A 230686-nucleotide genomic window follows, 5' to 3' on the forward strand; every position below is an offset into this window, starting at 1 on the left:
GCGCTACCTGTTCGATGCCGCGGACATCGCCCAATTGTTCGCCGGTGCGGGTGTCGACACACCGTCAGATACTCGTCACTAAATCGGTTCAGCGCAGGTAAATCTCCTGGCAAACGCCGGATTTACGCCGTACTGACGGGAGGGCCCTACTCTTTTTGGGCTTTTCTGGCATAATCCGGCCCACTTTTTTCGGGTAGTAGTGCGCGACTTCCTACTACAAAACGTTTGGAGCACTCGGCCACGGGCCGACGGGGAATCTCATGACGCAAGCCAATAACGCCGTGTACACCGATCTGAGTGTCGATGATCTGGTTAAAGAAGCCCTGAATCGCGGTGAAGGCGAGCTTGCCGATACTGGCGCGCTGGTTGTACGTACCGGTCATCGTACCGGTCGTTCGCCAGTGGACCGTTTCATTGTGGAAGAGCCAACCACCCAGCACGCCATTGCCTGGGGCCCGATCAACCGCAAGTTCCCGGCTGACAAGTTCGATGCCTTGTGGAACCGCGTCGCAGCCTACCTGGGCGAGCGCGAGCGTTTTGTCTCCCACGTGCATGTAGGTTCCGATCCTGCGCACTACCTGCCGGTCAAGATGACCACCGAGACTGCCTGGCACAACCTGTTCGGCCGCTGCCTGTTCATCAACCCCGAGCAATACAACGCCGGCGGCAAGGACGAATGGCAGATCCTCAACGCGCCGAACTTCGTCTGCGAGCCTGAGCGCGACGGCACCAACTCCGACGGTACCGTGATCATCAACTTCGCGGCCAAGAAAGTGCTGATTGCTGGCATGCGCTATGCCGGCGAGATGAAGAAAGCCCTGTTCTCCGTGCAGAACTTCCTGCTGCCGGCCGCCGACGTGCTGCCGATGCACTGCGCCGCGAACATGGGCGAAGAGGGCGACGTGACCCTGTTCTTCGGCCTGTCGGGCACTGGCAAGACCACCCTGTCCGCCGATGAAAGCCGCTACCTGATCGGTGACGACGAGCACGGTTGGGGCGTGGGCGTGGTCTTCAACATCGAAGGCGGTTGCTATGCCAAGTGCATCGACCTGTCCGAGAAGAACGAGCCGGTCATCTGGAAAGCCATCCAGCACGGTGCCGTACTGGAAAACGTGGTCCTGGACCCGGTCACCAAGAAAGCCGACTATGCCGACGACAGCCTGACCCAGAACAGCCGCGCCGCCTACCCGCGTGAGCTGATCGAAAAACGCGCACCAAAAAACCTCGGTGGCGAGCCAAACGCCGTGATCTTCCTGACCTGCGACCTGACCGGCGTACTGCCACCTGTGTCGATCCTCAGCGAAGAACAAGCCGCCTACCACTTCCTGTCCGGCTACACCGCACTGGTGGGCTCGACCGAAATGGGTTCGGGCAGCGGCATCAAGTCGACTTTCTCCACCTGCTTCGGCGCGCCGTTCTTCCCGCGTCCAGCCGGTGAATACGCTGAGCTGCTGATCAAGCGCATCCGTGGTTTCGGCTCCAAGGTCTACCTGGTCAACACCGGCTGGACCGGCGGCGGCTACGGCGTTGGCAAGCGCTTCAATATCCCGACCACCCGTGCGGTGATCGCAGCGATCCAGAGCGGCGCGCTGATCGGTGCTGAAACCGAACACCTGGACATCATCAACCTGGACGTGCCGCTGGCCGTCCCAGGCGTCGAGACTGGCCTGTTGAACCCACGCAACACCTGGGCCGACAAGGCTGCCTACGACGAAGCGGCCAAGGCATTGGCCGGTCTGTTCATCGAAAACTTCAAGAAGTTCGAAGTGAGCGACGCGATCAAGGCGGCAGGTCCACAGCTGTAAGGCTTGCCGATACATGAGAAAGCCGCCCTTTAAGGGCGGCTTTTTTGTGGGTGACTATTTTTCTTCCAGCGCCTGTTTATCCCTGGAAAGTAGAGGGCGAAATCGTATCCCAACAAAAAGAAAAGTCTCACGTCAGTCTCGGAACCGTCTGGTGATCACTTCCTTGCTTACTCGGTAAGGTTCGCCGCGCCGCTTGTATTGAGCCGGCGCTGACCGAGCAAGGACGAAGCATGGCGAAAGGTAAAAGCGATATCCCTCAGGTCTGGGAGTACCGCGGTGGCGAAAGGCGCTACAGAGTCCTGCGGGACATGACCCCGGGCGAGCTGGCAAAAAGAGACGCCGATTTTAAAGCCCATGAGGACATGCTCGCTCGGCAAGAGGAATACATGAGCCAGCGGCTGGGCCAGACAAGCCAGAGGGATGCACCGAGCATCAAGGGCTGTGTGTTCGCCAAATCCTGCGAACTGCCCGATGCAATCATCGACTATCACAATCCAACCGGTTACATCCCGACGGAACTGCTGAGCGCCTATGGTGCGTTCAAATTGTTGGGCGGTCGGGAGGTTGACGCGTCAGGCTGCGTACCGCTGAAGACCATCAGCGGAGCGTTACCGGCGAGTTTTGGCACGCTCGCACTGGGTGGGACCGCTTTGGCCTCCCTTGGCGCTGGCGCGACGGTCACGGCACCCGTGGCGGCTGGCGCGCTGGTGGGGTTGGTGGGGCTGCTGATGCCTTCGAACCTGGGCGATGGTTCGCTGTACACCGAAGAGCAACTAAGGTCCCTTGAAAAAGCGCGCAGCCGGGTTCGCCTACATGTCGAAACCCAGGCCGACGGGACGCTGAAAGGGTATGGCTACAACACCCAGTCAAGACGCGACTGGGAGATGATCCCGGTGGTGACATTCCAGGCGCATGGCGAGCAGCAAGTGGCAGCTTTTGGCGATGGGGTCGAGTTGATCTGGACGCCGGCGGTGGACCCTTGCGCGACGTTGGGCATCCCAGCTTTGGAGGCTGCGCCACAGGCGCCGCGTATCTGGATCTTCCCGCCGACACCCATGGCGGACAGCATTATCGTCAATCCGATTTATCCACCGGAATACAAGGATTTCATTCTTGTGTTTCCGGTGGGGTCTGGGGTTTCGCCGTTATATATAGTTTTGAGTGTTCGGCGCAAAGGGTTGCCGGAGGCAGGGCATGATTACCATCGGGCACCAAAGACAGAGGAGATTACTGGATTTGCTGACTTGAAGATCGCCAAACAAAAGACCCCTCGTCAAGGTGGGGGCGGTTTTCGCGAACGGTGGACCGATTCCAAAAAAAGAACTATTTATGAGTGGGATTTCATGCACGGTGAGTTGGAGGCATACCGTGCTAGTGATGGAAGCCATCTAGGTTCGTTTGACTATTTAACGGGCGAGCAACTAGATCGTCCGAAACCGAATCGTAATATTAAAAAATATTTGTGAGAAAAAAATGGGTCTAAAGCTAAAACTAAGTTGGTATGACAAAGAAACCGAGCTAGGCGAAGGGCGCGAATATTCACAGGATTTTGGCGACGATTCACGGGTGCTTGTTGAGCTGGGGGTGCCTGTAGAAAACAACATTAACGTGGGTGGATTTAATGTTGATGACAAATGGGCTGAGATATTACAGCCCCATTTTGAACATGTTCTAAATCTAACGCTGTATGACTATCAAGTCTCTTTTGATTATCGAGATGAGTGGTGAGCGTAAGGTAACGAGGCCGCGGGAACTACAATTGGCATTTCCACTCCAGAAAGCATTGGTGGCACTTCGGGCAGCCTCATGCACGCGCCTAGCAAGAGGCTTGTGATCAGGACGGTAGGTAACGTCAGTTTCTTCAACATGATTTTCTCCTTGGTTAATGTGCAAAGGGCATCCTGCCTTATGCTGGTCTGATCTGCTGATTCATGGATCGACGGCGCACCTTAACGCGTCAAATGACTGGAGACGAGACATCAAAACGCCTGGATTTGTATCGCTTCGTGGCAAAGCGGTAACACTCCCGAGCGGTATCATCCGGTGCGTGGAGAACACGGGCGAGTTCAATCACATCACAGGCGAGCAGACCAACAACTGCGAGCTCCATCCATCCGCTGAATGCCCTCCATCACACGAATAAATTTCAAAAAATGTCGATGGCTGACTAAGGTGAAGCAGTCTTTGGATCGCCAACAAGAGAGCAAACATGAGCCAGACATCCTTCGATATCCAGCGCGCCGCCGTGGTCGGCGCAGGCACCATGGGGCGGGGCATCGTGATGTGCCTGGCCAACGCTGGCGTTACGGTGCAGTGGGTCGATAACAATCCACAAATGCTGGAGCAGGCGCTGGCCACGGTGGCCGATACCTACGCCCATAACGTCCGCCAGGGCCGACTCGAACAAAGCGAAGCCGACGCCAGGATCGCCCGTATTGCGCGGGCGCAGGACTACGCGGCGATCCGCAACGTGGACCTGGTCATTGAAGCAGTCTACGAGAACCTCGAACTCAAGCAGAAAATATTTCGCGAGCTGGACGGCATGCTCAAGCCCGAGGCAATCCTGGCAAGTAACACCTCGGCGCTGGATATCGATGCCATTGCCGCCGCCACGCGTCGGCCAACGCAAGTGCTGGGCCTGCACTTCTTCAGCCCGGCGCACATCATGAAGTTGTTGGAGATCGTGCGCGGCGCACAAACGTCCAAGGCTGTGCTGGACGCTGCCCTGGCGCTGGGCAAGCGCATGGGCAAGGTGAGCGTGGTGTCGGGCAATTGTCACGGCTTCATCGGCAACCGAATGCTTCACCCTTATGTGCTGGAGGCGCGCAAGATGCTGTTGGAGGGTGCGTTCCCCCATCAGGTGGATGCGGCGCTGCAGGGCTTTGGTTTCGCCATGGGACCGTTTCGCATGTACGACGTGGTCGGGATCGATCTGGAGTGGCGCGCGCGGGAGCTGGCGGGCCAAGGGCAGGATGCCCCCGAGGTGCAGGTGGACAACCGCTTGTGCGAGTTGGGTCGGTTCGGCCAGAAAAGTGGCAACGGTTATTACCACTATGAGCCGGGCAGCCGGCAGGCTGAACACGATGTAGAAGTCGATGCGCTGGTGCAGCGAGTCAGCGAGGACCTGGGTTTCCAGCGGCGTGACATCGACGCCGATGAGATCCTCGAACGCTGCTTGCTGGCGCTGGTCAACGAAGGTGCGAAGATTCTCCAGGAAGGCATTGCCGAGTCGTCCCATGATATCGACCTGGTGTATCTCAACGGCTATGGCTTCCCGGCTGACAAGGGCGGCCCGATGGCCTGGGCTGATCAGCAAGGCCTTGCGGACATCCATGCACGCTTGGTGGACCTTGAGACGAAGCAGGGGGATCAATGGAAGCCTGCTCGCCTGATCGGAGAGTTGGCCGCGCAAGGCAAGGGTTTCTCGCAGCGATAACCGACCGCCTGTCTTCCCCACAACACTGCACAACCAAGGACAAGAGATGCCCCAGCGCACCGAGTACTTTCATTTCCAGCCGGTGACTACGCGCTGGCACGACAACGATGTGTACGGTCACGTCAATAACGTCACCTACTACAGCTTTTTCGATACGGCGGTGAATACCTACCTGATCGAGGCCGGTGGACTGGATATCCATGACGGCGAAGTAGTGGGTTTCGTGGTGAGTTCAGCCTGCGACTATTTTGCATCGGTCGCATTTCCGGACCGGATCGAGATCGGCCTGCGGGTCGCCAAGCTGGGCAACAGTTCGGTGCAATACGAGCTGGCGGTGTTCAAGGAGAACGAGCAGGAGGCCTGCGCGGCGGGGCGCTTCGTGCATGTGTTCGTGGACCGGATGTCGAATCAGCCAGTGCCGATCCCGGGTCGGCTACGCGAGGCATTGGAACGATTGGTACCCTGAAACGAAAAATCGCAGCCTCCGGTCAGTCTCCCGAAGGCTGCGATCATCTAACGGTACGGGTCAAACCGGCCGTCAATCGTCGTGATAGCGATGCTTGTGCTTGTGCTTGCGATGTCCGTAGGCATGACCGCGGCCCCGGTGGCCATCGCGGTAGTAGCGGCGATCGCTACGGCGACCTTCGTAACGGTCGTCATCGTCGTCCTTGCCCATGTAGTTACCCAGTGCGCCACCGGCGCCACCGCCCGCTGCGGCACCGATCAGGCTGCCCGTGGAGCCGCCCACGCTGCGGCCGACCACGTTACCGCCGGCTGCACCCAGTGCGCCGCCGATTGCCGCTTCGCCGCGGCTATGTTTGTCTGCGCCGACTGCGCTACCGCCCGCGCCGCCCAGGGCCGCGCCGATAGTGGAGCCGGTGTTGCCGCCCAGGGACTGGCCGACGACCGAACCCAAAACCCCGCCCAATGCGCCGCCTACACCTGCTTCGGCGGTACCGCCGGCAGACGCGACGCCACTGACCAGGCCAAGGGACAACAAGAGAATGGAGGAGAACTTCATAGAGGAGCCTCAAAGGGATGACGGCGCGATCCTGAGGCTGGCTTCGCTTGGTTACAATCGAAATCCGACGAGTAACACGACTTGTGCACAATTCGCTAAGTTACTGTTTTCATAGCGGAACTTAAGTAGATTTTGCCGGTCTTTAGCTACTTCAGACAGGCCGTTTTCACTGGAAAACGGCCTTTTTCATGGGCGTCTGAAAGTGCCCGGCAAGGCCAGTACAACGCCAGGATTGACTCAGGCCGATTTGGCCATGATCAGCCCGTTCTCGCTCGCCGCTTCCAGACGGATCGCCACGAACTTCGAGGTCGGGGTGTGGCTGCCGTCACCGGTACTTTCCAAGGGTACCAGCGGGTTCACTTCCGGGTAGTAGGCGGCGGCCTGTCCGGCCGGGATGTCGAAGGCCAGCAAGGTAAACCCTTTGACCCGCCGCTCGCGTCCGTCGTCCCACAGGGAAACGATGTCGGCCTTTTGCCCGGGTTTGAAGCCCAGTCGGATGATGTCCGCTTCGTTGACGAACAGTACGTCACGCTGGCCTTTCACACCGCGATAGCGATCATCGAGGCCGTAGATGGTGGTGTTGTACTGGTCGTGGGAGCGCATGGACTGCAGGATCAGGTCCGGCAATTGCCCTGTGGCTCGGGTCCGCTCGTGGAGCAGGTCGGTCGGCAACCGGTTGGGCTTGAAGTTGGCGCGGCCCGACGGTGTGTTCCAGCGACGGGCACCGGCACTGTTGCCCAGATAGAAGCCACCGGGATTCTTGAGTTTCTGGTTGAAGTCCTTGAAGCCGGGGATGGTCTCGGCGATCAGGTCGCGGATGCGGCTGTAATCGGCCACGAGCCAGTTCCAATCCACCGGACGGCTGCCCAGCGTGGCGGCAGCGATGCCGGCGATGATCCACGGCTCCGAACGCATCTGGTTCGACAACGGCTGCAATTGGCCATTGGAGGCGTGGACCATGCTGAACGAGTCTTCCACGGTCACGGCCTGGGAGCCTTCGGCTTGCAGGTCGATGTCGGTGCGACCGAGGCACGGCAGGATCAACGCATCTTTCCCGTGGGCCAGATGACTGCGGTTGAGCTTGGTGCTGATCTGTACGGTCAGGTCACAATTGCGCAGGGCCTGGAAGGTGCGGTGGCTATCGGGAGTAGCCTGGGCGAAATTGCCGCCCAAGGCGATAAATACCTTGGCCCGGCCCTCGGCCATGGCGTGGATCGCCTCGACTACGTTATGGCCGTTTTCACGCGGCACCTTGAACTGGAAACGCCGCTCCAGCGCGTCGAGGAACGCAACGGGCGGACGCTCGTTGATGCCCATGGTCCGGTCGCCCTGCACATTACTGTGCCCTCGCACCGGGCAAAGCCCCGCGCCTGGCTTGCCGATGTTGCCACGCAGCATCATCAGGTTGGCGATTTCCTGGATGGTCGCGACGGAATGGCGGTGCTGGGTAATGCCCATCGCCCAGCACATGATCACGTTGCTGGCTTTGGCGTACATGCGCGCGGCCTGCTCGATCTCGGCCAGGGTCAGGCCTGATTGTTCGGCGATTTGTTCCCATGGGGTGTCATCGACGACCGCCAGGTATTCCAGGACATCGACGCTGTGTTCGTTGAGGAACCCATGGTCGAATACTGCGGGGCCGCCGCTGTTCTGTGCTTCACGCTCCCATTGCAGCAGGAACTTCGCCATGCCGCGCAGCACGGCCATGTCTCCGCCCAGGGCTGGACGGAAATACGCGGTATTGGTGGGTTTATCACCGTTGGTTAGCATTTCCAGCGGGTGTTGCGGATGCTGGAAGCGCTCCAGGCCACGCTCTTTCAGCGGGTTGATGCATACGACCTGGGCGCCGCGCTTCACGGCTTCGCGCAGCGGTTCGAGCATCCGTGGGTGGTTGGTGCCGGGGTTCTGGCCCCAGACGAAGATCGCGTCGGCATGCTCGAAGTCGTCAAATGTCACCGTGCCTTTGCCAACACCCACACTCTGGGACAGGGCTACACCGCTGGCCTCATGGCACATGTTCGAACAATCGGGGAAATTGTTGGTGCCGTACGCGCGCACAAACAATTGATACAGATAGGCTGCCTCGTTGCTGGCCCGGCCCGAGGTGTAGAACTCGGCCTCGTTCGGGTTGGACAGTCCCTGCAGATGCTTGCCGATCAACGCAAATGCCGCATCCCAGCTGATGGGCTTGTAGCGGTCGGTTTGCGCGTCGTATTGCATCGGCTCCGTCAGGCGCCCCTGGTATTCAAGCCAGTAGTCACTCTGTTCGAGCAATGACGTGACGCTGTGCTTGGCAAAAAAAGCGGCGTCGACACGACGTTTGGTCGCTTCCCAGTTCACCGCCTTGGCGCCGTTCTCACAGAACTTCACCATGCCGCTTTCTGGCGAATCACCCCAGGCGCAGCCAGGGCAATCGAAGCCGCCGTTCTGGTTGGTCTTGAGCATCATGCGGATGTTTTTCAGCGCGTTATCGCTGGTCAGCCAGGCCTGGGCAACGCTGATCAGCGCGCCCCAACCACCGGCTGGGCCCTTGTAGGGTTTGTAGCGCGGTGCGGGTTTCTGGTTGGCTTGTTGATAATTGCTCACGCTTGTTTCTCCATCGCAGGGCTATAGACCCGCGGCGCACTTTTTTGCGGCAGGTGGATGAGGTTGAGGTTGTGTTGGCGGGCCCATTGCACGGCAAGGCCCGTGGGCGACGACAGGCTGACCAACGTCTGGATGCCGGCGCGCAGTACTTTCTGGATCAATTCGAGACTGCAACGGCTGGTGACGATTGCCACGCCACCAGCCACCGGGATTTGCTGACGGATCAACGCGCCGATCAATTTATCGAGAGCGTTGTGCCGGCCAATGTCTTCGCGGCCCATCAGCAACTCGCCGTTGGCGTTCATGAACAATGCCGCATGGACGGCGCCACAGTGTTGGCCCAGGGGCTGGAACTGGCTGATGCGTTGACGCAGGCCATCGAGCCATTGCGCTGGTGGCAAGGGTGCCCCGGGCAGCGACTTGAGGTCGGGCAGCGCCTGTTCCACGGCTTCCACGCCACAGAGTCCGCAGCCACTGGTGCCGGCCATTTGGCGACGTTGCTCCTTGAGATTCCAGAAGGCGCGATTGGCGATGGTGACCTGGGCATATTGGGCCGAACCGGCGCCGCTCAGTTGCAAGTCGTAAATGTCCGCTGGATCCTCGATGATGCCGCTGCCCAGGCTGAACCCGACGATAAAATCCTCGAGATCGGTTGGCGTGACCAGCATCACCGCTTGGCTGATGCCGTTATAGGCAATGGCCAACGCCACTTCCTCGGCCAGCGCGGCGCTGGCCGATTCGAAGTGCTCCAGGTTGCAGTAGCGATAGCTCTGGCTGGCGGCTGGCGTGGAAGGTTCCACGTCAGGCACTGGACAGGCCTGAGGCTTGTCGTTCATGGGCATCACTGAAAGTAGGAATAGTGCTAAGACTAAATGCGGCAATCTGCCACGTCTAATCGCTATTACTGATCTTTCAATAGATGACGTCGATCAAGGAAAGGTTATTGATTTCTGGTAAAGGGCGAAACAAGCCTCCGCCAACGCCGAGCGCGGAGCCCCGCGCCGCATGATCAGCCCAAGCGGAACAAGGGTTTGGGCGTTTTCGATGGGCTGGATGCGCAAGTCCTCGGTCATGACGTTCAGTCCGCTGTCCAATGGGACCACCGCGCAGCACAATCCGCCATGCACCGCTTGCAGCAATTGATGCACGGCGTCGGTTTGCAGCAACGGTTGAGGTGCAAGGCCTCGGCTATGAAACGCGTGATCGATGGATTGGCGAAAATGCATGCCGCTGGTGAGCATGCCCAGGGGCAGTTCAACCAGTGATTCCCATCTCAGCGGTTCTTCGCCAAAAAAGAAAAACCGCTGGTCGTACAGCAGGCCCATGCGGGTGTGGCTGAAGGGCAAGGATTCGAAGCGCTCGTTATCCAGGCGTTCCATGTAGGAAATGCCCAGGTCGATGCGGTTGTTCGCCAATTGTTCGAGGATGCGCTCCGAACTCAAGGACGATAATTCGAAGCGTAGGCTCGGGTGCTCGGTGTGCAGGCGTTGCATCATCGACAGCGGGTCGAAATCCGACAGCGGCACCACGCCCAGGCGCAGCGTACCCACCAGGTTGCCACGGCAGGCCGCCGCTTCGGCCTGAAGCCCGTCATAGGCCGCCAGCACTGTGCGTGCCCAAGCCAGCACCCGTTCGCCTGGCGCGGTAAAACCCTCGAAACGCTGGCCGCGGTTGACCAACGGAAGGCCCAGCTCTTCTTCCAGGCTGCGCAAACGCATCGACAGGGTGGGTTGGGTGATGTGACAACGGGCGGCAGCCTGGCCGAAGTGGCGGGTTTCGTCGAGCGCGATGAGAAATTTCAGCTGCTTGATGTCCATCTTCACTCCTTGGCGCGGGAAGATTGGGATTCTAGCGCTTTGGGCGTGTTGGGGTCATTGGTCGGTTGGAAGGCGGGCTCGGTGGGCTTGGTCTAGGCTTTGCGTCTGGACATTCAATTCCAAGGAGCAAGCGCCATGAGTCTTTTTAGTTTTGTGAAGGAGGCGGGTGAGAAACTTATCGATCTCCTGATCCCCGGTAATGCCAATGCCGGTGAGCAATTGAAGGAGCACATCAGAAATGTCGGGCTGGGCAACCCCAATATCCAAGCGACCGTTGAAGGTGACAAAGTCATCGTGACCGGTGAAGTCTCGAGCCAGGAGGAAAAAGAAAAGGTCCTGCTGGCTGTGGGCAATATCCAAGGTGTCGGCAGTGTTGACGATCAGATCACCGTGACTGGGCCGGTAGCGCAGGCCGCACGTTTCGTAACCGTGAAGAAGGGTGACACGCTCAGCGCCATATCCAAGGCCGAGTACGGTGACGCCAACAAGTACAACAAGATCTTTGAAGCCAACAAGCCGATGCTTTCGCACCCAGACAAAATCTATCCGGGGCAGGTGCTGCGTATTCCGGAATAGACTGCCGCATTTGCGGCGCCTTCATCGCGAGCAGGCTCGCCCCCACAGAGGCTTTGGTTCGCGGCGAAACCATTGTGGGAGCGAGCTTGCTCGCGATGAAGGCAGCGCGGTTCAAAGCCCGGCAATCAAATCCCGATAATCCCCGACCGCTTCGAATTCCCCGGTATCCTTCGGCCCCTTGCGGCTGTCCGGTTCGCTGACCGCCAGCAGATGCGCGATGCCAAAATCACGGGCGCTGCGCAAGACTGGCAAGGTATCGTCAATGAACAGGCTGCGAGCGGGGTCGAAGTCCAGGTCGGCTTGCAAGGCATCCCAGAACTGCGGGTTCTCCTTGGGGAAACCGTAATCGTGAGAGCTGATCAAACGCTCGAAATACGGGGCGAGCTCGATACGCTCCAGCTTCAGCGACAGCGAGTCTCGATGGGCGTTAGTGATCATCACGACGCGTTTGCCGGCCCTTTGGATCGCTGCCAGGAACGTATCGGCATCGGGGCGCAGGGCGATCAGGTGGGCGGTTTCCAGTTTCAATTCGCGCACCGGCAGCTTCAGCTCCGCGCTCCAGAAGTCCAGGCAGTACCACTGCAACTGGCCGGCGTTGCGCTCGAACAGCGGTTGCAGCTCCATCTCGGCCATCGCGCGGCTGACGCCATGCAGTTCGGCGTAGCGCTGAGGCAGGTGTTCCAGCCAGAAATGGTTGTCGTAATGCAGGTCCAGCAGGGTGCCGTCCATGTCCAGCAGGACCGTGTCGATCGCGTGCCAAGGCAACGAGGCCATAAAAACTTCTCCAGCGGTAATCGGATATCCGACACAAACAATCAGAATAGGCCGGGTATAGTAGCCCGCTATCGCCCAGGGAGCCGTTTATGCGCCAGAAACCCACCATACTCGACCGACGGATTGTCGCCACCAGCCGCCTGTTTTGCGTGGAAGAAATGAAGCTGCGTTTTTCCAATGGTGTGGAGCGCACTTACGAGCGTTTGGCGGCCAAGAGCCCTGGCTACGGCGCGGTGATGATTGTCGCGATGCTCGATGCCGACCATGCCGTGCTGGTGGAAGAGTATTGTGGCGGTACCGACGCTTATGAGTGGTCATTGCCCAAGGGTTTGGTCGAGCCGGGCGAAGACGTGCTGGCGGCGGCCGAGCGCGAGCTCAAGGAAGAGGCCGGTTTTGGCGCGCGTCAGCTGGAACACCTGACGGAGCTGTCGTTGTCGCCTGGCTACATGAGCCAGAAGATCCAAGTGGTGCTGGCGACCGACCTGTATGAAGAGCGGCTGGAGGGCGACGAACCCGAGCCGATGCGAGTGGACAAGGTCAACCTGGGCGAGCTCTCGGCCCTTGCACAAAATCCCCAATTCACCGAGGGACGGGCGCTGGCGGCGTTGTATCTGGCTCGCGACCTGCTGACCCAGCGTGGAGCCTACCTGCCATGAATCTTCCTCACGCGCTGATGGTCCCGGTGATCGAACTGGCGCTTCGGGCCGGCGCGGCAATCCTGCCGTTCTGGCGCGCCGATGTGGAAGTTGCGCACAAGGCGGATGAATCGCCTGTAACCGCCGCGGACATGGCCGCCCACGATGTCATCATCGCTGGATTGACCGCGCTGGCGCCGGATATTCCGATCCTCTCCGAGGAGGACGCCGATATCGCGCAAAGCGTCCGCGCTACCTGGAAACGCTGGTGGCTGGTGGACCCGCTGGATGGCACCAAGGAATTCATTTCGGGCAGTGAAGAGTTCACCGTCAACATCGCCTTGGTCGAAGAAGGGCGGGTGGTGTTCGGCGTGGTCTCGATGCCCACCAATGGCCGTTTCTACGTCGGTGGCGTGGGGCTGGGGGCCTGGCGTGGCGAGAAAGGCGTCGAGCCTTCGCCGATCACGGTGCGTAACGCGCTGGCGCCTGGAGACGCTTTTACCGTGGTCGCCAGCCGGCGCCACACCAGTGCGGAGCAGGAGCGCCTGTTGGCCGGCTTGAGTGAGAGCCTCGGCGCCTTGCAACTGACCAACATCGGCAGTTCGCTGAAATTCTGCCTGTTGGCTGAAGGCGCCGCCGATTGTTACCCCCGTTTGGCGCCAACGTCTCAGTGGGACACCGCCGCCGCCCAGGGCGTACTCGAAGGAGCGGGCGGCGAGGTGCTGGACCTGAGCGGCGAACCGTTCCGCTATCCACCGCGCGAGTCGCTGTTGAATGCTTCGTTCCTGGCGCTGCCGGCGAAAGCGGCGTGGCGTGGGAAGCTGTTGGAGCTTGCCCGCTCTTGAACCAAGGCTGATTTCTGGCCGGATGCTTTTGTGAGAGCAAGCTCCCTCGCCACGTGAATCAACGACGATCAGCGGTGCAAAACGTATTGCCCTTCGAATTGCACCGCCACATTCTCGCTGTCGACGTTCAACACCCGCGTTTGTAATGCCAGCCGCGCCCGCCCGTACCGCTCATAAGTCGCCACGAAACGTTTCCAGGTCTTTTCATCGGGCGCGTCGCAAATGACGGTTGCATCTCGGGTCACGGGCAGCGGATAGCTGATCTGCCCTTCCTGGATCACGATGTGTCCGTCTTCGACTCCCTCCTCGCGCAAGGCCAGGTGCAACCAGCCCCAGCCACCCAGCACCGCGCCGCAATACAGGCTCCCCCCGAACATGGTGCTCTTGTGGTTGACGTTGGCCTCGAGCGGCAGGAACAGACGCAACTGGCGGGCCTGCCATTGGAGCACCTTCAGGCCCATGTCCCGGGTCAATGGGATGTCCCGGTGCAGGATCGTTTCCAGATAATGGCTGTCGCGGTTCATGCGGGCCCTCTTCTAACGGTGGGTGGCAGGACTCAATCGGAATCGTCGGCCTGGCCTGGGCTATTGTCGCCGAAGGCCAGTCCATGCTTGCGCAGCTTGTCGTGCAGGGTTTTGCGTGGAATGCCCAACGCTTCGGCAAGGCTGCGCACTGAACTGTGAGGCCGTGCCAGCTCGGCGGCTATGAGGGTTTTTTCGAAGTTCTCAACCTGCTCGCTCAAACCGCCGCTGACGGTTTGCACCGGGGCGCCTGGCTGGCCTTCCGGCGCGCTGCTATCCAGGGCCAGCTCCAGGCCCAGGGCGAAACGCTCGGCGGCGTTCTGCAACTCGCGTACGTTGCCCGGCCAGTCATGGCGCAACAACAGCGCCCGGTGGGCCGGTAGCAGTTCGTGGGGCGGCAGGCCATGACGGGCGCTGGCCTCATCGGCAAAATGCTGGAACAGCATCAGCACGTCCTCACCGCGCTCGCGCAACGGCGGTATGCGCAGCGGCGCGACATTCAGCCGGTAATACAAGTCGGCGCGAAAGCGGCCTTGATCGGCGGCCTGGCGCAGGTCTTCCTTGGTGGCGGCGACGATACGGATGTCCAGGGGGATCTGCTGATTGCCACCCAGTCGTTCCACCACCCGCTCTTGCAGCAGGCGAAGCAATTTGACCTGCACGTCCAGGCTCATGCTTTCGATTTCATCGAGAAACAACGTGCCGCCATTGGCGAATTCGAATTTGCCGATACGGCGCTTCTGCGCGCCGGTGAAGGCGCCGGGTTCGTGGCCGAACAGTTCGCTTTCAACCACCGACTCGGCCAAAGCGCCGGCGTTGATCGCCACGAACGGCCCGTTGCGTCGACTCGAGAGATCGTGCAGCGCGCGGGCGACCACTTCCTTGCCGGCGCCGGTTTCACCCAGGATCAACACGTCGGCGCGCGTCGCTGCCAAGGCACCGATCTGCTCGCGCAGGCGCAACATGGGCGAGGATTGTCCTACCAGCCGGGCGCTGAGTTCATGGCGATCGCTGAGGGCCAGGCGCAGGCTGCGGTTATCCAGGACCAGGCGCCGCAAAGCCAGGGCCCGACGCACACTGTCGAGCAGATGATCGCTGGCAAAGGGTTTTTCGAGAAAGTCGTAGGCCCCGGCGCGCATTGCCTGCACGGCCAGCGGTACATCGCCATGGCCGGTAATCAGCAGCACTGGCAGGTCCGGGTCCTGGGCGTGCAGTTGGCCCAGCAGTTCCAGGCCGTCCATGCCGGGCATGCGGATATCGCTGACCACCACGCCTGGCCAATCCCTCGGCAGTTGCCCGGCCAGGCCGTTGGCCTCGCCCAGTGGCAGGATTTTCAGCCCAGCCAGGTCGAGGGTCTGGCTCAGGGCCTGACGCAGGTGGGGATCGTCGTCGATCAGCACCACCTCAATCTGGTTTTCGATGGTCATACACTACGGTCCTCGGACGGTTGCAGGCTCACCCCGGGCGCACCCGCCCGCAGCTTCAGGGTAATCAGGGCGCCGCCTTCCTTGTGGTTGGCGAACAACAATTCGCCGCCGAAGGCGCGCATCAGGGTGTCGCAGATTGCCAGCCCCAGGCCAAGGCCCTGGGTGCGAGTCTTGGTGGTGTAGAACGGCTCACCGGCGCGGCCGAGGGCTTCCATGCAGAAACCCGGGCCGTTATCGCGGATGTACAGGTTGACGCCGGTTTCGGTCGCCTGGGCACTGAGCCAGAGTCTACGCGGCGGACCTTTTTCAGTCAGGGCATCCAGGGCATTGGCCAGCAGGTTGCCCAGCACCTGGCGCAGGCGTGTTTCACCGGCCTCGACCCACAAGGTGGCGGCGGGCAGGTCACGGATCAACTCCACTTCCATGCTGCGCCGACGTTTGGCGAGCAAGGCAAGGGCATCGTCCAGCGCCGGTTGCAGCGCGACGCTTTCCGGGGCGTGGCGGTCGCGGCGCGCGAAGGCGCGCAGGTGAGCGATGATCGACGCCATGCGCCCGGTCAGTTCGTTGATCAGCTTGAGGTTGCCACGGGCGTCGTCGGTGCGTTGGTGATCGAGCAGTATTTCTGCGTTTTCGGCATAACTTCTGATCGCCGCCAACGGTTGGTTGAGTTCATGGCTGATGCTGGCCGACATGGTGCCGAGCGCCGACAACTTGCCGGCCTGCACCAAATCATCCTGGGCACGGACCAGTTCCTGCTGGGCGTGCTCGCGTTCCAGCACCTCTTGCTTGAGACGACGGTTGAGGCCCTCCAGGTCGCTGGTGCGTTCCGCGACGCGGCCCTCCAATTCATGACGGGCCTTGGCCTCGAAGGCGATTCTTTCCAGGTAGTGGCGCCTGCGCTGCATCATCAACCCGAGCAACAGCATCAAGACCAGCAATGCCGCGCCGCCGATGACGACCACCGTGCGCACCGGGCGGTCAATCAGGGTGCGCGGGGCCAGGATGCTCACATTCCAGCCGGTTTCTTCGATGGCCTGGGTCTGGGTCAGCCAGGCATTGGGGTCCAGGTTGAGCGGCTTGGGGTCACGGGTAGGGTAGGGTTGTATCGCGCTGATCGCCTTGCTTTCCGGATCGCTCAGGGGCCGCGTCGAGCGGAAACGCCATTCCTGGCGCGAGGTGAGAATGACCACGCCGTTGTGGTCGGTCACCAAGAGCTGTTCAGGCGTTTTGCCCCATAGGCTTTCGGTGTGGTCCAGGTCCACCTTGACCACCAATACGCCGATGACTTTTTCGCGATCATGCACGGCGGCAGCGAAGAAATAACCGCGTTTGCCCGATGTGGTGCCCAGGCCGAAGAAACGTCCCAGGCGCCCGGCCATGGCCTCGATGTAATAAGGGCGAAAGGCGAAATTGCGACCGACGAAGCTGTCGTGCTTATCCCAATTAGACGCCGCCAGGGTCTTGCCCGTGGCGTCCATCAGGTACATGACCTCGGCGCCGGTCTGGGCGCTGATGTTTTTCAATAACCGGTTGGCATTGCCCTGGGTGACGCCATCGTCCGGCGTCGACAAGGCCGCGCGCAGGGCCGGCAGCTCGCCGAGTATCTGGGGCAGTACTTCGTAGCGGTGCAACGTCCCCAGAAGGTTGGCGACGTAGAGGTCGAGTGTCTGTCTGTTCTGCCCGGCCAGTTCGCTGCGGTAGTAGCGCTCGGCCAGATGCTCAAGCGGCCACAGCAACGGTGCCAGGCACAGCGCGAGCAACGCCAGGCTGCGCCAACGAGGTCTGCGGGGGAGGGTGGAGGTCATGGAAGTCTGCGCCTGGGGTTACAGGCGCATTATGCCTAGGCTTGCCCGGCAAGGCACTGCTGTAACGCGCTTCGCCAGTCTGGTTGGCTCACGCCCCACTCCCTGGCCAGCCGGGTGCAGTCCAGGCGCGAGTTCAACGGACGCGGCGCCGGGGTCGGGTATTCGCTCGATGCGATGGCTTCAAGCACGGCGCAGGATTTGTGCTGCTCGACCAGGTGTTCACCGATGGCTTGGGCGAATCCGAACCAGGATGTCTGGCCCTGGGCTGTCAGGTGATAGGTGCCCCAGGCGCCGCGTTGCCCAGCTTGCCAGCGCTCGATCAGCTTCGCGGTGCTCTCGGCGATTGTCCCCGCCCAGGTCGGTGCGCCGATCTGGTCCGAGACGACGCGCAGATGGGGCTTTTCCTGCAGCAGACGCTGCATGGTCAACAGGAAATTGCGTCCCGCGTTGGAATACACCCAACTGGTGCGCAGGATCAGATGCTCTCCGCCCGCCTGGCGGATGGCCTCTTCGCCCGCCAGCTTGCTGCGACCGTAGACACTTAGCGGGTTGGGCGCGTCGTCCTCGGTGTAGGGGGTGTGCTTGCGACCGTCGAAGACATAATCGGTGGAGTAGTGGATCAGCGGCACGCCCAGTTCGAGCGCCGCCTGGGCGAGCACGCCCGGTGCGATGGCATTGATGGCGAAGGCCCGCTGCGCCTCGCTCTCGGCCTGGTCGACCGCCGTATGGGCGGCGGCATTGATGATCAGGTCGGGCCGCGCCGCCTCGATAGGCGCGCGCAGGTGATCGGGTCGGGCCATGTCGAGCTGGCTGCTGCCCAGCACCGTCAGTTCGCCGATGCCGGCCAGGCGCTTTTGAAGGGCTTGGGAGACCTGGCCGTTCCGGCCGATGATCAAGATGCGCGAGGAAGTACTCATGGGAACAGATCGGCCTCATGCAGGGCCTTGCCGGCCTGGTCCTTGGGCGACAGGATCGGTGCGCCTGGCAACTCCCAGTCAATCGCCAGATCGGGGTCGTCCCAGCGAATGCAGCGCTCGGCTGACGGGGCATAGTAATCGGTGGTCTTGTAGAGAAAGTCCGCCGAGTCGCTCAGTACGACAAAACCGTGGGCAAATCCAGGGGGAATCCACAGCTGCCGATGGTTCTGTCCCGACAGGCGTACGCTGGCCCACTGGCCGAATGTCGGCGAGCTGCGGCGAATGTCCACCGCAACGTCGAGTACCTCGCCGGCGGTGACGCGCACGAGTTTTCCCTGGGTTTGTTCGATCTGATAATGCAGGCCGCGCAGCACGCCCTTGGCCGAGCGCGAATGGTTGTCCTGGACGAACTGCACCGTGCGCCCCGTGGCTTCGGTGAATGCCTGGGCATTGAAACTTTCATAGAAGAAGCCGCGATCATCGCCGAAGACCTTCGGCTCGAGGATCAAGACTTCCGGCAGTCGCGAGGCGATGACATTCAACGTGTTTCTCCGGCAATCTTGAACAGGTATTGGCCGTAGCCGGTCTTGCCGAAGTAACTGGCACGCTCCAATACGTGCTCGCGGCTGACCCAGCCCTGTTGATAGGCGATTTCTTCCAGGCATGCGACCTTCAGGCCTTGGCGATGCTCAATGGTCTGAACGTATTGCGAGGCTTCCAGCAGGCTGTCATGGGTGCCGGTGTCCAGCCAGGCAAAGCCGCGGCCAAAGCGCTCGACATGCAAGTCCCCTCGTTGCAGATAGGCATTGTTGACGTCGGTAATCTCCAGTTCGCCTCGTTTGGACGGCTTGATGGCTTTGGCGATCTGTATGACGTCGTTGTCGTAGAAATACAGGCCGGTCACCGCATAGCTGGACTTGGGGGCGGCGGGTTTTTCTTCGATGGAGACGGCGCGTCCTTCGGGATCGAAGTCGATCACGCCGAAACGCTCGGGATCCTTGACCCAATAACCGAACACCGTCGCACCGCGTGGGCGGTTGACGGCGGTCTGCAATTGTTCGCCGAAATGTTGGCCATGAAAAATGTTGTCACCCAGGATCAGGCAGACCGGATCATTGCCGATGAACTGCTCGCCAATCAGGAAAGCCTGGGCCAGACCGTCGGGGGTCGGCTGCTCGGCGTAGCTGAAATGGACGCCGAACTGGGCGCCATCGCCCAGCAGATTTCGATATTGGGGCAGGTCCTGCGGGGTGGAGATGATCAGGATTTCCTTGATGCCGGCGAGCATCAGTACCGAGATCGGGTAATAGATCATCGGCTTGTCGTAGACCGGCAACAACTGCTTGGAAACCCCGAGGGTGATCGGATGCAGCCGCGTGCCGGAACCGCCGGCCAGAACAATGCCTTTCATCATGCAATCGTGTCCTTGTTTTCGAGCGAGCCAAGGCGCTCGCCTTGATAGCTGCCATCCTGCACGCGCCGGCACCACAGCAGGTTCTCCAGATACCACTGCACGGTCTTGCGCAGCCCGGTCTCGAAGGTTTCCCGAGGGGTCCAGCCCAGCTCCCGTTCGATCTTGCCGGCGTCGATAGCGTAGCGCAGGTCATGCCCGGGACGATCCTTGACGAAGGTAATCAGGTCCGCATAGCGCTCGACGCCCTCGGGTTTGTGGGGCGCGAGTTCTTCGAGCAGCGCACAGATGGTGCGCACGACATCGATGTTCTTCTGCTCATTATGGCCACCAATGTTGTAAGTCTCGCCGACTACACCTTCCGTCACGACTTTGAGCAGCGCCCGGGCGTGGTCTTCGACGTAGAGCCAGTCGCGCACTTGCTCGCCGTCGCCATAGACAGGCAACGGCTTGCCCGCCAGCGCATTGAGGATGACCAGCGGGATCAGCTTCTCGGGGAAGTGGAACGGCCCGTAGTTGTTCGAGCAGTTGGTCAGCAGCACGGGCAAGCCGTAGGTGCGCTGCCAGGCCCGGACCAGGTGATCGGACGCTGCCTTGCTGGCTGAGTAAGGCGAGCTGGGGGCGTAGGCGGTGGTTTCGGTGAACAGGTCATCGACGCCGTGCAGGTCGCCATACACTTCGTCGGTGGAAATATGGTGGAAACGAAACGCCCGTTTCTGCGGTTCGGTCAGGGCCTGCCAATAGGCACGGGTTGCTTCGAGCAAGCTATAGGTGCCGACGATGTTGGTCTGGATGAAGTCCGCCGGACCGTCGATGGAGCGGTCCACATGGGATTCGGCGGCCAGGTGCATGATTGCGTCAGGTTTGAACCGCGCCAGCACCGCGCTGATCGTTGCTTGATCGACGATGTCCGCCTGCACGAATTCGTAGCGGCTGTCGTGATCAATGCTGCTCAGCGACTCCAGGTTGCCAGCGTAGGTCAGCTTGTCGAGGTTCAGGACCTGGTGCTCGGTATCACGAATCAAATGCCGTATGAGAGCCGAGCCGATGAAGCCGGCACCGCCGGTGATGAGAATGCGCATCCGGTTAAGCCTTTTTTCGATAAGACGATACAGCGATGGAGCATAGCTTGTCGGCATGACGAGGAGCGTGCAAGCGAATCTCCCTTGGGAACGGGCCAAGGGAAGCAGGCTCACTACTTAATAAGAAGTGGGGGTTGCTAATCCTCCGACTCAATGGCGAGATAAGCATCCAAAACAAAACCACTCAGGGGTCGTTGTATGCCGCTCGCTACGTTGGTTCACCGTGCCAGTTTGCCAAGCCCACAGATCAGCGCCGAACAGGCGTTGGTGCTGCTGCGCTCGAATTACGGACTCAGCGGTGACCTGCGACCCCTCGGCAGCCATCAGGATCTCAATTACCGCGTCGACAGCGACCGCGGGCGGTTCGTATTGAAGATTTGCCATGGCAACTATGCCGTCCAGGAGCTCCAGGCCCAGCATGCCGCGCTCAAGACGCTGGCCGGGCATGGCGCGGTAAAGGTGCCTGCGGTCATGGCGGCCAGCAATGGCGAGGACCTGTTGACGCTTGAGGTCGACGGGCAAACCGTTCACGTGCGGTTGCTGGAGTACATCGAGGGCCAGTCCCTGACCCAGCTCAAGCATCTTTCCCGCGACCTGGTGACAGGGCTGGGGCGCGTGTGTGCCGAGATGGACGTGGCCCTCGCTGCGTTCGATCATCCCGGCCTGGATCGCACATTGCAGTGGGACGCGCGTCATGCGCCGACCTTGATCGATCATTTGCTGCCCGTCATCAAGGATGAACAACGACGCCGATTGATCGCCGAGGCGGCGCAACAGGCCGAACGGCGCTTGCAACCACTCAAGGAAAGCCTGCCGGTGCAAGCGATCCACATGGACATCACCGATGACAACGTGGTCTGGCAGCGGGACGCCCAGCGCCAATGGCAACTGCAAGGCGTCATCGATTTCGGTGACCTGATCCGCACCTGGCGTATCACCGATCTGTCGGTAACCTGCGCGGCCCTGCTGCATCACGCCGATGGGGACCCGTTTTTCATCCTGCCGGCGATCCGCGCCTACCACCGCGTCAATCCGTTGCAACGCGAAGAACTCATGGCGCTTTGGCCGTTGATTGTCGCCCGCGCCGCGGTGCTGGTGCTCAGCGGCGAGCAACAAGTGGCTATCGATCCGGGCAATGAATACTCCCGTGACAATCTTCAACATGAATGGGAGATCTTCGATGTTGCCCATTCAGTGCCGCTCGAGTTGATGGAGGCGGCGATTCTCACCGCCGCCGGCCACAGCCTGCCGCCTTTCGCCAATGAGGGTTTCGCGCCGTTGTTGCCGACATTGGTCGGGCGAGATTTCGCCCTGATCGACCTTGGCGTCCTGAGCCCGCATTTCGAGGCCGGCAATTGGGAGCAGGCGGGAATCGACCAGCGCCTGCTGAGCGAAGCGGCTGCGGTGCATGGATTGGCGGCCAGCCGCTACGGGCAATATCGGCTTTCACGCACCCGTCCGGACAGCGCCGTCGAGCCCGATACTTTTCCATTGCACGTGGAATTGCATGTGCCCCACGGTACGCCGTTGGCGTCGCCCTTCGCCGGGGTTGTGCACGAGGATGCCAATGGCTTGCTGCGGCTCGACGGCCCGCAACTGAGCTTGCATGTGTGGGGCGTGTCTTCGTCGCTGCGTTCCGGGGCCTCGTTGACCAAAGGCCAGGCACTTGGCGAAGTGGCTGGCCCTTTGCGGGTCCAACTGTGCCGAGGTGAACATCTGGCGCCGCCGCTGTTCTGTGCGCCGTCGAGGGCGCCGGCTTGGCAGGCGCTTTGCCCCTCGCCCGCGGCGTTGCTGGGGCTGGCTTGCGATGCTGAGCCGGAAGTCGACCCCGAGGCGCTCCTGGCCCGTCGCGATGCGAGTTTCGCCCGGTCGCAAAAACACTACTACGTCGACCCGCCACGCATCGAGCGCGGCTGGCGCAATCACCTGATCGACATGCAGGGCCGCTCCTATCTGGACATGCTCAACAACGTCGCGGTGTTGGGGCACGGCCATCCGCGCATGGCGGCGGTTGCGGCCCGGCAGTGGTCGCTGCTCAATACCAACTCGCGCTTTCACTATGCGGCGATCGCCGAGTTTTCCGAGCGCCTGCTGGCGCTGGCACCGTCGAACATGGACCGGGTGTTTCTGGTCAACAGCGGCACCGAGGCCAATGACCTGGCGATCCGCCTGGCCTGGGCCTACAGCGGCGGGCGCGACATGCTCAGCGTGCTGGAGGCCTATCACGGATGGTCGGTGGCGGCGGACGCGGTCTCGACCTCCATCGCCGACAACCCCCAGGCCCTCAGCAGCCGTCCAGACTGGGTGCACCCGGTGACAGCGCCGAACACTTATCGCGGTGAATTCCGCGGGGTCGACAGTGCGCCAGACTACGTGCGCAGCGTCGAGCACAACCTGGCGAAAATCGCCGAGCAGAAACGCCAGCTCGCCGGTTTCATTTGCGAGCCTGTGTATGGAAACGCCGGCGGCATCGCATTGCCGCCAGGCTACCTGAAGCAGGTGTATGCCATGGTGCGCGAGCGTGGCGGTGTCTGCATCGCCGACGAGGTGCAGGTTGGCTACGGGCGCATGGGCGAGTTTTTCTGGGGCTTCGAAGAGCAAGGTGTGGTGCCGGATATCATCACCATGGCCAAGGGCATGGGCAACGGCCAGCCACTGGGGGCAGTGATCACCCGCCGGGAGATCGCTGAGGCGCTGGAAGCCGAGGGGTATTTCTTCTCTTCCGCAGGCGGCAGTCCGGTCAGTTGCCAGATCGGCATGGCCGTGCTGGATGTCATGGAAGAAGAAAAGCTGTGGGAAAACGCCAGGGTGGTCGGAGGACATTTCAAGGCCCGCCTGGAGGCGTTGATCGACCGGTATCCCCTGGTCGGAGCGGTGCATGGTTCGGGGTTTTACCTGGGGGTGGAATTGATCCGCAACCGCGACACCCTCGAACCGGCCACTGAAGAAACCACGGCACTGTGCGATCGTTTGCGCGAGCTGGGTATCTTCATGCAGCCGACCGGTGATTACCTCAACATTCTCAAGATCAAGCCGCCGATGGTCACCACGCGTCAAAGCGTGGATTTCTTCGTCGATATGCTGGCGAAGGTGTTGGAGGAGGGGTTGTAGCCAATCTGAAACGCCACGCTGTTCCCCTGTGGGAGCGAGCTTGCTCGCGATGACGGTTCCAGGCCGATAATTGTTTGACTGGTCTACCGCTATCGCGAGCAAGCTCGCTCCCACAAGTTTTTCCGACGGTTATTTATCGATTTTTGTCGGCTCTGGAAGCATAGTTTCAGGGAAAATTGGCCTGATTCTATTTTAAAGTCGATTTTTATCGGCTATAAAGGCGGCTCTGTCCATCGCCCAGGAGATGATTCATGAGTCGTATCGTTACCGTAGCCGCTACTCAAATGGCCTGTTCCTGGGATCTTGAAGCCAATATCGGGACCGCCGAAAAGCTCGTTCGCCAGGCCGCTGCCCAAGGCGCGCAGGTTATCCTCCTCCAGGAACTGTTCGAGACGCCCTACTTCTGCCAGAAGCCGAACCCGGATTACCTGCAGTTGGCAACGCCGGTCGATGAGAACATCGCCATCAAGCACTTCCAGAAACTTGCCGAGGAGCTGCAGGTCGTGTTGCCTATCAGTTTTTTTGAACTGGCCGGCCGGGCGCGCTTCAACAGTATTGCCATCATTGATGCCGATGGACGGAACTTGGGCGTCTACCGCAAGAGCCATATCCCGGACGGTCCTGGATATCATGAAAAGTATTATTTCAATCCTGGCGACACCGGTTTCAAAGTATGGAATACCCGCTACGCAAAGATTGGCGTAGGCATTTGCTGGGATCAGTGGTTCCCGGAATGCGCCCGCAGCATGGCGCTGCAAGGCGCGGAGATCCTGCTGTATCCGACCGCTATCGGCAGCGAGCCGCACGACAAGACCATCTCGTCGCGCGATCACTGGCAACGCGTGCAACAGGGTCATGCGGGCGCCAACCTGATGCCGCTGGTGGCCAGCAATCGCATCGGCAACGAAGAGCAGGATGGCTACGACATCACGTTCTACGGCTCGTCGTTCATTGCCGACCAGTTTGGCGAAAAGGTCCAGGAATTGGACGAAACCGAAGAAGGCGTGCTGGTGCATAGCTTCGACCTTGACGAGCTGGAACACATTCGCAGTGCCTGGGGCACTTTCCGTGATCGACGGCCGAACCTGTACGGCGCGATCAAAACCCTCGACGGCTCACTGGAGTCCTGATTGATGACAACTTTGCACAGCACTCCGCGCGCGGACGGTTTCCACATGCCCGCCGAATGGGCGACTCAGACTCAGGTCTGGATGATCTGGCCCGAGCGCCCGGACAACTGGCGCCTGGGCGGCAAGCCGGCGCAGGCTGCCCATGTCGCGGTCGCCAAGGCCATCGCCCGTTTCGAGCCGGTGACCGTTGCGGTGTCCGCTGCCCAGTATGAAAACGCCCGGGCGCGCCTCGATGTGCCGAATATTCGTTTGGTGGAAATGTCCAGCGATGACGCCTGGGTCCGGGATACCGGCCCGACGTTCGTCGTCAATGACAACGGCGAAGTTCGCGGCGTCGATTGGGATTTCAACGCCTGGGGCGGGTTCGACGGTGGGCTGTACTCGCCGTGGAATCGCGATTCACAAGTGGCCGGCAAGATTCTCGAAATCGAGCGCAGCCCGCGCTATCGCACCGAAGGTTTTGTACTCGAAGGCGGTTCGATCCACGTCGATGGCGAAGGCACGTTGATCACCACCGAAGAATGCCTGCTCAACCGCAATCGCAACCCGCACATGAGCCGCGAGGACATCGAGGCGGTGCTCAGCGCCCAGTTGGCGGTAGACAAGATCATCTGGCTGCCGGACGGCCTGTTCAATGATGAAACCGATGGCCACGTGGATAACTTTTGCTGCTACGTGCGCCCTGGTGAAGTGCTGCTCGCCTGGACCGACGATCCGCAGGACCCCAATCATGCCCGCTGCCATGGGGCGATGGAGGTGCTGCGAAACAGCACCGACGCCAAGGGGCGCCCGTTCACAGTGCATAAAATGCCGATCCCTGGGCCGTTGTACGCCACCGAGGAAGAATGCTCGGGCGTTGACGCGGTGGAAGGATCCCAGGAGCGCAATCCGACTGTGCGCCTGGCCGGTTCCTACGTGAACTTCCTGATCGTCAACGGCGGCATCATTGCCCCGAGTTTCGATGACCCGCTGGACGGTCCGGCCAAGGACCTGCTGCAAAGCCTGTTTCCGGAGCATGAAGTGGTCATGGTACCGGGTCGGGAACTGTTACTGGGAGGCGGAAACATCCATTGCCTTACCCAACAGCAGCCGGCGCCGCGCATAAAATGAGTGGCGATGTAACAGCCGGGTGACACTCATCGCAGCGGCTCTATGCCGGTGTTTTTGGATCCATCCCGGCAAGCCCGCGTCCTGATTGGGGCGCGGGCTTTTTTGTGTCTGGCGGGCTACCAGCGCGACGACATTGGCATAGCTCTTGTATCGTTATTTCGGCAGTTCTGGGGCAGTGGAGCTGCGTTGTTTTGTCATAAACCTCGGATAGATTGGCCGCTCATCAACCAGGAGGGCGCTGGAATGAACATGATTAGCGAGCGCACATGCCATCCTTTGGCTGTAAATGGTGAGTCGCTTCAAGCCGTGGCGCAGTGGTTGAAATCCAACGGAACGCGTCAGATCAGGGAACCTGATCCGCGCCGGATGATCATGGAACGCTACCCCGCTGGCCTGTTCAGCGAGGCTGAGCTGGAAGCGTTGTGGGATGTGATGCAAGGATAGAATTCAACGGATTGATAAAAAGCGCTGACCGCGAGGGCAGCGCTTTTTTTATGAGCGACTGTTTACCCGCTCATGTAAACGGCTTGCTCACCATGGTGGCGTCTCTACCAACCCGACATTCCCTTGGACCGCATGCTTACTTGAATCCGTTTCCGGAAATTTTTTGCCTGATTTCAGAAGATTCACGAAATTGACACAGGCTTCCGGGCGCGACTAGGATTCGCCCACGCCTGTGGCTAACAGCCATGACTCTTAAATAATAAAAAGGCCCGACACGATGATTCGTGGGCGGGCCTTTTTATTATTTCCAGGAGCAAGAGTCCGAATAAAGAGCGCTAAAGCGCCATTCCGGTTGCCGGTTGCAGTGCGAATCAACCCGTACAAGGAAAATAATCATGTTGAACAAGCGCTTTACTTTGATAGCACTGGGGATATTGAGCAGCACACAAGCCATGGCCAACGACCAGGCTGAATCCAAGGGGTTCGTTGAAGACAGCAGCCTGAAAGTGCTGTTGCGCAACGCCTACATCAGTCGCGACTACAAGGACGGCAACCGGGACAAGGCCGAATGGGGCCAAGCGGCCATCGGTACGTTCTCGTCCGGCTTCACCCAAGGCACCGTGGGCGTAGGCGTGGACGCCTTCGGCCTGTACGCACTGCGCCTGGACGGCGGCAAGGGGCGCACCGGTGCGCAAGGCATCGACTTTTTCAAGAAGGGTGACAGTGGCAACGCCGCCGACGACCTGTCCAAGTTCGGTGCCGCGGTGAAGTTCCGGGTTTCCAACACGGTGCTGGCCTACGGTGACCAGATGCCGGCCCTGCCGGTGTTGAACTATGACAACTCGCGCCTGCTGCCGGAAAGCTACACCGGCACGCTGATCACCTCCAAGGAAATCAAAGGCCTTGAACTGAACGCAGGCCGCTTCACTGCCGAGTCGCGCAAGAGCGCCGAAGGTCGTGACAGTGGTGGTCTGAAGTCGATCAACGTGTTGGGCGGCAGCTATCAGTTCACCGAGCAGTTCAAGGCTTCGCTGTACGCCTCGGATGTCGAAGACGTCTTGAAGAAGCAATACGTGAATGCCAACTACGTGTTCCCATTGGCCAAGGACCAGTCCTTGACGCTGGACTTCAACGGTTATCGCACCAAGCTGGACAACAGCTACGTTCGCGAAAACAACGTCACCGGGGACGACAATAAGATCTGGAGCCTGGCGGCGATCTTCGCCACCGGCCCGCACAGCTTCACGCTCGCCCATCAGCGCAGCACCGGCGACAGCAACCTCGGCTACGCCTACGGTGGCTACCAGCGTGACCAGAACCGTGTCGGTGATGGCGGCAATACCATCTACCTGGCCAACTCGTACTGGTCGGACTTCAACGCCGAAGACGAGCGCAGCTGGCAATTGGGCTATGGCCTGGATTTCACCACCTTCGGTGTACCGGGCCTGACTTATAACGTGGCCTATGTGCGTGGCGATAACATCACCACCTCCACCAGCGAAGGCGGTACCGAGCGCGAGATCTTCAACCAGTTCAAGTACGTGGTCCAGGGCGGACCGGCCAAAGACTTGAGCGTGCGGTTGCGCAGCTCGTTCCTGCGCGTGTCGCAGAAGTCCAGTGAGTACAACGTCAGCGGTAATGAACTGCGGGTGTTCGTGGATTATCCGATCAATGTCTTTTGATCGTTGACTGAATCGCCCGCGTTTGATGAAAAACCCGATCTTTGGATCGGGTTTTTCTAAGTGCCTACCTTTATTCCATGACCGTTTTCTGTTCAAGGCGCAGGACATCAAGCAGGGTTTGCTGTGGATTGGCTTCAGCGCCGATGAGCTTTGAAAAATAGCCCACCTTGCGCTTGAGAACACTCCTGGGCCATGCGCAATGGATATCAGGATGTTCTTCTTCGAGCCACTGCATCAGATTGTCGATCGGCGCAGACTGGTCCTGCTCGGCTAAAGCATCGAGTAACCCTTGCGGTACTTCCCACCATGGCCAATCCTGGACCATCGGCACCTTCCTCGGGCTTGCTTCCAGCGGTTTGCCATTGATCAAATACCGTTCGAACACCGGTAGCAAGGCTTGGGCGTCGTCTCCCAGGCCTTCAAGGATCGGATAGATGAAACGTCCATCCCAAAACCGGAAAAACACCTCGCGACCTTTCGGCATTTTCACTTGCGTCAGGCTGCGCAGATGCCCCAGCACCTCCTCCGGTTCACAACGGGAGACAGCAAGCCAGCCCCAATCGAGGGCGTCGGTTTCGGTAATCCATGGCAGGAACGTTGAGTCGGGGGCGAGTTTTGTGACGTAGGGCATTACCGCATGCCAGGTGGAATAGGGCGTTTCGCTCCAGATGGGCAGGAGCGGATGGCTAGGGCCGCTCAGGCGATAGGTCCCCAGGGCGTCCGTATCGCTCGCCGCGCTAATGATCAGGTAAAGGTGTTCGTTTTCCCGCAGGGGCTGTTGGGCCAGCCAGGCGATGGGGTCGAGGGTCTTGAACGCCAGGGTCGTCATCCGGCTCTCCTTGCCAAGGGTATGGGGCCGGGCTTCACCCGGGGATGAGGCGCAGCAATCAAGGATCAAGCCAGGTTCGGCGAGTGCCGCGTGGTTCGGTGTTTACGACGGATTTTCAATGGCTTGGAGGAGCGGAAGTCGAGAATGACGAGCAAAAGATGCCTAATTGATTGCGCACTGTTGTGCCATGACTTGCGCACCCTCGTGGCGTCGAAAGCTGTGGGTGGTCTTTCCCCGGAATGAGGGTTCTGCGATGCAATTTTCCCAACGTAAAGTCGTACTAATGAAACTTTTTGCACCGTTTCAAACATCGCTTGAAATGCTTCAAATACTTTTTCATGGACGCAAATCCTGCACCTAATAGATTAGTCCGCTCAATGTAGTGGAGACCTATGAAAAATGATCGTTTTGAACAGGGAAGTGGGCGAAGCGCTAAGACGTGACAAATACGTCAACGTCCGCGGTGGAGACTTCAATCTCTACGGTCATTTCGGCGATTTTGTCCGGCTGACCAAAAGCTGGGAAAATATGGAGCCCGACAGCTATTACGGCCAGGCCGAGTCAGGCATGCGTTTTCGCCGCTACAGCGATTTCGAATACAACCCCACGACTCGTGAACTCAAGCAGCTCGAACACCGAGCCTATGTCCAGTCCAAGGCCAACAACAGCTACGTGGGCGGATTGGAGCGGCACTTCCAGGATTTCTCCAATGAAGTGATCAATTCTCCGGTGATGCGCAGCCTGATCGACACAGACTTCGACGTGTACAAAAACGTCCTGCCCCAGGAATTGCATGACGAAATCTGGCAATGCCAGATCCATCAGATCCGCATCGAGATCAAGCCGGGCAAGCAATTGGAAATCACCCCGGAAGGCATCCATTGCGACGGCTATCCGTTCAGCGGCGTCCATTTCTGGGGCCGAAATAACGTGTCCGGTGCAGAAAGCCGTCTCTACAGCCCTCAGGAAGAACAACTGGCGGCAACCACTTACGAGGATATCCTCGATACGACATTCTTCCTCGATCGGGACATGCGCCATTATGTGACCCCGGCGCGCAATATCCACAGCCATGAAATGGCGTTCAGGCAGATTCTGGCGATCTCCTTCTCGCGGCCCGGGACCGCTTTTGACATTGTTCGCTGAGCAGCTCGAACCGATGGACGATTCGGTGCAGCAAGTCCTGTTGCGCCGAGCCATGGTCAGGGACGCGGAGCGACTGGAGCAGTTTTTCCGGGGTTTTGCCGAGGTGTCATTCTGCGAGTGGCAGGATGCGCGGTTCCTGCGCGGTGTGTTGTTGCAGGAAACCACCACCGCCTACATGGCGTTCGATGCGATGGGTGAAGTCGTCGGCGCGGTCATCGGCGGCATGCTGGGCACTCGAGGCACTATCAATCACCTGGCGGTCAGCCCGAGGCATCGTACCCAAGGCCTGGGCCAGCGTCTGGTGGAAGCGGCATCGGCGGATATGAAACGCGTGGGTGTACTGCGCATGTTTCTGTTCGTCGACGATGCCAACCTGGCTGGCAAGCGCTTCTGGGCCGCCCAGGGGTTCTGCGAGCCCCAGGGTGAAATCACTTTCGAGAGGGATTTATGAACAAGACTTCCAGCCAGCCGCTGGTGGTCGAACCACAAGCCTCGCGAACCTTCGCTGAAGCCAGTCCGGTAGTTGCGGGTTATTTCACGGTTTCGTTTGTGTTCGGCCTGATGGCGGTGAATGCTGGGCTGCCATTGTGGCTGCCAGTTGCGATGTGCCTGTTCGTCTACGCAGGCGCCTCGCAGTTCGCTGCGCTGGCGCTGATTTCCAGCGGTGCGTCGTTGACCACGATCGTGCTCACCACGTTCCTGATCAATGCGCGCCACATGCTCATGTCCGTCTATATGGCCAAGGCATTACGGGCGTTGGGGCTCAGTCGGTTCGAGCGCTGGTGCTACGCGGCGGGGCTTACGGACGAGTCGTTCGCCTTCCACAGCGTCAAGCTGGGTAGCGGGGCCCCGGTCAGCTTGCGCTACCTGATTGGCTTCAACCTTTTTTGCCATGCGTCCTGGGTATTGGGCGGCTTGTTGGGGGCCATCTGCGCGCAATATGCAGCGCACCTGATCAAATATCAGCTCGATTACGCCCTGACAGCCATGATGCTCTACGTCCTGGTTTCGCTGTGCAATACGCGCAACAAACTGATTGCGGCTCTGGCGGCGGTCGTCTGCATGGGCGTGCTCAGCCTGGCGGGCAATTCACCGTTCAACGTATTCATCGCCACGTTTGTTGGCTGCGGGGTGGGCGTATGCCTGACCAAACGTTCCTGATCCTTGTCGTTGTGTTGATGATGGCCGTGACCTTCCTGCCGCGGGCCTTGCCATTGCAGGTCAATACGGATAACTGGCCACCCTTCGTCGCCCGCGCGCTGGAATACCTGCCGGTAGCGATTGTCGCCGCCATCAGCCTGACTCCGTTGTTGATCAAGGATCAACAGATACAGATCGACCGCCCTGAGTTCTATGCTGCGATTCCGACACTGCTATGTGCGTATTTCAGCCGCAACCTGTTTCTCAGTGTGGCGGTGGGCACGGCGTCGTATATCGCGCTCGGTTCGTTCCTGTAGCGTCAGGTCTACCACATCGTGCAGCGCCTGGTCGCAAAGCTCGGGATTGTTAACCGCCAGGCGCACTTCCAGGAAGTCTTCGAAATCCGGGAAGATGGCCAAGCCGTTGCGCATCGCCGCGTCCCTGGAGACAAGCCCCAGGCCGTCGAGCTGGGTGATCAGCGACAAGGTCAGCGTTTCGCTGCAGGAATACACCATCCTCTGGCTGGGTCCGTATTCGCCGAGACCCGCGTCGAGAAAACGCAAGAAGCTGTGGGAATACGGGCATTCCTGCGCAGGGCGCACCTGGAATTTGTCGACAAGCAAGCCAAGGGAGTCATCCTGGTTACCGCAATGGGCCCCGACCACCTGCACTTGCACATCCGGCATCGGGATACTGGTGAAACCGCTTTGTTGGCCGATCAGGATCGCCAGGTCGAAATGCTCGTTCTTCAGCTTGCTCAGGTTCTCCATCGACTCGGCATAACTGAACTCCAGCTGGTATTCAGGAAAAACCGCGATCAGGCGATCGATCATGCGTCGATTGAAATCGGGCGTAAGCGTCGTGTTGAGCGCCACTTTAAGGCTTCGTTGCCTGGGGGCCTTGAGCGCCGCGACCTTTTCTTCGAGTTGCCGAGTGGCCGCCAAAACCTGATCCATGAAAGGCGTCAACTCAGAGCCTTGGGTCGTCAATGTCAGGCCTTTGTTCGAGCGACGAAACAACCGGAACCCGAACTGTTCCTCAACCTTGTTCAATTGCGCCGCCAATGCTTGCACCGTAAGGCACGACTGTTCCGCGGCGGCCGACAACGAGCCGGTCTGCATGATGCGCATGAGATTGCGTAAGGTTCTGCTATCCATGAGGTAATGCCCTCTGCTTAAGTGGGCTCGCTATTGTTGGGCACCTGGCCGGGTCTGGCGGTGCGATGCTGGCTATCATCAAGCACCTTGTCACGCTTGTCGCGGTTTTGTGGCGAAAAGCGCTGGCAGGCGATGATTGGAGCTTATGCGCGATTCTGGATTTTTGCTGGGGCGGCGTGTAGGCCAATTCAATTAACCCGGAATACGGGACGCATCGTGTAGAGAAGCTGTCTTTATTACAGTCGATGTTGTACGTTTTTGAATAAAAATTTAATTTTTGTACGTATATGTACTAATCTTCAGATATCAACCTGTAGCAAAGGAGCCAGACCTCATGGCGACCTCTTCGATTACCTTGAGTACCCAGCAACAATTGGACTCCCCGGATGCGGGTCGAGTCGCTTTGAAGTTTTTCTTCAATCTGATGGAGTTGTGGGGCTGCAGCGTCGAGCAGCAGCGCACCTTGTTGGGAAAAGTAGGAAACACGACCTTTTACAAGTACAAGCAGTTACCCGAAAACGTCAGGCTGCCGCGAGACACCCTTGAGCGCATCTCATACCTGATGGGTATCCATAAAGCCCTGAGCATCATTTTCAGCAACAGCCGCGACCGTGTGTATCAATGGGTCAGCAGCCCCAATGCTGCCGCGCCGTTCAACGGTCAGTCAGCGCTGTCGTACATGTTGGCCGGGCGGGTGGTGGATATTGCCGATGTGCGGCGGTACCTCGACGGAGTACGTGGTTGATGGCGCCGCCTCTGGCGGAACCGCAATGGAAACGGGCCTATCGGATCGTCAATAGCAGTTTCCCGCCGATCACCCTGTTTGAAGATGTGCTCGATCCGCAAGACCTCGCCACCGCCTATGCGTTAGAAGCTTTGACCAATGATCGGCTCATGGAAGAAGCCGGCGTGCTCTCCAGGGTTCGTCCCGAAGACCGCGTTTCGGGTCCTGGTTCGTCACCCGTGATGGCGGCATTTACCCATATCGGCAAAAGCAGCCGTTTCAGCGATGGCACGTTTGGCGTCTATTACGCTGCCAGCAGCCAGGAAGCGGCCATTGCCGAGACGTGTTACCACCAGGCTCGGTTCTTGGGGGCGACCAACGAGCCGGACCTGGAATTGACCATGCGTACCTATGTCAACCAGGTCGTCAGACCCCTGCACGACATCCGCCACGATTATCCGCATCTGCACAATCCAGACCCCACGGCCTATGGCCCGTCCCAGGTATTTGCCCGGGAGTTGCGCGCAACCTTGTCCTGGGGGCTTTTGTATAACAGCGTCCGCCTGCCTGGTCACGAATGCATCGCCGCGTTCCGGCCGCCGGCGGTGTCGATTCCGGTGCAGGGCAAGCATATTCGTTATGTCTGGAGCGCCCAGAAACGGGAAATATCGTTTGTGTTTGAGGTAAATCAGGTGTGATAGATCATATCTTGAACTGCTGCACCGAAGCCTGCATCGAGCCTGCGGCATCGTTCAAATGATCTGCCGTTTTCGTCAAATCGTGGATCGAGCGGGTGTTTTCCCTAGACTGCTCGGCGATCGACTCCACCCGTTGGGCCATCTCATCGCTGGCTTTTGATTGCTCGGCGATGGTCTGGGAAATTTCCTCCACCACTTCGGCGGCATGCCGGGCGCCTGTGCGGATTTCACTGATGGAAACCCCGGCCTGCTGCGCCAGGTTCACGCCTTCGTCCACTCGACTGACACAGGCCTGCATGTTCGCCACCGCATCCCGTGCGCTTGATTGGATGCGCTCGATCATCGCGGTGATTTCCTGGGTGGATTGCGTCGTGCGCGCCGCCAGGTTGCGTACCTCGTCGGCCACCACCGCAAAGCCGCGGCCCGCCTCGCCGGCGCGAGCGGCCTCGATGGCTGCGTTGAGGGCCAGCAGATTGGTCTGTTCGGCGATGCTCTTGATCACCTGGATAATGGAATGGATGTCCTCGGACGATGCATCCAGCGCGGTGATTTTGCTGGACGATTGGGCAACCACCTCAGCGATCCGATTCATCCCTTCCACCACGCCAAGGATCACCTGCCCACCGCTGCTCGCCAGTTGTTCTGACTGCGCCGAAATGGTCCGCGCACTGTCGGCGTGCTGATGGATCTGGCTTATGTTCGCCATCATTTGCTCCATGCTCGCCGCCATGCTGGTGGCGCTCTGGGCCTTCTGGTCGGCACTGGAGACAATCTGCCGCGCCGTATCGCCCAGATTCCGTGATGTGCCATGCAATTCATCGCTCTGACCGCGAATGGTGGCGATCATCTGCCGCAGGTTGGCCTGCATTTGCTCTATCACCGCCTGCAATTGCCCCAGTTCGTCATTTCCATGAGCGCCCATTGGGCGCTGCAGGTCACCTTGGGAAATGGCCTGGGTATTGAGAATGATTTTATTCAGTGGCGTGAGCACAGCCTTGAGCAGGCTCCACGACAACAACGCCAACGCCACACATGTGGCCAGCAAGGTGATGATCAACCAGCGCTCGGAGGTGTTGATGCTCTGATCTTGAAACTCGCGAGAGGAATGCGCCTGGCTCTCGATCAGTTCACTGACCGCCTCGTTGCGCTCCTCCAGGGCAGAAAATGCCTTGTCGAATTCAATGCGCAACGCCCGGCCATCCTGAGCGCCGCTCAGCGCCTTGCCAATCACTTGCTTCGCTGAGGCAATATAGGCCTCGGCCTGAGGCTTGAGCTCGGAAATGGTCTGGGAAATCGTACCAGGCAACCGCGCCTCGGCGTTTTCGGCAATGACCTTGCGCATCCGCTGTGAGTGCTCATCAAACGCCTCGTTTACTTCCTTTGCGCCTTCGGCATCTCCCGGCGCCACTAGCAAGGCAGCCAACACATCGCCACGTATGGCGTCGTGCATCATGTCCGCCTCCATGTGCTTGCGCATGGCCGAAATACTGGTCTCGTTCTGCACCAGGGCCTCGGTCATGGAGTGATAGCCCCACAATCCGATCCCGCCGAGCAGCAACGCAAAGGAAAGACTGACCAACCCCGAGCCTATGACTTTGGTGCGGATCTTCATCGCTAACTGCTCCTGGAGCGAGATGTCTGGGCAAGTGTAGTCAAGCGCCAGCAGAGTCTTGGGACGGCTCATACCTGAAGCTATCGGCGGGAGAAATGATTGGATGAGCCGGTGGTGAGAGAGCTTGCTCCCGTTGGGCTGCGAAGCCGTCCTTCTTTCCCGCAGTGAGCCGGAAGCAGGCATTTCAGGAAAAGGTCAGGGCGCCCTTCGCGACGATCTCGTCCCATGGCGTAGGGGTAGGAAACAGTTCGTTCAGAAAACCCACGAACGCCTTGACGTTCGGGCTTCCCCGACGGCTCTCCGGCCACAAAGCGGTAATGGAGGAACGGTCGACGGCAAATTGTGGAAACAATGGCGTCAGTTCTCCCCGGGCGACATAGGGTGCGGCAACATAAGTGGGTGAGATGCCGATGCCACCGCCAGCGGCGAGCACCGCAGCCACCGCATCGCTGGCGCACGCTGTCTCCAGGCCCGATCGATACGCCTATCTTCAGCAAAGCCTTGGGTGAGGGGCGCGATGCGTACGTTCGCGCATGGGAGCAGGTGCTGCCGCTGCATCGCGTGGGCACGGCCGTTGAAGCAGGCGCGGCTACGCTTTTCTTGATGACTAACACGTTCATGAACGGCGCCACGCTGAACATCGATGGCGGTGCGCGGTTGGTCTGACCCAAACCCGTGGCGAGGGAGCTTGCTCCCGCTGGGCTGCAAAGCAGCCCCTCTTTATCCGCTCAAGCCAATGCTGCCCCATCCAGCGAGCAGCATGGCCCGCTCCCCTTAAACCGGATGACTCCCCGGCGCCTCCAGCACCTTCACCACATCATCAATGACGGCCTTGCTCATATCCTGCAAATAATACGAAGCCCAGGCATACCGATCCGTGCCGCGAATCATCGCCGCTTCCTCGGCGAGGACTCTGGCGACGTGGAGCAGGTCGGAAGCGTGGGATAGGGCTTCGCCAATGGGGATGCCGCTGTTGACGCGGAATAGCGGGCGGTCGGAGTGGTAGGAGAAGGGGGTTAGGCCTGGGGTTTTGAGGTCTTTGGGATGTGTCATTGCGCACCTCCAAGCGCCAACTGGCGGCGGGTGGCTGGCAACGTGATAAAGCGAGACTGCAGCAGATCCTCGTTTTGTATGTGCGGATCTGCCGAAAACATCCCATAGTTTTAGCGCATAAAAAAAACCGCACGATTTGAGCATGCTGACCAGGTCAACCTAGGCTTGGCGGGTATTTGGCAGCCATTTTAGGTTGCTGGAAAAGGTCGCCAACGTCCCGATAAAAGTATTTGTAACCCTGGATTGGAGATGAATGAGTTCTGGGGCTTGCCGGCCTCAAGCTTTTCCTTCACTGTAAAGACTAACGTCATTACAGCGAGGGCTATCTCATGGCTTCCATCAACGTTCGTATCGACGACGACCTCAAGGCGCGTGCATACCGCGAGCTGGAAAAGCTCGGCGTCACCCCTTCTGAGCTGATGCGCCAAGCTCTGCAATACGTAGCGGAGCGCGGCCAGTTGCCGTTTAAGCCCGTCCTGATGACCGAGGACGATGAAGCCCTGATCGCAACGGTGCGCGAGCGACTCGCAGCCCCGCAGCGGGTTAAGGTTTCGCTAGATGACCTATAACCTCGAATTCGATGCACGGGCGCTAAAGGAATGGCAAAAGCTAGGGAATACCGTCCGTGAGCAGCTCAAAAAGAAGCTCACGACGATCCTGGCCAATCCGCGCATCGAAGCAAACCGACTGCATGCCTTTCCTGATTGCTACAAGATTAAGCTGCGGAGCAGCGGTTATCGGCTGGTTTATCAGGTGATTGATCATGAGGTCGTGGTGTTTGTCGTGGCCGTCGACAAACGTGAACGAGATCAGGTTTATCGGAAAGCGGCTGAGCGATTAGGTGGTTGAGTTGTCGGTGAGTTGATGGCCTCATCGCGAGCAAGCTTGCTCCCACAGATTTTTAAGGAATGGACACCCAGAAACAACAAAGCCCCCGCATTTCTGCGAGGGCTTTGTTTTGTATGGTGCCGGCACCAGGAGTCGAACCCGGGACCTACTGATTACAAGTCAGTTGCTCTACCAACTGAGCTATACCGGCGTGTGGGCGACGATTATAGCGATTGGGAAGGTTCTGTAAACCCCTGAATTCTGACTATTTTTAGACGAGCTGCAGTTCTGGTGGATGTGGCGCCGCTGGGCGGGGCGCGAGGGGCCTGGTAGCGTGCGGTTGCCTGACTCGAATCGAGGCAAGCCAAAGCACTTGATGCCTGAGCGCAAAAGACGCCAGACCCAACCTTTATGCTGGTTTGCTCAAACGCTTATGCACAATCGAAAGGACGCTGCGAGGGATATCTTTCTGTTTTGTGACCGCTTTCCCGTTTGCTCGCAAGCTGCTGTTTTCATGGTTTTTTATCCATGTGAACAAAAAATGACCAGCTAAGATTCAGCCCGGAAATCGCGGTTTTCTTGGATCCTGGTTTAATTCATCAACAGAGTTATCCACAGGTTGTTTCGCCTCATTAACGTTCTGCCAGCAATAGCAAGTTGCGCGGTGTCAGAGGTGTCTCGCAGAAGGTGCCAAGGCGGACGTTGTAGCTGTTCTGAGTAAGGAAAAGTGCCCGGTCCAAGACCAGCCAAAGCTCCAGGGGGCGGCGGAAAAGGCCCCGCACCAATTCCAGGTTACGCACCTCGGCCAAACGTTGGTGGCCGGCTGCTTCCAGGGCGACCCAATCAGGCGTGCCGATTGTGGATAAGTTTTTCAGGGCAGCCAGGTCGGTGCAGTACTGGGCGAAGGATTTTTCCAGCCAGACGCTGGGCAAGGAGGGCGTGGGCAGGTAGTCGTCGTGCCCTCTGATTTGCCGTTGCAGCAGGTCGAAGCCCAGGCGCCAGGCCATGGATTGGTCCCGTTGTCTTCTTACGCGGGCGCCTGCGGTGACGGTCTCGGTCTGCGGCAGGTTCAGATCGTCGAGCGACAGCTGTAGGGCAGAGCCTTTTGCGGCGTCGGACAGCGGCTGATATTCCGAGGTGCTGATGCGGTTGTAGCAGCACGGCGCGATAGCCAATTGTGCGCAGCCAGCGGCGCTGGCCAGACGCATCAGGCGCACATGCAAGTCGCCGCAAGCGTGCAGAGCCACCGGGGTGTGTCCGGGGCGCAGCGCCTGGTTTGCGTCTGCCGCCAATACGTCTTGTTGCGAGTGCGTGGCGGGCAGGTGATGGCGTTGGCTCAGCAACTGGCCGCTGGCGACCAAGGCGGGGTCGTGTTCCAGGCAGGTCAGTTGTTGTCCATCCTGCAACAGGCGCCGGCCAAGGTGGCCTTTACCGGCGCACCAATCGAGCCAATGGATCGGTGGGGTGGTGAAGCGCAGGCGGCTGGCGAAGGCTTCTATCTGCTGCCATTTGCGCCCGGGTACGTCGACGTTGAGGCGATGGCTGGGAGCTTCGAGCGAGTTGGCCGGCAATTCAGCCACGGCGCTCAATGCCCGGGAGAGAGCAGCCAGTTCCGGGAATGGCGCTGGCGCGCTCTCAATCGACCATGGTTGATGATGGTCGTTTTCCGCTGCGTCCAGCGAACGCTCACGTAGCCATCGGGCCAATTCCGGGTGGGATGTTTCCCAAGGCAATTGCAGATGCGTGAAGGGCCGGGGCTTCCATAGTGACTGGTGCGTTGTAAGAAACGCATCCAGCGCGGTGAAACGGGTGAGCAATGCTTCACCCGTCAGCACTTGGCTGTCAGCGCCCTTGGCAGGCATCGACGCGCAGCCAGCGTTCAAGCTGCTTGAAGCCTTGCACCAGTACGAAGGACATCAGCAGGTAGAACATGCCGGCCGCGAAGAAAATTTCCACTGGCATGTAGGTCCTGGCAATGATGGTGCGCGCCATGCCGGTGAGTTCCAGCAGGGTCACCGTGCTTGCCAGGGCGCTGGCCTTGAGCATCAGGATCACTTCGTTGCTGTAGGCGGGCAAGCCGATGCGCGCGGCCCGGGGCAGCATGATGTAGAACAGCGCCTTGGGCCGCGACATGCCCAAGGCTCGTGCGGCTTCGATTTCGCCGCGGGGAATGGCCTGGATGGCGCCGCGCAGGATCTCGGCGATGTAGGCGGCGGTGTGCAGGGTCATGGTGGCTGTGGCGCACCGAAACGGGTCCCGCAGATACGGCCACAGCGCGCTGCTGCGCACGGCATCGAACTGTGCCAGGCCGTAATAGACCAGGAACAACTGGACCAACAGTGGCGTACCACGGAAAAAGAAGATGTAGGCGTAGGGAAACGCCCGCACGTACCACAGCCGCGATGAACGGGCGATGCCCAATGGGATCGCCAGCAGCAAGCCGGCGATCACCGCGATGGCCACCAGCTCCAGTGTAAGCGTGGCGCCCTGGGCCAGTTTCGGCAGCCATTTGATGATGACTTCCCAGTTCATTGGGTGCTCCTGGCAAAGCCGCGGGCGGCGCGTTTTTCCAGCAGGTGCATGCCGATCATGGCGAGCACCGTCAGGCCCAGATACATAAGCGCTGCGACCATATAGAAAGTGAACGGTTGCTTGGAAATGGTCACGCCGATTTGCGCGTGGCGCATGATTTCTTCCAGGCCGATCACCGAAACCAGTGCGGTATCCTTCATGAGGATCATGAACAGATTGCCCAGGCCGGGCAGGGCGATGCGCCACATCTGCGGCAGGATCAATCGGGTGAAGATCCGCCATTTCGACAGGCCAAGCGCCACGCCGGCTTCACGGTGCCCCTTGGGTATCGCCAGGATCGCACCGCGAAATACTTCGGTGGCGTAGGCGCCAAAGCATAGGCCGAGGGCGATGACGCCGGCGGCGAAGGCATTGAGGGCTAGGTCGGGATTGCCGAAATATTCACCCAAGGCACGCATCAGGTTGACGGTACCGAAGTAGATCAACAGCACCCAGAGCAATTCCGGAATGCCGCGGACCAGTGTCGAATAGGTGCCGCCAAGCCATTGCAACGGCTTGTACGGGGAGGTCTTGGCCAAGGCGCCGAGCAGGCCGAGCACCAGCCCCAGGCAGAGAGCCGAAAGGGCCAGCTTGACGGTCATCAGCGCGCCGGCGGCAAGCGCCGGGCCGAATCCGTAGAGGTCGATCATCATGGGCGTGTGTTCATATCGCGGCAGGCTTTGCTAAGGGCCGGCGCTACTGGGTAGCAACGCCGGCCAGGCACGTCAGTATCAATAGATGCTGAACGGGAAGTACTTGTCGTTGATCTTTTTATAGGTGCCGTCGGCAACGATTTCCTTCAGCGCGGCATTCAGTTTGTTGCGCAATTCGTCATTACCCTTGCGCACTGCAATGGCGATCTTGTCGCCTTCCACCACTGGGTCGCCCTTGAACTCATAGGCACGGCCGGCGTCGGTTTTCAGCCAGTCGTAGTTCACGTATTTGTCCGCCAGGATCCCGTCAACGCGGCCGGAGGTCAGGTCCAGATAGGCGTTTTCCTGGGTATCGTAAAGTTTCAGTTCGACGCCTTCCATGTTGTCTTCCATCCAGGTACCAGCCAGGGTGGAACGCTGGGCTCCGATGACCTTGCCCTTGAGGGAATCTTTATCGACTTTGAACTCGACGTTTTTCGGCGCAATGAACTGCAGCTTGTTGGAGTAGTACGGGTCGGTGAAATCAACGGCCTGCTTGCGCTCTTCGTTGATCGACAACGAAGAAATCAGGAAATCGAACTTTTGGGCCATCAAGGCCGGAATGATGCCGTCCCAGTCGGAAGTGACCACTTCACATTCAACTTTCATCTTGGCGCAAAGCGCGTCGCCGATGTCTTTATCGAAGCCTACGACCTGGCCGCTGGCATCCTTGTTATTGAACGGCGGATAGGCCGCCTCGATGCCCATTTTCAGTTTGTCGGCCGCCATGACGTTGGCCGAGAAGACCAGGCTGGCGGCAGCAGCCAAAAAGAATTTCCTGTAGGTCTGCATAGGTACTGCTCCGTTAGCGGTTGCTGGACATGAATTGTTTGCAGCGCGCCGAAAGCGGGTTTTCGAAGACCTGCTGTGGCGACCCTTGCTCCTCGACCAGCCCTTGGTGAAGGAACACGACTTCGCTCGATACCTGGCGGGCGAAGCCCATCTCGTGGGTTACGAGCAGCATGGTACGACCTTCTTCGGCGAGGGCGCGGATCACGCTTAGTACTTCCTGGACCATTTCCGGGTCAAGGGCAGAAGTCGGCTCGTCGAACAGAATGACTTTAGGTTGCATCGCCAATGTGCGGGCGATGGCGGCACGTTGTTGCTGGCCGCCGGACAGTTCGGCAGGGTAGGCGTGGCGCTTGTCAGCAATGCCGACCTTGGCCAGCAAGGCTTCGGCCACTTCCACGGCTTCGGCCTTGCTCTGGCCCAGCACGCGGCGCGGGGCTTCGATGATGTTGTCGAGCACGCTCATGTGCGGCCAGAGATTAAAGTTTTGAAATACAAAACCAATCTCGCTGCGCATGCGATTGATCTGTTTGCCATCGGCGGCGATCAGCTCACCGTTTTTGGCAGCCTTGAGCTTGAGCTCCTCGCCTGCGACCAGAATCTGACCCTGGTTGGGATTTTCCAGCAGATTGATGCAACGCAAAAACGTGGACTTGCCGGAGCCGGAGGAACCCAGGATCGAGATCACGTCACCGTCGCGAGCGGTCAGCGAGACGCCTTTGAGCACCTCCAGCTTTGCGTAGCGTTTGTGCAAGTTGCGGATTTCAAGCGCGGGCGTGGCCTGGGCCATGTGCGATCCTCATGATTTGTGCTCCCTTGCTATTGGCAGCCTTCCTGGCGAGGCGGCCAAGCTAGCATGCGTCCGAATGACAGCCAACAGCGCTTCGGACGGTAGACCGATGATGAGTGACAGGTTGTCGCATCGGCGCAGCAGACTGTCGCGCCATCAACAACCGAACGGCTGTTTGAACCCTGTCCATCGGCGATTTGCCCGGGGAGTCGCGTAAAAAAAGGCGCGATGGTGCCAGCTTTGGGCGGGGGTGGGAAGGGTTAACCGGATGAGCGTTGTCTATTCCGTTTGGCATTCGGCTCAACTTCCAATCGATCTGAACATGGGTGTTCATAAAACGATCAAACGAGGTGGTGTTCCCTATCAGGAGTTGTGGTCATGAAGTTGCTATATTGCCCCATCGTTCTGGGTGCGCTGCTTTTTCCCATCATGCTCAACGCCACCAACCTCGCGCCCATCGACAACGCAGGCGTCCAGGTCCAGCCCATGCAACAGAACGGTATCAGCTACCTGTCCGGCGGTATCGGCGAAGACGAAGCCCGGGCCATCGAACAGGCCCAGGGCTACAACCTGCACATGACTTTTGCGATCGGCCCGGAGGGCAAATACGTCCCGGATGTGGAGGTGACCGTGCAGAGCTCAACGGGACAGACATTGCTGACGCTCAGCGACGCAGGCCCATTGGTGTATGTACAACTGCCGCCGGGCAGTTACAGCGTGATAGCGACGCGTAACGGCGAGGAGCGTCGCGACACCGCCAAAGTGGGCAGCGGAGCCGCGCGCAAGCTAGTGTTCCATTGGAACAGCAGCGAGTAGCCGAGAGCTTACTCGCTGGCGGGCTCTTCCATGGATTGGCGATAACGGTCCAGCGCCTCGCTGAAATCCTTGATGAATTCCGGCGTGCTGAGCCAGCGCTGGGCGGCCTCGCGGTCCATGTCGTCGGCCCACATGCGGTAGTCCACCAGCATATCGGCGGCCAGGTTGGTGGCGGCCATGCCCTCGTTTTCCGCGTTCTTGAGGTCCAGCAGGCCCGGACGCTCGATGATCATTTCGCTAACGTCGGCAAGCAGCGTGTCGAGCATCTGGCTGCGGCTGACGGCCTCGGCTTCACGCAACTTAGCGAATAGCTCCAGCACATAGACCGGCGGCTGGGCAGTGGCGTGAGCCGGATCGCCGTACATCGGGATGGATTTGCGCCCGGTCATACGGATTTGCTTGGCTTTGTCTTTGGCGCGCTTGGCGCGTTTCTGCTGTTTGTTCAGTGAGGCCATTGGGCTTCGGTTTCCAATTCGTTAGGGGGCGGTGGCCGGCTCAATCGATTTTCGGCACGGTGAAGCGGAATTCGCTGCCTTTGCCTGGCTGGCTTTCGGCCTGCAGTTTACCGCCATGAGCCTGGACAATCCCCTTGGAAATATAAAGTCCGAGGCCGGTGCCGTTCGGGTTGCCGTCCTTGGTGGTCCAGTAACGGTCGAAAACATGAGGCAGTTGTTCTGGCGCGATGCCCTCACCAGTGTCGCGGACACTGAATACGATCTCATCGCCTACCGACATTGCGCTGATACCTACGCTACCTTTCTGCGGCGTGAACTTGATGGCATTGCCAATCAGATTGGACAGCACCTGGAACAATCGCTCCGGGTCCGCGTTGATCCTGAGGTTGGGTTCGGCGTGGAAAGAGATATCGATGGCCTTGGCAGAGGCCAGCGGCGTCAGTAATGAACACGCGTCTTCGAATATCTGGCTCACGTCCATCGGCTTGGGGTGGATGGTGTAGCGGCCGGCGTCGATGCGCGAGGTGTCGAGAAGGTCCTCCAGGAGCGAATTCATACGGCTGGCGGCCTGCTGCATGGTATCGATGGCCGAGGAAATTCGCTTCGAGCTGTGGGAGCCATCGGAGCTGAAAGCCTTTTGCATCATGCCGCACAGCATGGAAATGACCGTCATCGGGTTGCGCAAATCATGGGACACGACTGCAACCAACTCATCCCGGGCCTGCACCGCCTGGCGCTCCTTGCGAACTTGCCGTGCCAAGTCGTTTTCCAGGGCCGAGCGCCGCAGGTCGTTGGCGGCGAATACATCGCCATGGCTCCATTTGGTACTGATGCCCCCCATTTCGACTTTCCAGATTTCGAACGACGTCCTCGGGCGTAAGCGTAGTCCGGTCGCGCTTTGCTCCAGGTCGAGGGGTTTTTGAGGGTCACCGCTCCAATTGATGGTTTGCTTGACCTCGGGGCGGAACCACAGCACGCCGTTTTCCACTGGCTTGGGCAGGTGAATCGCCAGCACACCGCTCGCAACCTCCGGATAAGCCTTGGCCGGCGCGAAAATTTCGCCCAGGTTATGGTGAGCAAAAACCGGTTGGTCGGTTTCCATTATCCATTTGTGCAATTCACGAATCTGCTCCGGTTCCGGGCACTGTCCGTGCCGATGCAGCTTGTTGTCCTCGATGATCGCAACGCCATTGGCCCCGGTGAGTTCCATCAGACGCTGTGGGTCGTGGGACAGACTGTCAAAGACGTTTTCGCTGGATTCGGCCATGAGAGTGGCAAGCGCCCCGAGGTCTTCGAGCTTGGCGTCCCGTTGCCCTGCCAGTTCAAGAGCCTCCATCGCACTGATCTGCAGTGAGAGGATCTGGCCGATCGTCTGACAGGCCATGCGCATTTGGTGGGGAACATGCAGCGGCTGGCGGTTGCCGCAGCTGATCAATCCCCATAATTGCTCGCCTTTCATCAGCGAGATGCTCATGGATGACAACACGCCCATGTTCTTCATGTATTGACGGTGAATCGGCGAGACGCTGCGCAGCGTGGAAAAGCTCAAGTCCAGTGGCGCCTGCGTGTCGGGGCGCAGCTCGGGCATCAGCGGTACCGGCGTGTAGTCGGCGTTGGGGATGATGCGCAACCAGTTGGTGCGATACAGCTCGCGAGCCTGTTCCGGAATGTCCGATGCTGGGAAAAACAAGCCCTTGTAGAGCTCCATCGAAGGCGCGCTGGCCTCGGCAATGACTTGCCCGTGGCCTCCTTCCTCGAAACGATAAATCAGGACGCGGTCGTATCCGGTCATGGCCTGGATCTCCCGCACGCTGATTTCGTACAGGGCCTGGAGCGTTTTCGCGCTTTGCAGACGCTGCAGCATGCGGCCCAGGTTGGCCTCGCCATTGACGCCCTCGGGGCGGTAGTCGGTCAGGTGCTGTTCCAGTTCGACAATCAAGGCGCCCTGATGGCGGTGGATCAGGGCGTCGAAGCGCTGCTGGCTCACTACGATGTCGAGCGGAACGTTGTCTCTTTCAGTTTCGGTGCGGAAAGCTTCCAGAAGGGTTGCGGCCTGTTCCTGCCCAAACAGTGCATCCAGGGGCAGACCGAGAAGCTCTTGAGGATCATACCCTGTCAGTTGTTGCGCGTTTGCGCTGACCTGGCGGATCACGAAATCAGGCTCGGACAGCATCAGCAATACGCCGTGAGGCTGGATGGCCCCGGGGAAGCGGATCGGTTCGTCTGCGCAATTGGCCAGCAATTCTTCGAAGGCTTCTTGGTTTTCCGGTTTCATAACAGAACCTCCTGACTGGCCAGCCAGCGTTCAAAACAGATGAATGTCGCCTTGGCAGCGCGTGTGGCTTCGAGCGTCTGGTCGTCGCCAAGGTTCCGGTCACCTAGATACTGAAGAAAATCCTTCCAGCGCCGGCCGGTAAGTTCTCCATAAACGTCGAGGAAAGCGGCACCGCTGGATGAATCGAGACCTAACTGTTCGGCCACCCTGCGTCGCAGGATCTGTCCGCCCAATGTTGCGCCTTCCAGCACATAGGAAACGCCGAGGGCGGCGGCCGGAGAATCAATCTGCGGCAGGAGTTGGCAGACGGGCAGCGAGTCAATCGCCATTTCGTCCAGACCCAGCGCCATGAGATCCGCTCGTAGCACCGGCAGCTTGATGCGTAGGGATTGGTCCAGCCCCGTCGGCGTCAGCGCGAGAATATGGAGGCGACGTTCCAGTGGCTCATAAAAACCGTGGTATGCCGCTATCAAGCGCCGGTACAGGCCTAGATCCAGTTGCTCCGAGAAAAACGGCAAGCGTTTCTCCAGGGCAATGTGCAGTTCAGCGGTTTCAGTCCGCAATGCCTGGATCAGGGAGGGCGGAGGGGCGGACGGTGCAGGCATGCAGAATGAAGCTCTTTGAGTGAAGCGTTGCAGAAAAAAACGCATCAATCTTACACAGGTTTATTGGGTGGGCGATCGTCAATAGCCCGCTTTATTGTTCGGGCAGCATGGCCGGTCTGTCGCTCCTGGTATCGGCCGGCGAAGAGGCGTTCATTACCTTCACGGTGGGTGTCCAGCCGTTGGGCGTAATCCACGATAGGCTACGCCGTAAAATCAGGCTTGGCCTTGGCTCAGTGCTTGGGATGCGGCCACATAGTCGGCTTGGAATTGCTTGCTTTCCACCCAATCCAGCGCGGTCTGCTCATCGACACCCGTGGTCAGGCGACGGTACTCGATCAATGCAGTGATGATGAAGTCGGTGGCCTCTTCTTCGCCTTCCTGTTCCAACACGAGCGCCAGCAGCGGATGTGCCAGGAATGCTTCGCACATGGCTTTCTGGCTGACCTTTTCGGCGGCGCTCATGAGTCCGAACAGATCCGACAAGTCCACGGTTTCCAAGTCGATGCGCTCATCGTTCGGGTCAAGGAAATCGTTTGGCGCAGCAGCACGCTGAATGCGGTTGTTCTTGGCTTTCGCCTTCGCGCGCTGGCTGCGTTTGTGCTGTTTGTTCGCCGATGACATGGTCGGATTCCTGATGGATAAGACGATCTATCCTACAGCTTCGACGCGGACGCTTCGAATCTCAATCGACTATGAAGAGCGTGGCCCCTGATGAAGTCGAAGACCGATGGGGCTCGGCCTGGTCCGCCACCTGGTAGCTCATGCCTGGCTTGAGCAAAAATTGCCGGCCATCTTCGAGCTCGGTATCGAGCTCGCCCTTTAGGCAAAACAGGATATGGCCCTTGGTGCACCAATGGTCGGCCAGGTAACCGGCGGTGTATTCCACCATCCGTACCCGAATGCTCCCGAACTGCCGCGTTCGCCAATAAGCGGTTCCGGTAATGCCCTTATGCTCGGTGGGCTCGATGGTGGACCAATCGGTGGTGCCGAAGGGGATGCCAGTGATGTCCATTTCGACTCGCTTGCTGGAGGGGAGCGGACGAATGTAGCTGAGTCGATAGGGCGGCGGAAGAAAAATCCGGGCAATAAAAAACCCCGATCAATTTCTTGATCGGGGTTTTCGGTATTTGGTGCCCAGAGACGGAATCGAACCGCCGACACGGGGATTTTCAATCCCCTGCTCTACCGACTGAGCTATCTGGGCAACGGGGCGCATTAAACGGGTTTTTCAGGGGGGCGTCAAGCGAGTTATCAAAAAATATTTAATTATTACCGTCGCTTACGATTCGCCCCCGCTCTGGAAGGCTTATTCGGACGGCGGCACGTAGCCTTCGGCCTTGGCGTATTCTTCGCCGGAAAAGAACTTCTCCATCTCGCCTTGAAGGTATTTGCGATCTTCGGCGTTCATCATGTTCAGGCGTTTTTCGTTGATCAGCAGGGTCTGGTGTTTCTGCCAATCGCCCCAGGCCTTGGCCGAGACGTTGTCGTAGATGTCCTGGCCTTTGGCGCCCGGGAACGGCGCGCGTTCCAGGCCTTCCAGTTCTTTTTTGTACTTGCGGCACATGATGGTGCGGGTCATTGCAACTCTCCTGCATTCAATACGGCGGCCGCGCGTTCGAGCAAGGTTTTGACCGGGGCGGCAAGGCCCAGGCGCGGCGGGGTGGCGAGGTTATACCAGAGCCAGTCGGCCTCGGCCACGTGGTGGCCGGTTTCCCGGACCCGGACCAGCCAGGGTTCGATTGCCAACTGGAAGTGGCTGAAGGTGTGTATCAGGTCCGGCATTGCCTGTTGCTGGCCTAGCTCCAGGAAATGTTGCAAGGCCAGGTGCTGCAGATCATCCAGGCCATCGAGTTCCGGCAGACTCCACAAGCCGCCCCATAAGCCGGTGGATGGGCGACGGTAAAGCAAGATGGCGCCCTCGCGATTGGCCAGCATGGGCATCAAGGTGCGCTTCTTGGGCACTTCCTTGCGTGGCTTGGGAATCGGGTAGCGGGTTTCCAGGCCCAGCATGTGCGCCTCGCAACCTTTTTTGAGCGGACACAACAGGCAACTGGGCTTGCTGCGGGTACACAGCGTGGCCCCCAGGTCCATCATCGCCTGGGTGTAAGCGTTGACGCGGTCTTGCGGCGTGAAGCGCTCGGCGGTGGCCCATAGCTGTTTCGCAACCTTGGGTTCGCCCGGGTAGCCTTCCTGGGCGGTGAAACGCGCCAGCACGCGCTTGACGTTGCCATCGAGGATCGGCGCCCGTAGGTCCATGCTGATGCTGGCGATGGCGCCAGCGGTGGACAGGCCGATCCCCGGCAGTTCGGTGAGCTTTTCCACATCCCGGGGGAATTCCCCGGCGTATTGCTCCACGACGATTTTCGCTGTTTTCTGCAGATTGCGTGCACGGGTGTAGTAGCCCAATCCGGTCCACAGATGCAGCACTTCATCCTCCGGCGCGTCGGCGAGGGCCTGGACCGTTGGCAGGGCGGCCATGAACCGGTCGAAGTAATTGAGCACGGTGCTGACCTGGGTCTGCTGCAGCATGATTTCCGAGACCCACACCCGATAAGGCGTGATGCCCTGTTGCCAGGGCAGGTCGTGGCGTCCATGGCGGTCGAACCAATCCAGTACCGCGGCGGAAAACTGCTCGGATGTCATCGCTTGAACAGCCCCTTGAGCGCGTCTTTGAGCTCAGGGCTGACTTTGTCGCCCAGCTTCTCGTCAATCTTGTCGCCGAGGCGGTCTCCGGCCAGTTTCGCCGCGACCTTGCCCAGCCCATCGTTATCCAGGCGGCAGGCTTTGGCACCCAACTCCAGCGGGCCGCGGCAGCGCAACGGCCACTCGACGTCGACGTAGCGTTCGTTGACCTGGCAGGCAGGGTCGGGCATGTCGCTTTTGTCGCCTTCGACGATCACGCCGACGCGGTAGTCCATGCCCAGCACGCGCAGGTCGATGTCGCCGTTGCCGTTGACGGTCATGCCGGGAATGCGGACTTTCAGGTCTGGGTTGTGGGCAACGCCGTTGGTGAAAGTGAGGTTGCCGTTGAGCTGCTGGAACGGCGTGTCCTTGCCGCGAGGTTCGCCAGTGAGTGACTTGCGGTTCAGCGTGGCGATGCCTTTGCACAGTTGCTGTTCAAGATTGGCATTGAGCAATACGCCATCGTTGATGACGAAACCGGCCGTGCCATTAAGGCTATCGATCAGGGCTTTTTGGCTGTTGCCGTTGGCGGTGATCGCGCTGTTGAGCGTGACCAGACCCTTGACCGGCGGATTCTTGCCTTGGCTTTCGATGATTTTCTCGGCCGGCACCCGGTTGATGCGGGTTTGCAGGCTCAACTGTGGCGTAGGCTGCCGTACGTCCAGGGTGCCCTTGGTTTCAAAGTTGCCGCTGTACAGGTCGCCGCGCAGGTTCTCCAGAGTCAACAGGCCACCCAGGCCGGTCGCTTTGAGCGCGGCGTTCTGGATCGGCAGTTTGTCGAGGGTCAGTTGGCCGAAGGTCAGGTCGGCATCGATGTCCAGCTTGCTCAGGCGCTCCACCGGAAACAGCCGATCATTGCTCCAGGCGCCTTGGGTTGGAGCGCTTGGCAGGGGTGTGCTGCCGGCGCCGGCCATGGCACTGGCCTCGGTGTTGCTGACTTCGGCCTCGCGGGCTGCCTTGGAGCTGTCGGCTTCGGCGGACTTTGGCGGCAGGTAGCGGTCGACGTTGAACGTATCGGCCTTGAGCTGCACGCGCAGGGCCTGTTTGGCAAAGTCTTCCACAGCGATACGGCCGCTGAAACTGCTGTCGTCGACCTTCAAATTGATGTCGTTGAGTTCGACACTGTTAGGCGTGCCGGCAATGCGGCTCGCCAGTTCGACCTTGCTCAGGCTGCCCTCAGCCATGGCTGGCAGTTTTTGGCCAACGCTGTCGACAAACTTTGCCAAGTCGAATTGGGCAATCGAAATGCCGCCATTCAGTTGTGGCGTCTTGTCGAGGTCGTTGACCTTCAACTCGCCCAGTGCACGCAGTTGGTTGAGGGAAAGCTTGATCCCGGTCCACTCGGCGACGTTTGCCGCTTTATCCAGGGAAAGTTGCCCTTGGGCCGCGAAACTCACGGTCTTGCCCTGCAAGGGATCGCCGGTGGCTTCGCCGGACAGCTTCAGGTCTTCGAACCGATAGCGCTGCAAAGCGCGCTCGAAGCGCAGTTCGCCAGTGACCTCGGTGCGCACGCGGACGGCCGGCTGGTTGCTGGACAGGAACGCCGTGAGGGTAACCGGGATGTTGGTAGCGTCATGGATCGGGCCGGTGCTTAACTGGATGCTTTCGGCACTGAACTGCTTGCCGGTCTGCTCGTCGGTGTATTCCACTCGGGCGTTGTTCACGGTCAGGCTGTCGATGTCCAACCGTGTTGGCTGGGCCGGCTTTTCTGCCGGTGCGCTGGCCGGCGGGGTGGATTGTTCGACGGGCGTTGGTGCTTCCTGGGTGGATGCGGAGGTGGGCGCCTTGCCGATATCTTCCCAGTTGCCGTGGCCGCTCTTGTCACGGTTCAGGCGTAGGTTCAGGCCTTCGACCCGGACATCGCTCATCTGCACTTCGCGGCGCAGCAGCGGCATCACCCGGACAGACAGCCCGAGCATCTGCAGGTCGGCGAAAGGTTGGGTTGGGTTGGCCAGGGTGGCGACACTGGCTTCGTGCAGTTCCAGACCCAGCCATGGGAACAGGCTCCAACCGATGTCCCCATTGAGTGTCAGCTCGATGTGGGCTTTATCGCGGGCTATCTGGCGGATCTCTTCTTTATAGTCGTTGGGATCGAAGAGGTGGGTCAGGGCAAAGCCCAGGGCCACAATGATCAGCAACAGCCCGAGAAGTACCAGACCCAGGATTTTGCCGAACGCTTTCATGGGCGAATCCTTATAGGTTGAGTTCAAATTTTGCCAGGGAGTATAACGTCCCGGGTCGGTGGAGCGTTGAGGGATCGATTTTTCGAGCTGCCGTTACCCGGCCAGACACGGCCCCGTGGCGAGGGAGCTTGCTCCCGCTGGGCTGCGAAGCGGCCCAAAACCAGGCGAATCGGTATGCCAGGCGCGCCGTGGATTCAGTTTTTGGGGAGCTACGCTCCCAGCGGGAGCAAGCTCCCTCGCCACAGGGGCGCTAGTCGACATCCAGCGGTAATTTCAATTTCGCCGCCAAGGCCTGGGCTTCCAGATGCCCGGCAGGCGCCTGAAGTCGCAGCTCGGCGTTGCCTTGCTCAGCCATCCTCCGGGCTTCGCTCACCAGCCGTTCCGCCACGCCCCGGCGGCGAGTGACTTTTCGCACGCATAGGTGGGACAAGCGCCAGACGTTCTGGTGCCGTTGCAGTCGTGCTGCACCGAGCAGGCGATCGTTGAAGCGTGCCGCGATCAACGAGCCTTCCTCCAGACATTTCTCTGTGAGTCGCGCGGCGTCGCTGAACGGCTCGAACAGCCAGACCGGCGCGTCCCGATAGATTTTCTGCAGATCCTGCTCGTCCTGACGAGTGGCTTCATTCAGGTGCTCGACAACGATGGGCATGGAAATTCCTGAAAAATAAACGAATTGCCCCCTACAGAAAGTCAGCAGAGGCGCGATAAGACGAGTGAGAGAAAAAAGGTGATAGCACTTTGGTTTTTCTGTCACGAGCAAATGTTAACCTTTGTCGGTTCGTCCGTCCTTCTGCGACGTGATGTCGCACTAAAATGGAGCTTCACCACAGAATACAGTCATGCCTGCGTGCAAGAAGGCTGAGGGTGAGGTGTGGCTGGCGAACCATTCCAATAACTGGGGGATACACAATGAGCACGAGCATCACGGCGGACGGCATCGCCGACCAGCCTGCGTTCCTCTCCAAGGAACGTATCATCGCCAAGCCCGGATTCAACCGGTGGCTGGTTCCACCGGCCGCGCTGGCCATCCACCTCTGCATCGGCATGGCCTATGGCTTCTCGGTGTTCTGGTTGCCACTGTCCAAGGCCTTGGGTATCACCAAGCCTGTCGCCTGTGCACCGGATATGAGCTTCATCTCGCAAGTCTTTTCGTCCCAATGTGACTGGCCGATCTCCATGCTCGGCTGGATCTACACCCTGTTCTTCATCTTCCTGGGCTGCTCGGCAGCCATCTGGGGCGGCTGGCTGGAACACGCCGGGCCACGCAAGGCCGGCGTTGTTTCGGCATTGTGCTGGTGCGGTGGCCTGCTGATTTCCGCGTTGGGTATCTATACCCACCAGATCTGGCTGATGTGGGTCGGTTCCGGTGTGATCGGCGGCATTGGCCTGGGCCTGGGCTATATCTCGCCAGTCTCGACGCTGATCAAATGGTTCCCGGACAAGCGCGGCATGGCGACCGGCATGGCGATCATGGGCTTTGGTGGCGGTGCGATGGTCGGTGCTCCACTGGCTGCGGCGCTGATGAGCCATTTCGCTACGCCGACCGAGGTGGGTGTCTGGCAGAGCTTCCTGGTGATGGCCGCGATCTACTTCGTGTTCATGATCGGTGGCGCCTTGTCGTACCGCGTTCCGCCAACCGGTTGGAAGCCTGAAGGCTGGACCCCGGCACCGAAGAAAGCCGCGAACGCGATGATCACTCATCGTCACGTTCACGTGAACGTTGCCTGGAAAACCCCGCAGTTCCGCCTGGTATGGCTGGTGCTGTGCCTGAACGTATCCGCCGGTATCGGCATCCTGGGCATGGCTTCGCCACTGCTGCAGGAAGTGTTTGGCGGCAAACTGCTGGGCAACGACCTGCCTTTCGGTCAGCTGGACGCCGTGCAACTGGGCCAGATCGCTGCCATTGCGGCCGGTTTCACCGGTCTGTTGAGCCTGTTCAACATCGGTGGCCGGTTCTTCTGGGCGTCCTTCTCGGACTACCTGGGCCGTAAAAACACCTACTTCGTGTTCTTCGCATTGGGTGTTGCCCTGTACGCGTTGATCCCGAACCTGGGTCACTTGGGCAGTATCGCGCTGTTCGTGGCGGCGTTCTGCATCATCCTGTCGATGTACGGCGGCGGTTTCGCAACCGTGCCGGCCTACCTGGCGGACCTGTTCGGTACGCAAATGGTTGGCGCGATCCACGGTCGTCTGCTGACGGCGTGGGCGGCGGCAGGCGTGCTGGGCCCGGTTCTGGTGAACTACTTGCGTGAATATCAGCTGAGCATCGGCGTCGAGCGTGCCGCGGCCTATGACATCACCTTGTACATCCTGGCCGGCCTGCTGGTGCTGGGTTTCCTGTGTAACCTGATGGTCCGTCCGGTCGCCGACAAGTACTTCATGACCGACGCCGAACTGGCCGCTGAACAGGCGCTGGGCCATGACAAGGGCGCCGACAGCACCACTTCGCTGGAATGGAAAGCCGCGCCGGGCACCAAGCCTTTGGCAATCGCCGCCTGGCTGGTGGTGGGCATTCCGTTGGCGTGGGGTGTGTGGGTGACCCTGCAGAAGACGGCGGTGTTGTTCCGTTAAGACCGTTGCCCTGATCATCAGGTCAGGGCAGCCCTTGTGGGAGCGAGCTTGCTCGCGATAGCGGTGGGTCAGCGGACAGTAATGTCGGCTGACACGCCTCATCGCGAGCAAGCTCGCTCCCACAGTCGTTTTGGCTGGTGGATAAGACTTGTATGCACATGTCTATCGCCGACGGCCCGGGTTTCAACCCGTCAGTGATGTCACCTCTTTTGTTTCTGTTTGCCGCTCGCGCCCCTATAATGGCTGCCTTTTTCGCCCAATGATTTTGCGGAGCTGGTGATGGCCGAACGTAAGGCGTCTGTCGAGCGCGACACTCTGGAAACCCAGATCAAAGCCTCGATCAACCTGGATGGCACCGGAAAGGCCCGGTTTGATATCGGCGTGCCTTTTCTTGAGCACATGCTGGACCAGATCGCCCGTCACGGGCTGATCGACCTGGACATCGTCAGCAAGGGCGACCTGCATATCGACGACCACCACACGGTGGAAGACGTCGGTATCACCTTGGGGCAGGCCTTTACCCAGGCCATCGGCGACAAAAAAGGCATCCGTCGCTACGGCCATGCCTACGTGCCGCTCGATGAAGCGCTGTCGCGCGTGGTCATCGACTTCTCCGGCCGCCCTGGCCTGCAAATGCATGTGCCGTACACCCGTGCCACCGTCGGCGGCTTCGACGTTGACCTGTTCCAGGAATTCTTCCAGGGCTTCGTCAACCACGCCAACGTGACCCTGCACATCGACAACCTGCGCGGGCACAACACCCATCACCAGATCGAAACCGTGTTCAAGGCCTTTGGCCGCGCGCTGCGCATGGCGGTGGAGCTCGATGACCGCATGGCCGGCCAGATGCCTTCCACCAAGGGCGTGCTGTAATGCAGACGGTCGCGGTTATCGATTACGGCATGGGCAACCTGCACTCGGTGGCCAAGGCCCTCGAGCACGTGGGCGCCGGCAAGGTGCTGATCACCAGCGATGCCGATGTGATTCGCGAAGCCGACCGGGTGGTGTTCCCCGGTGTCGGCGCGATTCGTGATTGCATGGCCGAGATTCGTCGCCTGGGCTTCGACAAGCTGGTGCACGAAGTCAGCCAGGATCGGCCGTTCCTCGGCATCTGCGTGGGCATGCAGGCTTTGCTCGATCGCAGCGAAGAGAACGATGGCGTCGATTGCATTTCGCTGTTCCCCGGCCAGGTAAAGTTTTTCGGCAAGGGCCTGCATGAGGGTGGCGAACATCTGAAAGTCCCGCACATGGGCTGGAACGAAGTGAAGCAGGCGGTCGATCATCCCCTGTGGCACAACATCCCGGACCTGGCGCGCTTCTACTTCGTGCACAGCTACTACATCGCCGCCGGCAACGCGCGGCAGGTGGTGGGCAGCGGTCACTATGGCGTCGATTTCGCCGCGGCCCTGGCCGATGGTTCGCGCTTCGCCGTGCAGTTCCATCCGGAGAAGAGCCATACCCATGGCCTGCAACTGTTGCAGAACTTCGCCGCATGGGACGGACGCTGGTAATGGCACGCAAGAAACCGCCGATCCTCACCCTCACGCCTGAGCAGGAAAGTGAAGCGAACCGCAAGATCCAGCGGTTCATGGAGGAACGTTTCGAGCTGGACCTGGGCTCGTTCGAAGCGGCGGAAATTCTTGACCTGTTTACCCGCGAAATTGCTCCGCACTATTACAACAGGGCGATTTTCGATGTGCAGGCGCACCTTAAAGAAAGGTTCGAAAGCATTGAAAGCGACTTGTGGGCGCTCGAGAAAAACTGATTCCCGAGCCAAGCTGAATACTCGTATTTAAGGGTTTGCCAGATGCTGATTATCCCCGCTATCGATCTCAAGGACGGCGCTTGCGTACGTCTGCGCCAGGGCCGCATGGAAGACTCCACGGTGTTTTCCGATGACCCGGTGAGCATGGCCGCCAAGTGGGTGGAGGGCGGCTGCCGTCGCCTGCATCTGGTTGACCTGAACGGTGCTTTCGAAGGCCAGCCGGTCAATGGCGAAGTGGTCACGGCCATCGCCAAGCGCTATCCGAACCTGCCGATCCAGATCGGTGGCGGCATCCGCTCGCTGGAAACCATCGAGCACTACGTCAAGGCTGGCGTGAGCTACGTGATCATCGGCACCAAGGCCGTGAAAGACCCGGCTTTCGTCGCTGAAGCCTGTCGCGCGTTCCCTGGCAAAATCATCGTTGGCCTGGATGCCAAAGACGGTTTCGTCGCCACCGATGGCTGGGCTGAAATCAGCTCCGTGCAGGTCATCGATCTGGCCAAGCAGTTTGAAGCCGACGGCGTGTCCTCGATCGTTTATACCGACATCGCCAAAGACGGCATGATGCAGGGCTGCAACGTACCGTTCACCGCTGCGCTGGCCGCTGCCACCAAGATCCCGGTGATCGCTTCCGGTGGCATCCATAATCTGGGTGACATCAAGTCGCTGCTCGACGCCAAGGCACCGGGCATCATCGGCGCAATCACCGGGCGTGCGATCTATGAGGGCACCCTCGACGTCGCTGAAGCGCAAGCTTTCTGCGATTCCTACAAAGACTGAGGACTGACCATGGCGCTGGCCAAACGCATCATCCCTTGCCTGGACGTGGACAACGGCCGGGTGGTCAAGGGCGTCAAATTCGAGAACATCCGTGACGCCGGCGACCCGGTGGAAATTGCTCGCCGCTACGACGAGCAGGGTGCCGATGAGATTACCTTCCTCGACATCACGGCCAGTGTCGATGGCCGCGATACCACACTGCATACCGTCGAGCGCATGGCCAGCCAGGTGTTCATCCCGCTGACCGTGGGCGGCGGCGTGCGCTCCGTTCAGGACATCCGCAACCTGCTCAATGCCGGGGCGGACAAGGTGTCGATCAATACCGCCGCGGTGTTCAACCCCGAATTTGTCGGTGAAGCAGCGCAGCACTTCGGCTCGCAGTGCATCGTCGTGGCCATCGACGCGAAGAAGGTTTCCGCCCCCGGCGAAACCCCGCGCTGGGAAATCTTCACCCATGGTGGGCGCAAACCCACGGGTCTGGACGCTGTTGAATGGGCAAAGAAAATGGAAGCCCTGGGCGCCGGTGAGATCCTGCTGACCAGCATGGACCAGGACGGCATGAAAAACGGCTTCGACCTGGGCGTCACCCGCGCCATCAGCGATGCACTGGGCATTCCAGTCATCGCTTCCGGCGGTGTCGGCAACCTGCAGCACTTGGCTGACGGCATTCTCGAAGGTCACGCCAGTGCGGTATTGGCGGCGAGTATCTTCCACTTCGGCGAGTACACCGTGCCGGAGGCCAAAGCTTATATGGCGCAGCGCGGTATCTGCATTCGATAGGTTTCTTCATCGAAAACAGCCCGGTGCCTGTCAGAGTGTCGGGCTGGTCTCCTGCCGGCTTGTGGCAGGACTTAGCAAGTCTTCCCTGGGCTTGGATTCCTGATTCATTTTGTCGTAAGCGATGCTGCAGAATTTCTGCGGCAGTTTTTCGTTTTCGAACAAATAACCTCTCTGGTCATAGGGTTCGTACTCTTGCGCTTCAGTGCAGTCTGTCGTTTCCGGCGGGCCGAACTTGATGGCGTAGGTATGGTATTGATCCTCGGATTGTTCCAGTGCGACTCCGATGCCCGCGTAGATCGACAGATTTGGCTGGGCTGTCGGAGCGCCGTCCAGGATTTCTACCGGCAGCGAAAGGGTAGTGAGTGGCTCTGCCGGTCCCGAGGAGTCAACACCAATAATGCATAGGAAATAGACGCCTGGCTGAGTGCCGATATCAGTGTCTATAAACGCGTCGACCGAGCTGATTGGATCGCTATAGTTTTGGCCGTTTTCGCAGTGCTTTGCGGTACGAACTGTCTTGTGGCGATAAAAGGCAGTGCTGATCGTGAAGCGGTAGTTCCAAGTCGGGATTGCTATGGTCCCGTCAGGCTGTTTTACAAGACGCTGATACCGCGCCGGGCTGTTTTTTTCCAGGTCAACGGAAAATGACGGGTAAAGCGCGCAAGATGCCGTCACGTCCTTGACCAGATGGCCTTGCACGAAGCACCCGTTGAGAAAAGCCGTTGAAGTTCCATAGTGGTTGTCGGGGATTGGTTTATAGCCACTGTTGGTGCGCATACAAGGCACATACCATTCGCATGGGGTGAAGCCCTCGGGTGTGGCACTGGTGTTCAGCACACCGACAAGTGTAACGATCAAGGATGGGGCCTCCTTCACTGCCTCCCGCCAGATCCGAGCATTGATTCATTATGTTGTTTCGCCAGACAAACTGACCTTTGATGACCTCGTCGGCAGATTGCAGTGTGCACGCGGCCATGCGCAGTGTGTTCTTTGGAAAACCCAACGAGGCTCCTACCGTCAACACATCGGTTCCATCAGTCGGCTGTCCCTGGGCCAATTTCAATGGTTTTATACCGGCCCTGATGAGTTCCTGAAGGCTGACGTTCAGCTCGATGATAGAAAGATTGGTGCCATGCATACTCCGCCATGCCACTTTTTTTACCGGGTAGATCTGGAATAACAGGGTGTCAGCGAAGTAACTGAAATAGATGTGGCCGCTTATGGGGGTGTCCGTCATGTTGCTTTCGTCGATTTGCCTCGTACAGAAACCCGTGGTGACCACATAGGCGGGCGTTGGTCCGGCCACAGTGGAATCCTGAGTATCGAGCAGTGTGGCGGTGCAATAACTGTCGGTATACAGCCGACCGATGCCTCGCCAATGGTCATATTTGCCATCCGCATTTTCCAAGACCCTGGACGCTGCGAAGTTTTGCAGGCCATCGCCATAGTCCTTGCTGTGAGCAATACCTTGCAAAGCCGACACGCACAGCACGGCCATTAATGGAAATAAGATCGATCTCATAAAACGCTGCCTCTGATTAAATGAATAGAAACCGGTCAGGCCGGTGTTTCAATTAACCAGAGCGCGCCTGTTGGCTGGCGGTAACTAATTACCTCACCCTTGAAGGCTGGAACCTCTAGCCTGAAAGGTTGAGCCGGCGGCAAGTAACGACCGTAGACATGATTGCGGCCCTGAGGCACTCTTGGCTCGCCATGGATCTTCGGTAGTCAGACATGTTCAGACGTTTGGTTTTCTTTCTTGCCGGCACCGTGCTGTTGTTCATCAACGGGGCGCAGGCTCAAGAACATCGCGATGTCGGCGTGGTATTGCTGACGGAAAATTTCCCGCCATACAACATGGCCAAGAACGGCAAGAACTTCGCCCAGGACGAAAACATCCATGGCATCGCCGTGGACATCGTGCGCGAGATCTTCAAGCGCGCCGACATTACTTACAGCCTGACATTGCGCTTTCCTTGGGAACGAATCTACAAGCTCGCCCTGGAGAAACCCGGCTACGGGGTGTTCGTCACGGCGCGGTTGCCGGAGCGCGAGAAACTCTTCAAATGGGTCGGCCCTATCGGCCCGGACGACTGGGTCATGCTAGCCAAGGCAGACAGCAAAATTGCCCTAGACTCGCTTGAGCAGGCGCGTGAATACAAGATTGGCGCCTACAAGGGCGACGCTATTGCCGAGACATTGGCCAAGCAAGGACTCAAGCCTGTCGTCGTGTTGCGCGATCAGGACAACGCCAGGAAACTGATCAGTGGCCAGATCGATCTGTGGGCCACCGGAGACCCGGCCGGGCGTTACCTGGCGCGGCAGGAAGGAGTGAGCGACCTCAAGACCGTGCTGCGATTCAACAGTGCCGAGCTGTACCTGGCGTTGAACAAGGACGTGCCGGACGATGTGGTTGCCCGACTCCAAGCGGCCCTGGACGAACTGCGCAAGGACGGTACGGTGGACGCGATCATGGCGCGGTATCTCTAAGCACTTCACCCGCCGCGCGGCCGCCATCGCGAGCAGGCTCGCTCCCACAATGGTTCTGCATCGGGCACAAGAGTTGTGTTCACCGCAGATCCCCTGTGGGAGCGAACTTGCTCGCGATGGCGGCGACGCGGTTACCGTCGCTACCGATAAACCCCATCTTTCCCATGCCCGGCCATTGCTCGGTTGCTGCGCAGGCTGATCATCGATTTGATGTCGATCCATTCGATGCCCTGAGCCTTGAGCTTGGGTAGTTCGCGTTCGAGTACCGCCAGGGTCTGTGGGTAGGGGTGGCCGATCATCACGGCCGAGCCCTGCCGGCGGGCCAGGTCGATGGCGGTCTGGAGCTGATGGGCGATGGCTGCTTCGGTGCGCTCGTCATCCAGGAACACATCCCGCGACACGCTGGCGAGGCCGATTTTCTGGGCCTCGGCGCCGGCGACCGTCTGGGCGCTGGTGCGGCTGTCGACGAAAAACTTGTGCCGCTGTTGCAGGTTCGCCATCAACCACGCCATGGCCCTGGGTTGGGCGGTCATGCGGCTACCCATGTGGTTGTTGACGCCGCTGGTATAGGGCACTGCGGCAAACGCGGCGTCCAGGCGCTTGCCCAGTTCTTCGACAGGCAGTTCCGGATGCCAGGCGAACGGCCCGTTAGCCGGGTCCATGGGCATGTGGAGCATGACCAGTTTGCCGGCGCGATGGGCTTCGCGGGCCAGTTCGGCGGCATGGGGTGTGTCGGGCATGATCGCAGCGGTGACGGGCCCAGGGAGGGCCAATACCCGGAGATCCCGAGGCAGGTTTTGCCCCAGGTCGTCGATGATCAGGCTCAGGTACGCCTTATGCGGCGAAGAAGGTGTAGCGGGCGCCGCGTTAACGGCTCCCGCCAGCAGGCACAGCAGGACGAAGGTAAACCGCCGGAACATCTCAGCGGCCGGAAGTGATGTTCAACCCCTTGAGCAAGCTCAAGGCCTGAGCCAACTGATAGTCGTCGTCCTGCGGCATTGGCTTGGCCTTGGCACCGGAACCGGTCGGCTTGTCGGCGCCGCCGTTGCCATTGCCCAAGTGACCTTGCAGGTCGGCTTCCTTGAAGTACTCGCTGTCCGCCTCGCTGGTGATCTTGGCCTTGCGCACTTCGATATCCGGGACGATGCCCTGGGCCTGGATGGAGCGGCCGTTAGGGGTGAAGTACAGCGCGGTGGTGATCTTCAACGCTCGATCGTTGTTCAGCGGCAACACGGTCTGCACCGAGCCCTTGCCAAAACTGGTGGTGCCCATGACCACGCCGCGTTTCTGGTCCTGCAGGGCGCCGGCGACGATTTCCGAGGCCGAGGCACTGCCGCCGTTGATCAGCACCACCAATGGCACGGCTTCGCTCAGGTCGTTGCCAGTGGCTGAGAAGCGCAGCTCGGAATTGGCAATGCGCCCCTTGGTGTAGACGATCAGGCCCTTGGTGATGAAGTGATCCACCACCTCGACGGCCGATTGCAGTACGCCGCCGGGGTTGTTGCGCAGGTCCAGAACCAGCCCGTTGAGCTTCTTGCCGTTGTCCTTGCGCAACTTGGCCAGGGCCTTGGCGACTTCTTCGCCTGTCTTGACTTGGAACTGCGTGATGCGGATGTAGCCGTAGCCCGACTCCAACAACTGGCTCTTCACGCTCCTGACCTGGATGACCGCTCGCGTGAGGGTCACGTCGAATGGCGTGCCGCCGTCGCGCACCAGCGTCAGGGTGATTTTCTGGCCGATCTTGCCGCGCATCTTGTCTACGGCTTCGGTCATGCTCTGGCCGCGTGTCGGCTGGCCGTTGATCTTGACGATGAAGTCACCGGCCTGGATGCCGGCCTTGGAAGCGGGCGTATCGTCGATTGGCGAGACGACTTTGACGAAGCCGTCTTCGCTGCCGACTTCGATACCCAGGCCGCCGAACTCGCCACTGGTGCTTTCCTGCAACTCGGCAAAATCCTCCGGCCCCAGGTAGGCCGAGTGCGGGTCAAGGTTGCTGAGCATGCCTTTGATGGCGTTTTCCAGCAGCTGTTTGTCATCCACGGGCTCGACGTAGGCAGCCTTGATCCGGTCCATGACCTCGGCGAAGGTGCGCAGTTCGTCCAGCGGCAGCGGAGCCTTGGTGGTCGCGGCGGTGGCGGCGGGTGCCGACGGGGCCGTTTCGGCGGCGAAGGCCAGGGGCGCGCCGATCACGAGGGCGATCGTCAGGGCCAGCGAGGTGAGGCGGGACAAATGCAGCATGTCGAACGAACTCCTTAATAGGATGGGCGCGCTTATCCTTGCGCACGACACCATTGGGCCGGGTCGCTGGGGCGACCCTGCTGACGAATAGCGAAATACAGTGCTGGCGTATCCTGCCCGCCACTGTTGCCGACCGTGGAGATGGACTCGCCGGCCTTGACCACATCGCCCGCCGCCTTGAGCAGCGTCTGGTTGTGGCCGTACAGGCTCAAGTAACCGTTGCCGTGGTCGAGAATCACCAACAGGCCGGCGCCGCGCAGCCAATCGGCAAACACCACGCGCCCGCCATGCACGGCGTGCACCTGGCTGCCGGCGGAGGCGCTGATCATCACGCCGTCCCACTTGGTGCGGGTATCGTCGCCGCGGGTTTCACCGAAGCGCGCAAGCAATCGACCATTGACCGGCCATGGAAGTTTTCCCCGGGCCGAACCAAAAGCACCGCCGAAGGTTTCTCCACCGCTGGAAACCAGCGTGCCGGGGCTCGATTTTGCCGGTTTGCGCGGCGCGTCGCCGGCGTCCGCGTCGGCCTGGGCTTCACGTAAACGCTTTTTTTCGGCTTCCTGCTGGGCGATCAGCGCTTTCTGGCGCGCTTCTTCAGCCTCTCGGGCCTGGCGGGCCAGTGTTTCCTCGATCGTCTTCAAGACGTTGGCCAGTTCGGCCTGGTCTTGCTCGCGGGCCTTGAGCTTGCTGTCGCGGGCTTTCACATCGTCATTGAGTTTGGCCAGGGCAACCTGGCGCTCCTTGCGGACTTTCTCGAGTTCTTCGCGCTGGGTGTCGAGACTGCTTTTCTGGACCAGCAATTGGGCTTGCTGCAACTCGATGTCTTTTTCGACATTGGCCAGTTGGCGCAGGGTTTCGTTGAAATTCTTGAGCTGTTCCAGGCGTGCCTGGCTCAGGTAGTCGTAATAAGTGAGGGTGCGGGCGAATTTCTCGGGGTTCTGCTGGTTGAGGAGCAGCTTGAGGTATTCCTGGCGACCGTTCTGGTAGGCCGCTCGGGCCTGGATCGCGATCAGCTTTTGCTGTTCAGTGCGCGCGCTCTGGAGTTTTTTTTTCTCTCCATCGAGCCGTTGCAGCTCGGATTCGCTTTTCTTCAGCTCTTTCTGCAGGGCCTCGACCTGCTTCTCCAGCTTGCCCATCTCGGTCTCGGTGCCGCGCAAGTCTTTCTGCACACTGGATTTTTCTTCCTGCAGCTTGCCCAGCAGTTTCTTCAGCTCGGCGATGTCCTGGCGCGTGGCTTCCAACTGCTGTTGGGTTTGCGCGCGCTCGTCGGCGAAGGCCGGTTGGAGCAGGCAGGTCAGGGCAAGGGCTATCAGGACGCGGAGCATAGAGGCGGGTGGCACCAGGGAAAGGGACGGCCTAGTATGCCCGCCCCACGCTGCAAAAAAAACGCCCATTTAGGGCTGTGTGATAACTGGCCCGAAAAACACCAAACCCCAATGTGGGAGCGAGCTTGCTGTGGCGAGGGAGCTTGCTCCCGCTGGGCTGCGAAGCAGCCCCTCGACAGTAGATCAGGCCAGAAGCCTTTGCGATGGCTGCGCCATCGAGCGGGAGCAAGCTCCCTCGCCACACAAGCTGTGCTCAAACCTGCGACGCTTCGTCAGACCAGGATCGAAGTCCCGGTCATCTCCGCCGGTTTCTCCATGCCCAGCAACATCAGCATGGTCGGTGCCACGTCAGCCAGCACGCCGCCGTCGCGGACCTTGAAGTCGCGCTTGCCGACATAAATGAACGGCACCGGCTCGGTGGTGTGGGCGGTGTGGGCCTGGCCGGTGGACTCATCGGACATTTGCTCGACATTGCCATGGTCCGCCGTGATCAGGGCTTCGCCGCCGACTTTTTCCAAGGCGTCGACGATGCGACCCACGCAGGTGTCCAAGCATTCAACGGCCTTGACCGCCGCCTCGAACACGCCGCTATGGCCCACCATGTCGCCGTTGGCGTAGTTGACCACGATTACGTCGTAGCGCTGGTTCTCGATGGCATCGACGATGCGGTCGGTCACTTCCGGCGCGCTCATTTCCGGCTGCAGGTCATAGGTGGCGACTTTCGGCGAGGGGATCAGGATGCGTTCTTCGCCCGGGAAGGGTTCTTCACGGCCACCGGAGAAGAAGAACGTCACGTGGGCGTACTTTTCGGTTTCGGCGATGCGCAGCTGGGTCTTGCCGTTTTTCGCCAAGTAGTCGCCCAGCACGTTGTCCAGGCTGCCGGCGGCAAAGGCGGATGGCGCGGGAATGCTGGCGGCGTATTGAGTCAGCATCACGAAGCCGGCCAGTTTCGGCTGGCGGGCGCGCTCGAATTCCTTGAAATCATCTTCGACAAATACGCGGGTCAGTTCGCGGGCACGGTCGGCACGGAAGTTCATGAACACCACGGCGTCGCCGTCTTCGACTTTTACCGGCTCGCCGAGGGTGGTGGCCTTGACGAATTCGTCGCTTTCGCCGCGTTCATAAGCCGCTTGCAGACCCTCTTGCGCGGTGGCGGCATGGAATTCGGCATTGCCGTCGACGATCAGGTTGTAGGCCTGGGCGACGCGGTCCCAGCGATTGTCACGGTCCATGGCGAAATAACGGCCGATCAGGCTGGCGATCCGGCCCTTGCCCAACGCCTTGAAGGTGTCGTCCAGTACTTTGATCGACGACTCGGCGCTCTTGGGCGGCGTGTCGCGGCCATCGAGGAAGGCGTGCAGGTAGATGTTCTTGGCGCCGCGCTTGGCAGCGAGTTCGGCCATGGCGACCAGGTGGTCCTGGTGGCTGTGCACGCCGCCGTCCGACAGCAGGCCCATGAAGTGCACGGCCTTGCCAGCGGCCACTGCTTTGTCCACGGCGGCGCAGATGGTGGGGTTTTCGAAGAAGTCGCCGTCGCGGATCGACTTGGTCACGCGGGTGAAGTCCTGGTAAACCACGCGGCCCGCGCCGAGGTTCATGTGGCCGACCTCGGAGTTGCCCATCTGCCCGTCCGGCAGGCCGACGTCCATGCCGCTGCCGGAGATCAAGCCGTTCGGCACGGTGGCCCACAGGCGATCGAGCACAGGCTTCCTGGCCGCGTATACGGCGTTGGATTCGTGGCTGTCACTGTGACCGAAGCCGTCCAGAATCATCAGGACCAAAGGTTTAGGCGTGGTAGTCATGGAATCGACTCGTGGCTGGTTAAAAGAAGACGATGGAAAAGGGACGGGCAGTTTAAAGGTAAGTTCCGGTGCCGTCACCGCCGGGCGGGGTTTGGCCGGCCTTGCGTGCTGTGTATACTGGCCGACATTTTAACGCCCTGGAACCTCCTTCGATGGTTGCTCACCTGATTGAATTTGCCACTAACCACTACATTCTCGTCGGTATCTTCGTCGTACTGCTGGCTTTGCTGGTTGCCCACACGATGCAGGGCGGCGGTCGCAGCCTGAGCACTGGCGAGCTGACCGCGCTGGTCAACAAGGACGCCGGCGTCGTGGTCGATATTCGTCCGAGCAAGGACTACGCCGCCGGTCACATTGTCGGCGCGCTGAACATCCCTCAGGACAAACTGGTCGCACGCGTAGGCGAACTGGAAAAGCACAAGGCCAAGACGGTGATCCTGGTCGACGCCCAAGGCCAGCAGGCCGGGACCCTCGCCCGCGAACTGATGAAGTCCGGCTTCACCGCCGCCAAACTGTCCGGTGGCGTTGCAAGCTGGAAAGCCGACAATCTGCCCCTGGTGAAGTGACATGCCCCACGTTGTTGTCTATTCCAGCGATTACTGCCCCTACTGCTCCCGAGCCAAGCACTTGCTCCAAAGCAAAGGCGTGGCTTTCGAAGAGATCAAGGTCGACGGCAAGCCGCAACTGCGCGCCGAAATGACCCAGAAGGCCCGGCGTACTTCCGTGCCGCAGATCTGGATCGGCGGCACTCACGTGGGCGGTTGCGATGACCTGTATGCCTTGGAGCGCGCCGGCAAGCTTGACGCGCTGCTCAAGGCTTGAATTCCTTATCAATAGAACTGAAGTAAGAAGGATCTGCGATGACTGACCAACAGAACACTGCTGCCACTGAAGAAGAAGCCGCACCGCAATTCTCCTTGCAGCGCATCTATGTCCGTGACCTGTCCTTCGAGGCCCCGAAAAGCCCGGCGATCTTTCGTCAGCAGTGGGAGCCGAGCGTGGCCCTGGACCTGAACACCCGTCAGAAAGCCCTGGAAGAAGATTTCCACGAAGTGGTGCTGACCCTGTCCGTGACCGTGAAAAACGGTGACGAAGTGGCGTTCATTGCCGAAGTCCAGCAAGCCGGTATCTTCCTGATCAAGAACCTCGACGCCGCTTCGATGAGCCACACCCTGGGCGCCTTCTGCCCGAACATCCTGTTCCCTTACGCTCGCGAAACCCTGGACAGCCTGGTGACCCGCGGTTCGTTCCCGGCCCTGATGCTGGCTCCGGTGAACTTCGATGCTCTGTACGCACAAGAGCTGCAGCGCATGCAAGAGGAAGGCGGCGCGACCGTTCAGTAATCCGTTCCATAGCCAGGCACGAAACCTGTGGGAGCGAGCCTGCTCGCGAAAGCGGTATGTCAGTCAGCAGTGAGTTGACTGATACACCGCTATCGCGAGCAGGCTCGCTCCCACAGGGGTTTCTGGCCCGGGATTGTCAATCTTGTTACCGGAAGCCGTTCTGCCGCCACGCCTCGTAAACCGCCACTGCTACGGTGTTGGACAGGTTCAGGCTGCGGCAGCCTTCGCGCATCGGCAGGCGCAGGCGCTGTTCCGCCGGCAGGGCGTCGAGCACATCGGCCGGCAGGCCGCGACTTTCGGGGCCGAACAGAAACGCATCACCGGCGACGAAACTGGCGTCATGAAACGGCCGTGAACCCTTGGTGGTGAACGCGAACAGACGTGGGTGCCCCAGGCTTTCCAGGCAACTGGCGAGGTCGGCGTGCCGCTGCAAAGTGGCATACTCGTGATAATCGAGGCCCGCGCGGCGCAGGCGCTTGTCGTCCATCTCGAAGCCCAGTGGTTCGATCAAATGCAGGTGGCAGCCGCTGTTGGCGCACAGCCTGATGACGTTGCCGGTATTGGGCGGTATTTCCGGTTGAAAAAGGATGACGTGAAACATGCACGGCTCCGCAGATAAAGATGAGCGGCATTCTACGCCGCAAACCGACCGACGTTCGAAGCTATTGCCTCGGGTGCTGGGCTCGCTGGCGATCTTCGGCATGATGGTCGGGCTAATGATCGGCCGTCTGACCACGCCTGACCCCAGTGCGCTGCAACAGATCGAGGCGGGCGATGGCGTGTTGGTAGCCTGGTTCAACAATGAACCCAAGCTCCACGGGGAAATCGTCGACGGCTCCGTGGCACTGTTGTTCCAGGCCGAAGGTCGACCGCAGAAGGGCCAGCTCAAGCTCAACGGCAAGGACGTGAATTGGCGGGTGCGGTTGAGTGACAAGGGGTTGTTGCTGACGCTGGTGGCGGCGCGTCCGTTGCGAGGGGAATGGGCCGGCAGCGAAGTCGATGACCGCTGGCGGCTGGAGATCCGTCTCCAAGAGCAATAAAAGAGGGAATCCCCGGCCTGCCTGTACCAAGGTTCCCAAAACGGGAGGGCTCGCGCTTGGCGCAGAGCCCTGGGTGTAAAGAAGGGAAACCTTGACCTGCCTGTATCAAGGCCCCCAAAACAGCGGGCTCGAGAGCCCGGTATAAAAGAGGGGAATCCCCGGCCTGCCTGTACCAAGGTCCCCAAAACTGGGTAGTGACCTAGCTATTGCAGGGGGCGTGCCAGTTTTAAACGGCTTGTCACGAAAACACTGCTGTGAATGAGCAAAGCCCCGTATTCCGGGGCTTTGGCTTTTGTGTGGGCTGGTTTTCCTAGCATGGTCCACCGGCTTTTGGCTTGTTACAGTGGGGCAATTGCAGCCCGCAGTGCATTGAAGCGGTGCACAAAACCTTTAAAAGCATCGCGAGCAGGCTGCTCCCACAGTAGCTCTGTGTCGTTCCCAAAACCTGTGGGAGCGAGCCTGCTCGCGATTGGGCCTTCAAATTCAGTGAAGGATCAAAGGCTGATCAACCCTCATCTCCCTCATCATCATCCCCACCATCGACCTTCATCCCCAATTCCTTGATCTTGCGGGTCAAGGTATTGCGGCCCCAGCCCAGCAGCACGGCGGCGTCGCGGCGGCGGCCGGCGGTGTGCTTGAGGGCGGTCTCGATCATGATGCGTTCGAAGCTCGGCACGGCGCTGTCCAGCAGGCTCGATTGGCCGCGGGCCAACGCCTGGTCGGCCCACTGGCGCAGGGCCTGTTCCCAATTGGTCACCGGCGCCGAATCTTGTGGCAGGCTCAACAGCTCGGGTGGTAGGTCGCTGATATGCACTTCGCGCCCCGAAGCCATTACCGTGATCCAGCGGCAAGTGTTCTCCAATTGGCGCACGTTGCCGGGCCATGGCAGGTTCTTGAGGTATTCCTCGGTTTCGCTCTTGAGCAGCTTGGGCTCCACGGCCAGTTCCTGAGCGGCACGGCCAAGGAAATGCCGGGCCAGGGTCGGGATGTCTTCGCGGCGGTCGGCCAGGCGCGGTATGTGGATGCGGATCACGTTCAGGCGATGGAATAAGTCTTCCCGGAATTTACCGGCGTGGACCAGGGTTTCCAGGTTCTGGTGGGTCGCGGCGATGATCCGCACATCCACTTTGACCGGCGTATGGCCGCCCACGCGATAGAACTCACCGTCCGCCAATACCCGAAGCAGGCGGGTCTGGGTGTCGGCCGGCATGTCGCCGATTTCGTCAAGGAACAAGGTGCCGCCATCGGCCTGTTCGAAGCGTCCGCGTCGAAGGTTGGCCGCGCCGGTAAACGCACCTTTTTCATGGCCGAACAGCTCGGATTCCATCAGATCCTTGGGAATCGCCGCCATGTTCAAAGCAATGAATGGCGACGCCGCCCGGGGACTGTGACGGTGGAGGGCATGGGCAACCAATTCCTTGCCAGTGCCCGACTCGCCGTTGATCAGCACGGTGATGTTGGAATGGCTCAGGCGGCCGATGGCGCGAAACACTTCCTGCATCGCCGGCGCTTCGCCGATGATTTCCGGGGTGCGGGCCAGGGCTGGCACTTCTTCCAGGCCTTGTTGTTCCTGGGCGTGCTGGTTGGCGCGCTTGACCAGGGACACGGCTTCGTCGACGTCGAACGGCTTGGGCAGGTATTCGAACGCACCGCCCTGGTAGGACGCGACAGCGCTGTCCAGGTCCGAATGAGCGGTCATTATGATCACCGGCAAGCGCGGATGCTGCTCGCGGATCCTGGCCAGCAGGTCCAGGCCACTGGCGCCGGGCATGCGGATGTCGGAGATGATGACGTCCGGCTGCTGACGGGCCAGGCGGCTCATCACCCCATCGGCGCTGTCGAAGCTCTGGGTGGTCATGCCTTCCTGTTGCAAGGCTTTTTCCAGGACCCAGCGGATAGAACGGTCGTCATCGACGATCCACACGGTTTCACTACGGCTCATGTCGATGTGGCTCCTTGTTCCAGTGGCAGGAAGATCGAGAAAGTGGTGTGGCCAGGGTGGCTTTCACATTCGATCAAGCCCTGATGCTGACTGATGATGTTCTGGGTGATGGACAGCCCCAGCCCGGTACCGTCCGGGCGGCCGCTGACCATGGGAAAGAAGATGGTTTCCTGCAGCTCGGCAGGGATCCCCGGGCCGTTGTCGATGATTTCGATCTTGGTCACCAGGCGATGACGCACATGGCCGATGGTGAACTGGCGCATGGCGCGGGTGCGAAGGCTGATGCGGCCTAGGCGCAGCTCGTTCTGGCTGCTGATGGCCTGCATGGCGTTGCGCACGATGTTCAGCACGGCCTGGATCATCTGCTCGCGGTCGATCAGGACGTCGGGAATGCTCGGGTCGTAGTCGCGCACCAACGTGATGCAGCCCTGGCTTTCCGCTTCGACCAGGCTGCTGACGCGCTCCAGCACTTCGTGGACGTTGCACATCGCCAGGGACGGAAGCTTGTTCGAGCCGAGCATGCGGTCCACCAGGTTCCGCAGGCGGTCGGCTTCTTCGATGATGACGTTGGTGTAGTCCTTGAGGCTTTCTTCCGGCAGCTCACGGGCGAGCAACTGCGCCGCGCCACGTATGCCGCCAAGCGGATTCTTGATCTCGTGGGCGAGGCCGCGCACCAGCATCTTGCTGGTTTCCTGCTTGGACAATTGCGCCTCTTCCTTGGTGATGCGCAGCAGGCGATCACGGGGATGGACTTCCAGCAACAGGAGGGTGGCGTGGTTGTTCAGGATAGGCGTTACCGCGTAGTCGACGGTCAGGGTCTGCCCGGTCAGGGCGGTAAGCATGGCTTCGCGCTTGGTGAATGGGTGGGCCTGCTCGACGGCCTGGCGCAGGGAGTTGAGCGCTTCGGCGGATTCAGTAAACAGTTCGCTGATGAACTGCCCATGGCTGCGCTGGCCACTGACAGCCAAGAGCATCTCCGCCGCCGGGTTCATGTACTCAAGGCGCAGTTCGGCGTCGAGCAGGATGGTCGCGGTGGTGAGATTGTCGAGCAGCAAGCGGTGTAGTGCGTCGCTAATGGTCATCAGGACCTCTTTTAAAGCGTAGCAATTGGAGGCAAGCCCTCAAATTGCGCGCGCGATTAATGCGCTGATACCAGGAAAATGCAAAAACCAAACCAAGGCTCCGAAAAGAAGCGTTTAAAGCCTCAATCAGCCTTTGTGCGCTCGTTTACGCGGCGTTCTGCCAGCGCTTTCGGGTAGTTTCGAACCAAAATGGGTTGGTATCTGGGTAGGGCGTGCGGAGCCTGCACCAATATGGTGCTCCATCTCCAGGGGCATTAGAAGAACGGCAGGATGCTGCTTTCTTCTTCCTTGGGCTTGTCGGCGAGCGGGCATTCGGGACGTTGGCCGTAATCGGCCTTTGTACAAGGTTTGACGCGGCGCTTCTGTGCCAGGGACATGCGCTGCATGTGGAAGGGTTGGTTGGCGGTGCGTTCGACGATACGGTCTTGCTCATCGAGGATTTCAACCGCCAGTTGATGGCTGCCACGGTCGATATTCTTCAACGCGAATACCGGGCTGGGCCCTGCGGCGCCGGTGGGTTTGCCATCCAGCAGCAGGCGGTAGCGATGGCCTTTCTGCAGGCCGGGTTCGCTGGTGGCGGTGACGATCAGCTCCCCGGCGGTGCTGCGTATCGTGGCGTCCGGTTCGGGAATCAGCAGCCGGAGCATCTCGTAACGAAACAATGGTTCGGGTCGCGGTTCCTCCGGTGGCGCCGTTGAGGTTGTACCCGGGGGCGGCGCCTGCATCCGGTTGCCCGGTGATAGCTGCAATTTTTTGGCATTGCCGGGGCGGGGCTGGTCGGTGAAGACACGATTGCCCTGGGCGTCGATGTAGGTATAGACCTGCGCCAGGCCCGGCGATGCGCTCAACAGCAGGGCTGCGGCGAGTAACCAGCGGCTCAAGGAACGTGTACCCGCTGCACGGTGAAGGTGACGGTTTCGCTCTGCTGCACCAGGCGCTCGCCGTCGATGACCTGGACTGCGAGGCTGTGCTCGCCGCGATCGATGTTCATCAATTGCAGCCGTGGCACATTGCTAGGCTGGCCATAGGGCTGGCCGTCCAGCAGCAACCTGAACAGATGGGGGCTTTGCAGGCGCGGTTGTGTCCGAACGCCGACGGTGAAGGTGCCATTGTTGGCGCGCAGGGCCTCATCGGTTGGAATGTCGGTCAGTTCCAGCAGGTCGTAGGCGTTGCGCGGCGCGTCGTTGTTTTGCGCAGGTGCGGGCGTTTCCGGGGTGGTCGGAGCCTGGGTTTCAACGCTGTTGAGCGGCGGCAACTCCACCGCCTGGGCCGGCACGCCGTCGGGCGGCTGGTTGCTGTAGGCGGTGTTGCCGTTGGCGTCGGTGTATTTGTAGATCTGCGCGGCGGCGGGCAGCGTCAGCAGCAACAAAAAGAAGATTGATAAACCACGACCCATGGAAAAATTGACCGAAAACAAGAGGTGATAGTTGCAGCATAGGTCACGGTGGGCGGTTGGCCAAAGTGTTGCGCCCAGCCCAGAGTCCAGTGTCATGCCTGGATGTCATGGCGGCATAAAGCCAGTGTGGGGGCGAGCTTGCTCGAGACAGCGGCGTCTCAGTCGCTGAGGTATTGGATATGCTGGCCTCATCGCGAGCAAGCTCGCTCCCACAGGGAAAGGGGGTGTGGCCTCAGGGTTTTATGGATATACACAGTCCGCCGGTTGCCCGGATCAGGGCCAGCCGGTGCACCGGGTGCTGTTTGTTGTGGTGGGTGGCCTGGGCCAGCCATTGCGGGCACTGTGGATCGGTGCGGTAGGGCGCGAAGTCGGCCAGTTGTTGCAGCAGGCGTTTTTGCAGGCGGTCGAGTTTAGGGCGGATCTCGCCTACCAGGTCCGGGCGCGGCAGGTCTGGCGCCTTGCCGTCCAGGGCCCAGTCGGACAAGTTGATGTATTGGACCAGTTTGTTGGCTTCTATCTGGGCGGCGAAAAACGCCTCCACCGTCTCGCCGTTCAGCTTGTAGGTGGGCGCCTGGGCCACGGCGGCGGCAATGACTTCGCGCTCGCGCGGACGGTCCTCTACGGGTTTGCCACTGTCCCATTTGCTCAATGCCACTTGATCTGCGATCAGCAGGCGTTCGCCGATGGCATTGAGCAACGGCGTCAGGGCGTCGGGGGCGTTGCTGGCCTCGGCTGTGGAACACAGCAGTGCGGCAGACAGGGCGAGGCAAATCTTCAAGCGGGAAGTCATTGGCGATCTCGTCTTGTAAGGGAAGCGGCGCACCATCATGCACGCATCCTGCGCCCATAAAAAAGGCCTCCCGAAGGAGGCCTCTCTTTAGTTCACGCCGTGCGTGGCGGCGCTTACTGGATCAGCAGCTGTAGTACAGCTCGTATTCCAGTGGGTGTACGAAGGTGCGAACCTTGATTTCTTCTTCGCTTTTCAGTGCGATGTAAGCGTCGATGAAGTCATCGCTGAATACGCCGCCCTTGGTCAGGAACGCACGGCCCTTGTCCAGCTCTTCCAGGGCTTCTTTCAGGCTGCCACAAACCTGTGGGATTTCCTTGGCCTCTTCAGGCGGCAGGTCATACAGGTTTTTGTCAGCGGCATCGCCAGGGTGGATCTTGTTCTGGATACCGTCCAGGCCGGCCATCATCAGTGCAGCGAAGGCCAGGTATGGGTTGGCAGCCGGATCCGGGAAGCGCGCTTCGATACGGCGGGCTTTTGGGCTGTTAACGTAAGGGATACGGATCGAGGCGGAACGGTTGCGAGCCGAGTAGGCCAGCATGACCGGGGCTTCGAAGCCTGGTACCAGACGCTTGTAGGAGTTGGTCGACGGGTTGGTGAAGCCGTTCAGGGCCTTACCGTGCTTGATGATGCCACCGATGAAGTACAGGGCAGTGTCCGACAGACCGGCATAACCTTCGCCAGCGAAGGTGTTCTTGCCGTCCTTGGAGATCGACATGTGCACGTGCATGCCCGAACCGTTGTCGCCGTACAGAGGCTTCGGCATGAAGGTCGCGGTGCGGCCGTAGGCGTCGGCAACGTTGTGTACGCAGTACTTCAGGGTCTGGACTTCGTCAGCCTTCTTCACCAGTGTGTTGAATTTCACACCGATTTCGTTCTGGCCGGCAGTTGCCACTTCGTGGTGGTGAACTTCGACGGTCTGGCCCATTTCTTCCAGTGCGTTGCACATGGAGGTACGGATTTCGTGGTCGAAGTCGAACGGTGGAACCGGGAAGTAGCCGCCTTTGATACCTGGACGGTGGCCTTTGTTGCCGCCTTCCACGTCCTGGTCGGACATCCACGAACCTTGTTCGGAGAAGATCTTGAACATGGAGCCGGAGATATCGGACTTGAACTTGACCGAGTCAAAGATGAAGAACTCAGGCTCTGGACCGAAGAAAGCGGTGTCGCCGATACCGGTGGACTTCAGGTATTCCTCGGCGCGGTGGGCAATGGCGCGTGGGTCGCGGTCATAACCTTGCATGGTCGAAGGTTCGATGATGTCGCAGACCAGGATCAGGGTCGGCTCTTCGGTGAACGGGTCCAGGACGGCGGTTTCGTCGTCCGGCATCAGGATCATGTCGGAGGCTTCGATGCCTTTCCAGCCGGAGATGGAAGAACCGTCGAACATCTTGCCGATTTCGAAGAATTCGTCGTCCAGCGCATCACGGGCCGGCATGGTCACGTGATGTTGAGTGCCTTTGGTGTCAGTGAAGCGCAGATCAATCCACTTGACGTCATGATCTTTGATGAGTTGAACCGACTTCGACATATGTCCTCCGGGTGGCTTCGGGCGGGTAGTGGAGTGCCCTTAGATATGGGTGATGCCGGCGCGAATACTCTGCCAAGGCAACCTGCCTCACAAGGGAGCAAATTGCATGCCAGTGCCCCACCATGGGTTTTTTGCACCAAATCCACGCTTTTACAGGCGCAAATCAAAGATTGTCAGACAATAACGCACTGCAATGTGGCGCCGTCAATCGATAATGACCCGTTTTGGTGCATGCAAAACCATCTGCACATAAACTGGTTAAACCTTGAGCAATTTCCGCTATAATCCGCGCCCCCCTTTTTCGGCTGGCCGTTCGCGCGCTGTTTTCATGAAACTAATCGTAAAAGTCTTCCCCGAGATCACCATCAAGAGCCGCCCGGTACGGATGCGTTTCATCCGCCAGTTGGCCAAGAACATCCGTGCCGTGCTCCGTGACCTGGACCCGGCCGTGGTGGTGAACGGTGTGTGGGACAACCTCGAACTGGAAACCCGCGTCAGCGAACCCAAGCTGCTGAAGGAAATGACCGAGCGCCTGAGCTGCATGCCGGGCATCGCGCATTTCCTGCAAGTTGACGAGTACCCGCTGGGGGACTTCGACGATATCCTCGCCAAGTGCATGCTCCATTATGGTGATGCACTGGCCGGCAAGATCTTTTCGGTCCGCTGCAAGCGCGCCGGCAAGCACCCGTTCAGTTCCATGGACGTGGAACGTTATGTCGGCAGCCAGCTGCGCCGGCAGTGCGGCGCCGCCGGGATCTCGCTGAAAGATCCGCAGGTTGAAGTGCGCATCGAAATTCGCGACCAGCGGTTGTTCGTGATCCACAGCCAGCACGACAGCATCGGCGGTTACCCGTTGGGGTCACTGGAGCAAACGCTGGTGCTGATGTCCGGTGGCTTCGATTCCACCGTCGCCGCTTACCAGATCATGCGTCGCGGCCTGATGAGCCATTTCTGCTTCTTCAACCTCGGCGGGCGCGCCCATGAGCTGGGCGTGATGGAAGTGGCGCACTTCATCTGGAAGAAGTACGGCAGCTCCCAGCGCGTGTTATTTGTGAGCGTGCCGTTCGAGGAAGTCCTGGGCGAGATTCTCGGCAAAGTCGATAACAGTCATATGGGCGTCATTTTGAAGCGTATGATGTTGCGTGCCGCGACGAGCATCGCCGACCGCCTGCACATCGACGCGCTGGTGACCGGCGAGGCGATTTCCCAGGTATCGAGCCAGACGCTGCCGAACCTGTCGGTGATCGACTGCGTGACCGAGAAACTCGTGCTGCGCCCGCTGATCGCCAGCCACAAGCAGGACATCATCGACACGGCGAACGAGATCGGCACCGCCGATTTCGCCCGGCACATGCCCGAGTACTGCGGGGTCATTTCCGTCAATCCGAAGACGGCGGCCAAGCGCGGGCGCGTGGAGCACGAAGAGAAAGAATTCGACATGGCGGTACTCGAGCGCGCGATCGAGAACGCCAGGCTGGTACCGATCGATCGGGTCATCGACGAATTGGGCCAGGACATCCAGATTGAAGAAGTCGGCGAAGCGCTGGCCGGTCAGATCATCATCGACATCCGTCACCCGGACGATGCTGAGGACGACCCGCTGAGTATCGCCGGCGTCGAGGTACAAACGATGCCGTTCTATGCAGTGAACGCGCGTTTCAAGGAACTGGACCCTACTCGCCAGTACCTGCTGTATTGCGACAAAGGCGTGATGAGTCGCCTGCATGCTCACCATTTGCTCAGTGAGGGGCATGCCAATGTGCGCGTTTATCGACCGAGCTAAGTGCCCGGGGCTGTTTGCCTGTGGCCTGCGTCACCGGCCCCCCGACGCCGCCGACACGCTGTAACTGTCGGACTCTACTGTAAATCGCTGCCACGACCTGTCAGCACACCGAATCCTCTGATCGAGATACACAAGTGATCGAAAATCTACGCAACATCGCCATCATTGCTCACGTTGACCATGGTAAGACCACCCTGGTAGACAAACTCTTGCGTCAATCCGGCACCCTGGAGCGCAACGAGCTCAACGACGAGCGCGTGATGGACTCCAACGACCAGGAAAAAGAGCGCGGTATTACCATCCTGGCGAAAAACACCGCCATCAACTGGAACGGCTACCACATCAACATCGTGGACACCCCGGGCCACGCCGACTTCGGTGGTGAAGTAGAGCGCGTGATGTCGATGGTCGACTCCGTGCTGCTGCTGGTTGACGCCCAGGACGGCCCTATGCCGCAAACCCGTTTCGTGACCAAGAAGGCCTTCGAAGCCGGCCTGCGTCCGATCGTGTGCATCAACAAGGTTGACCGTCCAGGCGCGCGTCCGGACTGGGTTCTGGATCAGATCTTCGACCTGTTCGACAACCTGGGCGCCACCGAAGAACAGCTGGACTTCAAAGTCGTCTACGCCTCGGCCCTGAACGGCATTGCCGGTCTGGACCACACCGACATGGCTGAAGACATGACCCCGCTGTACCAGTCGATCGTCGACAACGTACCTGCACCGGCCGTTGACCGTGACGGTCCGTTCCAGATGCAGATCTCGGCACTGGACTACAACAGCTTCCTGGGTGTGATCGGTGTTGGCCGTATCGCCCGTGGTCGCGTCAAGCCGAACACCCCGGTCGTGGCTATCGGCGCCGACGGCAAGCGCCGCAACGGTCGTATCCTGAAGCTGATGGGTCACCATGGCCTGCACCGCGTTGACGTCGAAGAAGCTGCCGCCGGCGACATCGTCTGCATCAGCGGTATGGACTCGCTGTTCATCTCCGACACCCTGTGCCACCCGGACACCGTTGAAGCGATGAAGCCGTTGACCGTCGACGAGCCGACCGTTTCCATGACCTTCCAGGTCAACGACTCGCCATTCTGCGGTAAAGAAGGCAAGTTCGTGACGTCCCGTAACATCAAGGAACGTCTGGACAAAGAGCTGCTGTACAACGTTGCACTGCGCGTTGAAGAAGGCGACTCGGCTGATAAGTTCAAGGTTTCCGGCCGTGGCGAACTGCACCTTTCGGTACTGATCGAAACCATGCGTCGCGAAGGCTTCGAAATGGCTGTAGGCCGTCCGGAAGTGATCATCCGTCTGGTTGACGGCGTGAAGCACGAACCGTTCGAAAACGTCACCATCGACCTGCCGGAAGAATCCCAGGGCAAGGTGATGGAAGAGATGGGCCTGCGTAAGGGCGACCTGACCAACATGGTGCCGGATGGCAAAGGCCGTGTACGTCTGGAATACAACATCCCTGCTCGCGGTCTGATCGGTTTCCGTAACCAGTTCCTGACCCTGACCAACGGTGCTGGCATCCTGACCTCGATCTTCGACCGTTACGACGTGATGAAGTCGGGCGACATGTCCGGCCGTCAGAATGGCGTTCTGGTTTCGGTTGAAACCGGTAAGGCACTGACCTACTCCCTGGAAACTCTCCAGGCGCGTGGCAAGCTGTTCGTCGAGCACGGCCAGGAAATCTACGGCGGCCAGATCGTTGGTCTGAACAGCCGTGACAACGACCTGGGCGTGAACCCTACCAAGGGCAAGAAGCTCGACAACATGCGTGCTTCGGGTAAAGACGAAACCATCGCCCTGGTTCCACCTGTTCGCTTCACTCTGGAACAGGCCCTGGAATTCATCCAGGATGACGAGCTGTGCGAAGTGACGCCGAAGTCGATCCGCCTGCGCAAGAAGATCCTGGACGAAAGCGAGCGTACCCGCGCCGCCAAGAAAGCCAAGGCCTGATTTAGCCCTGGCTGAATGAAAAACGCCACCGGTTGTGAGACCGGGGGCGTTTTTTTGTGCCTGGGATTTGGCAGTGTCTGCCAGGGCCTCTTCGTCGGATCGCCGCCCGGAGCAGGCTCGCTCCCACATTTATTGTGAGCGACACAGGCCCCTGTGGGAGCGAGCCTGCTCGCGAAAGCGATGGGTCAGGCGCCGCAAGCCATCAGTCGATCAGAATCGATCCAACGTCCGAGGATTCCGCTCGCGCTCCACTTCCTTGGGCTTGTACGCGCAATAACCCGGCCGTGGCCCGACCCGTGGATGGTTGCGGCAGGTGTCCGGGCGCTTCTCGTAGATGGTGCACAGCCGGCTCTTTCGGTCCAGGTACAGGCAATCGTTGTTGCTCATGCGTTGCAACGTGAAGATTTCCGATTTCTGGTTGTAGCGCTCGACGATCCCTTCCTTTTGCAGGCGCTTGGCGATGTTCTTCGGCGGGTCGCCCAGTTCGAACTCATCGACGATGCCAATCCGGATCAGATCCTTGATCTTCACCTCCACCGGCAGCGTGCAGCAGCTCGACACGCAGGAACCGCACATCGGGGCGGAGTACTTGGCCCAGGTATCGAGTCGGTCGATCTCCGCGGCGGCGATCAGGTTGGGCTTCATCATCGGTGTGTACCAGCATGCATCAGGGCGCGCGATCATACCGGGACTGGTGAAATTTTGAACGACCATCTGCCGGTTTTTTTTGCGTCCCGACAAAACCCGCCCTTACCGGCACGGCCCCTGCATTCATTCGTCCATCGGCAATTCCTTGGCGACGATTCTCCGGCGCCGACGGAAAAACCACCGAACCAAGAGCCTTTACCGTCTGTCAGACCGACTAGGCTCAGACAATTCCATGCTCGTTCGAGGTCTCATCAATGACTCAAGAACCACTTGTTCGCGAAGCTGAGGTTGCGGCATTTCGCGACGCTGTGTTGACCAAACTCACTTATGCCGTCGGCAAGGATCCCGATCATGCGTTTGATCACGATTGGTTCGAAGCCATCGCCCTTGCCGCCCGCGACCACATGGTCGAACACTGGATGGACCACACGCGGCAGATTTACCGCAAGGGCCAGAAGCGTGTCTATTACCTCTCCCTGGAATTCCTCATCGGCCGCCTGCTCTACGACAGCCTGAGCAACCTCGGCCTGCTGGACACCGCCCGCGAAGCGCTGACCGAGCTGGGTGTCGACCTGGAACGCATTCGCCTGCTGGAGCCCGACGCGGCCCTGGGCAACGGCGGCCTTGGCCGTCTGGCGGCGTGCTTCATGGAAAGCATGTCGACACTGGGTATCGCCGGTCATGGCTACGGTATTCGTTACGAACACGGCTTGTTCCGCCAGGCGATTGTCGATGGCTGGCAACAGGAGCAGACCGAGCACTGGCTGGATTTCGGCAACCCCTGGGAGTTCGAGCGGCCTGAAGTCGTCTACCCAATCGGCTTTGGCGGCAGCGTCGAAACCGTCACCGACGAAGCCGGCAAGACTCGCCAGGTGTGGTCCCCGGCCGAAACCGTGCGGGCCATCGCCTATGACACGCCGGTGGTCGGCTGGCGTGGCGCCAGCGTCAATACCTTGCGCTTGTGGCGCGCCCGGGCCATGGAAGAGCTGCACCTGGAGCGCTTCAATGCCGGCGACCACCTCGGCGCCGTAGCCGAAGTGGCCCGGGCCGAAAGTATTTCCCGCGTGCTGTATCCGGCCGACAGCACCGAGGCCGGCCAGGAGCTGCGCCTGCGCCAGGAGTACTTCTTTGTCGCCGCTTCGCTGCAGGACTTGCTGCGTCGTCATCGCAACATGCACACCTCGGTGCTGACCCTGGGCGATCACGCGGCGATCCAGCTCAACGACACGCACCCGTCCATTGCAGTGGCCGAGCTGATGCGCCAATTGGTGGACGTCTACGATGTGGCGTGGGACGCGGCCTGGCAGATCACCCAGGACACGCTGTCCTACACCAACCACACGTTGCTGCCTGAGGCCCTGGAAACCTGGCCGGTAGGGTTGATGGAGCGCATGCTGCCTCGGCACATGCAGATCATCTACCTGATCAACGCCCAGCACATCGATTCGCTGCGGGCCAAGGGCGTGCATGATTTCGACGTGCTGCGCTCGGTGTCGCTGATCGAGGAAGACAACGGTCGCCGGGTGCGCATGGGCAACCTGGCGTTCCTCGGCTCCCACAGCGTCAACGGCGTGTCCGGGTTGCACACCCAGTTGATGCGCAGCACGGTGTTCTCCGAGCTGCACAAGCTCTATCCAGAGCGAATCAACAACAAGACGAACGGCATCACTTTCCGCCGCTGGCTGTTCCAGGCCAACGCCGAATTGACCTCGATGATGGTCGACGCTCTGGGGCCAGGCGTGCTCGACAACCCCGAGGAACGGCTGATCGAGCTGGAACCGTTCGCCGACAAGCCGGCGTTCCGCAAGCAGTTCGCCGAGCAGCGGCTGCACAGCAAGAAAGCCTTGGCCTACTTGATTCACGAGCGCCTGGGCATCGCCGTCAACCCGGCGGCGATGTTCGACGTGCAGGTCAAGCGCATCCACGAATACAAACGCCAGTTGCTCAACCTGCTGCACACCGTGGCGCTGTACCAGGCGATTCGTGCCGAGCCGGAAGTGGACTGGGTACCGCGGGTGAAGATCTTCGCCGGCAAGGCCGCCGCCAGTTACCACCAGGCCAAGCTGATCATCAAGCTGACCAACGACATCGCCCGGGTGGTGAACAACGACCCGACCGTGCGCGGTCTGCTCAAAGTGGTTTTCCTGCCCAATTACAACGTCAGCCTGGCCGAAAGCATCATTCCGGCGGCGGACTTGTCGGAGCAGATTTCCACCGCCGGTTTCGAGGCGTCGGGCACCAGTAATATGAAGTTCGGCCTCAACGGCGCGCTGACCATCGGCACCATGGATGGCGCTAACGTAGAAATGCACGAGCGCGTCGGCGATGAGCACATGTTCATCTTCGGCCTGACCGCCGAGCAGGTGGAAGCGCGCAAGCGCAACGGTGAGTTCAGCGCCGCGCCGGACATCGCCGCCTCCCATCGCCTCAACGATGTGTTGCAGGCGATTCGGGGCGGGGTGTTCTCCCCGGACGATCCGATGCGCTACACCGGATTGGTGGATTCGCTGGTGGACTACGACCGCTTCCTGGTCTGCGCCGATTTCGATGCCTACTGGAACGCCCAGGTGAAGGTCGAAGAGAAGTGGCACGACTCCAAGCAATGGTGGCGCTCGGCGGTGCTCAACACCGCGCGCATGGGCTGGTTCTCCTCGGACCGGACCATTCGCGAATACGCCACCGATATCTGGAAAGCGCTGGAATAACGCTTGCGAGAAATGTGAGCGAAGCCCAACGACGGTTGGGCTTCGTCGATATACTAAGCGCCTGATTCGCCGGGTTGTGAAGCCGGATTCAGTACTGGAAGCGCCAACGATCCACTGTGGGAGCGAGCTTGCTCGCGATAGCGGCATGTCAGGCAAGATCACTGTCGCCTGAAACGACGCCATCGCGAGCAAGCTCGCTCCCACAGGGTTTTGGGGTTTCCACTAGACTGATCCAGGCACCGCATCCTCCCGGTCATGCCCGCTAGGGGCCGCTTAGGGATATCGACCATATGCAATGGATTTTGACACTGTTGGGCCTGGCACTCGGCTGGGTGGTGGACGAGTCGTTCGCCGATGCGCTGATAGGCGCGTTGGTCGGGCTCGGCATCGCCCAGTCGTTTCGACTGGGACGCTTGGGTATCCAGGCGGCCAAGCAACAGATCCTGTTGCAAGAGGCCCAGCAGAGTCTGCTCACCTTGGAAGCGCGGCTGGCGGTGCTCGAACGCGGCAAGGCCGCCCAGCCGAGTGATCCGGCGCCGGCGGCCGAGGCCGTCGCGCCCCAGGCTCCAAAACCCGAAGCCCGCACCGAGCCGGAGCTGGTCTGGGAACTGCCGCCAGACCTCGAACCCATCTCCGTCATGAGCACCCAGGCCAGCCAGCCGTTGCCTGATGAAATCTGGAGCCCTGCGCCGGCCGCTTCCAGCCGTCCCTCCAATCGTGACTTTGCGCCGTTGCCCCTTGAATCGACGTCGCCTGCGCCTGCGGTTCCCCGTGGCCCGAATCTGCTCGATCGCGCCATCACCGCCGCGCGCAACTGGCTGTTCGGCGGTAATACCGTGTTGCGGGTCGGGGTGGTGTTGTTATTCCTCGGCCTGGCATTCCTGTTGCGCTACGCCACCGAAGGCATGGTGGTGCCGATCGAATTGCGCTATGCCGGCGTCGCGGCCAGCGCGCTGGGCCTGTTGGGCCTGGGCTGGTGGTTGCGCCAACGTAACAACAGTTATGCATTGATGCTCCAGGGCACGGGCATTGCGGTGCTGTACCTGACCGTGTTTGCCGCCATGCGCCTGCATCCATTGCTCGATTCCAAGGCAGCGCTGGCCTTGCTGGTGGCGGTCACGGTGTTCTCGGCGATCCTGGCGGTCACCCAGAATGCCATGGGCCTGGCGGCGGCCGCGGCGCTGGGCGGGTTTGCCGCGCCGATCCTCACCTCCACCGGCAGTGGCAACCACGTCGGGCTGTTCAGCTATTTCATCCTGCTCAACGCCGGCATCCTAGCGATCGCCTGGTTCAAAGCCTGGCGCCTGCTCAACCTGATTGGCTTTGTTGGTACTTTCGGCATTGGTTTCGCCTGGGGTTTGCGTTCCTATACGCCGGGATTGTTGTGGAGCACCGAACCGTTCCTCATTGTGTTTTTCCTGATGTATTTGGTGATCGGCTTGCTGTTCACCCGGCGCAAGCTGATGGAAATGAGCGATGGACCCGACGATGACAGCCGCGATGCAATGTTGCGCTGGTCGGCCCGCAAGGGTGACTACGTCGATGGCAGCATGCTGTTCGGCCCTCCGTTGGTAGGCTTCGGTTTGCAGTTCGCGTTGGTCCAGCACCTGGAATTCGCTGCAGCGTTCAGTGCTTTGGCCCTGGGCATGATCTACATGGGTCTGGCCCGCGTATTGATGGGCGGTCGCGCCGTGCTGCTGGCTGAAACCTGCCTCGCCTTGGGCGTGATTTTCAGCAGTCTGGCGATACCGCTCGGCCTCGATGCCCGTTGGACTGCCGCGGCATGGGCGGTGGAGGGCGCCGGCATCTTCTGGCTGGGCCTGCGCCAACAACGGCCCTTCGCACGTGTCTTTGCCCTGTTGCTGCAATTGGGTTCGGCGCTGGCCTTCGTCAGCGAATTGCATTCAGGTGAAGGCAGCCTGCTGGAAGGTTCGTGGCTGGGTGCGTTGATGCTCGGTGGTGCCTTGCTGTTCAGCTTCTATCAGTTGCGCAAGGCAGAGCCTGACCATATCGCGAGCTGGGAGCGCCAGGGCCAACCCGTGCTGGCGGTGCTGGGCCTAAGCTTCCTTTATTTGCTGGCTCCGCTGTTCTTCTCCACCCACGGCACCGCCATCGCCTGGGCATTGGCCGGCCTGGCGACGCTGTTCGTTGGCCTGCGCCTGCAATCACGTAGCTTCTTGTTTACGGCGTTCGCCGTGCAACTGCTGGGCGGTGCGTTGTTCCTGGTGCGCCTGCAAGGTGCGGACGGGGATTCGACGGCCGTGTTCAGCGCTGGCTGGAGCGGTTTGCTCAGTGCTTCGCTGATTGGCCTGGCATTGATCGGCGGCATGCTGCTGGCGGCGCGCGACGACATGGTGCGCAACGATGTGCGGTTGCTGCGTGGCTTGTCGGTGGTGTTGCTGGCGGGACTGGTGCTGATCAATCTCGCGGTGCTCTTCGTCCTGCCTTGGCAAACGGCGAGCGGCGTGTGGGCGGCCAGCGGCCTGTTGATCATCTGGTTGAGCCTGTACCTGAAGCAGCGGGTGAGTTTTGTCTTTGGCTTGCTGCTGCAATTGCTGGGCGGTGCGGCGTTCCTCACTGCGGGGCCGGCGCTGTTGGGGGCGCTCGATGCCGAGGATCTTCGTCCGCTGGCCCACAGCGGTTTCTGGACACCATTGGTACTAGGACTGGCGGCGCTGGTGGGTGCATGGCGGCTGCAACGGGCGCATTCGGCGAAGGAGCTCGACGCCTTGAGTTTGCGGCGCCTGTCCGAGCTGTTGCTGGTTTGGGGTGCCGGTTGGTGGGCGCTGGCATGGGTCAGCGAAGTGCTGCGCTTTGCCCCGGCCAACCTGCAAGGCAGCTTGTTGCTGATGGTGGCGGCGGCCAGCGTGGCGGTGTGGAGCGTCTTGTCGCTGCGTTTGAAATGGCCGGCGCTGGGGCTGTTGGGCACCTTGCTGATCCCGGCGGCGTGCTGTGTGCTGGTGGCGACCGGGCACAGCCGTTACCACCCGGCGGCGGATTTCGGTTGGCTGGCCTGGCTTGCGGTGTTCGCCGTGCATTTCATGTCCTTGAAACGGCTCGCGCCGATACTGCCGGCCCAGGCGCGCAGTACAGCTCATGTGCTCGGCTGCTGGCTGCTGATGACGGTGTTGATGCTGGAGCTGCGTTACGGCCTGCTGTTGCTGTCTGAGCAATACAACGCCTGGCGCTGGTTGGCCTGGGCGATCCTGCCGAGCCTTTACCTGGTGCTGGTGTCAACGCCGCGCACCTTGCCCTGGCCGGTATCGGCTCAACCGCGCGAATACCGCGTCTACGCGGCGGCACCGATGGCGCTGTTGATGCTCGGTTGGTTCTGGCTGACCAACACCTTCAGTGACGGCAACTCTGAGCCACTGCCCTATGTGCCGTTGCTCAATCCCTTGGAGCTGGGCCTGCTGTTCGCCTTGTTCGGTATTTACGTGTGGGCCCGCAACGCCGTGGAGCAGTCGACAAACCGTTGGAGTCGCGTCGGGCATATCGCTCAGTTGACCGCCGGTGTGTCGCTGTTCGCGTTCTTCAGTGCCGTGGTGATGCGCTGTGCGCACCAGTGGATGGGGGTTGCGTACGAACTGGATGCGTTGCTTGAATCCATGTTCGTGCAGGCCGGTCTGTCCATTGTCTGGACCTTGATTGCCTTGGGCCTGATGATCGGCGGTCACCTGCGCCATCGCCGTGAGGTGTGGCTGATCGGCGCCGCGTTGATTGCTGTCGTCGTGGCCAAGCTGTTCTTCGTCGAATTGAGTAACCGTGGCGGTCTGGCGCGGATCGTGTCGTTTATTGGCGTGGGCGTGTTGTTGCTGGTGGTCGGCTATTTTGCGCCGCTGCCACCGAAACGTCCGGAGCCGGCCGCCGATGCCGAGCCGCCGATGCCTGTCAGTGAGGGAGTGTCGTCTTGAGTCGCAAGTTGAGTCGAATCGGGTTGGGCGTGGTCGGGCTGTGGGCAGCCTTGTCGGCGACGGCGCAGGAGCAACCGCAGGATTTTGCCCATCAGGTGCCGTTGGCCTTGAGCGGCGAGGGGCCGTGGTATCGCTTGCCGTTACCGTTGGACGTCCAGTTGCAGGCGCGGCAAACCGACCTCAGTGACCTGCGGGTCTTCAACGCCGCCGGGCAGGCCCAGGCCTATGCGTTGGTGCGCGAGTCGGCTCAGAGCCGGGAGAATCGCACCCTCACCGATGTGAAGTGGTTCCCGTTGTACAACGCCGCGGACGACAGCGAGCGCGCGCCCAGCGTGCGGGTGCAATCGAACGCCAACGGCACGTTGGTGCAAGTGCAGCCGTCCAGCCGACTCGAAGCGGGGGAAGAAGAACTGCGCGGCTGGCTGCTCGATGCCAGCGCAATCAAGGCACCGCTGCAGCAGTTGATCCTCGACTGGACCAGCGAGCGCGACGGCTTCCAGCGCTTCACCATCGAAGCCAGCGATGACTTGCAGCATTGGCAGGCCTGGGGGGAAGGGCAGGTCGCCCGGCTGACATTTGCCGATGAGCGGGTCGAGCAGCACGAAGTGAACCTGCCCGGGCAATCGGCGCGGTACTTGCGGTTGCTGTGGGATTCGCCGTCTTCGGCGCCGGTGCTGACCTCAGCCCAACTGCAAAGCGCCAGCCGCGAAAGCCTGCCGCTGCCGTTGGTCTGGTCGCAACCGCTTGCCGGCAACACGACGAAGGCCGGTGAATACACATGGCAGTTGCCGATGGGGCTGGACATCGAGCAGGTGCAGGTGGAGCTCAGCCAGGCCAACAGCCTGGCGCCGGTGACCCTGGCCGGTCGCCGTGAAAGCAGCCATCCGTGGCAGCCGATGGGCGGTGGCTTGCTCTATCGCCTGACCCAGAACGGTCAGGACGTGCAGCAAAACCAGCTGCAGTTGTCCGGCCAGACCGTTCAACAATTGAAGCTGACGGTGGATGAGCGCGGCGGCGGTCTGGGCACCGAAGCGCCTGCGCTGCGTTTTGCCGTGCGGGCGACCCAGGTGGTGTTCCTGGCACGGGGCGAAGGGCCATACCAACTGGCACTGGGCAGCGCGACGGTAAAGGCGGCCAACTTGCCGTTGACCACGCTGATTCCGGATTACAAACCGTCACGCCTGGCGGCGCTGGGTGCGGCGAAGGTGAACGGAACCACTACGTTGACGCCAACGGTTGAAGCGGTGCCTGCGGTCGTTGACACCAACTGGAAGAAAATGGGCTTGTGGGCGGTGTTGCTACTGAGCGTGCTGTTCCTCGCGGCGATGGCGTTCAGCCTGTTGCGCAAGCCGCCGGTCAAGAACTGAGGTGTGTTCATCGTCGGATCGCCGCCCGGAGCAAGCTCGCTCCCACAATAGACCGCATTCGTTAGAGCAACTCGGTCAACTTGTGGAAGCGAGCTTGGTCGCGATGGCGCCTTGTCAATCAACATAAATACCCAAGCGGGCCCCACCCCGTGAACTCAATCCTCCATATTCCGTCTCATAGGAGGAATTAAGTCCCGACTCGCGCTAAACTGCGCGGGTTTTCCGCCCCCTATTCTTCGGAGCCGTCCATGTCCCGCGTTACCTTGAGTCGCTATTTGATTGAGCAGACCCGCAGCAACAATACCCCTGCCGATCTGCGCTTTTTGATCGAAGTGGTGGCGCGTGCATGCAAGGAGATCAGCCACGCCGTGTCCAAGGGCGCGCTGGGCGGTGTCCTGGGCAGCATGGGCACCGAGAACGTGCAGGGCGAAGTGCAGAAGAAGCTCGACGTGCTCTCCAACGAAATCCTGCTGGAAGCCAACGAGTGGGGCGGTCACCTGGCCGGCATGGCGTCCGAGGAAATGGACAATGCCTACCAGATCCCGGGCAAATACCCGAAAGGCGCCTACCTGCTGGTATTCGACCCGTTGGACGGCTCGTCGAACATCGACATCAATGCGCCGGTCGGCACAATCTTCTCGGTACTGCGTTGCCCGAACGAATACCTGAGCCAGAACGAAGCCTTGAATGAAAAGGCCTTCCTGCAGCCCGGCACCGAGCAAGTCGCCGCCGGTTACGCCATCTACGGTCCTCAGACCATGCTGGTGCTGACCCTGGGCGACGGCGTGAAAGGCTTCACCCTGGACCGCGAGATGGGCAGTTTCGTCCTGACCCACGAAGACATCACCATTCCTGAAACCACCCAGGAATTCGCCATCAACATGTCCAACCAGCGTCACTGGGAAGCTCCGGTACAACGCTACGTCAGCGAGTTGCTGGCCGGTGAAGAAGGCCCGCTGAAAAAGAACTACAACATGCGCTGGGTGGCCGCGATGGTTGCCGATGTACACCGCATCCTGACCCGAGGCGGTCTGTTCATGTACCCGCGCGACAGCCGCGAGCCGTCCAAGCCGGGCAAGCTGCGCCTGATGTACGAAGCCAACCCGATGTCGTTCCTGGTAGAGCAGGCGGGTGGCGCTTCCACCGACGGTCGCCAGCGCATCCTCGACATCAAGCCTGAGGGCCTGCACCAGCGAGTTGCGGTATTCCTCGGTTCGAAAGAAGAAGTGGCACGCGCCACGGCTTACCACAAGGAGTAAACCATGACCGGGCCTTGGCAGCCGTTGCTCGATTGGTGGTTTGGCACAGCCCAAACGCCGGACGAAATAGCGGCTGACAAGGGCAAGCTGTGGTTTGGCAAAGGCCATGATCGCCAGGCGCAAGAGCGCTTCGGCGAACAGGTCGAGCAAGCACTGGCCGGCGGATTGACCGATTGGGCGCAACGCCCGGAAGGTTGGCTGGCCCTGGTGCTGCTACTGGATCAACTCCCGCGTATGATCTTTCGCAACACGCCCAAAAGCTTTTCCGGCGACTTGCGTGCCCAAGCGTTGGTGGCCCAAGGCCTGGCGGCAGGTTTCGACCAGCAACTGCGGCCAATCCAGCGTGTCTTCATCTACCTCGTCCTCGAACATTGCGAAAACCTCGCGGTGCAGAACGAAGCCGTGTCTCGGTTCATCGAGCTGGTCCGGGAGCAACCCGAGGCGCAGCGCGCGGTGTTCGAAGACAACCTGGATTATGCCGAACGGCATCAGAAGATCATTGCCCGGTTCGGACGTTTTCCCCATCGCAATGCGGTGTTGGGGCGTGAGTCAACGGCTGAGGAAGTGGAATTCTTGAGCAGGCCTGGGTCCAGGTTTTAGATCGTGTCGGGGCTGCTATTGCATTCGCGAGCAAGCTCGCTCCCACAGTAGATCTCTTTGCTACAAAGATCTCTGTGGGAGCGAGCTTGCTCGCGATGGGGCCCTCCAGGCGTTAGATCCGGAAACTGCCCACCAACTGCTTCAACCGCGACGCCTGCTGTTCCAGGTCGGAACAGGCCCGCAAGGTGGCTTGCAGGTTTTCCACGCCTTCCTGGTTCAGCGTGTTGATTTCATTGATGTCGACGTTGATCGATTCCACCACGGCGGTCTGTTCTTCGGTGGCGGTGGCCACGGACTGGTTCATGCCGTCGATCTCGCCGATGCGCTGGGTCACGCTGCCCAGTCGTTCGCCGGCCTGGTTGGCGATGCCGACGCTGCTTTCGCTCTGGCGCTGGCTATCGGTCATGGTCAGCACCGCTTCCCGCGCGCCGACTTGCAACTCTTCGATCATCTTCTGCACTTGCTGCGCCGAATCCTGGGTGCGGTGGGCCAGGTTGCGCACTTCGTCGGCGACGACCGCGAAGCCGCGACCGGCTTCACCGGCCCGGGCCGCTTCGATGGCGGCGTTCAGGGCAAGCAGGTTGGTCTGCTGGGAAATGCTGGTGATCACTTCGAGAATCTGGCCGATGTTCACCGTGTTGCTGTTCAGGGTTTCGATGTTGCCGCAAGAATCGCTGATCTTGGCTGACAGCTGTTGCATCGCCGTGATGGTTTTATCCACCACTTGCTGGCCATCTTCGGCCAGGTTGCGGGCCTCGCTGGAGTGCTGCGAGGCGAGGGCGGCATTCTGGGCAATTTCCTGGGCGGCGGCGCCAAGCTGGTTGATGGCCGCGGCCACGCTGCTGGTGCGCGAGGCTTGCTGGTCGGAGTTGTACATCGACGAATTGGAGGCGCTGACGACACGCAGGGCGACTTCATTGACCTGGCCCGTGGCGGAAGCCACTTCGCGGATCGAAGCGTGGATACGCTCGACGAAACGGTTGAACGAAGTGCCCAGCGCGCCGAATTCATCATGGCCGTGGATGGTCAGGCGGCGGGTCAGGTCGCCTTCGCCTTCGGCGATGTCATGCATGGCGCGGCCCATGATCAGCAGCGGTTGCATCAATACACGGATGAGCATGCTCAGCAGGGCGATGATGAACACCACGGCAATGACCATGGCAATCAGGGCCGAGGTGCGGAACTCGCTGAGCATCGCCAGCGCCGCGCTCTTGTCGAGCACCAGCGCCACGTACCAGTCGGCGCCGGGTACGCCGGCGACTCGGGTAAAGGAAATGAACTGGGTCTTGCCGTCGAGCTCGACTTCCTTCATGCCCGGGCTGACTTGCGGCGCACCGTTGGGATAGGCCTCGGCGAGGGTCTTGAGCACGCGCTTGCTGTCAGGGTGGACGAGGATCTTAACCTCGCCCCACCGGCCATCATCGCGGCGTGGAAACGCGGCGACATCGACGCCACCTACGTCTGGGACCCAGCCCTGGGCGTGGCCAAGGAAAACGGCAAGGTGCTGATTACCTCTGCGGAACTGGCGCAATTTGGCGCACCGACCTTCGACGCATGGATCGTGCGCAAGGACTTCGCCCAGCAGCACCCTGAAATCGTCACGGCTTTCGCAAAAGTCACCCTGGATGCCTATGCCCAGTACCGCAAGGACCCACAAGCCTGGCTGGCCGATGCGTCCAACATCGACAAGCTGGTGAAGCTATCCGGGGCCAAGGCCAGCGATATCCCGCTGTTGTTGCAAGGCAACGTATTCCCCCTGGCCGCAGACCAGGTGCTGAGCCTCGGCGCCCCAACCACCCAGGCGATAACCGACACCGCCGCGTTCCTCAAGGAGCAAGGCAAGGTCGAAGCCGTACTGCCGGATTACGCACCGTACGTCAGCGCCAAATACATCACTCGCTGATCAAAAAGGAGACACCGAGATGGCCTTGCTACAGCTGGAGCGCATCAGCGCACAGTACCCCGGCGCCACGAAACCGGTACTGACGGATATTTCGTTGACCCTGGGCCCACAGCAGTTGCTGGTCGCCCTCGGGCCATCCGGCAGTGGCAAGACGTCGTTGCTGAACCTGATTGCCGGGTTCGTCGAGCCCAGCGCCGGACAAATCACCTTGGACGGCGTGCCAGTGTCAGGCCCGGGCGCCGAACGTGGCGTGGTGTTCCAGGACGATGCGTTGCTGCCTTGGCAGGACGTGCTGGCAAACGTCGGGTTTGGCCTTGAACTGGCCGGGCTCGCGAGAGAAAAACGCGAGGCTCGCGCCCGGGAAATGCTTGCCTTGGTGGACCTGGCCGGGTTCGAAAAGCGTCGCGTCTGGCAGCTGTCTGGCGGTCAGAAGCAACGCGTCGGCCTGGCCCGCGCGCTGGCGGCCGATCCACGGATACTGTTGATGGACGAACCGTTCGGAGCCCTGGACGCCTTCACCCGCGAGCAGATGCAGGAACTGCTGCTGCAGGTCTGGCAGCGCACCGCCAAACCGGTGTTCCTGATTACCCACGACATTGAAGAAGCCGTGTTCCTGGCGACCGATCTGATTTTGCTGGCGCCCGATCCCGGGCGGATCGTCGAGCGGCTGAGCCTGGATTTCGGCCACCGCTACGGCGCTGGCGAATCGGCCCGGTCGATCAAGTCCGATCCACGCTTCATCGAGACCCGCGAGCACGTGCTTGCTAGAGTGTTTTCCCAACGCAGCGCCACTCGACAACAGGAGCGCGCATGAGCAGCTATGAAATTCCAGCCGTGGCCGGCGATGCCGTGAATTCGCACGCGGCCGCACCCGCTCGACGCAGGCTGAGCACACGCTGGATCAGCGGCCTGACATTGGTGGTGTTGCTGTTTCTCTGGTGGGCGATCACCGCCACCGGGCTGATCGAACCGCTGTTCCTGCCGCCGCCCTTCGCCGTGCTGCAGAAGGGTTGGCTGCTGGCAACCAGCGGCTACATGGACTCGACACTCTGGCAACACCTGGGCGCAAGCCTCGGCCGGATTGGCCTGGGCCTGTTGTTCGCGGTGCTGACAGCGGTGCCGGTGGGCATCGCCATCGGCGCCAATCGTATTGCCCGTGGCGTGCTCGATCCGCTGATCGAGTTCTATCGGCCGATCCCTCCCCTGGCTTACTTGCCGCTGATCGTGATCTGGTGCGGCATCGGCGAGCTGTCGAAAGTCCTGCTGATCTACCTGGCGATCTTCGCCCCGATCGCCATCGCTACGGCCACCGGCGTGCGCACCGTCGACCCGGCCAGATTGCGCGCCGCGCAGTCCCTGGGCGCCTCGCGGAGGCAATTGATTCGTCATGTGATCGTACCCAGCGCCTTGCCCGACATTCTTACCGGCATTCGCATCGGCCTGGGCGTGGGTTGGTCGACGCTGGTCGCCGCTGAACTGATCGCAGCCACCAGCGGCCTGGGATTCATGGTGCAGTCGGCGGCGCAATTCCTGGTCACCGATGTCGTGGTTCTGGGAATCCTGGTGATCGCAGTGATCGCCTTCGCCATGGAGATGGGCCTGCGCGCCCTGCAACGCAAACTGGTGCCATGGCACGGCCAGGCTCACTGATACGCAATGACCACGCCGACCATTCGGCGCCCATCCGAGAGAATCAAAATGAGCCGCCCGACCATTACCCCTTTAAGCATTGCCCTCGGCGCGCAGATCAACGGGATCGACATCAGCCAACCGCTGAGTCCGCAAGACCGGGATTTCGTCGAGCAGGCATTGCTGGAACATCAGGTACTGTTTTTCCGCGACCAGCCGATCGAACCACCGCAACAGGCACGTTTCGCGGCGTATTTCGGTGACCTGCACATCCATCCGATCTACCCCAACATACCGGAGCAGCCTGAAGTGCTGGTGCTCGACACCGCCGTCACCGATGTTCGCGATAACGCGGTGTGGCACACCGACGTGACCTTCTTGCCGACACCCGCCCTGGGCGCGGTGCTCAGCGCCAAGCTGCTGCCGGCGTTTGGCGGCGACACGTTATGGGCCAGCGGCATTGCAGCCTACGAAGCGTTGTCGGCGCCGTTGAAAAGTTTGCTGGAAGGTCTGACAGCGACCCACGATTTCACCCGTTCATTTCCGCTGGAGCGCTTCGGCAACTCGCCTGAAGACCTGGTGCGTTGGGAGGAAGCTCGGCGCAAGAACCCGCCGTTGTCCCATCCAGTAATACGTACTCATCCAGTGAGCGGCCGCCGCTCGCTGTTCGTCAACGAAGGCTTTACCACCCGAATCAACGAGCTATCGGAAACCGAAAGCGAGGCGATCCTGAAACTGCTGTTCGCCCACGCCACCCGACCGGAGTTCACCGTTCGTTGGCGCTGGCAGGCCAACGACGTGGCCTTCTGGGATAACCGCGTGACCCAGCATTTCGCCGTGGACGACTACCGTCCCGCCCGGCGCGTGATGCACCGGGCGACGGTGTTGGGGGATGTGCCGTTTTTCAGGTGAGTGCCTTGCCCGAATGGTTTTCCGGGGTAACGCATATCCCCGTGGCGAGGGAGCTTGCTCCCGCTCGACTGCGCAGCAGTCGCAAAACCTGTCCCACTGCTTTTCCTGATACGCAGCGTTGAATGGGTTTGGGGCCGCTTCGCGGCCCAGCGGGAGCAAGCTCCCTCGCCACAGGGGTGTTCGGTGTTACTCCGCTGTCGAAGGCTTCTCCCACAGGTTAATCCCACCCTCCTGGGCAAACCGGTCGATCTCGGCCAGTTCCTCGGCGCTGAAGTTGAGGTTCTGCAACGCCCCGACGTTCTCGACGATCTGCTCCGGCCGGCTCGCGCCGATCAGGGCCGAGGTGACACGTGGATCGCGCAGCGTCCAGGCCAGGGCCATTTGAGCCAGGCTTTGGCCGCGACGCTGGGCGATTTCGTTGAGGGCGCGGACGTGGGCGATATTTTCATCCGACAGATGCGACGCTTGCAACGAGCCACCGCCCGGACGATTCACCCGCGCATCGGCCGGAATGCCTTTGAGATACTTGTCGGTCAGCAGTCCCTGGGCCAGCGGCGTGAAAGCGATGACGCCAGTGCCGAGTTCCTCGGTAGCGTCCAGCAGGTCTTTTTCCACCCAGCGATTGAGCAGGTTGTAGGCCGGCTGGTGGATCAGCAGCGGGACTTTCCATTCCTTGAGCAGCGCGGCCATTTCCCGGGTCTTCACGCCCGAATACGAAGAGATGCCTATGTACAAAGCCTTGCCTTGTTGCACGGCTGTGGCGAGGGCGCTGGCTGTTTCCTCCAGTGGCGTGTCGGGATCGAAACGGTGGGAGTAGAAAATGTCCACGTAATCCACGCCCAAGCGTTGCAGGCTCTGGTCGAGGCTGGCGAGCACGTATTTGCGCGAACCGCCGCCCTGTCCATAAGGGCCGGGCCACATGTCCCAGCCGGCCTTGCTGGAGATGATCAGTTCATCGCGGTACTGCTTGAAATCTTCACGCAACAGCCGACCGAAATTGATTTCGGCGCTGCCGTAGGGCGGGCCGTAGTTGTTGGCGAGGTCGAAATGGTTGATGCCCAGGTCGAATGCCGTGCGCAGCAAGGCTCGCTGAGTATCGATCGGCGTACTGTCGCCGAAGTTGTGCCACAAGCCGAGTGACAGGGCCGGAAGCACCAGCCCGCTGCGCCCGACGCGGCGATAGGGAATGGACTCGTAGCGGTTTTGCGCAGCGGTGTAGGTCATCGAAAAGGCTCTCTGTGCGAACGGCGAGTGGCAGAAGCTAACATTTCACAGACGCATCGGTCAGGCCGAAAGTTCGCATGGCAGGTGTGGAGCGAGCTTGCTCCGGGCGGCGATCCGACGATAGCGGTGGATCTGCCAACAAATCATCGACAGGTATGGCCTCATCGCGAGCAAGCTCGCGCCCACAGGGCTCGATAGCCAAGCCTTAACGCGCCTGCGCAAACACCTGGGCCACCCAATCCACGAACACTCGCACCCGTGGCGACATGTGTCGGTTGTGCGGATAGAGCACCGACACTGGCATGGAAGGTGGTGGAGTCGCGGCGAGGACTTCCTGGATCAGACCCTGCCGGATCGGCTCCTCCATCCGGTAATGCGGGCACTGGATCAGGCCCATCCCGGCGATGGCCGACGCGGCGTAGATTTCCGCGCCGGACACTGACAACGTGCCACCGATCGGCACTTCCTTGAGTTCGCCCTCGACCATGAACTCGAACGGATACAGCTTGCCGGTACTGCGCGAGACGTAATTCACCGCTTTGTGATGTTTCAGATCCGCGAGGCTTTTCGGCTCACCGTGCCGGCGAAGGTAAGCAGGACTGGCGCAAGTGATCTGCCGAAGATTGGCGACGCGCCGGCCAATCAATGACGAATCCGCCAACGTGCCGGAACGCACGACGCAATCAACGCCTTCGGCAATCAGGTCGACGAAACGATCCGCCTCGCTGATGAACAATTCTATTTCGGGGTAGCGAGCCATGAATTGCGGCAGCGCCGGGATCACGAAATATCGCGCCTGGGTTCCGTGCAGGTCCACCCTCAGCTTGCCTTTGGGCGCCACGCCGCGAAACGCCAGTTCGGCTTCCTCCAGCTCGGCCAGCAACTGCACGCATCGCGGGTAATAGGCTTCGCCATCAAGGGTCGGGCGTACCTTGCGGGTGCTGCGCTCCAGCAAACGCACCCCCAACCAGGCCTCGAACTGATTGAGCGTGTGGGTCAGCGTCGCCCGGGGCATGCTCAAATCTTCAGCGGCCAGGGTGAAACTGCTGCGCTCGTATATGCGGACAAATACCCGCATGGCCTTGACCTGATCCATCGGAATCCTGCGCCCTGATTGTTGAGAGATATTGAACAGTCAAGGCAACTTTCATGCATTTATCGCCAAGAGTAAACATGTGAATCTGGCTTCAACCTACCACGACATCTCAGGGGATTCTTGCCATGACTGTTCCAAACTCCAAAGTTGCCATTGTCACCGGCGCCTCGCGCGGCATCGGTGCAGAGATTGCCAAGCAACTGGCCACTGACGGTTTCGCCGTCGCCGTCAACTTCGCCAGCAGTGCCACCGAAGCCTCCAGGCTGGTTGTGCAGTTGCGCCAGGCCGGTCACCAGGCCATAGCGGTGAAGGCCGACGTGTCGGTTTCTGCCGATGTCAGCCGGATGTTCGATGAAGTCGAAGCACAGCTGGGCAAGATCGATGTGTTGATCAACAACGCCGGCATCCTCCAGGTCATGCCCTTGGCACAGCACAGCGATGAGCTGTTCGACCGCACGTTTGCAATCAATACCCGGGGCACGTTCAACACCTTGCGCGAAGCCGCGACCCGGCTGAACGACGGCGGCCGCATCGTGAATTTTTCCAGCAGCACCGTGGGCCTGAACCTGCCTGGCTATTCGGTGTACATCGCCAGCAAGGCCGCGGTGGAGTCGCTGACCCAGGTGTTTGCCAAGGAACTGCGCGGTCGACAGATCACGGTCAATGCCGTGGCCCCGGGGCCGGTCGCCACCGAGCTGTTCATGCACGGAAAAAGCGAAGAGCAGGTGCAGCACTACGCGAAGATGCCGCCCTTGGAGCGCCTCGGCCAGCCGGAAGACATTGCCAGCATCGTGTCTTTCCTGGCCAGCCCGGCTGCCGGCTGGGTGAACGGGCAGATCCTGCGGGCCAATGGTGGGCTGGTCTGATCGCCGCCCGGAGCAAGCTCGCTCCCACAAGGGAATCCTTGACCTGTGGGAGCGAGCCTGCTCGCGTTGGGGCCGGTGGTGCCAGACCCTAAGCTCGTTGACGCCGTCCTTGGGCTTAGCTCAGCGCACCAGATGCAAGAACTGCATGTGCCGCTCGTACTGATCGAGGATGTCGTTGATGACCTGCTCCTTGGAGTAGCCCACCAGGTCGTAATCCTGGCTGCCTTCGCTCAGGTGCACCTCGGCTCGGTAGTAACGCCGGTTGTTGATTTGCTTGGAGCCCATGCCGCCCCGGGCGAAGGACGGCGTGAAGTAGCCGCGCATCTGCACCTGGTAGATGAACGGATGCTGCTCGCCGTGGCCGATCTCCAGGCTGACGCTGTCGTTGGCCGGGTCTGGCTGGGTCATCACCGCCAGGCCTTTTTCAGCGAACACCGCTTTCACTTCTTCGATGGCAGGGCGCACCGTGGTGTCCAGGAAACGGTACACCTCGTCCCGGGAAGGGAAATGCACCGCCTGGCTCAGACGCTGGCGCCAGCCGCCCGTGCCCCGGCGAGATCCCGCCACCGGCGCGAGGGAATGCAATTGCGCAATCTGCTTCTGGGATTCGAGATAGAACGCCTTGTGCAGCCCCCACATCATCAGCAAAAGAATCATGGAGAACGGCAACGACGTCAGCACCACCGCTGACTTGAGCGCATCGATGCTGCCGGAAAACAGCAAGGCACTGGTCACCAGGGCGGTCATCGCTCCCCAGAACACACGCAGCCATTTCGGCCCGTCTTCATCGGGGCTGCCACCCTTGGCAGACAACGTCGAAAGCACCACGGTGCCTGAATCGGCGGACGTGACAAAAAACACGAAGCTGATAAACACCGTGACCGCGATCACCGTCTTGCTCCACGGATAGGTTTCCAGCAGCAGGTAAAGGCTCATCGACGGGTTTTCCAGGGCGGACATGCCCAAGGCACTCATGCCATGGTTCAGTACCTGGTCGAGGGCACTGTTGCCGAAGATCGACATCCACGCCAGGGTGAAACCCAGTGGAATCAAAAGCACGCCAAACACGAATTCGCGGATCGTACGGCCACGGGAAATCCGTGCGATAAACAGCCCCACGAACGGCGACCAGGCGATCCACCACGCCCAGTAGAAAACGGTCCAGCCGCCCAACCAGTCACTGGGCTTGTTGTAGGCGTACAGGTCGAAACTTTTCATCGGCAGCGCGCCGAGGTAGTCCCCCAAATTCTGAATCAGCGTGTTGAGCAGGTGCTGCGTCGGCCCGGCAAACAGCACGAACAGCAACAGCGCGCAGGCCAGCAGCATGTTGATGTCAGACATGACCCGCACACCTTTATCGACACCCGCCACGGCGACGATGATTGCCGCCCCCATCATCAGTACGATCAGGCCAACCTGAATCCACTGCGTGTGGGCGATGCCGAACAGGTAATCCAGCCCGGAATTGAGGTGCAGCACTCCAAACCCCATGTCCGCGCCCAGGCCGAACACGGTCGCGATGATGCCGAAGCCGTCCACTGCATAACCGATCGGGCCATTGATGCGCTTGCCGATCAGCGGGTACAACGCCGACCGCAAGGCCAACGGCAAGTTGTGCCGGTAGGCGAAGTACGCCAGGGCCATGCCGACGAATGCAAAGACGCCCCAGCCGTGCAAGCCCCAGTGCAGGAATAGGATCTGCATGGCCTGGCGCGCCGCATCGGCGGTGCCGGCCTCCCCTTGGGGGGGCTGGACCAGATGGGTCAGCGGCTCCGAAACGCAAAAGAAGAACAACGTGATGCTGATCCCGGCGGCGAACAACATGCCGGCCCAGGACAGGTAACTGAACTCGGGTTCGTCGTGGTCGGCTCCGAGCTTGATCTTGCCGTAGCCGGACAATGCAGTGACTACCACGAAAATCAGATACAGGGTCATCGCCAGCAAGTAATACCAACCGACCGTGTTGGCCGCCCAGTTCTGGGCCGCCAGAAGCCACGCGCCGGCCTGCTTGGGCAGCGTGATGACAACCAGGCCGAACAGCAGGATGAAGGTCGCCGAGAAATAAAACACTGGCGGATTCATGCGGACCAGGCCGCTGGGTGGGAGGGACGAAGTGCTCATCGACAGAGCACCTCGCGAAGCGAAGCAGCGATGTGTACAAACGGACTCGGCAAAGGCAAGCCTCCTGTTGTGAGCGGGCAGCAAACCAATGGTTTAACTTGAATGAACGTTCAAGTTAAACATGAATAGGGAACTAGAGACTAATCGCCGGGCTAAATGGCACGTTTCATACACTAGCCTATGGCTGGGTATGACGTTGCCTGGCGCGCATTCGTTCAGTGTTGCCTCGAACCCTGTGGAAGCTTACAAACCCTTCTTCATCTCCATTCACGCCGGGTCGAAGATTGCTGGTTGCCGCCCGAATATCCACATGCCTATAGTCCGACATCGCCTACAACCAGTACGGACTCATGATCAAAGAACAGCTGTCCCGCTTTCATCGTCTCGACCTGCTCGGTCATCCGACACCGCTGGAGAAACTTGAACGACTCTCCCAATGGCTCGGCCGCGAGGTCTACATCAAGCGCGACGACCTGACGCCCTTGGCACTGGGCGGCAACAAGCTGCGCAAGCTTGAATACCTGGGCGCCGACGCGTTGGCCCAAGGTGCCGACACCCTCATCACCGCTGGCGCGATCCAGTCCAACCATGTCCGCCAGACGGCTGCCTTGGCCGCCAGGCTGGGCCTGGGTTGCGTGGCGCTGCTGGAAAACCCCATCGGCACCGACGACAGCAATTACCTGGGTAACGGCAATCGACTGCTGCTTGACCTGTTCGACGCGAAAGTCGAATTGGTGGATAACCTGGATAACGCCGACGATCAATTGCAGGCCCTCGCTGGCCGCCTGCGCAGCAACGGGAAAAAACCCTACCTGGTGCCGATCGGTGGTTCGAACGCCCTCGGCGCACTGGGATATGTCCGTGCTGGGCTGGAGCTGGCCGAACAGATCAAGGACACCGGTATCGATTTCGCCGCCGTCGTGCTGGCCTCGGGCAGTGCCGGAACCCACAGCGGCCTGGCGCTGGCCTTGAGCGAAAGCCTGCCCGCGCTTCCGGTCATTGGCGTGACGGTTTCCCGTAGCGAAGAAGATCAATTCCCCAAGGTCCAGGGCCTGGCCGAACGCACGGCGCAGCTGTTGGATGTCGCCGTCCCGCAAGCCTTCAAAGTGAACCTGTGGGATGAATACTTTGCTCCCCGCTACGGCGAACCCAGCGCCGGCACGCTGGCGGCGGTCAAGCTACTGGCGAGCCAGGAAGGGCTTTTGCTCGACCCGGTCTACACCGGCAAGGCCATGGCGGGCCTGCTCGACGGCATTGGTCGCGACCGCTTCGACGAGGGCCCGATCATCTTCCTTCACACCGGTGGTGCGCCGGCATTGTTTGCCTACAACGCGGCGTTTTGAGGTCCAGAGAACAATCCATGTGGTTATATAGGGAGGATTTAATATTATTTTCCAACCTATAAAAGCCACCCTATAGTCTCGCCGCAGGCGCATTTGCCGCGAGACGTCTTGGCTGCTTTAAGGCAGGATGTGGCAATCTTTTCGGAGCGCGGCGACGCCTTTCCATCCAAACGATGTCTTCTAAGAAAACACAGGGGCTTGTCATGAATTTTTCCGCATTACGTCGCAACCTGCTGGTGGGTTCGCTGGGCCTGGTACTGGGCGCCGGCCTGCTGGGGCAAGCGGTTGCCGGTGAGCAACTGCAAAACATCAAGGACGCTGGTGAAATCAAGATCGGCCTGGAAGGCACGTACCCACCGTTCAGCTTCGTTGACGCCGACGGCAAGCTGACCGGTTTCGAAGTGGAATTTTCCGAAGCCCTGGCCAAGGAGCTGGGTGTGAAGGTCAAGCTGCAGACCACCCCATGGGCAGGCATCCTCGCGGCACTGGAATCCAAGCGCCTGGACGCTGTGGTCAATCAGGTGACCATTTCTGAAGAACGCAAGAAGAAATACGACTTCTCGGAGCCGTACACAGTTTCCGGCATTCAAGCGCTGGTCCTGACCAAGAAAGCCGACGAGCTGAACATCAAGAAAGCCGCTGACCTGGGCGGTAAAAAAGTCGGCGTTGGCTTGGGCACCAACTACGAACAGTGGGTCAAGGCCAACGTGCCTACCGCCGATGTACGCACTTACGAAGATGACCCGAGCAAGTTCCAGGACCTGCGCGTAGGCCGCATCGACGCCATCCTGATCGACCGCCTCGCCGCGCTGGAATACGCCAAGAAAGCCAAGGACACGACCGCCGCCGGCGAAGCCTTCTCTCGCCAGGAGGCCGGTATTGCCCTGCGCAAAGGCGAGCCTGAGTTGTTGGCCGCCGTGAACAAAGCCATAGAAAAACTGCGCGCCGACGGCACGCTGAAAAAACTGTCGGAAAAATATTTCAACGCTGACGTCACCCAATAATGGAAGCAGCTCTTCAACTCGCGTTGGACTCCGCGCCCTTCCTGCTCAAGGGCGCGTATTACACCGTCATCCTCAGCCTGGGCGGGATGTTCTTCGGCTTGTTGCTGGGGTTCGGCCTGGCGCTGATGCGCCTGTCTCGTCTCAAGGTGGTCAACTGGATAGCCCGCGCCTACGTGTCGTTCTTTCGCGGCACGCCGTTGCTCGTGCAGTTATTCCTGATCTACTACGGGTTGCCGCAGCTGGGGGTCGAGCTGGACCCGCTCCCAGCGGCGCTGATCGGTTTCTCGCTGAACATGGCGGCCTATGCCTGTGAGATCCTGCGGGCCGCCATCAGCTCCATCGAGCGCGGCCAGTGGGAAGCGGCGGCGAGCATCGGGATGACCCGTGCCCAGACTCTGCGTCGGGCCATTTTGCCGCAAGCCGCGCGTACGGCCCTGCCACCGCTGGGCAACAGCTTCATCTCCCTGGTCAAGGACACCGCGCTGGCGGCGACTATCCAGGTGCCGGAGCTGTTCCGTCAGGCGCAATTGATCACCGCCCGTACCTTCGAAATCTTCACAATGTATCTTGCCGCCGCGCTGATCTACTGGGTTCTCGCCACCGTGCTTTCGCACTTGCAGAACGTATTGGAAGCTCGGGTCAATCGGCACGACCAGGAGTCCTGACCCATGATTGTCGTGGAAAAACTGACAAAGCAGTTCAAGGGTCAGGTGGTGCTCAACGGCATCGACTTGAAGATCGAAGAAGGCGAAGTGGTTGCGATCATCGGCCCCAGCGGTTCGGGCAAGACGACCTTCCTGCGCTGCCTGAATTTCCTCGAAGAGCCCAGCAACGGTCGGATCAAGGTCGGCGACATCGAGATCGATGGCAGTCGCCCTTTGAACCAGCAGCAGGGCCTGGTGCGTCGTTTGCGCCAGCAGGTCGGTTTCGTGTTTCAGAACTTCAATCTGTTCCCCCACCGCACCGCGCTGGAGAACGTCACCGAAGGCCCGATCGTGGTGAAAAAGACGCCCCGTGCCGACGCCGAAGCGCTGGGTCGCAAACTGTTGGCGAAAGTCGGCTTGGCCGGCAAGGAAAACGCCTATCCAAGGCGCCTGTCCGGTGGCCAGCAACAGCGCGTGGCAATCGCCCGGGCGCTGGCGATGGAACCGGCGGTGATCCTCTTCGACGAGCCCACCTCGGCCCTCGACCCGGAACTGGTGGGTGAAGTACTGGCAACCATTCGTGGCTTGGCCGAAGAAAAACGCACCATGGTCATCGTGACCCACGAGATGGGCTTCGCCCGGGATGTGGCAAACCGCGTGGTGTTCTTCGACAAAGGCGTGATCGTTGAACAAGGCGAAGCCAAGGCATTGTTTGAAGCACCGAAAGAAGAGCGTACCCGACAGTTCCTCAGCAAGTTCCTCTCAGCCGGACACGGCACGCACTAAAGCAGCACAATGTCGTTACTTCCAAGGATGGAAGTAAGACAACTTGCAACATCCCACATTCAAAGCAAAACGTGAACTTCCCGCTTTTACTTATCCAGCCAAGTTAGAAAGTTATTCAGTCGCGCCTCGACTGAGATCAGCCTATCCGCACTCTGCGAAGCCTCGAACCCCAACGCCCGAGGAAAAGTACGACCAGAACAACGTATTCTTAACAGCAATGCGTAGGACATTTCTGAAGCCTGACATTATCAACTTTTGCGCAAGCGCTTCTATTGACACTGAAACTCTCCAACCTTTATCTAGACGCAAACAGGCGAAGCGCTTTACTTATCTTCAATAAAAATCAACGAGCATCCTAAAACCAAGTAACGCGGCAATTATTCACGTCTTCGATATTTCCGGAACGTAGTGCGTTTAGACATCAAGGAGAACACCCATGACATGTACGTCGCATACCCCTGAGTTGCCCGCGCCCACCTTGGCCAGCAGCGGCATCAATATCACCAGCGCCGCGCACCTGGAGGTCGTTGTAGCGCCCTACCCCGGCATGGATCCGGGGGATCTGGTCGAATTATTCTGGGACAACTGCTACGTCGGCTCCCGCCTGCTTACAGAATCGGACCTGCGCGCAAGCATTTGCCTGCGGGTACCGGAGAGTTTCATTGTCAACGGGACCTCCCGCGTCCACTACCGCGTCATGCAAATCGGACGCGGGCCGGCGCTGTCCGCGGCGCGACAGGTTCAGGTCAAGCTGGACTGCCCCGGTGGCCAACCGTCGGCCTTGACCGGTGATGAAAACCAGAGCCTGGCGCCGGTGCGGATCCCGGAAACCATCCGCCGCCAAGGCGTGAACCCGAACCAGATCAGACGTGGCGTGCCGGTGACGATCGAGCCCTACCTGAACATGGCCGCCGACGATGCGATTACCGTGCGTTGGGGCGACGTGCGCATGGACCTGCCAAGGATCAAGCCTTGTGAAGTAGGCCAACCGGTCCACGTCTGGGTTCCGCCGGAAGTCATCATGGAAGCGGGCGAGGACCTGCGTCTGGAAGTGACCTATTGCATCATCGACCGGGTGGGCAACAATTCCCGCTGGGCTCCGCCGCGTACGTTGAAGATCGGTTGCGCCAACCCGTATCTGAAGAATCCGCCGTCAGATCTGCTCGTGGCCGCTGAACCGCGACGCCGGGCGCCGTGACGTTTCTCTTCCGTAGTCGTATTTGGAAAGGCCACGGCGGTATCACATCCAGCCTATGGTTATTCCTAAAAGTTAGTTCAAAAATAATATCTACGCGTTTAGGGTATATAAACCGGACCACCGGACATTCTTGATTTTGGTCGCCGCTTCATCGCGGCGTTTTCTTGAGATGTGAGGTGGGTATGGTACGGAACACAATCACCCCAATGCAGGGCGCCAAGGCACTGCGTGCAGCCACGGAGTGGCTGTGATGTCCGATCTGGCCCAGGCAAAGGTCCAGAGCGACCTGGACATCGCCCCATCATTGCTGCCGGCGCAGGTGCTGCGCACCGATGCCGAAGCAATCAAAGCTGCCCATGAACTGGCGCAATTGGCGCGCCAGCAAGCTGCGCGTCGCGACCAGCAACGCAAGCTGCCCTGGTCGGAAATCGAGCAATTCACCCGCAGCGGGCTCGGCAGCATTGCCGTGCCCCGCGATTACGGTGGCCCGCAAGTCTCCTGCGTCACGATCGCCGACGTGTTTGCAATCATTTGCGCAGCCGATCCGGCCCTTGGTCAGATTCCCCAAAACCAGTTCGGCGTGCTCCAGCTGATTCTTGCCACGGGCACCGAGCGGCAGAAGAGATTGCTTCTCCAAAGCGTGCTGGAAGGCTGGCGCATCGGCAATGCCGGACCGGAGCGCGGCACCCGCAACACCTTGGAACTCAAGGCACGGATCACGGCCGACGGTGACGGCTATGTCATCAACGGGCAGAAGTTCTATTCCACCGGTGCGCTGTTCGCCCATTGGGTCGCCGTCAAGGCCTTGAATGAGGAGGGTCGTCAGGTATTGGCGTTCGTGCGGCGCGGCACACCGGGCCTGCGGATCGTTGATGACTGGTCGGGCTTCGGCCAGCGCACCACGGCCAGTGGCACGGTGCTGCTGAACGATGTGCGGGTCGACGCCGAGCTGGTACTGGACAACTGGCGCATCAACGACACGCCCAACGTGCAAGGAGCATTTTCGCAACTGATCCAGGCCGCTATTGACCTGGGCATCGCCCGCGGCGCCATCGACGATGCCATCGACTTCGTGCGCAAACGCTCGCGCCCCTGGATCGACGCCAACGTCGAGCGGGCCAGTGACGATCTGTATGTCATCGCCGATGTCGGCAAGCTGAAGATCGAACTGCACGCCGCCGAGGCTTTGCTGCGCAAGGCCGGGCAGGTGCTTGACCAGGTCAATGCCGCGCCGATCACCGAACAGTCCGCCGCCCGCGCCTCGATAGCCGTCGCCGAAGCCAAGGTCCTGACCACCGAAATCGCCCTGCACGCCAGCGAGAAACTGTTCGAGCTGGCCGGCAGCCGCGCCACCCTCGCTGAATTCAACCTTGATCGCTACTGGCGCAACGCACGGGTCCACACCCTGCACGACCCCGTGCGCTGGAAATACCACGCGGTCGGCGATTACCGCCTGAACGGCACCTTGCCGGCCCGGCACTCCTGGATTTGACGACCCCGACTCTGGAGCAGCACATGACGTTTTCCCAACACGTCGCGGTGATCACCAGCGATGAACAAGCCTTGATTGTCGCCAGCGACCTGGCTGATGACTTCAAACGCGACAGTGCCCTGCGCGACCGCGAACGGCGTCTGCCTCTTGCGGAGCTGGAAGCGTTCACTCGCGCGGGCCTATGGGGCATCAGCGTGCCCAAGGCCTACGGCGGTGCGGGCGTATCCAACGTCACGCTGGCCAAGGTCATCGCGCTGATCTCACAGGCCGATGGTTCGCTCGGCCAGATTCCGCAAAATCATTTCTATGCATTGGAAGTGCTGCGGGTTAACGGCAGCGAGGCCCAGAAGCAACGGCTGTACGCCGAGGTGCTGGCCGGCCAGCGGTTCGGCAATGCTCTGGCGGAGCTCGGGACCCGGACGGCCCACGATCGCATCACCCAACTGCGTCGCGACGGCGAGGCCTATCGTATCAACGGCCGCAAGTTCTACGCCACCGGGGCGATCTATGCCCAGCGCATCCCCACCTCGGTGGTGGATGAAAACGGCGTGCAGCAATTGGCGTTCGTCCCGCGCAGCAGCAAGGGCCTGACGGTGATCGACGACTGGAGCGGTTTCGGCCAGCGCACCACCGGCAGCGGCTCGGTGGTGTTCGAGGATGTCCTTGTCGATGCCGAAGACATCGTGCCCTTCCAGAGCGCCTTCGAACGCCCAACGCCGGTAGGCCCGTTGGCGCAGATCCTCCACGCCGCCATCGACGCCGGCATCGCCCGCGCCGCCTATGAAGACGCCCTGCATTTTGTCCGCAGCAAAACCCGTCCGTGGATCGACGCCACCAGCGACGTCGCCACCCAGGACCCGCATACTCTTAAAAGCTTCGGCCACCTGAGCATTCGCCTGCATGCCGCCGAAGCCTTGCTGGAACGCGCCGGTGAACTTCTTGACCGCGCCCAGGCCGACACGAACGCAGAAACGGTGGCGGCGGCCTCGATCGCCGTGGCCGAAGCCCGGGCCCTCAGCACTGAAATTTCCCTCGCCGCCGGCAGCACGCTCTTCGAACTGGCCGGCAGCCAGGCGACCCTGGCCGAGCATGGCCTCGACCGCCACTGGCGCAACGCCCGAGTGCACACCCTGCACGACCCGGTGCGCTGGAAGTATCACGCGGTCGGCAACTTCTACCTCAACGATGAAAAACCGCCGCTGCGGGGGACAATCTGATGGCGGCCGGCAAGAAAAAAATCCTCCTCAACGCGTTCAACATGAACTGCATCGGGCACATCAACCACGGTCTGTGGACCCATCCAGAGGACACTTCGACCCAGTTCAACACCATTGAATACTGGACCGGGCTGGCCCAGTTGCTGGAGCGAGGTTTGTTCGACGGGTTGTTCATTGCCGATATCGTCGGGGTCTATGACGTTTACCAGCAGTCCGTGGACGTCACGCTGAAAGAATCGATTCAACTGCCGGTCAACGACCCGTTGCTGCTGGTATCGGCAATGGCCGCAGTGACGAAGAACCTCGGCTTTGGCCTCACCGCCAACTTGACCTACGAACCGCCGTACCTGTTCGCCCGGCGCATGAGCACGCTGGACCACCTGAGCCGCGGACGGGTTGGCTGGAACATCGTCACCGGCTACCTGGACAGCGCCGCCAAGGCCATGGGCCTTACCGCGCAGGTCGAGCACGACCGGCGCTACGACCAGGCCGACGAGTACCTGCAAGTGCTCTACAAGCTATGGGAAGGCAGTTGGGAAGACGACGCGGTCATCAACGATCGCGAGCAGCGGATTTATGCCCGGCCAGAGAAAGTGCACAAGGTCCAGCATCAGGGGGAGTTCTATCAGATCGAGGGTTATCACCTCTGCGAGCCCTCGCCACAGCGCACGCCGGTACTGTTCCAGGCGGGCAGCTCCGAGCGGGGCCTGCTGTTCGCTGGGCGCCATGCGGAGTGCGTGTTCATCAGTGGCCAAAACAAACCGGCGACCAAGGTCCAGGTGGACAAGGTCCGCGCCAGCGCCCTCGCGGCTGGGCGCCATGCCGAAGACATCAAAGTGTTCATGGGCCTGAACGTGATCGTCGGCGAAACCGAAGCGGCGGCCTGGACCAAGCATTCCGAATACCTGGGCTACGCCAGCGCCGAGGCCGGAGTGGCGCATTTCTCCGCCTCGACGGGCATTGATTTTGCCGAGTACGAACTGGACGAACCGATCCTGTACGTGAAGAGCAACGCCATCCAGTCCGCCACCAAGACCCTGCAAAACAACGACTGGACCCGACGCAGATTGCTGGAGCAACACGCCTTGGGCGGTCGCTACATCACGGTGGTCGGCTCGCCCGAACAGGTCGCCGATGAGCTGGAATCCTGGATCGCCGAAACCGGCCTCGACGGCTTCAACCTGACCCGCATCGTCACGCCGCAAAGTTACCTGGACTTCATCGACCTGGTGATTCCCGAGCTGCAGCGACGCGGGTCGTACAAGACCGAATACGACGATGGCACGTTGCGGGAAAAGCTGTTTCACGGGGGGGCTCATTTGCCCGAACAACATACCGGCTCAACCTACCGGCACTGATCCTGTGGCGAGGGGGCTTGCTCCCGCTGATGGGCGAAGCCCGCCCAAAGAGTTTGTGGCTACTTCGTAGCCCAGCGGGAGCAAGCTCCCTCGCCACAAAGGCGCATCACTCAATTAATCGATGACTGGAATATCCGACATGACCAAGCACTTCCTCACTCTGCCAGTCAGAACCCTGGCCCTGGCTTTCGGCCTGTTCAGCTCGGCATTGTTCGCCGCCGACGCCCCGTTGAAAATCGGCACCACCGCTGCGTTCGCCATTCCCTTGGAGGCTGCCGTCGAAGAGGCCGGCAAACAAGGCCTGAAAGTCGAACTGGTGGAATTCAGCGACTGGATTGCGCCTAACGTCAGCCTCGCTTCGGGCGACATCGACGTGAATTATTTCCAGCACATACCGTTCCTGGAGAACGCCAAGGCCGCCGCCGGTTTCGACCTGGTGCCGTTCGCACCGGGAATCATCAACAACGTAGGCCTCTATTCGAAGAAATACAAAAGCTTCGACGAGCTGCCCGAAGGCGCCAGCGTCGCCATTGCCAACGATCCGATCAACAGCGGACGCGGTTTGCAATTGCTGGCCAAGGCCGGACTGATCCAGCTCAAGCCGGGCGTCGGCTACAAGGCCACCGAAGACGACATCATCGCCAACCCAAAGAAGCTCAAGATCCTGCAAGTCGAAGCCGTGCAGTTGGTGCGTGCCTATGAAGACGCGGATCTGGTACAAGGTTATCCAGCCTACATTCGCCTGGCGAACACCTTCGACGCGACGTCTGCCTTGCTCTTCGACGGCCTCGACCACAAGGAATATGTCATCCAGTTCGTGATCCAGCCCAAGAGCGAGAACGATCCAAGGCTGATCAAGTTCGTCGACATTTACCAACACTCACCTGCCGTGCGCGCGGCCCTGGACAAGGCCCACGGCAAGCTCTACCAAGCCGGCTGGGAAGGCTGATCATGAGTGCCGTCAACGCTCGACTCCGCCATGAAGCCCCAGCGCCCCACGTCGCCGACCAGACCGAGCTGCATCCAGAACTGAACCGTGCCCATGTGCGCTTCATCGGCCTCGGCAAGACCTACCCTGGCACCCAGGGCCCGGTGGCCGCGCTGCAAGGCATCGACCTGGCGATCCAGCGCGGCGAGGTCTTTGGCATCATCGGCCGCAGTGGCGCGGGCAAGTCCTCGCTGATCCGCACCATCAACCGCCTCGAACAACCCACCAGCGGACGGGTGCTGATCGATCAGGTGGACATCGGCGAGTTCGATGAAGATCGTCTCGTGGAGCTGCGCCGGCGCATCGGCATGATCTTCCAGCACTTCAACCTGATGTCGGCCAAGACGGTGTGGCAGAACGTCGAGCTGCCGCTCAAGGTTGCCGGCGTGCCCAAGGAACAACGTCTGCACAAGGTTCGCGAATTGTTGGAACTGGTCGGCCTGCAAGGTAAGCACGGCGCCTATCCGGCGCAGCTCTCGGGCGGTCAGAAGCAGCGTGTCGGGATTGCCCGGGCGCTGGTCCATGACCCGCAGATCCTGTTGTGCGACGAGGCCACCTCGGCGCTCGATCCGGAAACGACTCAATCGATCCTCGGTTTGCTGCGTGAGATCAACCAGCGGCTGGGCCTGACCATCGTGCTGATTACCCATGAAATGGCGGTCATCCGCGAAGTCTGCGACCGGGTGGTGGTGCTCGAACAAGGACGGATCGTCGAACAAGGGCCGGTCTGGGAAGTCTTCGGCAACCCGCAGCATGCCGTCAGCCGCACGCTCCTGGCGCCGTTGCAGCACGCACTGCCCGAGGAACTGCAAAGCCGCTTGCAACCCCACCCGACCTCCGCGGACGCAGCCACTGTACTGCGCCTGCAATTCACGGGGCACAGCGGCGACGAACCAGACCTCGCGGCCCTGTTCAGTGCCCTGGGTGGACGGGTACGGCTGCTGCACGGCGGCCTGGAAAGAATTCAAGGCCACGGGCTGGGGCAGTTGCTGCTGGCGGTGAGCAGGTCGTCATGGGGCGCTGATGAACTGCGTCAACGTGCGGGCAACTGGGCACAACGGGTGGAGGTGTTGGGTTATGTGGTTTGACCGATTGCTGCAGGGCTTCATCGACACGTTCCTCATGGTTGGCGTGTCGTCGCTGATCGCGTTGCTGGCGGGCATTCCGCTGGCGGTGATTCTGGTCACAAGCGGCAAGGGCGGCATCTATGAGGCGCCCGCCTTGAACAAGGCCCTGGGCGGGTTTGTGAATTTGTTCCGCTCGATCCCCTTCCTGATCCTCATGGTGGCGCTGATTCCGTTCACCCGATTGATTGTCGGCACCACCTATGGCGTATGGGCCGCGGTGGTGCCGCTGACGATTGCCGCCACGCCGTTTTTTGCGCGTATCGCCGAAGTCAGCTTGCGGGAAGTTGACCATGGCCTGATCGAAGCGGCCCAGGCCATGGGTTGCCGGCGCTGGCACATCGTCTGGCATGTGCTGCTACCCGAAGCGCTGCCCGGCATCGTCGGCGGCTTTACCATCACGCTGGTGACCATGATCAACTCATCGGCCATGGCCGGGGCGATCGGTGCCGGAGGCCTGGGCGACATTGCCTACCGCTACGGTTACCAGCGTTTCGACAGCCAGATCATGCTCACGGTGATCGTGTTGCTGGTGGCATTGGTGGCGATGATTCAATTGGGCGGGGATCGGTTGGCGCGGGGGCTGAACAAGCGCTGAGAGGCGAAACATTGTGGGAGCGAGCTTGCGGTATAGTCATCAAACACTCCCAATCCAAAGCCAGCGACCATGAAACACACCGCCGACGATCTGCAGTCCATCACCGCCACGACCCTTGGCCATTACAACGCCGTGGCGGAGAGTTTTCGCGAAGGCACCCGCGATCATGACGTCAGCCAGAACATCGACGCCCTGCTGCGACACATCCAAGGCCAGGCGCCGTTCCATATCCTCGATTTCGGCTGCGGCCCTGGGCGTGATCTTCGCACCTTCACGGCCATGGGCCATGTCGCGGTGGGCCTCGACGGTTCGAGCGAATTCGCGCGCATGGCCCGCCAGGACAGCGGATGCGAGGTGTGGCAACAGGATTTCCTGCAACTCGATCTGCCGGCGGAGCGTTTCGACGGGATCTTCGCCAACGCCGTCCTGTTCCACATCCCGGTGCAGGAGCTGCCGCGCGTGCTCAAGCAATTGCACGCCACGCTCAAGCCCGGCGGCGTGCTGTTCAGCTCAAACCCCCGGGGCGAAAACCAGGAAGGCTGGAACGGCCAACGCTTTGGCGCGTATCACGACCTCGCGGCCTGGCGCGTGTCGCTCACGCAGGCGGGTTTTGTGGAGCTGGAGCATTACTACCGGCCGGCGGGACTGCCGCGAGAACAGCAGCCTTGGTTGGCGAGCGTATGGCGCAAGATTTGAAAGCGGCTCTGTAACGAGGTTGTGCCTAGCTCTTGTGGCGAGGGAGCTTGCTCCCGCTGGGCCGCGAAGCGGCCCCAACCCGGTCAATCTGGTTTCCCGACAGACCGCGTCAACCGCGCTACGACGGCTGCGCCGCCGAGCGGGAGCAAGCTCCCTCGCCACAACGATTGCGTTTGACCACAAATTCACCCTTGCTTGAGCAACCACTTCTGCGACAACCGCTCCAGCCGTCCATCGTCCTTGATCCGCCCCAAGGCATTGTCCAGGCTGGCCTTGAACGCCGGGTTGCCCTTCTGAAATGGAATGACCAGGTTCGGCGCCGGCCCCTTCTTTTCCTCGGGCTGGAAAGACTGCGCCAGGACCAGAGGACGTTGCGCCTCATCCTTGCTTGCCAGCAATTGCGCATCCGGTTGGCTATAAGTAGCGCTGGTATCGAAACGTTCCGCCAACTCCGGGGTCATTGCTATGTGGTTGATGGCGACGTCGTACTTGCCGCTTTCCACGCCGGACAACAGATCCGCCGCATCGGTGACGACAAAATCAGGGCGTACATCGAGCTCGCCCGCGAGCATTTCGCCCAGCTCTACTTCGAAACCGGTGAGCTTGCCGTCCTCCTTGAAATTGAACGGCGCGGTGTTGGCCTCGAGGGCGATTCGCAACTCGCCACGGTCGTTGACGTCGTCGATCAGTTCCGCATGGGCCAGAGGGCTCAACAGAGGTAGCAGGCAGATCAGGCCAGGCAGGAAACGCATGGTCACTCCTAGTATTTATACAAGCGACGCTCGTTTCAGGCTCGCTTTGCTATGGTTGTTGCAGGCTTCGACAACGATTAGTCATGAAGTTGTCATGACCCGACGGATTTATGGGAAAACTGGAGTAAAAAATGAAAAGTTTTATGTCACGTGCGGCGTTGGCCGGTTTGTTGCTCGGAACTTCCATGCTGGCGACAGCGGCAACCCCGGCGCCCAAAGGTGCAGAAGTATTCATCGTTTCTCCTGAAGACGGTGCCACCGTCAGCCAAGAGTTCAAGGTCAAGTTCGGCGTCAAGAACATTGCACTTGCCCCGGCGGGCGACGTGACCAAGAACACCGGCCATCACCACCTGCTGATCGATGTCGATGATCTGCCTGCCGAGGGCACGCCGATTCCGACCGACCCCCACCACATGCATTTTGGCAAGGCGCAAACCGAAGCCACGATCAAACTGGCGCCGGGCAAACACACCTTGCAATTGATCCTGGGCGACAGCGGCCATATGCCGTTCGACCCGTCGATCGTGTCCGAAAAGATCACGGTGAACGTCGAGTAACACAGCACTTAGAAGATAAATGCAGTATCCACTGTGGGAACGAGCCTGCTCGCGAAAGCGGCATATCAGTAAATGCGCCTGACAGACCGCTTTCGCGAGCAGGCTCGCTCCCACAGGGTTCCATTGTGTCGGACAGAAAAAACGGGAGCCCCTTCGGAGCTCCCGTTTTCATTGCAAGCCAGGCCCGCTTAGAACAGCACGCGGCAACGAATGGTGCCGTTGATGTGCTGCAACTTCTCTTGGGCCAGGTCCGAGTATTCGGCATCGACGTCGATCACGACGTAGCCGACTTTCTCGTTGGTCTGCAGGAACTGACCGGAAATGTTGATGCCGTTTTCCGCGAAGACTTTGTTGATCTCGCTCATCACACCCGGAATGTTTTCGTGGATGTGCAGCAGGCGGTGCTTGCCAGGGTGGGCCGGCAAAGCCACTTCCGGGAAGTTCACCGACGATACCGAGGTACCGTTGTCGCTGTACTTGACCAGTTTTTCAGCCACTTCCAGACCGATGTTGGCCTGGGCTTCAGCGGTGGAACCGCCGATGTGCGGGGTCAGGATCACGTTGTCCAGGCCACGCAGCGGGCTTTCGAAGATGTCATCGTTGGAGCGAGGCTCCACCGGGAACACATCGATCGCCGCGCCGATCAGGTGCTTGTCCTTGATCGCTTCGGCCAGTGCGTCGAGCTTGACCACGGTGCCGCGAGCGGCGTTGATCAGGATCCCGCCTTTCTTGATGGCGCGGATTTCCTTTTCACCGATCATCCACTGGGTGGCCGGGGTTTCCGGCACGTGCAGGGTGACGATGTCGGACATGCCCAGCAATTCGTGCAAGTCGTTGACCTGGGTCGCGTTGCCCAACGGCAGCTTGGTCACGGTGTCGTAGAAAAACACCTGCATGCCAAGGCCTTCAGCCAGTACCGACAATTGAGTACCGATCGAGCCGTAGCCGACGATACCCAGCTTCTTGCCGCGGATCTCGAAGGAATTGGCCGCGCTCTTGATCCAGCCGCCACGGTGGCAGGAAGCGTTCTTCTCGGGGATGCCGCGCAACAGCAGGATCGCCTCGGCCAGCACCAGTTCGGCAACGGAACGGGTGTTGGAATACGGCGCATTGAACACCGCGATACCGCGTTCGCGAGCCGCGTTGAGGTCCACCTGGTTGGTGCCGATGCAGAAGCAGCCGACCGCCACCAGTTTCTTGGCGTGGTCGAAGATCTCTTCAGTCAGTTGCGTACGGGAGCGAATACCGATGAAGTGAGCATCGGCGATCTTTTCCTTGAGCTGGGCTTCCGGCAGAGAACTGGTGATGTACTCGATGCTGGTGTAGCCCGCCGACTTGAGGACGTCGACAGCCGATTGGTGGACGCCTTCGAGAAGAAGGAACTTGATCTTGCTCTTATCGAGAGAAGTCTTGCTCATCTGCGTAAACCTGTGTCCCGGAGAAAAATGGCAGGGAATCGGACAGCGCATGCTGGCCCGACCGGCATGACAGCCGTCGCCGCAGAACAGCCGTTGGGCACTACGCTGCGGGGTCGGTATGCTAGCATATGCCCCCCGCAAACACCCATTCCTGCGACGTGAAGCGTTCTCAGGATGACCATGAATTGTTCGAGAGTTCTGTCGATGACCAATCCTGCCGTGATAGATGAGCTGAAGACCCTGGTTGAGCCTGGCAAAGTTTTGACCGATGCCGACTCCCTGAATGCTTACGGCAAGGATTGGACCAAGCATTACGCGCCCGCACCGACCGCCATTGTGTTTCCAAAGACCACCGAACAAGTCCAGGCCATTGTGCGCTGGGCCAACGCGCACAAAGTCGCGTTGGTGCCATCGGGCGGGCGTACCGGCCTCTCCGCCGCCGCCGTCGCGGCGAATGGCGAGGTGGTCGTGTCATTCGACTACATGAACCAGATCCTCGATGTGAACCTGACCGACCGCACCGCCGTATGCCAGCCGGGCGTGGTCACCGAACAGTTGCAGAACAGGGCTGAAGAACATGGGCTCTACTATCCGGTGGACTTCGCTTCGGCAGGTTCGAGCCAGATTGGCGGCAATATCGGCACCAATGCTGGCGGGATCAAGGTCATTCGCTACGGCATGACCCGCAACTGGGTGGCGGGCATGAAGGTCGTGACGGGCAAGGGCGACGTGCTGGAACTGAACAAGGACCTGATCAAGAACGCCACCGGCTATGACTTGCGGCAGCTGTTCATCGGCGCCGAGGGCACCCTTGGTTTCGTGGTCGAAGCCACCATGCGCCTGGACCGCGCGCCGAAAAACCTCACCGCCATGGTGCTCGGCACGCCGGACTTCGACTCGATCATGCCGGTACTGCACGCATTCCAAGGCAAGCTGGACCTGACCGCCTTTGAATTTTTCTCCGACAAGGCCCTGGCCAAGGTCCTCGACCGCGGCGACGTCCCGGCCCCGTTCGAAACCGGCTGCCCGTTCTACGCCCTGTTGGAATTCGAAGCCACCACCGAAGAAGTCGCCAACCACGCCCTGGAGACTTTCGAGCACTGCGTCGAACAAGGCTGGGTACTGGACGGCGTAATGAGCCAGAGCGAAACCCAGCTGCAAAACCTTTGGAAGCTGCGCGAGTACATCTCCGAGACCATTTCCCACTGGACGCCGTACAAGAACGATATTTCGGTAACCGTCTCCAAAGTCCCGGGCTTCTTGCGCGAAATCGACGCGATTGTCGGCGAACACTACCCAGACTTTGAAATAGTCTGGTTCGGCCACATCGGCGACGGGAACCTGCACCTGAACATCCTCAAGCCGGAAAACCTGAGCAAGGATGAGTTCTTCGCTAAATGCGCGACGGTGAACAAATGGGTCTTTGAAACCGTCGAGAAGTACAACGGTTCAATCTCTGCCGAACACGGCGTGGGCATGACCAAACGCGACTACCTCACGTACAGTCGCTCTGCGGTTGAAATCGAATACATGAAAGCCGTGAAGTCGGTGTTCGACCCGAACGGCATCATGAACCCAGGCAAGATTTTCGCAGTTTGATCTATAACAACACTTGATGAAATCTCAAGGCAGGAGTCGGTAATGAGCTATCAGCACCAGTATGTCGACGGTACGCGTATTCATTTCCCGGTGGGCAAAGTAGTGTGCATCGGCCGCAACTATGCCGAACACGCCAAGGAACTGGATAACCCGGTGCCCACCGAACCGCTGCTGTTCATCAAGCCAGGCAGCTGCGTGGTGCCGTTGGAAGGCGGCTTCAGCATTCCCGCCGACCGCGGCTCGGTGCACTACGAAGCGGAAATCGCCGTGCTGATCGGCAAGCCACTGTCCACCAAGCCCAGCGTTGAAGAAGTACTGGACGCCATTTCCGGCTTCGCCCCGGCCCTGGACCTGACCCTGCGGGACAAGCAGGCCGAACTCAAGGCCAAGGGGTTGCCATGGGAAGTCGCCAAGTCCTTCGACGGCGCGGCAGTGATCGCTCCCTTTGTCTCGAACGCCACGTTTGCCGACCTGACCGATATTCCCGTTCGCCTGACCATCAACGGCGAAGTCCGCCAGGACGGCAACAGCAGCCTGATGCTCAACCCCATCGTGCCGATGATCCAGTACATGGCCGGCTGCTTCTCGCTTCAGGCCGGAGACGTCATTCTCACGGGCACCCCGGCGGGCGTCGGGCCGCTGAACATTGGCGATGAACTGGTGCTGGAACTGCCTGGGGCGAGCCGCTTCGAAAGCAGCGTTCGCTAACGGCCACGCCTCCAATTTCCTGTGGGAGCATGCTTGCTCGCGATGAGGTCATCACATCCAACAGTTAGGTTGGCTGACCGTCCGCTATCGCGAGCAAGCTCGCTCCACCGGGTTCTTGAGCAGCCTTGTCCAGCATTTACCGTTTTTTTCACATGCCATCCGGATAATTCCGGGGATTGCGGCATCTGAGCCTGCCGATCCCTCGCGCGAATTCCTGGAACGCATCCCCGATGGCCAAGACCCAAACCCTGCCCACCTCCGTCCGCCGTGCTCGCTTCGGCTTGCCCTGGTATGCCTGGCTGCTGCTGGCCGCAATCGCTGCCTATGGCCTGGCGTTCGCGATGCATTGGGATGACCGGGGCCGGCTCTGGGTGGCGGAACGCTTCGAAAGCCCGGCCCAACGCCAGGAAAGCATCTGGTTGCCCGACTATCGCGCCGTGATCGACGCCAAGCCCCTGCCTGGCATGGAAAAGGACGAGGCTTCCGACGTCACCTACAACCCGCAGACCAAGACGCTGTTCGCGGTCATGGGCAAGAATCCGTTCCTGGCGGAGCTGACCCTGCAAGGCGACGTGCTGCGCAAGATGCCATTGGTGGGCTGGAACAATCCCGAAGGCGTGACCTATATGGAAAATGGCCTGCTGGCCATTACCGATGAGCGAAACCACACCCTGTCGATCGTCCAGGTCGATGCGAATACCCAAACGCTGAACAGCAAGGACTTTCCCCAATACGACCTTGGCGCGTCACAGAACCAGAACAAAGGGTTCGAGGCGATCGTCTGGGATCCGCGCAATCAACAACTGGTGCTGGGCGAAGAGCGCCCGCCAGCCTTGTTCACCTGGAAAAGTGACGGCAGCCAATTGCTCAAGGGCGACAAGCAGATCCATGTCAGCGATGAACTGGACCTGCGCAACCTGTCCGCCCTGGCGATCGATCCCCGTACGGGACATATGCTGTTGCTTTCAGCCGACTCCCATCTATTGCTGGAACTGGATGCAGAAGGCGAACAGGTCAGCTTCATGACGCTGCTGGGAGGCTTTAACGGGCTGAAAGATACGGTTCCCCGCGCCGAAGGCGTCACCGTCGATGAAGCGGGCAACCTATATATGGTCAGCGAGCCGAACCTGTTCTATCGTTTCGAAAAACAACGCTGATTGCGAAAACTCTGTAGGGAAATTCTTCCTTCGTTGTAGGGCGTGGCAGACGGCCATTAAGCTTCAGTTCAGGCAGTCGTGGTATTTCCAACCACCTGTTCTTATCCGAGCCCACTCCCGATGCGCCGACTTGCCCGTCCAAGACCCCTGATCCTGCTGTTGCTGTCGATTACCCTGATTGGATTAATCGCAGCCGGGCAATACCTGCGTCTGTTCGAGCGCGCCTGGTTCAATTTCAATACGCTCTGGCACACCCTTGGCGAGCAAGCCATTGCCCTGGACCAATACCAAGTCACGGTACAAGCCCAAGTCATCGAAGGCCTGGACGACGACGTTTCCGCGCTGACGTTCGATCCGATCCGCAAAAGCCTCTTCACCGTCACCAACAAGAATGCCGAGCTGATCGAGCTGTCACTGGACGGCAAGATTCTGCGACGCATCGCCCTGGTCGGCTTTGGCGACCCGGAAGCGGTGGAATTCATCAGCGAGAACATCTACGTCATTACCGACGAACGTCAGCAGCGCCTGATCAAGATCCACCTGGAAGAAGACACCCGCTTCCTGGACGCGGCCGATGCCGAGCAAATGACACTCGGCGTGCACATGAGCGGCAACAAGGGTTTCGAAGGGCTGGCCTATGACTCCATCGGCAAGCGGCTGTTCGTCGCCAAGGAACGCGACCCGATGCTGATTTATGAAGTACACGGATTTCCCCACCACAATCCGGAAAAATCCTACGCTGTCCACGTAATCAACAACCCCAAGCGCGATGCAGGACTGTTCGTGCGCGATCTCTCCAGCCTGCAATACGACGAACGCAGCGGCCATCTGCTGGCGCTGTCCGATGAGTCGCGGTTGATTATCGAGTTGGATATCGACGGTCGGCCGTTAAGCACGCTGTCGTTGAGCAAGGGCCGCCACGGACTGGAGAAAACCATTCCCCAACCGGAAGGCTTGGCCATGGATGACGATGGCAATCTGTATGTGGTGAGCGAGCCGAATCTGTTCTATGTGTTCAAGAAGCCGCAGCCTTGAACCACTCCTGACCCAGCTCGCACCCACAGGGTTTGGTGTTGAATCAGCCCGGATTATTCCGCCCGCAGGGTCTTCACGCCATCAGCAGTCCCCAACAACAGCACATCCGCCGGGCGAGCGGCGAACAAGCCGTTGGTGACTACGCCGACGATGGCGTTGATCTGGCTTTCCAGTTCAACCGGATTGGTGATCTGCAGGTTATGCACGTCAAGGATGATGTTGCCGTTATCGGTCAGCACGCCTTCGCGATACACCGGATCGCCGCCCAGCTTCACCAATTGCCGGGCAACGTGGCTGCGGGCCATCGGGATGACTTCCACCGGCAGCGGGAACGCGCCGAGCACCGGGACCAGTTTGCTGGCATCGGCGATGCAGATGAACGTCTTGGCGACGGCCGCAACGATCTTCTCGCGAGTCAGGGCCGCACCGCCGCCCTTGATCAGGTTCAAGTGCGCGTCGCTTTCGTCGGCGCCGTCGATGTAGAACTCCAGGTCGCTCACGGTGTTGAGCTCGTACACGGGGATCCCGTGGCCCTTGAGGCGCGCCGCGGTGGCTTCGGAGCTGGCGACCGCGCCGTCGAACGCGCCTTTGTGCTGCGCCAAGGCGTCGATGAAGCAATTGGCGGTAGAGCCGGTGCCGACCCCGACGATGCTCTTGTCATCCAGTTTCGGGAGGATGAGGTCGACAGCGGCCTGGGCCACGGCCTGTTTGAGTTGATCCTGGGTCATGCGGGCTCCGAAGGTGCCGAGAGAGAACGAAAGGCCGGCATTATAGGCGTAGAAACCGTGGCGAGGGAGCAAGCTCGCGCTTGAGTGCGAAGCGCTCATCGCTTTTTCTGGGGCCGCTGCGCGACCCAACGGGAGCAAGCTCCCTCGCCACGGGGGTTCCTGCGCTCAAAGTGCCTTAATTCGTGTGGTCGCCCGGCCAAAAGCCGGGTTAGACTCCTTGGCCCTGCCCAACCCGCTCAGTGATGCTTTCCGATGCTTGAACAGTACGTCAAAAAGATCCTCACCTCGCGCGTTTACGACGTTGCCGTAGAAACCCCGCTGCAGACCGCCCGCCAGCTCTCCGAACGGCTGGGCAACGAGGTCTGGCTCAAGCGTGAAGACTTGCAGCCGGTGTTCTCGTTCAAGATTCGCGGGGCCTACAACAAGCTGACCCAGCTCACCGACGAAGAGCGCGCCCGTGGCGTGGTCACGGCCTCGGCGGGCAACCATGCCCAGGGCCTGGCGCTGGCCGCCAAGGTGTTGGGGGTCAAGGCCACCATCGTCATGCCCAAGACCACGCCGGAAATCAAAGTCGAGGGCGTGCGCTCCCGGGGCGGCAAAGTGGTGTTGCATGGCGATTCGTTCCCCGAGGCCCTGGCCTATTCGTTGAAACTGGTCGACGAAAAAGGCTATGTCTACATTCATCCCTATGACGATCCTCACACCATTGCCGGGCAGGGCACCGTGGCGATGGAAATCCTGCGCCAGCACCCGGGGCGCCTGGACGCGATATTCGTCCCGGTGGGCGGTGGCGGGCTGATCGCAGGCATCGCGGCCTACGTGAAATACCTGCGCCCCGAGATCAAGATCATCGGCGTCGAACCGGACGATTCGAACTGCCTGCAAGCGGCCATGGCTGCTGGCGAACGCGTGGTCCTGCCAACCGTGGGCCTGTTCGCCGATGGCGTGGCAGTGGGACAGATCGGCCAGCACACCTTCGATATCTGCAAGCACTACGTGGATGAAGTCATCACCGTCAGCACCGACGAGATCTGCGCAGCGATCAAGGATATCTACGACGATACCCGCTCGATCACTGAACCTGCCGGCGCCTTGGGCGTTGCCGGCATCAAGAAGTATGTCGAGACACGCAGCATCAGCGGCCAGACGCTGGTGGCCATCGATTCCGGCGCCAACGTCAACTTCGACCGCCTGCGCCACGTGGCCGAGCGCGCCGAACTGGGCGAGGGCCGCGAGGCGATCATCGCCGTGACCATCCCCGAGAAGCCGGGCAGCTTCAAGGCGTTCTGCGAGGCCATCGGCAAACGCCAGATCACCGAATTCAACTACCGCTACAACACCGGCAGCGAAGCGCACATCTTCGTAGGCGTGCAGACGCATCCGGAAAACGACCCGCGCAGCAAGCTGATTGCCAGCCTGACCGAGCAAGGCTTCCCGGTGCTGGACCTGACCGACAATGAACTGGCCAAATTGCACATTCGCCACATGGTCGGCGGCCATGCCGCTCACGTCATCGACGAGGTGGTCCTGCGTTTCGAATTCCCGGAACGCCCGGGGGCGCTGTTCAACTTCCTCAATAAACTGGGCGGGCGCTGGAACATCTCGATGTTCCACTACCGAAACCATGGTGCGGCGGATGGCCGCGTGGTCGCCGGGCTGCAAGTGCCTCACGATGAGCGCCACCTGGTGCCGGCCGCCCTGGAGGAAATCGGCTATCCGTACTGGGATGAAAGCGATAACCCGGCCTATCAGCTGTTTCTCGGCTGAAGGGCTACGCTGAAGGACACCAGCCTAAGGAAACCCCATGGAAACTCTGCTGACCTTGAAAATCCTGCACGTCGCGGCCACGGTCTTGCTTCTGGCTTGCGCTGCAAGCCTAGCCGTTGTGGCCTGGCGCAAACGCAGCGAGGCACCAAGCTGCACGCTGCGGCGCCCTTGGCTGCTGGCGTGGGGCACGATGCTGGTGTGCATGCTGAGCATGCCGTTTACCGGCTGGTGGCTGGTTCATCTGGTGGGCTGGCCGCTGGGGCAAACCTGGCTGCTGGGTTCCAGCGTGATCTACACCGTGGCGGCGCTTTGCGTTTTCTGGCTGCTGGCACGGCTCAACCGCCTGCGCATGGGCAACGGTGGCGGCGGCAGGTTTACCCTGGCATTGGCGATCATCGGTGGCGTCGGCTTCCTGTCCATCGCCGCATTGATGGGTGCCAAACCGATCTAACCGACAAGGAACGTCATGAAAATCCTACTGGTGGGAGGCAGCGGCTTTATTGGACGCCACCTGCTGAGGGCGCTGCACGGCGCCGGCCACTCGATCATCGCGACCCGTCGTGAACCCGGGCCGCCGAGTTCGCCTGGGGTTGAATGGCGGCAGCTGGATCTCGGCGTATTGTCGGCCGACCCGGCACATTTCGTCCTCCCTACGGACGTTGATTTGCTGATCAACGCGGCCGGCTTGCTCAGCGTGGATGCCCAGGCGCTGAGTCTGGTCCAGGATCGTGGCGCGTGCGCGTTGTTCGAGCAGGCCGCACGCCGTGGCGTTCGCATCTTGCAGATTTCCGCGCTGGGCGCGAGCGCTCAATCCGACGTGCCGTTCCTGGCAAGCAAGGGACGGGCTGACGAATATCTGTCCAGCCTCCACATCCCATCGGTTGTGCTGCGGCCTTCGTTGGTGGTGGGGCCAGGCGGCGCGAGCAGTGGCTGGATGGAGGGCCTTTCACCGTGGCCACTGATTCCCTTGCTGGATCTGACGGCGCGCATCCAACCCGTGCATATCGATGACCTGACGGGCGCGGTGCTCGCCCTGCTGCGGCAATGGCCAACCGAGTCGGTGGTGGTGCCGCTGGTGGGACCCCAGCCGATGACGCTGGCCCGGCTCATCGATCATTTGCGAGCCGGGCAGGGCTGGGAGCCGGCACGCTACATCAAGGCGCCTGCGCTGTTGACCGAAGTGGGCAGCCGGATGGGGGACCGGTTCGGCTGGCGAGCGTTGAACCGGCAAAGCGTGGCCCTGGCACAACGGGACAACCTGGCCGACCCCGAGGTGCTCGCGTCAATCTGCGGATATCACGCCGCCCCCGTACAGACCCGCTTGCAGGGGTGGCCCGCCGTCGCCCAGAGCAGCCTTCGGGCGATCCGCCCGTTGATGCTGGCGGTGCTCGCACTCATCTGGCTGGGAACCGCCGTGGTATGCCTCGGCCCAGGCTTCGACTGGGGCCTGCGCATCATGGCCGAAGCCGGCGTGTACGGCGCCTGGGCCAAGCTTGCGGTCGTCAGCGGCGCGCTGCTTGATGGCGCGCTGGGCGTGGGCATGCTGTTCAAACGCTGGCGCCAACAGGCATTGCGGCTGCAGTTGGGTCTGATGCTCGGCTATACGCTATGCATCAGCTTTATCCTGCCGCACTATTGGTTCGACCCTTTTGCGGCTGTCGCCAAGAATCTGGTATTGGTAGTCGCGACGTTATGGTTGCTTTGGACTGAGCCCCGCCGATGAGCATCTACCTGCTGTTGAAGACCCTGCACATCCTGTCTTCTACCATCCTGTTCGGCCTGGGCGCGGGGTCTGCCTACTACGCGCTCCGGGCCTGGCGCAGCGGCAAGGTTGAAGTCATCGCGGTCACCTTCAAGCATCTGGTTTTCGCCGATTGGGCATTCACCGCCACCACCGCCGTATTTCAGCCACTGAGCGGACTGGCCCTGATGCACATCGCCGGCTGGCAATTGCAACAGAGCTGGTTGGTGTGGAGCATCGGCCTTTATTGCCTGGCGGGCGCCTGCTGGCTGCCAGTGGTCTGGTTGCAGATCCGCGTACACAAGATGGCCGAGCAAGCCTTGCGGGACGGCACACCCATGCCAATCAAGGCCGCCACCTACATGCGCTGGTGGTTTGCGCTGGGCTGGCCGGCGTTCCTGGCATTCATGGCGATTTTCTACCTGATGGTAGCCAAGCCCGCGTAAGCGGCCCGCCGGTGTTTGCCCGGCGGGCGGCAGTGAGATCAGTCGCGCAGACTGATGACCGGCCAACCACGCTTCTGGGCCTCGGCCCGAAGGTTCGGGTCCGGGTCGACCGCCACCGGATGCGTCACCGCTTCCAGCAGCGGCAGGTCGTTCATCGAATCGCTATAAAAGTAGCTATCGTCGAGGCAATACCCAGTCTCTTCCAGCCAACGGTTCAACCGGGTCACCTTGCCCTCGCGAAAGCAGGGAATGTCGGTGCTGCGGCCACTGTAACGGCCATCGATCATCTCGCATTCGGTGGCGATCAGGGTTTCTACTCCGAGTCGCTCGGCGATCGGCGCGGTGACGAAGCGATTGGTGGCGGTGATGATCACCAGTTTGTCGCCGGCGTCACGGTGTTTCTTCAACAGCGCGATCGCTTGGGGCAATACGATAGGTTCGATGCAGTCGCGCATGTAATCGAGGTGCCACTGTGCCAGCACTTCCATCTCGGTACGACCCAGGATTTCCAGGCAAAAATTCAGGTACGCGGCGTTGTCGAGCTTACCCGCCAGGTAGTCCTGGTAGAACTCATCGTTGCGTGCCTTGTAGCTCACGGCATCGAGGAAGCCGCGTTCGCACAGGTAATCGCCCCAGGCGTGATCGCTGTCACCGCCCAGCAGCGTGTTGTCCAAGTCGAATAAAGCCAGCCGCATTGCAGTTACTCGCTGAAATATCTGAAGAAAGGCGCCCAGAATACGTACTTTTCACAAGAGTGCACATAAGCTCGGCAGTCTCGTTGCTGCTTTCACAACCTTTGTGGAACAATGCGGCGACATGCGTTTGCGAGGTTGTTGCCGTGATCGATCCCGATGGTTTCCGTCCCAATGTGGGGATCATTCTTACGAATGATGCTGGGCAGGTGCTATGGGCACGCCGTATCAATCAAGACGCCTGGCAGTTTCCCCAGGGTGGGATCAACCCCCAGGAGACGCCGGAAGAAGCTTTGTACCGTGAGTTGAATGAAGAAGTCGGGCTGGAGCGCGAAGATGTCGAAATACTCGCCTGCACCCGAGGCTGGTTGCGCTATCGTTTGCCGCAACGCCTGGTCAGGACGCACAGCCAACCACTGTGCATCGGCCAGAAGCAGAAATGGTTTCTCCTGCGCCTGATCTCCAATGAGCAGCGGGTGCGGATGGATTTGACCGGTAAACCGGAGTTCGATGGCTGGCGCTGGGTCAGTTATTGGTATCCGTTGGGCCAGGTGGTGACATTCAAGCGCGAGGTGTATCGACGCGCTCTCAAAGAGCTTGCCCCGCGCCTGCTGACGCGCGACTGACGACGGAGTTCGACCCCGAGCCATGCTCAATACGCTGCGCAAGATCGTCCAGGAAGTTAACGCCGCCAAGGATCTCAAGGCGGCGTTGGGCATTATTGTATTGCGCGTCAAAGAGGCCATGGGCAGCCAAGTCTGCTCGGTCTACCTGCTTGACCCCGAGACCAACCGTTTTGTGCTCATGGCCACCGAGGGCTTGAACAAGCGCTCCATCGGCAAGGTCAGCATGGCGCCCAATGAAGGCCTGGTCGGCCTGGTCGGCACGCGGGAAGAACCCCTGAACCTTGAAAACGCCGCGGACCACCCGCGCTACCGCTACTTCGCGGAAACGGGTGAAGAGCGCTATGCCTCTTTCCTCGGCGCGCCGATCATTCACCACCGCCGCGTCGTCGGCGTGTTGGTCATCCAGCAGAAAGAGCGCCGCCAGTTCGATGAGGGTGAAGAAGCCTTCCTCGTCACCATGAGTGCGCAGTTGGCCGGGGTTATCGCCCATGCCGAGGCCACCGGTTCGATCAGCGGCCTTGGCCGCCAGGGCAAGGGCATCCAGGAAGCCAAGTTCGTCGGCGTGCCAGGTTCCCCGGGCGCGGCGGTGGGCACCGCAGTGGTCATGTTGCCGCCCGCCGACCTCGATGTGGTGCCTGACAAGGCCATCGCCGACATCGACGCCGAGCTCGGTTTGTTCAAGACCGCCATCGAAGGCGTGCGGGCCGACATGCGTGCCCTTTCGGCCAAGCTGGCTACGCAGTTGCGCCCCGAAGAGCGCGCGCTGTTCGACGTTTACCTGATGATGCTTGACGATGCGTCCCTGGGCAGCGAAGTCACCACGGTCATCAAGACCGGCCAATGGGCCCAGGGCGCGTTGCGCCAGGTGGTGACCGACCACGTCAATCGTTTCGAGTTGATGGACGACGCCTACCTGCGCGAGCGCGCCTCCGACGTCAAGGACCTGGGTCGCCGGCTGCTGGCTTATTTGCAGCAAGAGCGCCAGCAGACCCTGGTCTATCCCGACAACACCATCCTGGTGAGCGAGGAGTTGACCCCGGCGATGCTCGGCGAAGTGCCGGAGGGCAAGCTGGCGGGCCTGGTCTCGGTGCTCGGTTCGGGCAACTCCCACGTGGCGATCCTGGCCAGGGCGATGGGCATCCCGACGGTCATGGGCGTGGTGGACCTGCCGTACTCCAAAGTCGACGGCATCCAGATGATCGTCGACGGCTACCACGGCGAGGTCTACACCAACCCCAGCGACGTGCTGCGCAAGCAGTTCGCCGACGTGGTGGAAGAAGAAAAGCAACTGTCCCTGGGACTCGATGCGCTGAAGGACCTGCCGTGCGTGACGCTCGACGGCCACCGCATGCCGCTGTGGGTCAATACCGGCCTGCTGGCCGATGTCGCCCGGGCGCAGAAACGTGGCGCCGAGGGCGTGGGCCTGTATCGCACCGAAGTGCCGTTCATGATCAACCAGCGCTTCCCCAGCGAAAAGGAACAGCTGGCGATCTACCGCGAGCAACTGTCGGCGTTCCATCCGCAGCCGGTGACCATGCGCAGCCTGGACATTGGCGGCGACAAATCCCTGTCCTATTTCCCGATCAAGGAAGACAACCCCTTCCTCGGCTGGCGCGGCATTCGCGTGACGCTCGACCACCCGGAAATCTTCCTGGTCCAGGCCCGCGCGATGCTCAAGGCCAGCGAAGGCCTGAACAACCTGCGCATCCTGTTGCCGATGATTTCCGGCACCCATGAGCTGGAAGAAGCGCTGCACCTGATTCACCGGGCCTGGGGCGAAGTGCGCGATGAAGGCACCGACGTGCCGATGCCACCCGTCGGGGTAATGATCGAAATTCCGGCGGCGGTGTACCAGACCAAGGAACTGGCGCGGCAGGTGGACTTCCTGTCGGTAGGCTCCAACGACCTGACCCAGTATTTGCTGGCCGTGGACCGCAACAACCCTCGGGTGGCCGACCTGTACGACTACCTGCACCCGGCGGTGCTGCAGGCCCTGCAGACAGTGGTCCGTGATGCCCATGCAGAAGGCAAGCCGGTGAGCATCTGCGGCGAAATGGCCGGCGACCCGGCGGCGGCGGTGCTGCTGATGGCGATGGGCTTCGACAGCCTGTCGATGAACGCCACCAACCTGCCGAAAGTGAAGTGGATGCTGCGCCAGATCAACCTCAGCAAGGCCCAGGAACTGCTGGCGGAGCTGATGACCATCGACAATCCGCAGGTGATCCACAGCTCCTTGCAGTTGGCGCTGAAGAACCTTGGGTTGGCGCGGATGATCAATCCGGCTTCGAGCAAGACCCTCTAGGCACGAGCACCTGTGGCGAGGGAGCTTGCTCCCGCTGGGCTACGAAGTAGCCCCCGCTTTTATTGGGCGGGCTTCGCCCACCAGCGGGAGCAAGCTCCCTCGCCACGGGTTCCTTGCTGCATTCAAACGATTAGCTCCACCTCTCTCAAATGCCCCCCATGGGGCCCGAAACTGCGCTCGACCATCTGCCGCGTTCCATCGGCATGGACGATCAGCGCCGTGCTCGCCCGCGTCCCGTAGGCCGGGCTGGCGATAAAGACACTCGACAGCAGCATTTCCGTCGCCAGCCCCACACCAGTGTCCGGCAACTCGGCCACTGGGGCCGGTTGCGGATCGCTCAACAGCGCCAGCAAGGCCTGGGGGTGCGGGTCATGCAATACCTCACTCAACGCAGCCCGGGCCTTGAGCAACTTGGGCCAAGGCGTGTTCAGCCCAGCGTTCGACAAGCCATAGACCCCTTCAGCCAACTGCTGAGGTCGGGCATCGCGTGCGTTGTAGTGCCACAGCTGCGTGCCGTCGCCAAGCAGCAGGTTGAAGCCGCCGTACTCGCCGGCACGCGGCACCACGTCGCTTAGATAATCAGCGATCGACAGATCCCCGATCAGGAACCGCGCCACCAGCTCGCCGCGAGACTTGAATGCTGGTAGCTGACCGGGGTCGCGGATGTTGGTCAGGGCCGCGAAGCGAGCACCGGCACCTACGCCAAGCCAGGTGCCGCCAGCCTCCAGGTCACGACCGGCATGGACATGGGGCGCGTCGGGCCACTGGGCCAGGGGCAAGGTCGGTCGCGCGTAGAACTCGTCGCGGTTGGCCGCGACGATCAGCGGCTGGGCGTGGCCGGGACGCCAGGCAAATACGATCAGGCACATCAGGTGGTCCTGTTATAGGAATAAAACCGAGCAGCGTTTTTGTGGCGAGGGGATTTATCCCCGCTGGGCTGCGAAGCAGCCCTAAAAGCCTGACATCTCGGTGTGCCAGGCTGATTGAGTTGACCGTTGTGGGGCCGCTTCGCAGCCCAGCGGGGATAAATCCCCTCGCCACAGAGATTCTGCGCAAGTCAGCTATGGGTCACTCTACCCATACATCACTGACGCATCCATCGCCTTCAGTGGAGCCGGATGCCCTCGATCCGTTACCATGCCGCTCTTATTTGCGATGGTCGAGGCAACGCTGGTGGAATTTGTGCTCTATCTGCTGCTCGGCGCCTGTGCCGGGGTGCTGGCCGGGCTGTTCGGCGTGGGGGGCGGCATGATCATCGTCCCGGTGTTGGTGTTCAGTTTTACCCTGCAGGGGTTCGATCCCCAGGTATTGACGCACCTGGCCGTGGGCACTTCCCTGGCGTCGATCATCTTCACTTCGGTGAATGCCGTGCGCGAGCATCATCGAAAAGGGGCCGTACGCTGGCAGATCTTTACCTGGATGACCGTCGGGATCCTGATCGGTGCCGGTTTCGGCGCGATCACCGCCGAAGCGATTTCCGGTCCGCACCTGCAAAAAATCATTGGTGTGTTCGCCATGCTCGTCGCCGCGCAACTGGCCTTGGATTTCAAGCCAAAGGCCAGCCGCACGGTACCGGGCAAGGTTGGCTTGTCCCTGGCCGGCACGGTGGTCGGCTGGGCCTCGGCGATTTTTGGCATCGGTGGCGGTTCGCTGACCGTACCGTTCCTGACCTGGCGCAGCGTACCGATGCAACAAGCGGTGGCGACTTCTTCGGCCTGTGGATTGCCCATCGCCCTGGTCAGTGCGTTAAGTTTCATGATTCTGGGGTGGCAGGATCCACTGTTGCCACCCCATAGTCTCGGTTTTGTGTATTTGCCGGCGCTGCTGGGCATCGCCCTGACGAGCATGGTCTTCGCTCGCGTCGGCGCGAGGTTGGCCCACCGTTTGTCGCCGCGCTTGCTCAAGCGGCTGTTCGCCGCCTTGCTGTTCAGCGTGGGCTTGAGTTTCCTGCTCTGACACAATCCTGGCTTAATCCCGAGGTGGCAGCGTCGCCCGGGAATTTTTGACGTTCATGAGGAATGCCCATGCTGCCTTACCCGCAGATCGATCCGGTGGCCCTGGCCATCGGTCCACTGAAAATCCACTGGTACGGCCTGATGTACCTGATCGGTATCGGTGGCGCCTGGCTGCTGGCGTCGCGGCGGCTCAACCGCTTCGACCCGACCTGGAACAAGGAAAAGCTCTCCGACCTGGTGTTCTGGTTGTCCATGGGGGTGATCGTCGGCGGACGCCTGGGCTACGTCCTGTTCTACGACCTGAGCGCCTATCTGGCCAACCCGACGTTGATATTCGAAGTCTGGAAGGGCGGCATGTCATTCCACGGTGGGTTCATCGGCGTGATGCTGGCGGCGCTGTGGTTTGGCAAGCGCAACAACAAATCGTTTTTCGAGCTGATGGACTTCGTCGCGCCGATGGTACCGATCGGTCTGGGGGCCGGGCGCATCGGCAACTTCATCAATGCCGAGCTGTGGGGCAAGCCGACCGACGTACCGTGGGCGATGGTCTTCCCACCGTTCAGTGACCCGTCGCAGTTGCCGCGCCACCCGTCGCAGCTCTATCAATTCGCCCTCGAAGGCGTGGCACTCTTCCTGATTCTCTGGCTGTTTTCGCGCAAGCCGCGACCAACCATGGCGGTGTCGGGCATGTTCGCGCTGTTCTATGGCATCTTTCGCTTCATCGTCGAGTTCGTCCGCGTCCCGGACGCCCAGCTCGGCTATCTGGCGTGGAACTGGCTGACCATGGGCCAGGTGCTGTGCCTGCCGATGATCATTGGCGGTCTGGCGCTGATCTGGCTGGCCTATCGTCGCGCGCCGGCTGCAGTGGCCAAGGTTTAAAAATTCGAACCCCGGGGCACGGCCTCGGGTTCAAGGACACAGGTAATCCATGAAGCAATATCTCGATCTGGTGGCCCACGTCATCAAGAACGGCACCAAGCAAGCCAACCGCACCGGCGTGAACACCATCAGCTTCCCTGGCGCCATGCTGCGCTATGATCTGAAGGAAGGCTTTCCCGCCATCACCACCCGCAAGATGGCCTTCAAATCGGCCATTGGCGAGATGTGCGGTTTCCTCCGTGGCGTGAACAACGCCGCCGAGTTCCGCGCCCTGGGCTGCAAGGTCTGGGACCAGAACGCCAACGAAAACGCCCAATGGCTGGCCAACCCATTCCGCCAGGGCGAAGACGACCTGGGCGAGATCTACGGCGTGCAATGGCGCAAATGGCCGGCGTACAAACAGATCCCCCTGAGCAACCCTGCGGCCATCGAGCAGACGCTCGTCCAGGGTTACCGCCAGATCGCCGAGGGCGAAGAAAACGGCCAGGCCTACGTGGTGCTGTACAAAGCCATCGACCAGGTTCGCCAGTGCGTCGACACCATCATCAAGGACCCAGGCAGCCGGCGCATCCTGTTCCACGGCTGGAACTGCGCCCAGCTCGATGAAATGGCATTGCCGCCGTGCCATCTGCTCTACCAGTTCCACCCGAATGTCGAGACGAAGGAAATCTCCCTGACCCTCTACATCCGCTCCAACGACCTGGGCCTGGGCACGCCATTCAACCTCACCGAGGGCGCCGCGCTGCTGAGCCTGATCGGTCGCCTGACCGGCTACACGCCGCGCTGGTTCACCTATTTCATCGGCGATGCCCACGTCTACGAAAACCACCTGGACATGCTCAACGAACAGCTCACCCGCGAGCCGTTCCCGATGCCCAAGCTGGTGATTTCCGAGCGCGTGCCGGAATTTGCCAAAACCGGCGTGTACCAGCCGGAGTGGCTGGAACAGGTGGAGCCAAGCGATTTTTCCCTGGAAGGCTACCAGCACCATGCTCCGATGACCGCGCCGATGGCGGTCTAAAAAACAGCACCCTTCCCTGTTGGGAGCGAGCCTGCTCGCGATAGCGTCCTCACATTCAATATTTAAGTGACTGATCCACCGCTATCGCGAGCAGGCTCGCTCCCACATTGGTTTTCCTTGCCGCTCAATGCCCATGGCTCCTGCCTACATGGGAATGCTCCACATCCGGCGCTACCGCCCCGCTCACTTCCAGCCGCTGCAAAATCCCACATTGGTCCAGATCCGGCCCTTCGCCACAGCGATGGCGCAGGTCGATCAGTTGTGCCTGCAACGCCATCAGGCCATCGATGCGGGCCTTGACGTGATGGATGTGCTCGTCGATCAGTGCATTGACGCTTTCGCACTGGTCCTGGGGGCTGTCGCGCAGGGCCAGGAGGCTGCGGATTTCTTCCAGGGTCATGTCCAAGGTGCGGCAGTTGCGGATGAACGTCAGCCGCTCGGCATGGGCCTGGGTGTAGACGCGGTAATTGCCGTCGCTGCGGGCCGGCTCCGGCAACAGGCCCTCACGTTCGTAGTAGCGGATGGTTTCCACCTGGCAGTCGGTGATTTTCGCCAGTTCTCCGATTTTCATGATGCAGCCTCCGAAATAGGTGCTTGACCCTATAGTGGCTACAGGGTCTTTACTGCGCAACAGGTACTTTTCATGGACGTCCCCAATGAGCGATTCCCTTCACCTTCATAACCCCGACCACGGCCACGGCCACGGGCATTCCTGCTGTGCTGCGAAAGCAGCACCGTCGGTGGTCAACCTCGGCAAAACACCGACGGACGGTGCGCGGCTGAGCAGCTTTCGCATCCAAGCCATGGATTGCCCCACCGAGCAAACGCTGATCCAGAACAAACTCGGCAAGCTCGAAGGCGTGCATCAGCTGGAATTCAACCTGATCAACCGGGTATTGGGCGTGACCCATGACCTGCCCAGCGACGCCCCGATCGTCAAGGCTATCGAGTCCCTTGGAATGCAGGCGGAGCTGTTGTCCGATGGCCAGGAAAGACCCACCGCCAACCTGCCTGCCCCAGCGAAGCCCTGGTGGCCGCTGGCGTTGTCCGGCGTCACGGCACTGGCTGCCGAGGTGATTCATTTCACCAATGCCGCGCCGAACTGGGTGGTGGCGCTGGTTGCATTGGTCTCGATTCTCAGCGGCGGCCTCGGCACCTACAAGAAGGGCTGGATTGCCCTGAAAAACCTCAACTTGAACATCAACGCCTTGATGAGCATTGCCGTGACCGGCGCCGTGCTCATCGGCCAATGGCCGGAAGCGGCGATGGTGATGTTCCTGTTTACCGTGGCCGAGCTGATCGAGGCGAAATCCCTCGACCGGGCGCGCAACGCCATCAGCGGCCTGATGCAAATGGCGCCGGAGCAAGCCACGGTGCAACAGGCCGACGGCACGTGGCAGGTAGAGGACGTAAAAACCATCGCCCTCGGCGCAAGGGTGCGGGTTCGTCCTGGCGAGCGGGTTGGGCTGGACGGTGACGTGGTCGCTGGACGCTCGACCATCGATCAGGCACCCATTACCGGTGAAAGCCTGCCGGTGGAAAAAACCGTGGGCGACAAAGTGTTCGCCGGCACGATCAACCAGGCCGGCGAGCTGGAATACACCGTGACCGCCGTCGCCGACCAGTCCACCCTGGCGCGGATCATTCACGCCGTGGAGCAAGCCCAGGGTTCCCGGGCGCCGACCCAGCGTTTCGTTGATCAATTCTCGAAAATCTACACCCCGGCGGTGTTTGCCCTGGCCCTGGCCATGGCGGTCATCCCACCGCTGTTCATGGACGCGAGCTGGTTCGACTGGATCTACCGCGCACTGGTCCTGCTGGTGGTGGCCTGTCCTTGTGCGTTGGTGATTTCCACCCCGGTGACCATCGTCAGCGGCCTGGCGGCTGCGGCGCGCAAAGGCATATTGGTCAAGGGGGGCGTTTACCTTGAGGGTGGCCACAAACTCGATTATCTGGCTTTGGACAAGACCGGCACGATTACCCATGGCAAACCGGTACAGACCGATTACGTGCTGCTGGACCCGGCTCTGGAGACGGCGGTCCCGGCCCTGGCCGCCAGCCTCGCGGCGCGCTCAGACCATCCGGTATCCCAGGCGATTGCCGAGGCGGCTGTGGATAAAAAACAGCCGCAGCAGACTGTGGATAACTTTGCGGCGCTCCCTGGGCGCGGCGTCCGTGGCGACATCGGTGGCCAGACGTATCACCTGGGCAATCATCGCCTGGTGGAAGACCTTGGCCTCTGCTCCCCTGAGCTTGAAGAGAAGCTCTTCGCCCTGGAAAAACAAGGCAAATCCGTGGTGTTGCTGCTCGACAGCACAAAACCCTTGGCACTGTTTGCCGTCGCTGACACCGTCAAGGATTCCAGCCGAGAAGCCATCCGGCAACTGCATGACCTGGGTATCAAGACGGTGATGCTGACCGGCGACAATGCCCACACCGCCGAAGCGATCGCCAGGCAGGTGGGCATGGATCAGGCCCGTGGCGACCTGCTGCCAGAGGACAAGCTACACGCCATCGAAAGTCTCTACGCCCAAGGCCACCGCGTCGGCATGGTCGGCGACGGCATCAACGACGCCCCGGCGCTTGCCCGCTCGGAAATCGGTTTCGCCATGGCGGCGGCCGGCACCGACACGGCCATCGAGACCGCCGACGTGGCCTTGATGGACGATGACCTGCGCAAGATTCCGGCATTCATCCGGCTGTCGCGGCAGACGTCCAGTATCCTGAAGCAGAACATCATCCTGGCGCTGGTCATCAAGGCGATCTTTCTCGGCGTCACCTTCGCCGGGTTAGCCACCATGTGGATGGCGGTGTTTGCCGACATGGGGGTGAGTCTGCTGGTGGTGTTCAATGGGTTGCGGTTGTTGCGCAAGTAAGCATCCACAGGGGTCTTCACTAATCACAGACGCCATGGACAACAAAGCCCCTGTGGGAGCGAGCTTGCTCGCGAAAGCGTCGGGTCAGTTTGCATGATGTTGACTGATACGCCGCTATCGCGAGCAAGCTCGCTCCCACAGTTTCGCTTTGTGTCGGCTGAGATATCCGCGTCCGACATGGACGCGGCTCAATCACGCTTCGGCTCACGGATCTTGTACCAGGCCACGTACAACGCCGGCAGGAACAGCAGCGTCAGCAGCGTGGCGACGATGATGCCGCCGATCATCGCGTAGGCCATCGGCCCCCAGAACACTTCCCGGGCAATCGGGATCATCCCCAGGCTCGCCGCGGCAGCTGTCAGCAGGATCGGCCGGCGCCGATGCTCGGTGGCTTCCACCACGGCGTCCCACGGCTCGTAGCCGTCACGCTCATACTCATCGATCTGGGTCACCAGGATCACCGAGTTACGGATGATGATGCCGATCAGCGCTAGGATGCCGAGGATCGCCACGAAGCCCATGGGCGTGCCCGTCGGCACCAGCGCCAGCACCACGCCAATCAGGCCCAACGGCGCGACGCTCGCCACCAGAAACAGCTTCTGCACGCTGTGCAGCTGGATCATGAGGAACGTCGCCATCAAGAACAGCATCAGCGGCACAACGCTGGCGATTGGCCCTTGGGCCTTGCTGCTTTCTTCTACCGTACCGCCGGTGGCGATCTTGTAGCCCACTGGCAATTTGGCGGCGAATTTGTCGATGTCCGGTTGCAGTTGCCGCACCAGGTCCGTGGGCTGGATTTCATCGCGCACGGCGGCCTTGATGGTGATGGTGGGCTTGCGGTCGCGACGCCACACCAGCGGCTGCTCCAGCTCGTAACGCACCGTGGCGAAGGCCAGCAATGGAATCGACGTGCCGCTCGGGGTAACGATCTGCAGGTTCTGCAGGGTTTCCGGCGAGCCGCGCTCGGCGTCTTCGGCGCGCCCTACCACGTCGATCAGGTAGATATCGTCGTTGACCTGGGTCACCGGCGAGCCGCTGACGATGCTGTTCATCAGCCGGGCGACATCGTCCGAAGACAAGCCCAGTTGCCGCGCCTTGTCTTGGGCGATGTCGATGCGCAGCACTTTGCCTGGCTCGTTCCAGTCGTAGATGATTTCGCCGATGTGGGAGTTCTTGTCCAGCTCGGTGGCCAGCTCGATGGCGTGCTTGCGCACCTGGTCGATGTCCTTGCCGCTGACGCGATACTGGATCGGACGGCCCACCGGCGGGCCCATTTCCAGGGCCTGCACGTAGCTGCCAATGCCGACGAAATCCTCCCGCAGGCGTTTCTGCAGACGTTCGGTCAGGGCCGCGCGCGACTCCAGGCCCTTGCTGACGATCACCAATTGCGCGTAGTACGGATTTTGAAGCTGTTGGTCCAGCGGCAGATAGAAACGAATCGCGCCTTCACCGATGTAAGTACTCCAGCGCGCGATGTCCGGGTCATCCTTGAGGGTCGCTTCCAGGCGATCGACCGCCCTGCGCGTCTCGTCCATCGAGGCGTTCTGCGGCAGGTTGAGGTCCACCAGGATCTCTGGGCGGTCCGAGGACGGGAAGAACTGGTTCTGCACGAAGCGCATGCAGAACACCGCCAACGCAAACAGCAACACCGTGATGCCAATGGCCCACCAGCGATTGCGCATCGCCCACAACAGGCCACCGTTGAAGGCCCGACCAATGCGCCCCGGCTCGGCGCTGTGGGGTTTGATGTTGGTGCTCAGGATGTGCACGCCGATCACCGGCGCAAACAGCACCGCGACGATCCATGACACCAGCATCGCCACGGCAATCACGGCGAACAGGGTGAAGGTGTATTCGCCCGCCGAACTGGCGTTCAGGCCGATGGGCACGAAACCGGCCACGGTCACCAGGGTCCCGGTGAGCATGGGGAAGGCGGTCGAGGTATAGGCAAAGGTGGCGGCCTGGTCCTTGGTGTCGCCTTTCTCCAAGCGGGTGACCATCATCTCCACGGTGATCATTGCATCGTCCACCAGCAGGCCCAGGGCGATGATCAGCGCGCCGAGGGAGATCCGCTGCATGGTGATGCCGCTGTATTCCATGAAGACAAAAACCATCGCCAACACCAGCGGGATCGAGCAGGCCACCACCAGCCCCGCCCGGATGCCGAGGCTGATGAAACTGACGACGAGCACGATGATCACCGCCTCGAACAACGCGCTGGTGAAGCCGCCGACGGCCTCCTCCACCACTTCGGCCTGGTCCGACACCGTGTGCACGCCGACGCCCACCGGAAGGTCGGCGGTCAGTTCGTTCATGCGTGCATGCAGGGCCTTGCCGAATTCCTGGATGTTGCCGCCCTTCTTCATGGCGATGGCCAAGCCAATGGCCGGCGTGCCGTTGAAGCGGAACATCGGTGTGGCGGGGTCGACGTAGCCACGGCGGATATCGGCGATGTCGGCCAGTCGATAAAAGCGATCGTTGAGTCGCAGGTTGACGTTGGCCAGGTCCTTTTCCGATTGGAACTGGCCCGAGGTGCGCACGGAAATCCGCTCTGGCCCGGCGTCGATCACACCGGCCGGGGTCACCGCGTTCTGCGATTGCAGGCTCTGCACCACTTGGCGCTGGTCGATTCCCAGCGCCGCGAGTTTGCGGGTGGAGAAATTCAGGTACAGCACTTCGTCCTGCTCGCCGACCATTTCCACCTTGCCCAGGCCAGGCACCTCGCGGATCTCGGCACGTACTTGCTCCACGTAGTCGCGCAACTGACGCATCGACAAGCCGTCGCCGGTGAAGGCGTACACCGAGCCATAGACGTCACCGAACTCGTCATTGAATCCCGGCCCTTGGAGGCCTTCCGGGAAATCGCCGCGAATGTCGTTGATCTTCTTGCGGACCTGGTACCAGATCTCGGGAATCTCTTCGGCGCCAGTGGTATCGCGCAGATAGACGAATACCGTCGATTCCCCGGGTCGGGTGTAGCTCTTCACATAATCGAGGGAGTCGAGCTCTTCGAGTTTTTTCTCGATGCGGTCCGTAACCTGCTTGAGGGTTTCTTCCTGGGTCGCGCCAGGCCAGCGCGTCTGGATGACCATGGTCTTGATGGTGAACGAGGGGTCCTCTTCGCGGCCCAGGTTCAGGTACGAAAACACGCCCATCAACAACGCGACGAACATCAGGTACCACACGAACGACTGATGCCGCAGGGCCCATTCCGATAAGTTGAAAGGCCCTTTCATCGTGCGTCCTCGTCGAGTTTCACTTTTTGCCCCGGCTGGAGGCTGTTCACGCCAGCGCTGACCACGCGGTCGCCGGGCTTGATGCCGTTGGCCACCAACACCGAGCCGTCCGACCGTTCCAGCACCTGCACGTCCCGTGGCGAAACCGTCTGGTCCTGCGGGTTGATCAGCCAGATTCGCGACTTGCCATCAACCTCTTGCAAGGCGCTGAGAGGCAGTTCGATGCGTGGCTCGATGGCCGAGCTCAGGGTCACGCTGATCGCCGTGCCCAGGCGAAATCCCGGTGGAGTATCGGTCAGCGTCAGGCGCGCGCGACGGGTGCGGGTGGCGCTCTGGGCCTGGGGCTCGATTTCGCGCACGATGGCCGTGGTGCGGGTCGCCGGGTCCAGTTGCGCGGCGACTTCGAACACCACGTCCTCGGGCAGGCGCTCGGCCAGCCCGGCGGGCAGGTCGATCACCGCTTCCTTCACGTCGGGTCGGGCCAGGGTCACTACTTGCTGGCCGGCGGTCACCACTTGCCCCGCCTCGGCATTCCAGGCCGTGACAACAGCGTCATGGTCGGTATGCAGCTCGCTGTAGTTGAGCTGGTCGCGGGCTTGCTCCACCGAGGCCCGGGCCTGCTCCAGGGACGCCGCGGTGGTTTTCAGGTCCGTCTGGGCGATGTCCAGTTGCGCCTGGGCACCGACCCCTCGGTCGAATAATTGTTGCTGCCGGCGAGCGTTGGCCTGGGCATTGATGTACTGCGCCTGGATCCGCGCGAGATCGCCTTGGGCAGCGCGCAATTGGTTCTGCTGATCAGTGGGATCGAGGGTCGCGAGCAGGTCGCCCTTCTTCACCTCGGCGCCGACATCGACGTTGCGGCTGGCAATGCGGCCCGGCACCCGGAACCCCACGTTGGTCTCGTAACGCGCCTGGATATTCCCCGCGAAACGTCCCAGCGCCTGTTGGTCCAAAGCCCGGACTTCGATGGACAACACCGGTCGCACCGGCTCCGGCGGCGCCTCTTCCTTCGAACAGGCGGCCAGCAGCAGGCCGGCCAAGACCATCCACAAGCGCTTCATGGCTGGGCTCCTGTCGGGGCTTTGGCGTGGTTGTTTTCGGCGACCTCGACGCGCACGCCAGGATGGAGCAACTGCCCGCCGGCAATGATGACCTTCTCGCCGCCCTTGAGCCCGTCGCTGATGATGACCTTGCCGGTCAAGTAACGACCGACCGTGACCGTATGCAGTTGCGCCTTGCCTTCGTCGTCCACCAGCCACACGGCGGGCTCGCTGAGGTTCTTGGTCAGTGCCGACCAGGGCAGTTCCACGGCCGTCTTTCCGGCGGACTTGGCCGTGGCGCTGACCACGGATCCCAGGCGCATGCCTTCAGGCAAGTCATGAAGCGTGACCTTGACCTGCACGGTGCCGGTCTCGGCGGACACCGCCGGGGTGATCTCACGCACCGTACCGGTGGTCTTGATAGCAGGGTTGTCCAGCAGACTGATGATGATAGCCGGGTCCGACGGCGGTTCGCGCAGCAGAGATTCATAGATGTTGAACACTGCGTCACGTTCACCGTCCCTGGCCAGGCTGAAGATCGGCTCGGTGGCCTGGACCACCTGGCCGACTTCCGCCTGGCGTGCCGTGATGATGCCAGGCGCCTCGGCGATCAGCGCGGTGTAGCTCAGCTGTTCGCGAGCATTGGCCAGTTGTGCCTGGGCCGCCGTCAGCGCGCTCTGGCTACTGCGCAGTTGAGCCTGGGCCGCGTCGTATTCACTCTGGCTGGTATAGCCTTTGGGCAAGAGCTTTTGCTGGCGCACGAAGGCGGCGGCGCTCTGCTTGACCCGCGCCTGTTCGGCGGCCACCTGGGCTTCGGCGGAGTCGACGTTGGTCTGCAAGTCGCGAGGATCGAGCCTGGCCAACACTTGCCGGGCCGAGACCCGGTCACCGACGTCAACCTTGCGCTCGATGATCTTGCCGCTCACGCGAAACGAGAGGTCGGCCTGAACGCGGGCCTGGACATCGCCGGTCAGCGTCACGGAGGCCGCGTATTCGCTGGGCGTGGCTTGCTGTATGAACACCTGTGGCAAGGCTTTCTCCTCGGGTTTCTTATCACCGCACCCCGTCAACAACGCACACACGCCCAAGCCAACAATCAATTTGATTCCGGGACCAGTCATGCAGACTCCTTTGCGTTGTACCGACGTACCAGTGACGATACGACTCTGAGCTTAGAACAGGGTTCACCGAATGCACGGCAATCGGGCAGACTTGATTGCGACCACGCAAAGGAAATATGCATGCTCAAGACATTGGCGGTGGCCAACTACCGATCCATCAATAAATTGGTCATCCCGTTGGGTCGGTTGAACTTGATCACCGGCCCTAACGGCAGCGGCAAATCCAATCTGTACAGGGCCTTGCGACTGTTGGCGGAGACGGCGCAGGGCGGAGTGGTAAATGCCTTGGCCCGTGAAGGCGGGCTGGATTCGACCTTCTGGGCCGGCCCTGAAGAAATCAGCCGGCGCATGCGCAACGGCGAAGTGCCAGTGCAGGCGGTCGTGCGTCAGGGCACCAAGCGCCTGCGCCTGGGATTCGCCGGTGAAGACTTCAGCTATTCGATTGCACTCGGCCTGCCGGCGCCCAGTCGATCGGCGTTTTCACTGGACCCGGAAATCAAGCGCGAGTGCATCTGGGCCGGCCCCGTGTTCCGACCGGCCAGCCTGCTGGTGGACCGCAACGGGCCGATGGTCCGTGCCCGCGAAGGCCGGTCGTGGGATGTCCTGTCCCAGCACACCCCGACCTTCGATAGCCTGTTCGACCAGGTCGGCAGCCTGCGTGCTTCGCCGGAAGTGCTGCAAATGCGTGAATTCATCCGCCGCTGGCGTTTCTATGATCACTTTCGCAGCGACGCCGACGCCCCGGTGCGCCAACCGCAACTGGGCACACGCACACCGGTGTTGCATCACGATGGGCGCGATTTGGCCGCAGCCCTCCAGACCATTCTTGAAATCGGTGACGTCGACGCGTTGCATGGGGCCATCGGCGATGCGTTCCCCGGTGCCCATCTGCACATCGACAAGTTGCAAGGCGGACGTTTCGCCATCGCGTTCCAGCAACACGGCCTGCTACGGCCGCTGACCGCCGCCGAACTGTCGGACGGGACCCTTCGCTACCTGCTGCTCGTGGCCGCGCTGCTCACACCGCGACCGCCGTCGCTGATGGTGCTCAACGAACCGGAAACCAGCCTGCACCCCGACCTGTTGCCGGCCCTGGCGCGCTTGATCATCCGCGCTTCGGCCAGTTGCCAGGTCTGGGTCGTATCCCACGCCTCGCGCCTGATTGCCGCGCTGGAACAGGATGAGGACTGCAATTGCATCGTGCTGGAAAAAGATTTTGGGCAGACCGGGATTGCCGGGCAGCGCGCGCTGGATGAGCCGGCGTGGCATTGGCCGGACTAGTCGGCGCCAGATAGACCGCCTTCGCGAGCAGGCTCGCTCCCACAGTAAACCTTCAGTGAACACAGAACTGTGAGCATATGAAAATCCATTGTGGGAGCGAGCTTGCTCGCGATGGCTATCGGAAGGTCACCTCAACAATCAGAGAATCACCCCTGCCACTTACCCCCCTCGACAATCACGCTCTCAGGCTTGGTGTCATCGCTCAGTTCCTTGCGCACATATTGGTCGTACAGCTTGAGCAGGTATTTCTCTTCCCCCAGCTTCGCCAACTCGGCATTGACCCAATCACGCAGCTCGACATTGCCCTTCTTCACCGCCGGTGCGATCGGCGCTTCGGCGCCCAGTGTCTGCTCAAGCACCCGATAGCCGGGGTTCTGCTTGGCCCAACTGAACAGCACCAGATTGTCCTGGGCATAGGCATCGCCACGGCCGTTGGCCAATGCTTGCAAGGACTCGGAATTTTTCTCGAACTTGAGCAGTTTCCAATCCGGGTGATTCTTGGTCAGCCAGATATCCGCCGTCGTACCGGTCGTGACAATGGTGGTGCGGGTCGCCAGGTCATCAAGGCTTTTCACCGTGCTGGCCTGCGGCACCAGCGCCTGTACCGCGACCTTCAGATTCGGATTGGTGAACTCCACCGCTTCCTTGCGCTCCGGGGTCACGGTCATGTTCGCCAGGATCAGGTCGACCTTGTCACTTTGCAGGAACGGAATCCGGCTCGCCGGCTCGACCGCCACAAACTCGACCTTGTTTTCATCGCCAAGCAGGTCCTTGGCAAATCGACGACCGATGTCGGTATCGAAGCCTACATACCGCCCCGCCTCGTCGACAAAACCAAACGGCGGCTTGTCCGTAAAGACGCCGACGATCAGCTTGTCCCGCGCCTTGATTTTTTCCAGGTAGCCGGCTGGCGCGCTGCTCTGGCTGGCGGTGTTCGGCTTCGGCGGTTCTTCGGTTTTATTGCAGCCGGCCAGCAGCGCAACAGCGAGCAATGGCAATAGCAGCAGAGAAGACTTGGCAGTTTTCATGACAGTTCCAGTTCCTTTGTTTGAGTCGTGTTGGGTAGTGCGGCGACGTAGGAGAACTTCTCCAGGAACTGCTGCGCTCGTGCGGTTTGCGGGTTCGTAAAGAAAATCTCGGGAGGGTTTTGTTCAAGGATGCGCCCGGCATCCATGAACAAAATGCGGTCAGCCACGGCACGGGCGAACGCCATTTCGTGGGTGACGATCAGTAGGGTCATGCCTTCGCGAGCCAGGCCCTGGATGACGTCCAGCACCTCCTTGACCATTTCCGGATCGAGGGCGGCGGTGACTTCATCGAACAACATGACCTTGGGGTTCATGCACAGCGAACGCACGATGGCGATGCGTTGCTGCTGGCCGCCAGAGAGCTGGCGCGGGAAGGCATCGCGCTTGTCCAGCAGGCCCACCCGCGCCAGCAGGGCTTCGGCCTGGGCGCGCGCTTCGCGGCGGTCGCGTTTTTGCACCTTGACCGGGCCGAGCAGCACGTTGTCGAGCACGCTCATGTGCGGGAACAAGTGGTAGCTCTGGAACACCATGCCGATCTGTTGCCGCACTTCGCGCCAATCGGTGCCTTTGTCCAGCAGCTCGCGTCCGGCAAATGCCAGGCTGCCACCGTGGGCCACTTCCAGGCCGTTAAGGCAACGCAGCAAGGTACTTTTGCCGCAACCGCTGGGGCCGAGGATGACGATCACTTCGCCAGTCTTCACGTGCAGGTCGATGCCGTCGAGCACCTGCTGTTCGCCGAAAAACTTGTTGAAACCCTTGAACTCGATCAATGCGCTCATGCTTGCGTCCAGCGCCGCTCCAACACGCGCGAGGCGGCCGAGAGCGGGTAGCAGATGAAAAAGAAAAACAGGAACAGCGCGCCGTAAATCAGCACGGATTCGTAGGTACGCTCGATGATCTGCTGGCCGACCTTGATCACGTCCACCACGCCGATCAGCACGGCCAGGGAGCTGGTCTTGATGATGCGGGTGTAGACGTTGATGGTCGGCGGCGTCATGCGCCTGAGCGCTTGCGGCAGCAGCACATGGCCGTAGAGTTGCGGCCCGTTCAGCCCAATCGACAAGCCCGCCTCCCGTTGGCCCCGCGGCAGCGAATGCAAGGCGCCGCGCACCACTTCGCCGACCTCACTGGCGCCCCACAACGACAACACCAGGACGGCACACCAGAAGCTTGGAATGCTCAGGCCGAAAAAAATCGGCAGACCGAAAAACAGCAGGTACAACCAGACCAGCACCGGAATCGCCCGAAACAGCTCCAGATAGACCCGCAGGACGGCGTCCAGCCACTTCACGCCCAATGTCCGCAACACGCCATAAAGCACGCCGCCAACAGTGCTGAAGGCAATTCCCAGAAAGGAAATCGACAAGGTTTGGACGGCGCCCTCGCCCAGTTGCGGCAACGACGCCCACAGCAACTCAAGACCCGAACTGGCCATGCTGGAGCCTCCTTTCCAGACGGCTGAGCAACAGCGACAGCGGCAAAAACAGCAGCACGCAGATCAGCGTCAGCACGGCGAGCATTTCGTAGGTCTTGTAGTAGAGCGCGATGTAGCTTTTGGTGGTGTAGAGAATCTCCGGCACCGCCACGGCCGAGACCACGGTGGTCTCCTTCAGCAGGAAAATGAAATTGGCGAACAGTGACGGCAGGCTGAGGATTCCGGCCTGCGGCAGGACCACGTAGCGCAGCAATTGCCCGTGGGACAGCCCGATGGAGCGACCGGACTCCAGTTGCGCCTGGGGCACAGCATCCACGCCGGCCCGCAGCACTTCCGTGAGGTAGGCGCCGCCCAGGAAGGTCATGGTGATGATCGCCGCCGCAAACCCCGAGATCTTGATGCCCAGCACCGGCAAGGCGAAATAGACGAAGAACAGCTGGATAAGCAGCGGTGTGTTGCGGGCCAGTTCCACATACAACCCCACCAGGCGTTGCAGATAAGGCGTGCGCAGCACCAGGATCGTCGCGTTGACCAGCGCCACCAGCAGCGACGTTACGATGGCGATAAGACCGACCTGCAGCGTCACGCCCACAGCCTTGAGAAACGCCGGGAGGGTGCTGAGGATAAAAGCGTAATCGAAGTTCATTGAAGATCCTGGACGCCACTGGGTAAGCGGCGGTGATGCGGTCCATGGGCAGCGGATGACTGCTCGCAGGCACTGACTTTATAGGTATAAGAAGTAGAATTTAAATACCGTTAAAGCATACCAATATCACACAAAAAACTATCTTCGGATTTGCCGGAAAGGACAAAGACGACTATTTTCCTTGCGCCGCAGGGAGGATCCTTTCGACATCCCCACACCATTACAAGGAAGAAAAAAATGGCTGACGTGAAAGTGCCGCAGCGACTGGAACCGCAGGACATATTGAAATTGCTGGTGGCGTTGCGCCGGGCGTTGAAGACCAGAGTGGCCTGATTTTCGCCTTTGATCTTGTGGCGAGGGAGCTTGCTCCCGCTGGCCTGCGTAGCAGGCCCCCAGCCGTCCTTCATGCAGATCGCATTAGCGGGTTTTGCGACTGCTGCGCAGCCGAGCGGGAGCAAGCTCCCTCGCCACAGGTAATCCTGTCCCTGACCCCAAGCAATCTTTCGAGCATAAAAAACGCCGACGCTGTACCAGCCATCGGCGCTTGAAACTTTTTATCGCGTGAATCAGAACGCCGGCAGTACCGCGCCGCTGTACTTCTTCTCGATGAACGCCTTCACTTCCGGGCTGGTCAGGGCCTTGGCCAGTTTCTGGATGGCGTCGCTGTCCTTGTTGTCCGGACGGGCGACCAGGAAGTTCACGTAAGGCGAATCCGAACCTTCGATCACCAAGGCGTCCTTGGCCGGGTTCAGGCCTGCTTCCAAGGCGTAGTTGGTGTTGATCATGTCAAGGTCGACCTGATCCAGCACGCGCGGCAACATGGCCGATTCCAACTCCTTGAACTTGAAGTTCTTCGGGTTCTCGGCGATGTCTTTCGGCGTCGCCAAGGCGTTTTTCGGGTCCTTGAGTTTGATCAGGCCAGCCTTCTGCAGCAGGATCAGGGCCCGGCCGCTGTTGCTGCCTTCGTTAGGGATGGCGATGGTTGCGCCGTCCTTCAGCTCAGCCAGGCTCTTGACCTTTTTCGAGTAGCCGCCAAACGGTTCGACGTGCACGCCGATTACGGTTACCAGATCAGTGCCTTTGCCTTCGTTGAAGCTCTTGAGGTACGGCAGGGTCTGGAAGTAGTTGGCGTCCAGGCGCTTTTGGTCAACCTGTACGTTGGGTTGAACGTAGTCGGTAAAAACCTTGATCTCCAGGTCCACGCCTTCTTTGGCGAGGGCTGGCTTGATCAGCTCAAGGATTTCGGCGTGGGGTACCGGGGTGGCTGCGACGACCAGCTTCTCTGCGGCCTGGACCAGGCCCGAGGTGAGGGCTGCCGCCAATGCGGTGAACAACAGAACCTTTTTCATGCGGTGTCCTTATCGAAAATCACAGGCGTCATGGACGACGACCATAAGTAAAGTGCCAGCGAAGTGCTATCGCTGGCGTGATGCGCAAGATACCGATAATTTTTATGCCTTAACAATATCTTTTATTCAAGTTCATATTCATTTTACTCATATAGGAAAACCGCAGATTTTTGTGACGAGGGAGCGAGCACCTTCGCCGCCGTTGAACGGGTCCGGTCTAGAGCGTTTGGCTCAATTGAACGAGCAACGCTTTGAGGGCCAGGCGTTCGGTTTCCGAGCCCTGGGCGATAACCTGCGCCGCCTGGCGGTCGATCAGTCCCAGGGCCGTTGGCCGGGACGGCAGGTTCAAATGCTCCGGCAAAATCTCGTCCCCCGTGCTCACCAGCAATGCAAAGTGAATGACGTTTTCCAACTCACGGGTATTACCCGGCCAGCTGTGCCCCTTAAGGGCATGCTGCGCCGCTTCGCTGATCAGCGGCACCGTCAAACCAAGCCGCTGGCTGTAGATGCCCAAGAAGTATTCGGACAGGGACAGGATGTCGCCCACTCTTTCGCGCAAGGCCGGCAGCTCAAGCTGACCCTCGCAAAGGTAGTGGTAGAGCCGATCATGGAATTTTCCAGCCGACACCGCTTGCGCCAGATCGATACTGGTGGCCGCGACCAGGCGTACGTCCACCGGACTGGGCTGGTGCGCACCAACGCGAGTGACTTCATGGTTCTCCAGGGCCGCCAGCAATTTGATCTGGATCGGCAACGGCAAGTCGCCAATCTCGTCCAGGTAAAGCGTGCCGCCATTGGCCGAGCCGAACCACCCCGCCCGGCTGCTGGCCGAACCGCTATGGCTGCCAGCGGCGTAGCCAAACAACTCGGCATCGGCGTAAGTAGGGCTGATGGCGCCGCAATTGACTGAGACAAACAACCCGCCCCGATTGCTTTCGCGGTGGATGTGCCTGGCCAACAGCTCCTTGCCGGTGCCGGTTTCGCCGCGGATCAACACCGAGACCGAGCGCGGTGCCAATCGCTCCAGCTCCTGGCGTAACTGCCGCGAACGTGGGTCGACGAAAACCAGCGCCTTGGCGCGGATGCTCAGAGGGCTTTTTTCCGAGTCGGGAAAGGTCAGCAATGGCTGGCCAAAGGTTTCGTGCAAGGTCATGGCAGGCTCCCGCCCAAACCGCCGGGAGACGGAGGGCATTAAAATTCAGGCACGACGCAGGGCGTGATGCTCCATGCGCGTTTGCAGGCGGTAGAGATAAGCGAAACCCTGCTCCCAACGCTGATGTCCGGATTTCACGTTGATATGCCCGGCCCCCGCCAGAATCCCGGCCTCGGCCCCCCAGTTGCGTGCAAGCTCCAGCGCGCGCGGGGCACTGACTGCCGCGTCGTTGTCGGAACTGACCACTTGGCTGGGGAATGGCAGCAGGTTCGTCGGGATCGGCGCGAAATTGCGCAACGCCGGGGCGCAGGCCGGCCGCTCCACATCCGCCGGTGCCACGAGCAACGCGGCGCGCACCTGTCGTAACAGCTGCACCGGAGCTGTAGCAGCCCAATGGGCAACCGTGATGCAACCCAGGCTGTGCGCGATGAGAATCACCGGCGTGCTGTCAGCGGCGATGGCTTCTGCCAGCGCGGCGACCCAATCTTCTCGGCGTGGCGTCAACCAGTCAGCCTGTTCGACCCGGGTGCTATTGGGCAGGCTGGCCTGCCAGTGGGTTTGCCAATGATTGTCTGGCGATCCTTGCCAGCCCGGCACAATCAGGTAGCGAATCGATTCGTTGCGCATGGGGCTCTCCTGCGTATCTGTTTGCGGACGAGTATAAGGAGGAGAGCTGCATTGCTTAAGGAATAAGAAGCTATTTATTAAGGCTTAAATAGCATAACAGATCAGCCCATGGGGAAGCGCGCTTGCTCGCGATCTGTTGTGTCTGGCATCGGCACTGATTGATAGCTCGCTAGCACAAGTATTGCAGCATAAGCCTCAACCACTTCGGCCCTTGCGCAGCAGCACGTCGAGCTGATCCACCACCACCGCCCAATCGGCATCTTCGAGAATTTCATCACGCAGCAATTGCCGCTGGCTCTCGTTCCAGAAGAATGCGTCGGCCAGATGCAATTCGGGCTTGAGCGGCGAGTGGCTGGCGATGAATTGATCAATGCTGACGGCGTCGTCGGGCAGGCCGAGTTGTTTGAAAAGCGCGGGAAGGTTATGGATCGGGGTTTCCATGCGAAACTCCTGAGCATGAAAGGATCAGCTGGGGGACTCTCGCAGTCTAGTCCTTTGAAGCGAACGCTGAACCCTTTGTGGCAAGCACCTTCACCGCAGAAGCGGGATCGCCTGGACTACAACGATCTCAACGCTTCATAGGGTGCCTGCGCGTAACACCTGACCCGCTCATGCAACAGCGCCGAAGCCTCCCGGCGCTTGTCCTCGCTGTCGCCAGTGAACGCCTGCGCCGGCTGCTTGGCATGCTGCCCCACTTTTGCGAACACTCGCCTGCGTTGCTCATCATCAAGCCCGAAAAACGCCGCCAGCCTTCCCGTCATCGCCTCGGGCAGTTCGGTGTAGTCCACCGCCATTGCGGCAAACGCCTGGCAGTGCTCCAGACCCGTCGCCAACAAACGGCCCACCCGGCGCGAGATGAAATCTTCCTGGCTGACGAAGGGTAATTCATCGTCGAGCACGCTCGCCCCGATCAACCCCGGCACCATGTGCATGCCAGGGCGGCGCAGATGGGAGACGGCAATTTCCAGCGGATCGCGGTACAGGAACAGCCGAGGCGTATCGGGAAAACATTCGCGCAACAGCGCCAATTCGCCGATGTTCCAGGCGTCGAGCTTGATCACCAGCCGTTGCTCCCCACCTCGACGGCGCTGCCCATAGGCCGACACCAAGCCCTTGAGCGCCACGCGCCGTCCGGCAGGCGGCAAATCACTGCGCAGCAGCGCATCCAGGGGCGGCGGCTCCGAGATGACGATGTGGTCATCCAGTTGGGCGAGCATCTGGCTGATCAGTGTCGAGCCGCATCGGGAGGCATGGAAGATGAATGCGCTGGGCGCCAGGCCGGGGCTCTGTCGCTGCCATTGGCCCAGGACGTCCAAGGGTGTCTGGCGGCGGAACACCAGGTTGAAGGGCAAGCGCAGGGCTTCTTCCACGGCATCGCCGAAGAACGGCTGCGACAGTCGTCGGTCACCGAACCAGCACCAATCGACTCGCCACTCACCGGCCTCCTGCCACACGCGGATCGGCAACCAGCCATCCAGCCTCAGGGCTTGCACTGGTCACTCCATTGTCGGCGACCGTGGCGCATGGCAGCCCGCAATTGCTCCCGGGTGAAATGCAGCCCTTGTTCCGCCCCAAGCGTCAGCGCGGTTTCAACGAAAGTGTCCAGGTCATGAAGGCCTTGCAATGCGCTGGCAAGCTGAGGATCGACCTCCACGCAATACTGGAAACGGGCCAGGTCGCTTTGCCCAACGACGGCTTCGGGTGTACTACGCAGCCCCTCGGCTATCTGCTGGTCCAACCATGGCCCGGGGCGACAATCGAGCACCAGATGGATACGCGCCTGGTCGCCTTGATTGGCAACGCGATGAGGACGCGCCAGATCGAGAAACCAACATTCGCCCGCCTGCATCGCAATGATCTGCCCGTCCAGCCAGAACGTAACCCCCGGCGAGCTCAGCAGCGGAACGTGCAGGCGCAGGTCGGCGTCCGGACCGCCCAGGTCATAGTCGCGATGCTCATGGATGAGACCACCCGGGCCCAACCGCAGCAGGCGGGCCGAGACGATATCCAGAGGCCAATCGGCCAATGCTTCTTGCCAGCGACCATCCTCTGACCAGGGCACGCGGTACACGGGCTTACCGTGTCCGGGCGACAGCTCGGTCAAGGCATCGGCAGCCGAGATCAACGCCACGCCGCTCCAATCACCGCTGTGATAGGCAGTGTTGAAATGCCCTCGCCAACGCTCGTCCTTGATGGCTGCCAGCGCTTGCAACAGCAACGGCAGGTTCACCGTGACGGGCAGGCGGGAAAACGCCGGGCGCGTCATGGCTGTGCCCGGTTATTGAGTCATCGTGGCTGTTTTCGGCAGCGTGATATCGCCCTGCGCCCAGGCCGCTTCGCGATTGGCTAACGCAGTGGCAATCGACTGCACTTCGGTGGACTGCACCTCGTTCGGCAATGGGTCGAGGCCGGCACTGGCGAAGATTTGTCCGTAGGCGTTGCGCAGGTCGGCATAGGCCAGGTCCCGCCGCAGGTCCGCCTGCAAGGTATTCAGCTCGCCTTGGATCAGGTCCAGTTCGCCAATACCCGCAGCCTGGTGACGGCTACGCAGTTGACCAACGATTTGCCCATCGATGTCCGACAGCTCCTGGCTGGTCTTGAACTGGCGCAGCGCTTCGCGGTAGTTGGCGTTGGCAACGTACAGCTGCGCCAACACGGCGATCGACATCGCCTGGCGCCGTGCCGCCGCGACTTCTTCACCGGCCTTGGCCACGTCGATAGCCGCTGGAGCGGAGATGACATTGAACAGGTTCCAGGTGACTTTGACGCCGTAGTCGGCCCAGCCCTGCTCCACCAGGAACGAGTTGCTGTCGTAATGCCCGCCGGCGGAAAATTCCAGCCCCGGCAGCAAGCGCAACATGGCCTTGCGAGTTTCCGCCGCAGTGATGCGGGTCTGGTAGTCCTGCTCGCGCAGTTCCGGCCGGCTGGCCAGCGCTTCCTGTTCGAGGCGAGCCAAATCGACCTTGAGTTCCGGGATGGCGTACTCATCCTGGGTCGCCAGGGTCAGCTCGGTGCCCAACGGCAGATTGATCAGGGTCGCCAGTTCGGTCTTGGCCAGGGACAAGGCCCGGCGCTGTTCTTCCAACTGACGGGTCGCCTGTATCAGCGAGCGCTGGTAACCCAAGGCCTGCACCGGGTCGCCGATGCGCTGCTCGCTCATGCTCTGGCTGTTGCCTCGCGCCGCCTCGACCCGGGCCATCAGGCTGTCGATCTGCTTGAGCAAACGTTCGGCGGCCATGGCTCGCCAGTAGGCCGAGCGCACATCCTGGACGATGGTATTGATCACCTTGCGCCGGCGTTCCTGCACGATCAATCTTTGGTCACCGGCCTGCTTGGCGCTGATGTAGCTGACGCCAAAATCGAGCACGTTCCAGACCATGGTCAGGTCCGCCACTTCGCGGTCGCGGTCTTGGGAGGTCGACGGTTCCAGGGACTGGGTGCCGGTCTCCACGCTCTGGCTGCTGGAGGCGCTGACGTTGTTACGCCCCACATAACCGGCATCGAGGGCCATGCGCGGCAGCATGTCGAAGCTGGCGAGGTCCAGCTGACGCTTGGCTAAGGCCTCTTCCATGATTTTCAGGCGGCCTTCGAGGTTGTACTTCACCGCGCGGGCCATGGCCTGGTGCAGCGTCAACGGACCACTGAGGGGCTCCTGGTCCTTGTACATATTCTGCAGGTCGTTCCGGGCGCGCTGTTCGCTGGTGCTTCGATCGATCGGCTCGCTGGTGACCGCACAACCGCTGATCACCAACGCCAGCAAACTCACACCGAATAACTTCTGACTTCTATTCATCCCTGGATTGCCCCTGGCTACCGTATTTTTTATGGAATTCTCAGGCCAGCGCTTGGCTGGTGCCGGCCTGTTTCAAAGCCGTCGCGAGGCTGTCCACCTGGCGTTGTTCTGTGTCTTTGAGCTGCTGCAACTGCTGGCCCAAGGTCGGAGCGCCAAACACGCCGCGCAGGCCTTGGGAGGCATCGCCCCCCGTTATCGACCGGTTCTCGAAGGCATCCAGCGACTCGCCATCGGAACCCGTGTCCTGGTTGAACAAACTAGAAATCGTGCTGCTGCCAAACACGCCGCCGTCGCCGCCGCCAAAACCCAGGAACCCTTGGCCCGAGCCGTCCCCGCCGGCGTCACTGCTGAAAACCTGGGCGATATAGCTGGGCGCCAACTCGCCACGGTTGATGAAGATATCCCCGATGGGCCGAAGACCACCGCCCACGTCCCGTTGCTCGAACAGCGGCGGGAAGCCCAGCGGCGAGCCCAAGTCGCCGGTTGGCGGGTTGAAAATGATTGGTTGCAAGGGCACCTCGGACGACGGGATGACGGTGACCGGATCCGAGATCAGGAACTCTGGCGGTGGCTTCACATCGTTGGCCACCACGGTGTCGATCGCATAGTTGTTGGACACCGACACGCTTGACCCGGCGTTGCCCGACAGGTCGCTGACGTTGCTGGTATCCAGGGCGATGAAGTTGCTCGGGTCGGTGAGGTTCACCGACGGAGTGAAGGTCGCTGTCCAGGTCTTGCCGCCGTCGCTGCTGCTCAGGTTGCTCAGTTCGCCGTTGGTGACGCTCAGGTCCGACAGGTCGAAATCCGTCACCGCCTCGCTGAAAGTGAACGTGACCTGGGTCGTCTGGCCCACGCCCAGGCTCGGATTGGCCACCACGATGGTCGCGGTCGGCCGGGTGGCGTCGAGGGCGTAGTTGGCGGAGATGGCAATGCCGACACCGGCATTGCCGGCGCTGTCCTGCACGTTACTGGCATCCAGCAAGATCAAATTGGTGGCGTCGTTGATCCCCGCCGTCGGCGTCAGGGTCGCCGTCCAGGTCAGGCCGCCGTCAACGCTGGCGAGGTTGGACAGCACGCCATTGGCGACGCTGAGGTCCGACAAGTCGAAGCCGGACACCGCCTCGGTGAAGCTGATGGTCACTGTCGTGGTCTGGCCAATGCCCAGGGACGTATCGCCCACCACGATGGTGGCGCCCGGACGCACGGTGTCGACCGCGTAGTTGTTGGAATTGACTATGCCGACGCCGTCATTGCCCGACACGTTTGACACGCCGCTGGTGTCCAGGCTGATCAGGTTGCTGGTGTCAGTGACGTTGCTTGCCGGGGTAAACGTTGCCGTCCAGGTGACGCCGCCGTCGGTCGAGGACACATTGCTCAGCGTCCCGTTGCTGACGGTCAGGTCGCTGTTGTCGAAACCGCTCACCGCTTCAGAGAACGTGATCGTCACCAGTGACGTTTCGCCCACGCTCAGCGCTGGATCGGCCACCACGACGGTGGCGGTCGGCACGCGGGTCTCGACGGCGTAGTTGGCCGAATTGGTGGTACCGGTACCGGTGTTGCCGGCCCCATCGCTCACACCGGTGTTGTCGAGGACGATCAGGTTGGTGGTGTCGCTCACGCCCAGGGTCGGGGTAAACGTGGCAGTCCAGGTCAGGCCGCCGTCGCTGCTGCTCACGGCGCTCAAGGTGCCGTTGGCAACGCTCAGGTCATCATTGCTGAAGCCGCTCACCGCCTCGCTGAACGTTATGGTCACCTGGGCGGTTTCGCCCGGCCTCAATGATGAATCACTCAACACGACAGTGGCGGTAGGGCGCTGGGTATCGAGCGCGTAGTTGTTGGAGACGGTCGCGCCGACGTTGCCATTGCCCGCCAGATCGATGATGCCGCCGTTGTTGAGGGAGATCACGTTGCTGCTGTCGTTGATCCCGTTGGTGGGCGTAAGGGTCGCGGTCCAGGTGATACCGCCGTCGCTGCTGCTCAGCCCGGAAATCGTACCGTTGGCGACCGTCAGATCCGCGGCGGTGAATGCGGTCACCGCCTCGCTGAAGGTGATGGTGACCAGCGACGTCTCGCCGGCACCGATTGCCGTGTCGGCCACGACAATGGTCGCGGTGGGTCGCACCGTATCCACCGCATAATTGTTGGAGTCGGTGGTGCCGACACCCGCGTTGCCCGCCACGTTGATCACGCCGGTGTTGTCCAGGGTGATTACGTTGGTGGTATCGGAAATGCTGACGCTCGGCGTGAACGTGGCTGTCCAGGTAACACCGCCGTCGACACTGCCGACATTGCTCAGGGTGCCGTTGCTGACGGTCAGGTCACTGTTGTCGAAACCGCTCACCGCCGAGTTGAAGGTGATGGTCACGGTCGTGGTTTCGCCGATGCCGAGGGTGCTATCGGCAATCACGACGGTCGCTGTCGGCACGTTGGTATCGACTTGGTAATTGTTGGAACTGGTGGTGCCAGTGCCGCTGTTACCGGCCCCGTCCGCCACGCCGGTGTTGTTCAGGACGATTATGTTGGAGGTGTCGCTCACCCCAAGGGCCGGCGTGAAAGTAGCGGTCCAGGTGATGCCGCCATCGCTGCTGCTCACTGCGCTCAAGGTGCCGTTGGCCACGCTCAGGTCCGAATTGTCGAACCCGCTGACCGCTTCTGAGAAGGTGATCGTCACCAAGGAGGTTTCGCCGACGCTCAGCGCCGTATCGGCGATCACGATGGTGGCGGTCGGGCGCTGGGTGTCCACGGCGTAGTTGTTGGAATCGGTGGTGCCACTGCCAGTATTGCCAGCGCCATCCACCACGCCGGTATTGTTGAGGGTGATCAGATTGGTGGTGTCGGTGACGCCCGCCGATGGCGTGAACGTCGCCGTGTAGGTGATGTTGTCGCTGGTGCTCAGGCCACTCAGGCTGCCGTTGGTGACGCTCAGGTCGGCCAGGGTGAAACCGGTCACCGCTTCGCTGAAGGTAATCGTCACCACCGATGTTTCGCCAGCGCCAACGGCCGAGTCGGCGACCACGATGGTGGCGGTCGGACGCGCGGTGTCGATGGCGTAGTTGTTGGAATCGGTGGTGCCGCTGCCCGTATTGCCCGCCACGTCGGCGACGCCGGAGTTATCCAGGGTGATGAGGTTGCTGGTGTCGCTGATGCTGGCGGTTGGCGTCAGCGTCCCGGTCCAGGTGATGCCGCCGTCGCCGCTGCTCAGGCCGATAACCGTGCCGTTGGCGACCGTCAGGTCAGCGGCGGTAAAGCCTGTCACTGCTTCGTTGAAGGTGATGGTCACCAGAGACGTTTCGCCGACGCTCAGCGAGGTATCGCTGACAACGATGCTGGCGGTGGGACGCTGGGTATCAACGGCGTAGTTGTTGGAGCTGGTGGTGCCGCTACCGGCATTGCCCGCCGCGTCCGACACACCGGTATTGGCCAGGACAATCAGGTTGGTCGCGTCGCTGATAGTGGCGCTCGGTGTGAGCGTCGCGGTCCAGGTGATGCCGCCATCGCTGCTGCTCAGTCCACTCAACGAGCCGTTGGCAACCGTCAGGTCCGCCAAGGTGAAGCCGGTAACGGGCTCGCTGAAGGTAATCGTCACCTGGGACGTTTCACCGATGTTCAGTGCGGTATCGGCCACCACGATGGAGGCGGTCGGGCGCTGTGTGTCGATGGCGTAGTTGTTCGAGTCGGTGGTGCCGCTGCCGATGTTGCCGGCCAGGTCGGAAATGCCACTGTTGGTCAGCGTGATCAGGTTGCTGGTGTCAGTGACACTGGCGCTCGGCGTCAGCGTTGCGGTCCAGGTAATGCCGCCGTCGCTGCTGCTCAACCCGGTGACCGCACCGTTGGCGACCGTCAGGTCGGCGCTGGTGAAACCGCTCACCGCCTCGCTGAAGGTGATGGTCACCAACGAGGTTTCGCCCGCGCTCAACGCGGTGTCGGCGACCACGATGGTGGCGGTCGGGCGTTGCGTGTCGATGGCGTAATTGTTGGAGTTGGTCGTCCCCACGCCGGCGTTGCCATTGAGGTCCGCCACGCCGGTGTTATTCAACACAACGAGATTGGAGGTATCGGTGACCGCCGCGTCCGGCGTCAACGTGGCCGTCCAGGTGATACCGCCGTCGCTGGTGCTCAGGCCGCTGAGCGAGCCATTGGCCACAGTCATGTCGGCCGTGGTAAAGCCGGAGACCGCCTCGGAGAAGGTGATGGTGACCGTCGACGTCTCGCCAACCCTGAGGGCCGTGTCGCTCACCACGATGGACGCCGTGGGCGCCACGGTGTCGTTGACCACGTAATTGTTCGAGTCGGTGGTGCCCACGCCGGTATTGCCCGCCAGGTCGGCCACACCGGTATTGTTCAGGGTGATGATGTTGGTGGTGTCGGCGATGTTGCTGGCCGCCGTCAGGGTGCCGGTCCAGGTGATGCCGCCGTCGCCGCTGCTCAAGAGGCCAACGGTGCCGTTCTGCACCGTCAGGTCCGCCGCGGTGAGGCCCGTTACGGCCTCGGAGAAGGTGATGGTCACCGTCGTCGTGCCACCGGAGTTCAGGTTGGTATTGGCCACCACGACGGTCGCGGTAGGCGGTGTCTCATCCGGTACATAGTTGGTATTGATGGTGCCGCCGTCACCGTAGACGTTGGCCACCGATGCCGGTGAAACGCCGGCGCTGCCGGCACTCGTCCCACCCACACCACTGCCGCCGACGTTGCCGGCCAGGGCCGCGAAGTTGGCGGCGGTGATCAGGATCGTGCCTTTGTTCCAGATGGCGCCAACACCAACGCCACCCGCACCGCCCGCCTGCGTGTAACCCCCGCCGGCGCCACCACCGCCGCCGCCGCCGGCACCGACGTTATTGGAGATAACCGAGTTGCCAATGACGCGCAGGGTCGCGCCGGTATCGTTATAGATACCCCCGACCGCGCCGCCACCTGCCCCACCGATGTCGTCATAACCGTCGCCACCGCCACCGCCACCGATGGACAAGCCTCCGCTGCTGGCCGTGCCGCCGGCCGAACCGGTGCTGTAACCCGGATAGGCCGCACCGCCCGCGCCACCCGTGGTGGAACCGCCACGCCCGCCAATGTTGAAGAAGCCGCCGCCCGCGCCACCCTGCCCGGCCGAGCCATTGGAACCCGTGGCGTTGAGCGTATCGCCGCCCTTGCCACCGATACCGCTACCGACCGCACCACCGCCACCACCGCCACCACCGGCGTATTGCGGCGTCACGCCACCGCCACCACCACCGCCAGACGCGGCGTTCGCGGTGACCGTAACGTTGCGCAGGGTCAGGGTGCCGGCGTTGTAGATACCACCGCCCTTGGACACCAGCGCATCGTCGCCGCCATTGCCGCCGTTACCCGCCGCCATGCCCCGAGTGATCACCAGCCCATCGAGGGTTGCCGTCGTGCCGGCCGTCACGTTGATGATCTGGGTCCGGTATTGGCCATCCAGGGTCACGTCGGCAACGTTGTCGTTGTTGAGATCGCCATCGATGGTGACGTTCTTGTTGACCACCAGCACCGACGTCAGCCCGACGGTCATGGTGTTATTGAACGTGACGATGTCGCCGTTCTGTGCGGAGGCCAGGGCCGCACGCAGGGAACCGACGCCGGTGTTGAGGTTGTTGGTGGCGGTCCAGGTGGCCAGGCCCCATTGGTACTCGCTCATGGCCTTGCTCGACAGCACGTTGGCGCTTTCGATGGTGCCGGTGGCGATTTCCAGGTTCCAGTCGCTGCCCAGGCCGGTGCGGTCGTCGGAAGCGGCCACGTCTCGGCCGGTGAGCTGCGCCAGCGAATTGACCAGGCTCATGCCGCGGTCGCCTTCGGCGGTGTAGCAGCCGTAGATCAGGATATCGCCGCCGGCGTTCATGTCCTGGCCGATCTGCGCCAGCACCTCGGCGCGGGCCTGGACGTTGTCCGCCGACAGGTAGCTGTTGCCCAGCCACAAATCACCGGCGTTGCCGTGGGCAATGATCTGCACCGAGCTGACGCCCTGGTGCGTGTCCAGGTAATCGGCGATCTGTTGCAGGCCGTCCTTGGTGGCATCCAGTTGCACCACCTCGGTCCCGGGGGCCACGCCTTGCAGCAGGCTGCCAGCGTCCTTGACCCGTGAATCGACGAACACCACGGACTTGCCCGGGACGGCGGCCTCGGTGGCATCGGCCTGGCCTTGGGGAACATGGGTGTCGGAAGGCTGGTCCGCTGTGGGCGTCTTGGCCGCCTCGGCAGTCGGTTGCGCGTCCGATTGCGCCGCATCGGCCACGGTGGCCGCCACCGCGCCGTCGAACAGCATTCGCGGTTCCAGAGACATGATCATTGGCGATGCCAGGGGTTGCGTGCTCTCGGTTACCCGCGATTTGCCTTTGCTCCACCACATGACGATCACCTGGACTCGAACTTATTCAACACGCCAATGAAAAAAAAACCGCGATCAGCTGACCGCGGCGTCGGTTTTCATACGAATGACATTCGCCGCGCTGGCTGCGCCATCGCGCCAGAACGACAACTCGGCATACTTCTCGAACAGATCCGGCGGCAGCAAGGTCCGCCGGGCTTGCGGCGCAACCTTGGGCTTGACCTTGTGCAGGCCGGCGACGCCCAAGGCCTGGTCGAAGGCCGGCGCGTCGTAGGTCAAGTGATTGAAATCGTGCTCGAACCAAGGCTCGCCGATGAACTCGTAGACCAGCCGCATGACCCGCTCGGGCGCCTGGCTCAACAGGTCGTAGTCAACGATCAGCAACGACTCGGCGTTCTCGCCGTAATAGGCTTCCTTGAGCGCTGTCCAGGCGAACCCCACCAGGCGATTGCGCTGGGCCAGGGTTTCGCAACGGCTGTAGACGGTGTTGCGCTCGTCATCGTCGTTGAACAGCTTGGTGTTCTCGAAGGGATTGGCGCGGTAGAGCCGCTCCAGGCTATCGAGGATCCAGGCGACGTTGCGCACGCAAGCGATGGTCTTGGCCTGGGGAAACAGGTCCTGCAAGGCCGGCAAGCGGGCGCACCATTGACGGTTGGTGTCGAAGATGACCGGTTTGTCGGCCTTGTCGGCGTAGTAGGAATCGAAGAGGCCACGCAACAGGCGACGGCGCAGATCAGTGTCGATCACCGAGCCGAATTCGCTGCCGGCGCTGCATTGCTGCAGGACGCTGCTGAACAGCGTACCGACGGGGCTGGTCATGCCGGCATGGAAGCGCGGATTCTGCAACAGGATGGCAGAAAGCAGGGTCGAGCCAGAGCGCGGTAAACCGGAAATAAAGTGAAACTGCGGCAATCCCTTCACCTTGTATTTAGTCCCTTCGTAGCCGAAGCGTAGCCGACAACAAAAATTTCGCCTAGTAGTGTTTTGCCATCAGGCGCGCCGAAAACTGTAAAGAAGATGGACGGTATCGAGGCGTCGAAAGGGTGAATCGGTTAAGCGGAACGAAGATTTTTTCACCCCCTCCGCCCGGCGAAATCAGACATCCCCGTCTACGCTCAGCCGTGCGTGACCAGGCCAGGGAACGAAGGAGTCGGGCTGATCGCACTCTTGTCCTTTTTGTGCCGGGCACCCGCAGACCAATAACCTGAGGGATGAGGAATCTATGGAAGTATTCATCGGCACGATCCAGCCATTCGCCTTCAACTTCGCACCCAGGGACTGGGCGCTGTGCAATGGGCAGACGCTGTCCCTTGCCCAATACCAGACCTTGTTCGCCTTGATCGGCGTGACGTACGGCGGCAACGGACAAACCACCTTCATGCTGCCCAACCTGCAGGGCCGCATGCCCGTCGGCCAAGGCGACGGATTGGGCCTGACTCCCCGGGTGATCGGCGAAGTCGCCGGCACGGAAAACGTCACCGCAACGCTGAACAACCTGCCCAACCACACCCATGCATTGACCGGCATTACCGCCGCCACCACCTTGCAACTGGCGAACCCGGCCAGCAATCCGGTGAACACGCCGACGCCCACAAATTCATTCATCGGCACCTCGGGCACCGGGCCCGGTTCGGCGGCGATCTATTCGGATCAACAGGGCGCTTCGCCAGTGCCGTTGCAAGGCGTCAGCACCACCGTCAGCGGCACGGTATCCCCCACCGGCGGCAACATGCCCATGGCAATCATGAACCCGTTCCTGGCCATCAACTTCAGCATCGCGCTGCAAGGTTATTTTCCATCCCGCAACTGACAATCCGCCGGAAGGCCTTGGCCTTCCGGCCTTTGGGAGCATCGACATGCTGCAACAGGTTCATAGCCGCCATTTCCAACCGCTGCTGGGCCAGACCGGCAGCCTGACCCTGCCTGACGGCAGATGCCTGCCGGTGCGTTTCGACACCCTGGACGAAGCACCCAGAGCGAAAATGCCCAGCAGCGAACGCATGCCGTTCAGCGTTGAGTTCAACAGCCTGCAGAGCACAGACTTCGTCGATGGACTCTGCGCACTGGAGGTGCCGGAACTGGGAAGGCTCGAAGGGGTTTTCGTATCGCGAATACCACCGATGGGGCGGGATCCGTCGGTGGGCTATTTCTACATCGCGTTCAACTGACGGGACGCGCTCCCACACGCAAATAGCGCCGCTCAGCTTCCCTTCGGATACCACACCAACCGCTCTGCCGCCGGGTTGCGCTCTTGCACCTCAAAACCCAGCGCCAGGTAATGTTTGCGGGCGTGGGGGTTGCTGGCCCAGACCACGGTCGCCACTGGGCATCGGATCTGTTGCGCCGCCTTCTGCACCCCTTGCAATACCGCTCGGCCATAACCTTGCCCACGGGCCTGTGGAATGAAGGCCAGGTAGAGCACGCGAATTTCATTGGGGCCGAAATCCGTACTCAAGGCCCCGATGGCGCTGCCGAGTTTTTCCACGACGTAATGCATGGCGTTGGGGAAGTTCTCGCCCAGCCCTTGCTCCTGCACCTGGAACTGTTGCGCGATGATTTGCTGCACCTGCTCATGCTCGCCGTCGATCCATTGCAGATCCGGTCGCGCCGCCTGATACAGGCCCTGCAAGAACGGACCATCGCTGACCCGTGATGGACGCACCACCAACCCCTCTGCCGCCACTGAATCCATGCTCGCTCCCTAGAACCCGCTTTCCCTGACACCCAACGCCGCCACCCGACGCCAGGCCGCTCCCAATACCGATTCACCCTGCCCCTGCAACACCACCACGCCACGCAACGGCTGGGCCGGGGCGGGCGTCCCGTCGAGGGCGCTCAAGCGAACCCCATACTGCGCCTGCACCGGCTCGGCTCGCTGTTGCGAATCACGGCGCACAGCGATGGGGCCGTGGTGGTCGGACGTCAACGCCTGTTGCTCGACCCAGGCTACGCCGTTGGCGTCGATTTCGTTGAGCTGCACCGCAATCGAGGCGTGCATCGGATCGTCAGCGATAAACCGTCCCGTGGCACCCGGCGCGACCCTCCAGAGCTCGGCTTCGGTGAGGTAGCCGCGCAAGCGTGAGTCATCCTGCACCATTCGAGCCAGGGGTTGGGTGGGCGACAGCCAGCGCCCGGCTTGCAGATCCGTCAGCAGGTCGCGTACTTGTCCGGCGTGGGGCGCGCGCAACAACAGGCGCTCACGCTGAGCGACCAGGCCCCGGTATTCGGCCACTGCTTCGGCCAGTTGCTGTTCGACGATACCGGCATCGGCGGCGGTTTCGCTGCGGCCGGCCTGGCGGCGCATCTGCAACTGTTGGATCTGGATTTCCCGGCGCACTATGGCCAGGCGCGACGCCATGTCCGGCGACTCCAGCTCGATCAACACATCGCCCTGGGCCACGACCTGGCCGTCATGGACATTGACCTGCTTGACCCGCGCCGCCACCGGCGCATGCAAGGCGCTGGCACGGCCGGCTTCCAGCATGGTCGGGACCTCCACCGCGCTGCGCCAAGGCAACAGCAGGACCAGCAGCAACACCAGCAGCACCAAGCCAGTCAGCAACACACGAGGGCGATGAGCCTGCTCGCGGCGGTTCCACCATTGCCGTCCTTCACTCACGATAGGCATGAAAATGAACCAGACCAATTCCACCATCATCAGGAAAATGCCCAGCACCTTGAAGAACAGGTGATAGACCGCCAGGGCGATACCGAGGAACAACGCCGCGCGCCACAGCCAGGCGCCATAGCCCCACACCAACAAGCGCCGGCGCATCTTCGGCGACCATGGCTCCGGCGCCGCCGCGCCATAACCGAACAAGGCTTCGCGCAGACGCCAGCGACACAAGGCGAATGCGCGGCCCTGGAGGTTATCCACCGCCCAAAAATCGCTGAGCAGGAAATACCCGTCGAAGCGCATGAAGGGATTGAGGTTGATGATCAGTGTGGTGATCCAGGTGGCGCTGGCAAGCATGAACGCCGCCGTGCGCGCCGGGCCATCGGGCAGCAGCGACCAGGCCAGCAAAGCGATGCAGGCCAGCAGCAATTCGGCGAGCACGCCGCCCGCGCCGATCAACAGCCGGGCCCGTCGATCCCTGATCCGCCAGGCGTCGCTGACGTCGGTATAAAACATCGGCAACAGCACCATGAATGCCACACCCATGCTCTGCACCCGGCAACCGGCGCGCTTGGCCATGAAGGCGTGACCGAATTCGTGGCACAACTTGGCAAAGAACAACGCCACGCCGAATGCCAGCGCGCCCCCCAGGCTGAACAGGTGTGGAAAGGTCGCCAGAAACCGCTGCCAGTCCCTGGACACCAGGAAAATGCCCAGGCCCAGGGTCAGCGGTATTCCATAACGCAGCACGCCAGGGCCGAACCGCGCGAGCCAAGGCCAGGCGCGATTGAGAAACGCATCCGGACGCCACAGCGGTATGCGGAAAAACAGGTATTGATGCAGCAGGATCTGCCACACGCTCTGGCGCTGGGAAGCCGTCTTGTACTGATAGCTGTCACGTTGTTGCGGGTCCATGGCGCTGATCAGGTCATGTCCGCGCAAGAAGCCCAGCAACTGCTCCAGCGATTCGTCATTGAGCGGCAGGCCCGGCTCGCGGTTGGCCGCCTGCAGCACTTGTTCCGGATCGCCCAGGGACCAGTGTCGCAGCATGCGCATGGCCGCCGCGCCCAACTTGAAATAGCGGCCGCGTACCGGATCGGCCAGCGTCCATTGGGGTGAGCCGTCCGGGTCGGGGGCGGCCGCGGACAGTTGCAGATCGGCCCGCAAGCTCGGCAGGACCACGCTACAAGCCCACGCTCTGGCGCAGACCTGCCAGTGGCCGACGCAACAGGTACAACGCCAGCGGCGCGCGATCGCCGAAAATCTTCGCCGTTCCCCGCAGGCCGATGCGCGGCGCCGTGGCATCGAATCGCGCATCCAACCGATAGGCCAACTGTCCGGCGGCGGTAGGTTGCGCTTCGTAGGCCGAACGCTCAAGCCGGGCCAGGTGCCGTTGCAACGGATCGCTGTCGAGAAACAACGCCACCTGCGCGCCCGGCTCCAGAGCAATCGCATCGCCCACCGCCAACTCGATACGCAACTCGGCCTGGTTCGGATCGGCAATTTCCATCAGCCGCTCGCCGGTCTGCACGGGCTTGCCGAGCCAGCGCTCGGCGTCGGCGAATACCGCGATGCCGTCACGCTCGGCGCGGACTTCGCTGCGCTTGAGCAACTCCATCGCGTAGTCGCGCTCGGCGCGTTTCTGCTCGACGCGAGCCGCCAGCAAGTCGATCTTCGAACTGGACTCGGCGTCGGCAAACGAGCGCTGGGAATTGGCCTTGAGCTCCGCCTCGGCCACGCCCAACGCGCGCTCGGCCACATCGGCCTGGGCCTTGAGGGTGGTGCTTTCGAAGCGCAGCAACAGGTCCCCGCTTTTGACGGTCTGGTTGGGCTTGACCCGGAATTCGGCAATTACGCCATCCAACGGCGCCGCCACCACCTGCCCGCCCAACGGCACCACTTCAGCCGGGGCCAATACGGACTGGCGCACCGGGATCAGCAAGCCCAGCAGCAATACCGCCACCAACGCGACCTGGCGTTTGCGCGTCCAGCGCAGGCGCCACGGCTTGCGAGGTTGCAGCGCCAGCCACGCATGGCTGTAGGTGTCGCCCAGCTGCGACAGCAGCACTTGTTCCGGCGCCGTCCAGCGAAGGTCGCGGGCCAGCCACAAGCCACCGAAAACCTGGCCTTGATGATCGATCAATGGCAGCCAGAACACGTGCCCGGCCGACAGGCTTCGCCAATCCGCCTGGACCGATTCGCTCACCTCGTCAGGGGCAATGACCCGCGCCTTGTCCAGCGTCCCCTTTTTGAACAATTGCGCGACTGCTTGCTCGACAAACGCCACGAACGGCGCGTTCGGCTCGACGGCGCTGACGCCGGTCACGGCTTGCACTTTACCGGCGATCAATAGCGCGGCATGACGAAAGCCGAACAGGGCCTGGCCATCGTTGACCAAGCTGTAGCTCAGCTGCTCCGGCGTACGCGCGGCCCTCGTCTGGCGCTCCAGGTCGAGGAAGCGGGCAAACACTTGCTCGGCGCTGCCCGAAACCGGCGCGTTCACTTCGACTCCGAGAAGCGCGCCGTGCCGCTCATACCGGACAGCAGGCCGCTGGCATCCGGAACACTCGCCACCAGCAACAGCGTCTGGCTGCCCTCGTCGATGCGCGCGCCCAGGCGCTTGACCGTCGCTTGCAGCGGCTGGCCAGTTTCATCGGGAACAAAGGTAAAGGGCTGGCCGGGCTTGAGCTTGCCCATCCAACGCGAGGGAATCAGCAGGTGAATTTCCAGCGTGCGGTTGTCCACGACGTCCAGCAACGGCGCTCCGGCCGCGACGCTTTCATAACGCTGGACCTTGCGCGCCACCACCCGCCCGTCGAACGGCGCGATAACGCTGCAGCGCTTGACCTGCACTTGATAAACCTGGGACTGCGCCTGGGCCTCGCTGAGCCGGGCCTCGGCCCGCGACACCTCGAAACGCCCGACGGATTTCAACGCGGCGAGCTGCCGATTGTGGGCCAGCTCTTCACTGGCGCCCCGGCTCGCCGCCTGGGCCGCGTTGAGCTGGGCCTGATAGGCCGAGCAATCGAAACGCGCCAAGGTGTCGCCCTTCTTGAACGACTCACCCTCACTGAACGGCAACTCGACAATCCGCCCGGCCAACTCGCTGGCGAGCACGGCTTGATCCCGCGCCCGAAGCACTCCTCGCGCCTCGCTGCTCGACGCACTGGCGGAGATGTTGCCCTCCAGCAACGGATCGTCGGAAGCCGGCGTCTGCGCCTGAACCCCGCACGTTATGAAGGCCAATCCCACAACCCAACTGAACAAACGTCGCATGACCGTTACTCCCTGACGGATGGGCGGAGTCTACGACAGCGGTGGAGAGCGTCAAGGAGGAACCGTGAGAGGTATGAAATCTGCTGGTCATGCGCGCACTGTGGCGAGGGGATTTATCCCCGTTGGGCTGCGCAGCAGACCTAAATGGTTGAAGACCAACAGCCTGACACACCGAGATAACTGTTTTCAGGGCCGCTTCGCGTCCCATCGGGGATGAATCCCCTCGCCACGGGTTGAGTAACATCAGCACTGATAGCGTTGGCCTTACACTTTCTTCTACTTAGGATGCCCCCACTCAACCCCATACGCAGAGATTAAATTCTCTGGCCGTTGGGGTGAAAACACCGGCTTCGGCCGGTTTTTTCGTTTCTGGGGATTGAGAACAACCCTGAACTGAACGCACTTCCTGTGGCGAGAGAGCAAGCCTGCCCGCGATGACGTCAGCCCAGACAACCCCAAACCCGTGGCGAGGGAGCTTGCTCCCGCTGGCCTGCGAAGCAGGCCCCCAACATTCCTTCAGGCAAACCGCATGGCCCGGTTTTGCGACTGCTGCGCAGCCGAGCGGGAGCGAGCTCCCTCGCCACGGGTTCGGAGTATGACTTCAGAACGGTTCAACGCTGCATCCCCCAACGCTTCACCGTCACCCGCTCCAGACTGTTGAACACCAGGTTCTCGACTAGCAGCCCGATCAGGATCACCACCGCCAAACCGGCAAACACCTTGTCGGTGTACAGCTCGTTGCGGTTCTGGAAGATGTACCAGCCCAAACCGCCCTTGCCGCTCGTGGCGCCGAACACCAGTTCGGCAGCGATGAGGGTGCGCCAGGCGAAGGCCCAGCCGATCTTCAGTCCGGCGAGGATCGACGGCAACGCGGCCGGGATGAGGATGAACAGCACAAAGCGCAGGCCCTTGAGCCCGTAGTTGCGCCCGGCCATACGCAGCGTTTCGGACACGCCCAGAAAACCCGCATACATGTTCAATGCCAGCGCCCACAGCACTGAATGCACCAGCACGAAAATCAGGCTGTTCTGTCCCAGGCCGAACCACAACAGCGCCAATGGCAACAGGGCGATGGCTGGCAGTGGATTGAACATCGACGTCAACGTGCTGAGCAGGTCGCGGCCCAACTGCGTCGATACCGCCAAAGTGGTCAAGCCAAACGCCAGGATGATGCCCAGCAGATAACCCTTGAGCAGCACCACCAGGGAAATCCACACCTTGCCCAGCAGCTCGCCGCTGAGCAAACCGTCGTACAACGCGTTGGCGGTTTGCAGGAAACTCGGCAGCAGCAAATCGTTGTTCTGGTAACGCGCCACGCCCTCCCACAGCACCGCCAGCACTATCAGAATCACACTTTTACGCAGCCAACCCTGTTGCCACAGGCGCTGGCCCAAGGGCAACTCCCGCTCCAGCGGCACGTGGGTCAGCGGTTGCAGATCGACTTCGTATTCTTCGCGCACTGGCAATAACTGGCTCATCAAACCCTTTCCTCAATACGCGATACGGATATCGGCAAACCCCAGCTCACGCTCGGCGTCCGGCGACTGGCCTTGCTCGAACAGCAACGAATGAATCCGCCGGGCCGTGTGCTGGAAACCCACGCCGCCAAGGCTGTGCAGATCGTATTGATGGCTGTGGATTTCCGCCCGGACCCGTCCCGGGTGCGGCGACAACAGCAGAATACGATTGCCCACCACCAGCGCCTCCTCGATGGAGTGAGTGACGAACAGCAGGGTGAAACGCACCTCCTCCCAGAGCAGCAACAATTCTTCCTGCATTTTGCGCCGGGTCAGGGCATCGAGTGCGGCGAAGGGCTCGTCCATCAACAGGATTTTCGGCTGCATCGCCAGCGCCCGGGCAATCGCGACACGGGCCTTCATGCCCCCCGACAAGGTGTGGGGGTAGGCATCGGCAAACGCCGCCAGCCCCACTTTGTCGAGGTAGTGCAGCGCCCGCTCTTCGGCTTCGCGACGCTTGAGCGTGCCCGACGCCAGCAGCGCGAACATCACGTTCTGCTTGACGGTTTTCCAGGGCGGCAGTTGGTCGAACTCCTGGAACACGACGATCCGGTCCGGACCCGGCGCGTTGACGGTTTGGCCTTGCAGTCGGATCTCGCCTTCACTCGGCGCGATGAAACCGCCGATGGCCTTGAGCAGCGTGGACTTGCCGCACCCGGACGGGCCGAGCAGTACAAAACGGTCCGCCGGATCGACTTCGAAACTGACTTGATGGGTAGCCCGCACCACACGCTGCGGGGTGCGGTATTCCAGGCTGACGTTGTCCACCGCCAGCAACGCGGTGTCGGTGCGGGTGGCGTTGCTGGCCGCGTGGCCTTGCAATGGCGCGTTCATGACGATCAGCTCCCCTGCAACGGTTTTGCGTCCTGGAAGAAATAATCTTCCCAGGAGGCCGGTTTGTTCTTGATCGCACCGACGCGGTAGAGGAACTCAGCCAATGGGTAAGTGTTCTTCGGCGTGACGGTGAATTCGATCTGGGGGTTTTCGATGATCTTGAGCAAGGTCGCGCGGTCAATCTTGGCCTTTGTCACCCGCAGGTAAGTGTCCGCCGCCGCGCCTTTGTCATTCTGGGCAAACTCGGCGGCCTCGGTCAGGGCCTCGATGAACGCCTTGTACGTCTTCGGGTTTTCATCACGGAATTTTTCGGTGGCGAACAGTACGGTGGGCGAGTTCGGCCCGAGCACGTCATAGGAATTGAGTACGACGTGGACGTTGGGGTTTTGCAGGGCCTGATCCTGGAACGGCGGGTTGGAAAAGTGCCCGGTCAACTCGGTGCCGCCGGCCATCAGCGCGGCCGTGGCGTCCGGGTGCGGGACGGCCAGGGTGTACTTGTCGAGACGATTGAAATCCTTGTCGCCCCACTGCTTGGCGGCGGCCAGTTGCAAGAACCGCGATTGCACCGACACGCCCACCGCCGGCACCGCGATGCGGTCCTTCTCGGTGAAGTCAGCGATGGTCTTGACGGTCGGGTTGTTGCTCAGCAGGTAATAGGGGAAATTGCCCAAGGATGCCACGGCCTTGACGTTCTGCTTGCCACGGGTGCGGTCCCAGACCGTCAACAACGGCCCGACACCGGCCCCGGCAATGTCGATGGAGCCCGACAACAACGCATCGTTGACCGCCGCACCGCCCGACAGTTGGGTCCAGTCGACCTTGATATCGATGCCCTCCTCCTTACCGTGTTTCTCGATCAGTTGCTGGTCGCGAACCACGTTCAACAACAAGTAAACGATGCCGAACTGCTCGGCGATGCGAATCTCGCCTTCGGCGTGGGCGCTGGCCGGCGCGATCAGGCTGCCGGCGAGCAGGCTGAGCCCCAGGCCGATAGCTGCGGCCAACGGTGCAAAAACAATGCGTTTGGACATGGTGATTCTCCGGGCAATTTGCGCGCTGCGCAGCCGATCAGAAAGGGGCGTCGCCCTGGATGGTGGTGCGGTACAGCTTGCGACGCAGATGGCTCGGGCAACCGGCTGCCAAGTGGATCAGCGAGCGGTTGTCCCAGAACACCAGGTCGTGGGGCTGCCATTGATGGCGATAGATGTTCTGGGGCAGCACGCTGTGGGCATACAGCTGCGTCAGGATTGCGGTGCTTTCATCCTCTGGCAAACCAACGATGTGGGTGGTGAAGCCCTCGCTGACGAACAACGCTTTACGCCCGGTTTCCGGGTGGGTGCGGACGATTGGATGCACCACTTCGGCCACCTGGGCCAGTTGCTCTGGCGTCAACGTCGGGCGCCAGTTGCCTTCGAATTTGGTCTCGCTGTAGCGCGCCGTGTAGGAATGCGCCGCCGAACGGCCCTCGACCGCCTTCCGCAGCGTTTCGGGCAAACCGTCCCAGGCCTTGTGCATGTCAGCGAATAGCGTATCGCCGCCTTCGCTCGGCAGCTCCTGGGCATGGAGCATCGAGCCGAGGCTGGGCAATTGCTTATAGGAAAGGTCCGAATGCCAGAACTTGCCGGCGTCCCCAAGGCCGACGGATTGACCGTTTTCGATGATGTTGGAAACGATGAGGATTTCCGGATGCCCGGCCAGCAGGAACTGCTTGAGCACATGGATCTGCAGCACGCCAAAACGACGGCTGAAGGCGATGTGCTGTTCGGGGGTGATGCGTTGGTCGCGCAACACCACCACGTGATAGTCGAGGTGGGCGCGGTGGATGCGAGCGAAATCCTGGTCGTCGATGGGCCGGGACAGGTCCAGGCCGATAATCTCGGCGCCTACGGCATCGGGGAATGGGCGGATCTCGAACGACTGCGGCGCGATGTTCGCGGCATTTGAATCTGGAGAAAAAGAGACGGCTGACATACATCACTCCCACGCACGGCGCGCTTCAATGGCGCGCAATCGATCAAAACTCACGGCGTTACCGTGTTGGTTTGTGTCGTGCGGCGCGCCGATTGGTCGGCAGGTACGCAGGGGATGACTTTAAAGATATAAGAGCGTTAGTTTAAATATTAAAAACGCATAATCATATGGCCGAACCGACGGTCTGGAAACGACACCCGTGGCGAGGGAGCTTGCTCCCGCTTGAGTGCGCAGCGCTCATCGCTTTTTATGGGGCCGCTGGGCGACCCAGCTGGAGCAAGCTCCCTCGCCACAAAAGCACCGAGTCACAGCTCGATTAATTTACCGCTCGTGCAAAGCCTCGGCCCGGGCTTTGACGATCGGCTTGAGCAGGTAGCTGAGCACGGTTTTCTTGCCGGTGATGATGTCCACTGACGCCACCATCCCCGGGATGATCAGCAACGGCTTTTCAGGCGTGCCCAGGTGGCTACGCTCGGTGCGCAGCTTGATGATGTAGTAAGTGCTTTTCTTGTCTTCATCGGTGATGGTGTCGGCGCCGATCTGTTCCAGCTTGGCTTTCAGCCCGCCATAGATGGTGTAGTCGTAAGCCGTGAATTTCACCGTGGCGTCCTGGCCGGGGTGCAGGAAGGCGATGTCCTGGGGACGGATTTTCGCCTCCACCAGGATGGTGTCGTCCAGCGGCACGATCTCCACCAGGTCGCTACCCGGCTGGATCACGCCACCGATGGTGTTCACCAGCATTTTGTTGACGATGCCGCGCACCGGCGACGTCACCAGAGTCCGGCTCACGCGGTCTTCCAAGGCCTTGCCGGTGGCCTGGGCCTTGTTCAGGTCGGTGCGCGCTTCGTTGAGTTGGGTCAAGGCTTCGCTGCGGAATTTACCGCGGGTCTCGTCGATCTTGCGCTGCACTTCCTTGATGGCCGACTCGGCGCGTGGAATCGCCAGCGTCGTGGCGTCCAGTTGCCCGCGGGTCTCGACTTCGGCGCGCTTGAGCCGCAGTACCTCCACCGGCGACACCGCGCCTTGGGCCACCAGCGGCTCGGACATGTTGATTTCCTGGCGTTGCAGCGCCAGGCCGGAGCGGTACTGCGCCTGCTTGGACACGAACTCGCGCAGCTCCTGCTGGCGCTGGATCAACTGCTCCTGCAAGCCACCGATCTCATCGTGCAGTTGCTGGCGACGGCTGATGTACAACGACTCTTCGCTGGCGGCCTGGCCCGGTACGGCCTCGAGCACATCGGCCGGAAAATTCAGCGGTCTATCTTCAACCTCGGCGCTCAGGCGCTCGACCCGCAGCAGCATCGACAGGCGATCGGCCTCGGTTTCCCCGACATTGGAGACAAACCGCGTGTCGTCCAGGCGAATCAACGGCGCGCCAGCCTCGACGATCTGCCCTTCCTTGATGAACAGCTCAGCGACGATGCCACCTTCCAGGTTCTGGATCTTCTGGATCTTGGACGATGGGATTGCCTTGCCGTCGCCCTTGGTCACTTCGTCGATCTCAGCGAAGTTGGCCCACAGCACCAAGAACACAAAGAAGCCGATGATGCCCCAGATCGTCAGGCGCACCACTCGCGGGGCGTCCTCGATCAGTGCCTTGTTGACCTCGGGCAGCGGTTGGCCATGCAGCGAGTCGGAACCCTTGAAATAGCGGCCCACAGCGCCCTTCAAACCTGATTTAAGCAACACTGATCTGCCCCTTTTTCAACGCTTCCATCACGGCGGCCTTGGGACCGTCGGCGAGGATCTGCCCTCGGTCGACCACCAACAGGCGATCCACCAGCGACAGCAGCGACGCCCGGTGCGTCACCAACAGCACCGTCTTGTTTTCCACCACGGCGGCCAAGCGCTGTTTCAAGCGTTCTTCGCCGGTGTTGTCCATGGCGCTGGTAGGTTCGTCCAGCAACAGGATGGGCGGATTGAGTAGCAACGCGCGAGCCAGGGCGACGTTCTGGCGCTGGCCGCCGGACAGGTTCTGCCCCCGCTCGCCCACTTGCAGCTCGTAGCCTTGCGGATGCAGGCGTGCGAACTCGTGTACGCCTGCCAATTCCGCAGCCTGGAGCACCAATTCGTCTTCGACGTAACGGGCGCCGGAGGTCAGGTTGTCGCGCAGGGTGCCGGCCAACAACTGGATGTCCTGGGGCACATAGCCAATGTTGTAACGCAGCTCGCTGACGTCGATCTGGCGAATATCCACGCCGTCCACCAGCAACGCGCCGTCGTCAGGCTGGTACAGACCCACCAGCAACTTGGCGAGCGAGCTTTTACCCGAGCCACTGCGGCCGATGATGCCGATCTTTTCGCCCGGCTTGATCACCAGGTTGATGTTCTTCAACGCGGGGTTCTGCTGGTTCGGGTAGGTGAAATTCAACTGCCGGCATTCAACTGCACCCTGCAAGACCTTGCGGCTAAGCGGACGCTCTTCGAAATTGCGTTCCTGGGGCAGCTCCATCATTTGATCGACAGACGTCATGGTCACCCGCGCCTGCTGGTAACGGGTCAACAAGCCCGACAGCGACGCCAATGGGCTCAGGGCACGACCGCTGAGCATGTAGCAAGCTATCAACCCGCCCATGCTCAGGTTGCCGGCGATGATCTGGTAGACACCGAAGACGATCATGATCACCCCGGCCAGTTGCTGGATCAGCAAGGTGATGTTCATCGCCAGGCCGGACAGCATTTTCACCCGCAGTTCGAGACGGCCCAGCGTGCCGATGGTTTGTTCCCACTGATATTGCCGCTCACTCTCGGCGTTGTTGACCTTCACCGCATCCAGGCCGGCGAGGGTTTCGATCAGGCTGGATTGACGCTCGGCGCCCAAGGCCATGGTGCGCTCCATGGTCGCGACCAGAGGCTTTTGCAACGCATAACCGATCAGCAAGGCAATCGGGAACGCCAGCACCGGAATCCACACCAGATGCCCACCGAGGATCGCGATGACCATGAAGATCAGCAGGGTGAACGGCAGGTCGATCAGGCTGGTGAGGGTCAGCGAGGCAAGGAAATCCCGCAGGCTCTGGAACTCATGAATATTCTGGGCAAAGCTGCCCACCCGCGCAGGGCGGTATTTCATGGCCATGCCGACGATGCGCTCGAACAGCGTCGCCGAAATGATCAAGTCGGTTTTCTTGCCCGCCAAATCCAGGCACAAGCTGCGCAGCATTTTCAGGATCAGGTCGAACACATAGGCGCCGGTGATCCCGACGGCGAGTACCCACAGCGTCGACTCGGCCTGGTTCGGCACCACGCGATCGTAGACGTTCATCACGAACAGCGGAGCGGCCATGGCGATGATGTTGATCAACAGGCTGGCGGCGATGGCGTCGGCGTACAGCCAGCGGGAACGCTTGAGCGTGTCGCGAAACCAGGATCGCGCGCGGGGAATGAGCGTGCCGTGGTTGACGTCAAATTTATGCTGCGGTTGGGCGAAAAAAACTTTGCCGCTGTAGTCGTCGGCAAGCAGCTCATGGCTCACCGTGACTTCGCCGCCTTCGCTTTCGCTGAGCAGCAAGCGCGCCTGGCCGTCCCCGGCCCAGCCCAGCAGCACGGCGCTGCGGCCTTCCTTAAGCAGCAACAGGGCGGGCATTGCAATGGCGGGGATTTGTTCAAGCTTGCGCTGCAGCACCCGGCCTTGCAGACCGGCACGGGCCGCCGCACGCGACAATAATTCGACGCTCAGCCGTTGCTTGGGCAACGGCAGGCCGGTGGTGAGCATCGCCGCGCTGGCAGGCTTCTGATGCAGCATGCAAAGCGCCAGCAAACCATCCAACAATGGGTCGTCGTGCAGCGTGCGCGGGTCATGAACTAGTTCGACTGGACTGACTTCTGATTCCACGCTCGGCACTCTGACTGATAAAAACGGGTGGGAGGACTCAATTCATCCCAGGTAACTGGACCTTGGGTTTCACGTCGTTCTGCACAACCGATGCCAACGGCGCGACCACACCCTGGCTTTTCAGCAACTGGCCCATGGTTGCCTTGATCCGGTACTGGGTGAACAGCTGCACGTTCTTGATTTCCGCCAGGCGACGGGAAGCGCTAAACAACTCGTTTTCGCTGTCGAGCAAGTCGAGCAAGGTACGCTCGCCGAGGCTGAACTGCTTCTGATAGGCCGTGCGCACGTTGGCGCTGCGGTCGACGTATTGCTGGGCGATCGGCACTTGGGCGTTGGCGTTGTTCAACGCGTTCCAGGCCAGGCCCAATTCTTCGTTCAACTGGCGCAGCGCGTTGTTGCGGATATCCAGCGCCTGGTTGGACAGGTAGGACTTGGATTCCAGGTCGGCCTTGTTACTGCCACCGGCGTACAGGTTGAAGCGCATGCGCAGCATGGCTTGCCATTCATTGTTGTGGCCGTTCTGGCCGTCCAGGTCATTGTCGGCAGTGCGACCCAACTCTGCATCGAAGCGTGGATAGAAGCTCGACTTGGCGGCCGCGTACTGCTGCTCGGCAGCGGCGATATCCGCTTCGGCCGAACGCAGCACCGGGCTGTTGTCTAGCATCTGGGCGCGGGCTTCGGTGAGGTTGGCCGGCAGCAGCGCCATAAAGTCGGCGGGACGCTCCAATTGATCCGGCAGTTGGCCGACGGCGCTGAGGTAATTGGTCTCGGCGTCGGCCAGGTTGGTCTGTTCGGTGATGAGGTTATTGCGGGCCTGGGCCATGCGCGCTTCGGCCTGGTCCAGGTCGGCGCCGCTGCCTACGCCACGGGAGGTGCGCAGCTTGATCTGATCGAAGATGCGTTCGTGGCTTTTGAGGTTTTCCTCGGCCAGGCGCACGAATTCGCGACGGGTCAGCACGTCCAGGTACACCTGGGCCACGGTCAAGCCAGTGCGCTCAGAGGCGTCGAGCAAGGAATAGGCACGGGCATTGACGTTGGCTTGTTGACGCCCCACTTCGCTGGACGTCGCAAAACCGTCAAAAACCATTTGCGACAGGCGCAGGCTCGACTCACTGCGGTTCAAGGTTTCCCAATGATTATTGGTGCCCGAACGGGTGGTCACGCTGTCGGTGCCTTCACGGCCGTACCCGGCTGCGAGGTCCACTCTAGGCAGGTAGCCGCCCTTGGCAGCCTTGAGCTGATAATCCGCCGCCAGGCGACTGTTCACGCCCGCCTGGATTTCCGGATGAACATCCAATGCTTGTTGCATGGCCTGCGGCAAGGTTTGTGCTTGTACGAAACTGGCGGCGAGGGCGAAAGGTAAAGCCTTGAGCAGATGCGAACGCATGGTTGGTTAAATCCCGAAAACGCTTGTCTTGAATCACAGCGAAACGTGGCGCTGCATCGGATGATGGCAACCGGAATGACCGTATGTCGGAAAGTTCAAAACAGGGGTTGGAACACGCACTGAAAGAACAGGTCGCCGCTTAAATATCAATGTGACATTACAGAAGCGATTGTTTAGGATGGCCGGCAGAAGGTCAATAGTTTGGCAGCAACAAAAACCTTCCGCAGTTGCCGCCAATAAACCGTCAAATTTAAAGCGTCAAAACATTTTCCCTTAGTGAGCATGTACGTCCAGACCGCTACGGCCAACGAGGCTGTCGGGTCCATGGAAGTCTACTGAACGTGGTACCCGGAGAGTCTTCAATGAGCAGTGTTATTGCCGTCGTCAAAAGCATTGTTGGTCAGGTTTTCGCCGTATCCCCCGAGGGTATTCGGCGCGTACTCATTGAAGGCGACCGCCTTAACGTGGGCGACCAGTTGGACACCGGCCCTGCCGGTGCCGTCACATTGGAGCTGGCCGATGGCCGCTCGCTGGACCTGGGCCGGGACACCCAATGGAGCGCCAATGCTGCGGACTCCTCCACTGATCTGGAACAGGCCGCCGCCCAAGCCGCACCCTCGGTAGACGAACTGCAACAAGCCATCGCCGCGGGCGTCGACCCGACGACCGCCCTGGAAGCCACCGCTGCCGGCCCAACCGCTGCTGGCACGGGCGGTGCGGCCGGTGGTGGCCACAGCTTCGTCGTACTGGATGCCACGGCTGGCAGCGTCGATCCGACAATCGGTTTTCCCACGGAAGGACTCGCCGCGGCTGCCGCCACCGATGACAACATCCTGGGTGGCGACACCTCCGCCGATACGACCGCCAACGCCGTGCTCAATGCGACCATGACGCTGAGCGCCACGCCGACCCTGACCGAGGCCGGCGGCGTGCTGGTCTACACCGCGACCGTCACCCAGGCGCCGCTGACCAACCTGACCGTGACCTTGTCCAACGGTGCAGTCATCGTCATTCCAGCCGGACAACTGACCGGCAGCGTCAATGTGCCGCTCGCGCCGAACGACACGGTCTATAACGACCCAAGCCAGATCAGCGTGACCGTCACCGGCACCACCGGCGGCAGCGGCATCGCCGTGACCGTACCCACCACGCCCGCCGTTACCCAGATCACCGACACCGTCGACACCACCACCGTCACCCTGAGCGCAGGCGACACCGTTACCGAAGGCGGTCAGATCACTTACACCGCCACGCTGACCAATCCGGCCCAGACGCCAGTGACCGTGACCTTGAGCAACGGCTCGGTCATTACCATTGCCGCCGGCCAGACCACCGGCACCGTCGCTGTCGATACCCCGCCGAACGATGTCTACAACAATGGCGGTACTGTCAGCACCACCATTACTGGCGCAACTGGGGGTAACTTCGAGAACCTGGTTCCGAATACGGCGCCTGCGGTCACGACGATCACTGATTCGCTTGACACCACTACCGTGACGCTGACCGCCAACCCAACCGTGAACGAAAACGGCACGATCACCTACACCGCGACCTTGACCGGTGCCGATGGCAAGCCCGTTACCGCGCAAAATGGTCCGGTTACCGTGACCTTGGACAGCGGTAAAACCATCACCATCGCAGCGGGCGCAAGCTCGGGTGTGTTGGATGTAGCGGTCGGCAACGACGTCTACCAAGGCCCAACGACGGTTACTGAATCGATTGCCTCGGCATCCGGTGGCAACCTCGAAGCCATCGCGCCGAACACCACGCCAGTCAGCACTGTGGTCAGCGATGTCAACGACACGACCACCGTGACGCTGACCGCCAACCCAACCGTGAACGAAAACGGCACGATCACCTACACCGCGACCTTGACCGGTGCCGATGGCAAGCCCGTTACCGCGCAAAATGGTCCGGTTACCGTGACCTTGGACAGTGGTAAAACCATCACCATCGCAGCCGGCGCAAGCTCGGGTGTGTTGGATGTGGCAGTGGGCAACGACGTCTACCAAGGCCCAACCACCGTCACCGAGTCGATCAAAGACGCATCCGGCGGCAACCTCGAAGCCATCGCGCCTAACACGACTCCAGTGAGCACCGTGGTCAGCGACGTTAACGACACGACCACCGTGACGCTGACCGCTAACCCGACCGTGAACGAAAACGGCACGATCACTTATACCGCCACGCTGACGGGTGCCGATGGCAAGCCCGTTACCGCGCAAAATGGTCCTGTAACGGTCACGCTCGAAAGCGGTAAGACGATCACCATCGCAGCGGGCGCAAGCTCGGGCGTATTGGATGTAGCGGTCGGCAACGACGTGTACCAGGGCCCTACCACTGTCACCGAGTCGATCAAAGATGCAACAGGTGGCAACCTCGAAGCCATCGCGCCGAACACGACGCCAGTCAGCACCGTGGTCAGCGACGTTAACGACACGACCACCGTGACGCTGACCGCTAACCCAACCGTGAACGAAAACGGCACGATCACTTACACCGCCACCCTGACCGGTGCCGATGGCAAGCCGGTCACTGCGCAAAATGGTCCGGTTACCGTGACCTTGGACAGTGGTAAGACAATCACCATCGCAGCCGGCGCAAGCTCGGGCGTGTTGGATGTGGCGGTCGGCAACGACGTCTACCAAGGCCCTACCACGGTCACCGAGTCGATCAAAGATGCAACCGGTGGCAACCTCGAAGCTATCGCGCCTAACACGACTCCAGTGAGCACCGTGGTCAGCGACGTCAACGACACGACCACCGTGACGCTGACGGCTAACCCGACCGTGAACGAAAACGGCACGATCACTTACACCGCCACGCTGACGGGTGCCGATGGCAAGCCTGTTACCGCGCAAAATGGTCCGGTTACCGTGACCTTGGACAGTGGTAAAACCATCACCATCGCAGCGGGCGCAAGCTCGGGCGTATTGGATGTAGCGGTCGGCAACGACGTCTACCAAGGCCCTACCACTGTCACCGAGTCGATCAAAGACGCAACCGGTGGCAACCTCGAAGCCATCGCGCCAAACACGACTCCAGTGAGCACCGTGGTCAGCGACGTCAACGACACGACCACCGTGACGCTGACGGCTAACCCGACCGTGAACGAAAACGGCACGATCACTTACACCGCCACGCTGACGGGTGCCGATGGCAAACCCGTCACTGCCCAGAACGGTCCGGTTACCGTGACGCTGGAAAGCGGTAAAACCATCACCATTGCAGCCGGTGCAAGCTCGGGTGTATTGGATGTAGCGGTCGGCAACGACGTCTACCAAGGTCCAACCACTGTCACCGAGTCGATCAAAGACGCATCCGGCGGCAACCTGGAAGCCATCGCACCGAACACCACGCCAGTCAGCACTATCGTCAGCGACGTCAACGACACGACCACCGTGACGCTGACGGCTAACCCGACCGTGAACGAAAACGGCACGATCACCTACACCGCCACCCTGACCGGCGCCGATGGCAAACCCGTCACCGCGCAAAATGGTCCTGTAACGGTCACGCTCGAAAGCGGCAAGACGATTACCATCGCAGCCGGAGCGAGCTCTGGCGTCTTGGATGTAGCGGTAGGCAACGACGTCTACCAAGGCCCTACGACGGTTACTGAATCGATTGCCTCGGCATCCGGCGGCAACCTCGAAGCTATCGCACCGAACACCACGCCAGTCAGCACTGTGGTCAGCGATGTCAACGACACCACCACCGTGACGCTGACCGCTAACCCGACCGTGAATGAAAACGGCACGATCACTTATACCGCGACCCTGACCGGCGCCGATGGCAAGCCCGTTACCGCGCAAAATGGTCCGGTTACCGTGACCTTGGACAGTGGCAAAACCATCACCATCGCAGCGGGCGCAAGCTCGGGTGTGTTGGATGTAGCGGTCGGCAACGACGTCTACCAAGGTCCAACGACGGTTACTGAATCGATTGCCTCGGCATCCGGCGGCAACCTCGAAGCTATCGCACCGAACACCGCTCCGGTCAGCACCGTGGTCAGCGATGTCAACGACACCACTACCGTGACGTTGACGGCTAACCCAACCGTGAATGAAAACGGCACGATCACTTATACCGCCACGCTGACGGGCGCCGATGGCAAGCCAGTCACTGCGCAGAACGGTCCGGTCACCGTGACCTTGGACAGCGGTAAGACCATCACCATCGCAGCGGGCGCAAGCTCGGGTGTGTTGGATGTAGCGGTCGGCAACGACGTGTACCAAGGTCCAACCACCGTCACCGAGTCGATCAAAGACGCATCCGGTGGCAACCTCGAAGCTATCGCACCGAACACCACGCCAGTCAGCACTGTGGTCAGCGATGTCAACGACACCACCACCGTGACGCTGACCGCGAATCCGACCGTGAACGAAAACGGCACGATCACTTATACCGCCACGCTGACGGGTGCCGATGGCAAACCCGTCACTGCCCAGAACGGTCCTGTAACGGTCACGCTCGAAAGCGGTAAGATGATCACCATCGCAGCGGGCGCAAGCTCGGGCGTATTGGATGTAGCGGTCGGCAACGACGTGTACCAAGGCCCTACCACTGTCACCGAGTCGATCAGAGATGCAACCGGTGGCAACCTCGAAGCCATCGCGCCTAACACCGCTCCAGTCAGCACTATCGTCAGCGACGTCAACGACACGACCACCGTGACGCTGGCGGCTAACCCGACCGTGAACGAAAACGGCACGATCACTTACACCGCCACCCTGACCGGCGCCGATGGCAAACCGGTCACCGCGCAGAATGGTCCGGTTACCGTGACGCTCGAAAGCGGTAAGACCATCACCATCGCAGCCGGTGCAAACTCGGGTGTATTGGATGTAGCGGTCGGCAACGACGTCTACCAAGGCCCAACCACCGTCACCGAGTCGATCAAAGACGCATCCGGCGGCAACCTGGAAGCTATCGCACCTAACACGACGCCAGTCAGCACTGTGGTCAGTGACGTCAACGACACCACTACCGTGACCTTGACTGCTAACCCAACCGTGAACGAAAACGGCACGATCACCTACACCGCCACCCTGACCGGTGCCGATGGCAAGCCGGTCACTGCGCAAAATGGTCCGGTTACCGTGACCTTGGACAGTGGTAAAACCATCACCATCGCAACCGGAGCGAGCTCTGGTGTCTTGGATGTAGCGGTAGGCAACGACGTCTACCAAGGCCCTACGACGGTTACTGAATCGATTGCCTCGGCATCCGGCGGCAACCTGGAAGCTATCGCACCTAACACCACGCCAGTCAGCACCGTGGTCAGCGACGTCAACGACACGACCACCGTGACGCTGACCGCGAACCCAACCGTGAACGAAAACGGCACGATCACCTACACCGCCACCCTGACCGGCGCCGATGGCAAGCCGGTCACTGCGCAAAATGGTCCGGTTACCGTGACCCTGGACAGCGGTAAGACCATCACCATCGCAGCGGGCACAAGTTCGGGCGTGTTGGATGTGGCAGTGGGCAACGACGTCTACCAAGGTCCAACGACGGTTACTGAATCGATTGCCTCGGCATCCGGCGGCAACCTGGAAGCCATCGCACCTAACACCGCTCCGGTCAGCACTATCGTCAGCGACGTCAACGACACGACCGCTGTGACGTTGACCGCTAACCCGACCGTGAATGAAAACGGCACGATCACTTACACCGCGACCCTGACCGGTGCCGATGGCAAGCCAGTCACCGCGCAGAACGGTCCGGTTACCGTGACGCTCGAAAGCGGCAAGACGATTACCATCGCAGCCGGTGCAAGCTCGGGCGTGTTGGATGTGGCAGTGGGCAACGACGTCTACCAAGGCCCAACCACCGTCACCGAGTCGATCAAAGACGCATCCGGCGGCAATCTCGAAGCCATCGCGCCTAACACGACGCCAGTCAGCACAGTGGTCAGCGACGTCAACGACACGACCACCGTGACGCTGACCGCTAACCCAACCGTGAACGAAAACGGCACGATCACTTACACCGCTACCCTGACCGGTGCCGATGGCAAGCCCGTTACCGCGCAAAATGGTCCTGTAACGGTCACGCTCGAAAGCGGTAAGACAATCACCATCGCAGCCGGCGCAAGCTCTGGCGTGCTCAATGTCGCGGTCGGTAACGATGTCTATACCGGTGCGCCGTCCATTACCGAGTCGATCAAATCTGCATCCGGTGGCAATCTGGAAGCCATCGTCGTTGATAAGACTGGCGCATCGACTGCTGTAGGCGACACCGTCGACAACACCACTGTCAGCATCACCGGCAGCTCATCGGTCACCGAAGGCCAGGCGGCTACCTATACCGTCAGCCTGACGAACCCGGCGCAAACCGAGGTGACGGTGAAGATCGTCTACAGCGGCACTGCCGCCGACGGCTCGGACTTCACGGGCGTTTACACCGTGAAGATCCCGGCCAATGCCACCAGCGCCAACTTCAACGTGGCAACCCTGGACGACAAGATCACCGAAGGCACGGAAAACTTCGTGGTCAAGATCGACTCCGCCACCGGCGGTAACTTCGAGCATCTGGCGGTCAGCGGGACCAACGGCAGTGTCAGCACCTCGATCATCGACAACGATGCGGCGCCGGTGCTCGACCTGGATGCCAACAACTCCAGTGGCAAGACCGGTGCCGATTACCAGGTGACCTTCACCGAAGGCACCACCGGCCCAGGCGTGTCGATTGGCGATACCGACCTGAAGATCACCGACCCGGACAGCACCATGCTGAGCGGCGCCACCATTGTGCTGACCAACCGTCAGCCTGGCGATCATCTGAACCTGGGCAATAGCGTCAACGGCATCAGCATCAACGCCAACAGCACCGACGGCAAGGTCGTCCTGACGCTGACGGGCAATGCGACGCTGGCCGATTATATGCAGCAGATCAAGAACATCAGCTTCATCAACAACAGCGAAGACCCGAGCAGCGTACCGCGCGTCATCACCGTGACGGTGACCGACGGCGCAAGCTACTCCAACACCGCCACTACCACGGTAAACGTGGTCGGCGTCAACGATGCACCGGTGGCCGCCGGTGGCTCCGTGACCGGTACCGAGGACACTTCGCTGGTCCTCGGCTGGTCGACCTTCGGCGTCAGCGACGTGGACAGCTCCGCCGCCAGCCAGGGCGTGAAAATCACCGGGTTGCCAGGCGATGGCAAGTTGCAGTACCTGGATGGCGCGACCTGGAAGAACGTTGCCAACAACCAGACCTTCACCAAGGCCGACATCGACGCCGGCAAGTTGCGCTTCACCCCGGATGCCAACGAATCCGGTGCCAATGGTTATGGCGGCAGCGGCGTGGGCAACAAGCAGGCTGACTACGCGCAGATCAAATTCCAGCCAACCGACGGCCAGGCCCTGGGCAACACCGGCACCGTGAAGATCGACATCACGCCAACCGCCGACGCGCCGACCCTCAACGTAGCCGGCAACAACGTGACCTCCACCGGCCTGATCAAGGAAGTCTGGACCGGGCTGTCGGGCCTGGGCACCGATGGCAACGGCGCGCCGTCGGGCACGCTCAAGTCAGTGATCGATGCCGCCGGCACGCCGAACAGCAGCACCAACGTGAGCAACGTGCAGAACGACGGCAACGTCAATCCGGGCACCGCGTCGAAGACCTCGGGGCTGATTTTCCTGGAAGCCGGCAAGATCTATACCTTCAGCGGCACCGGCGATGACAGCCTGCTGGTGACCATTGGTGGCAAGGACGTGGCGGGCATTACCTGGGGCGCCGGTGGCAAGCTCAATGGTTCGTTCACCCCGACCACCAGCGGCTACTACACCCTGGACATCTACCACCACAACCAGACCGGCCCGGGCAGCTATGACGTGAACCTGTCGGTCAACGGCAGCACGCCCGTGGACCTGAGCAGCGCCGGCATACCGCTCTATACCGGCGTCGCCGACCTGACGAACGCTGGCGTGTCCGTTTCCGACCTGCACGGCACCAATGGCGAAGGCTACTACGACGGCTTCAAGCTCAACGAAGGCGCCGAAGGCGGCAGCGTGAACCTGTCGAAGATCACCACCGCCCTGACCGACACCGACGGTTCCGAAAGCTTGAGCGTGAAGATCGGCGGCATGCCTGAAGGCAGCGTCCTGAGTGACGGCGCGGGTCACACCGCAACCGTGGGAGCCAACGGCGAAGCCTCGGTTACCGGCTGGAACCTGGGCAGCCTCAACCTGACGCCGCCGACCTATTTCAACGGCCAGATCAACCTGACAGTGACGTCGACCTCCACCGAAACCCTCGGCGGGTCGGCGACGACCACGGCACACATCCCGGTAACGGTGCATCCGGCGGTCTACAACGCTGCGACAGCCACTTCCGGCAGTGACAACGTCACCGGCACCGACGGCAACGACATCGTGGTCGCCGACATCGGCGGCCTGACCGTGGTGCCGGGCGTCAACTACAACATCGCGTTCATGGTCGACAGCTCCGGCAGCATGAGCTCGTCTTCCGTTACCGCCGCGAAGAACTCGCTGACCCAGGTGTTCAACACGCTCAAGCAGAGCATGGGCAGCAACTCCGGGACGGTGAATATTTTCCTGGCGGACTTCGATAATCAGGTCAACAAAAACGTTGCGGTCAACCTCAACGACCCGAACGCGCTGACACTGCTCAAGAGCGTACTCGACTCGATGGTGTCCGGCGGCAATACCAACTATGAAGATGTGTTCAAGACCACCGCAAACTTCTTCAACAGCACCCAAGCCCTGAGTAATACCGGTGCGAAGAACCTGACGTACTTCATCACCGACGGTGAGCCAACGCGCTACCAGTCCGGCGAAGAGACGAACCCAGTGTTGTACGGCACCGTCAAGCTCGACGACGTCCTGAGCGCGGCCAACTACACCGTTGGCAAGTACTACACCCAGACGATCGACAGCACACACAAATTCATCATCGACGAAAATGGGGACATGTTCCTGTCGATCAAGAACGGCAAGAATTGGAATGAAGACTACGTCGGCACGGTGCATGCCGAGGGCAACGGCACGTTCGAGTTCTCCAAACTGGACGGCGGCTGGTGGGGCGACGCCTCGGCAGCAGTCAGCTCAACGGCCAGCTTCACCCTGCTCAAAGGCTTGAGCAACGTTGAAGCCATCGGCCTGAACAACAGCGTGACGCTGAACGACCTCAAGCCCTACGACTCGGACGGCAAGCCGCAAACCAACATCGACCCCAAGGACCTGGCCAACTCGATCATCGGCCACACCGAAGCGACGATGCCGGGAGCCGATACGGTCAACGGCGCGGACGGCAACGACATCCTGTTCGGCGACCTGGTGAGTTTCAACGGCATCGCCGGCGAGGGTTACCAGGCCATCCAATCGTTTGTCGCCCAACAAAGCGGCGCGGACGTCAGCAAGGTCACCACCAGCAACGTGCACCAGTACATCACCGAACACTACACCGCGTTCGATGTGTCCGGCGCACATGACGGCAACGACACCCTGCTGGGCGGTGCCGGCAACGACATCATCTTCGGTCAGGGCGGCAAGGACTTGCTGGACGGTGGTAAGGGCAATGACATCCTGCTCGGCGGCAGCGGTGCCGATACCCTGATTGGCGGCACGGGCAACGACACCCTGATCGGTGGTCTGGGCGGCGACACGTTTGTCTGGAAAGCCGGCGACACCGGCAATGACGTGATCAAGGACTTCAAGGCCGGCGACGGTGACCGGATCGACCTGCGGGACCTGTTGCAGGGCGAAACCGGCAGCACCATCGACCACTTCCTGAAAATCAGCACGGTCGATGGCGTGTCCTCCTTGCAAGTCAGCACCACCGGCCAGTTCAACGCGGCCAACGGTGCGGCGGCGACGCCAGACGTGACGATCAAGCTGGAAGGCAACAACTGGTCGAACATCAACCTGAACTCGCTGATCGCCGGTAGTGATCCGACCATCAAGATCGATCACAACAACAGCTGAGGCTGACACACATCCTGTGGAGAGGGAGCTGGCTCCCTCGCCATGGGATAAGTGTTCATACTCCCCCCAGTTGGCCTATGCTGCCCAGCATGACGCCGCTTCATACATGAGGGATGCCCGATGTTTTATGTGCAACGCGATGCACAAGGCCTGCTGGTGCGCGTGGAAGCCACCGCTTACGCCGAGGCCACCGAGACCTTGCCGGCCGACAACCATGAGATCCAGGACTGGTTCGCCAACCAGGCGGTAGAAAACAGCCTCAAGCAACTCAAGCAAAGCGACCTGGAGATGATCCGGGTACTCGATGACTTGATCCAGGTGCTGACCAGCAAAGGCGTCATCCGCGTCACCGACCTGCCACCAGCGGCCCAGGCCAAGCTGATGGACCGCAACCAGGCCCGTGAAGCGCTGGGTGGGTTGAGTCGGTTGATCGATGACGATGAGAAGGGGTTGATCTAGCCTGCCGCCAAGGCTGGCGCCATTGCCTGCAGCACACCGAACCTGTGGCGAGGGCGCTTGCTCCCGTTGGCCTGCGAAGCATGCCCCAGCCCGTCTATATGCGAAACCGTGTTGGCAGGTTTTACGACTGCTGCGCAGCCGAGCGGGAGCAAGCTCCCTCGCCACGAATTTTTTGGTGTCTGGGCTGACGCTATCGCGAGCAGGCTCGCTCCCACGGTAGATCAGTGTTGACCCTTTATATTCCGGCTCGACACAGATCCAGTGTGGGAGCGAGCCTGCTCGCGATAGCGGTCTTCGGTTTATTACGAGGCTGTCAGGCTGGCTCTTGCACTTCAGCCGATCCATCGCCCGCTCCTCCGGCGCGACCCACAACCGCCATAAAGCGCTTGCGCGTCGTCTTTTAACCGGCTTGCCGCCAGTGTCACCGTTTTTTCGATGACAAACTCAGACTAGCCACGAGACAGCCGCCGGACAAATTCACCGAGTTCGCTTCAACTCGAAGGAAATCTCCTAGGACGTTAATTGAGGGGGCATATCCGTTGCTGCGGTAACGGCTGCTGGCGGTTCCGCTCTTACAGCGGGTTACTTTTTTCAGACGCCAAAAAAGTAACCAAAAACGCTCCGCCCCACCACTCGGCACCTCGCCTAGGCTCGGTGTGCCCTCACTCCGGCATTGCTCCGTGGGCCGCCGCGAAGGGCCATCCATGGCCCAGCGCGGCTACCTCGGCATCCATGCCGAGGTACCCACTGCGCAAGGCCTGCGTTCGGCCATCGTGGTTAACGGGGCCTTCCAGATCAAGATCAAGATCAAGATCAAGATCCAAAGCAGGAGCAGGAGCAGGAGCAGGAGCAGGAGCAGGAGCAGGAGCAGGAGCAGGAGCAGGAGCAGGAGCAGGAGCAGGAGCAGGAGCATCTCGGCACTTATTTAGATGAACCACCGCTATCGCGATCAGGCTCGTTCCCACATGGGTTTGCAGGTGTTCACAACCTTGCACACAACCCAAAAACCTGCGGGAGCGAGCTTGCTCGCGATGACGCCAGCACATTCAACATCAGCGGAAACTGACCCTCCGCCTTCGCGAGCAGGCTCGCTCCCACAATTGGAGTACGACCAGGAGACCCAGGTCGCCATACCGCCGCCTCGCTTTCGCTTTGCTTTGCTTTGCTTTGCTTTGCTTTGCTTTGCTTTGCTTTTGCTTTTGATCTGCCAGGCCCCGTTAACCACGATGGCCGAACGCAGGCATTGCGTAGTGGGTATCCCGGCATGGATGCCGGGATAGCCGCGTTGGGCCATGGATGGCCCTTCGCGGCGGGCCCACGGAGCAATGCCGGAGTGAGGGCATGCCGAGCCTAGGCGAGGCACCGAGTGGTGGGGCCAAGCCTTTTTTGCTTACTTTTTTTGGCGTCTGAAAAAAAGTAAGCCGCCGTAAGGGCGGAACCCTAAGTAGCCGTTACCGAAGAAATGGATATGTACGCATTCACAAGGGCATATCCCGCCTCACCAAGCAATCCTCACCCCCAACGCTTAGGCTCACCCACCAACTGCCCCTGAACCCCAAACAACCCCATCTCACGAATCACCGCCAACTCCCCTTCCGTCTCCACCCGCTCAGCAATCAACGGCAGGTCGATACTGTGAGCAGCACGCTGGATGGCCTCGATGAACAAACGCTTGTCACTTTCCTGGTCGATCGCACGAATGTAGCTACCGTCAATCTTCAGATAGGCCAACCCCAGCCGCGACAGGTTGCCAATCATGCTGAACCGCCCACCAAAGCGCTGCAGGCTCAAGGAAAAACCAAGCTCGCGCAACTGCCGGGTCAACTGCTCCAACACCGCTTGCTCGGGCAGTTGCTCTTCACCAATCTCCAAGGTCAGGCGCGGCCCAAGGTTGGAGTGAGCCCGCAGGATTTCAAAGACCTTGTTCAACGCCTGAGGATCGGCCAGGGTCGCGGAGGACAGGTTGAGCGCCAGGGATTGTTCGTGCCCGGCCATCTGCTTGAGCACCTGTTCGAGCATCAAGCGGTCCAGGCGCGCGGTCCAGCCGAAGCGCTCCAGCCAAGGCAGGAAGCGCCCGGCGGGGATGGTCTGGCCTTGGTCGTCAAGCAGCCGCGACAGCACTTTGTAGTGCAGCACGACCTGGGTGTCCTGAGCAGCCACCACCGGCTGGAAGTACAGTTCGAAGCGTTGATTGCCCAGGGCCTGATCGAGCAGTTGGTGCCAGGCGTGGTGATCATCGCCCACGCTGGCGGACGCGCTATGCTCCAGGCAGGCCCAGCCGGGTTCGCCCTGGCTTTCGGCCTGGGCCAGTGCCTGGTCGCCAAGCTGGAGCACTGCCTGCGGCGAGTCGCCATGAACGAACGGAGCGAGCCCGATGGACGCCACCGATGCCACGTCGGTCGCGCCGGTGGCGTGCAAACTCGCCAGCGCGCCTTCCAGATTCTGCGCCAGCTGCAGCGCCTCCTCGCGCACCAGCCCGGGTGCCAGCACCGCGAACTCCCCACCGCGAATCCGTGTCACCAGGTTATGGGTTTCCGGGTAGCGAGCGCACTCACGCGACAACTGCTCGCCCACGGCTTTGAGCAACTGATCGGTGCGCTGCCCGCCCAGCCGCTGGTTCAGACCGGCGAGGTCCTTGACCCGCAACAACAGCAGATAACCGGAACTGGCCTGTTCCGGGTTGCTCACCCGCGCATGCAACTGCATCTCGAAATACCGTCGATTGGCCAGCCCCGTGAGGTTGTCCTGATAGGACTCCACCCGCAGTTTTTCACTGCGCTCGGCCTGTTCCTGAAACAGCGCCTTGAGCTTCTCGACCATCTGGTTCATCGCCTGGACCACACGCCGCAATTCAGGTGTGCGCGGCAGCTCCGGCAGGCTCAAAAACTCACGTCGGGCGATGGCGTGGGACTGGTGAACCATGTAGTCCAGCGGCTTGAGCTGGCGACGCAGCAGCAAGGCTCCCAGCACCGCGCTCACGGCGCCGCACAGCAACAACCAGCCCAGACTGCCCAGCGCGCTCTGCCACAGCTTGGCGAGGGCGAACATCGGGTGGCTGACCACTTCGACCCGCGCCGCCTGTTCCCAACCGCGGCTGACAATCGCATCGCCGCCGGCCGGCTCAAGGCCGATGAGCTTGATAAACCACTGCGGTACATTGCCGGCGTCCGGGGTGCCGGTGCGCTCGGCCAGGGTCTTGTCGTTCGTCACATCGACCACGCGGATGCTGGCGTAGTAGCCGCTGTCGAAGATCGAACTGACCATCAGCTCGACCATTGCCGGGTCGTCGATGTTCGGCGTCAACGACAGCGCCAGCGCCGTGGCCGCGTCCTGGGCATGGGAACGCAGCTGATTGACGTACTGGGTCCGCGAACTCTCCAGGCTGACCATGAAGCTGCCGCTGAAGGCAACCACCAGGAACAGACAGATAGCGATCAACAGCTGTTTGAACAAAGACATCTGAGCGCGTGCTCCTAGTTAGTCGTCTCGACCGGGAAACCTTCGGCCTGCATTTTCTTCAACACATCCTGCCACCGGGACAGGCGCTTGGTGTCGCCCACTTTCTTGTTGCCCTTGCCTGACAGCCACAGCCCTTCGGCATTGAAAGAGTAGACCGGCAGCAAGTCGGTTCGCTGGCTGGCCGGCTGGATGCCGTCGATCAGGCTATCGAGTACCAGCGGCATGGCATCGGGGGTGGCGTAATACGTCAGCACCATGTGCGCGCGGTTCTGCCGCAACGCCTTGACGTAGGTGATGCGCAGCTTGTCACTGGAAACCCCTAGATGGCGCAGGCTGAAATACTTGGCGATGGCGTAGTCCTCGCAATCGCCCGCGCCCTTCCACAGGGCCTGGATCGGGGTTTCCCAATAATCGGTCTCATGCCACAAATCGAGGTCTTCCACGTAGCGCACCTGTTTGTTGAAGAACAGGTTCACCACCTTGAGCTGTGCAAGCTCAGGAATCTGCTTCTGGGTTGCCAGCAACTGCTGCCACGCGTCGATCCGCTGCTGCCCGTCGCCCAGCGGTCCATATAACGCTTGCGCCCGCCGGCTTATCTGCGCAAAGTCCCAGTCGGCTCGCAGGCCGCCCAGCATCAGGCCTGCCAGCAAAAATGCCGAACACAGCCAGCGCAAGGACCTGAGGACCGGGGAAGGTGCAGCCAAGGGAAATACGTCCGAAAAGGGCCGTTGGAAAAATTCGTTGGATGGTGCAGCCTGGACCGGCAAAAAACAATGGCAGGTTGCAATCACCGCAAGCAGTCTAAACTTTAGTTCAGGAACCGAGGCCGCGAGATTTTGACGGCTTGGCATTCTGTAACTAATGTTGCCTTGGATCCAATCATTGTGACTACAGTCAGGTGTTGTCGTGACACAGAAGCCCAAACCACTCAGCACTATTCAGGTCAACGGGCCCATCCCCGCTGCCCAGGCCCGCGCAATCATTGAAAGCGCTTTGCGCGAAGCCATTCTCGACGGGCGACTGCCAAGCGGCACAGCGTTGCGCCAGCAGGAATTGGCAGACCTGTTCGGTGTCAGCCGCATGCCGGTACGCGAAGCGTTGCGCCAGCTCGAAGCGCAGTCATTGCTCAACGTGGTCCAGCACAAGGGCGCGGTGGTAGCCCCGCTGATTACCAGCAATGCAGTCGAAACCTACGCCTTGCGGTCGGTCCTCGAAGCCTTCGCCCTGCGCTTGTCCATTCCCCTGCTAGACGACAATGACCTGGCCATGGCCGCCGAATACATCGAGCAATTGGAAGGCCAAGTTGATTATGCGCAGATCGCCAAGCTCAACCGTCTATTCCACATGTCGCTTTACCATAAGGCGCCCAACGCCAAGCTGTTGGACCTGATCGAACATGAGCTCAATGAAGAAGAACGTTTCCTGCGCTTTCACCTTTCGACCATGGGTTTGGGTGAGCTCACCCAGTGTGACCATCGCGCGATACTCGCCGCGGCGGTAGCCAAAGACATCGACCAAGCGGTTCATCTGCTTGAAGAGCACCTCGAGAAAGCCTCGGCCACCATGCGCCTGTACCTGAAGCAATAGCCGGACCGCAGCCCCATCCCCAGCGCCGGCCACCTGGCCGGCGTAGCACTTTCTTACACATCCTTCCTACACCCGAGATTGCCAGCAGGGCGCGGCTTGACCGTGGCCGCGATGCGTCGCTGCATCAGTTCAATGGAACTGCCGTCGATTTGGGCTCACTCTTGCGTTTATCGGTTCGAAAACAGACCTGAAGAAGTCAGCGTCCGGCAATAGCCAGGCGAATCGAAGCCATCACGCAAGGAGCGCCGCCCAACTGGCGGGGATGACCTGGAGGTCCGACCGGGTTCCCGCCCATAAAACATCAACTTCTTACTTACCTTGATCCCTGAAGTGCTCCGAGTGAGGCATTCACTCGAACCATCCGATTCTGATCGCTATAAATCGGAAGGAGCAACTTCGCGCCAATAAAACTTATAAACAAAGTTTTAACCACCCTCTTCGCGCCCAATAAAAACGCCGCTTTAAATATAAAAAAAAAAACTTGCGAAGCGTTTGAAACTTGTACTAATTTTTTACTCGTCGAGTTGCTATCGACGCCCACAGACACCATGGCATGCGCCTGTAGCAAGCCGCACAGCCACAAGCAGGCATCAGTTAAAAGTTCCAAATGAACATGGATTCCGGTTCGCGCACTCGCTCGCCCCGACAAAAACAGGCGAGCAACTTTCCGGACAAACAATATTGATGAGGACGTTCCAATGCAGCCAACCAAAGAACAACTATCTCTGAAAAAACACGAACTTGGTGAACACCCGGTTTTTTCCGAAATAACATCAATCGACCTGTTGCGCCGTTTTATGGAAAGCCACGTTTTCGCCGTGTGGGACTTCATGTCCCTGACCAAGCGGCTGCAAAGGGAACTGACTTGCATCCAACTGCCGTGGCTGCCACCCGCCGACCCCCATGCCGCGCGTCTGATCAACGAAATCGTCCTGGGAGAAGAGTCCGACGACCGTCCCGGTGCCGGTTATTGCAGCCATTTCGAACTGTATCTGGACGCCATGCGCGAGGTAGGCGCGGACACCCAGGCGATTGAACAATTCATCGCCCTGCAGCAAGAAGGCGTCAGCCCCGAAACCGCGCTGGACAGCGTCGAGGTAGAACCGGCTGCAGCGCGCTTCGTGCGCCAGACCCTGCACACCGCCCTGCACGCCCCGGCCCACAGCGTGGCCGCCGCGTTCGTGCATGGTCGCGAAAGCGTCATTCCGCAGATGTTCCAGCGGATGCTGGACGCCTGGGGTATCGGCCTGGATCAGGCACCGACGTTTCGTTATTACCTGCAACGCCATATCGAGGTGGACTCCGAAGACCACGGCCCGGCGGCGGAAAAATTGCTGGCGCGGCTGATCGATGGCGACCCGCAGCGCGAGCGCGAGGTCCTCGCCGCTGCCCTCGCTGCCGTCCACAGCCGCGCAGCCTTGTGGGATGGCCTGCGCCTGAGCATGACCCAGCCGGTCGCGCAGGTGACGCCATGAACGCCATCCAATACCAATCATTCGCCGACGCCTGGGAAAGCCGGGCGACGATCCGTACCCGGCCACGGCGCCGGGTCGAGGATGACGACAAGCTGATCTTTCCCATGAGCCGCCAACCCATGGTGCACAGCCAGACCTTCCTGACCCATTGCCCGCAATTGCGTGATTTTGTCCTGGTGCAGAGTCTCTACAAGTTCATCAACGACGTGGTGATTTTCGAGACCGAGCTGGTGGATCACACCGCCCGGCGCATCGCCAAGAACCGCTTTGGCATCGAGTTTCCGTTCGCCTGTCGCTATGACGCGATGACCGTGGTGGTGGACGAGGACTACCACGCGCTGGTGGCGATGGACTTCATGCAGCAAACCATCGACATGACCGGCATCGCACCGATCCCGTTGCCCCAGCAGATCGAGCTCAGCCGTGCCATTCCGGCCACGCTGGCGCGAACACCGGAGCATCTGCTCAGCGCCGTGGAGTTGGTCTGCATCGCCATCGCCGAAAACACCGTGACCAACGAAGTGGCAGCCTTTGCCCGGGACGACTCGGTCAAGGCCTCGATCAAGGGGCTCATGGCCGATCACCTGCAGGATGAGGGACGCCACTCCGGTTTCTGGACGCGGCTGGTACAGATTTACTGGCGCGCCGCGCCCGAAGAGGACCGCGAGACGATTGCGCGGCTGATGCCCGGTTTCATCGCCGATTACCTGGCGAGCGACCTGCAGCAGGCGTTCGATTTCGAGCTGATCAACCATTTGCCGATCGACGAATCGGCACGCCAGTCGCTGCGCGAAGACGCCCGGGCGCTGGCTTATCCCATCAACCGTTTTCACCCGTTGGTGGGCAACATCACGCGGTTCTTCCGCGGCAGCTCGATGCTGGCGTCAGCCTGCGTGCGCGATGCCCTGGCCGACTACCTGACCCCATGAGGACCTTCCGATGAGACGCCTCGAAATCGCAATGTCTGGCCACAGCCAGGCCCTGGCCGAACTGGCCCGGGAACTTGAACGACACGGCCACGCCGTCGTGGGTCCACAATCACCGGCCGGCGACCGCGCGATCGACCTGTTGATCGACGATGGTACGGCGCCAGGGGCCATCGAGGCTGGTGTCCAGCTCCGGCTGCGCGTGGCATTCCAGGAAGCGCCCGGCCAGGCATTGCCGCGGCCGGTGGTGTTTTTCCGTGACGCAGCGCAGCGACTGCTGGTCCACGAAGTGATCACCACGCCGAGCGACGGCAACGGCCAGTCGCTGCGCCAGCAGGCAATAACCGCAATCGTCGAGCACGGCGCACGGCTGGTCAGTCATCTGTCCCGCGATGAGCACGGTTTCGATCAGTGGCCGACGGCCCCGCACGAGCCCATCGACCAACCCGAGCACGGGCTCGATGCGTTGGAGCCGCTGGCCTTCAAACACTGCCTTAACCGGCCCGCCGTACCTTGGCTGCTGGCGGCCGCAAAAATGCCTGTGATGCACAGCATCGAGCAGCGCATGCTCGACGACGCATCGCAGCCTGCCCTATGGGTCGAGGGTCAGCTCATCGACTACAGGACCTTGCGCAATTGGGTGTTGCGGTTGCAGGGGGCCATAACGGCAAGCCTGGGAAGAGCAACCGATCATCCACGGGTGATTGCCGTGTGCCTGCCCAAATCCGTGCAGCTGTATGCTGCAATTCTTGCGGTGCTGGGGTGCGGGGCGGTGTACCTGCCGCTGGACCCGCAACACCCGGCGCAACGCCGGCGGTTCATCCTCGACAACGCCAAGGCCGATCTCTTATTGCACGATGGCGACAGCGACCTGGGCGATAGCCCGACGCCGATGCTGAATGTCCATCGGCTATCTTCGTCCAAGCCTGGCTTCCCGGCCTCGACGATTCGCCGCGTGGTGAATGCCGACGAACCAGCCGTGGCGATCTACACCTCCGGCACCACCGGCCAGCCCAAGGGGGTCCTGCTCAGCCACCGCAACCTCAGCCATTTCTGCGCCTGGTACGCAGATCATGTCGAGCTGCGGCGCGACAGCCGAGCGTTGCAGTTTTCCACCATCAACTTCGACGCATCGTTGCTGGACATCTTGCCGACCTTCATCCAAGGCGGAGTGCTGGTGGTGCCCAGCGAGGATCAGCGCCGCGACCCGCAGCGACTGGAGTCGTTGATGCGTGAACAGCGCGTCAGCCATGCCTTCCTGCCGCCCGCGCTGTTGAGCGTCATGCCGCTGGAGGCGTCATTGGGGCTGGTGCACCTGATCACTGGCGGGGACGTCTGCGAGCCGTACGTGATCGAGCGACTGGCGCCGCAGTGCCGGTTTCACAATATCTACGGCCCGACGGAAACCACGGTATTGGCCACCACGCGGCAATTCGCCGTGGGCGATAACAACCGCAACCTCGGTATACCCATCGGCAATGCCCGCGTGCTCATCCTCGACGAACATTTGCAACCGGTGCCCCAGGGCACACCCGGCGAGCTGTACATCGCAGGGCCTGGAGTCGGCCTGGGGTACCTGAACGATCCAGTGCTGACCAGCAGCCGTTATCTCGACCTGACGCTGCCCAACGAGCAAGCGCTGCGGGTCTATCGCACGGGGGATATCGGCCAGTGGACCGACGACGGGATCGAGCTGTGCGGCCGCCGCGACAACCAGGTCAAGATCCGCGGCTTTCGGGTCGAGCCCGAGGAGATCGAGCATTGCCTGCGCGACAGCCAAGTGTTTCGCCAGGTGGCGGTGGGGGTCGACGAGCGCCGGCGGATCCTGGCGTTCCTGGCGAACCCCGTGGACGATCGACCCGGCGCGGCCCTCAACGCCTTGCGCCAGCATGTGCAGGATTCGCTGCCGAGCTACATGCACCCGGCGGCCTATGTAGAGCTGCCCAGCCTGCCTTACACCAGCAACGGCAAGGTCGATCGCCGGGCATTGCTGGCGTCGGCGGGATCGGTCCAGGCAGGAGCTCAAGGGCGCCAGCCACAAAATGCATTGCAAACCCAGCTCCGACAGCTATGGGCCGAGCTGCTGCAGTTGCCAGCCGAGGACATCGCCACCGACGAGAGTTTTTTCAACCTTGGCGGGCATTCGATCCTGCTTTCGCAGCTGCTGTTGAGTCTCAGGCAGACGTTCGGTCGCAGCCTGTCGATCAACCGCTTCATCGAAGCACCGACGCTGATCACCTTGGCGAAGTTGCTCGATGCCCCCGACCAGAGCGATGCATCCTCGCTGAGCCCCCAGGCTTTCATCGACGCCGAAGCCGAACTCAACCTCGATCCACTGCCCATCAGACAGAGCGGTGATGTGCATAAAGTGGTCGTGACCGGCGCCAACAGCTTTCTCGGCGTGCATATCGTCGAAGCGTTGCTGGCGTGGGGGGCCACGGAAGTGGCGTGCCTGGTGCGTGAATCCGGCGGGCAAAGCGCGGCCCAGCGGTTCGCCCAGGCCCTGCGGGAAAATCGCCTGGAGCATCTGGACCTGAGCCGTGTCAGCGTCTACGCCGCCGACATCACCCAGCCACAACTGGGCTTGCCGGACGACACCTACCAGCGGATCGACAGCACGTTCGGCGCGTTGGTGCACAACGCCGCCCATGTCAATCACGTGCTCGACTACGAGTCCCTGGCGCGGGACAACGTCGAGCCCATCTTCGAATGCCTGCGGCTGTGCGAAGGGCGCAGCAAGAAAATCTTCAACTTCGTCTCGACGCTGTCGGCCTCCAGCACCCTGGACGCTAATGGGCAGGTGCTGGAGCAGCCAGCAGCAAGGACACCGCCGATCTACATCAAGAATGGCTACAACCTGTCCAAATGGGTCGGCGAGCGGATTCTGCAACGGGCCCGGGACCTTGGCGTCCGGGTCAATCTGTTCCGTCCCGGCAACATCAGCTTCAACAGCCAGACCGGGGTCTGCCAGCCCCACAAGAACCGCTTGATGCTGATGCTCAAGGGATCGATCCAGCTCGGCCAGGTGCCGGATCTGTCGCTCAATTTCGACCTGATGCCGGTGGACTTCCTGGCCCGTTTCATCGCCTTCCACGCCAGCCGTTACCAACCCAACCAGGCCGTGTTCAACCTGCACAACCCCGAACCCTTGAGCTGGGACGCCTATGTGGCGTCGTTCCGCGACAGTGGCCGGGAATTCGCGCTGGTCAGTGTCGCGGACTGGCAACAGCAGCTGGCGCGGGTCGATACCGACAACGCGCTGTTCGGCGTGCTGGGTTTCTACCTCAACGGCTTCGAAGAGGACATCGGCGACATCTCCCTGATCCGCCATGACAACGCCCGGTCCGGCGTGAGGCAGATGGGCACCCGTTACCCGGAAAAGTCCCCGGCCCTGCTGCGCCGCGGTGCTGATTACCTCAAGGCCATCGATTTCATCTGAAGCAACCCAACACCACGCAAGGAGCAAGACCATGAGTGCTTTTCAACCCGACACCCTGATCAAGAACCCTCAAGCCTGCCATGTCGAAACCTCGGTGCAAGTGCCCGCCGACGCCGCGCGCGTCTGGGAAGTGGTGGGCGACTTCGGCGGGTTCAACCGCTTTATTCCAGCCCTTGAATACATCGAAATGACTGGCGACGGCGTGCGTTCGCTGCGCAAGAAATTCTTCCGCGACGGACAAAACCTGGTGGTGGAGCAACTCAACAGCCGCGATGACCAGGCCATGCACATGACCTGGACGCTGATCTACAACACCCTCGGCATCGACAACCTCTGGGCGGCGATGCGCGTCGAGCCCCTGGGAGACAGCCGCTGCCGCGCCACCTGGACCATCATCGCCGACCACACCGAGGCGCACACACGGGAAGGGTTCAGGGGTTTTCTGCAAGGGTTCGCCGATGAGGCGATGGGAAATGTGGTGAAGATGTTCGCCTGACCAAAAAACCCTGTGGGAGCGAGCCTGCTCGCGATGGCATCAGCCCAGACAACCCACACCCGTGGCGAGGGAGCTTGCTCCCGCTCGGCTGCGCAGCAGGCGTAAAGCCAGCCAACGCGGTCCGCCTGCAGGCTTGCAGGGGCCTGCTGCGCAGGCCAGCGGGAGCAAGCTCCCTCGCCACGGGGGATCGGGTCCGTCAGATCTTGAAGCTGTCCACCAGTTGCTTCAATCGATTGGCCTGCTGCGACAAGGCATCGCAATCCTTCAGGGTTTCGTTGAGGTTGGCGACGCTTTGCTGGTTCAACGTATTGATGTGCGTGACGTCCATGTTGAGGGTCTCCACCACGGCTGTCTGTTGCTCGGTCGCGGCGGCCACGGATTGGTTCATGCCGTCGATCTCGCCGATGCGCTGGGTCACGCTGACCAAGCGCAAGCCGGCCTGGTTCGCCACTTCCACGCTCTCCTCGCTGGAAGCCTGGCTCGCGTTCATCGTGGTCACCGCTTCACGGGAGCCGACTTGCAGCGAGGTGATCATCTTGTGAATCTCTTCAGCCGACTCCTGGGTGCGGTGCGCCAGGTTGCGCACTTCATCGGCCACCACCGCAAAACCACGTCCGGCTTCACCGGCACGGGCCGCTTCGATGGCGGCGTTCAAGGCCAGCAAGTTGGTTTGCTGGGAGATGCCCTTGATCACATCCAGGATGTGCCCGATGTTGTCGGTGCTGGCGTTCAGGGTTTCGATCTGGGTGCACGACAGGCTGATTTTCTGTGACAGCTCGGTCATCGCCTGGATGGTTTTTTCCACCACCTGACGACCATCGTCCGCTTGCTCGCTGGCGCCACTGGCGTGTTGCGAGGCATCGGCGGCGTTACGGGCGATTTCCTGGGTCGCGGCGCCCAACTGATTGATCGCGGCGGCCACGCTATTGGTGCGCGCTCTGCTCATCCGATCCAACCAGGGAGGCGTTGGAAGATGTCATCACCCGTTGCGACAGGTCATGCACCTGACGCGTGGCGGAAGACACTTCGGCGATCGACGCGTGGATACGTTCCACGAACTGGTTGAACGACCCTCCCAATACCGCGAATTCGTCCTTGCCCTGCACCACGAGGCGCCGGGTCAGGTCGCCTTCACCCTGGGCGATGTCCTGCATGGCGCGGCCCATGGTGGTGAGCGGGCGCATCAATACCTGGATCAGCAGACTCAGCAGCAACGCAATCGCAGCCACTGCAATGAACATCGCAATCAACGCAGACGTACGGAAATGGCTCAGCGGTGCGTAGGCCTTGGCCTTGTCGATCGACAGGCCGATATACCACTCGGCGCCCGGCAAACCTGCCACCGGGGTGAACGAAAGGATGCGGTCCTCCCCGTTCAGCTCGACTTCCTGGATGCCCTTGCCGATGCGCACAGGGGTGCCGGGGTAGATGTCCTTGAGGTTTTTCATTACCTGGTCTTTGTCCGGGCTGACGATGACCTGGCCGTCGCCACTGACCAAAAACGCATGACCGATCCCGCCAAAGTCCACGGAGTTGATGATTTTCACGAGGGTTTCCAGGCTCAGGTCACCACCCACCACGCCCAACAATTCACCGTTGTGCTTGACCGGCAGGGCAATGGTCACCACCAGGCCGCCCACTGCCGCCGCGTAGGGTGGGGTCAGCATGGTTTTATCGGCGGCCACGGCCTGTTTGTACCAAGGGCGCTGACGCGGGTCGTAACCGTCGGGCATCTTCGCGTCAGGTCCCTGAGTGAACACGCCGGTGTTCTGGCCCACGTAGGTGAACTGGAAGTTCGAGGTCAACGCCGGCTGGTCCACGAGCCCTGGCAAATCGGCGCCCGCCCCTTGGTGCGCAATGTTCTGAGCCAGGTTTTCCAACACCAGCACCCGCCCGCTCATCCAGTTCTGGATGCTGCTGGCCGTCAGGTCACCGGATTGCTCGACGGAGGATTCCAGGCTGCGACCGATGGTATTGCGTTGCAGGTAATCGTTGTAGAGCGTGAACAGGGCAAAAGCCAACACCACCACACCTGAGGCGGCCAAGAGGATTTTTGTGGCTGAACTTAAGATTCATGGAGGGACTTCTTATGCAGGGGATGGGGGTGCATTCCGGTTGGCAGTTCCATGTAGCCGCAAGAGCTGGAGATTGGATCCGCTCCATTTTGGTGCACGCATACCCTTCTGTCGGCCAACCCGTGGAAAAGATTAGGCCCTTGTTCAATTGTCCGACGAGATGATTGCCAACATCACACAGCCTGCGTCGAACGGTGGTTGCAAATTTAATGAACGCTTATGACAATGCGACCTATTATCATTTGTGATATCAGGCTATTGCGCTCATGTCCTCCCCCCAGTTAGCAGTACAGGCGCTTTATTGCAGCCATCACGGCTGGCTCCACACATGGCTGCGCCACCGACTGGGCAACGCCGCCGATGCGGCTGACCTGGCCCAGGACACCTTCGTGCGCCTGCTGCAACGCACCGAACGCCCGGAACTCACGGCACCGCGCGCCTTCCTGCGCACCATCGCGCAGGGCTTGGTGATCGATCACTGGCGCCGGGAAGAAATCGAACGCGCCTACCTCGAAACCATCGCGCATCTGCCGCAGGCCCAGATCCCAAGTGCCGAAGCCCAAGCCCTGATCCTCGAACTGCTGGAGGGCATTTCCCGCATGCTCGACGGCCTCAAGCCGAAAGTACGCAGGGCGTTCCTGCTTGCACAGTGTGACGGCATGACCCACAAGCAGATCGCCGAGCAAATGGGCATCTCGCTACGGTCGGTGGAGCGATACGTCGCCGATGCGCTGTATCACTGCTACGTGCTGCGCTATGAAGATTGAGCCGATCGACCCGCCCTCGCGCGGTCGAGGTCCTTCGCAACTGGTGGTCAAGCAAGCGATCCATTGGCTGCTGCGCCTGCGCAACCATGCCGCCAATCCGATCCTACGCCAACAGTGCGACGCCTGGCGCATCGCCCATCACGATCACGAATTGGCTTGGCAACGGGTGCAATCGCTGCACAGCGAACTCACCTCCAACCTGCGCGCCGTGCCCAGTGCTCATATTGCCCTCGACACCCTGGAGGCCAGCGCCCAGCGCCTCGGTCGACGCCAGGCCCTGAAATTGTTGTCCGGCGTCGCCGTGGTGGGCGCCGCCGCATGGCTGGGCAAGGACCTAGGCTGGCAGCCGTGGCGTGCCGACTTCGCCACTGCCACGGGCGAACGACGCGGTTTCCAATTGCCGGACGGCACACGACTTGAACTCAACACCCGCAGCGCCGCCGACCTCGACTACACCGCCAGCCAGCGTCTGATCACGTTGACCCGCGGCGAAATCATGGTCACCTGTGGCCGAGACCCAGGACGCCCGCTGCTGGTGAAAAGCCGAGAGGGTCTGTTCGAAGGACTGGAAGGGCGCTTCGTCGTGCGCCAGGACAGCGGCTGCACGCGCCTGAGCGTCACCAGCGGCCGGGTCGCCATTCGCTCACATCGCAACAGCGAGGGCGCGCCGATCCACGTGGAGGCAGGGCAAAGCTACCTCGTCAGTTCATCGACAGCGACCCTGGCGCCGCCCCTGGACATGGACGCCGGCGCCTGGGCGGACGGCTTGATCGTGACGCGCAACATGCGCCTGGAAGACTTCCTCAGCGAGGTCGGCCGCTACCGCCGGGGCTGTCTGAGATGCGCCGCCTCGGCCGCGGACCTGCGCTTGTCCGGAGTCTTCCGCCTGGATGACATCGACAAGATGCTGGCCGTGCTCCCCCGCACGCTGCCCGTGCAGCTGCATTATCGAACCCGCTGGTGGGTCACGGTGGAACGTGCGGCCTGATTTTTTTTGGCGGGTTTTGCGAGGGCGTCCGGCTAGGACAGTAAGCAACGCTTATCTGCCTTCAGCGACTCCAACGGAAACCCAAAATGACTGAGCGCGTAACCCTCAAGACCTCCTTCGGCTGTTCCTCGCAAACCAGCCCTTTGCGCCAAGCCGTCCACGCCGCACTGCTGAGCACCGCACTGGGCGTCAGCGCCGTGCCGATGCTCGCTGTCGCCGCGCAGGACGGCGTCACGGCCAGCCGTCAGAGCTACAACATCGCGGCAGGCCCGTTGAACGAGGTGCTGAATCAGTTCGCGCGCCAGGCCGGGATTACCCTGGCGAGCACCCCCGAGCAAACCGCTGGCCGCCAGTCGCCTGGGCTCAAAGGTGACTACTCGGCGGACCAGGCCTTGGACCAGTTGCTCAGCGGTTCGGGGCTGATTGCGGTCGGCCAGGAAGGCAGCGGCTACGTGTTGCAGGCCCAGGCCGGGGACAGTGCACTGGCGCTGCCGACCACTGACGTCAAGGCCTTCGCCCTGGGTAACGCCTTGGGCAGCATGGCGGGCTACAACGCCACCCACAGCCAAGTCGCGACCAAGACCAGTACCGCCCTGCGAGAGACTTCACAAAGCGTATCGGTGGTGACGCGCGAGCAAATGGACGACCAGGGCGCGCAGACCGTATCCCAGGCGATGCGCTACACCCCCGGCGTGCTGACCAACCCCTACGGTGCGACCCATCGCTACGATTACGTGGCCATGCGCGGCTTCAACGACGGCTCGGTGGATAACATCTACCTCGACGGCCTCAAGTCCATGGGCGACAGCGGCACCTACAGTTCCATGCAGGTCGACCCGTACTTTCTCGAGCGCGTCGACATCCTCAAGGGCCCGTCGTCGGTGCTGTATGGCCGCAGTTCTCCGGGCGGCCTGGTGGCGCTTACCAGCAAAAAGCCGCTTTATGAGGCCTACCATCAGGTCCAGGCCACTGTCGGCACCCAGGGCCAGCGCGGCGTGGGCTTCGACTTCAGCGGGCCGGTGGACGATGAAAAACGCATCGCCTATCGCCTGATCGGCCTGGCGGACACCTCCGATACCCAGTTCGATCACAACAAAGAAAAGCGCTTCACCCTGGCGCCCACCCTCAGCATCGACTTCACCGAGGACACCTCGCTGACCCTGCAAGCCTACCTGCAGCACGAACCCGACGGCGGCTACCATGGCGGCGTACCGGCCGACGGCGCACTGCACCCGCGCAACGGTCGGCGGATCTCGGAAAATTTCTTCGAAGGCGAGCCCGGCGTCGACGTTTACGAACGTGATCAGCAGTCGTTCGGTTATCAATTCGAACACCGTTTCAACGATGTCTTCACCGCCCGGCAAAACTTCCGCTACCTGGACTCCGACGTCACCAACAATCAGGTCTATGCCTTCGGCTGGACCAGCCCCACCAGCAACGAGTTGAACCGTTACTACACCGGCGCCGATGAAAAGCTGCATTCGTTCATCGTCGACAACATGCTGCAGGCCGAATTTTTCACCGGCGCGACCAAGCACACCGTGCTGATGGGCGCGGACTACCAGCGGCGCAAGACCGTGGTCGACTGGACCAGCGGCAGCCTCGCCCCGATCAACGCCTTCGACCCGGTCTACGGAAACTCGGCGATCACCAACGTCAGCGCGACCAGCTACGTGCGACGCCTGGAGCAAACCGGTGTCTATCTGCAAGACCTGATCGAAATGGACAAGTGGCGCTTCTCCCTGGGCCTGCGCCAGGACTGGGTCGAAACTTCGGATGAAAACCGCATCGCCGAAGCTGGTCGCCCTGAAGGCACCGAGATCAATGACAAGCGCACCAAGCTCACCGGCCGCGTCGGAGCGCTGTACCTGTTCGACAACGGCCTGGCCCCGTACATCAGCTACTCGGAGTCGTTCAACCCCAACTCCTACGCCGACAGCGCTGGCAATCCACTGGCGCCCACCGACGGCAAGCAGTGGGAACTGGGCTTGAAGTACCAACCGCCAGGCACCGATGATTTGTACACCGCCTCGCTGTTCCGCATCGATCAGGAAAACCTCGCGACCAAGCTGCCCCAGGAAAATTTCTATCGCGCCGTCGGCGCCGTTCGTTCCCAAGGGCTGGAACTGGAAGCGCACGTACAGTTGACCGAGCAGTTCAAAGTGCTGGGCAGCTACACCTTCACCGACATTGAATATTCGAAGTCGATGGTCAGCACTCTGAGCACCCCGACCAACATCATCGAAAACAAAGGCAACTCACCGACCCAGGCCCCGCGCCACATGGCCTCGGTGTGGGCGGACTACAAGTTCGACAGCGGCACGCTCGATGGCTTGCGACTGGGCGGCGGCGTGCGTTATGTCGGCTACAGTTGGGTCGATGCGGAGAACACCATGAAGGTGCCGTCCTACACGTTGTTCGATGCGTCGGTGGGGTATGACCTGGGCAAGGTCGGCTTGAAGGGCGTGGACGTGCGCCTGAACGCGAACAACCTGACCAACGAAACCTACGTCGCCTCGTGCGCCAGCCTGAACTTCTGCTACATGGGCGAAGAGCGCAACGTGGCGGCTACTGTGAGTTATCAGTTCTGACCCACCCTCCAAGCCAGACGCATCTGTCTGGCCTGAAAGATGCCCCTGTGGCGAGGGGATAAATCCCCTCGCCACAACAGTTATCTCTTTGCTCTTAGGCCTGAACGGCCTTCGCCTCTTCCCTCACAACGCCTTCCTCACCGGCAAACCGATTCGCCCGCCCGAACGTGCCGAAATCGTTGAACCGCACGCCCATCTCCCGCATCACCTCATGAGCCACCGGCACCGTCATCTGCCGGATGTAGAACGGCTCCTTCACCACGAAATGATGAATGCCATGGCTGCTGCCGAAGTTGAAGCAGAACGCCTGCAACGGCCACAGCCACCAGGGGTTCAACACTTGGGTCTGCTGGATGACATTGCCCGGCTCGATGTCGCCGTAGTAATGCATGTTCGAACTGATGAAGTGCAGGCAAAAGGTGCGCAGCACATTCGGGCCGATGATCACCACGGCGGCGATGTCGATGATGTGCATCGTCGCCAGGGTATTGGCCGACCAGTCGATGGAAGCGCCCAGTAGTCCGGCCACAGCGTTGGCCCCATGAAAACCAAGGAACACGTACCAGGCGCCCCAATGCAGCAGTGCCAGTGGGAAGTACACCTTCAGCGTACGCTTGAGGATGCTGCGCTTGTGCGCCCAGGTCTTGGCTTGCAGGAGGCGGATGAACGCCGACATCACGTTGTCACCCACCATCAGCAAACGCGCCAATCCCCACGGCTCACCGTTGGTAATCGCCCGCTCTTCCAGGTCCGCTTCGCTGCCGGATACTTTGTGGTGGTTGAGGTGCAGATGACGGCGGATCCATGGGTTGATGGTGCTGGGCCGCGCCAGCCACACCAGACCCATCATCACGTTATGGGGAACGCGTTGCTTGCGGAAGTACATGCTGTGGATCAGGTCATGTTCCAACTCGTGGGTCAGCGAGGCGAAAAACGCGTTGAGCAGCAGGCAAGCCCAACCGGCCAGGTGACCGTTGATGTAGAGCAGCGCCGAGCCGATCATCCCGGCCAGGGCGAACGCCAGGATGCCTGCGCCCAGCGCGTCCTGGTGCTGCAGGATCGGGTAGCGCCGACGCAATTCCTCACCTCGGCCCAGGACAACCTGGCGAATGTGGGCGGCTCGCTGTTGTGCATTCAATCGCTCGGGGCTTGCGCAAGTGCCGTGCATGGCTTACATCCTCTGTTAACGATGTGCTCATCCTGCCGGGCGTTGTCCCATCGGGTGGTAGCCGTAAACGCCAACCTGTTGACCGCAAGCGCCAATTGTCATGACCGAACCCACTTCCCTCGCCAGCTGGACCCGCGCCCTGCGCAAACAGCTCGATGCACTGGGCCTGGACAGCCAAGCCCTGTGCGTGAAGGCGGGCCTGGACCCGGTGTTGATGGACGACCCGAACGCCCGCTACCCGCTCTCGGCCACCACGCGCCTGTGGACGTTGGCGGTGCAGGCCAGCGGCGATCCGGCGATCGGCTTGCGGGTGTCGCGCTTCGTCAGCCCCACCACGTTCCATGCACTGGGCTACGCCCTGGTAGCCAGTGGCAGCTTGCGTGAGGTGTTCGAGCGGATCGTGCGGTATCACCCGGTGGTCAGCGATGCGCTGACCTTGCAGCTGAGCCGCGGCGAAGACCGCTATCGCTTCAGCCTCGATGTACCGGCGGGACGCCCCGCTCCCGCCTTCGAGGCCATCGACGCGTTTGCCGCGATCTACGTGCGCACCTGCCGCAACCGGCTGGGCCGCGACTACGCACCGCTGGCAGTCTACCTGCGCCGCCCGGAACCGCTGGACCCGAGCCCATGGCACAAGGTTTTTCGCGCACCGGTGCATTTCGACGCCGGCCAGGATTGCCTGGAATTCAACCTCCTGGATTTCGACAGCCACCTGGACGACGCGAACCCGGAGCTGGCCGAACACAACGAAACCGTTCTCAAGCGCACCCTCGCCCAGCTTCAGCCGCTGACTTGGGAACGCAAGGTCCGCGCCGCCATCGAAGCCCAGCTGCCCGAAGGCGAACCCAGCGCCGAACGCATCGCCCAAACCATGCATCTGAGCCTGCGCAGCCTGCAGCGACACCTGGCCGACGAAGGCTGCCGCTTCGATGCGCTGCTCAACGAATGCCGGGAGAATCTGGCGCTGCTGCATCTGCGCGATCCGCAGTGCTCGCTGAGCGAGGTCAGCTATCTGCTGGGTTTCGCCGACACCAGCAGCTTCAGCCGCGCGTTCAAGCGCTGGACAGGCATGACGCCGGGACAGTTTCGGGATGGGTTGCGCTGAATATTTTCAGCGCCGGGGCGGGCCCTATCGCGAGCAAGCGCGCTCACACATGGGAAGCGGTGTGAACTGGCCTAATGATTTTGGACACTTCAATCGGGCGTTATGATAGCGCCCAAATCTGAGGTGTTTGGATATGCGTAAATCTTATTCGAGTGAGTTCAAGCTCAAGGCTGCCAGCATGGTGCTGGATGAAGGCCAGCCGGTTACCGAGGTCTGTGCCAGCCTAGATATCGGCCCCACTGCTCTGCGCCGCTGGGTCGATCAAGTGCAAAAAGAACGCCTGGGTTCGACCCCGGTAGGGGCCAAGGCGATTACCGCTGATCAGCGAGAAATCCAGAGGCTCAAAGCCCTACTCAGGGAGAAAGACCTGGACATTGAAATCCTAAAAAAGGCCAGTGCTCTCCTGCTTTTGGACGCCAAAGATCATTCACGCTGATCGATGAGCTGGACGAGCAATACGGCGTTAAAAGGTGTTGCCGGGCGTTTGGGATCAACCGCAGTAGTTTCTACGCCTGGCGCCAGCGCCAAGGCAGAGCAAATCCTGAACGGGACAAGCTCAAAGCCGCGCTGGTCAGGCACCACAGGGCGTCCAGAGAGTCGGCCGGCGCACGTACTTTGTCCAAGGAGCTAAAAGCCAAAGGGCATCGTATCGGACGTTATATGGCTCGCAGTTTGATGCGCGAAGCTGGCATCGCTAGTCGTCAGCGCAGGCGCCATAAGTACAAGTCGCCGGGCGTTGAGGCATTGGTGGCGCCGCACGTGCTCAAGCGAAAATTTGATGTAACGGCGGTTAACCAGGTGTGGTGTGGCGACGTGACTTACATCAAGGTCGGCAAGCGGTGGATGTACTTCGCCGCCGTTCTGGATCTGTACGCTCGGAGGATCGTGGGTTGGTCGTTCTCGATGATTTCTGATGCCAACCTGACCTGCGAAGCGCTACGCATGGCGGTTGAGCTACGCGGCCACCCCCAGGATGTGTTGTTTCATTCAGACCAAGGTTGTCAGTACACCAGTCATAAATTCCGAAACGAGCTTGTGAAACACGGGTTTAGGCAAAGTATGAGCCGTAAAGGCGAGTGCTGGGACAACGCCCCCATGGAGCGTTTCTTTGGTAGTTTGAAATCAGAGTGGGTTCCTGAAACGGGCTACAAACTGGAACATGAGGCCCGGGCAGACGTGCAGCGCTATGTCTCGCGCTACAACATCAGCAGGCCTCACAGCTACAACGACTACCGGTCGCCGGTCGCGAAGGAAAGGTTGGCGGCGTGAACCTTAATCGGTGTCCAAGATTACTTGACCAGTTCAGTGTGACCGCAATAGCTGCGACAACACCAAGCCCCTGTGGGAGCGAGCTTGCTCGCGATGGCGGTGTATCAGTCACTATCGATGTCGACTGACCTGACGTCTTCGCGAGCAAGCTCGCTCCCACAGGGTCCAGGTCGGTTTCAGATTGTGGTCAGGGCTCGCAACCGTTCGATGTCGAGGATTTCGATCTCACCATAACTGAGGTGAACAATGCCCTGCCCCTGCAAATCCTTGAGGATCTGGTTGGTGGTCTGGCGCGACAGGGAAAGCATCATCGCCAGTTGCTCCTGGGGCAGTGGCAAGACCCGGCGCGCCGGTTCGATTTCGCCGTAGCCTTCGGCGATCATCAGCAAGCGGTGGGCCACGCGGGCCGGGGCGGGCATCAGGCTCAGGTGTTCAAGGTTGATGAAGGTCAGGCGCAGTTTGTGGCTCATCAACAAGGCAAGATGACGCCAATAAACGGGTTGTGCTTCAAGAAAAGCCAACAGCGCAGCCTGTGGCAGATGCAGCAATGTACATTGGCCGACGCCCACCGCATCATGGGTCCGCGGTTGTCCATCGAACAGGCAGATTTCACCGAACCAATGCGGCGCCTCCACCACGCTCAGCAGCGCTTCCTTGCCCTGCTCGCTGACCGCGCCGATACGCACCGCGCCTTCGAGCACCGCGTACAGGCCGCACGGTGCATCGCCGCGCTGGAACAGCCGCTGGCCGGGCGGCAGGCGACGCACTCGCGACATGTCCAGCAGGCTATGCTGTAACTCAGCAGGCAGATGGCTGTACCAGTGACCGACCATCAAATGCGAGTGCCAGGGATGGGTATTCATGCAAACTCCGGGACAAGTGTCGGCTAGCTGACAGAGCGCCTGGTGAAACCTGTTCATCATGCAGGCATCACCTCAGGAGGAACAACAATGAAAAGCCTCGTCGATCACCTCAGTCAATACGCGGCCTACCACCGCGACCCGCGTAACATCGTCAGTCATTTCATCGGGATTCCGCTGATCTTCATCGCCGTCGCGGTGCTGTTGTCCCGGCCCGGATGGCCGGTTGGCGCGGTCCTGGTTTCCCCGGCGCTGCTGGTGGCGATGGCGAGTGCCTGGTTCTATCTGCGCCTGGAGTTGCGCCTGGGTGTGTTGATGACGGTGCTGCTGGGTCTTGCAGTCTGGCTGGGCCAGGTACTCGCCGCGCAAAGCACAACGGTGTGGCTAGGCAGCGGCCTGGGCATGTTCGTGGTGGGCTGGGTGATTCAGTTCGTCGGTCATTACTACGAAGGGCGCAAACCGGCGTTCGTCGATGACCTGACCGGGTTGATCGTCGGGCCGTTGTTTGTGGTGGTCGAGGCGAGTTTTTTGCTGGGACTCAGAAACGATCTGAAGCAGGCCATTGAGGAGCACGCAGGTCCGGTGGCCCTGCGCAACCAACGTTCGACGGTGTGAAATACCCGTCACTGTGGGAGCGAGCTCGCTCCCACAGGAGCTAGGTTTCACCGCTCAAGTTACAGCGAACCGAACTCGACCCGAATCGTCAGCGCGCCAACATTGTCGGTCAGGCCGGCGCCATGCTGTCTCGTCAAGTCATCGTTGATGCACAGTTGCAGCTCCCCCTGTTGATTCACGGGTAGCTGCGCCAGATCACCAATCAGAAACGGCGTCCCGCCGTCGCCCACCCGGCCGATCAACGCACCTTCAGCCGCGCCGGGCAACGTATAGCTGGAATAGGTGATGTGCCGCGAGCCACCGTTTCCATCCACCATCCCACCCTCTTTGCTGGCGCACCACTGGCCGCTGACATAGCGAACCACACGCGGAACCTGGGCGTTGAGCTGCACACCGGTGCCCTGCCAGGCCTTGTTGGATTGAACCTGCATCGTCACCGCCCGCAGGTCATTGGCCAACGTATCCCCGGCCTGGAACGACAGCGCGGCGATTGTCAGACTCGGGTTCGAGGTACCGGTACTTGGGAAGACGCCATCGCCCACCAGGAACAGGTTCTTGTGGTCCCAACTGCGCTGGTGTTTATCCACTACCGATTTGGTCTTGTCGTCGCCCATGCGGTAGGTCCCCATCAGGTGACCGGCACCCTGGAAACTGTAGCGCACCCCCTCATAATCGAAGAGTCCAGGTCCAATGGGTTGCGTCAACTCCTGCGCCCCAAGCAAGTCCTTGATGATATGGCTGGCGAGCACCTTCGCCTGTTGGAAACCTTTCTTGGTGTATTCCGACAGGTCGTAATGGATTTCCGGCCGTGGAATGCCGAGCCGATCCTTGTATTCGGCCGAAGGCACGATGTAGCTGTCAGCCTGATCGGGATGATCCTCAACCTGTTCAACCAGGAAACCGATCCGGAACTGGCGGGTAAAAACGTCGTTGAGCTTCTTCACCAGCGCCGTTCCGGACACCAACGTATTACCCGGGTTGGCGCCGCCATTGTTCACCCCATCGATAAAGTCGGCCACGGTGGTGTAGGGATCACCGGCCGGCCAGTTCCAGCCCTCGTTGCCGATCTCGATACGCCAGGCCGCGCGGTCGCTGCGAAAGGCGCCGTCGCGCAGGCTTTCGATGCCTGCCGTCGACAACGGTCCCCGATAAGGAAAGATCGCCTTGCCCTCGGGCATGAGCCCCCAGGCCAGATAAATGGGGTGGTCAGCCAGGCTGCGGCCCACCTGACCGCTGCTGTTGGCCACGCCGGCGGGCCAAGCAGTCGATGCGGAGTTGAGTAGCAGTTTCGGTGTTTCGATTGCATGGGCGGCAATCACATAGCGCTGTCCGAGCGCCACGCCGGTTCCTACGACGGGGCCGTCGCCCAGTTGATATTGCTTGAACTCGATACCGTTGATGTTGCTGTCGGGGCCAACGGTTACTTTGCTGGCCACGGTTCGATAAAGCACGCGAACCTTGCCGGTGGCCAGGGCCTTGTTCATGGTCACAGTGGCGTCGTACTTGGCCTGGATCGGGCAGATCGGCGTGCAATTGGTATTGCCGGCGCAAACCCGGCGACCGGCATAAGGTTGGGAGTTGCGCCCGGCCGGCGTCGGGCTGACCACCAGCGGCAAATTATCGAACGTCTGCCCCGTGACGGCGGTGACAAAGCTGCCATCGACGAGTGACAACGGAATACTGTGCATCGGGAACGCATAGCCTTCGGGAAAGGTCATGCCCAGGTAGGCTTGGTCGGCAACGTCGGCCGACACGCCAATCTCAGCCTCCGCCCGACAGTAGGCGCTTTGCAAATCGTTATAGCCAATAGGCCAGTCCACACCAACGCGATACAGGGATTTCAAGCGAAAATCGTTCGGCACCATGCGCAGGCAAGTGCCGACCCAATGCCAGGTCGTGCCGCCGCCTACTCGTTCATAGGTGCTGGTAAATGGCAGTGGCCCCTTTTGCACCAGATAGCTGACCTTCGGCTGGTTCCAACCCAGGATCAGGTCGGCGATAGTGGCCCGCGGCGCATTCTGGGTGGCAGGATCACGTGCCGGGTCCAGGCTGGTCACCGGCGGATAGGGCGACTCGGGGGTTTTCAACGTCGAGGTGTAGAAGCGCTCCAGATACTGCGAACGGTTGGCCGGAATTTCCGGCCCCGACTCCAGCACCAGCACCTCCACCCCCGCCATACCCAATTGATAGGCAATGATGCTACCGGCCAATCCGGCGCCAACGATCACCACTTCTGCTTGTTCGGTACTCATGACGACGCTCCTTGCTGTCCGTTGGCGGATACTCCCGTCAAATCCTTGAGACTGGGCGGCGTGCCGTTCCAATAACCGAAGAACGATTCGCTGTAGCCCATCGGATGAGCCTGGGCGATTTTCCAGGCCCAGCTGTAGATGTAGGCTTGGTCGGACACCACCTCCGAGCTGCCTTTCCTGAAATCCGAGGTATCGAAAGGCTGGTACCAGACACCTAGCAACCAGAGTTTCATGATCGAACGCGCAGCCAGCACGGTGTCAGGTATCGTCGGCTGCATATTGAATTTCAGTATTTGCTCGGCAATCTGGTCGGGCGGTACATGGTCGGCCGCCAGGGTGGCGTACTGAGTCAGCAACGCGTTGAGCACGTCAGAAGAAATGCGCGCAGTCACGTAATCGAGAAAGATCGGCGGCAGACCGACCGGGTCGATCTGCGGCGCCAGACGATCGGCCGAAATGCCGATCAGGGCCGACGACAGGCCTACGAAATTGTCCAGATTGGTACTCATTGCTTGGCTCCTTGCCCACTGGTGGACTGTGCGCGTTCGAGCAAATAGGTGAAGTCCGCAAAACTGGTGCGCGGCGATTCGGTGACATGGGTCGCCGCATTGCCGTGACACGCCATGCAGCTGGAGGACGCCTGGGGAACGGTGCCCTGGATATAGGTTTCCAGCGTGGCGTTGGCCAGGAACGACGGCGCTGGGCTACCCAGCGGGTTGGCGGCCGATACCTGGCAATCCTTCGGCGGGTCTGAAGGCCACTGGGTGCTGATCAGCTGATAGTTCGCCCAGACACTTTGTGGATTGGCCGTACGCAACAGCGATTGATAGGAGGCGTTGAGCGTCTTGGTCGCCTCGGTCAGTGGCACTTCCCGCACGATTTGCGAAGGCGTCGCCTTGACCGCCGGGTTCCACGGCCGTGGCGGAGGCTGATTGATGGCGCTCTGGCTATCGGCGTTATAGAACAGATAAGGGCCCGTGCGCTGTCCGACGGGCATGGTTTTTTCAGGAACGTTTTTTACGTGCTCGAAAGTCGACCAGACCCATTGGGCCGCATTGGCGGTTTTGTGGACCATGTGCAACCCCACCAACCCGACCGGCTCGGACACGCACGATTCCTCCACGATCGGCCCTTTGCCCGGGTCGCTATTGCCCGGCGTGTAGACCAGGGCATCGACCGTATGGAAATCCTGTCGTTTATCGCTGGGACCGAGCACTTTCCACGACGCCTTCACCATCACCGCGCCGACCTCCTGGCTCTTGGTAGAACCACAGCTGAATGCCACGGTGTTGTTCGGGTTCGCGGCGAAGAACTGCTGCTGGCCTTCGATGCTGTACAGGCCGTTGTTTACGATCCCGTCGAACATCGATTGGTTGACCACGATTTCATTGCGCGTATACACGCCGTTCTGATCCACCAGCGGACCGCTCTCGAAGGGCTGGATAAATTCATCCAGCACGTCGGGCACCTTGCCCATTTGTTGTAACAGGCGGCCGGACTTGAGTGACTTACACGCTTCAGGCAGGGTCGCCGGCGCATTCCAAGGCAGTGGTGCCTGCCCTTTCGCACGAAAAATCTGGTAGCTCTCTTTCCAACTTTCCCAAACCGTTGCCCCGTCTTGTTTTCCGATGGTGACGCCGGTATTGGGGTTGCCATTGTCCAGGGCCGGCCAATTCAGAGCGATGAAGGTCTGCCATGACAAATCATCGAAATTGGCTTGCAGGCTGGAGAGTGAAACCGGTTCGGTCACCGTGACATCGAAAGGTATCTGGGGAGACAACGTGGGGGCGGCGCTGGCAGAAGGACTCAACAGAACGCTTAACAAGGCACAACCGAAAGGGCCGTGCCGACTGACTTCCATTCTCATGCTTTTTCTCCTTGGCATCAGGGCGCCAGGAGACAACAACACCGGTCCGTCATGGACTCTCACTTGCCTCCTGGCATGTCAGAGTCTAGGTAGGGTTTGGGTCAGGGGAAGGTTAAAAGTAGAACCAATCGAAGCAAGGCCTAGCGGGGTTATTCAGATTCGGATCGGGGCGTAGGCGGGTACGCCATCGCGAGCAGGCTCGCTCCCACACTGGATCTGCGCCATACACAAATCCCTGTGGGAGCGAGCTTGCTCGCGATGTTTTTGATCTTATAGGTTGGAGACTTTCTGCCAGACCTTCGGCTTGAAGAACAACGTTTCGCCCTTCGCCAACCCCACCAGGCTGTCGTGGTCCTTCACCACTTCGGCCTCGATCAGCTCGCTCTGGCCTTCCACTTTCAGGGTCACCCGCGTGGTGGCGCCCAGTGGACGAATGTCGCGCACCTCGGCGGCGTGGTGGTCTTCCAGTTCCGAGCGCGACAGCGAGACTTCGTGAGGACGGAACAGCACATGCCGGTCCTCACCCAAGTGCAGGCGGTTCGAATCCCCGAGGAAGTGATACACAAAGTCGCTGGCCGGGTTTTCGTAAACGTCGCCCGGCGAGCCGATCTGCTCGATCACGCCCTTGTTCATCACCACGATCCGATCGGCGACCTCCATGGCTTCTTCCTGGTCGTGGGTGACGAACACCGACGTCAGGTTGATGTCCTCGTGCAGCCGCGCCAGCCAGCGGCGCAGTTCCTTGCGGACCTTGGCGTCGAGGGCGCCAAATGGTTCGTCCAGCAGTAATACCTTAGGCTCCACCGCCAGGGCGCGGGCCAACGCGATACGCTGGCGCTGGCCGCCGGACAGCTGCTCGGGGTAGCGGTCGGCGAGCCAGTCCAGTTGCACCATGTTCAGCAATTCGTGGACCTTGGTCGCGATCTGGCTTTCGCTCGGGCGCTGGCCCTTGGGCTTCATGCGCAGGCCGAACGCGACGTTATCGAACACGGTCATGTGGCGGAACAAGGCGTAGTGCTGGAACACGAACCCGACGTTACGATCGCGCACATCGTGGCCGGACACGTCCTCGCCGTGGAAAACAATGTTGCCCTGGTCCGGCGTCTCGAGGCCGGCGATGATCCGCAGCAAGGTGGTCTTGCCGCAACCCGATGGCCCGAGCAGCGCCACCAGCTCACCGCTCTGGATGTCCAGGCTGATGTCGTCCAGGGCCCGGAAGGCGTTGAAATTCTTGCTGACGTTACGGACTTCGATCGACATGACTTATTCCTCCGCGGCGCTGGCGCGCAGGCGGTTGATTCGGTTTTCGCTCCACTGCTTGAGCAGCAGGATGAAGAGCGCCAGGATCAGCAACAGGCTCGCCACGGCGAACGCGGCCACGTGGTTGTATTCGTTGTAGAGGATCTCGACGTGCAGCGGCAGGGTGTTGGTCACCCCCCGAATGTGCCCGGACACCACCGACACCGCGCCGAACTCGCCCATGGCCCGGGCGGTACACAGCACCACGCCATAGATCAGGCCCCACTTGATGTTCGGCACGGTGACATGCCAGAACATCTGCCAGCCATTGGCGCCGAGCAGGCGCGCGGCCTCTTCTTCCTGGGTGCCTTGTTCCTGCATCAGCGGGATCAGCTCACGGGCCACGAACGGCACCGTGACGAAGATCGTCGCCAGGACGATGCCCGGCAGCGCAAACACGATCTGGATGTCGTGATCCGACAGCCACGGCCCGAAAAGCCCCTGGGCGCCGAACATGAGCACGTAGACCAGGCCCGCGATCACTGGCGACACCGAGAACGGCAGGTCGATCAGCGTCACCAGCATGCTCTTGCCGCGGAATGAATATTTACTCACGCACCACGCGGCGCTCACGCCGAACACCAGGTTCAGCGGCACCGAAATCAACACCGCGAACACCGTGAGTTTGAGCGCCGATAAGGCGTCAGGCTCAAAGATTGCCGCGAAGAACGTCCCAAGGCCGGACTTCAAGCCCTGGGACACGACGATGAACAACGGCAGCAGCAGAAACAGCGCAAAGATCAGCCAGCCGAGGCCAATCAGCACGCGCCGCGACGTCGCGCTGCCGCGACGGGCGGCGTTGGTGGAAGCGGCGGAAATAGACGATTGGGACATGGTTCGCGCCTCCTTATGGGGTTTCGATGCGCCGCTGCAGCAGGTTGATCAGCAGCAACAGGACGAAGGAAACCACCAGCATCAGCACGCCGATGGAAGTGGCGCCGGTGTAGTCGTATTGGTCGAGCTTGACCATGATCAGCAGCGGCAGGATCTCGGTTTTCATTGGCATGTTGCCGGCGATGAAAATCACCGAGCCGTACTCGCCCACGCCACGGGCGAAAGCCAGGGCGAACCCGGTCAACCAGGCCGGCAACAGCGCCGGCATCAGGATGTGTCGGAACACCTGCCAGGGTTTCGCCCCTAGGCAAGCAGCGGCCTCTTCGACCTCACGAGGAATGTCGGCCAGCACCGGTTGCACCGTGCGCACTACGAACGGCAGCGTCACGAAGGTCAGCGCCAGGGTAATGCCCAGCGGGGTGTAGGCGATCTTGAAACCCAGGTCGGTGGCGAACTGGCCAACCAGGCCGGTCGGCGCATACAACGCCGTCAGCGCGATACCGGCCACGGCGGTGGGCAGGGCGAAGGGCAGGTCGATCATCGCATCGATGACCTTGCGGCCGGGGAAGGTGTAGCGCACCAGCACCCAAGCCAGCAGCGTGCCGATGACGCCGTTGATGATCGCGGCACACAGCGCGGTGCCGAAGCTGAGCTTCAAGGCAGCCAGCACCCGCGGCGCCGAGATAATCGCCCAGAACTGATCCCAGGTGAGTTGGGCGGCATGCACGAACATCGCCGCCAGGGGTATGAGCACAATCAGACTGAGGTACACCAGGGTGTAGCCCAGCGTCAGCCCGAAGCCGGGTATGACGGGGGATATGCGACGCGACATAAAGGTCCTTGGTTGAGACTCACAGGGTGCGGAGCCTGTGGGAGCGAGCTTGCTCGCGAAAGCGGTGTATCAGGCAACATTGATATTGACTGTACGACCGCCTTCGCGAGCAAGCTCGCTCCCACATGAAATGCGCTCTATTGCAGCTTACTGCGCCTGATAGATCTGGTCGAACACACCGCCATCGTTGAAGAATTTCGGCTGGGCAGTTTTCCAGCCGCCGAAGTCCTTATCGATGGTCACCAGCTCCACCTTCGGGAACTGGCGGGAATACTTGGCGGCCACGTCCTTGTCACGCGGGCGATAGTAGTTCTTCGCGGCAATTTCCTGGCCGGCCGGGCTGTACAGGTGCTTGAGGTACGCCTGGGCGATCTCGGCATTACCTTTTTTCTCGGCATTCTTGTCCACAATCGCCACCGGCGGTTCGGCGAGGATCGACAGCGACGGCACGACGATATCGAACTTGTCGGCGCCACCGTCTTCTTTCAGCGCCAGGAAGGCTTCGTTTTCCCAAGCCAGCAACACATCGCCCTGGCCGTTGTTGACGAACGTGATAGTCGAACCGCGGGCGCCGGTGTCCAGGATCGGCACGTGCTTGAACAGCGCTTGCACATATTCCTTGGCCTTGGCCTCGTCGCCACCGTTGGCTTTCAAGCCATAGGCCCAAGCGGCGAGGAAGTTCCAGCGAGCGCCGCCGGAGGTTTTCGGGTTCGGTGTGATGACCGACACGTCATCCTTGATCAGGTCGCCCCAATCCTTGATGCCCTTGGGGTTGCCCTTGCGCACCAGGAACACGATGGTCGAGGTGTAAGGCGTGCTGGCATCTGGCAGGCGTGTTTGCCAGTCCGCTGGCAGGGATTTGCCCAGCTTGGCGATTTCGTCGATGTCGCCGGCCAAGGCCAGGGTCACCACGTCGGCGCGCAGACCATCGATCACCGCCCGGCCTTGCTTGCCCGAGCCGCCGTGGGACTGTTGGATCTTCACCGTGTCATCCGGATGCGCTTTCTTCCAGAAACTGGCGAATTCGGCGTTGTACTCTTGATACAACTCGCGGGTCGGGTCGTAGGACACGTTGAGCAGCTCGTAATCCTTGGCAACCGCGGAACCTGCAAAAACAGCGCTGGCCAGGGCGGCCAAGGCATAACGGCGAATCGACGACATGGTGAAAGCTCCTGGAATTCTGGTTTTTATGGCTTCTGGAATCGGATGGCTTGCAGCAAGGATCGCCGCCTGCGACAGCGCCCACGCCACAGCCCCCCGGTCGGAGCTGCCGTAGGCGGCGATCCTTTAACTCGGTTTCTGACTCGGTTGCTGCAGGCGGAATTTTTCCTTGCGCTCGATCTGGACCACCTGCGCGTTGTGCACCGTGATTTCCACCGCGCCAAAGCGCAGGTCACGCAATGCGCTCTGGATCTCGCGCAAGATGGTTGCTTCGTCCTGGCCGTCAACGCTACGTAGGGATGCGCTCATGCTGCTGCTCCTTGTATGAATGCCTGGCAGTGGGCGGCACTGCTTGCGGCGTGGGAGCAATACTAGATAAAGTGGGATATTCTTAAAAAGACTATTTAAGAATTTTTATATAACCAAAACACCAACTCAATTTGGCGTCCTACATGGATCTGATCGTGGGTCCTTTTCCCTGCCAAACCCTCGGAGATTTATCATTTGGAGACGAAGGGGGTGGCGGCGCCCGCTGAGGGATAGACCGACATCGAGGCAAGCTGAGCCGACGCCATCGCGAGCAAGCTCGCACCCACCGGGTTCTGTGTCGAAACGAATCTCAAGGTCAAAGCCAATCCAATGTGGGAGCGAGCCTGCTCGCGATGGCGGCGTATCAGTCAACATCAATGCCACTGGTGATCAGGCAATCACCGGCGCCCGATCCCAATCCAACTGCGACGCAGCCACCGGCCGGCCAAACCAATATCCCTGCCCCAGCTCACACGCCTGGCCCAGCAGAAACGCCGCTTGCTCCTGTTGTTCAATGCCCTCGGCATGCACCTGCATGCCCATGCTGTGAGCCAGGGCGATGATCACGCGAACGATCGCCGCGTCATCTTCATCCCAGGGCAACCCGGCGACAAACCCCTGGTCGATCTTCAGTTTCTGCACCGGCAAACGCTTGAGCCGCAGCAGCGATGAATAACCCGTGCCGAAGTCATCGATGGCCAGGCGCACGCCCAATTCACGCAAACGGTGCATTTGTTCCAGCGCGACTTCCGGGTCTTCCATGACTGCGCTTTCGGTGACTTCCAATTCGAGCAGGGCCGGGTCAAGGCCAGTCTCGTGCAGCACGCGGGCGACTTGCTCATACAATTCGCGACGTGCGAACAAGCGGCTGGAGACATTGACCGCCACGAACGACAGCACCACCCCGGCCCGCTGCCACTCTCCCATCTGGCGACAGGCCTGCTTCATGACCCAGGCATCGATCTGGGCGATCAGCCCCGTACGCTCGGCGATGGGAATGAACTCGGCCGGCGACACCAGCCCACGCGTGGGATGCTCCCAGCGTACCAGGGCCTCGACCCCGACCAGACGGCTGGTCGCCAGGTCGTGTACCGGTTGGTAATGCACGCGCAGTTCGTCTTGCTGCAGCGCGCGTCGCAGCTCGAACCCGATCTCCACCCGCTGTTGGGCATGGGTGGTGAGTTCTTCGGTATACAAGGCATACCCATCGCGCCCACTGCTCTTGGCCTTGAACAGTGCCGAATCGGCGTTGCGCAGCAATTGCTCGGCGCTGAGAGCATCGCCGGGAAACAGGCTGATACCGATGCTGGCGTTGATAAACAGCGACTGTCCGCCGAGCTGCAAAGGCTCTTTCAATACATCGAGGATGCGCCTGGCCAAGGCCGCCGCCTGCCCTGGCTGAGAACAATTTTCCACCACCACCGCAAACTCATCGCCGCCTAGCCGGGCCAGGGTGATGCCCGGCGCGAACAACCCGAGAAAGCGCTGGGCCACGCTTTTGAGCAATTCATCTCCCACGGCATGGCCGAGGCTATCGTTGATGTTCTTGAAGTGGTCGAGATCCAACAGCAGCAGCGCGCACCCACGCTTGTGAAGCTGCGCCGAAGCCACGGTTTGCTCGGTGCGGTCGCAAAAAAGCAGGCGATTGGGCAGGCCGGTCAGCGGGTCGTGATGGGCCAGGTGCGCCAGCTCATGCTCCGAATCCTTGATTGCACTGATGTCGGAAAACACCGCCACGTATTGACTGACTTCGCCCTCGTCATCGACAACGGCACGGATGGTCTGCCATTGCGGATAAATCTCTCCGCTTTTGCGGCGGTTCCAGATTTCGCCGCTCCATTCGCCACGGCTGGACAGCGAAGCGAACATTTCCCGGTAGAACGCCGGGCCATGCCGGCCGGACTTGAACAGGTTGGGTTGACGGCCCAGCACCTCGTCGCGGGCGTAACCGGTGATCGCCATGAACGCTGGATTGACATGCACGATCAGGCCTTGACGGTCCGTGACCAGGACCCCTTCGCGGGTGCAATCGAAGACAGCGGCGGCCTGGCGCAATCGCTCACGATCGACGGTGCCCTCGCCCCTGAGCAAACCACGCGCGATGCGCACCCGAGCCATGAAAATCAGCACGGCACTGACCAGCGCCCAGGCATAACCGTTGATCAGTTGCCAGCGAAGCCGGTCGGCGGAATCATCGAAGAAACTGCTCAGTAAATAACCAACCAGCTGCAGCCAGGCAACGGATAGCAGAAGGTAAATCAATGCCCCGTGCATGGCGGTGCGTTGAGAGTTGGTCATGCGGCCGTCCATGTCCCTGTAATTTGCGGGGATTATAAAGTAAGAAACATCCTGCCACTCTTATCTGAAAGGCCGACTGGTTTTCTCCCTCGGGCTGGTGATAATGCAACGGCAATTTCTATTTTTATCGAGGGCCCTACAGCCTATGTGGTACGAAGGTTTTCTTGGCTTGTCGCCCTGGTCGCTGGTGGCAGTCACCCTGCTGATGACCCACGTGACGATCATCAGCGTCACGGTCTACCTGCACCGTTATTCGGCTCACCGTTCCCTGGAACTGAACGGCGGTCTCAAACATTTCTTCCGCTTCTGGCTATGGCTGACCACGGCGCAGAACACCCGCGAGTGGACGGCCATCCACCGCAAGCACCACGCCAAATGCGAAACCGAGGATGACCCTCACAGCCCGGTCGTCAAAGGCTTGTCCACGGTGCTGCGCAAAGGCGCCGAGCTGTACCGCGCCGAGGCGCAAAACCCGGAAACCCTGCGCATCTACGGCAAGAATTGCCCCGACGACTGGATCGAACGCAACCTCTATAGCCGTTTCCCGTTGTTGGGCGTAGCGATCATGGGCGTCATCGACCTGCTGCTGTTCGGCACCATCGGCATCACCATCTGGGCCATCCAGATGATGTGGATTCCTGTCTGGGCCGCTGGCGTGGTCAATGGCCTGGGGCATGCCGTGGGCTATCGCAACTTCGAGTGCCGCGACGCGGCGACCAACCTGGTGCCATGGGGCATCCTCATCGGCGGCGAAGAACTGCACAACAACCACCACACCTACCCCAACTCGGCCAAGCTGTCGGTGCGCAAATGGGAATTCGACCTGGGCTGGGCCTGGATCAAGGTCTTCAGCTTCCTGCGCCTGGCGAAGGTTCAGCGGGTCGCGCCGATTGCCCACCGGGTCGAAGGCAAGGGCCATCTGGATATGGACACCGCCATGGCGATCCTCAACAACCGTTTCCAGATCATGGCCCAGTATCGCCGGCTGGTCATCGCGCCGCTGGTCAAGCAGGAACTGGAAAAGGTCGATCACTCGGTCCGCCATCAGTTCCATCGGGCCAAACGCCTGCTGTCCCGGGAAACCAGCCTGTTGGACGACCGCCACCATGTGCGTATCCAGAACATGCTGGAGCATAGCCAGGCGCTGAAGGTGATCTACGAAAAACGCCTGGCCTTGCAGCAGATCTGGGTCAAGACCAGCAGCAACGGCCACGACATGCTCGCCGCCATCAAGGAATGGGTCCACGAAGCCGAAGCCAGCGGCATCCAGTCCCTGCGCGATTTTGCCGACCAGCTCAAAACCTATTCGCTGCGCCCCGCCACGGCCTGACACCGATGTGCGCGGCGGGGAGGTTGTTGTGGCGAGGGGATTCATCCCCGCTGGGTTGCGCAGCAGCCCCAAGACAGCGATGTAGTTATTTCTGACACACCGAGGCAACAGGTTTCAGGGCTGCTGCGCAGCCCAACGGGGATAAATCCCCTCGCCACAGGTTGGGAGCCGTCATCCCCCCGCCCTTCGTCGCCTGAAAAGGAACTTCGCCAGCAATCCCATATCTCAAGAGCACTTCGCCATCCTGGCGGGCTTTGGAGTGAGCGCGTGCAAATCCATAGCAATGCACGTTCCTTGAGATTTGTGCCGATGGTCGATAAGAACCTACAGGATTCATCCCAGCCGCATTGGCCCGAAGCGGCCCAGACACTCATGGCGCTGATGCACGCCCAGGGCGAAGTTGCGCGCCTGAGCGAGCGGGAGCAGCTGTTCAGTTCGCTGTTGGTCAGCGTCAACGCGGTGCTGTGGGCATTCAATTGGGAAACCCGGCAAGTACTGTACGTCAGCCCGGCTTACGAGCGGATTTTCGGCCGGCCTGCGGGCCTGGTGCTGGCCGACTACAACGAATGGCGCGATGCCATCTACCCGGACGACCTGGACTACGCCGAGCGCAGCCTGGCGGAAGTGCTGGTCAAAGGCGCCGTCGAAGATCGCGAGTACCGGATCATCGCCGCCGATGGCCAGATTCGTTGGCTCAGCGACAAATGCTTCATCAACCGTCAGGCTGATCCGGGCCAACCGGTGATCGTCGTCGGCATTGCCGAAGACATCACCGAGAAAAAGCTGCTCGAAAGCGAACTTCAGCGCCTGGCGACCACCGACGTACTGACCCAGAGCAGCAACCGCCGCCACTTCTTCGAATGCGCCCATCGTGAATTTGAGCAGGCACGGTTGCAAGGCACCCCCATGGCGTTCCTGCTGCTCGACATCGATGATTTCAAGTTGATCAACGATACCTACGGCCATCAAGAAGGCGATACGGTATTGCAGAAGATCGCAGAGAGCGGACGCAGCGTGCTCAGGCGCGGTGACTTGTTCGGGCGGATCGGCGGTGAAGAGTTCGCCGCTGTGTTTCCAGGCTGCCCACCGGACATGGCGCTGCAGGTCGCTGAACGCCTGCAACGGGAAATTCAACGCCTGGCGTTCCGCTGTGGCGAGCAAAACTTCGGCATCACCGTCAGCCAGGGCCTGACCGGTATCACCGCCGAAGACCAGACCCTCGACAGCCTGTTCTCCCGCGCCGACGCGGCCATGTACGAGGCCAAGCGTCAGGGGAAGAACCGCATCATCGCAGTTTGATCAGACTTCACCCCTCGCTCCCACAGGGTTAAGCACTGGTTTTACTGACGGCGCAGCCGCATCAATTCCGGCAGCCCGATCTTCAACAATCGCGCCGTGCGGCCCCGAGCCAGTTCTTCCAGGCCTTGCTGGGATGGCAGATGGGCCAGTTGCGCGGCCATGTTCATCACCAGCGCCTCGCGGGAATAGACCCCGCCACCCAAGCCATAGACCGCAGCGATCAATTCCCGCAGCTCCAGCGGCAGCCGCCAGCGGGCGCGCAGTGCCGAGCCGAAGCCAGCGCCGAACGCTTCGAGCGAATCCCCGACCTCCTCGGGCTCATCCAGCTCACCACCGGCTTGCTTCCACTCTTCCAGACAGCGCAACAGCGCCAAGTCGCCCAAGCGATGCAACAGGCCCGCGCAATAGCAGCGCTCCTGATCCAAGTCGAGCAGGCGGGCCATGGTCCGGGCGTACTCGGCGGTGTGCAGCGACAATTCCCAATACCGTTCGGCATAGTCCGCCAGGCAAGGGACACTCAGCCGGGCACAGCGCTTGAGCGTCAGGCCGAGAATCAGATTCATGCTTTGCCCGGTACCGAGCTGGTGCAACGCCTGGGCTACGGTCTGTACGGGGCCGCCGCCCTGGTGCTGGGCAGCACTGTTGGCCGCGGCGATCAGCACCGCGGTGATCTGCGGGTCGGTGCGGATCTCATCTTCCAGCAGTTTCAGATCCAGCCCACCGGGATTGAGGCTACGCTTGATTGCCACTTGCACATCGGTCATCAACGGCGCGCCTTCGGCCAGATCCCGTCGACGCTCCAGGAAAGTCGCCAATGTCAGCGCTGGTCCTGGGATGGGCGCGGCATTGGAGGTGTCTTCACCACTCAAGAGCAGCCCTTGCAGGCGCTGGGTCAGGTTTTCCCGGTTCAAGGGTTTGGTCAGGTACGCCGCCGGCGCCAGCGGCAATACCTCCCGCACGCTGGCGCTGTCGTTGCGCTGGCTCACCAGGATGAATGGCAACACGGGGGAGCGGCGCTGCTGACGCAAACCGCGCAAGATGCTCAAGCCATCGACGCCCGGCAGTTCCCAGTCGGCGATGACCAAGTCGTATGGGTCTTGGGCCAGCAGCTCCAGCGCCTGCTTTCCTTCGCCACAGGTCTGCACCCGGGCGTCGCAACGCACCTCTGACACCGCTTGCTCCAGCAATTCTCTAGACGCTGGATCGGCCTCGGCAATCAATACGCGCGGTCCAGCGGGTAAATCCACAGCCGTCATGCCGTATCACTCCCTTGCAATACATGCACCTTAGACAATCGCGGCCGTTCCAGACAGCTCAACAACACCAGCCCCCTTCCTCGGGGTATGAAAAAACCCGCCGAAGCGGGTTTTTTGTGGATCAGCGCACAGCTCAGCGCTCTTGAAAATCAGAGCTCGTAAAAATCAGAGCTCGGAGAAGCATTCTTCGATGATCGCCAGGCCTTTGTCCAACTGCTCGTCCGGCGAGGTCAGCGGTACCAGCACCCGCAGGACGTTGCCGTAGGTGCCGCAGGACAGCAGAATCAGGCCCTTGTCCCGGGCCTTGGCCACAACCTGGGCCACTGCCGCGGCGTTCGGCTTGTGGGTGTCGCCATTTTCGAACAGCTCCACGGCAATCATCGCGCCCAGGGCACGCACTTCGCCAATGACCGGGTATTTCTTCTGGATGGCCTTGAGGCCGGTCACCAAGCGCTCGCCAACGGCCTTGCAGCGATCCAGCAGATGTTCTTCTTCGAACACCTCCATCACCGCCAGCGCGGCGGCACAGGCAATCGGGCTACCCGCGTAGGTGCCGCCCAGGCCGCCCGGTGCAATGGCATCCATGTATTCGGCCTTGCCACAGACACCGGCCAACGGGAAGCCGCCGGCGATGGACTTGGCGAAGGTAGTCAGGTCGGCGGCAACGCCCATCTGCTCCATGGCGAAGAAAGTCCCGGTACGGCCGGCACCGGTCTGCACTTCGTCAGCGATCAGCAGGATGCCGTGTTGGTCGCACAAGGCGCGCAGGCGCTTCATGAACTCTTTCGGCGCCACATAGAAACCACCCTCGCCCTGAACCGGCTCGATGATGATGGCGGCAATGTCGCGTGGCTCGGCATCGTTCTTGAAGATGCGCTCGATGCTGGCGATGGAGTCGTCGATGCTCACACCATGCAATTCGTTCGGGTAAAGCGCGCGGAAGATACCGCCGGGCATCAGGCCCATGCCGGCCGAGTACGGTACGACTTTACCGGTCAGGCCCAGGGTCATCATGGTACGACCGTGGTAAGCGCCGGTGAACGCGATCACACCGGCACGGCCAGTGGCGGCGCGGGCGATTTTCACGGCATTTTCCACCGCTTCGGAACCAGTGGTGACCAGCAAGGTTTTCTTTGCGAAGTCACCAGGAACCTTGGCGTTGATTTTTTCGCACAGTTCCACGTACGGCTCGTAGGCCAGGACCTGGAAACAGGTGTGGGTCAGCTTGTTCAGCTGCTCGGTCACGGCGGCGATGATTTTCGGATGCACGTGGCCGGTGTTCAGCACGGCGATGCCGCCGGCGAAGTCGATGAATTCGCGACCTTCAACGTCCGTTACGGTAGCGTTCTTTGCCGATTCGGCGAAGATCGGGTGGATCTGGCCGACGCCACGGGGAACAGCGGCGGTACGGCGGGCCATCAAGTCAGCGTTAGTCTTGCTCATTACAGTCCTCATTCGCAGCTCAGGGCGGCGTGTCTCAAGGAATACATGGCGGGGAGACAACTGCGGCAGCATGCGATGATCGACTGCCGCAGCGTTCCGGCCACAAGAAACAGAACGGGTGAAACGCGCAAAGGGGCAGCGCTCTCGTGCCCTTCGCGCTTGAAGCGGGATCAGATACCCAGGCAGAGGTATTTGATTTCCAGGTAGTCCTCGATGCCGTACTTGGAGCCTTCACGGCCCAGGCCCGAAGCTTTGATGCCGCCGAACGGCGCGACTTCATTGGAGATCAACCCGGTGTTGACGCCGACCATTCCGTATTCCAGGGCTTCGGCCACACGGAACACACGGCCCAGATCGCGGGCATAGAAGTACGAGGCCAGGCCGAACTCGGTGTCGTTGGACATCGCGATCACTTCGGCTTCGTCTTTGAAGCGGAACAGCGGCGCCAGCGGGCCGAAGGTTTCTTCCTTCGCCACGGCGGCGGTTTTCGGCACGTTGGTCAGGATGGTCGGCTCGAAGAAGTTGCCTTCCATCTGCTTGCCGCCCGCCAGCACGGTCGCGCCTTTGCCAACGGCATCGGCGATGTGCTCCTGAACCTTGGCGACCGCTTTCTCGTCGATCAACGGGCCGGTGGTGGTGCCGTCTTCCAGGCCATTGCCGATCTTGAGCTTGGCAACCGCTGCCTTGAGTTTCTCGGCAAACGCGTCGTACACCGAATCCTGGATATACAGGCGGTTGGCGCAGACGCATGTCTGGCCGTTGTTACGGTATTTGGAAATGATCGCGCCCTCGACAGCCTTATCCAGGTCCGCGTCGTCAAACACGATGAATGGCGCGTTGCCGCCCAGTTCCAGGGAAACCTTCTTGATGTCCTTGGCACATTCGGCCATCAACTGGCGGCCGATCTCGGTCGAGCCAGTGAAAGACAGCTTGCGCACGATTGGGTTGCTGGTCAGCTCGCCGCCGATATCGCCTGCGCTGCCGGTAACCACGCTCAGCACGCCTTGCGGAATGCCGGCACGGTGCGCCAGTTCAACCAGGGCCAGGGCCGAGAAAGGGGTTTGCGAAGCGGGCTTGATGACCATGGTACAACCGGCGGCCAGGGCCGGGCCGGCCTTGCGGGTGATCATCGCAGCCGGGAAGTTCCACGGAGTAATGGCAGCGGTCACGCCGATCGGTTGCTTGATCACGATCAGGCGTTTGTCGGGCTGGTGGCCGGGAATCACGTCACCGTAGATGCGCTTGGCTTCTTCGGCGAACCATTCGATAAAGGAGGCGGCGTAAGCGATTTCGCCCTTGGCTTCGGCCAGCGGCTTACCCTGTTCAAGGGTCATCAGGCGACCGAGATCGTCCTGGCTTTCAATCAGCAATTCGTACCAGCGACGCAGCTTGTTGGCGCGCTCCTTGGCGGTCAACGCACGCCAGGCCGGCAGCGCCTTGTCGGCGGCTTCGATCGCACGACGGGTTTCGGCAGCGCCCATCTTTGGCACAGTGCCCAGCACTTCGCCCGTAGCCGGGTTGGTGACCTTGATCGTCTGACCATTGTCCGCATCGACCCAAGCGCCATCGATAAAGGCTTGCTGGCGGAACAACTGGGTGTCTTTAAGCTGCATGTCGGCTTTCCTTAACAGCACCGCGCGCGCGCGGAGCGAATTAGAGTTGTAGAAAGGCGCCTTAGGGGCTGCCGTCAGGGAAATCATCCACCGGGCTGAAGCACAGAAATAACGCACATAAGCATAGACGTGCGGTTCAGCACCCAGACAAGAGCGTTTGAAATCTCAAACGAATCCTAGGGCCGATGGGGTTGCAGGACAATAGGCTGTTCGAAAAAAAGAACGAAAAAGCCGCATTTGCCTGTTTTTTCTGATCAGCGTAGCCAACAGCCGCCGAGCGAGGCAGAAACAAACGGCAAATCAGCAGCATGGACGCCCGCCATGCTTATGAGTATCATGGCGCCCGCGTTGCACCAGTAGCTCAGCTGGATAGAGTACTGCCCTCCGAAGGCAGGGGTCGTGGGTTCGAATCCCGCCTGGTGCGCCATACCAAAAGCTAGACCTGTCCCGGACAGTCTATGAGCTTCAAAAAACCCGCCCCGTGCGGGTTTTTTGTTTTTGCTGCCTGTGGCGAGGGGGCTGGCATCTCCTCAACGCTCACGCAAAGCCTCCAACCGCGCCGGCAAGTCCTCCTTGGGAAAACGTTTGTGCAGCGCCAGCAGTTTTTCATCAGCGGCCTTGCTATCCCCTGCCTGCCGCAATTGCAGGATTTCCATCAAGCCCTGCTCCAGCGATGGCAGTGCCGCGGGTGCGGATTTGCTCATTTTCGTCGCTGGCTTTTCCGCCAACAATTGCACAGGGCTGGCCGGGGCTCGGGCCAGCTCGCCCTGGGGCGCCATGCGGGCGATCGGGGCCGGGGCGGGCATGGCCGGCGGTGCTGCGGCGGCGACGGCTGACTTTTGCTGGTCGGCAGAAAACTCGATCGACGCGGGTGCGGCCAACTCATCGTGAGGCAGGGGTGAGCGCAGCACCAGGCCGATCATCAGCGCCACACCGGCGACCGTGGCGAATGCCATCTGCCAACGTGGCCGCTGACAAGCCTGCAACCAGCGCTGCCACAGGCTTGGCACGGGCGCCGGAGCTTCGCGTCGGGCGGTGGCCAGGATAAAGGCGTCTAGCGAGGCCGGCGGTTCGCCGCTGGCGTGCTGACGCAAATGCTCGATCAATATTTTGTCGTCTGCATCCGGAGCGTGTTTGGGGTCGATCATGCGGGTACCTCCTCGGCCAACAGCCGGTGCAATTTCTGTTGGGCGTAACGCAAGCGGCTTTTCACCGTTTCCAGTGGGGCGCCGGTCAGTGCGGCGATCTGCGGCAGTTCCAGGTCGCCATGCAGGCGCAGGAGGAAGACTTCCCGCTGATCCTCGGGCAAGGCCTGCAACGCGGCGTCGAGACGCGCCTGGTCGCGACTCAGGCTCAGTTGTTGCTCGGGGCCGCCGGTGTCGTCGGGCTGGACATGCAGTTGCTCGTCATAACTGTCGTGCAACGGGTTGTGGACGCCATGCTTGCGCCAGTGGTCAATCAAGCGGTTGCGGGCAATCTGGAACAGCCATGTACGAAAACTCGCCCGTCCTTGTGGCTGGGTCGTGCTGCGAATCAGGCTGAGCCAGGTGTCCTGGAAGATTTCCTCGGCCAGTTCGGCCTTGTTGCTCAAGGACACGAGGAACCGATAAAGCCCTTGGCGATGGCGGGCATACAGGGCTTCGAAACAAGCCCCGTCGCCATCTCGGTAGCGGGCCAGCAGCGATTCGTCGCTGGGTGAATCAAGCGCAGCGGGCATGTCGGTGACGAACTCCTTTCTGGTCATTGCAACACAGTCCTGGCAGACAACAAGGGAACCCTGTGGGAGCGAGCTTGCTCGCCCCCACATTTTTGATCCCCGTTGCGCTCGGGATCAGCGCCTGGCCGCAGGTTCAAGGCTCTGCGCAAGCTCCACCAACTGCACAAACTCGGCGCGCAACCCGAACGGGTCATCGCCACGGGCCGACCTCGCCAGTTGTGCGGTGTCCTTCAGGCTCATCGCGCCTGTGTAGCGTCCATCGCCCTTGAGTTGCTGGGCGAAGGCCGCCACGGACGCCGCGAAGCGCAGGTCATCGCTGGGTTGTTTTTCGCTTTGCGCGCTGGCGATTGGATGCTCGATCAAGCGACTGTTGCCGCCCTCGGCCGGTTTGTAGCGTACACGCAACATGGCCAGTTCGCCGGCCTTGCCATCCGACTTCGATGCGTTGCCATAACGCAGCGGCTCCAGCCAGCCCTTCTCCCCCTTCGGAACAACTTCGTACAACGCCGTCACCGTGTGCCCTGCGCCAATCTCGCCCGCGTCGACTTTGTCATTGTTGAAATCCTCACGTTTCAATGCGCGGTTTTCATAACCCAGCAAACGATATTCGCTGACCTGGGCCGGGTTGAACTCCACCTGCAACTTCACGTCCCGCGCCACTACCGCAAGCGTCGAACTGAGCTGATCCACCAGGACCTTGCGGGCTTCGAGCAAGTTGTCGATGTAGGCGTAGTTACCATCGCCGGCGTCAGCCAATTGCTCCATCAGGTGTTCGTTGTAGTTATCCACGCCAAAGCCCAGCGTTGTCAGGGATACACCACTTTTACGCTGATCCACCGCCATCTGCTTGAGGCTGTCGAAATCACTGATGCCGACGTTGAAGTCACCGTCGGTGGCCAGCAGGATGCGGTTGATGCCCTTGTCGATGAAGCTTTCCCGGGCCATTTGATAGGCCAGTTCGATGCCCGAGGCCCCCGCGGTTGAACCGCCAGCGTTCAGCTGATCGATGGCGTTGCGGATCTTCACTTTGTCGCTGCCCGGAGTGGGCTTGAGCACCACGCGGGATTCGCCGGCATAAACCACCAGCGATACGCGGTCCTGATCGCGCAATTGATCCACCAGCAGTTTCAACGTGCTTTTGACCAGCGGCAGCCCTTCACGACGGTCCATGGAACCGGACACGTCCACCAGGAACACCAGATTGGCCGGGGCCAGCTCCGCCACGGCGCGGTCGGATGCCTTGATGCCGATGCGCAACAGACGGGTATGAGGATTCCATGGCGACGGCGCGACTTCGGTAGTCACGCCAAACGGCGAACCATCGGTGGGCAAGGCGTAATGGTAAGAGAAGTAGTTGACCATCTCCTCCAAGCGCACGGCGCCCTCGGGCGGCAGGCTGCCTTGGTTGAGCAGACGTCGCACATTGGCATAGCTGCCGGTATCGACATCCACGCTGAAGGTCGAGACCGGCGTTTCGGCAACGCTATGGATGGGATTGTCCGGCAGCTTTTCGTACTGCTCGCGCGACTCGGCGCGGTAACCCGCGGCGACGGCATCGTTCGCCACGCTTGGGGCAGGCATTGGTGCCGGTTTCATGAGCATGCGCTTGGCCGTCGACTGGCGCACTTCGGCGATCTCGCCTTGCGGTACAACACTGGGCGCCACGGCCACCGGCTCGGCTGACTTGGCCGCTTCGTGAGACGAAGACAACCCACAACCGGCCAAGGTCACCAGCATGGTGACAGCAAAACCCTGGGCGCCAGGACGCATAAAAGACAGTGGACGGGACATGGGCTGAACCTCGTGGATGGATGATTCGTTCACAAGGTCAGACGTAAGGCCTGCGTGGTTCGGGTTAATCGCTTGGAAATAATTTCCTGACTGCTCGCAGCCCTTCCTTAGCCCCTGATGCCTTTGCGATTTTCCCTCAGGTTACCGCCACGACGGTTTCCTTCAGTCCACCACCGACGTTACTCGGCGCAGATCCGTGCCATCGCAATGGTTTAAGCGAGCACCGTTGAGTCGGCACACCGTCCGCTAACTCACGATTCGCACACCAGCGAGGGCTGGACAGACTTCGTGTGCCGTTTCGGAAAATAAGCCGCCGCGCCGACGCCCAGCGCGCCCATCACTACGCAGTACCCCACGCACACCCAAGGACTCCACGGCACCAAAGCAATCAGCACCAACGGCGTGATGCTCGCCCACAGCGCGTAGGCGATGTTGTAGGTAAACGAGATGCCAGATACACGGATTTTTGCCGGAAACAGGCTCACCATCACCGAAGGCACCGCGCCGACTACACCGCAACCCAAGCCGGCGATAGCGTAGGCCAGGCCCAGCCACGCGCTGCCGCTGATCAGGCTGGCGAAGAGCACGGCGATGCCCACGGGCAGCAGCAGGCTATACAGCATCACCGTGCGCCAGGCGCCGATGCGGTCGACGATGAGGCCGGCCAGGACGCAGCCGATGTTCAGGAAAACGATGCCGAGGCTGCTCAGGGCGAAAGTGTGGCCAGGGGTCAGGCCGAAGCTCTTCTGCATCACGGTCGGGGTGATGACCACAAATACCACCACAGCAGAGGTCAGCACGCAGGTGAGAATCGCGGCGGGCAGCAAGGCGTGGCGATGGTCGCGCAGGACCGTGCGCAGCGGCAATTCCGCCGCGCCTTCGCGATTGGCTTGCAGCGCCATGAAGATCGGCGTTTCGCTCAGCCAGCGGCGCAGCCAGACGCCAATCACACCGAATACCCCGCCCAGCAGGAATGGCAGGCGCCACGCGTAGTCAAGGATTTCCGCCGGGGTATAAATCCGCGCCAGCGCCGTGGCGGTCAGGGCGCCAAGCAGATAACCGAAGGTCAGGCCCGCCTGGAGAAAGCCCAAGGCATAACCTCGATGTTTCAGTGGCGCATGTTCAGCGACGAAGACCCAGGCGCTGGGCACTTCCCCGCCGACCGCCGCGCCTTGCAGGATACGCAGCGCCAGCAACAGCAACGGGGCGAAATAACCGATTTGCGCGTACGTCGGCATCACGCCGATGAGCAGGCAGGGCAACGCCATCATGAGAATGCTGAGGCTGAACACCCGCTTGCGCCCCAGGCGATCGGCAAAGTGCGCCATGAGAATCCCGCCCAACGGCCGTGCCAGGTAGCCGGTGGCGAAAATTCCGAAGCTTTGCAGCAAGCGCAGCCACTCGGGCATTTCCGGTGGGAAAAACAGCTGGCTGAGGGTCAGGGCGAAGAAGACAAAAATGATGAAATCGTAGATTTCCAGCGCACCGCCAAGGGCGGCGAGGCCCAGGGTCCTGTAGTCGGATCGGTTGAACCGGGCGTCTGGCAAATGAGTGGTGGCAGTCATAGGCAAGTTTGAAAAAGAATTGGAAGAAGGCGACGGTTCAGGCAGCGGGCCCCTTGTCCGCGGGCTGCACCGACGATTGGCCTGGCTCGGCGTCCGCGGCCTCGTCAGCTGGCAAGAAATCCTTGCGGCTCTGGGCGATGGCCCGGCGTATTTCGTCGCCCTTGGTGGGGCAATTCTTGAGGCGGGCGATGCCGTCGGTTTTCTGCGTCATCGCCATCCTCCGGCATGAATGAACAGGGGCTCGATAGTGCTCGTTTTTGGCGCGCGATGCCAACTTACGTGACGATTGGGGCCGCCGGGCAACCCCGCGGGTGCATGCTTGCTCGCCCGGAGCCGAGGCCCGGTCAACGGTGATAGCGGCGCACCACGCTGCTGTTGCGCAGGACGTGGCCCTTGAGTTTTTCCATCAATTGGGCCCGTGTGAGGCCGGCAGGCAGGGCGTCGGGCGGCAGGTCCAGGGCGAAAATCTGGATCAGGTAATGGTGGGCGCTGTCACCCACGGGCGGGCACGGTCCGATGTAGCCGTGGGTGTTTTTGCTGTTGATGCCGCTCATGCCCTCAAGCGTGGATTTGGTGCCCGCGCCTGTCGGAATCTGTCGGGTGCTGGCCTTGATTCCATAATGGACCCAATGATCTACGCCTTGTCCACGCTGGCCGTCGGGGTCGAGCATGACGATGGCGTAGCTGAGGGTGCCAGGCGGGCCGGCATTCCAGCTCAGGGCCGGGGAAATATTCTTGCCGCCACATTGGTTGGCGTCGCTGGCGGCCGCTGCGGTGAAGAGGCGGTCGTCCGACACGCCGGGAATGCTCAGGGTGAAACGCTCTTCGGCCTGGACTCCCTGTGCGCACAGCACGAGGGTGACGGCCGCGAGCCAGGAGGAAAAGGAAGTCAATCGGGTCATACCGGGCACCTTGAATGCGGTTCAGGCCAACGACGGCCTGCGAACTATAGCCGCAGCGCCGCCCCGGTTGCAGTGACAATTACGCTGAACCTCGTTCCAATCCCTCGACTCCAACGGGAAACGCCTGCCGGAGAACGACCATGCCGATGCATCAAGTCGCCCGCCTCGCTGATGTGCGAGAAGACCGCGGCCTCGAAGTCACCCTCAACGACGCGCCCATCCTGCTGTTACGGGCTGGAGGGCAAGTGCGGGCGTTCCAAGGCAAGTGCCCGCACGCCGGGGCGCCTTTGGCCAAGGGCGCCGTATGCCACGGAAGGCTGATCTGCCCCTGGCACAAAGCCGCGTTTCGCGCTGAAGACGGCGCCCTGTGCGAGCCGCCGGCCCTCGACAGCCTGGAGCGTTACCACGTCGAGGTGCGAGGCGAAGAAGTCTGGGTCGATGACCAACCACTGCCGGCCGAAAAAGTCCCCCCCGCCGATGACCCGCGCACGTTTGTCATCGTCGGCGCCGGCGCGGCGGGCACGGCATGCGCGGCGGCGTTGCGCGAGAAGGGTTTCGGCGGCCGGATCCAGCTGATCGACCGCGAGGCCGAGGCCGGCTACGACCGGACGGTGTTGAGCAAATATGTACTGGCTGGCGACATGGCTGCGGACGAAACTCCGCCTCTGCGCGATGAAACTTATTTCAGCCAACAACGCATCGAACGGCGCCACGGCCAAGTGACCGGCCTTGATGTCAATGCGCGTCGGATCCGCCTCGCCGACGGTCAATCACTGGCTTACGACGCCCTGTTGATTGCCACTGGCGGCGAACCCAAGACGCTGGATCTGCCCGGTATCGACTTGCCGCAAATCCTGATGCTGCGCTCCTTGGCCGATACACGGCGGATTCTCGAACATGCGCAGCCGGGGCAACGAGCGGTGATCATCGGCGACAGTTTCATTGCCATGGAGGTCGCCTCCTCCCTGCGCAAACGCGAACTCAGCGTCACCGTCCTGGCTCGTCACCCAGTGCCGTTCGCGGCGCAGTTCGGCGACAGTATCGGCAAGGCGATCCTGGCTCGGCACCGGGCCAATGGCGTGGTGTATCACACCGACGGCGAAGCAGCGCGGATCGAGGGTATGGGCAAAGTACACGCCGTGGTGCTGGATAACGGCCAACGCTTTGAGGCGGACCTGGTCATCGTCGGCGTCGGCGTGCGCCCGGCCACGGAGCCGTTCGCCAACCTGCCACGGGAGAAAGACCAATCGTTGATTGTCGACGACGGCATGCGCGTGGCCGACGGCGTCTGGGCCGTGGGTGATATCGCGACCTTCCCCCTCAACGGCCAGCCCCAGCGCATCGAACATTGGCGGCTGGCCCAGCAACAGGCCCGCATCGCCGCGACGAACATGCTCGGTGGTGAAGAACATTACCTGGACGTGCCGTTCTTCTGGACCTATCACTTCGGCAAA

General features: G+C 60.9%; 195 protein-coding genes, 3 tRNA genes and 4 pseudogenes (2 of these 202 running past the window's edge). 95 read left to right on the forward strand and 107 right to left on the reverse strand.

What is annotated here, in order from left to right; translation table 11 throughout:
• The 6 genes from hslO to J3P92_RS23600 all read left to right on the forward strand — a co-directional run.
• Positions 1 to 82, forward strand: the final stretch of a protein-coding gene (gene hslO, locus J3P92_RS23575; RefSeq protein WP_420766431.1) for an Hsp33 family molecular chaperone HslO. It extends 821 nt beyond the left edge of the window; the window shows 82 of its 903 coding nt (coding positions 822–903); the start codon falls outside the window, past its left edge; its stop codon occupies positions 80 to 82.
• Between the two features lie 178 nt (positions 83 to 260).
• Positions 261 to 1805 carry a phosphoenolpyruvate carboxykinase gene (locus J3P92_RS23580; protein WP_420766430.1) on the forward strand — a complete coding sequence of 515 codons (1545 nt, stop codon included), beginning with the start codon at positions 261 to 263 and terminating at the stop codon, positions 1803 to 1805.
• Positions 1806 to 2035: 230 nt separating this feature from the next.
• The gene (locus J3P92_RS23585) at positions 2036 to 3271 is read left to right on the forward strand and encodes a colicin E3/pyocin S6 family cytotoxin (RefSeq protein ID WP_434711753.1); all 1236 of its coding nucleotides are present in this window, start codon (positions 2036 to 2038) and stop codon (positions 3269 to 3271) included.
• A 7-nt stretch (positions 3272 to 3278) separates the two neighbouring features.
• A complete protein-coding gene (locus J3P92_RS23590; RefSeq protein WP_434651194.1) occupies positions 3279 to 3533 on the forward strand; it encodes a colicin E3-like toxin immunity protein in 255 nt (84 codons plus the stop codon).
• Positions 3534 to 4014: 481 nt separating this feature from the next.
• Positions 4015 to 5241 (forward strand): 3-hydroxyacyl-CoA dehydrogenase NAD-binding domain-containing protein, encoded by a 1227-nt coding sequence (locus J3P92_RS23595; RefSeq protein ID WP_434561198.1) that lies wholly within the window; start codon positions 4015 to 4017, stop codon positions 5239 to 5241.
• Positions 5242 to 5287: 46 nt separating this feature from the next.
• On the forward strand, positions 5288 to 5707 hold the full coding sequence (locus J3P92_RS23600; protein WP_420766426.1) for an acyl-CoA thioesterase: 420 nt from the start codon (positions 5288 to 5290) through the stop codon (positions 5705 to 5707).
• A 72-nt stretch (positions 5708 to 5779) separates the two neighbouring features.
• Here the strand turns inward: J3P92_RS23600 and J3P92_RS23605 are convergent, their stop codons facing one another.
• The 4 genes from J3P92_RS23605 to J3P92_RS23620 form a co-directional block, all read right to left on the reverse strand.
• Entirely contained in the window at positions 5780 to 6262 is a 483-nt protein-coding gene (locus J3P92_RS23605) for a glycine zipper domain-containing protein (RefSeq protein WP_420766425.1), read from the reverse strand.
• Positions 6263 to 6499: 237 nt separating this feature from the next.
• On the reverse strand, positions 6500 to 8848 hold the full coding sequence (locus J3P92_RS23610) for an FdhF/YdeP family oxidoreductase (protein ID WP_434561194.1): 2349 nt from the start codon (positions 8846 to 8848) through the stop codon (positions 6500 to 6502).
• Complete coding sequence (gene fdhD / locus J3P92_RS23615) at positions 8845 to 9684, reverse strand: formate dehydrogenase accessory sulfurtransferase FdhD (RefSeq protein ID WP_420766423.1); 840 nt, start codon at positions 9682 to 9684, stop codon at positions 8845 to 8847. Before fdhD ends, J3P92_RS23610 begins: the two co-directional genes overlap by 4 nt.
• 93 nt (positions 9685 to 9777) lie before the next feature.
• Positions 9778 to 10665: a LysR family transcriptional regulator gene (locus J3P92_RS23620; RefSeq protein WP_420766422.1), complete on the reverse strand. Its 888-nt coding sequence runs from the start codon at positions 10663 to 10665 to the stop codon at positions 9778 to 9780.
• Between the two features lie 135 nt (positions 10666 to 10800).
• Between J3P92_RS23620 and lysM the strand changes: the two genes are divergently transcribed.
• On the forward strand, positions 10801 to 11241 hold the full coding sequence (gene lysM / locus J3P92_RS23625; protein WP_434649254.1) for a peptidoglycan-binding protein LysM: 441 nt from the start codon (positions 10801 to 10803) through the stop codon (positions 11239 to 11241).
• A 111-nt stretch (positions 11242 to 11352) separates the two neighbouring features.
• Here lysM and yrfG read toward each other — a convergent pair whose 3' ends face one another.
• The gene (gene yrfG / locus J3P92_RS23630) at positions 11353 to 12015 is read right to left on the reverse strand and encodes a GMP/IMP nucleotidase (protein WP_434649255.1); all 663 of its coding nucleotides are present in this window, start codon (positions 12013 to 12015) and stop codon (positions 11353 to 11355) included.
• An 89-nt stretch (positions 12016 to 12104) separates the two neighbouring features.
• Between yrfG and nudE the strand changes: the two genes are divergently transcribed.
• Together nudE and cysQ are read left to right on the forward strand one after the other, a co-directional pair.
• Complete coding sequence (gene nudE / locus J3P92_RS23635; RefSeq protein ID WP_420766419.1) at positions 12105 to 12671, forward strand: ADP compounds hydrolase NudE; 567 nt, start codon at positions 12105 to 12107, stop codon at positions 12669 to 12671.
• Positions 12668 to 13495, forward strand: coding sequence for a 3'(2'),5'-bisphosphate nucleotidase CysQ (gene cysQ / locus J3P92_RS23640; RefSeq protein ID WP_434649256.1), 828 nt, complete (start codon positions 12668 to 12670; stop codon positions 13493 to 13495). Before nudE ends, cysQ begins: the two co-directional genes overlap by 4 nt.
• A 68-nt stretch (positions 13496 to 13563) precedes the next feature.
• Here cysQ and J3P92_RS23645 read toward each other — a convergent pair whose 3' ends face one another.
• The 7 genes from J3P92_RS23645 to rfbB are packed head-to-tail and all read right to left on the reverse strand — an operon-like array spanning position 13564 to position 20658.
• Positions 13564 to 14019, reverse strand: a complete 456-nt coding sequence (locus J3P92_RS23645; protein WP_434649257.1) for a thioesterase domain-containing protein — start codon at positions 14017 to 14019, stop codon at positions 13564 to 13566.
• Positions 14020 to 14051: 32 nt separating this feature from the next.
• Positions 14052 to 15443, reverse strand: a complete 1392-nt coding sequence (locus J3P92_RS23650) for a sigma-54-dependent transcriptional regulator (protein ID WP_434649258.1) — start codon at positions 15441 to 15443, stop codon at positions 14052 to 14054.
• On the reverse strand, positions 15440 to 17248 hold the full coding sequence (locus J3P92_RS23655; RefSeq protein ID WP_420766415.1) for a sensor histidine kinase: 1809 nt from the start codon (positions 17246 to 17248) through the stop codon (positions 15440 to 15442). The genes J3P92_RS23650 and J3P92_RS23655 overlap by 4 nt, the downstream gene beginning before the upstream one ends.
• Positions 17249 to 17283: 35 nt before the next feature.
• Positions 17284 to 18165, reverse strand: coding sequence for a dTDP-4-dehydrorhamnose reductase (rfbD, locus tag J3P92_RS23660; RefSeq protein WP_434649259.1), 882 nt, complete (start codon positions 18163 to 18165; stop codon positions 17284 to 17286).
• Entirely contained in the window at positions 18162 to 18707 is a 546-nt protein-coding gene (gene rfbC, locus J3P92_RS23665) for a dTDP-4-dehydrorhamnose 3,5-epimerase (protein ID WP_434649260.1), read from the reverse strand. Before rfbC ends, rfbD begins: the two co-directional genes overlap by 4 nt.
• Positions 18704 to 19579: a glucose-1-phosphate thymidylyltransferase RfbA gene (gene rfbA, locus J3P92_RS23670; protein WP_420766412.1), complete on the reverse strand. Its 876-nt coding sequence runs from the start codon at positions 19577 to 19579 to the stop codon at positions 18704 to 18706. The genes rfbC and rfbA overlap by 4 nt, the downstream gene beginning before the upstream one ends.
• Entirely contained in the window at positions 19576 to 20658 is a 1083-nt protein-coding gene (rfbB, locus tag J3P92_RS23675; protein ID WP_434649261.1) for a dTDP-glucose 4,6-dehydratase, read from the reverse strand. Before rfbB ends, rfbA begins: the two co-directional genes overlap by 4 nt.
• A gap of 198 nt (positions 20659 to 20856) precedes the next feature.
• Between rfbB and J3P92_RS23680 the strand changes: the two genes are divergently transcribed.
• The 5 genes from J3P92_RS23680 to J3P92_RS23700 all read left to right on the forward strand — a co-directional run bounded on the left by J3P92_RS23680 (position 20857) and on the right by J3P92_RS23700 (position 28135).
• Positions 20857 to 23769 carry an aminotransferase gene (locus J3P92_RS23680; protein WP_434649262.1) on the forward strand — a complete coding sequence of 971 codons (2913 nt, stop codon included), beginning with the start codon at positions 20857 to 20859 and terminating at the stop codon, positions 23767 to 23769.
• Between the two features lie 251 nt (positions 23770 to 24020).
• Complete coding sequence (gene aguB, locus J3P92_RS23685; RefSeq protein ID WP_434649263.1) at positions 24021 to 24899, forward strand: N-carbamoylputrescine amidase; 879 nt, start codon at positions 24021 to 24023, stop codon at positions 24897 to 24899.
• A gap of 3 nt (positions 24900 to 24902) precedes the next feature.
• The gene (aguA, locus tag J3P92_RS23690) at positions 24903 to 26009 is read left to right on the forward strand and encodes an agmatine deiminase (protein WP_420766408.1); all 1107 of its coding nucleotides are present in this window, start codon (positions 24903 to 24905) and stop codon (positions 26007 to 26009) included.
• Positions 26010 to 26252: 243 nt separating this feature from the next.
• Positions 26253 to 26453, forward strand: coding sequence for a hypothetical protein (locus tag J3P92_RS23695; protein WP_420766407.1), 201 nt, complete (start codon positions 26253 to 26255; stop codon positions 26451 to 26453).
• Positions 26454 to 26848: 395 nt separating this feature from the next.
• Positions 26849 to 28135 (forward strand): OprD family porin, encoded by a 1287-nt coding sequence (locus tag J3P92_RS23700; RefSeq protein WP_434649264.1) that lies wholly within the window; start codon positions 26849 to 26851, stop codon positions 28133 to 28135.
• Between the two features lie 70 nt (positions 28136 to 28205).
• Here J3P92_RS23700 and J3P92_RS23705 read toward each other — a convergent pair whose 3' ends face one another.
• Entirely contained in the window at positions 28206 to 28964 is a 759-nt protein-coding gene (locus J3P92_RS23705; protein ID WP_434649265.1) for a DUF4123 domain-containing protein, read from the reverse strand.
• 399 nt (positions 28965 to 29363) lie between these two features.
• On the opposite strand from J3P92_RS23705, the gene J3P92_RS23710 reads away from it, so the two are divergent.
• The 4 genes from J3P92_RS23710 to J3P92_RS23725 are packed head-to-tail and all read left to right on the forward strand — an operon-like array spanning position 29364 to position 31567.
• Positions 29364 to 30110: a 2OG-Fe dioxygenase family protein gene (locus J3P92_RS23710; protein WP_420766404.1), complete on the forward strand. Its 747-nt coding sequence runs from the start codon at positions 29364 to 29366 to the stop codon at positions 30108 to 30110.
• Positions 30111 to 30123: 13 nt separating this feature from the next.
• Positions 30124 to 30561: a GNAT family N-acetyltransferase gene (locus J3P92_RS23715; RefSeq protein ID WP_420766507.1), complete on the forward strand. Its 438-nt coding sequence runs from the start codon at positions 30124 to 30126 to the stop codon at positions 30559 to 30561.
• Positions 30558 to 31271 (forward strand): AzlC family ABC transporter permease, encoded by a 714-nt coding sequence (locus J3P92_RS23720; protein ID WP_434608323.1) that lies wholly within the window; start codon positions 30558 to 30560, stop codon positions 31269 to 31271. Before J3P92_RS23715 ends, J3P92_RS23720 begins: the two co-directional genes overlap by 4 nt.
• Positions 31250 to 31567 carry an AzlD domain-containing protein gene (locus tag J3P92_RS23725; RefSeq protein ID WP_434649266.1) on the forward strand — a complete coding sequence of 106 codons (318 nt, stop codon included), beginning with the start codon at positions 31250 to 31252 and terminating at the stop codon, positions 31565 to 31567. Before J3P92_RS23720 ends, J3P92_RS23725 begins: the two co-directional genes overlap by 22 nt.
• On the opposite strand, the gene J3P92_RS23730 is transcribed toward J3P92_RS23725, so the two are convergent.
• A complete protein-coding gene (locus tag J3P92_RS23730; protein WP_434561168.1) occupies positions 31484 to 32407 on the reverse strand; it encodes a LysR family transcriptional regulator in 924 nt (307 codons plus the stop codon). The two genes, J3P92_RS23725 and J3P92_RS23730, sit on opposite strands and share 84 nt — an antisense overlap.
• A gap of 334 nt (positions 32408 to 32741) precedes the next feature.
• On the opposite strand from J3P92_RS23730, the gene J3P92_RS23735 reads away from it, so the two are divergent.
• On the forward strand, positions 32742 to 33152 hold the full coding sequence (locus J3P92_RS23735; RefSeq protein WP_434561166.1) for an MbcA/ParS/Xre antitoxin family protein: 411 nt from the start codon (positions 32742 to 32744) through the stop codon (positions 33150 to 33152).
• Positions 33152 to 33829, forward strand: coding sequence for an RES family NAD+ phosphorylase (locus J3P92_RS23740; protein ID WP_420766400.1), 678 nt, complete (start codon positions 33152 to 33154; stop codon positions 33827 to 33829). Before J3P92_RS23735 ends, J3P92_RS23740 begins: the two co-directional genes overlap by 1 nt.
• Before the next feature lie 4 nt (positions 33830 to 33833).
• Here J3P92_RS23740 and J3P92_RS23745 read toward each other — a convergent pair whose 3' ends face one another.
• Together J3P92_RS23745 and J3P92_RS23750 are read right to left on the reverse strand one after the other, a co-directional pair.
• Positions 33834 to 35441 carry a methyl-accepting chemotaxis protein gene (locus tag J3P92_RS23745; protein WP_434649267.1) on the reverse strand — a complete coding sequence of 536 codons (1608 nt, stop codon included), beginning with the start codon at positions 35439 to 35441 and terminating at the stop codon, positions 33834 to 33836.
• Positions 35442 to 35625: 184 nt separating this feature from the next.
• A complete protein-coding gene (locus J3P92_RS23750) occupies positions 35626 to 35874 on the reverse strand; it encodes a LysR substrate-binding domain-containing protein (RefSeq protein ID WP_434608317.1) in 249 nt (82 codons plus the stop codon).
• On the opposite strand from J3P92_RS23750, the gene J3P92_RS23755 reads away from it, so the two are divergent.
• Complete coding sequence (locus tag J3P92_RS23755) at positions 35793 to 36107, forward strand: SDR family oxidoreductase (RefSeq protein ID WP_434649268.1); 315 nt, start codon at positions 35793 to 35795, stop codon at positions 36105 to 36107. The genes J3P92_RS23750 and J3P92_RS23755 overlap by 82 nt on opposite strands.
• A gap of 108 nt (positions 36108 to 36215) precedes the next feature.
• Here J3P92_RS23755 and J3P92_RS23760 read toward each other — a convergent pair whose 3' ends face one another.
• On the reverse strand, positions 36216 to 36494 hold the full coding sequence (locus J3P92_RS23760) for a DUF3077 domain-containing protein (protein WP_434649269.1): 279 nt from the start codon (positions 36492 to 36494) through the stop codon (positions 36216 to 36218).
• A gap of 329 nt (positions 36495 to 36823) precedes the next feature.
• Between J3P92_RS23760 and J3P92_RS23765 the strand changes: the two genes are divergently transcribed.
• Together J3P92_RS23765 and J3P92_RS23770 are read left to right on the forward strand one after the other, a co-directional pair.
• Entirely contained in the window at positions 36824 to 37063 is a 240-nt protein-coding gene (locus J3P92_RS23765) for a type II toxin-antitoxin system RelB/DinJ family antitoxin (protein ID WP_027911784.1), read from the forward strand.
• Positions 37053 to 37343: a type II toxin-antitoxin system RelE family toxin gene (locus J3P92_RS23770; RefSeq protein ID WP_434649270.1), complete on the forward strand. Its 291-nt coding sequence runs from the start codon at positions 37053 to 37055 to the stop codon at positions 37341 to 37343. Before J3P92_RS23765 ends, J3P92_RS23770 begins: the two co-directional genes overlap by 11 nt.
• A 114-nt stretch (positions 37344 to 37457) precedes the next feature.
• On the opposite strand, the gene J3P92_RS23775 is transcribed toward J3P92_RS23770, so the two are convergent.
• From J3P92_RS23775 to J3P92_RS23800, 6 genes are all read right to left on the reverse strand, one after another.
• A tRNA-Thr gene (locus J3P92_RS23775) sits at positions 37458 to 37533 on the reverse strand.
• Positions 37534 to 37954: 421 nt separating this feature from the next.
• Entirely contained in the window at positions 37955 to 39184 is a 1230-nt protein-coding gene (locus J3P92_RS23780) for a methyltransferase (RefSeq protein ID WP_434649271.1), read from the reverse strand.
• Positions 39165 to 39854, reverse strand: a complete 690-nt coding sequence (locus J3P92_RS23785; protein WP_434649272.1) for an ABC transporter permease — start codon at positions 39852 to 39854, stop codon at positions 39165 to 39167. Before J3P92_RS23785 ends, J3P92_RS23780 begins: the two co-directional genes overlap by 20 nt.
• Complete coding sequence (locus J3P92_RS23790; protein ID WP_420766353.1) at positions 39851 to 40546, reverse strand: ABC transporter permease; 696 nt, start codon at positions 40544 to 40546, stop codon at positions 39851 to 39853. The genes J3P92_RS23785 and J3P92_RS23790 overlap by 4 nt, the downstream gene beginning before the upstream one ends.
• Positions 40547 to 40624: 78 nt before the next feature.
• Positions 40625 to 41377 (reverse strand): ABC transporter substrate-binding protein, encoded by a 753-nt coding sequence (locus J3P92_RS23795; RefSeq protein WP_434561154.1) that lies wholly within the window; start codon positions 41375 to 41377, stop codon positions 40625 to 40627.
• Between the two features lie 13 nt (positions 41378 to 41390).
• Positions 41391 to 42164: an ABC transporter ATP-binding protein gene (locus J3P92_RS23800; protein WP_420766351.1), complete on the reverse strand. Its 774-nt coding sequence runs from the start codon at positions 42162 to 42164 to the stop codon at positions 41391 to 41393.
• A gap of 378 nt (positions 42165 to 42542) precedes the next feature.
• Between J3P92_RS23800 and J3P92_RS23805 the strand changes: the two genes are divergently transcribed.
• Positions 42543 to 42980: a carboxypeptidase regulatory-like domain-containing protein gene (locus J3P92_RS23805; RefSeq protein WP_434608295.1), complete on the forward strand. Its 438-nt coding sequence runs from the start codon at positions 42543 to 42545 to the stop codon at positions 42978 to 42980.
• Positions 42981 to 42988: 8 nt separating this feature from the next.
• On the opposite strand, the gene J3P92_RS23810 is transcribed toward J3P92_RS23805, so the two are convergent.
• From J3P92_RS23810 to panM, 10 genes are all read right to left on the reverse strand, one after another.
• Entirely contained in the window at positions 42989 to 43435 is a 447-nt protein-coding gene (locus J3P92_RS23810) for a hypothetical protein (RefSeq protein ID WP_420766349.1), read from the reverse strand.
• Between the two features lie 40 nt (positions 43436 to 43475).
• Complete coding sequence (locus J3P92_RS23815; RefSeq protein WP_434649273.1) at positions 43476 to 45710, reverse strand: ATP-binding protein; 2235 nt, start codon at positions 45708 to 45710, stop codon at positions 43476 to 43478.
• Positions 45707 to 46315 (reverse strand): biliverdin-producing heme oxygenase, encoded by a 609-nt coding sequence (locus tag J3P92_RS23820; protein WP_434608288.1) that lies wholly within the window; start codon positions 46313 to 46315, stop codon positions 45707 to 45709. Before J3P92_RS23820 ends, J3P92_RS23815 begins: the two co-directional genes overlap by 4 nt.
• Positions 46316 to 46528: 213 nt before the next feature.
• Positions 46529 to 46936, reverse strand: a complete 408-nt coding sequence (locus tag J3P92_RS23825; protein ID WP_434649274.1) for a hypothetical protein — start codon at positions 46934 to 46936, stop codon at positions 46529 to 46531.
• A 61-nt stretch (positions 46937 to 46997) separates the two neighbouring features.
• A complete protein-coding gene (locus J3P92_RS23830) occupies positions 46998 to 47327 on the reverse strand; it encodes a DHCW motif cupin fold protein (RefSeq protein ID WP_420766345.1) in 330 nt (109 codons plus the stop codon).
• Between the two features lie 116 nt (positions 47328 to 47443).
• Positions 47444 to 47519: transfer RNA gene (locus J3P92_RS23835), tRNA-Phe, on the reverse strand.
• 102 nt (positions 47520 to 47621) lie between these two features.
• The gene (locus J3P92_RS23840) at positions 47622 to 47894 is read right to left on the reverse strand and encodes an oxidative damage protection protein (protein ID WP_434649275.1); all 273 of its coding nucleotides are present in this window, start codon (positions 47892 to 47894) and stop codon (positions 47622 to 47624) included.
• Positions 47891 to 48958 (reverse strand): A/G-specific adenine glycosylase, encoded by a 1068-nt coding sequence (gene mutY, locus J3P92_RS23845; protein WP_434649276.1) that lies wholly within the window; start codon positions 48956 to 48958, stop codon positions 47891 to 47893. The genes J3P92_RS23840 and mutY overlap by 4 nt, the downstream gene beginning before the upstream one ends.
• The gene (locus J3P92_RS23850; protein ID WP_434608282.1) at positions 48955 to 51180 is read right to left on the reverse strand and encodes an AsmA family protein; all 2226 of its coding nucleotides are present in this window, start codon (positions 51178 to 51180) and stop codon (positions 48955 to 48957) included. The genes mutY and J3P92_RS23850 overlap by 4 nt, the downstream gene beginning before the upstream one ends.
• Positions 51181 to 51430: 250 nt before the next feature.
• A complete protein-coding gene (gene panM / locus J3P92_RS23855; protein ID WP_434649278.1) occupies positions 51431 to 51829 on the reverse strand; it encodes an aspartate 1-decarboxylase autocleavage activator PanM in 399 nt (132 codons plus the stop codon).
• A 260-nt stretch (positions 51830 to 52089) separates the two neighbouring features.
• Between panM and J3P92_RS23860 the strand changes: the two genes are divergently transcribed.
• The 6 genes from J3P92_RS23860 to hisF all read left to right on the forward strand — a co-directional run bounded on the left by J3P92_RS23860 (position 52090) and on the right by hisF (position 57076).
• Positions 52090 to 53751: an OFA family MFS transporter gene (locus J3P92_RS23860; RefSeq protein ID WP_434561140.1), complete on the forward strand. Its 1662-nt coding sequence runs from the start codon at positions 52090 to 52092 to the stop codon at positions 53749 to 53751.
• A 279-nt stretch (positions 53752 to 54030) separates the two neighbouring features.
• Positions 54031 to 54624, forward strand: a complete 594-nt coding sequence (gene hisB / locus J3P92_RS23865; RefSeq protein ID WP_024778052.1) for an imidazoleglycerol-phosphate dehydratase HisB — start codon at positions 54031 to 54033, stop codon at positions 54622 to 54624.
• Positions 54624 to 55262: an imidazole glycerol phosphate synthase subunit HisH gene (hisH, locus tag J3P92_RS23870; RefSeq protein WP_434561138.1), complete on the forward strand. Its 639-nt coding sequence runs from the start codon at positions 54624 to 54626 to the stop codon at positions 55260 to 55262. Before hisB ends, hisH begins: the two co-directional genes overlap by 1 nt.
• Positions 55262 to 55516: a DUF2164 domain-containing protein gene (locus J3P92_RS23875; RefSeq protein ID WP_030141479.1), complete on the forward strand. Its 255-nt coding sequence runs from the start codon at positions 55262 to 55264 to the stop codon at positions 55514 to 55516. Before hisH ends, J3P92_RS23875 begins: the two co-directional genes overlap by 1 nt.
• A gap of 42 nt (positions 55517 to 55558) precedes the next feature.
• Positions 55559 to 56296, forward strand: coding sequence for a 1-(5-phosphoribosyl)-5-[(5-phosphoribosylamino)methylideneamino]imidazole-4-carboxamide isomerase (gene hisA, locus J3P92_RS23880; protein WP_434649280.1), 738 nt, complete (start codon positions 55559 to 55561; stop codon positions 56294 to 56296).
• 9 nt (positions 56297 to 56305) lie between these two features.
• Entirely contained in the window at positions 56306 to 57076 is a 771-nt protein-coding gene (gene hisF / locus J3P92_RS23885) for an imidazole glycerol phosphate synthase subunit HisF (RefSeq protein WP_420766339.1), read from the forward strand.
• Between the two features lie 30 nt (positions 57077 to 57106).
• On the opposite strand, the gene J3P92_RS23890 is transcribed toward hisF, so the two are convergent.
• Together J3P92_RS23890 and J3P92_RS23895 are read right to left on the reverse strand one after the other, a co-directional pair.
• Entirely contained in the window at positions 57107 to 57853 is a 747-nt protein-coding gene (locus tag J3P92_RS23890; RefSeq protein WP_434711756.1) for a hypothetical protein, read from the reverse strand.
• Complete coding sequence (locus tag J3P92_RS23895) at positions 57831 to 58598, reverse strand: hypothetical protein (RefSeq protein WP_434711758.1); 768 nt, start codon at positions 58596 to 58598, stop codon at positions 57831 to 57833. Before J3P92_RS23895 ends, J3P92_RS23890 begins: the two co-directional genes overlap by 23 nt.
• 212 nt (positions 58599 to 58810) lie before the next feature.
• Here J3P92_RS23895 and J3P92_RS23900 point away from each other — a divergent pair, with 212 nt between their 5' ends.
• The gene (locus tag J3P92_RS23900; RefSeq protein WP_420766337.1) at positions 58811 to 59566 is read left to right on the forward strand and encodes a substrate-binding periplasmic protein; all 756 of its coding nucleotides are present in this window, start codon (positions 58811 to 58813) and stop codon (positions 59564 to 59566) included.
• A 140-nt stretch (positions 59567 to 59706) separates the two neighbouring features.
• Here the strand turns inward: J3P92_RS23900 and J3P92_RS23905 are convergent, their stop codons facing one another.
• The 4 genes from J3P92_RS23905 to gpmI all read right to left on the reverse strand — a co-directional run bounded on the left by J3P92_RS23905 (position 59707) and on the right by gpmI (position 64931).
• The gene (locus J3P92_RS23905) at positions 59707 to 60486 is read right to left on the reverse strand and encodes a divergent polysaccharide deacetylase family protein (protein WP_434608269.1); all 780 of its coding nucleotides are present in this window, start codon (positions 60484 to 60486) and stop codon (positions 59707 to 59709) included.
• Between the two features lies 1 nt (position 60487).
• Positions 60488 to 61804, reverse strand: a complete 1317-nt coding sequence (locus J3P92_RS23910; protein WP_434608266.1) for a S41 family peptidase — start codon at positions 61802 to 61804, stop codon at positions 60488 to 60490.
• A 32-nt stretch (positions 61805 to 61836) separates the two neighbouring features.
• Positions 61837 to 63129 (reverse strand): murein hydrolase activator EnvC family protein, encoded by a 1293-nt coding sequence (locus J3P92_RS23915; RefSeq protein WP_420766334.1) that lies wholly within the window; start codon positions 63127 to 63129, stop codon positions 61837 to 61839.
• A 272-nt stretch (positions 63130 to 63401) separates the two neighbouring features.
• Positions 63402 to 64931, reverse strand: a complete 1530-nt coding sequence (gene gpmI, locus J3P92_RS23920; RefSeq protein WP_434561130.1) for a 2,3-bisphosphoglycerate-independent phosphoglycerate mutase — start codon at positions 64929 to 64931, stop codon at positions 63402 to 63404.
• 152 nt (positions 64932 to 65083) lie between these two features.
• Between gpmI and J3P92_RS23925 the strand changes: the two genes are divergently transcribed.
• The 3 genes from J3P92_RS23925 to secB are packed head-to-tail and all read left to right on the forward strand — an operon-like array spanning position 65084 to position 66274.
• The gene (locus tag J3P92_RS23925) at positions 65084 to 65497 is read left to right on the forward strand and encodes a rhodanese-like domain-containing protein (protein WP_420766332.1); all 414 of its coding nucleotides are present in this window, start codon (positions 65084 to 65086) and stop codon (positions 65495 to 65497) included.
• A 1-nt stretch (position 65498) separates the two neighbouring features.
• The gene (gene grxC, locus J3P92_RS23930; protein ID WP_434608259.1) at positions 65499 to 65753 is read left to right on the forward strand and encodes a glutaredoxin 3; all 255 of its coding nucleotides are present in this window, start codon (positions 65499 to 65501) and stop codon (positions 65751 to 65753) included.
• A 38-nt stretch (positions 65754 to 65791) separates the two neighbouring features.
• Positions 65792 to 66274, forward strand: a complete 483-nt coding sequence (gene secB, locus J3P92_RS23935; RefSeq protein ID WP_420766331.1) for a protein-export chaperone SecB — start codon at positions 65792 to 65794, stop codon at positions 66272 to 66274.
• Positions 66275 to 66419: 145 nt separating this feature from the next.
• Here secB and trmL read toward each other — a convergent pair whose 3' ends face one another.
• Positions 66420 to 66875, reverse strand: coding sequence for a tRNA (uridine(34)/cytosine(34)/5-carboxymethylaminomethyluridine(34)-2'-O)-methyltransferase TrmL (gene trmL, locus J3P92_RS23940; protein WP_420766330.1), 456 nt, complete (start codon positions 66873 to 66875; stop codon positions 66420 to 66422).
• Here trmL and J3P92_RS23945 point away from each other — a divergent pair.
• Positions 66874 to 67314 (forward strand): hypothetical protein, encoded by a 441-nt coding sequence (locus tag J3P92_RS23945; protein ID WP_434608255.1) that lies wholly within the window; start codon positions 66874 to 66876, stop codon positions 67312 to 67314. The two genes, trmL and J3P92_RS23945, sit on opposite strands and share 2 nt — an antisense overlap.
• Before the next feature lie 505 nt (positions 67315 to 67819).
• Here J3P92_RS23945 and ntrC read toward each other — a convergent pair.
• From ntrC to glnA, 6 genes are all read right to left on the reverse strand, one after another.
• Positions 67820 to 69256 (reverse strand): nitrogen regulation protein NR(I), encoded by a 1437-nt coding sequence (gene ntrC, locus J3P92_RS23950; protein ID WP_420766328.1) that lies wholly within the window; start codon positions 69254 to 69256, stop codon positions 67820 to 67822.
• A complete protein-coding gene (gene glnL / locus J3P92_RS23955) occupies positions 69253 to 70338 on the reverse strand; it encodes a nitrogen regulation protein NR(II) (protein WP_420766327.1) in 1086 nt (361 codons plus the stop codon). The genes ntrC and glnL overlap by 4 nt, the downstream gene beginning before the upstream one ends.
• 254 nt (positions 70339 to 70592) lie before the next feature.
• Entirely contained in the window at positions 70593 to 71219 is a 627-nt protein-coding gene (locus J3P92_RS23960) for a DUF4124 domain-containing protein (protein WP_420766326.1), read from the reverse strand.
• Complete coding sequence (locus J3P92_RS23965; protein ID WP_434651196.1) at positions 71216 to 71734, reverse strand: DUF4124 domain-containing protein; 519 nt, start codon at positions 71732 to 71734, stop codon at positions 71216 to 71218. Before J3P92_RS23965 ends, J3P92_RS23960 begins: the two co-directional genes overlap by 4 nt.
• A gap of 232 nt (positions 71735 to 71966) precedes the next feature.
• On the reverse strand, positions 71967 to 72524 hold the full coding sequence (locus tag J3P92_RS23970) for a chorismate mutase (RefSeq protein WP_434649284.1): 558 nt from the start codon (positions 72522 to 72524) through the stop codon (positions 71967 to 71969).
• Between the two features lie 121 nt (positions 72525 to 72645).
• Positions 72646 to 74052: a type I glutamate--ammonia ligase gene (glnA, locus tag J3P92_RS23975; protein WP_014336114.1), complete on the reverse strand. Its 1407-nt coding sequence runs from the start codon at positions 74050 to 74052 to the stop codon at positions 72646 to 72648.
• 328 nt (positions 74053 to 74380) lie between these two features.
• Here glnA and thiI point away from each other — a divergent pair, with 328 nt between their 5' ends.
• Both thiI and typA read left to right on the forward strand, forming a co-directional pair.
• Entirely contained in the window at positions 74381 to 75835 is a 1455-nt protein-coding gene (gene thiI / locus J3P92_RS23980; RefSeq protein ID WP_420766324.1) for a tRNA uracil 4-sulfurtransferase ThiI, read from the forward strand.
• A 134-nt stretch (positions 75836 to 75969) separates the two neighbouring features.
• On the forward strand, positions 75970 to 77790 hold the full coding sequence (gene typA, locus J3P92_RS23985; protein WP_420766323.1) for a translational GTPase TypA: 1821 nt from the start codon (positions 75970 to 75972) through the stop codon (positions 77788 to 77790).
• A 210-nt stretch (positions 77791 to 78000) separates the two neighbouring features.
• Here the strand turns inward: typA and J3P92_RS23990 are convergent, their stop codons facing one another.
• A complete protein-coding gene (locus J3P92_RS23990) occupies positions 78001 to 78438 on the reverse strand; it encodes a YkgJ family cysteine cluster protein (protein WP_024778075.1) in 438 nt (145 codons plus the stop codon).
• 254 nt (positions 78439 to 78692) lie between these two features.
• Between J3P92_RS23990 and J3P92_RS23995 the strand changes: the two genes are divergently transcribed.
• The 5 genes from J3P92_RS23995 (at position 78693) to J3P92_RS24015 (ending at position 88283) form a co-directional block, all read left to right on the forward strand.
• Positions 78693 to 81143 (forward strand): glycogen/starch/alpha-glucan phosphorylase, encoded by a 2451-nt coding sequence (locus tag J3P92_RS23995; RefSeq protein ID WP_434649286.1) that lies wholly within the window; start codon positions 78693 to 78695, stop codon positions 81141 to 81143.
• Positions 81144 to 81433: 290 nt separating this feature from the next.
• Positions 81434 to 85057 carry a DUF2339 domain-containing protein gene (locus J3P92_RS24000; RefSeq protein WP_434649288.1) on the forward strand — a complete coding sequence of 1208 codons (3624 nt, stop codon included), beginning with the start codon at positions 81434 to 81436 and terminating at the stop codon, positions 85055 to 85057.
• Positions 85054 to 86424 (forward strand): DUF3999 domain-containing protein, encoded by a 1371-nt coding sequence (locus J3P92_RS24005; RefSeq protein ID WP_434649290.1) that lies wholly within the window; start codon positions 85054 to 85056, stop codon positions 86422 to 86424. Before J3P92_RS24000 ends, J3P92_RS24005 begins: the two co-directional genes overlap by 4 nt.
• 248 nt (positions 86425 to 86672) lie before the next feature.
• On the forward strand, positions 86673 to 87683 hold the full coding sequence (locus tag J3P92_RS24010) for a class 1 fructose-bisphosphatase (protein WP_420767001.1): 1011 nt from the start codon (positions 86673 to 86675) through the stop codon (positions 87681 to 87683).
• Between the two features lie 3 nt (positions 87684 to 87686).
• Complete coding sequence (locus tag J3P92_RS24015; RefSeq protein ID WP_434649291.1) at positions 87687 to 88283, forward strand: DUF924 family protein; 597 nt, start codon at positions 87687 to 87689, stop codon at positions 88281 to 88283.
• 112 nt (positions 88284 to 88395) lie between these two features.
• Here J3P92_RS24015 and J3P92_RS24020 read toward each other — a convergent pair.
• Positions 88396 to 89682, reverse strand: a pseudogene (locus tag J3P92_RS24020) (methyl-accepting chemotaxis protein); the annotation flags it as partial.
• On the opposite strand from J3P92_RS24020, the pseudogene J3P92_RS24025 reads away from it, so the two are divergent.
• The 4 genes and pseudogenes from J3P92_RS24025 to tauD all read left to right on the forward strand — a co-directional run.
• Positions 89680 to 90186: pseudogene (locus J3P92_RS24025) on the forward strand (taurine ABC transporter substrate-binding protein); the annotation flags it as partial. The pseudogenes J3P92_RS24020 and J3P92_RS24025 overlap by 3 nt on opposite strands.
• A 19-nt stretch (positions 90187 to 90205) precedes the next feature.
• The gene (gene tauB, locus J3P92_RS24030) at positions 90206 to 91000 is read left to right on the forward strand and encodes a taurine ABC transporter ATP-binding subunit (RefSeq protein WP_434649293.1); all 795 of its coding nucleotides are present in this window, start codon (positions 90206 to 90208) and stop codon (positions 90998 to 91000) included.
• Positions 90997 to 91836 (forward strand): taurine ABC transporter permease TauC, encoded by an 840-nt coding sequence (tauC, locus tag J3P92_RS24035; protein WP_434608369.1) that lies wholly within the window; start codon positions 90997 to 90999, stop codon positions 91834 to 91836. Before tauB ends, tauC begins: the two co-directional genes overlap by 4 nt.
• Positions 91837 to 91884: 48 nt before the next feature.
• Positions 91885 to 92727 (forward strand): taurine dioxygenase, encoded by an 843-nt coding sequence (gene tauD, locus J3P92_RS24040; protein ID WP_420766439.1) that lies wholly within the window; start codon positions 91885 to 91887, stop codon positions 92725 to 92727.
• Positions 92728 to 92913: 186 nt separating this feature from the next.
• On the opposite strand, the gene mgrA is transcribed toward tauD, so the two are convergent.
• Together mgrA and J3P92_RS24050 are read right to left on the reverse strand one after the other, a co-directional pair.
• Complete coding sequence (gene mgrA / locus J3P92_RS24045) at positions 92914 to 93951, reverse strand: L-glyceraldehyde 3-phosphate reductase (protein ID WP_434561220.1); 1038 nt, start codon at positions 93949 to 93951, stop codon at positions 92914 to 92916.
• 205 nt (positions 93952 to 94156) lie between these two features.
• Complete coding sequence (locus J3P92_RS24050; protein WP_434561222.1) at positions 94157 to 95047, reverse strand: LysR family transcriptional regulator; 891 nt, start codon at positions 95045 to 95047, stop codon at positions 94157 to 94159.
• 125 nt (positions 95048 to 95172) lie between these two features.
• Here J3P92_RS24050 and J3P92_RS24055 point away from each other — a divergent pair, with 125 nt between their 5' ends.
• The gene (locus J3P92_RS24055; protein ID WP_434649294.1) at positions 95173 to 95913 is read left to right on the forward strand and encodes an SDR family oxidoreductase; all 741 of its coding nucleotides are present in this window, start codon (positions 95173 to 95175) and stop codon (positions 95911 to 95913) included.
• 120 nt (positions 95914 to 96033) lie between these two features.
• Here the strand turns inward: J3P92_RS24055 and betT are convergent, their stop codons facing one another.
• Positions 96034 to 97995, reverse strand: a complete 1962-nt coding sequence (gene betT / locus J3P92_RS24060; protein ID WP_434611683.1) for a choline transporter BetT — start codon at positions 97993 to 97995, stop codon at positions 96034 to 96036.
• Positions 97996 to 98384: 389 nt separating this feature from the next.
• Here betT and J3P92_RS24065 point away from each other — a divergent pair, with 389 nt between their 5' ends.
• The 12 genes from J3P92_RS24065 (at position 98385) to J3P92_RS24120 (ending at position 110482) form a co-directional block, all read left to right on the forward strand.
• Positions 98385 to 99377, forward strand: a complete 993-nt coding sequence (locus tag J3P92_RS24065) for a D-cysteine desulfhydrase (protein WP_434608372.1) — start codon at positions 98385 to 98387, stop codon at positions 99375 to 99377.
• 203 nt (positions 99378 to 99580) lie between these two features.
• Positions 99581 to 100381, forward strand: a complete 801-nt coding sequence (gene tcyJ, locus J3P92_RS24070; RefSeq protein WP_420766444.1) for a cystine ABC transporter substrate-binding protein — start codon at positions 99581 to 99583, stop codon at positions 100379 to 100381.
• Positions 100381 to 101046: a cystine ABC transporter permease gene (gene tcyL, locus J3P92_RS24075; RefSeq protein WP_420766445.1), complete on the forward strand. Its 666-nt coding sequence runs from the start codon at positions 100381 to 100383 to the stop codon at positions 101044 to 101046. The genes tcyJ and tcyL overlap by 1 nt, the downstream gene beginning before the upstream one ends.
• A gap of 3 nt (positions 101047 to 101049) precedes the next feature.
• Entirely contained in the window at positions 101050 to 101811 is a 762-nt protein-coding gene (tcyN, locus tag J3P92_RS24080; RefSeq protein ID WP_434649296.1) for an L-cystine ABC transporter ATP-binding protein TcyN, read from the forward strand.
• A 436-nt stretch (positions 101812 to 102247) separates the two neighbouring features.
• Positions 102248 to 103009: a hypothetical protein gene (locus J3P92_RS24085; protein ID WP_434649298.1), complete on the forward strand. Its 762-nt coding sequence runs from the start codon at positions 102248 to 102250 to the stop codon at positions 103007 to 103009.
• Positions 103010 to 103259: 250 nt separating this feature from the next.
• Positions 103260 to 104501, forward strand: a complete 1242-nt coding sequence (locus J3P92_RS24090) for an SfnB family sulfur acquisition oxidoreductase (RefSeq protein WP_434649300.1) — start codon at positions 103260 to 103262, stop codon at positions 104499 to 104501.
• Between the two features lie 23 nt (positions 104502 to 104524).
• Positions 104525 to 105718 carry an SfnB family sulfur acquisition oxidoreductase gene (locus J3P92_RS24095; protein ID WP_434608381.1) on the forward strand — a complete coding sequence of 398 codons (1194 nt, stop codon included), beginning with the start codon at positions 104525 to 104527 and terminating at the stop codon, positions 105716 to 105718.
• Entirely contained in the window at positions 105718 to 107076 is a 1359-nt protein-coding gene (locus J3P92_RS24100; RefSeq protein ID WP_434649302.1) for an LLM class flavin-dependent oxidoreductase, read from the forward strand. The genes J3P92_RS24095 and J3P92_RS24100 overlap by 1 nt, the downstream gene beginning before the upstream one ends.
• A gap of 139 nt (positions 107077 to 107215) precedes the next feature.
• Positions 107216 to 108025, forward strand: a complete 810-nt coding sequence (locus tag J3P92_RS24105) for a MetQ/NlpA family ABC transporter substrate-binding protein (RefSeq protein WP_420766451.1) — start codon at positions 107216 to 107218, stop codon at positions 108023 to 108025.
• Positions 108026 to 108027: 2 nt separating this feature from the next.
• On the forward strand, positions 108028 to 109152 hold the full coding sequence (locus J3P92_RS24110) for a methionine ABC transporter ATP-binding protein (RefSeq protein WP_434649304.1): 1125 nt from the start codon (positions 108028 to 108030) through the stop codon (positions 109150 to 109152).
• Positions 109142 to 109786, forward strand: coding sequence for a methionine ABC transporter permease (locus J3P92_RS24115; RefSeq protein WP_434561238.1), 645 nt, complete (start codon positions 109142 to 109144; stop codon positions 109784 to 109786). The genes J3P92_RS24110 and J3P92_RS24115 overlap by 11 nt, the downstream gene beginning before the upstream one ends.
• Before the next feature lie 69 nt (positions 109787 to 109855).
• Entirely contained in the window at positions 109856 to 110482 is a 627-nt protein-coding gene (locus J3P92_RS24120; RefSeq protein ID WP_434561240.1) for a class I SAM-dependent methyltransferase, read from the forward strand.
• A gap of 185 nt (positions 110483 to 110667) precedes the next feature.
• Here J3P92_RS24120 and J3P92_RS24125 read toward each other — a convergent pair whose 3' ends face one another.
• Positions 110668 to 111234, reverse strand: a complete 567-nt coding sequence (locus J3P92_RS24125; RefSeq protein ID WP_434649306.1) for a transporter substrate-binding domain-containing protein — start codon at positions 111232 to 111234, stop codon at positions 110668 to 110670.
• A 131-nt stretch (positions 111235 to 111365) separates the two neighbouring features.
• On the opposite strand from J3P92_RS24125, the gene J3P92_RS24130 reads away from it, so the two are divergent.
• Positions 111366 to 111791, forward strand: coding sequence for a DUF4399 domain-containing protein (locus tag J3P92_RS24130; protein ID WP_420766456.1), 426 nt, complete (start codon positions 111366 to 111368; stop codon positions 111789 to 111791).
• Positions 111792 to 111979: 188 nt separating this feature from the next.
• On the opposite strand, the gene serA is transcribed toward J3P92_RS24130, so the two are convergent.
• Complete coding sequence (serA, locus tag J3P92_RS24135) at positions 111980 to 113209, reverse strand: phosphoglycerate dehydrogenase (RefSeq protein ID WP_039592617.1); 1230 nt, start codon at positions 113207 to 113209, stop codon at positions 111980 to 111982.
• Positions 113210 to 113413: 204 nt separating this feature from the next.
• Between serA and J3P92_RS24140 the strand changes: the two genes are divergently transcribed.
• The 4 genes from J3P92_RS24140 (at position 113414) to J3P92_RS24155 (ending at position 117708) form a co-directional block, all read left to right on the forward strand.
• Complete coding sequence (locus J3P92_RS24140) at positions 113414 to 114808, forward strand: FAD-binding oxidoreductase (protein ID WP_434649308.1); 1395 nt, start codon at positions 113414 to 113416, stop codon at positions 114806 to 114808.
• A 42-nt stretch (positions 114809 to 114850) separates the two neighbouring features.
• Positions 114851 to 115516: a fumarylacetoacetate hydrolase family protein gene (locus J3P92_RS24145; RefSeq protein WP_420766458.1), complete on the forward strand. Its 666-nt coding sequence runs from the start codon at positions 114851 to 114853 to the stop codon at positions 115514 to 115516.
• A gap of 230 nt (positions 115517 to 115746) precedes the next feature.
• On the forward strand, positions 115747 to 116673 hold the full coding sequence (locus J3P92_RS24150) for an SdiA-regulated domain-containing protein (protein ID WP_434561246.1): 927 nt from the start codon (positions 115747 to 115749) through the stop codon (positions 116671 to 116673).
• Between the two features lie 120 nt (positions 116674 to 116793).
• Entirely contained in the window at positions 116794 to 117708 is a 915-nt protein-coding gene (locus J3P92_RS24155) for an SdiA-regulated domain-containing protein (protein ID WP_434608395.1), read from the forward strand.
• Positions 117709 to 117761: 53 nt separating this feature from the next.
• Here J3P92_RS24155 and rpiA read toward each other — a convergent pair whose 3' ends face one another.
• Positions 117762 to 118436 (reverse strand): ribose-5-phosphate isomerase RpiA, encoded by a 675-nt coding sequence (rpiA, locus tag J3P92_RS24160; protein ID WP_181290264.1) that lies wholly within the window; start codon positions 118434 to 118436, stop codon positions 117762 to 117764.
• Positions 118437 to 118688: 252 nt separating this feature from the next.
• On the opposite strand from rpiA, the gene ilvA reads away from it, so the two are divergent.
• Genes ilvA through J3P92_RS24180 form a run of 4 tightly spaced genes read left to right on the forward strand, consistent with a single transcriptional unit; the run spans position 118689 to position 122390 of the window.
• Positions 118689 to 120203 carry a threonine ammonia-lyase, biosynthetic gene (gene ilvA, locus J3P92_RS24165; protein ID WP_434649309.1) on the forward strand — a complete coding sequence of 505 codons (1515 nt, stop codon included), beginning with the start codon at positions 118689 to 118691 and terminating at the stop codon, positions 120201 to 120203.
• A 37-nt stretch (positions 120204 to 120240) separates the two neighbouring features.
• Positions 120241 to 120654, forward strand: coding sequence for a DUF2269 family protein (locus tag J3P92_RS24170; protein ID WP_420766462.1), 414 nt, complete (start codon positions 120241 to 120243; stop codon positions 120652 to 120654).
• A gap of 15 nt (positions 120655 to 120669) precedes the next feature.
• The gene (locus J3P92_RS24175; RefSeq protein ID WP_434649311.1) at positions 120670 to 121926 is read left to right on the forward strand and encodes an SDR family oxidoreductase; all 1257 of its coding nucleotides are present in this window, start codon (positions 120670 to 120672) and stop codon (positions 121924 to 121926) included.
• Positions 121923 to 122390 (forward strand): DUF2269 family protein, encoded by a 468-nt coding sequence (locus J3P92_RS24180; protein WP_420766464.1) that lies wholly within the window; start codon positions 121923 to 121925, stop codon positions 122388 to 122390. Before J3P92_RS24175 ends, J3P92_RS24180 begins: the two co-directional genes overlap by 4 nt.
• A 38-nt stretch (positions 122391 to 122428) precedes the next feature.
• On the opposite strand, the gene J3P92_RS24185 is transcribed toward J3P92_RS24180, so the two are convergent.
• The gene (locus J3P92_RS24185) at positions 122429 to 123085 is read right to left on the reverse strand and encodes an HAD family hydrolase (protein WP_420766465.1); all 657 of its coding nucleotides are present in this window, start codon (positions 123083 to 123085) and stop codon (positions 122429 to 122431) included.
• Positions 123086 to 123228: 143 nt separating this feature from the next.
• Between J3P92_RS24185 and J3P92_RS24190 the strand changes: the two genes are divergently transcribed.
• Positions 123229 to 123708 carry an RNA pyrophosphohydrolase gene (locus J3P92_RS24190; RefSeq protein ID WP_003186867.1) on the forward strand — a complete coding sequence of 160 codons (480 nt, stop codon included), beginning with the start codon at positions 123229 to 123231 and terminating at the stop codon, positions 123706 to 123708.
• Between the two features lie 22 nt (positions 123709 to 123730).
• On the forward strand, positions 123731 to 126010 hold the full coding sequence (ptsP, locus tag J3P92_RS24195) for a phosphoenolpyruvate--protein phosphotransferase (RefSeq protein ID WP_420766466.1): 2280 nt from the start codon (positions 123731 to 123733) through the stop codon (positions 126008 to 126010).
• 122 nt (positions 126011 to 126132) lie between these two features.
• On the opposite strand, the gene J3P92_RS24200 is transcribed toward ptsP, so the two are convergent.
• A complete protein-coding gene (locus J3P92_RS24200; protein ID WP_434649313.1) occupies positions 126133 to 126879 on the reverse strand; it encodes an NRDE family protein in 747 nt (248 codons plus the stop codon).
• A gap of 304 nt (positions 126880 to 127183) precedes the next feature.
• Between J3P92_RS24200 and J3P92_RS24205 the strand changes: the two genes are divergently transcribed.
• The 3 genes from J3P92_RS24205 (at position 127184) to J3P92_RS24215 (ending at position 129865) form a co-directional block, all read left to right on the forward strand.
• Positions 127184 to 127966: a sulfite exporter TauE/SafE family protein gene (locus J3P92_RS24205; RefSeq protein ID WP_420766509.1), complete on the forward strand. Its 783-nt coding sequence runs from the start codon at positions 127184 to 127186 to the stop codon at positions 127964 to 127966.
• Positions 127967 to 128034: 68 nt separating this feature from the next.
• Positions 128035 to 128844, forward strand: a complete 810-nt coding sequence (gene lgt, locus J3P92_RS24210; protein ID WP_434561254.1) for a prolipoprotein diacylglyceryl transferase — start codon at positions 128035 to 128037, stop codon at positions 128842 to 128844.
• Positions 128845 to 128893: 49 nt separating this feature from the next.
• The gene (locus J3P92_RS24215; RefSeq protein WP_420766469.1) at positions 128894 to 129865 is read left to right on the forward strand and encodes a thymidylate synthase; all 972 of its coding nucleotides are present in this window, start codon (positions 128894 to 128896) and stop codon (positions 129863 to 129865) included.
• 124 nt (positions 129866 to 129989) lie between these two features.
• On the opposite strand, the gene cadR is transcribed toward J3P92_RS24215, so the two are convergent.
• The gene (gene cadR / locus J3P92_RS24220; protein WP_420766470.1) at positions 129990 to 130436 is read right to left on the reverse strand and encodes a Cd(II)/Pb(II)-responsive transcriptional regulator; all 447 of its coding nucleotides are present in this window, start codon (positions 130434 to 130436) and stop codon (positions 129990 to 129992) included.
• A gap of 85 nt (positions 130437 to 130521) precedes the next feature.
• On the opposite strand from cadR, the gene J3P92_RS24225 reads away from it, so the two are divergent.
• The gene (locus tag J3P92_RS24225) at positions 130522 to 132741 is read left to right on the forward strand and encodes a heavy metal translocating P-type ATPase (RefSeq protein WP_434649315.1); all 2220 of its coding nucleotides are present in this window, start codon (positions 130522 to 130524) and stop codon (positions 132739 to 132741) included.
• Positions 132742 to 132929: 188 nt separating this feature from the next.
• Here the strand turns inward: J3P92_RS24225 and J3P92_RS24230 are convergent, their stop codons facing one another.
• From J3P92_RS24230 to J3P92_RS24240, 3 genes are read right to left on the reverse strand one after another with little or no spacing between them, the layout of a single operon-like run.
• A complete protein-coding gene (locus J3P92_RS24230; RefSeq protein ID WP_434649317.1) occupies positions 132930 to 135977 on the reverse strand; it encodes an efflux RND transporter permease subunit in 3048 nt (1015 codons plus the stop codon).
• Positions 135974 to 137038 (reverse strand): efflux RND transporter periplasmic adaptor subunit, encoded by a 1065-nt coding sequence (locus tag J3P92_RS24235; protein WP_420766473.1) that lies wholly within the window; start codon positions 137036 to 137038, stop codon positions 135974 to 135976. Before J3P92_RS24235 ends, J3P92_RS24230 begins: the two co-directional genes overlap by 4 nt.
• Positions 137035 to 138138 (reverse strand): efflux RND transporter periplasmic adaptor subunit, encoded by a 1104-nt coding sequence (locus tag J3P92_RS24240; protein ID WP_434711760.1) that lies wholly within the window; start codon positions 138136 to 138138, stop codon positions 137035 to 137037. The genes J3P92_RS24235 and J3P92_RS24240 overlap by 4 nt, the downstream gene beginning before the upstream one ends.
• A gap of 120 nt (positions 138139 to 138258) precedes the next feature.
• Between J3P92_RS24240 and J3P92_RS24245 the strand changes: the two genes are divergently transcribed.
• Positions 138259 to 139419 carry an AAA family ATPase gene (locus J3P92_RS24245; RefSeq protein ID WP_434649321.1) on the forward strand — a complete coding sequence of 387 codons (1161 nt, stop codon included), beginning with the start codon at positions 138259 to 138261 and terminating at the stop codon, positions 139417 to 139419.
• A gap of 146 nt (positions 139420 to 139565) precedes the next feature.
• On the opposite strand, the gene J3P92_RS24250 is transcribed toward J3P92_RS24245, so the two are convergent.
• From J3P92_RS24250 to J3P92_RS24310, 13 genes are all read right to left on the reverse strand, one after another.
• Positions 139566 to 140447 carry a transporter substrate-binding domain-containing protein gene (locus tag J3P92_RS24250; protein WP_420766476.1) on the reverse strand — a complete coding sequence of 294 codons (882 nt, stop codon included), beginning with the start codon at positions 140445 to 140447 and terminating at the stop codon, positions 139566 to 139568.
• Positions 140444 to 141226, reverse strand: coding sequence for an amino acid ABC transporter ATP-binding protein (locus J3P92_RS24255; protein ID WP_434649323.1), 783 nt, complete (start codon positions 141224 to 141226; stop codon positions 140444 to 140446). Before J3P92_RS24255 ends, J3P92_RS24250 begins: the two co-directional genes overlap by 4 nt.
• Entirely contained in the window at positions 141223 to 141882 is a 660-nt protein-coding gene (locus J3P92_RS24260) for an amino acid ABC transporter permease (protein WP_434649325.1), read from the reverse strand. Before J3P92_RS24260 ends, J3P92_RS24255 begins: the two co-directional genes overlap by 4 nt.
• Positions 141863 to 142528, reverse strand: a complete 666-nt coding sequence (locus J3P92_RS24265; protein ID WP_434649327.1) for an amino acid ABC transporter permease — start codon at positions 142526 to 142528, stop codon at positions 141863 to 141865. Before J3P92_RS24265 ends, J3P92_RS24260 begins: the two co-directional genes overlap by 20 nt.
• 566 nt (positions 142529 to 143094) lie before the next feature.
• Complete coding sequence (locus J3P92_RS24270) at positions 143095 to 143877, reverse strand: MetQ/NlpA family ABC transporter substrate-binding protein (protein WP_420766480.1); 783 nt, start codon at positions 143875 to 143877, stop codon at positions 143095 to 143097.
• A gap of 217 nt (positions 143878 to 144094) precedes the next feature.
• On the reverse strand, positions 144095 to 145030 hold the full coding sequence (locus J3P92_RS24275; protein WP_434649328.1) for a sigma 54-interacting transcriptional regulator: 936 nt from the start codon (positions 145028 to 145030) through the stop codon (positions 144095 to 144097).
• Between the two features lie 45 nt (positions 145031 to 145075).
• Positions 145076 to 145657, reverse strand: coding sequence for an alpha/beta hydrolase (locus tag J3P92_RS24280; protein WP_420766482.1), 582 nt, complete (start codon positions 145655 to 145657; stop codon positions 145076 to 145078).
• Positions 145658 to 145852: 195 nt separating this feature from the next.
• On the reverse strand, positions 145853 to 146098 hold the full coding sequence (locus tag J3P92_RS24285; protein ID WP_420766483.1) for a DUF2789 domain-containing protein: 246 nt from the start codon (positions 146096 to 146098) through the stop codon (positions 145853 to 145855).
• 116 nt (positions 146099 to 146214) lie between these two features.
• Positions 146215 to 147150, reverse strand: coding sequence for a sulfotransferase family protein (locus J3P92_RS24290; protein ID WP_434649330.1), 936 nt, complete (start codon positions 147148 to 147150; stop codon positions 146215 to 146217).
• A complete protein-coding gene (locus J3P92_RS24295; protein ID WP_434649332.1) occupies positions 147138 to 147923 on the reverse strand; it encodes an aspartyl/asparaginyl beta-hydroxylase domain-containing protein in 786 nt (261 codons plus the stop codon). The genes J3P92_RS24290 and J3P92_RS24295 overlap by 13 nt, the downstream gene beginning before the upstream one ends.
• A gap of 12 nt (positions 147924 to 147935) precedes the next feature.
• Positions 147936 to 149450, reverse strand: coding sequence for a TolC family protein (locus tag J3P92_RS24300; RefSeq protein WP_420766486.1), 1515 nt, complete (start codon positions 149448 to 149450; stop codon positions 147936 to 147938).
• Between the two features lie 40 nt (positions 149451 to 149490).
• Positions 149491 to 155808 carry an Ig-like domain-containing protein gene (locus tag J3P92_RS24305; RefSeq protein ID WP_434649334.1) on the reverse strand — a complete coding sequence of 2106 codons (6318 nt, stop codon included), beginning with the start codon at positions 155806 to 155808 and terminating at the stop codon, positions 149491 to 149493.
• Between the two features lie 54 nt (positions 155809 to 155862).
• Positions 155863 to 156708 carry a sulfotransferase family protein gene (locus J3P92_RS24310; protein ID WP_039592590.1) on the reverse strand — a complete coding sequence of 282 codons (846 nt, stop codon included), beginning with the start codon at positions 156706 to 156708 and terminating at the stop codon, positions 155863 to 155865.
• Between the two features lie 301 nt (positions 156709 to 157009).
• On the opposite strand from J3P92_RS24310, the gene J3P92_RS24315 reads away from it, so the two are divergent.
• Both J3P92_RS24315 and J3P92_RS24320 read left to right on the forward strand, forming a co-directional pair.
• Entirely contained in the window at positions 157010 to 157597 is a 588-nt protein-coding gene (locus J3P92_RS24315) for a phage tail protein (RefSeq protein WP_434561280.1), read from the forward strand.
• Between the two features lie 46 nt (positions 157598 to 157643).
• Positions 157644 to 157955, forward strand: coding sequence for a DUF6916 family protein (locus tag J3P92_RS24320; RefSeq protein ID WP_434561282.1), 312 nt, complete (start codon positions 157644 to 157646; stop codon positions 157953 to 157955).
• A 32-nt stretch (positions 157956 to 157987) separates the two neighbouring features.
• Here the strand turns inward: J3P92_RS24320 and J3P92_RS24325 are convergent, their stop codons facing one another.
• The 11 genes from J3P92_RS24325 to J3P92_RS24375 form a co-directional block, all read right to left on the reverse strand.
• Entirely contained in the window at positions 157988 to 158479 is a 492-nt protein-coding gene (locus tag J3P92_RS24325) for a GNAT family N-acetyltransferase (RefSeq protein ID WP_434649336.1), read from the reverse strand.
• A 9-nt stretch (positions 158480 to 158488) separates the two neighbouring features.
• Positions 158489 to 160585, reverse strand: a complete 2097-nt coding sequence (locus J3P92_RS24330; protein ID WP_434649338.1) for a biotin/lipoyl-binding protein — start codon at positions 160583 to 160585, stop codon at positions 158489 to 158491.
• A 1-nt stretch (position 160586) separates the two neighbouring features.
• The gene (locus J3P92_RS24335; RefSeq protein WP_434561288.1) at positions 160587 to 161906 is read right to left on the reverse strand and encodes an efflux RND transporter periplasmic adaptor subunit; all 1320 of its coding nucleotides are present in this window, start codon (positions 161904 to 161906) and stop codon (positions 160587 to 160589) included.
• Complete coding sequence (locus J3P92_RS24340; protein ID WP_434649340.1) at positions 161903 to 162679, reverse strand: efflux RND transporter periplasmic adaptor subunit; 777 nt, start codon at positions 162677 to 162679, stop codon at positions 161903 to 161905. The genes J3P92_RS24335 and J3P92_RS24340 overlap by 4 nt, the downstream gene beginning before the upstream one ends.
• A 611-nt stretch (positions 162680 to 163290) precedes the next feature.
• Positions 163291 to 164157 (reverse strand): ABC transporter permease, encoded by an 867-nt coding sequence (locus tag J3P92_RS24345; RefSeq protein WP_434649342.1) that lies wholly within the window; start codon positions 164155 to 164157, stop codon positions 163291 to 163293.
• A gap of 12 nt (positions 164158 to 164169) precedes the next feature.
• Positions 164170 to 165030 carry an ABC transporter ATP-binding protein gene (locus J3P92_RS24350; RefSeq protein WP_434649344.1) on the reverse strand — a complete coding sequence of 287 codons (861 nt, stop codon included), beginning with the start codon at positions 165028 to 165030 and terminating at the stop codon, positions 164170 to 164172.
• A gap of 5 nt (positions 165031 to 165035) precedes the next feature.
• A complete protein-coding gene (locus tag J3P92_RS24355) occupies positions 165036 to 166061 on the reverse strand; it encodes an ABC transporter substrate-binding protein (protein ID WP_434649346.1) in 1026 nt (341 codons plus the stop codon).
• A 37-nt stretch (positions 166062 to 166098) separates the two neighbouring features.
• The gene (locus J3P92_RS24360; RefSeq protein ID WP_434649348.1) at positions 166099 to 167001 is read right to left on the reverse strand and encodes a TauD/TfdA dioxygenase family protein; all 903 of its coding nucleotides are present in this window, start codon (positions 166999 to 167001) and stop codon (positions 166099 to 166101) included.
• A 321-nt stretch (positions 167002 to 167322) separates the two neighbouring features.
• The gene (locus tag J3P92_RS24365) at positions 167323 to 168690 is read right to left on the reverse strand and encodes an HlyD family type I secretion periplasmic adaptor subunit (protein ID WP_434561294.1); all 1368 of its coding nucleotides are present in this window, start codon (positions 168688 to 168690) and stop codon (positions 167323 to 167325) included.
• Positions 168680 to 170836 carry a type I secretion system permease/ATPase gene (locus J3P92_RS24370; RefSeq protein ID WP_434608434.1) on the reverse strand — a complete coding sequence of 719 codons (2157 nt, stop codon included), beginning with the start codon at positions 170834 to 170836 and terminating at the stop codon, positions 168680 to 168682. The genes J3P92_RS24365 and J3P92_RS24370 overlap by 11 nt, the downstream gene beginning before the upstream one ends.
• Before the next feature lie 37 nt (positions 170837 to 170873).
• Positions 170874 to 172223: a TolC family outer membrane protein gene (locus tag J3P92_RS24375; RefSeq protein WP_420766500.1), complete on the reverse strand. Its 1350-nt coding sequence runs from the start codon at positions 172221 to 172223 to the stop codon at positions 170874 to 170876.
• Between the two features lie 362 nt (positions 172224 to 172585).
• Here J3P92_RS24375 and J3P92_RS24380 point away from each other — a divergent pair, with 362 nt between their 5' ends.
• The 3 genes and pseudogenes from J3P92_RS24380 to J3P92_RS24390 all read left to right on the forward strand — a co-directional run.
• Entirely contained in the window at positions 172586 to 182185 is a 9600-nt protein-coding gene (locus tag J3P92_RS24380) for a retention module-containing protein (protein WP_434649350.1), read from the forward strand.
• 120 nt (positions 182186 to 182305) lie between these two features.
• Positions 182306 to 182644, forward strand: a complete 339-nt coding sequence (locus tag J3P92_RS24385; protein WP_014335964.1) for a hypothetical protein — start codon at positions 182306 to 182308, stop codon at positions 182642 to 182644.
• Between the two features lie 704 nt (positions 182645 to 183348).
• Positions 183349 to 183447, forward strand: a pseudogene (locus tag J3P92_RS24390) (nucleoid-structuring protein H-NS); the annotation flags it as partial.
• Between the two features lie 709 nt (positions 183448 to 184156).
• Here J3P92_RS24390 and lapD read toward each other — a convergent pair.
• Positions 184157 to 186103, reverse strand: a complete 1947-nt coding sequence (gene lapD, locus J3P92_RS24395; RefSeq protein ID WP_420767776.1) for a cyclic di-GMP receptor LapD — start codon at positions 186101 to 186103, stop codon at positions 184157 to 184159.
• 14 nt (positions 186104 to 186117) lie between these two features.
• On the reverse strand, positions 186118 to 186738 hold the full coding sequence (gene lapG, locus J3P92_RS24400) for a cysteine protease LapG (RefSeq protein ID WP_434611685.1): 621 nt from the start codon (positions 186736 to 186738) through the stop codon (positions 186118 to 186120).
• Positions 186739 to 187009: 271 nt separating this feature from the next.
• Between lapG and J3P92_RS24405 the strand changes: the two genes are divergently transcribed.
• The 5 genes from J3P92_RS24405 (at position 187010) to J3P92_RS24425 (ending at position 194026) form a co-directional block, all read left to right on the forward strand.
• A complete protein-coding gene (locus tag J3P92_RS24405; RefSeq protein WP_434561302.1) occupies positions 187010 to 187690 on the forward strand; it encodes a GntR family transcriptional regulator in 681 nt (226 codons plus the stop codon).
• A gap of 698 nt (positions 187691 to 188388) precedes the next feature.
• Complete coding sequence (locus J3P92_RS24410) at positions 188389 to 189165, forward strand: DUF3050 domain-containing protein (RefSeq protein ID WP_420767774.1); 777 nt, start codon at positions 188389 to 188391, stop codon at positions 189163 to 189165.
• Positions 189162 to 190094 (forward strand): diiron oxygenase, encoded by a 933-nt coding sequence (locus tag J3P92_RS24415; RefSeq protein WP_434561306.1) that lies wholly within the window; start codon positions 189162 to 189164, stop codon positions 190092 to 190094. Before J3P92_RS24410 ends, J3P92_RS24415 begins: the two co-directional genes overlap by 4 nt.
• A 10-nt stretch (positions 190095 to 190104) precedes the next feature.
• Entirely contained in the window at positions 190105 to 193530 is a 3426-nt protein-coding gene (locus J3P92_RS24420; RefSeq protein WP_434649352.1) for an amino acid adenylation domain-containing protein, read from the forward strand.
• Positions 193531 to 193561: 31 nt separating this feature from the next.
• The gene (locus J3P92_RS24425) at positions 193562 to 194026 is read left to right on the forward strand and encodes an SRPBCC family protein (protein ID WP_434649354.1); all 465 of its coding nucleotides are present in this window, start codon (positions 193562 to 193564) and stop codon (positions 194024 to 194026) included.
• A 196-nt stretch (positions 194027 to 194222) separates the two neighbouring features.
• On the opposite strand, the pseudogene J3P92_RS24430 reads toward J3P92_RS24425, so the two are convergent.
• Positions 194223 to 196102: pseudogene (locus tag J3P92_RS24430) on the reverse strand (methyl-accepting chemotaxis protein).
• 265 nt (positions 196103 to 196367) lie between these two features.
• Between J3P92_RS24430 and J3P92_RS24435 the strand changes: the two are divergent.
• From J3P92_RS24435 to J3P92_RS24445, 3 genes are all read left to right on the forward strand, one after another.
• Entirely contained in the window at positions 196368 to 196868 is a 501-nt protein-coding gene (locus J3P92_RS24435) for a sigma-70 family RNA polymerase sigma factor (RefSeq protein WP_434649357.1), read from the forward strand.
• Positions 196858 to 197856 (forward strand): FecR domain-containing protein, encoded by a 999-nt coding sequence (locus tag J3P92_RS24440; protein ID WP_434608449.1) that lies wholly within the window; start codon positions 196858 to 196860, stop codon positions 197854 to 197856. Before J3P92_RS24435 ends, J3P92_RS24440 begins: the two co-directional genes overlap by 11 nt.
• A gap of 86 nt (positions 197857 to 197942) precedes the next feature.
• Positions 197943 to 200447 (forward strand): TonB-dependent siderophore receptor, encoded by a 2505-nt coding sequence (locus J3P92_RS24445; RefSeq protein ID WP_434649359.1) that lies wholly within the window; start codon positions 197943 to 197945, stop codon positions 200445 to 200447.
• 94 nt (positions 200448 to 200541) lie between these two features.
• Here J3P92_RS24445 and J3P92_RS24450 read toward each other — a convergent pair whose 3' ends face one another.
• Positions 200542 to 201615 carry a fatty acid desaturase gene (locus tag J3P92_RS24450; protein ID WP_434649361.1) on the reverse strand — a complete coding sequence of 358 codons (1074 nt, stop codon included), beginning with the start codon at positions 201613 to 201615 and terminating at the stop codon, positions 200542 to 200544.
• 100 nt (positions 201616 to 201715) lie between these two features.
• On the opposite strand from J3P92_RS24450, the gene J3P92_RS24455 reads away from it, so the two are divergent.
• Positions 201716 to 202720 (forward strand): AraC family transcriptional regulator, encoded by a 1005-nt coding sequence (locus J3P92_RS24455; protein WP_434561316.1) that lies wholly within the window; start codon positions 201716 to 201718, stop codon positions 202718 to 202720.
• A 133-nt stretch (positions 202721 to 202853) separates the two neighbouring features.
• Positions 202854 to 203989 (forward strand): IS3 family transposase gene (locus J3P92_RS24460; RefSeq protein WP_434627779.1). Its coding sequence is split into 2 segments (ribosomal slippage): positions 202854 to 203103 and positions 203103 to 203989, totalling 1137 coding nucleotides; the frame shifts between segments, so codons are not numbered across the junction.
• Between the two features lie 176 nt (positions 203990 to 204165).
• On the opposite strand, the gene J3P92_RS24465 is transcribed toward J3P92_RS24460, so the two are convergent.
• Positions 204166 to 204852, reverse strand: a complete 687-nt coding sequence (locus J3P92_RS24465; RefSeq protein WP_434561318.1) for a Crp/Fnr family transcriptional regulator — start codon at positions 204850 to 204852, stop codon at positions 204166 to 204168.
• Positions 204853 to 204939: 87 nt separating this feature from the next.
• Here J3P92_RS24465 and J3P92_RS24470 point away from each other — a divergent pair, with 87 nt between their 5' ends.
• Positions 204940 to 205464 (forward strand): DUF962 domain-containing protein, encoded by a 525-nt coding sequence (locus J3P92_RS24470; RefSeq protein WP_434649362.1) that lies wholly within the window; start codon positions 204940 to 204942, stop codon positions 205462 to 205464.
• A 59-nt stretch (positions 205465 to 205523) separates the two neighbouring features.
• Here the strand turns inward: J3P92_RS24470 and J3P92_RS24475 are convergent, their stop codons facing one another.
• The 9 genes from J3P92_RS24475 to dibA form a co-directional block, all read right to left on the reverse strand.
• Positions 205524 to 207716, reverse strand: coding sequence for a GMC oxidoreductase (locus J3P92_RS24475; RefSeq protein WP_434649364.1), 2193 nt, complete (start codon positions 207714 to 207716; stop codon positions 205524 to 205526).
• Positions 207713 to 208225, reverse strand: coding sequence for a sorbitol dehydrogenase (locus J3P92_RS24480; protein ID WP_434649366.1), 513 nt, complete (start codon positions 208223 to 208225; stop codon positions 207713 to 207715). The genes J3P92_RS24475 and J3P92_RS24480 overlap by 4 nt, the downstream gene beginning before the upstream one ends.
• Entirely contained in the window at positions 208222 to 209583 is a 1362-nt protein-coding gene (locus J3P92_RS24485) for a cytochrome C (RefSeq protein WP_434649369.1), read from the reverse strand. The genes J3P92_RS24480 and J3P92_RS24485 overlap by 4 nt, the downstream gene beginning before the upstream one ends.
• 270 nt (positions 209584 to 209853) lie before the next feature.
• The gene (locus J3P92_RS24490) at positions 209854 to 210843 is read right to left on the reverse strand and encodes a sulfate/molybdate ABC transporter ATP-binding protein (RefSeq protein WP_181290574.1); all 990 of its coding nucleotides are present in this window, start codon (positions 210841 to 210843) and stop codon (positions 209854 to 209856) included.
• 3 nt (positions 210844 to 210846) lie between these two features.
• A complete protein-coding gene (gene cysW / locus J3P92_RS24495) occupies positions 210847 to 211716 on the reverse strand; it encodes a sulfate ABC transporter permease subunit CysW (protein ID WP_420767760.1) in 870 nt (289 codons plus the stop codon).
• 13 nt (positions 211717 to 211729) lie between these two features.
• Complete coding sequence (cysT, locus tag J3P92_RS24500) at positions 211730 to 212548, reverse strand: sulfate ABC transporter permease subunit CysT (RefSeq protein WP_434608463.1); 819 nt, start codon at positions 212546 to 212548, stop codon at positions 211730 to 211732.
• A 147-nt stretch (positions 212549 to 212695) separates the two neighbouring features.
• Positions 212696 to 213709 (reverse strand): sulfate ABC transporter substrate-binding protein, encoded by a 1014-nt coding sequence (locus J3P92_RS24505; protein ID WP_434608465.1) that lies wholly within the window; start codon positions 213707 to 213709, stop codon positions 212696 to 212698.
• 126 nt (positions 213710 to 213835) lie between these two features.
• Positions 213836 to 214018 carry a sulfur starvation response protein OscA gene (gene oscA, locus J3P92_RS24510; protein WP_030138496.1) on the reverse strand — a complete coding sequence of 61 codons (183 nt, stop codon included), beginning with the start codon at positions 214016 to 214018 and terminating at the stop codon, positions 213836 to 213838.
• Between the two features lie 390 nt (positions 214019 to 214408).
• Complete coding sequence (gene dibA, locus J3P92_RS24515) at positions 214409 to 216316, reverse strand: phosphodiesterase DibA (protein ID WP_434649371.1); 1908 nt, start codon at positions 216314 to 216316, stop codon at positions 214409 to 214411.
• A 145-nt stretch (positions 216317 to 216461) separates the two neighbouring features.
• Between dibA and desA the strand changes: the two genes are divergently transcribed.
• Both desA and J3P92_RS24525 read left to right on the forward strand, forming a co-directional pair.
• On the forward strand, positions 216462 to 217646 hold the full coding sequence (gene desA, locus J3P92_RS24520) for a delta-9 fatty acid desaturase DesA (RefSeq protein WP_434561338.1): 1185 nt from the start codon (positions 216462 to 216464) through the stop codon (positions 217644 to 217646).
• Positions 217647 to 217955: 309 nt separating this feature from the next.
• Positions 217956 to 218945: a GGDEF domain-containing protein gene (locus J3P92_RS24525; RefSeq protein ID WP_420767751.1), complete on the forward strand. Its 990-nt coding sequence runs from the start codon at positions 217956 to 217958 to the stop codon at positions 218943 to 218945.
• 41 nt (positions 218946 to 218986) lie between these two features.
• Here the strand turns inward: J3P92_RS24525 and J3P92_RS24530 are convergent, their stop codons facing one another.
• The 3 genes from J3P92_RS24530 to gabD form a co-directional block, all read right to left on the reverse strand.
• Positions 218987 to 220201 (reverse strand): HDOD domain-containing protein, encoded by a 1215-nt coding sequence (locus tag J3P92_RS24530; RefSeq protein ID WP_434649374.1) that lies wholly within the window; start codon positions 220199 to 220201, stop codon positions 218987 to 218989.
• Positions 220202 to 220366: 165 nt separating this feature from the next.
• On the reverse strand, positions 220367 to 221644 hold the full coding sequence (gabT, locus tag J3P92_RS24535) for a 4-aminobutyrate--2-oxoglutarate transaminase (protein WP_420767749.1): 1278 nt from the start codon (positions 221642 to 221644) through the stop codon (positions 220367 to 220369).
• Between the two features lie 170 nt (positions 221645 to 221814).
• Complete coding sequence (gene gabD, locus J3P92_RS24540; RefSeq protein ID WP_434649376.1) at positions 221815 to 223257, reverse strand: NADP-dependent succinate-semialdehyde dehydrogenase; 1443 nt, start codon at positions 223255 to 223257, stop codon at positions 221815 to 221817.
• Between the two features lie 350 nt (positions 223258 to 223607).
• Here gabD and J3P92_RS24545 point away from each other — a divergent pair.
• Positions 223608 to 223684 (forward strand) — tRNA-Arg (locus J3P92_RS24545).
• 103 nt (positions 223685 to 223787) lie between these two features.
• On the opposite strand, the gene J3P92_RS24550 is transcribed toward J3P92_RS24545, so the two are convergent.
• The 6 genes from J3P92_RS24550 to J3P92_RS24575 form a co-directional block, all read right to left on the reverse strand.
• Positions 223788 to 224405, reverse strand: a complete 618-nt coding sequence (locus J3P92_RS24550) for a hypothetical protein (RefSeq protein ID WP_434649379.1) — start codon at positions 224403 to 224405, stop codon at positions 223788 to 223790.
• Positions 224402 to 224974 carry an RNA polymerase sigma factor gene (locus J3P92_RS24555; protein WP_434651198.1) on the reverse strand — a complete coding sequence of 191 codons (573 nt, stop codon included), beginning with the start codon at positions 224972 to 224974 and terminating at the stop codon, positions 224402 to 224404. The genes J3P92_RS24550 and J3P92_RS24555 overlap by 4 nt, the downstream gene beginning before the upstream one ends.
• 114 nt (positions 224975 to 225088) lie before the next feature.
• Positions 225089 to 226765 carry a vWA domain-containing protein gene (locus J3P92_RS24560; protein WP_434649382.1) on the reverse strand — a complete coding sequence of 559 codons (1677 nt, stop codon included), beginning with the start codon at positions 226763 to 226765 and terminating at the stop codon, positions 225089 to 225091.
• A 251-nt stretch (positions 226766 to 227016) separates the two neighbouring features.
• A complete protein-coding gene (locus J3P92_RS24565; protein WP_420767745.1) occupies positions 227017 to 228330 on the reverse strand; it encodes an MFS transporter in 1314 nt (437 codons plus the stop codon).
• A 37-nt stretch (positions 228331 to 228367) separates the two neighbouring features.
• Positions 228368 to 228541, reverse strand: a complete 174-nt coding sequence (locus tag J3P92_RS24570; protein WP_420767744.1) for a hypothetical protein — start codon at positions 228539 to 228541, stop codon at positions 228368 to 228370.
• Between the two features lie 133 nt (positions 228542 to 228674).
• Positions 228675 to 229232 carry a YbhB/YbcL family Raf kinase inhibitor-like protein gene (locus J3P92_RS24575; protein WP_420767743.1) on the reverse strand — a complete coding sequence of 186 codons (558 nt, stop codon included), beginning with the start codon at positions 229230 to 229232 and terminating at the stop codon, positions 228675 to 228677.
• 140 nt (positions 229233 to 229372) lie between these two features.
• Here J3P92_RS24575 and J3P92_RS24580 point away from each other — a divergent pair, with 140 nt between their 5' ends.
• On the forward strand, positions 229373 to 230686 hold the 5' portion of the coding sequence (locus J3P92_RS24580; RefSeq protein WP_434649384.1) for an FAD-dependent oxidoreductase. Its footprint extends 219 nt past the window's final position; the window shows 1314 of its 1533 coding nt (coding positions 1–1314); its start codon is at positions 229373 to 229375; its stop codon lies beyond the right edge, outside the window.

Origin of the sequence: Pseudomonas sp. D3-27 (genome assembly GCF_051132165.1) — a bacterium.
In the GTDB taxonomy this organism is placed as follows: Bacteria; Pseudomonadota; Gammaproteobacteria; order Pseudomonadales; family Pseudomonadaceae; genus Aquipseudomonas.

What these genes read in the sequence shown, in the direction of transcription:
- J3P92_RS23890 (WP_434711756.1), bottom strand. Translation starts at nt 57,853, where the DNA reads ATGCGCACCAACAGTGGCTATAAACCAATCCCCGACAACCACTATGGA.
- oscA (WP_030138496.1), bottom strand. Translation starts at nt 214,018, where the DNA reads ATGAGCGCATCCCTACGTAGCGTTGACGGCCAGGACGAAGCAACCATC.
- J3P92_RS24280 (WP_420766482.1), bottom strand. Translation starts at nt 145,657, where the DNA reads ATGCGCAACGAATCGATTCGCTACCTGATTGTGCCGGGCTGGCAAGGA.
- ptsP (WP_420766466.1), top strand. Translation starts at nt 123,731, where the DNA reads ATGCTCAATACGCTGCGCAAGATCGTCCAGGAAGTTAACGCCGCCAAG.
- J3P92_RS24465 (WP_434561318.1), bottom strand. Translation starts at nt 204,852, where the DNA reads ATGAATACCCATCCCTGGCACTCGCATTTGATGGTCGGTCACTGGTAC.
- J3P92_RS24155 (WP_434608395.1), top strand. Translation starts at nt 116,794, where the DNA reads ATGCGCCGACTTGCCCGTCCAAGACCCCTGATCCTGCTGTTGCTGTCG.
- J3P92_RS24325 (WP_434649336.1), bottom strand. Translation starts at nt 158,479, where the DNA reads ATGGATTCAGTGGCGGCAGAGGGGTTGGTGGTGCGTCCATCACGGGTC.
- nudE (WP_420766419.1), top strand. Translation starts at nt 12,105, where the DNA reads ATGCGCCAGAAACCCACCATACTCGACCGACGGATTGTCGCCACCAGC.
- lgt (WP_434561254.1), top strand. Translation starts at nt 128,035, where the DNA reads ATGCTGCCTTACCCGCAGATCGATCCGGTGGCCCTGGCCATCGGTCCA.
- J3P92_RS23995 (WP_434649286.1), top strand. Translation starts at nt 78,693, where the DNA reads ATGACTCAAGAACCACTTGTTCGCGAAGCTGAGGTTGCGGCATTTCGC.
- J3P92_RS23715 (WP_420766507.1), top strand. Translation starts at nt 30,124, where the DNA reads ATGGACGATTCGGTGCAGCAAGTCCTGTTGCGCCGAGCCATGGTCAGG.
- J3P92_RS24145 (WP_420766458.1), top strand. Translation starts at nt 114,851, where the DNA reads ATGAGCTATCAGCACCAGTATGTCGACGGTACGCGTATTCATTTCCCG.
- J3P92_RS23730 (WP_434561168.1), bottom strand. Translation starts at nt 32,407, where the DNA reads ATGGATAGCAGAACCTTACGCAATCTCATGCGCATCATGCAGACCGGC.
- J3P92_RS23805 (WP_434608295.1), top strand. Translation starts at nt 42,543, where the DNA reads ATGAAGTTGCTATATTGCCCCATCGTTCTGGGTGCGCTGCTTTTTCCC.
- J3P92_RS24440 (WP_434608449.1), top strand. Translation starts at nt 196,858, where the DNA reads ATGAAGATTGAGCCGATCGACCCGCCCTCGCGCGGTCGAGGTCCTTCG.
- mgrA (WP_434561220.1), bottom strand. Translation starts at nt 93,951, where the DNA reads ATGACCTACACCGCTGCGCAAAACCGCTACGAGTCCATTCCCTATCGC.
- J3P92_RS23595 (WP_434561198.1), top strand. Translation starts at nt 4,015, where the DNA reads ATGAGCCAGACATCCTTCGATATCCAGCGCGCCGCCGTGGTCGGCGCA.
- J3P92_RS23815 (WP_434649273.1), bottom strand. Translation starts at nt 45,710, where the DNA reads ATGAAACCGGAAAACCAAGAAGCCTTCGAAGAATTGCTGGCCAATTGC.
- J3P92_RS24560 (WP_434649382.1), bottom strand. Translation starts at nt 226,765, where the DNA reads ATGTCCCGTCCACTGTCTTTTATGCGTCCTGGCGCCCAGGGTTTTGCT.
- J3P92_RS23780 (WP_434649271.1), bottom strand. Translation starts at nt 39,184, where the DNA reads ATGCCTGCCAAGGGCGCTGACAGCCAAGTGCTGACGGGTGAAGCATTG.
- J3P92_RS24240 (WP_434711760.1), bottom strand. Translation starts at nt 138,138, where the DNA reads ATGACTGGTCCCGGAATCAAATTGATTGTTGGCTTGGGCGTGTGTGCG.
- J3P92_RS24380 (WP_434649350.1), top strand. Translation starts at nt 172,586, where the DNA reads ATGAGCAGTGTTATTGCCGTCGTCAAAAGCATTGTTGGTCAGGTTTTC.
- tauD (WP_420766439.1), top strand. Translation starts at nt 91,885, where the DNA reads ATGAGCCGCCCGACCATTACCCCTTTAAGCATTGCCCTCGGCGCGCAG.
- J3P92_RS24055 (WP_434649294.1), top strand. Translation starts at nt 95,173, where the DNA reads ATGACTGTTCCAAACTCCAAAGTTGCCATTGTCACCGGCGCCTCGCGC.
- J3P92_RS23720 (WP_434608323.1), top strand. Translation starts at nt 30,558, where the DNA reads ATGAACAAGACTTCCAGCCAGCCGCTGGTGGTCGAACCACAAGCCTCG.
- rfbA (WP_420766412.1), bottom strand. Translation starts at nt 19,579, where the DNA reads ATGATGAAAGGCATTGTTCTGGCCGGCGGTTCCGGCACGCGGCTGCAT.
- J3P92_RS24470 (WP_434649362.1), top strand. Translation starts at nt 204,940, where the DNA reads ATGAAAAGCCTCGTCGATCACCTCAGTCAATACGCGGCCTACCACCGC.
- J3P92_RS24225 (WP_434649315.1), top strand. Translation starts at nt 130,522, where the DNA reads ATGAGCGATTCCCTTCACCTTCATAACCCCGACCACGGCCACGGCCAC.
- J3P92_RS23710 (WP_420766404.1), top strand. Translation starts at nt 29,364, where the DNA reads ATGATCGTTTTGAACAGGGAAGTGGGCGAAGCGCTAAGACGTGACAAA.
- J3P92_RS24250 (WP_420766476.1), bottom strand. Translation starts at nt 140,447, where the DNA reads ATGAAAACTGCCAAGTCTTCTCTGCTGCTATTGCCATTGCTCGCTGTT.
- J3P92_RS23895 (WP_434711758.1), bottom strand. Translation starts at nt 58,598, where the DNA reads ATGAGATCGATCTTATTTCCATTAATGGCCGTGCTGTGCGTGTCGGCT.
- cysW (WP_420767760.1), bottom strand. Translation starts at nt 211,716, where the DNA reads ATGTCCCAATCGTCTATTTCCGCCGCTTCCACCAACGCCGCCCGTCGC.
- J3P92_RS24375 (WP_420766500.1), bottom strand. Translation starts at nt 172,223, where the DNA reads ATGCGTTCGCATCTGCTCAAGGCTTTACCTTTCGCCCTCGCCGCCAGT.
- gpmI (WP_434561130.1), bottom strand. Translation starts at nt 64,931, where the DNA reads ATGACTACCACGCCTAAACCTTTGGTCCTGATGATTCTGGACGGCTTC.
- ilvA (WP_434649309.1), top strand. Translation starts at nt 118,689, where the DNA reads ATGCTTGAACAGTACGTCAAAAAGATCCTCACCTCGCGCGTTTACGAC.
- J3P92_RS24235 (WP_420766473.1), bottom strand. Translation starts at nt 137,038, where the DNA reads ATGAAGCGCTTGTGGATGGTCTTGGCCGGCCTGCTGCTGGCCGCCTGT.
- J3P92_RS24260 (WP_434649325.1), bottom strand. Translation starts at nt 141,882, where the DNA reads ATGGCCAGTTCGGGTCTTGAGTTGCTGTGGGCGTCGTTGCCGCAACTG.
- cysT (WP_434608463.1), bottom strand. Translation starts at nt 212,548, where the DNA reads ATGTCGCGTCGCATATCCCCCGTCATACCCGGCTTCGGGCTGACGCTG.
- rfbB (WP_434649261.1), bottom strand. Translation starts at nt 20,658, where the DNA reads ATGCGCATTCTCATCACCGGCGGTGCCGGCTTCATCGGCTCGGCTCTC.
- J3P92_RS23830 (WP_420766345.1), bottom strand. Translation starts at nt 47,327, where the DNA reads ATGGACATCACTGGCATCCCCTTCGGCACCACCGATTGGTCCACCATC.
- J3P92_RS23605 (WP_420766425.1), bottom strand. Translation starts at nt 6,262, where the DNA reads ATGAAGTTCTCCTCCATTCTCTTGTTGTCCCTTGGCCTGGTCAGTGGC.
- J3P92_RS24425 (WP_434649354.1), top strand. Translation starts at nt 193,562, where the DNA reads ATGAGTGCTTTTCAACCCGACACCCTGATCAAGAACCCTCAAGCCTGC.
- J3P92_RS23680 (WP_434649262.1), top strand. Translation starts at nt 20,857, where the DNA reads ATGCCGCTCGCTACGTTGGTTCACCGTGCCAGTTTGCCAAGCCCACAG.
- J3P92_RS24230 (WP_434649317.1), bottom strand. Translation starts at nt 135,977, where the DNA reads ATGAAAGGGCCTTTCAACTTATCGGAATGGGCCCTGCGGCATCAGTCG.
- J3P92_RS24300 (WP_420766486.1), bottom strand. Translation starts at nt 149,450, where the DNA reads ATGAATAGAAGTCAGAAGTTATTCGGTGTGAGTTTGCTGGCGTTGGTG.
- J3P92_RS24320 (WP_434561282.1), top strand. Translation starts at nt 157,644, where the DNA reads ATGCTGCAACAGGTTCATAGCCGCCATTTCCAACCGCTGCTGGGCCAG.
- J3P92_RS24350 (WP_434649344.1), bottom strand. Translation starts at nt 165,030, where the DNA reads ATGAACGCGCCATTGCAAGGCCACGCGGCCAGCAACGCCACCCGCACC.
- J3P92_RS24245 (WP_434649321.1), top strand. Translation starts at nt 138,259, where the DNA reads ATGCTCAAGACATTGGCGGTGGCCAACTACCGATCCATCAATAAATTG.
- J3P92_RS24275 (WP_434649328.1), bottom strand. Translation starts at nt 145,030, where the DNA reads ATGACCTTGCACGAAACCTTTGGCCAGCCATTGCTGACCTTTCCCGAC.
- desA (WP_434561338.1), top strand. Translation starts at nt 216,462, where the DNA reads ATGTGGTACGAAGGTTTTCTTGGCTTGTCGCCCTGGTCGCTGGTGGCA.
- J3P92_RS24555 (WP_434651198.1), bottom strand. Translation starts at nt 224,974, where the DNA reads ATGCCCGCTGCGCTTGATTCACCCAGCGACGAATCGCTGCTGGCCCGC.
- gabT (WP_420767749.1), bottom strand. Translation starts at nt 221,644, where the DNA reads ATGAGCAAGACTAACGCTGACTTGATGGCCCGCCGTACCGCCGCTGTT.
- cadR (WP_420766470.1), bottom strand. Translation starts at nt 130,436, where the DNA reads ATGAAAATCGGAGAACTGGCGAAAATCACCGACTGCCAGGTGGAAACC.
- J3P92_RS23825 (WP_434649274.1), bottom strand. Translation starts at nt 46,936, where the DNA reads ATGTCATCGGCGAACAAACAGCACAAACGCAGCCAGCGCGCGAAGGCG.
- betT (WP_434611683.1), bottom strand. Translation starts at nt 97,995, where the DNA reads ATGAATCCGCCAGTGTTTTATTTCTCGGCGACCTTCATCCTGCTGTTC.
- fdhD (WP_420766423.1), bottom strand. Translation starts at nt 9,684, where the DNA reads ATGAACGACAAGCCTCAGGCCTGTCCAGTGCCTGACGTGGAACCTTCC.
- J3P92_RS24180 (WP_420766464.1), top strand. Translation starts at nt 121,923, where the DNA reads ATGAGCATCTACCTGCTGTTGAAGACCCTGCACATCCTGTCTTCTACC.
- gabD (WP_434649376.1), bottom strand. Translation starts at nt 223,257, where the DNA reads ATGCAGCTTAAAGACACCCAGTTGTTCCGCCAGCAAGCCTTTATCGAT.
- aguB (WP_434649263.1), top strand. Translation starts at nt 24,021, where the DNA reads ATGAGTCGTATCGTTACCGTAGCCGCTACTCAAATGGCCTGTTCCTGG.
- J3P92_RS24360 (WP_434649348.1), bottom strand. Translation starts at nt 167,001, where the DNA reads ATGTCAGCCGTCTCTTTTTCTCCAGATTCAAATGCCGCGAACATCGCG.
- J3P92_RS23850 (WP_434608282.1), bottom strand. Translation starts at nt 51,180, where the DNA reads ATGAAAGCGTTCGGCAAAATCCTGGGTCTGGTACTTCTCGGGCTGTTG.
- J3P92_RS24530 (WP_434649374.1), bottom strand. Translation starts at nt 220,201, where the DNA reads ATGACGGCTGTGGATTTACCCGCTGGACCGCGCGTATTGATTGCCGAG.
- lysM (WP_434649254.1), top strand. Translation starts at nt 10,801, where the DNA reads ATGAGTCTTTTTAGTTTTGTGAAGGAGGCGGGTGAGAAACTTATCGAT.
- hisH (WP_434561138.1), top strand. Translation starts at nt 54,624, where the DNA reads ATGCAGACGGTCGCGGTTATCGATTACGGCATGGGCAACCTGCACTCG.
- J3P92_RS24150 (WP_434561246.1), top strand. Translation starts at nt 115,747, where the DNA reads ATGGCCAAGACCCAAACCCTGCCCACCTCCGTCCGCCGTGCTCGCTTC.
- tcyJ (WP_420766444.1), top strand. Translation starts at nt 99,581, where the DNA reads ATGAATTTTTCCGCATTACGTCGCAACCTGCTGGTGGGTTCGCTGGGC.
- J3P92_RS23970 (WP_434649284.1), bottom strand. Translation starts at nt 72,524, where the DNA reads ATGACTTCCCGCTTGAAGATTTGCCTCGCCCTGTCTGCCGCACTGCTG.
- J3P92_RS23705 (WP_434649265.1), bottom strand. Translation starts at nt 28,964, where the DNA reads ATGACGACCCTGGCGTTCAAGACCCTCGACCCCATCGCCTGGCTGGCC.
- tcyL (WP_420766445.1), top strand. Translation starts at nt 100,381, where the DNA reads ATGGAAGCAGCTCTTCAACTCGCGTTGGACTCCGCGCCCTTCCTGCTC.
- tcyN (WP_434649296.1), top strand. Translation starts at nt 101,050, where the DNA reads ATGATTGTCGTGGAAAAACTGACAAAGCAGTTCAAGGGTCAGGTGGTG.
- J3P92_RS23620 (WP_420766422.1), bottom strand. Translation starts at nt 10,665, where the DNA reads ATGGACATCAAGCAGCTGAAATTTCTCATCGCGCTCGACGAAACCCGC.
- J3P92_RS24200 (WP_434649313.1), bottom strand. Translation starts at nt 126,879, where the DNA reads ATGTGCCTGATCGTATTTGCCTGGCGTCCCGGCCACGCCCAGCCGCTG.
- J3P92_RS24085 (WP_434649298.1), top strand. Translation starts at nt 102,248, where the DNA reads ATGACATGTACGTCGCATACCCCTGAGTTGCCCGCGCCCACCTTGGCC.
- J3P92_RS24480 (WP_434649366.1), bottom strand. Translation starts at nt 208,225, where the DNA reads ATGAGTACCAATCTGGACAATTTCGTAGGCCTGTCGTCGGCCCTGATC.
- J3P92_RS24410 (WP_420767774.1), top strand. Translation starts at nt 188,389, where the DNA reads ATGCAGCCAACCAAAGAACAACTATCTCTGAAAAAACACGAACTTGGT.
- mutY (WP_434649276.1), bottom strand. Translation starts at nt 48,958, where the DNA reads ATGACATCCGAGCAGTTTTCCGCCGCGGTACTGGATTGGTTCGACCGC.
- J3P92_RS23585 (WP_434711753.1), top strand. Translation starts at nt 2,036, where the DNA reads ATGGCGAAAGGTAAAAGCGATATCCCTCAGGTCTGGGAGTACCGCGGT.
- J3P92_RS23810 (WP_420766349.1), bottom strand. Translation starts at nt 43,435, where the DNA reads ATGGCCTCACTGAACAAACAGCAGAAACGCGCCAAGCGCGCCAAAGAC.
- J3P92_RS24355 (WP_434649346.1), bottom strand. Translation starts at nt 166,061, where the DNA reads ATGTCCAAACGCATTGTTTTTGCACCGTTGGCCGCAGCTATCGGCCTG.
- J3P92_RS23740 (WP_420766400.1), top strand. Translation starts at nt 33,152, where the DNA reads ATGGCGCCGCCTCTGGCGGAACCGCAATGGAAACGGGCCTATCGGATC.
- J3P92_RS24455 (WP_434561316.1), top strand. Translation starts at nt 201,716, where the DNA reads ATGACCGAACCCACTTCCCTCGCCAGCTGGACCCGCGCCCTGCGCAAA.
- J3P92_RS24315 (WP_434561280.1), top strand. Translation starts at nt 157,010, where the DNA reads ATGGAAGTATTCATCGGCACGATCCAGCCATTCGCCTTCAACTTCGCA.
- tauB (WP_434649293.1), top strand. Translation starts at nt 90,206, where the DNA reads ATGGCCTTGCTACAGCTGGAGCGCATCAGCGCACAGTACCCCGGCGCC.
- J3P92_RS23860 (WP_434561140.1), top strand. Translation starts at nt 52,090, where the DNA reads ATGAGCACGAGCATCACGGCGGACGGCATCGCCGACCAGCCTGCGTTC.
- J3P92_RS23945 (WP_434608255.1), top strand. Translation starts at nt 66,874, where the DNA reads ATGCACGGCTCCGCAGATAAAGATGAGCGGCATTCTACGCCGCAAACC.
- J3P92_RS24505 (WP_434608465.1), bottom strand. Translation starts at nt 213,709, where the DNA reads ATGTCGTCGATTCGCCGTTATGCCTTGGCCGCCCTGGCCAGCGCTGTT.
- J3P92_RS23735 (WP_434561166.1), top strand. Translation starts at nt 32,742, where the DNA reads ATGGCGACCTCTTCGATTACCTTGAGTACCCAGCAACAATTGGACTCC.
- glnL (WP_420766327.1), bottom strand. Translation starts at nt 70,338, where the DNA reads ATGACCATTAGCGACGCACTACACCGCTTGCTGCTCGACAATCTCACC.
- J3P92_RS24095 (WP_434608381.1), top strand. Translation starts at nt 104,525, where the DNA reads ATGACGTTTTCCCAACACGTCGCGGTGATCACCAGCGATGAACAAGCC.
- J3P92_RS24175 (WP_434649311.1), top strand. Translation starts at nt 120,670, where the DNA reads ATGAAAATCCTACTGGTGGGAGGCAGCGGCTTTATTGGACGCCACCTG.
- J3P92_RS24110 (WP_434649304.1), top strand. Translation starts at nt 108,028, where the DNA reads ATGAGTGCCGTCAACGCTCGACTCCGCCATGAAGCCCCAGCGCCCCAC.
- J3P92_RS24000 (WP_434649288.1), top strand. Translation starts at nt 81,434, where the DNA reads ATGCAATGGATTTTGACACTGTTGGGCCTGGCACTCGGCTGGGTGGTG.
- J3P92_RS24450 (WP_434649361.1), bottom strand. Translation starts at nt 201,615, where the DNA reads ATGCACGGCACTTGCGCAAGCCCCGAGCGATTGAATGCACAACAGCGA.
- J3P92_RS24385 (WP_014335964.1), top strand. Translation starts at nt 182,306, where the DNA reads ATGTTTTATGTGCAACGCGATGCACAAGGCCTGCTGGTGCGCGTGGAA.
- J3P92_RS24140 (WP_434649308.1), top strand. Translation starts at nt 113,414, where the DNA reads ATGACCAATCCTGCCGTGATAGATGAGCTGAAGACCCTGGTTGAGCCT.
- J3P92_RS24305 (WP_434649334.1), bottom strand. Translation starts at nt 155,808, where the DNA reads ATGTGGTGGAGCAAAGGCAAATCGCGGGTAACCGAGAGCACGCAACCC.
- J3P92_RS24050 (WP_434561222.1), bottom strand. Translation starts at nt 95,047, where the DNA reads ATGGATCAGGTCAAGGCCATGCGGGTATTTGTCCGCATATACGAGCGC.
- J3P92_RS23910 (WP_434608266.1), bottom strand. Translation starts at nt 61,804, where the DNA reads ATGCTGCATTTGTCCCGCCTCACCTCGCTGGCCCTGACGATCGCCCTC.
- lapG (WP_434611685.1), bottom strand. Translation starts at nt 186,738, where the DNA reads ATGCTGGGCGGCCTGCGAGCCGACTGGGACTTTGCGCAGATAAGCCGG.
- hisA (WP_434649280.1), top strand. Translation starts at nt 55,559, where the DNA reads ATGCTGATTATCCCCGCTATCGATCTCAAGGACGGCGCTTGCGTACGT.
- J3P92_RS23765 (WP_027911784.1), top strand. Translation starts at nt 36,824, where the DNA reads ATGGCTTCCATCAACGTTCGTATCGACGACGACCTCAAGGCGCGTGCA.
- thiI (WP_420766324.1), top strand. Translation starts at nt 74,381, where the DNA reads ATGAAACTAATCGTAAAAGTCTTCCCCGAGATCACCATCAAGAGCCGC.
- J3P92_RS24475 (WP_434649364.1), bottom strand. Translation starts at nt 207,716, where the DNA reads ATGAGTACCGAACAAGCAGAAGTGGTGATCGTTGGCGCCGGATTGGCC.
- J3P92_RS24570 (WP_420767744.1), bottom strand. Translation starts at nt 228,541, where the DNA reads ATGACGCAGAAAACCGACGGCATCGCCCGCCTCAAGAATTGCCCCACC.
- J3P92_RS24345 (WP_434649342.1), bottom strand. Translation starts at nt 164,157, where the DNA reads ATGAGCCAGTTATTGCCAGTGCGCGAAGAATACGAAGTCGATCTGCAA.
- J3P92_RS24265 (WP_434649327.1), bottom strand. Translation starts at nt 142,528, where the DNA reads ATGAACTTCGATTACGCTTTTATCCTCAGCACCCTCCCGGCGTTTCTC.
- J3P92_RS24015 (WP_434649291.1), top strand. Translation starts at nt 87,687, where the DNA reads ATGACCGGGCCTTGGCAGCCGTTGCTCGATTGGTGGTTTGGCACAGCC.
- J3P92_RS23580 (WP_420766430.1), top strand. Translation starts at nt 261, where the DNA reads ATGACGCAAGCCAATAACGCCGTGTACACCGATCTGAGTGTCGATGAT.
- J3P92_RS23650 (WP_434649258.1), bottom strand. Translation starts at nt 15,443, where the DNA reads ATGACCATCGAAAACCAGATTGAGGTGGTGCTGATCGACGACGATCCC.
- J3P92_RS23915 (WP_420766334.1), bottom strand. Translation starts at nt 63,129, where the DNA reads ATGCTCCGCGTCCTGATAGCCCTTGCCCTGACCTGCCTGCTCCAACCG.
- J3P92_RS23700 (WP_434649264.1), top strand. Translation starts at nt 26,849, where the DNA reads ATGTTGAACAAGCGCTTTACTTTGATAGCACTGGGGATATTGAGCAGC.
- J3P92_RS23645 (WP_434649257.1), bottom strand. Translation starts at nt 14,019, where the DNA reads ATGAACCGCGACAGCCATTATCTGGAAACGATCCTGCACCGGGACATC.
- J3P92_RS24215 (WP_420766469.1), top strand. Translation starts at nt 128,894, where the DNA reads ATGAAGCAATATCTCGATCTGGTGGCCCACGTCATCAAGAACGGCACC.
- J3P92_RS23695 (WP_420766407.1), top strand. Translation starts at nt 26,253, where the DNA reads ATGAACATGATTAGCGAGCGCACATGCCATCCTTTGGCTGTAAATGGT.
- secB (WP_420766331.1), top strand. Translation starts at nt 65,792, where the DNA reads ATGACTGACCAACAGAACACTGCTGCCACTGAAGAAGAAGCCGCACCG.
- J3P92_RS23785 (WP_434649272.1), bottom strand. Translation starts at nt 39,854, where the DNA reads ATGAACTGGGAAGTCATCATCAAATGGCTGCCGAAACTGGCCCAGGGC.
- J3P92_RS23755 (WP_434649268.1), top strand. Translation starts at nt 35,793, where the DNA reads ATGGCGTCAGTTCTCCCCGGGCGACATAGGGTGCGGCAACATAAGTGG.
- J3P92_RS24490 (WP_181290574.1), bottom strand. Translation starts at nt 210,843, where the DNA reads ATGTCGATCGAAGTCCGTAACGTCAGCAAGAATTTCAACGCCTTCCGG.
- J3P92_RS23745 (WP_434649267.1), bottom strand. Translation starts at nt 35,441, where the DNA reads ATGAAGATCCGCACCAAAGTCATAGGCTCGGGGTTGGTCAGTCTTTCC.
- J3P92_RS24270 (WP_420766480.1), bottom strand. Translation starts at nt 143,877, where the DNA reads ATGAAAAAGGTTCTGTTGTTCACCGCATTGGCGGCAGCCCTCACCTCG.
- J3P92_RS24185 (WP_420766465.1), bottom strand. Translation starts at nt 123,085, where the DNA reads ATGCGGCTGGCTTTATTCGACTTGGACAACACGCTGCTGGGCGGTGAC.
- trmL (WP_420766330.1), bottom strand. Translation starts at nt 66,875, where the DNA reads ATGTTTCACGTCATCCTTTTTCAACCGGAAATACCGCCCAATACCGGC.
- J3P92_RS23820 (WP_434608288.1), bottom strand. Translation starts at nt 46,315, where the DNA reads ATGCCTGCACCGTCCGCCCCTCCGCCCTCCCTGATCCAGGCATTGCGG.
- J3P92_RS24340 (WP_434649340.1), bottom strand. Translation starts at nt 162,679, where the DNA reads ATGCGACGTTTGTTCAGTTGGGTTGTGGGATTGGCCTTCATAACGTGC.
- J3P92_RS24445 (WP_434649359.1), top strand. Translation starts at nt 197,943, where the DNA reads ATGACTGAGCGCGTAACCCTCAAGACCTCCTTCGGCTGTTCCTCGCAA.
- J3P92_RS24170 (WP_420766462.1), top strand. Translation starts at nt 120,241, where the DNA reads ATGGAAACTCTGCTGACCTTGAAAATCCTGCACGTCGCGGCCACGGTC.
- J3P92_RS23990 (WP_024778075.1), bottom strand. Translation starts at nt 78,438, where the DNA reads ATGATGAAGCCCAACCTGATCGCCGCCGCGGAGATCGACCGACTCGAT.
- J3P92_RS23925 (WP_420766332.1), top strand. Translation starts at nt 65,084, where the DNA reads ATGGTTGCTCACCTGATTGAATTTGCCACTAACCACTACATTCTCGTC.
- J3P92_RS24565 (WP_420767745.1), bottom strand. Translation starts at nt 228,330, where the DNA reads ATGACTGCCACCACTCATTTGCCAGACGCCCGGTTCAACCGATCCGAC.
- J3P92_RS23590 (WP_434651194.1), top strand. Translation starts at nt 3,279, where the DNA reads ATGGGTCTAAAGCTAAAACTAAGTTGGTATGACAAAGAAACCGAGCTA.
- J3P92_RS23800 (WP_420766351.1), bottom strand. Translation starts at nt 42,164, where the DNA reads ATGGCCCAGGCCACGCCCGCGCTTGAAATCCGCAACTTGCACAAACGC.
- hisF (WP_420766339.1), top strand. Translation starts at nt 56,306, where the DNA reads ATGGCGCTGGCCAAACGCATCATCCCTTGCCTGGACGTGGACAACGGC.
- J3P92_RS24420 (WP_434649352.1), top strand. Translation starts at nt 190,105, where the DNA reads ATGAGACGCCTCGAAATCGCAATGTCTGGCCACAGCCAGGCCCTGGCC.
- J3P92_RS23760 (WP_434649269.1), bottom strand. Translation starts at nt 36,494, where the DNA reads ATGACACATCCCAAAGACCTCAAAACCCCAGGCCTAACCCCCTTCTCC.
- lapD (WP_420767776.1), bottom strand. Translation starts at nt 186,103, where the DNA reads ATGTCTTTGTTCAAACAGCTGTTGATCGCTATCTGTCTGTTCCTGGTG.
- J3P92_RS24550 (WP_434649379.1), bottom strand. Translation starts at nt 224,405, where the DNA reads ATGATCGACCCCAAACACGCTCCGGATGCAGACGACAAAATATTGATC.
- J3P92_RS24255 (WP_434649323.1), bottom strand. Translation starts at nt 141,226, where the DNA reads ATGAGCGCATTGATCGAGTTCAAGGGTTTCAACAAGTTTTTCGGCGAA.
- dibA (WP_434649371.1), bottom strand. Translation starts at nt 216,316, where the DNA reads ATGACCAACTCTCAACGCACCGCCATGCACGGGGCATTGATTTACCTT.
- J3P92_RS24125 (WP_434649306.1), bottom strand. Translation starts at nt 111,234, where the DNA reads ATGCGTTTCCTGCCTGGCCTGATCTGCCTGCTACCTCTGTTGAGCCCT.
- J3P92_RS24010 (WP_420767001.1), top strand. Translation starts at nt 86,673, where the DNA reads ATGTCCCGCGTTACCTTGAGTCGCTATTTGATTGAGCAGACCCGCAGC.
- rfbD (WP_434649259.1), bottom strand. Translation starts at nt 18,165, where the DNA reads ATGAGTACTTCCTCGCGCATCTTGATCATCGGCCGGAACGGCCAGGTC.
- hisB (WP_024778052.1), top strand. Translation starts at nt 54,031, where the DNA reads ATGGCCGAACGTAAGGCGTCTGTCGAGCGCGACACTCTGGAAACCCAG.
- J3P92_RS23965 (WP_434651196.1), bottom strand. Translation starts at nt 71,734, where the DNA reads ATGGGTCGTGGTTTATCAATCTTCTTTTTGTTGCTGCTGACGCTGCCC.
- J3P92_RS23770 (WP_434649270.1), top strand. Translation starts at nt 37,053, where the DNA reads ATGACCTATAACCTCGAATTCGATGCACGGGCGCTAAAGGAATGGCAA.
- J3P92_RS23840 (WP_434649275.1), bottom strand. Translation starts at nt 47,894, where the DNA reads ATGACCCGCACCATCATGTGCCGCAAGTACAAAAAAGAACTGGAAGGC.
- J3P92_RS23905 (WP_434608269.1), bottom strand. Translation starts at nt 60,486, where the DNA reads ATGTTCCGGCGGTTTACCTTCGTCCTGCTGTGCCTGCTGGCGGGAGCC.
- grxC (WP_434608259.1), top strand. Translation starts at nt 65,499, where the DNA reads ATGCCCCACGTTGTTGTCTATTCCAGCGATTACTGCCCCTACTGCTCC.
- J3P92_RS23655 (WP_420766415.1), bottom strand. Translation starts at nt 17,248, where the DNA reads ATGACCTCCACCCTCCCCCGCAGACCTCGTTGGCGCAGCCTGGCGTTG.
- aguA (WP_420766408.1), top strand. Translation starts at nt 24,903, where the DNA reads ATGACAACTTTGCACAGCACTCCGCGCGCGGACGGTTTCCACATGCCC.
- J3P92_RS23875 (WP_030141479.1), top strand. Translation starts at nt 55,262, where the DNA reads ATGGCACGCAAGAAACCGCCGATCCTCACCCTCACGCCTGAGCAGGAA.
- J3P92_RS23795 (WP_434561154.1), bottom strand. Translation starts at nt 41,377, where the DNA reads ATGCAGACCTACAGGAAATTCTTTTTGGCTGCTGCCGCCAGCCTGGTC.
- J3P92_RS23600 (WP_420766426.1), top strand. Translation starts at nt 5,288, where the DNA reads ATGCCCCAGCGCACCGAGTACTTTCATTTCCAGCCGGTGACTACGCGC.
- yrfG (WP_434649255.1), bottom strand. Translation starts at nt 12,015, where the DNA reads ATGGCCTCGTTGCCTTGGCACGCGATCGACACGGTCCTGCTGGACATG.
- glnA (WP_014336114.1), bottom strand. Translation starts at nt 74,052, where the DNA reads ATGTCGAAGTCGGTTCAACTCATCAAAGATCATGACGTCAAGTGGATT.
- J3P92_RS24435 (WP_434649357.1), top strand. Translation starts at nt 196,368, where the DNA reads ATGTCCTCCCCCCAGTTAGCAGTACAGGCGCTTTATTGCAGCCATCAC.
- J3P92_RS24130 (WP_420766456.1), top strand. Translation starts at nt 111,366, where the DNA reads ATGAAAAGTTTTATGTCACGTGCGGCGTTGGCCGGTTTGTTGCTCGGA.
- J3P92_RS24525 (WP_420767751.1), top strand. Translation starts at nt 217,956, where the DNA reads ATGGTCGATAAGAACCTACAGGATTCATCCCAGCCGCATTGGCCCGAA.
- serA (WP_039592617.1), bottom strand. Translation starts at nt 113,209, where the DNA reads ATGAGCAAGACTTCTCTCGATAAGAGCAAGATCAAGTTCCTTCTTCTC.
- J3P92_RS23725 (WP_434649266.1), top strand. Translation starts at nt 31,250, where the DNA reads ATGCCTGACCAAACGTTCCTGATCCTTGTCGTTGTGTTGATGATGGCC.
- J3P92_RS24090 (WP_434649300.1), top strand. Translation starts at nt 103,260, where the DNA reads ATGTCCGATCTGGCCCAGGCAAAGGTCCAGAGCGACCTGGACATCGCC.
- J3P92_RS24105 (WP_420766451.1), top strand. Translation starts at nt 107,216, where the DNA reads ATGACCAAGCACTTCCTCACTCTGCCAGTCAGAACCCTGGCCCTGGCT.
- J3P92_RS24100 (WP_434649302.1), top strand. Translation starts at nt 105,718, where the DNA reads ATGGCGGCCGGCAAGAAAAAAATCCTCCTCAACGCGTTCAACATGAAC.
- J3P92_RS23790 (WP_420766353.1), bottom strand. Translation starts at nt 40,546, where the DNA reads ATGATGATCGACCTCTACGGATTCGGCCCGGCGCTTGCCGCCGGCGCG.
- J3P92_RS24065 (WP_434608372.1), top strand. Translation starts at nt 98,385, where the DNA reads ATGATCAAAGAACAGCTGTCCCGCTTTCATCGTCTCGACCTGCTCGGT.
- panM (WP_434649278.1), bottom strand. Translation starts at nt 51,829, where the DNA reads ATGCCCATCGTTGTCGAGCACCTGAATGAAGCCACTCGTCAGGACGAG.
- J3P92_RS24415 (WP_434561306.1), top strand. Translation starts at nt 189,162, where the DNA reads ATGAACGCCATCCAATACCAATCATTCGCCGACGCCTGGGAAAGCCGG.
- J3P92_RS24120 (WP_434561240.1), top strand. Translation starts at nt 109,856, where the DNA reads ATGAAACACACCGCCGACGATCTGCAGTCCATCACCGCCACGACCCTT.
- J3P92_RS24285 (WP_420766483.1), bottom strand. Translation starts at nt 146,098, where the DNA reads ATGGAAACCCCGATCCATAACCTTCCCGCGCTTTTCAAACAACTCGGC.
- rpiA (WP_181290264.1), bottom strand. Translation starts at nt 118,436, where the DNA reads ATGACCCAGGATCAACTCAAACAGGCCGTGGCCCAGGCCGCTGTCGAC.
- J3P92_RS24575 (WP_420767743.1), bottom strand. Translation starts at nt 229,232, where the DNA reads ATGACCCGATTGACTTCCTTTTCCTCCTGGCTCGCGGCCGTCACCCTC.
- J3P92_RS23900 (WP_420766337.1), top strand. Translation starts at nt 58,811, where the DNA reads ATGTTCAGACGTTTGGTTTTCTTTCTTGCCGGCACCGTGCTGTTGTTC.
- J3P92_RS24115 (WP_434561238.1), top strand. Translation starts at nt 109,142, where the DNA reads ATGTGGTTTGACCGATTGCTGCAGGGCTTCATCGACACGTTCCTCATG.
- J3P92_RS24485 (WP_434649369.1), bottom strand. Translation starts at nt 209,583, where the DNA reads ATGAGAATGGAAGTCAGTCGGCACGGCCCTTTCGGTTGTGCCTTGTTA.
- cysQ (WP_434649256.1), top strand. Translation starts at nt 12,668, where the DNA reads ATGAATCTTCCTCACGCGCTGATGGTCCCGGTGATCGAACTGGCGCTT.
- ntrC (WP_420766328.1), bottom strand. Translation starts at nt 69,256, where the DNA reads ATGAGCCGTAGTGAAACCGTGTGGATCGTCGATGACGACCGTTCTATC.
- tauC (WP_434608369.1), top strand. Translation starts at nt 90,997, where the DNA reads ATGAGCAGCTATGAAATTCCAGCCGTGGCCGGCGATGCCGTGAATTCG.
- J3P92_RS24295 (WP_434649332.1), bottom strand. Translation starts at nt 147,923, where the DNA reads ATGACGCGCCCGGCGTTTTCCCGCCTGCCCGTCACGGTGAACCTGCCG.